This is a genomic window from Nocardia sienata NBRC 100364, from assembly GCF_001613205.1.
GTDB classification, from domain to species: Bacteria; Actinomycetota; Actinomycetes; order Mycobacteriales; family Mycobacteriaceae; genus Nocardia; species Nocardia sienata.
In genome coordinates this window covers 1-230,686 of the sequence record NZ_BDBX01000021.1, presented here as the reverse complement: position 1 = coordinate 230,686, position 230,686 = coordinate 1, and the positions used below count along the sequence as shown (strand labels likewise).

Below are 230,686 nucleotides of genomic sequence, written 5' to 3'. Positions count from 1 at the left end.
CTTCGACCCATTGCTGGGCAGGTCGCTGCGCGAGCTGATGTTCCGGGCCGATGCGGGCGAGCTGCTGGATCGCACCGAGTTCACCCAGCCCGCGTTGTTCGCGTTCGAGGTGGCGTTGTACCGGTTGGTCGAGTCGTTCGGCCTCTCCCCGGACATCCTGGTGGGGCATTCCGTCGGTGAGCTGGTCGCGGCGTATGTGGCGGGTGTGTGGACCTTGTCCGACGCGTGCGCCCTGGTCGCGGCGCGGGGCCGGCTGATGGGTGCGCTGCCGGCGGGCGGGGCGATGCTGGCCGCCGCGATCACCGAGACCGCGGCAGCCGAGTTACTGGCCGGGTATCCGGGCAGGTTGTCGGTGGCGGCGGTCAACGGCCCTGCGTCGGTGGTGCTCTCCGGTGACGCGGACGCGGTACAGGAAGTCGAGCACGAGTTACGCGAGCGCGGGGCCAAGACCACCCGGTTGCGGGTGAGCCATGCGTTCCATTCGGCACGGGTGGAACCGATGCTGGCCGAATTCGGCGCGGTAGCGGCCGGTTTGAGCTACCGGGCGCCGGTCATCCCGATCGTGTCCGATGTGACCGGTGCGGTGGTGGACGGGCCGGTGCTGACCGACCCGGAGTACTGGGTGCGTCAGGTCCGGGCGAGTGTGCGTTTCGCGCCGGGGATCGAGGCCGCGATCGGCGCGGGTGCGCGCCGGTTCGTCGAGATCGCCCCGGATGCGGTGCTGTCGGCGATGGCGCGGGACTGTGTGGCCGCCGACCCCGAGGTCGAGGCGCGTTCGGTGGTGCTCGCGGCCGGGCGGCGCGGTGTCGACGAGGCAGCGCAGTTCCTCACCTTCCTCGGTAGCGCGTATACGGCCGGGTCGCGGGTGGACTGGGGCCGGTTGTTCGCCGGCCGCTCGCCCCGCCGGGTTCCGTTGCCGACCTATGCCTTTCAGCGGAAGCGGTATTGGCTGACGCCCACCGACGGATCGGGTGACGTGCGCCGAGCCGGTCTGATGGCTGTCGACCACCCCATGCTGGGCGCGGCCGTCGCATTGGCGGGCCGGGACGAGTGGTTGTTCACCGGCCGGTTGTCGGTGGCATCGCAGGCGTGGATCGCCGATCACGTCGTCTTCGGCACGGTGCTGCTGCCCGGGACGGGTTTCGTGGAGCTGGCGCTGGCGGCCGGTGCCCGGCTGGGTGTGGAGGTCCTCGAAGAACTGGTCCTCGAGGCACCGTTGCGCCTGACCGACCGCGACGAGGTCGATATCCAGATCAGCGTGGAAGGGGCCGACGCCGACGGCCGGCGCCGCTTCCTGGTGGCCTCCCGGCCGGCGGACGACCCCGCCGGTGCCGCCGGCGCGACCACGCACGCGCGCGGTGTCTTCGCCCCCGGCGCGGCCGCCGACGTAGTGCCCACCGGCCGGTTCGACGGCCTGCTGGACGATGGCGACGCGGCCGCGGCCGACGTGCTCTACGACCGATTGCTCACTCAGGGGTTCGATTACGGACCGGCGTTCCAGGGTGTGCGCCGCACCGTCCGGGCCGGGGACGATGTGCTGGCCGACGTGCTGTTACCGGCTGCGGTGAGTGCGGATGCTGCCGGTTTCGGTCTGCATCCGGCACTGCTGGACGCGGCGCTGCACGCGGCCGGTGATGTCCTGGGCGCTGATGTGCCGACCGGTCGGCTCCCGCTGCCCTTCTCGTTCAACGGTGTGCGGTTGTACCGTCCGGGTGCGGCGGCGGTGCAGGCACGGATCCGCGCCAACGGTTCCGGCAGTGTCCGGGTCGAGCTGCGCGACGACTCCGGTGACCCGGTGGCCCTGATCGAATCGCTGCAGGTGCGCCCGATCGACCGCGAAGCGTTGACCGGCGCGACCTCCGATATCCGCGACGCGCGTTACGAAATCGACTGGGTCTTAGCGGATGCACCGCAGCGCGGATCGGCGGGTGAACGCCGGCTCGTCGCGCTGGGCCGGCCGGGCGCGACCGGTTTCGACGAAATCCAGCCGGAGATGACCGCCTGGGCCCGGGCCGTGGCCATCGAATCCGCGACATCCGAGGCGAGCGGCTCCGCCGCCACTGTCGTGGTGTGGTTCGCCGACGAGCCGGCCGAATCACCGGACGCACAGGCCGCCGACGCGGTGCACCGGGCGGTGCACACGGCACTGGCGACCGTGCGTGGATGGCTGAATCAGCCGACCGCACAGGTGGCCGAAGAGTCCCGGCTGGTCGTCGTGACCCGTAACGGGGCCGGATTACCGGGTGAGGATCCGGACCTGGCTGCCGCGGGGATCCGGGGTCTGGTGCGCAGCGCGCAGTCGGAGAATCCGGGCCGGATCGTGCTCCTGGACAGCGATACCGCCGAGGTGACCGGCGATCTGGTTTCGGCGGTGCTGGACACCGGCGAGTCGGAGCTGGCGGTCCGGGCCGGGTCGCTGCTGGTGCCCCGGCTGACCCGCCTCGGCACCGGTGAAGACACCGCGCTCACTTTCGGGACCGGCGCGGTGCTGATCACCGGTGGCACCAATGGTCTCGGGGCGCTGGTGGCGCGGCATCTGGCCACGACTCATGGCGTCCGCGACCTGGTGCTGGTGTCCCGGCGCGGTGAACGTGGCGAGCGCGTCGGTGAACTTCTCGCCGAACTGACCGAGCTGGGGGCACGGCCCAAGGTGGTGGCCTGTGATATCGCCGACCGCGACGCGGTGCGGGCCATGCTCGGCGCACTGGCCGGCGGACCCCCGTTGACCGGGGTCGTGCACGCCGCCGGCGTCCTGGACGACGCCACGATCGGGACTCTCACCGCGGCCCAGGTCGACCGGGTACTCGCACCGAAGGTCGACGGAGCACTGAATCTGCATGAGCTCACCGCCGGCGCCGACCTCGCCGCGTTCGTGATGTTCTCGTCGGTCGCCGGGGTGCTCGGCTCGGCGGGGCAGGGCAATTACGCGGCCGCGAATTCGGTACTGGACGCCTTGGCGCGCCGGCGCAGGAATACCGGCATGCCCGCGGTGTCCGTGGCGTGGGGGCCGTGGAATCAGGACAGCGGCATGACCGCCGAGCTGGCCGCGGCGGCGGTCGACCGGCTCGCGCGTCTGGGTTTCCGGCCGCTGGCCGAAGCCGACGGTCTGGCGTTGCTCGACCTTGCCGGAGGTCCGGCGTCCCTCGTCGCGGTGAACTTCGATATCCCGGCGTTGTCGATCCAGTCCCGTGCCGGGGTACTACCCGATCTACTACGAGCACTGGCCCCGGCAGCGCCACCACGCCGCGCCGGGGGCATGGACGGCGACAGCGCGGGCCTGGCCCGCCGGCTGGCCGCCGCCCCAGCGGACACACACGAGGAGATCCTGGTGGGTTTCGTCCGCGATCAGGTGGCCGAGGTGCTCGGACATCCCTCCGGGGCGTCGATCGACCCCGAGAAGCCCTTCAGCGACCTGGGTTTCGATTCACTCGGCGCGATCGAATTCCGGAACCGGCTGAACAAGGCCACCGGCCTGCAGCTGCCCTCGATACTGGTCTTCGATCACCCGACCGCCACGGCGACCGCCCGGTACCTGCGCACGCAGCTCGAGGGGGGGACCACCCGGGTCCGCCGGGCCGAACGCCGGACCGAGGCCGACGAACCGATCGCGATCGTCGGTATGGCCTGCCGGTATCCGGGCGGGGTTTCCTCGGCCGACGAACTGTGGGATCTGGTGAGTTCCGGCACCGACGCCATCGGCGAGTTCCCGGTCGACCGGGGCTGGGACCTGGACGGTCTGATCCATCCGGAGCCGGACCATCCGGGCACCTCGTACTCGGGCCGGGGCGGCTTCCTCGATGATGTGACCGGGTTCGACGCCGCGTTCTTCGATATCGCACCGCGGGAAGCGGTGGCGATGGACCCGCAACAACGGTTGCTGCTGGAAGTGTCCTGGGAGGCACTCGAACACGCGGGGATAGACCCGGCCTCGCTGCGGGGTTCCGATTCCAGTGTCTACACCGGCGTGATGTACCAGGACTACGAGGTGCTCGCCCGGCGCGCGGGCGCGGACGCCGAAGGCTATATCGGCACCGGGGGCGCGGGCAGTGTGGTGTCCGGCCGGGTGGCGTACACGCTGGGTCTGGAAGGGCCGGCCCTCACGGTGGATACGGCGTGCTCGTCGTCGCTGGTGGCGCTGCACCTCGCGTGCCGGGCGTTGCGGCAGGGCGAGACGTCACTGTCGCTGGTCGGTGGCGCCACCGTCATGGCTACACCGCTGCCGTTCGTGGAATTCTCCCGGCAGCGCGGCCTGGCCCGGGACGGGCGGTGCAAACCGTTCTCGGCCGCGGCCGACGGGGTGTCCTGGGGCGAGGGTGCCGCCGTACTGGTGGTGGAACGGTTGTCGGATGCCCGCCGGCTGGGTCACGACGTACTGGCGGTGATCCGTGGCAGCGCCGTCAACCAGGACGGGGCGAGCAACGGTTTGACCGCACCGAACGGGCCGTCGCAGGAGCGGGTGATCACCGCTGCGCTGGCCGACGCGGGTCTGGACCCCGGTGATGTGGACGCGGTGGAGGCGCACGGCACCGGCACCGCGCTGGGTGACCCGATCGAGGCGCACGCGCTGATGGCCGTGTACGGCCGGGATCGGTCGCGGGAGCCGCTGCGGGTGGGGTCGCTCAAATCCAATATCGGCCACACCCAGGCCGCGTCCGGCGTCGGTGGTGTCATCAAGATGGTGCAGGCGTTGCGGCACGAGACGTTGCCGAAGTCGTTGCACGCCGAGGAACTGTCCCCTCATGTCGATTGGTCGGCCGGGGCGGTCGAGGTGCTCACCGCGCCCCAACCGTGGCCGACCGGCGGCGCCGTCCGCCGCGCGGGAGTGTCCTCGTTCGGTATCAGCGGAACCAACGCCCATGTGATCCTGGAGGAAGCGCCGCAGGCGTCACCCGGACCGGCCGTCCCGGCCGGCGGCGAGCCGGTCCCGGCCGCCGAGGTGGTGCCGCTGATCGTCTCGGCGAAATCGGTGCCCGCGCTACGCGCGCAGGCGAACCGGATACGGGCGTGGTGGACCGCGCATCCCGAGGTGGATGCCGCGACACTGGGCCGGTCGTTGCTGGATACCCGGACCTCGTTCGATCGGCGCGGTGTCGTGGTCGGCGGCGACCGGGAGGGATTGCTGGCCGGATTGGCCGCGCTCGCCTCGGCCGCTCCGTCGCCGGCTGTCGTCGACGGCCAGGTCACCTCGGGTTCCACCGCTTTTCTGTTCACCGGCGGTGGTGCGCAACGAGTGGGTATGGGTGCCGAGTTGTCGCGGGCGTTCCCGGTGTTCGCCGTAGCGCTGGACGAGGTGTGCGCGGAGTTCGATCGGCAGCTGGACGGGTCGTTGCGCACCGTGATGTTCACCGATCCGGACGGTCTGCTGGACCGCATGGATTGGATGCAGCCGGCGTTGTTCGCTTTCGAGGTGGCGATGTTCCGGTTGCTGGAATCGTTCGGTGTGGAGCCCGATGTGGTGGCGGGGCATTCGCTGGGCGAGCTGGTGGCGGCGTATGTGGCCGGGGTGTGGTCGCTGGCGGACGCGTGCCTGCTGGTTGCGGCGCGAGGCCGGTTGATGGGGTCGGCGCCATCGGGTGGGGCGATGCTGGCGGCGGCCGTCTCGGAGGCGGAGGCGGGCCGATACTTGGCGGGCCACGAGGACCGGGTCTCGGTGGGAACGGTGAACGGTCCCCGTTCGGTGGTGTTCTCCGGCTTCGCCGACGCGGTCGACCTGCTTCGGCAGCAGTTGACGGCCGACGGTGTGCAGAACACCGTTCTGCGGATTTCGCACGCGTCGCATTCGGTGGTGATGGAACCGATTCTGGACGAGTTCCGCGCGGTGGCCCAGAGCTTGACCTATCGGGCCCCGTCGATCCCGATAGTGTCCAATGTGTCGGCCACCCGTGTCACCGAAGAGGTGTGCGATCCGGGCTACTGGGTGCGGCATGTGCGAAGTTGTGTGCGATTCGCACCCGGCGTGGACCTGCTGATCGACTCGGGAGTACGCAGGTTCGTCGAGGTCGGCCCGGACGCCGCGCTGACCACCATGATCGAGGAGAGCCTGGCCGAGCGCCCGGAGATCGCGGCGGTATCGACGGTGGTGGCGTCCTCCCGGCGATCGACCGACGAGATAGCCGGCTTCGTCGCCGCGCTGGGCCGCGCGCATACGGCGGGAATACCGGTGCGCTGGCATCGGCTGTTCGGCGGGCGCCCGGTCGAGCGGGTAACTCTGCCCGCCTACGCTTTCCAGCATCACCGGTACTGGCTGTCGCCGGGGGTGGAGCGGGCGGGCGGCTCGTTCGGTCATCCACTGCTCACCACCGGGTCGCCGCTCGCGGGCCGGGACGAATGGCTGTTCACCGGCCGCTTCTCGCTGCGGACCCATCCGTGGATCGCCGATCACGCGGTCTTCGGTTCGGTATTGCTGCCCGGGGCGGCGTTCGTGGAGCTGGCGTGCACTGTCGGCGTACACCTGCAGCTGGACACCGTCGAGGAACTCCTGCTGGAGGCTCCGCTGTCGATCGCCGCCGGCGACGATATCGAAGTGCAGGTCGGGGTCGACCGGCCGGACGAAGAAGGCCGCCGGGCGTTCACGATCTACTCCCGTCCACACCCGGGCTCGCAGACCGCCCAGGAGAGCCCCTGGACGACACACGCGCGCGGGGTCCTGGCCCTCGGTGACGAGTCCGCGCCGAACTGGAACGAGCAGAGCTGGCCGCCCGCCGGTGCCCGGCCATCGGGGGAGGAGTCGATCTACGACCGGCTGGCGGAGGCCGGTTTCGACTACGGACCGGCCTTCCAGGGCGTGACCGCCTCGTGGACCCGGGGTGAACACACCTTCGCCGAGATCTCGCTCGACGACACCGCGGTCGGTTCCTCGACCGGTTTCGGTGTTCATCCCGCCCTGCTGGACAGCTGCCTGCACGTGGCCATCACCGGGCTGCTCGGTGATCTGCCACCCGGTCGGCTGCCGTTGCCGTTCACCTTCACCGGTGTGCGGCTGTGGCGCACCGGTGCGCAGGCGGCGCGGGTGCGTGCGGTCGCCCTCGGCGACGGTCAGGTCGGCATCGACGTAGCCGACGACGCCGGTGCGGTGGTGCTCACCATCGACGCCGTGGCCTCCCGGCCCGTCGGCGCGGCCGAGCTGATCGAGGCCGGCGCTGCCCGGCCCACACCGGTGCTGGACCTGCGCTGGGTCGGCTCCGAACTTCCGCAGTCGCCGGCATCACCGGAGGTACGCGAGATCGCGAGCGTGGGCGCAGTGCCGGTCCCCGGTATCGACCGGCATCACCGCGAACCGGCCGAACTCGCGATCGGCGAGCGCGTTCCGGATCTGGTGGTGTGGTCGCCGGGACCGGATCCGCTGGTCGCCGACGAGCCGGACGCGCGCGGGGGGCCGACGGGATCGGCGCGAGATCGCGCCGGAATCGTCCGGGCGGCGGTGCATGCCGCGTGGCACACGGTACGGTCCTGGCTGGCCGTGGACCTTCCCGACGAGGCCCGCCTGGTCGTGGCGACCCGGCGGGCGACCGGTGTCGACGGCGAGCCGGTGGATCTGGCGGCCGCCGCGGTGGCGGGGCTGGTCCGCAGCGCGCAATCCGAGCACCCGGGCCGGATCATCCTGCTGGACCACGACGACGAGCTGAGTCTCGACCTGATACACACCGCGCTGGCGGCCGACCGGGCCGATCTGGCGGTACGCGGCTCGCGGATGTTCGTCCCCCGGGTGGTCCAGGGCGCCGGCGCCGCCACGGCGCCGGTACCGGGTGGGGTTTTCGGGGCCGGCACGGTGCTGATCACCGGCGGCACCACCGGCCTGGGAACGGTGACGGCCCGGCATCTTGTCACCGTGCACGGTGTCGAACACCTGCTGCTGGTATCCCGCCGTGGTGCGGCGGCCGCCGGTGTCGCGGAACTGGTCTCGGAATTGTCCGCGTTGGGCGCGCGCGTGCGGGTGGCGGCCTGCGATGTCACCGACCGCGACGGTATGGCGGCGTTACTGGACTCGATCGATCGCGCGCATCCCTTGACGGGGGTGATCCACTCGGCGGGTGTGCTCGACGACGGCACGATCGAAACGCTGACCACCGAACAGATCGACCGTGTCCTGGCCCCGAAAGTCGATGGCGCGCTGATCCTCGACGAGCTCACCCGCGGGCACGACCTCCGGGCCTTCGTCGTCTTCTCGTCGCTGGCCGCCGCGATGGGCTCACCCGGGCAGAGCAACTACGCCGCGGCGAACTCGGTGCTCGACGCGCTGGCCCGGGCCCGGCGTGCCGAGGGACTGCCCGCGGTATCGGTGGCGTGGGGTCCCTGGACTCCGGACATCGGGATGACCGGCGAGCTCGACCGGTCGGCCGTGGCGCGGTTGGAACGGATGGGCATCGAGGTGCTCGGCGACAGCATCGGGACGGCGCTGTTCGATGCCGCTCTGCTGGCCGGGGAGCCGGTGGCCGTGGGCGCCCGGTTCGACCGGCCCACCCTGGTCGCGCAATCCCGGGCGGGGCTGCTGGCCGAGGTGCTCAGCGGTCTCGTGCCCGCGCGTCCACGCCGGTCCGATAGCGGTGTGTCCGGTGGCGGACTGGCCCGGCGGCTGGCCGCAGCCACCGAAGACGAGCGGGACGCGCTGGTACTCGAACTCGTCCGGGAGCAGGCGGCGGCGGTACTGGGTTACCCGTCGGCGGCCGCCATCGAGCCGGATACTCCGTTCAAGAGCCTGGGATTCGATTCGCTGGGCGGTGTCGAACTCCGCAACCGGTTGTCCGAGGCCTCCGGCATGAAGTTGCCCGCCACCTTGATATTCAACTACCCGACCGCCGCGGCGGTAGCGAAGCTGATACGGCAGCGGTGGGAGGAGACCGCGCTGACCTCGGTTGTCGACGATCAGCTCGCGGCGGTGCGCGCGATGTTCACCACCATCCGGTCGCCGCAGGACAAGCAGCGTTTGGCTGCCCGGATCCGGGCGATGCTCGACGAGGCGACGATCGAGCCGGAGTCGTCGACGGCCCCCGCCCACACGGAGGTGGCGGACGCCAGCGCGGACGAGCTCTTCGCGTTGCTCGATCGAGAATTGAGAGACTAGCTCGGCCGCCGCGATATCCCGGTCGGCGAAGTCGGCGGCCGGGATATCGTCGTGCGATCCGTAGCGGATCGCTCAGATCGCGACCGCCGCGTTCACAGCTCGGCCGCCAGTTGGGTGCCTTGTTCGATCGCGCGTTTGGCGTCCAGTTCCTTGGCCTCGTCGGCGCCACCGATGACATGCCACCGCAGCCCACGCGCGCTGAGTGGATCCACCAGGTCGCGTACTGATTCCTGGCCGGCGCAGATCACGACATTGTCGACCTCGAGCAGGCGCCTGCCTTCGTGGTTCGGCCCGAAACTGATGTGCAGACCGCGGTCGTCGATCAGTTCGTAGTTGGCCCCGGCGATCTGCTGGACCCCCCTGGCCTCCAGCCTGGTGCGGTGGATCCATCCCGTGGTCTTACCCAGCGTGGTTCCGAACGGACCGGGTTTACGCTTCAGCAGCGTCACTTCACGAACCGCCGGGGACCAGGCGCGTGTGGTCAGCTGGCCCGGAGCCTGCTCGTCGTAGGTGACCCCCCACTCCCGCTGCCACTCGGCCAGATCGAGCGCGCTGCTGCCCGCCACGGTGAGCAGTTCGCCGACGTCGAATCCGATTCCGCCCGCGCCGATCACGGCCACCCGTCGGCCGGCGCTGCGTTCGCCGCGGATCAGTTCCGGATAGGAGAGCACCATCGGGTGGTCGATACCGGCGATATCGGGCACGCGGGGACGTACTCCGGTGGCCACCACCACCTCGTCCCAATCACCCTCGGCGAGTTGTTCGGCCGTGACCTCGGTGTTCAATCGCAACGACACATCGAGGACTTCCAGTTTGCGCCGGAAGTATCGGATCGACTCGTCGAACTCCTCTTTGCCGGGAATACGCCTGGCCAGGTCGAATTGACCGCCTATTCGATCCGTCGCCTCGAACAGCTCTACCCGGTGCCCTCGTTCGGCCAGGCCGATCGCGGCCGACAAACCGGCCGGGCCGGACCCGACCACCGCGACCTTCTTGGTCTGCCGGGTGGGTAGCAGCTGCAGGATCGTCTCCCGGCCGGCGCGCGGATTCACCAGGCACGACACCAGCTCTCCGGTGAAAGTGTGGTCCAGACAGGCCTGGTTGCAGGCGATGCAGGTGTTGATCTCGTCGACCCGGGATTCGGCTGTTTTTCGCACCCACTCCGGGTCGGCGAGCATCGGGCGCGCGAGCGCGACGAGATCGGCGTCACCACGCTCGAGGATCTCTTCGGCGATTTCGGGCATATTGATCCGATTCGCCGCGCATACCGGAACGCTCACATGCTGCTTGATTTTCGCGGTGAATCCGACGAAAGCCGCCCGGGGCACGGAGGTGGCGATCGTGGGCACCCGGGATTCGTGCCACCCGATATCGGTGTTGATGATGTCCACTCCCGCCGCTTCCAGCTCCCGAGCCAGGGCGATGATCTCCTCGAAGGTCTGCCCGTCCTCCATGAAGTCGGCCAGCGACATGCGGAACATGATCAGGAATTCGTCACCCAGTGCGGCGCGGGTCCGGGCGACGATTTCCACCGGGAACCGGCGCCGCCCGGCCGGCGTGCTTCCCCACCGGTCAGTGCGCTTGTTGGTCAGCGGGGCGAGGAATTGATTGATGAGGAATCCCTCGCCGCCGATCAGCTCGATACCGTCGTACCCGGCCGATTCGGCCAGCCGGGCGCAGTGCACATGGGCATCGATGGTCGATTCGACCTCGGCGTCGGACAATTCCCGCGGTTCGAAGGCGCTGAACGGCGAGGCGATCACCGACGGTGCGACATTGTTCGGAGTGTTCGAATCACGTCCTGTGTGCAGGATCTGCATCGCGATCTTCCCGCCCGCCTCGTGGACGGCGTCGGTGATGACGCGATGCCGCACGGCGTCGGCCTCGGTGAGCATCGAGCACGAGAACGGTGAGATCAGTGCTTCCCGATTGGGTGCGTAGCCCCCGGTGACGATGAGACCTACGCCGCCGCGCGCGCGTTCGGCGAAAAAAGCGGCCAGCCGATCGGTATGCCAGGGCCGGTCTTCGAGACCGGTGTGCATCGAACCCATCACCACGCGATTGCGTAGCGTGATATGGCGCAGCTGCAGCGGCGACAGCAAATGCGGGAAGGTGGAGCTCATGGAGTGAACTTACTGACGGGGCGATCTTGCCGCAACGGATGGCCGCCAGGTCTCGTTTCGGCCCAAACCTCCGGCCTCATGACCCGACTCCGGTACCGAGTCCTGTCGTTCGGATGGTTCATGCGGTCGCGCTGCCGAGCCACCCGGTATCGATATCGCCCGGCGGCTCTTCGCAGGCCGCGGCGGCGGCCTGCAGGATCAGGGCGGCGGCGGCCGCACCCGGGTCGAGCACGCCGCGTGCCACCTCGCCGACGTAGCTGGCCCGGCCGCGTTTGGCCACCAGGGATACGGTGGCCGACGCGCCCGTCACGGCGGCCTCGGCGGTGGCGGTGAGGGCCGCGGCGGGGTTGCTGTCGGCGACGCGGGCGGCGAGGGTTTCGGCGGCCGGTGCGAGCGCGTCGACCATGGTCTTGTGCCCGACTTCGGCCTTCCCGTATCGCTGCACGGTGGCCACACCGGCGGTCAGGCCCTGGGAGAACTCCGCCAGGGTGGGTTCGGAATCGGTTGCGCAGCGGGCGAGTTCGCGGAAGAACATGCCGAACAGGGGTCCGCTGGTGCCGCCGGTGCCCAGGAATCCGCGGGATACCGCGGTCAGCCAGTCCGTGTAGGTGGTGGGGGGTGCGGTGTCGATGTTCTCGCGGGCGCGGCGCAGGGCGGCGGCGATATTGGCGCCGAAATCGCCGTCACCGGCGCGGCGGTCGAGATCGGCGAGTGCTTCGGTGCGGTCGAGGAAGGCGTCGAACATGGTGTGCACCCAACGCTGCCCGAATCCCGCGGGTAGTGCTTCGTTGTTCATGAGCAGGCTCCTTCACCAGGTCAGGGCGGGGGTGCGCACGGGCGCGTCCCAGAGCGGAAGCAGATCGGTGTCGGCGGGCAGCAGGGTGAGCGAGACCCCGACCATATCGAGCGAGGTGACATAGCTACCGGCCAGTGAGCGGGCGACGGTGATACCGCGTCCGGCGAGTTGCCGGTGTACCGCGCGCGCCGCGATGGACAGTTCGATGGGGTAGGCGCCGCCGAGACCGTTGACGATGGCGATCACCGCGGATCCGCGAGCGAGTTCGAGTTCGGCGACCAGCGGGTCGACCAGCAGCGCTACCAGCGTATCGGCGTCGGCGAACGGGACCCGGCCGGTGCCGCGTTCGCCGTGGATGCCGACACCCAGTTCGACTTCGCCGGGTTCGAGCGTGAACGCCGGGGCGGTTTCGCCGGGGTGCGTACCGGCGCCGAGCGCGAAGCCGAGCGTGCGGGCGTTGCGCGCGACGCGACGGCCGATCCCGGCGACCGTGGGCAGGTCGGCTCCGGCCTCCGCGCTCGCGCCGCAGAGCTTCTCGACCGCGAGCACCGCCGCGGTGCCGCGGCGGCCCGGGCCGTCGTCGTCGGTGCTCTGGGTGGCCAGGTCGTCGTCGACGAGCACGATTTCGGTCGCGACGGCATTGTCGTCACCGGCCAGTTCGCCGGCGATCTGGAAGTTGAGGACGTCGCCGGTGTAGTTCTTCACGATCTGCACGACACCCCGGCCGGAGTCGGCGGCCACGGTGCCCTCGTGCACCTGCAGTGCGGTGGGGCTGGCGAACACCGCGCCGGGTACGGCCACGTCGAGCATGCCGTAACCGACGAAGCCGGCGTGTAAGGGTTCGTGGCCGGATCCGCCGCCGGAGACGAGGCCGACCTTGTCGCGGGCCGGGGTGGCCCGGGTGACGATGCCGCGCGTGCGGTCGTAGCGGATGAGTGTCGGATGGGTGAGCGAGAGTCCCTCGAGTGCCTCCTCGGGCGCGGCCTCGGGCTGGTTGCGGATCTGACGGCGCACGATGTCGTTCTCCTTCGATCGACTGTCGACCGATACTAGTTACCGGCGCTTCAGCGGGTCGGCGGGAACAGCGGCGGGGGAGTGCCGATGGGGATGATCCGCGTGCCGGACCAGGGGCACCGGGTGCGGTGGTCGCGCCGATGATCGACTATTCGTTCGTTGTCGACCGATACCAGGGTCCCCGGGCACAGGCCCGGACAGCTGAGGGCGGTGACGGGTCCGATGAGGTTTTCGCGGAGGAAGATTCGCAGGTACCGGAGGTTGATCCAGGGTCCGCGCCCGCACTCGCATATCGGTCTGTCGAGGACTTCGATTCCTGTCCAGGGACATTCGCCCGGCACGTTGCGCCAATGGTTCGCGATGCGGCCGTTCTCGAGCCGGGTGCCGTGCAGGCAGTACAACTTCTCCGGACAGTAGTAGAGGCCGGGGGAGGATTTCGGTACGAGCATTCCGGTGTGGATCCAGGGCGCGATGCGGCACCCGCACACCGGTTCGCCGAACTGTGGCATATCCGTCTTTCTGCGCTGGGAAATGGTCAGGCGTCGGGGGCGTCCGGGTACCGCCGAACCCGGTGCGGTGCAGGCGCGCCGGGGTGTCGCTCGGCCGGAAGGGCGCCGGATGCGTGATGGTTGGGCGGGTGCTCGTCGGGTAGCTCACGCAGTCCGTTGGCGACCCGTTCCAGGATTGTGGGGTCTGTGCATCGGGTGACCTGCCACAGCCGCAGAGTTGCGGCCATGGCTCGGTTGGTGGTCCGGATGGGCAGCGGCGGACGCTGTTCGGGCATGGTCTGACCTCGCAAGTTCGATGATTTGAACACGGACGTCTATCTCGGGCCGGAAAAGCGGAGCTTGTTCAGAACGAGCGTTTACCCCTCATAAACACAGGATCCCGCGAGACCCGTCGAAGTTGAGGGGGTATAAACACGACCTTACGGCCGCTGCGGGTTTGCTGTCAAGCGCCTCTAAACTCCACGGTGTGGATGGAGCCGGCGAGTTCGACGAGGTCCGTAGCGATCCGGACCCGGTGCGCCGTGGTCAGCGGGCCACCGAACTGATCACGCTGTACCAGCAGCGAGCCATCGAGCTGGCGCGGCTCCGCAAAGAGGCGATCGAGGAAGCGCATCGGGCCGGTCTCAGTTTCACCGAGGTCGCGAAGTTGCTCGGGGTGACGAAAGGCCGGATCAGCCAGATCAGGACGAGCGCTCCGCCGGCCGAACGCGCGTTCTTCGGTGTCGGCCCGGTAGCGGTCGGGATTCCCCGGCCGGCCGAAAACGAGGACACGCGCGAACATATGCACTTCGACGTGAGTTATCAGCACACCCAGCAGCAGGTCGAGATCGACCTTACTCGCCTGTCGTTGGCGTCCACGCGATTCGAGATCGAGCCCGACACCGAGGATGTCCCGGCCGGTGACGCCGTGGTGATCTGCGAGCCGGAGGCGGCCCCGGTGGCGCGGCGCCTGCTCGCCGCCGACAAGGCCCTGCGTTTCGAGAACATCGACAACACCTGGTAGCTCGTCGACAGAGCTTCCGGGCGTCGGTACGGCTCTCCGTTCCGTGCCGACAGCACGAACCGGATCGATATCGGCTATCTCGCCCGGCAGGTGGCCGACGGCCGGGTCATCGTCCATATCGCCGGGGTGACGGGCGTCGGATCCCTGGGCATCGCGCATTGGCTTACCGGCCACGTATCCGAGATCTACGAGCGATCGGCCCGGTTCACCAGCGCGGTGATCGAATGCAGCTTCGATGCCGACCTGTCGATCACCGGGAGCCGGATCGTCGCGGGGCCGTTCACCTCCCGGGAATGAGCCGACGGAGATCCCGCGGCCGAGCGGACTCATCTCGGTATCCGGCCGGCGCTCAGCGATCGGGACGGCCCGCCAGGCGTATCAGGGTCTGGCGGCCGGTTGCCACATGGGTCGACTGCTCGCCGTCCACGGCGTGGACATCCAGCGAGCACACCGCGATGGTCCGCCCGGTGCGCACGACCCGCCCCCGTGCGACCAGTCGCTCGCCGCGCGCGGGAGCGAGCAGATTGACGCTGTAATCCACGGTCAGGACCGAATCGGCGGTATCGAAGGTCGACAGGGCCGCGTAGCCGCCGGCCGTATCGGCGATCGCGCCGGTGGCGCCGGCGTGGAAGTAGCCGTGCTGCTGGGTGAGTGTGGGTGCGTGATCGAGGGTGATCTCGACGTGGCCCGGCTCGATCGTGGACAGGCGGGCGCCGAGATGTGCCATCAGCCCCTGACGTGCAAAGCTGTCCGTGATGTGCGCGCGCATCCGCGGATCGAGGGTGCTCACGCCCGGGCCGCCGCGGCCGGGGTATCGGGCAGGCGGAACACCCGCCGGGCGGTGCCGGCGAGGAAATCGGCACGCAGTTCCGCGTCCCAGCCCAAGCTCGTCAGGTCCCGCAGTGCCCGGCCCGGATCGATCATCGGCCAGTTCGTGCCGAACATGACGCGGCGGCGGCCCAGCGTTCGGGCGTAGTCGAGGAACGCCGCGGGCAGCCGGTCGAGCGCATAGGCGGAGGTGTCGACGTAGAAGTTCGGGAATTTGACCGTGAGCGTGACGACTTCGTCCAGCCACGGGAATCCCACATGACCACCCACCACCACCAGATCCGGGAAATCGAGCAGGACCCGCTCCAGGTACGGGATGGGCCGGCCGGTTTCCGAGGTCTTCAACGGTCCGGTGTGCCCGATCTGGGTGCACAGCGGTACGCCCGCCTCGACGCACGCGGTGTAGACGGGGTAGTAGAGCCGATGATCCGGCGGTAGCTCCCACAACCAGGGGACGACCCGGACGCCCACGAAGACGTCGCCGGCCAGGTCGCGGACGGTCCGCGCGGCACGCACGGGGTCGCGGAGGTCGACTCCGAGCAGGCCGCGGAATCTGCCGGGTGCGTGCTCGACGGCGGCCCGCACCTCGTCGTTGGTGATCAGGGCGCCGCCGGGCCCGTACCAGGCCGACAGCAGCGCGAGATCCACTCCGGCGGCGTCCATCCGCGCGAGCGTCCGGTCGATCCCGGGGGCCATGTCCGCGGGGTCCTTACCGGTCCAGCGCAGCAGGGTGGCCAGCCAGGGCTCGCGGGCCATTCGGGGGCCCACCTGCTGGGCCCAGACGTCGATCGCGCCCATGGACAGCTCCTTCCGGAAGGATATACTTCACTATCAAAGTATTGAGAGGTGGACAGGATGGCAAGGGACCCGTACCGATTGGTCGGCCGGATCCAGCAGGTGGCTCATTCGCTGCGCAAGAAGTCCGACCACCTGCTGATCGACAGTGCCGGCGTCACCACGGCCCAGGCCGGGATCCTTTCCGTCATCGCCGACGATCCGGGCTGTTCCCAGCGTGATATCGCCCGGCGCCTGCGGCTCGGCGAATCCGCCGTGGTCGCCGCGATGGGGCGCCTACGCGGTGCCGGCCTGGTCGAGCGGCGGGTGAGCGATCAGGATCCCCGGGCGGTCGCCCTGTTCCTCACTGCCCGCGGGCGGGAGACGATCGGCCGGGCCCAGGAGACCTACGGGGTGCTCAACGGTCTCGTTCTGGACGCCCTGGGCGTCGACGGCCGGGCGCGGTTCGCCGAATTGCTGGATGCCCTCGATTCGGCGGTCGCGTCGCTTCCGACCCGGCCGGACGAGGCGGGTTCGCCCGGCCGGACGTGAGGTCGCCGGTCGCAGCGGTCAGGCCGGGGCCGGAGCGGGTTCGGTGCGCCGGGAGCGGGCGAACAGGAAGGTGGCGAGGGCCGCGGGGATGTTCATGAGGAAGCCGTAGACCGCGCCGGGAACCGCCATGGTCTCGTTGCCCAGTACGGTCACCGCGATGGTGATGGCCAGGGCCGCGTTGTGCACGCCGATCTCCATACCGGCGGCGATCGCGTCCGCCCGCTCCACTCCGAACGCGCGCGGTACCGCGTAACCGATGAGCAGGCTGCACACGCACAGCAGCAGGGCGATGGCGCCCAGCTGCCCGACATGCTCGGTGAAGGCATCGAATTCCGAGACCAGGGCCGCGACGACCACCAGTGCCAGCACCGCCGCGGCGGCGATCTTGACGGTGGTGTGCATCCGCAGGGCCCAGGCGGCGAAGAGGCGCCGCACCGTCATACCGAGCACTACCGGGACCAGGACCAGGGCGAAGACCTGAAGGAACTTGCCGGGTTGCAGGCCGATACCCGTGCCGTCGTCCAGGAACACCGAGTAGGACAGCCCCACCACGATCGGCAGCGTGAAGACGGCGAGCACGGAGTTCACCGCCGTCAGCGTGATGTTCAAGGCGACATTGCCGCCGGCGATATGGCTGAACAGATTCGCCGAGGTGCCGCCGGGTGAGGCGGCCAGCAGCATCATGCCCACCGCCAGCGCGCCGTCGAGGCCGAACAGTCGCACCAGACCGAAACAGAGGGCGGGCAGCACGATCAGCTGACAGGTCAATGCGATCAGCGCCGCCTTGGGAAAGCGTGCCACTCGGGCGAAGTCGCCGACGGTGAGGGTGAGTCCCAGCCCGAACATGACGATTCCCAGTGCCAGCGGCAGCGCGATCGCGAAAAGCGTTGACCCCATGTGTCATCCTTCCGACGGCCGAGTGTCGCCCGGGGCCTCGGGTCCCGTCAAGCGGGAGGGCTCGACCCGGGCGGCGCCTGGTCGTTCGCCGGTGGCCTCCGCGACCGCGGCCTCGTAGGCGAGGAGGGTGTCGACGACCATGCGGCGCTGCGCGGGAGTCAACGGCGCCAGGGCCGCGCGCCACGCGTATGCGCCGGGGGAGAGCCACTCGGAGATGGCCGGTCTGCTCGCGGGGCCGATATCGATGATGCGGCGCCGGCGATCGGCGGCGTCCTCGTGGCGGACCAGTACCTCTTTGCGGCTCAGGTCGCTCACGATGAGGCTCACCGTCGTGGGTGCGACACCGAGCCGGCCGGCCAGTTGTGAGACCGTCTGCGGGCCGTCGAGCAGGAGCAGCGCCAGCAGCGACAGATGTCGCGGAGCCAGGTCGAACGACTGCAGCTCCGCCGGCGGGCGCATTCGCTTTGCCCGGCCGACCAGACGCGGCATCAGGAGCAGCAGCTCCCGGACGGTGTCGTCCGCGGAGTCGGGTGTTGACACCTGACAACCTCCGATTTACCTTTGCTTACAAATATGATTTGTTATTGATCTATCCTAAGGGGCTCCGATGCCGCATCTGACTGTGCACGTCCTGGAACGTGACCTCGCGGGCCGGGAGCCCTGGCTGATCGACAGGCTGACCGACGCGGTCGTCGAGGTCTACGGCGACTGGGCCCGGACCATCGTGGACATCCGGCTGATCGGTCTACCCGACGGCCGCTGGGCGATCGGCGGTGTGCCTGTGGCGAAGTCGGCGCCGAGCGTGACCTTCGGCATCAAAGAGGCGGCGTTCGAACGGGCGGACGGGCCGCAGATCGTGTCCCGCCTCATATCCGGAGTGACCGACGCGGTCGTCTCGGTGTTCGGTGAAGAGGTCCGGTCGGGTGTGACCGTCGAGTTCGTGGGGACGCCGGCCGGCCGCACCGGTATCGGTGGGGTACTGGCTGCGCACTAGCCGTGGACGCGTCGCGAGTCGCGGGGGAACTCGGCGGCAGGGCATTCGGTGATCGCCGGCCTCGGGCTCCCGCCCCGCGAACCCCGGCGGGTCAGCTCTGCCCGCCGAGCACCTCGCCGATCGGGACCGGCGGCAGCGCGCGGACCAGTGTCATCACCGTCGTGCAGTACGCGGTGCGCAGGGGTTCCCACTGGTTGGTGTTGCAGACGTAGTTGCCCATCTTGTCGTAGTGCGAGGAATGGCCCTTGTACGACCAGGTGAGGCCGTCCTCGGAGGGGCTCCACGGGCACTGGTTCGGCGGCAGGCCGGTGCACGGACCCTCCACCCCCCACGGTCCGACCGGATAGGCCATGGCCTGCGGTGCGCCGGTGAAGGTCAGGGCCGCGAGTGCGGCCGCGCCGGTGAGCAGGTATCGGACGGTCGATTTCACAGCACTCTCCTTCGGTGTGCGGGTCCGGGAACCCGATTGCCTCTCCTATCGCCGCGATCGGGTCCGTGTTAGCCGGGTGACCGAAAGTGTTGCCGCGAAAGTTTTTTCAGGACTCTGCCCGTGTCGGTTGTGCGGGTCGGAGCCGGTCGGGCGGAGAGCGCCGGATCCGATGTGTCCGCCCGTGTTTTCGGTCCGTGCGCCGGCTCCGGCCCGCAGGGCCGGGGTCGTTCGGTCGTGCGCGCCGGGGGTCTTGCGAAATAGTAAACATGTGCCTATTGTATGCGAATGTTTACTTATATGACGCTCATCGACCTCACCACCGTGCGAGCCGGCTCGTGACCGCCGCCTCGCCGTTCTCGGAGGGCACGGTGCTCATGCCGTGGAAGCCGGGCCCCGGTGCCGACTCCGCCGGGACGGTGTTCGTCAGCGTGACCGATTTCCTGGCGACATCGGAGAAGGAAGTCCAGCAGATCTACCGGGAGGGACTCGAACTGGGCGAGACCTGGCCGGTGCTGCAGGGCGCGGTGGGAGTGTGGCTCTGGGGCCGGCCCGCGCAGCTGCGCGGTGGTTCCATCTCCGTATGGGACAGCGAGCGGGATATGCGGCGCTTCGTGCGATGGCCGGTGCACGCCCGGATCATGCGGGCCTGGCGGGGCCGGGTCCGGGTCGTCACCGACTCGTGGCAGGCCGACCGTTTCGATATCGAAAGTGTCTGGGCGCGTGCCGCGCGGACCATCGAAGGTCCCCATCGCGGCGGACGGAGCGGGGACGCGTCCGCGTCACCCGAGGAAAATCGGCGGTGACGGCGGGAATTTCACCGGCAGTGCGGTGAGTGACCGGTGGAAGGGCCCCGGTCGCCAGGCGGGCCCCTCGGGGGCATCCAGTTCGAGTTCGGGAAGCGCGTCCAGCAGCAGGTCGATGGCGTCCTGGGCGACCAGGTAGGCCGGAGTCTGCGCCGGGCAGGTCCGCTGGCCCAGGCCCCAGGACAGGTGGGAGCGGTTGCCGCGGTGGTCGTCGGAGCGTATGGAGGGGTCGTGGTTGCAGGCGGCGATGCTGATGACGACGGGTTGGTGGGCGGGGAGCCAGACGTCGTCGATCAGAATCGGCTGGCGGGGGTAGGTGATGAGGAAATTGGCCATGGGCGGGTTGTCGAACAGCGCTTCGTCGAGGGCGTCGCGGGTGGAGAGGCTGCCGCCGAGCACATTTCCGCCGAAACGTTCCTCGGTGAGGATGAGCAGCAGCGCGTTCGCCACGAGGTTCTGCTGTAGCTCGATCACCGCCCCGTACAGACCCGCCAGCTGATGGACCATTTCGTCCTCGTCCAGTGCGGCGGGGTGTTGTAGTAGCCGCGAGGTGACGTCGTCTCCGGGCTCGGCCCGTTTGAGCGCGACCAGTTCGGCCAGTGCGGCATTGATCATCTGGTTGCCGGCACCGGCGTCGATCCCTTCGAACATGGCGGCCATACCGGCGGCGACCTGCTGCCCGATCTCGGGTGGGCAACCGAGCAGGGTGTTGCAGACCCCGAAGGCGAGCGGGAAGGTGTACTGCATCAGCAAATCGGCTCGGCCGGTCTCGCAGAAGGAGTTGATCAGGGGCATCGCGATCTGCTCCACCGACGCGCGGAGTCCGTGCAGATCCACCTCCGCGAGCGCGGCCAGATTCGCCGACCGGTAACGCTGCTGGTCGATTCCGGTGCTACGGGCCGGCACCGGCCGCCATTCCATGATCGGCAGTACGGGGCAGCCGGCGGGCATGCTCTGCTGCCAGGTCCGGGGGTCGGCGGGGAAGTGTTCGTGGTCGTTGAGGATGCGGACGGCGGTCCGATGTTCGATGACCAGGGTCGCGGGCACATCGGGTGCGAGATCCACGGGTACCATCGAGCGGTGTTCACGGCGCATCTGCTGGAACACCCGGTGCGGGTCCGCGGCGAATTCGGCCGAGTAGAGGGGGATGCGCGGGCCGCCGTCGGCGAAGGGCGAACCGTGAACGGCACGGGGTGGGGTGTGGGTATCGGGATGAGAGGTGCTCACAGTGACTCCGTAGTTTCGCAGTGGTCGACGAGAGGCCCGAGTGCGGTCCTGTCATTGCGACCCGCTCGGGCACGATACGCGACCGGGCCGCCGAAGATGTTGCGGCCGAATTCGTTTTGCGCATACGCGACATCGCGCCGTGCTGCTCTGTCCATGGGGTACCGGTCGTGCTGTTCGGTCCTCGGTGGCGGTGTGCCCGGGCGGGGACGCGGCGGATCGTTCGGGTGGGCGTGCGGAATATCAGCGGAATGTGAACGGGGGTGACGGCGGGAATTTCACCGGCAGTGCGGTGAGTGACCGGTGGAAGGGGCCGGGGCGCCAGGTAGGGCCCTCGGGTGGCAGATCGGCCTCGAGTTCGGGAAGCGCGTCCAGTAGTTGGTCGATGGCGTCCTGGGCGACCAGGTAGGCCAGTGTCTGCGCCGGGCAGTTGCGCTGGCCCAGGCCCCAGGACAGGTGGGAGCGGTTGCCGCGGTGGTCGTCGGAGCGGATGGAGGGGTCGTGGTTGCAGGCGGCGATGCTGATGACGACGGGTTGGTGGGCGGGGAGCCAGACGTCGTCGATCAGAATCGGCTGGCGGGGGTAGGTGATGAGGAAATTGGCCATGGGCGGGTTGTCGAAAAGGACCTCGTCGAGGGCGTCGCGGGTGGAGAGGCTGCCGTCGAGCACGTTTCCGCCGAAACGTTCGTCGGTGAGGATGAGCAGCAGAGTGTTGGCGATGAGATTCTGCTGCAGTTCGATGCCCGCGCCGTAATGGCTTGTCACCTGGTGGATCATCTCCTCCTCGTCCAGTTCGGCGGGATGATCGAGCAGTAGCGAGGTGACATCGTTGCCCGGTTCGGTTCGTTTGAGCGCCACCAGTTCTGCCAGGGCCGCGCCGATCATCCGGTTACCCTCGTCGGCGTCCACACCTTCGAACATCGCGGCCATACCGGCGGCGACGCGCCGGCCGATCTCGGGTGGGCAACCGAGCAGGGTGTTGCAGACCTCGAAGGCGAGCGGGAAGGCGTACTGCACCAGTAGATCGGCTCGCCCGGTTTGGCAGAAGGCACTGATCAGCGGTACGGCGATCTCCTCGACCGCGGAGCGGATGGCGTGCAGGTCGATCGCGGCCAGCGCCGCGACATTGGCCTCCCGGTAACGCTGCTGGTCGATTCCGGTGCTGCGTGCCGCGATCGGGCGCCATTCCATGATCGGCAGTACGGGGCAGTCGGCGGGCATGCGCTGCTGCCAGGCACGCGGGTCGGCGGGAAAGTGCTCGTGGTCGTTGAGGATGCGGACTGCGGCCCGGTGGTCGATCACCAGGGTCGCGGGGACGTCGGGAGCCAGATCGACCGGCACCATCGCCCGGTGTTCGCGGCGCATCTGCTGGAACACCCGGTGGGGATCCTCGGCGAATTCGGGTGCGTAGAGGGGGACGCGGGGGCCGTCGTCGGTGAAAGGTGAGCCGGGTGCGGTGTGGGTATCGGGCGGTGGCGTGCTCAAGGATTACTCCAGACTGGTCGTGATATGCCGAGACCTTCCGAGCGGTCGGTCCGTCGTCTCGGCATGAGGTAGCACCCTACTGGAGATGATCGTGAATTACCTTGCGCCACATGGTGTTCGATGGCCATGCCGCGAGGTGATGCAGGTCGCGCGGGCGGCGGCGTACGGCCGCGGGTATGCGCGCTCGGTGGGCGTTGCCTACAGGCGCGGCGCGCCCGATGATCCAGGAGAACACTACGGTCGTTGGGCGTGGTCCGCCAGGTGAGTCCGCGGTCGCCCTCGGGACACAGCGATAGTCGGCGCCAGCCGCGTTCGGACCGTGCGCGGCGCGCGGTGCGGACGGTCCGCGGGCATCGGACCGGCCCTCGTCGTGGCGCGAGGCCCGGCGAGTCCCACGCGTAGCCGCTCGAGCGTGTGGGCCGCGGCGGCCGGATCCGACCGGTCCGGCTCGGGCTACACAGTTCCCCGACGGCTGCGGTGGTGGATCGAATCCGGGGTTTGCGGCGCGCGGCCGCCGGGCTGACAATGGGACGAGCCGGCACGCCGTTGAGCTGGCGAAACGACTACGCGAAACGACTACAGAGGGCGGCCGCGAAGTTGTCCGGAGGGCGCGACCTGCCGTAAGCGGTTCCAGGTTCCGATCGACCTCGAGGAGCAGACGATGACGCAGTTCGCGCCCGACCTCAAGGGCAAGCACAGAGCGATGTGGGCCTCCGGCGACTACCCCCGGGTGGCCGCCGATGTGATTCCCGGACTCGGCAGGAGGCTGGTCGCCGCCTGCGGTATCGGACCCGGGCAGCGGGTACTCGATATCGCCGCCGGCGCCGGGAACGCGGCGATACCGGCGGCCGAGGCGGGTGCCGAGGTCGTCGCAAGCGACCTCACCCCCGAACTCTTCGAGGCCGGCCGCCGCAATGCCGCTGCCGCGGGTGTGGAGCTCACCTGGGAACAGGCCGACGCCGAAGCCCTGCCCTACGACTCCGGCGCCTTCGACGCCGTCCTCTCCTGCGTCGGGGTGATGTTCGCGCCGTTTCATCGGACCGCCGCCGACGAGCTGGTCCGGGTCACCCGAGCGGGCGGGACGATCGGCCTGATCAACTGGACACCGGAAGGTTTCATCGGCCGGATGTTCGCGGTGATGAAGCCGTATGCCCCCGCCCCGCCGCCCGGCGCGCAGCCGCCGCCGCTGTGGGGTGAGGAAGCGCATGTCACGGAATTGCTCGGGGACCGGGTGACCCGCCTGGAGCTGCGCCGGGAGCGTGCTGTTGTCGAGTGCTTCGCCGACGGCACCGCCTTCCGTGACTTCTTCAAGGCCAACTACGGTCCCCTGGTCACCGTGTACAGAACGCTCGCCGACGAGCCGGACCGGGCCGCGCGGCTGGATCGGGAACTGGCCGATCTCGGCGCCGCGCACGACCTGGGCAACGGCCGGATGGAATGGGAGTATCTGCTGGTGACCGCGCATCGTGACTGACCACGCGCCGATCGGCTCCGGAACGGGATTTTCCGGAGCCGGTCGCGGGTTGTACCCGGGGCAGGACAAGCGGAAGACCGAGGAGGAAGCGTGACCGAAACGCGCAAGGCGATCCTGGCCGGCGGATGCTTCTGGGGTATGCAGGAGCTGATCCGTAAGCAGCCCGGGGTCGTATCGACGCGCGTCGGCTACACCGGCGGGCGCAACGACCACCCCACCTACCGCAACCATCCGGGACACGCGGAGGCCGTGGAGATCGTCTACGACCCGGCGCAGACCGACTACCGGGCGCTGCTGGAGTTCTTCTTCCAGATCCACGATCCGACCACCAAGGATCGTCAGGGCAACGATATCGGCAGCAGCTACCGCTCGGAGATCTTCTATCTCGACGACGAACAGAAGCGCGAGGCGCTGGCCACCATCGTCGACGTCGAGGATTCGGGATTGTGGCCGGGCAAGGTCGTCACCGAGGTGACACCCGCGCCGGAATTCTGGGAGGCCGAACCCGAGCACCAGGATTATCTGCAGCACTTCCCCAACGGCTACACCTGCCACTTCCCGCGGCCGGGGTGGAAGTTGCCGCGGCGGCAGACCACCGCACAGTAGGTCTCGGGGTATCACCGCGGCCGCGCCGCTTCGGTTCGCGGCCCGGCCGCGGTGATGAGTAGTGTCGGGCGAGTGAGTGGTTGGGCGCGCCGTAGGTTCCGGAAAATAGGGCGATTCGATCGCGCGGTGGGCGGCGCGGTGGCGGAACTGCCCGCCTCCCGACTGGACGCGGGCTTGCTGCGACTGACCGGCAGCGCCGACCACAGTGTCCTGTGGATGGCCTGTGCGGGGCTGCTGGCCGTACGCCAGGGCGCCACCCGGCGGGCGGGGTTGCGCGGGGTGGTCTCGGTGGCCGGCGCCAGTTTCGTGGCCAATCTCGTGCTCAAGCCGATTTTCGCGCGCCGCCGTCCGGCGGCGGAACTGATGCCGGAGTACCGCCGGCTGTCCCCGCCCCCGTCCTCGTCGTCGTTTCCTTCCGGGCACAGCGCCAGCGCCGCGGCCTTCGCGACCGCGGTCGCGATGGAGAGTCCGCGGACCGCGCTGGCCGTCGCGCCGCTGGCCGCGGCGGTCGCCTACTCCCGGGTGCACACGGGAGTGCACTGGGGCTCGGATGTCCTCGTCGGCGCGGCAGTGGGCTCCGGGATCGCGCTGGCCACCCGGCGCTGGTGGCCGGTACGTGAATCCGATGAGGCGCGGGCCCGGCTGGTCCGCGAGGCGCCCGTGCTCGCCGAGGGCAAGGGGCTCGTCGTCATCGTGAACCCGGTATCCGGTGACGCCAACTACGACCCCACCGACGATATCGCCGCGGCTCTGCCGGCCGCGGTGGTGCTGCGCACCCGGCCCGATGTCGACTGCGCCGAACTTCTCGCGCAGGCCATTGCCGAGCAGCCGGAACCGGTCGCGGCCCTCGGGGTGGCCGGCGGCGACGGGACCGTCGCCGCGGTGGCCGCGGTCGCCCTGCGCCGCGGGTTGCCGCTGGTGGTGATCCCGACCGGCACGCTCAACCACTTCGCCCGCGATCTCGGTGTCTACGATCTGCTCGAAGTCGTCGACGCCACCGGGGTCGGGGAAGCCGTCGCGGTCGATATCGCCGGGGTCCAGTACGGTGACACCAACGAGGTGCAGACCCGGCACCTGATCAATACCTTCAGCCTCGGTTCCTATCCGGACCTGGTCCGGTTGCGTGAGAAGTGGCAGTCGCGGTGGGGGAAGTGGCCGGCGTTCGCGGCGGCGCTCGTGGTCACCCTGCACCGCGCCGAACCGATCGAGATCTACCTCGACGACCACTGGCAGCGGGTGTGGTTCCTCTTCGTCGGTAACGGGCCCTACCATCCGCACGGCGCCGTACCGGCGTTCCGGGACCGGCTCGATTCCGGCCTGCTCGACGTCCGCTGGTTGCGCGCCGATCTGCGCTGGTCCCGTACCCGGGCGGTGGTGGCGCTGCTGTTGGCCGCCATCGGGCACAGCCGGGTCTACGGAGAACGGCAACTGTCGGAGCTGTTCGTGTACCTACCCCGGCCCGAACCGCTCGCCGCCGACGGTGAAGTGTTCGGCAGCGCCACCCACCTGCGCTTCTCGGTGGCGGGCCAGCTCACGGTGTACCGGCGCGACGAATCGAATCCGCTCTGGGCCAACCGCAGCCGTCCGCATCACCGCCGGGCCCCGTGGCTGCCCGAGGTGTTCCGTTTCCGCTGAGCGGTCCGGGCGAGCCTTCGGGCTCCCTGCCCGGGGCCAGCGGTCGGAGCCGGTGCCGGGCGGTTGCCCGAGGCCGCTGCCGGCTCCCCGATACAAGGTGTCGATGAGTGGTGCACCGGTACGGGGTCATCCGGCGGCGGGTGAACCGGTGCCGCCGTCCGACCGCGCCAGGGGCCGTTCCGGTAGCCGCCTGGTACCGAACAGCGCGATGACGGCCAGCAGCGCCGTCGCCGCGAACGCCGTGTGCAGCGCGTCCAGGCGGGCCGATGTATTGACCGAGACGACCGAATCGGCGGTGGGTCCGTCCACTCCGGCGGCGGCGAGTGCGTCGCGCAACTGGGTGTCGGACAAGAACGGGACGCCGTCGGCCAGCACGGTGGTGGCCTGCTGCTGGACGGAGGCCGGCACCGCGGGATTGTTCTCGATCCCCTCGGTGACCGACGAGGTCAACGTGGCGATCAGGATGGAGCCGATCAGCGCGGTGCCCAGCGACGCGCCGAGGTAGGTGGCGGTGTTCTGCAACCCACCTACCTCGGCACTGCGTGATTCGGGCACCGCGGAGACGGTCACCGCACCCAGTTGCGACGCCAGCGCACCCAGGCCCGCGCCCATCAGCAGCATCGGGATCGCGACCACGCGCGCGTCGGCTCCGGGGTCCATTCCGCCGGCCAGCAGCAGTATCCCGATGGTCATGGAGAGCAGGCCCAGGCGGACCACGCGCCGCGGACCCACCCGCGGCGCGAATTTCGGGATGCCGACGGCCGTCACGATCAACGCGACCGACAGCGGTAGCAGGCGGGCGCCGGTTCCGAGAGCGCTGAGCTGGAGGACCACCGAGAGGAACAGCGGGACGGTGAAGAACACCCCGGCCTGTACCGCGAACTGGGCGAAGAACATACCCAGACCGCCGGTGAGCTGCCGGTTGCCCAGTAGCTCCGGATCGAACAGCGGTTCGCGCCCGGTGCGTACACAGACGGCCAGCCGTTCGCGGAGCAGGTACAGGACGAGCAGGCCACCGAGCAGCAGCCAGATCACCGGTGACAGGCCGAACACGGCGGGTGCGCCGGGCCGCTCCTGTACCCAGCCCCATTCGCTCGAGCGGAGTACCCCGTAGACGATCATCGCCAGGCCGCATATCGACAGCGCCGAACCGAGGTAGTCGAGGTGGGCCTGTTCGGCGGAGGTGTCGTTCAGCTTGCGTAACAGCAAGAGGATCGCGACGACCAGGACCACCTCGCCGAAGAAGACGAGCCGCCAGGAGGCGTAGGTCGTCACCGCGCCACCCAACAGCGGCCCCACCGCGATCGCCGCGGCGGCCGCGGCGGCGATGAGACCGTAGGCCGCGGTCCGGCGTTCGGCCGGGATGTTCGCGGCAACCAGGGCCACGATCGCCGGCATGATCAATGCCGCGCCGATCCCCTCGAGCAGCGACCAGCCCACCAGCAGGACGCCGAGATTCGGCGCGAGACCGGTGACGAACGACCCCAGGCCGTACACCACCAGGCCGATCCCGAAGACGCGCCGGCGGCCGGCTATCGCGCCGATCTTCCCGCCGGTGATCATCAGCGACGCCATCACCAGCGTGTAGAGGGTTATGGCGGTCTGGATGCCGGTGATGCTCGTCCCGAGGTCCTGCGCCACGGTCGCCATGGATACGTTCATCACCGAACTGTCCAGAGCCATCAAAAACTGGCCCGCGCACAGCACGGCCAGCACCAGTCCGGAACCGGATCGCGCCGGCGGCGCCTCGGGTCGCCCTGTACTCATCGGGTGACGTAGGCGGCCGCTACTGCGACGAGTTGAAGTCGATCATCCAGGGGATGGAGAACTTGTCGGTGAGCATGCCGAACAGTTCGGTCCACTCCGTCTCGGCGAGATGCATATCCACCGACCCGCCCTCGCTCAGCGCACCGAACACCCGCTCCGCTTCGTCGCGGTCGCCGACCTCGAGGCAGACGGTGAAGTTCGGCCGTTGCGGGACCTCGACGCTGCGGCCGGGCGGGCAATCCGAGCCCATCAGTATCTGGCCGGATCCGGCCAGAGGCAGCGCCGTATGCGCCACCAGGCTCTTCGCCTCGTCCGGGAGGTTCGCGCCCTCGCTCATATCGCCGAACCGGATCAGCTGGAGCTCGCCGCCGAACACCGACTGGTAGAAGGTGAACGCCTCCTCGGCGTTGCCGTTGAACATGAGATACGCGTTGACGGACTTCACGGGTCTCCTCCTCTGGTGATGCGGATGTGCGGGTGTGTGACCAGGGGGAACGCGCCACGGCCCGCCGCCGCCGGGCACGGTGGCCGGCGCGGGACCGATCGGCCGAGCCTAGCCCGCGCGGCCCGGTGTCGGGGCAGATCCCGCCCAGACGCGGAGTGGTTTCGTGCCGCGCCCGATATCCCGTCACCTCGCGGGGACCGGGGCGGGCACCCGACCCGCCCGGGTGGCCCGCCGTGCGCCGGATCCGGCGTCCGCCGAGTGATACTCGGGGTTGCTGCCCGCCCGGGCGGTGCCACGTCCGGCTCGAATGCTGGTGGAGGTTTCCATGGCATTGACGCACCCGTCTCGGCCCGGCGGCTCGGACCGGGACGATATCGCGGTGAATCCGGTGTTCACCCGGGAGCCGGTCGAGGTGCCCCGCAACCGGCTGCCCGCCGGGGAACTGGACAGTGATACCGCCTACCAGATCGTGCACGACGAACTGCTGCTCGACGGCAACGCCCGGCTCAACCTCGCCACCTTCGTCACCACCTGGATGGAGCCCGCGGCGCAGGTCCTGATGAGCGAATGCTTCGACAAGAACATGATCGACAAGGACGAGTACCCGCGTACCGCCGAACTGGAGCAGCGCTGTGTGCGGATCCTGGCCGATCTGTGGCACGCCGCCGACCCCGACCATGCCGTCGGGTGTTCGACCACCGGCTCCAGCGAGGCGTGCATGCTGGCCGGACTGGCCATGAAGCGACGATGGCAACTACGGCGCCGGGCCGCCGGGCAGTCGGCCGCGCGGCCCAATCTGGTGATGGGGATCAATGTCCAGGTGTGCTGGGAGAAGTTCGCCGAGTACTGGGACGTGGAGCCGCGCGTGGTGCCGATGTCCGGGGAGCGGTTCCACCTCACCGCCGCGGAGGCGGCGGCCCGCTGCGACGAGAACACGATCGGAGTGGTGGCGATCCTGGGGTCCACCTTCGACGGCAGCTACGAACCGGTCGCCGAGATCTGCGCGGCGCTGGACCGGTTACAGGCCGAGCGCGGCTGGGATATCCCGGTGCATGTGGACGGTGCGTCGGGCGCCATGATCGCCCCGTTCTGTGATCCCGAACTGGAATGGGACTTCCGGCAACCCCGGGTCACCTCGATCAACACCTCCGGACACAAATACGGGCTGATCTACCCGGGGGTGGGCTGGGTGCTGTGGCGTGACGCCGACGCGCTACCGGACGCCCTGGTGTTCCGGGTGAACTATCTCGGCGGGGAGATGCCGACCTTCGCGCTGAACTTCTCCCGGCCCGGTGCGCAGGTGGTTGCCCAGTACTACACATTCCTGCGGCTCGGGCACCGCGGCTACGCGCGGGTGCAGGGCTACTGCCGCGAGGTCGCGTCCGCGCTGGCCGACCGGATCGCGCGGCTGGGCCCGTTCCGGCTGATCACCGACGGCCGGCAGTTGCCCGTCTTCGCCTTCACACTGGCCGAGGGCGAGACCGGGTATTCGGTGTTCGACGTCTCGGCGGCGCTGCGGGAACAGGGCTGGCTGGTACCCGCCTACACCTTCCCGGCCGACCGGGAGGATCTGGCGGTGCTGCGCGTGGTGGTCCGCAACGGTTTCAGCCACGATCTCGCCGACCTGCTGATCGAGGCGCTGCAGCGCGCGCTGCCGCGGTTGCGGGCCCAGCAGGCGCCGGAGCGTGGCGCCGAGGCCGCGTCGTTCTCGCACGGGGCGGATATCCGCCCGCACCGGGCGGGTGTCGGGCCGGCGGGTTCGTGACAGAGCGGAACCGGCCGGCACAGTCGCCGTGGCCGGCCGGTTCCGCTGACTCGGGCCGGGCCTGCCCGAGGTCTATCGACACCTGATCTATGTGCCGTTATTCAGGTATCAGAAGGCGCTGCCGGTGCCGGGCAGGAAGGGCAAACCGAAACCGTGGCGGTGGTGGCCGCGATCCCAGTTGTTGTGCCGGCCGTGATCCCAGCCCCGGTCCCAGCCCCGGTCCCAGCCGCGGTCGTGCCGGTTGCGGCCGCGGTTCCAGTCGACCGGGTTGTCGTGCCGACCGTGCCAGCTGTGGTCGTGCCGGCCGTGCCACCCGCGATCGCCGTAGCCGTGACCGTGGCGGCCGGGACGGCTCACATCCTGGACCTCGATGCCCGTGGTATCGGTGACCACCGGCGCGCCGTTGTCGGCGAGCGCCGGTGCGGCGGTGAGGGCCAGCGGGGCCAGGGCGATCGCGGCGGTGGCCGCGATCCGGACGGCGAGTCGGCGGGTGCGTGCGTTTCGGTGCATGATTCGTCCTCGGTCGTAGTGCCGCCCGGGGGCGGTGGCGGAAGCAGTTGCACTGGAGGAGTGCGGCTTTGCTTTGATGCCTAGACCGTACCGTTAAACAACGGCGCATTCAATAGGTGTTCGTTAATTGGGGCTGACAAATACCGTGAGCAGTGGCTTCCGCGCCCCGCACCGGGTCTATTCGACGGCGCTCGGCCTCGGCCCGACCGTGGACGCGAGTTGATCGAGCCGGAGCACACAGCGGGTGCGGCTGTAGATGGTCGGCATACATTCGTTGCAGTGCACACAGGCGGACTCGGTGCTCGCGTCGGAGCGGATGCGGTGCAACAGATCCGGCTCGCGCAACAGAGCGCGGCCCATGGCGACGAAATCGAACCCCTCCGCCATCGCCAGATCCATCGACTCCCGGTCGCTGATACCGCCCAGCAGCACCAGCGGCATGGTCAGCTCCCGGCGGAACTGCCGGGCGCGTTCGAGCAGATACGTTTTCTCGTACGGGTATTCGCGCAGGAACGCCTTCCCGACCAGCCGGAAGCCCCACCGGGCCGGTCCTGGAAGAGTTTTCGCGAACTCGCGGCGCGGTGCGGCGCCGTGGAAGAGCAGCATCGGGTTCAGCAGTGAGCTACCCGCTGTCAACTCCAGCGCGTCGAGCGCGCCGTCGGCCTCCAGCCACGCGGCCACCTGTAGTGATTCCGGCAGGGTGAGGCCGCCGCGGACGCCGTCCTCCATATTCAGTTTCGCGGTGACCGCGATCCGGTCGCCGACCGCCTCGCGCACCCGGCGGGCGATATCGCGGGCCAGCCGCGCCCGGTTCTCGAGCGGGCCGCCGTAGCGGTCCTTGCGCCGGTTGAGCAGCGGGCTCAGAAACGAACTCACCAGATAGTTGTGCCCGAAATGTATTTCCACCGCGTCGAATCCGGACTCGATCGCCAGCAGTGCCGCATCGGCGTGGGCGATGACGAGGTCGTGGATCTCGGCCGCGTCGGGCACCTTCATCGGGCTCATCCCGAGGGGACTGAACATCCGGCTCGGCGCCAGCGCGGGCAGGCGATTGGATGCGGAATTGGCCACCGGCCCCGCGTGGCCGATCTGCGCGCTGGCCGCCGCGCCTTCGGCGTGGACGGCATCGGTGAGCCGGCGCAGGCCCGGCACCGCCTCGGGGCGCATATAGATCTGGTGGCGGTCGGTGCGGCCGCCGGGCGCGACCGCGCAGTAGGCGACGGTTGTCATCCCGACGCCGCCCGCGGCGACCTCCCGGTGGAATTCGACCAGGTCGTCGGTGACCAGCGCGTCCGGGGTGCGTCCTTCGAAGGTCGCGGCCTTGATCACCCGGTTGCGCAGAGTGAGCGGTCCCAGCGGGGCGGGGGCGAATACATCGGTCACTATATGTCTCCTGTCGGTGCGGTCAGACCGGCCGCGACGAAAGTGCGCAGGGTGGCCACGGCCTGTGGGCTCAGGGCCCGGTCCTCGGCGGCCGCGCGGCCGAATCGCATGATGATGAGGTCGAACGCGAGCATCCAGCGGCGCCGGCTCTCCTGTTCGCCCACCCCGGGCAGCAGGTCCGCCCATGAGTCGATCCGGAACCACTGCTGCTGCCACGGGCCCACCCGGCGGTCGATCACGCATTGCGCGAGCAGTCGCAGGTGCAGCCGGCCCAGCGGGTCGGCTGCCAGGTCGGTGAACGGAGTGAGGACCGTGTCGACGAGATCGGCCACGGGTCCGGGGGCGGCGGTGACCTCGGTGAGGCGGTCGGCCCACAGCGCCCCGAGGCGTTCTTCGAGCAGGGCCGCGACCAGGGCTTCCTTGGATCCGAAGTGGTAGTGGACGGCGGCGGGGTTCGCTCCGGCCACGGTGCAGATGCGGCGCACCGAGACGTCGTCGTAGCGCTCGGTGAGCAGCAGTCGTTCGGCGGCCGTGAGCAGGCGTTCGCGGGTCGCGGCCGAGACTCGCTGGGGCATGTGGCCAGTGAACCACCGCACAGGCCCTTTTTCAATCATTGATTGAAATACTGTTTGAAAACACTGATGGACGCACTCGAGGGCAGTCGTTATCCGATCGCAAACGGCTGCGCGGGCCACGCGCCCACCGCGGCGGCCCGGCCCTGCTCTACTGGTTCGGGTAGTCAGCTCCGGTTGTCCGAAATGCCCTCGCTCGATCGACAAGGAGAAGACGTTGGCCCTCGAGATCCGCGCAGTGACAGTGCTGGGCACCGGGGTGCTCGGTTCCCAGATCGCCTTCCAGACCGCCTACCACGGATTCCGCGTCCAGGCATACGACATCGACGACAAGGCACTCGACGCGGCGCGCGAACGTTTCGCCGGACTCGCCGCCACCTATCGCGACGAGGTGATGGGTGCGACCGACGAGCTCACCGAACAGACCCGCGCGGGTATCGGCCTGACCACCGATCTCGGCGCCGCGGTTGCCGAGGCCGATCTGGTGATCGAAGCGGTCCCCGAAGTGCTCGACATCAAACGGCAGATCTACCGGAAGCTGGGCGAGCTGGCTCCGGATCCCGCGATATTCGCCACCAACTCCTCGACCCTGCTGCCCAGCGATATGGCCGATTTCACCGGCCGTCCGGACAAATTCCTGGCCCTGCACTTCGCCAACCAGGTGTGGAAGTTCAACACCGCCGAGGTGATGGGCACCGATCGGACCGATCCCGCGGTGTTCCGCGCGGTCGTCGAGTTCGCCCCCGCCATCGGCATGGTGCCGATCGAGGTGCACAAGGAGAAGTCCGGCTATGTGCTGAACTCGCTGCTGGTGCCGTTTCTGAACTCCGCCGTCGAACTCGCCGCCGGCGATTACGCCGAACCGGAGGCGGTCGACAAGACCTGGCGGATCGCCACCGGGGCACCCATGGGCCCGTTCCAGATCCTCGATATCGTCGGTCTCGCCACGCCCTACAACATCCTGAGCAGCAATGCCGAAACCGAGGATCTCGCACGCTGGTTGAAGGAGAACTACATCGACAAGGGCAAGCTCGGTGTGGCCACCGGGGAGGGGTTCTACAAGTATTCCTGATCCCGCGAGCCGGCAGCCCGGACGAACCGGTGCGACCGGCCGGCGGGCCCCGCTCGGCCGCCTGTGTGCCCGGCGTATCGCCGGGCACACAGGCCGGGAGTGGACGGCGGTTCTGAATGGAACACCTCGTCCGCCTCGCGGATCATTCGTGCGCGGCCGACCAACTGCCGGGCCACCAGGGGTTCGATCCCGGTCTCGGCGACCACGTTCTACGGCTCGCTACCAGCTTTACTGTGCGGCGAGGAGAGCGGCGGTCGCGAGCGCGAACGCGAAGTAGGCTCCCGGGAAGGCGATGTTGTAGTAGACACGCGCTCGCAGATGGGTGATGAGGGCGCCCGCGAAGAACAGCACCAGGCCGATCGCCGCGGCGAGCCCCAGCGTTCTCATGCCGAAGAGCCCGAGCAGCACGCCGGTCGCGCCGGCGAGCTTGAGCGTGGCCAGCCACGGCACCCAGCCGGGCGGTACGCCGACCTCGGCGGAATTGGCCATGACGAATGGCGCGCGGGCGAAATCGGCCAGCGCCATACCGGCATTGGCCACGACGGTGACGAGGGCGACGATGAGATAGGTGGTGTGCACGGCGTGACCTCCTGTTCGATGTGGGGTGTGCCCCGCGCCCGCTACGGTGACGGGCGGATAGATGTGACGCCCGGTCGAAGGTGATGCGGCGGTTGCGGAATCCAGCCTCGCGGGCCCCGGCGCAACGGGCCAATACCTGCATCCATAACCTGTCGGAATGGATGTGGACACCCGGTTGCTCCGCTACTTCGCCGCGGTGGCGGCGGAGGGAAACCTGACCCGTGCCGCCGCGCGGCTCTATGTTTCCCAACCGGCGCTGACCAAACAGATCAGGCAGCTGGAGAATCTGCTCGGTGTCGAACTCTTCGTGCGCTCACGGGCGGGGATGGCGCTCACCCCGGCCGGCGAAGCGCTGACCGGACGGGTACCGGCGCTCCTCACCGAATGGGATTCGGCGCTCCGGGAAGCCCGGCAGGCGGCGGGCCGCGCGGCGCGGGTGTTGCGGGTCGGCTTCCTGGCCAGCGCGGCCAACGAGGCCACCCCGCGGATCATCGCCGAGTTCGCCCGCCGGCAACCCGGCTGGCGGGTGGATATGCGCCAGGCGTCCTGGGGCGACCCGACCGGAGGTCTCGCCGATGGAGAGGTGGATATCGCCCTGGTCCGGCTCCCGTTCCCCGGCCAGGACCGGCTGCGGGTCCGGGAACTGTTCAGCGAACCGCGCTGGGTCGCCCTGGCCTGCGCGCATCCGTTGGCCGAACGAGAATCGATCGAGTTCACCGACCTGCTGGACGAGCCGTTCGTCGCGGCCCCCGCCGAAACCGGTACCTGGCGGGATTACTGGCTCGGAGTCGACGAACGCGCGGGCCGGACGCCACGGATCGGTGCGGTGACCGATCAACCCGACGAATGGCTGAGCGCGATCGCCAACGGTTACGGGATCGCGCTCGCACCGGAGTCGAGCGCCCGGTTCTATGCCCGGCCCGGTATCACGTACCGCCCGGTGACCGGTGTGGCGCCGAGCCGGGTCGGTGTCGGGTGGAGGGCGGAGTCGGAATCGAATCCGGTGGTGCGGGCGTTCGCCGATTGCTGTACCGAGCGGGGCGCTGAGAACAACTGACGCTTCGGCCGCCGCCCGGACGGCCGCGGGACAGGGCGCCGAACTGCTCGACCCGGACGCCGAGGTCTTGTAGATGCCGCATCCCACTTCTATCCTTACGGGCAGGGGAAACCGACCCTGCGGAGTAGATATGATCTACGACAACTTGCTCGCGACGGCAGCGCAGGCGCCGATCACCAGCGGATTGCGGCAGGGCGAAGTATTCACGCCCTATGTCGATGTGGTCGAGCGGATCGATCGACTCGCCGTCGGCTTCATGGAATGCGGCGTCGAGCGCGGCGATCCCGTCGGCCTGCTGCTTCCGAACTCACCCGATCTCTTTGTCACTTCTTATGCGCTCTTCGCCATCGGCGCCATCGCAATGCCGCTGGCCGAGACGGCCACGCGGTCCGAACTCGCCACGCTCGTGCGAAAAACCGGACTCGGGGCCGTTGTCTCGACACCGGACCGTGCGGTTGTCGCCGAGACGCTGATCGCAGATGTGGCCCCCGGCATTCCCTTGTTCCTGACGAACGCGCTGCCCGAAGGAAGGACGTCCGCCCGGCTGCCGGAACTGCCGGGCGACACCACGGCGCTCTACCTTTTCTCGTCCGGCTCGACCGGGTCGCCCAAGGTGGTACCGCACACCCATGCCGAGCTCGTCGCCGATGGCGAACGAGCCGGCACGGCCTGGGACATCCAGCCCGACGATATCGTCCTCAATATCTTGCCCGGCAATTTTTCCATGGGCTTTCTGATGGGCACCAGGTACGCCGTCGCCGGCGGCGCAACGACGTTCTATTGGAGCGATCGTATGCCGCTGGCGCTTTCGCGCAAGAAGCTGCTCGACACCATGGTCGGCGAGCGCGTCACCTTCATGGGCGCCGTACCGGCGATGTTCGAAATCATCACCGGTCAGGCCGGCAGTTTCGATCTCGGACTGCGTATGGCCGTCTCGGGCGGCGTCGCCCTGAAGCGGCCGGTCTTCGAAGCGGTACGCGAGCGCCTCGGTGTCCCGCTTCGTCAATCTTACGGCTCCACCGAGGCGAGCATGGTCGCGCACAACAATTCCGCCGATCCCGACTCGAGCTGGGCCTCGGTGGGCAGGCCGGCGGGTGACGCCGAGGTCCGTATCATCGCGTTCGACACCGGATTCGGCCCCTCCGTCGGCGAAATGGAGGTGCGGTCGTCCTCGCTCATGCGGGGCTATCTCAACGATGACGTGGCCAATTCCGAGGCATTCGATGAGGGCTGGTTCAGAACCGGCGATCTCGCCTCGCTCGATGAAGAAGGTCGCATCTTCATCCGTGGCCGCAGCAAGCTGTTGATCGAAGTATCCGGGTACAAGATCGACCCCATCGAGGTGGAGGAGACGCTCATGACCCTGCCTGCCGTCGCCGAAGCCGCGGTGGCGGGTCTCCCGGACGGGCGCAACGGCAATCGGCTGATAGCGTTCGTCGTCAAAGAGGCGGATATATCGGCCGAGGAATTGATCCGTTACGCCCAGAAAACGTTGTCTTCTCAGAAGGTGCCGACCGAAGTCGCGTTCATCGATGCATTGCCGCGCAGCTCCGCCGGTAAGGTGCTGCGCGGGCGGTTGCTCGAGCTTCAGGCGGGCTGAGTCGCGCGCTGCGAGACATAGGTTGCTATTTTCGCGGGCGATTCGAACAGCTCCGCCTGTATCTCCGTCTCCGGGATGTCGATATCGAATTGTTTCTCGAGGAACTGCACCAGTCTTACCAGTTTGATCGAGTCCAATAACCCCGACTCGAGCAACGGGGTTTCACGAACGATCGGCGAATTGCCGGTTTCGGCCACCATGGCGGAGATATACTCGATTATCGGTTGTTCGATATCGTTCATCACACCAGCCCCTTACGTCGTCAACATACTAACCAATTTCATCGCGACCCGGAACACGCGAAAAGATGGGAGGGCGGCGGCTTGGCCGAAACGCGCCCGCTGGGCCAAAAAGAACAACTGCTGAACCATTTGCATGCTCGTGGTGGGCTGATCACCGTGCAGGTGCTGCATGTGCGCGGCCGCCTCGATCCGGCGCTGGTGAAGCAGGCGCTCGCCTGGCTACAGAGACGGCATCCGATTCTTCGCGCTCATATCCGCTACGGCAAGGTTGTCTGGCGTGGGGTGCCGCCGTTCGTCCATCGGCAGCCCTGGTTCGACACCGAGGGCACGACGGAGATCCAGTTCCGAGTGCTCGACGACACCGATCCGGACGCTTGGCGCAAGGTTTTCGCCTCCGATATTCGCACACCGATTCCGAAGGGCAACCATCCGCGCCTGCGGATAACACTTGTGCGGCAGTCACCGGACGCCGACCTCAACCACATCGTCATGTGTGCCGACCACGCGACGCTCGATGCCTACTCCGCCAATATGCTCTCTCGCCAGCTTCTGGAATTCCTGGCCGATCCTGCCGGGTCGCAATCGAAACCGCCGCCGAACACCGCGTTGCCACCGCCGGTCGAGGCCGGTTCGGCCGACAAGCCCGACAAGAGCGGGACGACCACCTATACGCCAGCCATTCGGCTACCCAAGCAGGAGGTACCCGATCCCAAGGAGGAATCGCGAGTTCTGGCGCGTCGCCTCGAACCCGCCGTCACCGCAACGCTCGAGGATGCCATCAAAGCCAACAGGACGACACTGCACGGTGCGATAACGGCGGCCTTCCTGCTCGCCATCCGCCGGCGGTACCGGCTCGACACCATGACCGTGTTGTCCACGGTCGACCTCCGGCGCTTCGGTGAACTGGCGCTGCCGGACGAGACCTGCGGTTGCTACGCCGACATCCTGCGTACCGAGCATCGGATAACCGATGACTTCTGGGCGACCGCCCGGGACGCTTCGTTCAAGCTGATCGCCACGATGGCCAAGGACGGGGACTCCGCCTCGATCATGGAGTTCCCGGATTGGAAAGTGTATCGGCGCGAGGTCCGCCCGACGGTCCGGAACAACCGGCGTTTGGACGGACTCGGTGTCACCACGGTAGGCGAGTCCGGCCTTCGGGCCGGCTACGGTGGCTACGCGCTCGAGGACATCACCAGGGGCGTTTCCCTCGATATGTTCGGCCCGTCATTGTTCGTGATCGCCAACAAGTGGCACGGTGGCCTCGATCTGAGCGTCGCGTACGCGGCGACGGCGATGAGCGATGACGAGGTACGGTGGCTGACCGATGATGCGGTGGCACGGCTCGAAAGTGCCGGATGAGGATGCCGCACCGTTCGCAGCACCCGGCTTGCCCGGCTAGTCCGCAGTGAGTTTGGCGGGCATGGAGCGGTAGGCGTGCAGGTTCACCAGGCGACGGGGGATCGGCGGGCCGTCCAAGCGCAGATCCGGATATCGCTCGAAGAGGGTGCGCAGGGCGATGATGCCTTCCATACGGGCCAGCCGATACCCCAGGCAACCGTGTATCCCACTGCTGAACGCGAGATGATCCGAGGCGTTGGCCCTGGTCACGTCGAATCTTTCGGGATCGGGGAAGACGCCGGGGTCGTAGTTCGCGCCCGCCAATGCCAGTAGGACCAGGGAACCGCGCCTGACGTGCTGATCGGCGATGTCGACATCACAGTTGGCTACCCGGCCGGTGATCCGCACCGGGCAGTCGTAGCGCAGGATCTCCTCGATCGCGGCCGGCCACAGGTCCGGTTGCGCCATCAGCAATTCCAGTTGATCCCGATGGCTGGTCAACAGTGCGATTCCGTTGCCCAGCATGTTCACGGTCGTCAGAAATCCGGCGTCCAGCAGCAGGGCGGCGTTGGCTATCTGTTCGCGGCGGGTGAGTTCGCCACTTGTCACCAGCACCGTGAGCAGGCCGTCGGCCGGTTCGGCGTCGAGCCGGTCGATGCGCTGTTCGAAGTACTGCTTGACCTCCGCCAGTTCCTTGGTGGCCTGGCGATACATGGTCCAGGGCAGGGCTCGGTCCACCAGCGGCGCGCTGTTGAGGCCCCACTTCAGCATGGTCGAATGCATCTCGGGGGGAAGTCCGAGGATCCCGGCGATGATCGCGACGGGCACCTGTGTGGCGAAGTCCTCGACCAGATCGGGGCGCGGTTTCGAGGCCAAGCGCTCGATCAGGTCATCGGTTACTTCAACGGTCCGTTGCTCCAGTTTGCCGATCGCCCCCGGACTGAACGCGTGCCCGACCAGGCGTCGGTACCGGGTGTGGTCCGGCGGATCGGTCGCCAGCATCGAGGGTGGTTCTGTGAGGTTGGGGAGTTCCTGATCTGTCTTGGCGAGCACCCAGCGGACCGGCTTCGGAATGGCGGGATGGTCGGGCGTGATCGTGCCGAAGCGCTTGTCTCGTAGGATGAGACGACACAGTTCGTAGTCTGTGGTGACGTACGCTCCCGACAGCATGGGCAGACGGCCCCGCCGTCGGATCTCCTCGATGAACGGCGACGCGCCGAGCAAACGGTCCTGGCCGAAAGCGATCTGTGCGAGGGGGTCGCCCCGGCGCGCCGACACACGCAGATACGCCCGTGCCAGGCCGTGCAGGAACAACCAACGGGTCCACACGCGAGTCGACATGTCACCTCCGCTCTCGGCCTGTCCTCAGCATAGCCAATAGCTATGCTGAGGGATTGCTGTCGGCGAGGATCGTGCGTATGCGTGGTAGGCCGCCGCTCGCAATCCGACGCTCCGCTATCCGTGGTCGATCCCGGCGGCCGCGGCGATCTCGGCCCGGAAACGCGGGCATTCGGTGAAATCCTCGTAACGGCAAGTGAGTACGTGGTTGATCAGGTTCTTCGAGGTCTGGATTCTGGTGAGCTGTGCGTCGAGTTCGTCCAGATGGGATCGCAGGACGCGGCGCCGGCCGGGGCCGTCGCAGGCGTCGAGCAGTTCTCGGGTGCGGACCAGGCCCAGGCCGACCTGCTTGCTGTGCAGGATCAACGCCACCCGGGCGAAATGTGACTGCGTGTAGCGGCGGCGACCGCTGACTCTGGTGGCGGGGGTGAGCAGGCCGACGCTCTCCCAGTGGCGCAGGACATGGGTGGCGAGGCCGAACCGGGCGGCCAGTTCGCCGATGGAGTAGGTGGCGTCGGGCCGTTCGGGTATCGACTCCACGGCGTCGGGGGTTGACTTCATGTTCACATTAACTTGCAGTCTGGGTTCGGACGTCAAGCACGAGACCCAGGAGCGACGATGACGATGCCCGGTGCGGCCGAGATGTGGAACGAGCGGTATGCGCAGCCGTTCACCTCCTACGGCACCGAACCCAACGACTATCTGCGGGAAGTGGCCGATCGGATACCGGGCGGACCGGTGTTGTGTCTGGCAGAGGGGGAAGGGCGCAACGCGGTGTACCTGGCCGGTCGCGGATACTCCGTGACCGCTGTGGACCTCTCGGAAGTGGGGCTGGCGAACGCCCGGGACCTGGCCGCGCGACATGGGGTGGAGATAGCGACCGTGGTCGCCGATATCACCGAGTTCGATATGGGCGAAGCGCAGTGGTCGGGGATCGTCTCCATCTGGGGGCATCTGCCGTCGGCGCTGCGGCCCGGAGTGCACGCGGCGTGTGTGCGGGCGCTGCGGCCGGGCGGTGTATTCGTGCTCGAGGCCTATACGCCACGCCACCTGGACCGGCCCGGGGTCGGAGGGCCGCCGGTCGCGGACGGGATGCCGACGCCGGAGGAGTTCCGCCGCGATCTGACCGGGCTACGGCTGGAGCACTGCCGAGAGGTCGACCGCGATATCGCCGAGGGGGCGTTCCACCACGGTCCCAGTGCGACAGTGCAGGTTCTCGCGGTGAAACCGGGCGGTGACCCCACGTAACGCGTTGGTGTTCGGCCGCTGTAGGTGACAGCGTGCCGCGTTCACGGCTGGTACTGCGCCCGCCGGGCGAGGATGGACGCCACCCCCGCGGCGGCGGCCTGCACCGATGCCGCATGGGCTTCGGGGTGGAACCGGGTGACCGGACCGGTCACCGAGATCGCCGCCAGCGGCCGATCGTCGGAGCTGAGCACGGGGGCCGCCACGCAGACGATGCCGGGTGCGGACTCCTCGTGCTCGAAGGCCACGCCGCGTTCGGCGATCTGCGCGAGCTGTACCCGCAGCAGGCCGGGTGCGACCACGGTGCGCGGAGTGCGTCGGGTCAGCGGTCCGGCGAGGATTCGGTCGATGGTCTCGGGGCCGGAGTGGGCGAGCAGCGCCTTGCCGATCGCGGTGCAGTACAGCGGCATCCGCCCGCCGATCCGGGACGGGGCGCGGGCCTGCCGGTGGCCGCCGATCTTGCTGATGTAGACGACCTCGTCGCCGTCGCGCACGCCGAAGTGCACGGTTTCGCGGGTTCGGGCGAACAGGTCCTGGAGGAACGGGACGGCGACCTCGAGCAGCGTGCGCTCGGTGGCCGCTCGCATGCCCAGTTCGAACAGTCCGCGCCCGAGCCGGTAACCCTCGGATGACGAATTCAGCAGGCGCGCGGTCACCAGGTCTCGGCACATCCGGTGCACGGTGGCCTTCGGCAGCCCGGTGCGGCGGGTCAGTTCGGATAGTCCGACGGCCTGATCCTCCACCCCGAACGCCTCCAGGATCAGCAGTGCCCGGCCCAGGACGGAACGCTGGTCGAGGTGGTGATCCGGCATGGCGGCCCTTCTGGTGAGGCTGGTCCAGTCAGTGGACCACATTACTGTTCAGAGCCGCTCCGAGGGTGTGCACTGAGCAGACCCCGACGAAGAGGAGAACGGAGGTCGTGGTGGCCACCACTGTCGACAGCATCAGCGACAGCGGGCCCGGTGTCGACGAGTCGATCGTCGCCCGTGCAGCGCTTCGCCTGATCACCGCCGCGGAGACGCGCCGGACCTGTGCCCCGCTGCGGGACGGGTTGATAAGCCCGGACGATGTCGCCACCGCCTACCGGATCCAGGAGCGGTTCAATGCCGCCCGGGTCTCCCCGGAGGTCACGGTGGTCGGCCGCAAGATCGGCGCCACCTCGCAGGCCGTGCAGCAGCAGTTGGGTGTGGACCAGCCCGATTTCGGTGTCCTGTTCTCCGATATGGCGTACTCGGACGGTGATGTGATCCCGATCGACCGGCTCCTGCAGCCGCGGGCCGAGGCCGAGATCGCGTTCATCCTGGGCGAAGACCTCGCCGAGGGGCCGCTCGATATCGACCAGTGCCGCGCGGCGGTGGCCGAGGCGGTGGCCGCGCTGGAGATCGTGGACAGCCGCATCACCGACTGGAACATCTCCTTCGCCGACACCGTCGCCGACAATGCCTCGAGCGGTCTCTACGTACTCGGCACCGAGCGCCGGACCCTGGACGACTTCGAGCCGGTCGACGTCGCCATGAGCATGCGCATCGACGGGGAAGAAGTGTCCACCGGTAACGGCGCCGCCTGCCTCGGCGACCCGCTCAACGCCCTGTCCTGGCTCGCGCAGCAGGCCCGCACCTTCGGTGAGCCGCTGCGGGCGGGACAGGTGATCCTCTCCGGCGCGCTCGGTCCGATGCGGCCGCTGCACCCGGGCGCCACCGTCACCGCCGCCATCTCCGGCCTCGGGACGGTCACGGCTTCGTTCACCACCGCTTCGGAGGTCTCCCAGTGAGTGACAACAACACGCGCACCAAGGTCGCGATCATCGGATCGGGCAATATCGGCACCGACCTGATGATCAAAGTGCTGCGCCATTCCCGGTTCCTGGAAATGGGCGCCATGGTCGGTATCGACCCGGAGTCCGACGGGCTCGCCCGGGCCGCCCGGTTGAAGGTGCCCACCACTCACGAAGGGGTGGAGGGCCTGATCGCGCTGCCGAACTTCGACGAGATCGAGATCGTCTTCGACGCCACCTCGGCCAAGGCGCACAAGCAGAACCACGAACGGCTCGCGCCGCTGGGTAAACGCCTCATCGATCTGACCCCCGCCGCCATCGGGCCGTTCGTGGTGCCGCCGGTGAACCTCGAAGAACACCTCGACGCGCCGAACGTGAACATGGTGACCTGTGGTGGTCAGGCGACCATCCCGATCGTGGCCGCGGTCTCCCGGGTGGTGCCGGTGGCCTACGCCGAGATCGTGGCCTCCATCGCCTCGAAATCCGCCGGGCCGGGCACCCGCGCCAATATCGACGAGTTCACCGAGACCACCGCGCACGCCATCGAAACCGTGGGCGGCGCGGAACGCGGCAAAGCGGTGATCATCCTGAATCCGGCCGAACCGCCGCTGATCATGCGCGATACGGTCTTCTGCCTGGTGACCGCCCCCGACGCCGATTCGCACGAGCAGATCAAGGCCTCGGTGGCGAAGATGGTCGACGATGTGGCGGCCTACGTGCCCGGCTACCGGCTCAAGCAGGAGGTGCAGATCGACGCGATCCCCTCGGACCAGCCGGTGCACACCCTGCTCGCCAAGGACAACGACTCGTTCCCGACCCATCGGGTGTCGGTGTTCCTCGAGGTCGAGGGCGCGGCCCACTACCTGCCCGCCTACGCCGGCAACCTCGACATCATGACCTCGGCCGGACTGCAGGTCGCCGAGCGGATCGCGCAGAACACCCAGCAGAAAGAAGGTGCCCGATGAGCGAGCCCGACGCCGTGCCGACCGTTTTCGTCCAGGACGTGACCCTGCGCGACGGTATGCACGCCATCCGGCACCGGATCACCCCGGAGAACGTCGGCAAGATCGTGGCCGCGCTCGACGCCGCCGGTGTCGACGCCATCGAGGTCGCGCACGGGGACGGTCTGGCCGGCGGTTCGGTGAACTACGGACCCGGGTCGCACAGCGACTGGACCTGGCTCGAGGCCGCCGCCGCGAACCTGAAGAACGCGCGGCTGACCAGCCTGCTGCTGCCCGGTGTCGGAACCGCCGAGGATCTGCGGCGGGCCTGGGGCCTGGGTGTGCGCTCGGTGCGGGTGGCCACCCATTGCACGGAGGCCGATGTCGCCGCCCAGCACATCGCCACCGCCCGGGAGATCGGGATGGACGTCTCCGGATTCCTGATGATGAGCCATATGGCCGAACCGGCGCAGTTGGCCGCGCAGGCCAAGCTCATGGAGAGCTATGGCGCGCACTGCGTCTATGTCACCGATTCCGGTGGCCGCCTCACCATGAACGGTGTGCGTGACCGCATCCTGGCCTACCGCGATGTCCTCGACCCGGCGACCGAACTCGGTATCCACGCCCATGAGAACCTGTCGCTGTCGGTGGCGAATTCGGTGGTGGCCGTGGAGAACGGGGTCACCCGGGTCGACGCCTCGCTGGCCGGTCACGGTGCGGGTGCGGGCAACACTCCGATCGAAGCGTTCGTGGCGGTCGCCGATGTGCTGGGCTGGAAGCACGGCTGCGATGTCTTCGCGTTGCAGGACGCCGCCGACGACCTGGTCCGGCCGCTGCAGGACCGCCCGGTGCGGGTGGACCGGGAAACCCTCACTCTCGGCTACGCCGGGGTGTACTCGAGCTTCCTGCGGCATGCCGAGGCGGCAAGTGAGCGGTACGGGATCGATGTCCGGACCCTGCTGATGGAGGCCGGCCGGCGTCGGCTGGTGGGCGGTCAGGAGGACATGATCGTAGATATCGCGCTCACCATGCTGGCCGAGCAGAAGGCCGAACAGCAGCCCGCCTGAGCGTTCCGCGGCGGTTCGAGTGGCGGAGTCCGCCGCGGCGAACCGGAAGAGTGACGGCCCCGGTCTTCGACCGGGGCCGTCCGTGTAGCCGGCGCGGCCCGGTAGGTGACCCACATCACTGATCGATGCTGTCAGGAATTCGCACGCTGTCTCGTTCAGGAAGCACGCGAACCAGACAGGAGCGAACCATGCCGCACCGCATCGTCGTCCTCGGGGCCGGATACGCCGGAGCCTTCTCCGCCGGATACCTGGCCCGCCAACTCCACTCCGACGATTTCGAGATCACCGTCGTCAACGCCGAACCCGATTTCGTGGAGCGGCTGCGCCTGCATCAGCTCGCGGCCGGTCGGGACCTTCCACACCGGCCGCTGTCGCAGGTGTTCGCGGGCACCGGTATCCGGCTGCGAACAGCGCGGGTGACCGGCGTCGATGCCGAGCGCCGGAACGTCACAGTCGCCGACGCCGCGGGCGCCGACCGGCTCGCCTACGACACTCTCCTGTACGCACTCGGTAGCACCGCCGCCGAGCACGGCGTCGCGGGTGTCGCCGAACACGCTTTCCACGTGGCCACGCGGCCGGCCGCGCTGCGCCTGCGTACCCGCTTGGACGAATTGGGCGAGGGCGGGAAGGTTCTGGTGGTCGGTGGCAATCTGACCGCGATCGAGACCGCCACCGAGATCGCCGAAGCCCGGCCGGGACTGCGGGTCGATCTCGTCACCGGCGGCGAGCCGGGTGGGTGGCTGGGGCCGAAGGCTCGCCGTCACCTGCTGCGCGCCTTCGACCGGTTCGGTATCACGATCCACCAGCACACCACCATCGAACGCGTCGAGGCGTCGGCAGCGGTTGCCGCCGACGGCACCGTTTTCGCATCCGACGCGACCGTGTGGACCGCCGGTTTCGCCGTCCATCCGATTGCCGCCGCCAGCGGCCTCGAAGTGGTGGCAGGCGGACAGATCAGAGTCGACCGTCAGATGCGTTCGGTCTCGCACCCCGATGTCTACGTGGCCGGTGACAGCGCCTTCGTCATCGGTGACAACGGCCGGCCGTTGCCGATGTCGTGCGCTTCGGCGGGATTCACCGGTATGCAGGCGACGGCCGCGATCATCGGGGACCGGACCGGGCGCAAGGTCGAGACGACCGCGCTGACCTATGTCGGCAACCACATCGGCCTCGGCCGCAAGGACGGGATCTTCCAGCTGGTCGACGGTGACGCCGGCGCGAAGTCCGGGGCATTGCGCGGCCGGCCGGCGGCCCTGGTCAAGGCGGCGATCGTGGCGACCAGCGGCTGGGCCATCAGCCACCCGACCTTCGGCAAGCGGAGTCACCGGTACCGTGCGGCGACCACGGGAGTGCCCTCGGCCGCTCTGGTCGCCGGATAGAGTCCTGCCCGTGGACACTGCCACCGTGGCGCGATTCGAGGCCAGCCGCAACCGGCTGGCCTCGCTCGCCTATCGGCTGCTCGGCTCGGCCGCCGACGCCGAGGACACCGTGCAGGACGCCTTTCTGCGGTGGCAGGCCGCCGACCGGGAGTACATCGACGTGCCCGAGGCATGGCTGACCAAGATCGTCACCAATCTGGCGCTCGACCGGCTCCGTTCGGCGCGGGTGCGGCGTGAACGCGCGGTCGGCGCCTGGATGCCCGAACCTCTCCTCGACGGCGACCCGATGCTGGGCCCGGCCGATACCGTCGAGCAGCGCGAATCGGTGACTCTGGCGGTGCTGACGCTCATGGAGCGGTTGTCACCGATCGAACGGGCCGTCTACGTGCTGCGCGAGGCCTTCGCCTACAGCCATGCCGAGATCGCCGAGTTCCTCGGTATCACCGAGGCCGGGAGCCAGCAGCACGCCCATCGGGCCCGGCGCCGGATCACCGCCGCCGGCCATGCCTCCGATACCGACCCGGCGTCCGCTCGTCGGATCGTCGAGGAGTTCGTCGCTGCCGCGTCCTCGGGCCGGACCGAACGGCTGGTCGAGCTGCTGACCGACGACGCAACCGGCATCTCCGACGGCGCCGGGCTGCGGTGGGCCGGGAAGCTGATCAGGTACCCCACCCCGCAGCGGATCGCCGCCGCGATCCGGGCCGGCTTCGCCCCTTCTCCGGCCAAGCGCAGACTCGCCGGCGGCTCGCCCGCCATCCATGCCGCCGTGGTCAACGGCAGCCCGGCAATGCTGGCCACGCTCGCGGACCGGGTCGTAGGCGTGGTGATCCTGGAACTCCGTGGCGATCGGATCGCGGGTGTGCGCGGTATCGCCACCGCGGCCCGGCTCGATCGCCTCAGCGCGGAATGGCAGCGGCAGGAGCACGAAGTTCCGCTGATCGAATCGTGGTAGCCGGCCGGAGATCCCACGGCGGTCCGTCGGTTTCCGGCCGGCGGATACCGCGGCCGGGCGGCGCCGACGGCCCGGATCGCAGGCGTACCCCGGAAATCTCTTAGCCGGTCGCGGGGCGGGAGCGCACGCCGCCGTGCGCGATCTCGTGGACGGCCGGACGCAACAGTTCGACGATTCGGTCGGTGGCGGCATCGGATACGGCATCCAGGTGCAGCAGGTGGCGGCCGATGACGACGCCGATGGTGAGTGCCCCGATCAAGCCCGCGCGCAGGTCCGCGTCGTCGGGATCGAGGTGTTCGGCGGCCTGCCGCTGCCGGGCCGTCATCGCCGCGCGCACGCTCTGCGCGGTATCCGAATGGGTGAGCATGGTGCGGATGGCGGCCAGGGTCGCGTTATCGGGTTCGCCGTCGATCTTCGCCGCCAGCGCGGCGAGTAGTTGTTCGGCCGCTTGTTCCGGTGTGCCGCTGATCGGGGCGTCGGGTTCGGGGACCGCGACCCGGGCGAACAACTCCTCCTTCGACCCGAAATACCGCATGACCAGGCTGGGGTCGGTCTCCGCGGCGGCTGCGACGGCGCGGATCGTGGTGCGCTCGTAGCCGGATTCGGCGAACAGGCGGGTGGCCGCCCGCAGAATGCGTTCCTGGGTGCGCCGCCGTTGTTCGGCTCGGGTCGGCTGGGTTTCGGACACCCGACCAGCCTAGGTCCCGCACGCTCGCGACCCGGGCGCGCGACCGATTGCATTCAGGCAACGACCGTTGACCGAAATTGCGGCGACTGCTAGCTTCGGACTACAAGCGTTGACTGAATGAGGTGGTGCCGATGTGGCCGACAGTGGTTACGGCTTTCGCGGCGGGCGTGCTGGGCACGAACGCGTTCCCGCACTTCGCGAAAGGAATGATGGGAGAGGAGTTCCCGAATGTCACCGGGAACGCGCCGGTGCGCAACGCGGTCGCGGGAGTGCTCGGCCTCGTCATGGCCGCACTGCTCGGATACGCGGCCGATCTCGGGGCGTACCCGTGGCCCGGATTCGTGGCGCTGAGTATCGGGGCACTCGTCATGGCTGTTTTTCACGGGATGCGCGGGGCATTCTGGTTGAATCGGGTGCTGGGCAAACCGATCCCCGCCCCGGTGTATGCGCACCGCTGATCGGCGGGGTGCGGTTCGGACGCGGAGGACGTGCACATGGCCGCTTGGGACGACGAGGTCATCGAGGAATTCCGGGCCGGCGAGGGGCACGTCGGTGGGCCCTTCGCGGGCTACGATCTGCTCCTGCTCACCACCATCGGCGCGAAATCCGGCCTGCCGCATACGAAACCGGTGATGTATCTGCGGGACGGCGACCGGCTGGTGATCGTCGCTTCCAATGCCGGGTCGCCCCGGAATCCGGCCTGGTATCACAATCTGCGCGCGAATCCGACGGTGACCGTGCAGGTGGGCGCCGAACTCTTCCAGGCCGATGCCGAGGTGATCGAGACCGGACCCGAACGCGATCGCCTGCACCTCGCGATGGTCGCGATCCTGCCCGCGCTGGCCGAGTACGAGCGCACCGCGGGCCGGGTGGTACCGGTTGTCGCGCTCACCCCGCGCGTGCCCGGGGGAGCGGGATAGCAGCTGAGTCCGTAGCGGGCGGAGCTGCGCCGATGGCTGTGCATTCGTCGCGATGCGCTCGGTGCGGCGTCCCCGGCGCCGCCCGAGAGCGGGCGGGGCCGATGCGCCGACCCCTACAGCTGCCGGGACCAGTTCTGGCCCAGCAACTCCCGGCCGAAGCTGTGATGGTGGTGTTCGTCGTCGAGCTCGAACCCGGCCGCCAGGTAGATCCGGCGGGCCGAGGAGAGCACGCTGTTCGTCCAGAGCGTGATCCGGTGGTAACCGCCGGCGCGCGCGAAGTCCAGGCAGGTCGCGACCAGCCGGTTGCCCAGGCCGTGGCCGCGCGCTTTCGGATGGACCAGCAGAATGCGCAGTTTGGCGGTGTCGTCGGTGTCGCCGCGGGTGCAGAGCACACATCCCACTCGTTCGCCGTCGAGGGTCGCGATCCAGCCCGCCTCCCGGGCGGGATCGTGGGCGGTCGCGTAACCGGCGATTATCTCGGCCACGAGGGCTTCGAAGGAGATGTCCCAGCCGAATTCGGCGGCGTAGAGCTCGCCGTGGGCCTGTACCACCCAGCCCAGATCGCCCGGCTGCCCCAATGCGCGGATTGCGAGGTCGCGCGCCGGTTCGACGTCTGTTGCGGTCATGACTGCTCCTCCTGATGCGATAGCGGATGCCCCCAACTGAAACGACTGTTTCAGTGGTGTCAGAATGCACGCATGGTGGACTCGGGCGCAACCCCCTCGGCGCGGCAGACCGAACTGCTCGAAGCGGCCTATCGGTACGTGCTGGCCCACGGCCTGGGAGAGATGTCGTTGCGACCGCTGGCGGCGGCCATCGGGACCAGCCCGCGCGTGCTGCTCTACCTGTTCGGCAGCAAGGACGGTCTGGTACGCGCGCTGCTCGCCCGGGCCCGGGCCGAGGAACTGGCCCAGCTGTCCGCAGTGCACGCTTCCGCGACCGGGGAAACGGAAGATCGGCTGCCGCAGGTCGTCGCCGTGCTGTGGGGCTGGCTGGCCGAACCGTCTCGGCGCTCCCTGCTCACCCTATGGCTGGAGGGCTACGTCCGTTCGCTGGTCGAACCGGCGGGGCCGTGGGCCGACTTCGCCCGGGAAACCGTCGAGGACTGGCTGGAGGTGCTGTCCGCGGCTCAGCCCCCGCGCGTACGGGACACTTCGGAAGGCCGTGCCGAGCGCACCCGGGCGCTTGCGGTATTGCGCGGCGCGCTCATCGATCTGCTCGCGACCGGTGACACCGACCGGGTGAACGCGGCAGTGCGCTCGCAGTTCGGCGGCCGGACGGGCGGCCGGGCCGGAGTCGCATCCGCGCCGGCCGGCGCACCCGGCGAGTAGCCGGTGGGCGGAGGGCTCGTCGTGGGCGATTCCGTCAGCGCGGGCCGAGGAACAAGGTCTGGGTGCTGCGGCCCAGCGGGCCCGACTCGTCGAACAGCGCGGACTCGGCCAAGCCGATGCCGTGCGGCTGCGGATGGGTGACGGCATCGAGGCAGACCCATTCGCCGGCCGGTTGGCGGTGCAGGCTGACGGTCAGATCGGTGTTGATGAATAGATAGCGCTCCCAATCGAGGACCGCGCTGACACCGTTTCCGGAATCCGCGGCGGCGAGGGTGCGTTCCAGTGGGCTCGGCGTGGTCCCGGCGACGATCGGGTACTTCAGCCGGATCCAGCACACCGCGGGGCCGGGTTCGCTGAACGAGCCGGTGACGTAGCGGTATTCGATACCGGTGTGGAATCCCACGGGCTGGGTGGAGGGGAACGGTTCGGGGTCGGGCGTCTGATCGGGGCCGGGACGGGCTCCCGTCGGTAAGAGGTGTTCGGGGATCTCGAGTCCGGGGTCGGCGAGTTTGAAGCGCCACGCGGTGGCCCGCATCACCGGACCACGGTCGGTGGCCAGGGTCGCTTCGATCAGCTCCACGCTGCGTCCCGGGCGTACGAGGTGGGCCTGCGCGGTGAGCGGGGTCAGGGGGACAGGTCCGAGGATCTCCACGGCGACGCGGCCCACCTGGAAGCCGGGCCGGGGTTCGCATCGTTCGATCACATGGCCGAGCAACGCGGAGGGTGGTCCGGCGTGCTGGGCATCGGGCGACCACGGACCGCGAGTGAGCTCGGTGGAGACGAACCGCTGCGGGTCCACCGGGTCGGGCAGATAGAAGGCCTCGTTCACATCGTTGTCCGTTCGTCCGGTCGGCGGTCGTGCCGTCTGTTCGATCTCCGTTCCGACCGTACCGCCGGGACGTCCACGCGCCGTGGGGTGGTTACCCGGGGCCGGCGACGAGTGCATGCTTGCATGCAAGCTTGTATCTATGAGCTAGAGTGGCTGCGTGCGGACATCGTCGTACCCGGCCGAAACGCCCGGGCAGAGTGCAGCGGATCGGGCCTACCTGCTCACCAAAGAACTGGTCCTTTCCGGTGAACTGCCGGGCGGCCACCTCTTCAGCGAAACCGAGATCGCGAGTCGGCTGGGGTTGAGCCGGACCCCGGTCCGGGAGGCCTTCGTGCGGTTACAGGCCGAGGAACTGCTGACCCTGGTGCCCAAACGCGGCGCCATCGTCGCACCGGTCCCGCCGGGCGAGGCCGAGGACGTGCTGGACGCCCGCGAAGCCGTCGAAACCGCGGCGTTGCGGCGCCTGCTCCGCACGCCCGAGCGGGTTCCCGCCGCCGCCGACCGGCTGCGCGACGCGCTCGAGGTCCAGCGCCGGTACGCCGAAGCCGGTGACATCGATGCCTTCGCCGAGGCGGACGAACTCTTCCACCGCACCCTGGTCGCGGCGGGCGGTAACGCCCTGCTGATCCGCTTCTACACAGGGCTGGCCGACCGGCAGCGCCGGATGAATGTGGCCGCGCTCGGCCCGGTGCCCGATCTCATACCCGTCGTCCTGCGACAGCACGGCGAACTGGTCGCCATCATCGAATCGGGTGACGAGGCCGCCTTCACCACCGCTCTGCGCGCGCATCTGGACGGGACCCACCGGCGATGAGACAGGGTTCGTGGCACGCGGCGGTGGCGGCGATCTTCGTCTGCGCCTGGGGCGGTAACCAGTTCACGCCGTTGCTGGTGATGTACCGGGACCACGGTTACTCCGCGCTGCTGGTGAACGCACTGCTCGGTGCCTATGTCCTCGGTCTGGTGCCGGGCCTGCTGCTCAGCGGCGGGCTCTCCGCACGGTTCGGGCGGCGCCCGGTGGCGGTCGCGGGGGTGGTGGCCTCCCTGGTGGCCAGTCCCCTGCTGGCGGGCGGGGCGTTCGGTGTCGGCTGGCTCGTGCTCGGCCGGTTGATCACCGGTTTCGGGGTGGCCGTGGCCATGGCGGTGGGTACCACCTGGACGACCGAACTCGCCGTCCGGGCCGGGTACGGTCCGGCGGCCGGTGCCCGGCGGGCCGCGCTCTGGCTGACGCTGGGTTTCGGCTTCGGCGCGGGCGTCGCGGGAGTGCTGGCCCAGTGGGGTCCGGCGCCGATGGTGCTGCCCTATGTGGTGCACGCCTTGCTCGCCGCCGCGGTACTGCCCGCGGTGCGGCGGGCGCCGGAGACGCTGCCGGCCGGGACGGGTGCGCCCGGGCGATTCACCGGTCTGCGGCATCCGCGGTTCCGGCGGGTGGTCGTGCCGATGGCGCCGTGGATCTTCGGCTCTGCCGGAGTGGCCTACGCGGTGATGCCGCAGCTCGTCGGCGACCGTGTCGGGCACTGGGGTCTGCTCTATTCGACCACCGTCACCGTCGCCACGCTCACGGTCGGCGTGCTGGTCCAGCCGCTGGCCAAACGGCTGGACCGCGCCACCAGTGCGCGGGCGGTGGTGGTGGCCATGTCGGTCATGTCGGCCGGGCTGGTGATCAGCGCGCCGGCCGCGATGGTCCGCTCGCCCGTCCTGGCCCTGGTCGCCGCGCTCGCCCTCGGGTGCGCGTACGGGATCGCGCTGGTCTCCGGCTTGCTGGAAGTGCAGCGGCTGGCCGCACCGGAGGAACTGGCCGCGCTCACCGGGGCCTACTACGCCCTGGCCTATCTGGGCTTCCTGCTGCCCTCACTGCTGAGCCTGCTCAGCCCGGCGGCCGATTACCCGGTGCTGCTCGGCGGGCTGGTGCTGGTGGCGCTGTCGGGGACCGCGGTGATCGCCCGGTACTCCCGGTCGCATCTGCCCACCGCGACCGCGGCCGAGAAACAGCTGGTGCCGGCCACCTGAGCACCAGCGCTCGATCGGTGACCCGGGGTCGGAATCCAGGTCTGCGCGGAGTCGTAAGTGCGACCGAGGCGCAGGCGCGCAAGTCGTAGCCCGGCTCGAACAACTCCCGCGACGCCGAACCGCGGCCACCGGCGTGCCGGGACTCGGCGGTCGGCGGTTCAGAGATATGGGGTGGGGATCTCGCGGACCGAGAAGCGGTAGTCTGCCTGGCGCAGCAGTTCGCCGGGGTCGTCGGTGGGCGGGTAGATCCACCACTCGTTCACCTTGCGCTTGCGTACTTTGGCGACCTCGCCTGTCGCGGCCACCCGCCGGTCCCAGCCATTGGTGAAAACCGCTCCGGCGGAGCCGAGGTCGAGGCAGGTGACGTAAGGCGCCGGCGCGAACGGTACGGCCGGGAGCCCGAACAGATCGGCGGCGGCGTTGTGGCCCGCGAACTTCCCGAGTTGCAGCGCGTGCTGGCAACACTGCAGTACCGGGTGTCCCGGCTCGGCGTGTGCCGCCGCGGTATCGCCGGCCGCGTACACGCCGGGAACCCCGCGAACCCGGAGCTGCTCGTCCACTGCTAACCGGCCCAGTCCGTCGCGCTCGGCAGGGATATCGGCGGTGACCCGGCTCGCCCGCATCCCGGCGGTCCAGACCACCGTGCGGGCCGCTATCCGGGTGCCGTCGGACAGAGTGACGCCGTCCGCGTCCAGCGCGGCCGGACTCACGCCCAGGCGTTGCTCCACACCCAGGGTCGCCAGGGCCGCGAGGATCTGTGGCCGGGGGCCGGGGCCGAGCTCGGGCCCGACCGTATCGGCCCGCTCCACCAGAACGACGCGGACCTGCTCGTGCGCGGCGAGCGCGCCGAGCCGGTCCACCAGTTCGGTCGCTGTCTCGAGCCCGGTGAAGCCCGCGCCGACGACCACGGCGGTGAAGCGCCCCGCGCCGGACGGCAGCTCCGGGAGCCGGCGCAGATGGGCGTCCAGCGCCGCGGCGGCCGGGAGGGTATCCACATTGTGGAGCAGCGCGGCACCCGGCAGGCCGGGACGTACGAGCCGGCTCCCGGTGGCGATGATCAGGCGCTCCCACGGGATCTCTTGCGTCTCGCCGTCTCGTCCGACAACGATCACGGTCCGATGCGCGGTATGTACCGCGGTCGCGGTGCCGGCGATCCGGCGTACCCCGACCGGTCCGAGGATCCGGTCCAGTGATACCCGCATGCGGTCGGGTTCGGGCTGGTAGAGGCGTGGCCGGATCACCAGATCGTCGCCGGGGTCGATCAGGGTGACGGGCAGGTCGCGTCCCGCCGCGCGGGCGAGCCGGACCGCGGCCGCGGCGCTCCACACTCCGGCGAAACCGCCACCCAGCACGACGATTCCGGACATGTCATCCTCCTGGGGCTTCGGTGATCGGGATGAGAATCTTCTCTATCGGAGACCCGCGGCGATCCGGCGCCCGGTAGGCGGGGCCGGGCCTGTCGCGAGATCAGGGGTTGGTGAATTCGCGCCGGGTGCGCTCCGCCGCGGACGCCGGGGCTTCGGCGGCGAGGTCGGCGATGGTCTGGGCGGCGAGTTCCCGCCGCCACGCCAGTTCCGCGCGGCGCATGGCCTGCGAGATCCCGCACGGACGGGTGAACTCCGCACCCGGGCTGCGCCCGCTGCCGCCGCGCTGCCGGATCTCGGTGCAGCGGAACGGGTCCACCCCGCCTTCGACGGCGGTGACCACATCGAGCAGGGTGATCCGTTCCGGTGGCCGGGCCAGGCCGAAACCGCCGCGTACGCCCGGGGTTGAGGTGAGAATCCCGGCGCGCACCAGCGCCTGCAGCCGTTTCTTCAGGTACTCCACCGGTAGGTCGAACCAGGCGGCCAGCCGGGCGATCGGTACCGGCCATCGGTCGTCGAGCCAGGTCAGCGTGACACAGCAGTGCAGGCTCCACTCGACGCCCTCGCCCATTTTCATAAAAAGGGATACTAACTATCCCGGTTGGAGGTCGCAAGGACGCAGTGCTCACCTTCCGGCCCGAGACGACCGCGCCTGACCGGCGGCGACCGCTGACTCCGGCGGCGGGGGTGAGCAGGCCGACGCTCTCCCGGTGGCGGGGGACATGAGTGGCGAGGCCGAACCGGGCGGCCGGATCGCCGATGGAGTGGGTGGCGACGGACCGTTCGCCTCGGGCGCACCGCGGCGGCCTTCTCGGGAAGCGGCGTAGCCCGCGAGGGCGGATTCGATCGCGGGTCGCCGTGGGAATTGTGGCTCGGAATCGAAGGCACGGTTTCGCCGCCCGCCCTCATCGCGGGCGGCGAATGCGCGCCGGCTCACGGCGAGTGCGGCGGGGTGCTCGCCGGTTCCGCGACCGGGCACGGCTCCCGCGTATCGGTGGGATGGCGCGGACGCGCTCGCCGCGGAGGTTCACCGACTCCGGTCGTCCGGGCGACTCGCCGTACGGCACTGAATGTAGAGAGCCCGGGGGATTGCGGTCCAACACCAATTAGGGATGGATCGATACAGGAAAGGAATCGGGACCGGCGAAAGAGTCGTGGTCGGCGCCTTCCAGTTCCGTCATCAGCCGGGTGAAGGCCGGGTTCTCGTTGCCATGGCGCCACACCAGATCCAGCTCCACCTGGGCCGGCACCCCCTCCAGCGGGCGATAGACCACGTGGTCGAACCGCATACCGGTGGCCGATTCCGGCACCAGCGCCACGCCCCAGCCCAGATTCACCAACGCCAGGATGCTGTGGATCTGGGTCATGTACTGGGTGATCACCGGGATCACGGCCGCCGCGTGCAGCACGGTGGTGATCAGGTCGTGGAAGTACCGCGCCTCGACCGGCGCGTGCATCACCATCTCCACGCCGTGCAGCGCGGTCACCGGGATCGGTCCCGCCTCGGCCGCCAGTGCGTGATCCGCGGGCAGGGCCGCGATCAGCCCCTCGCGCACGAGGGTGCGGGTGGTCAGGTCCGGCCGGGTGATCGGCGGCCGGACCATACCCAGATCGAGCGCCCCTTCCGAGAGCGCCTCCACCTGGTCCATGGTCACCATCTCACGTAACTCCACATCGACATCGGGTAGTGCCGTCCGTGCCGCGGCGAGTACTCGGGGCAACCCGGAGTGCACGCTCGCCCCGGTGAATCCCAGTCGCAGGACTCCCCCGGTTCCGGCCGAGACCCGGCGCACCGCGAGGGTGGCCCGCTCGGCCTGCTGGAGCAGCCGACGGGCATCGAGCAGGAAGGCGCGACCGGCGCGAGTGAGCTTCACCGAGCGGTTGGAGCGGTCGAACAGTTCCGCGCCGACCTCCTTCTCCAGAAGCTGGATCTGCCGGCTCAACGGCGGCTGCGTCATCCGCAGGCGTTGCGCCGCCCGCCCGAAATGCAACTCCTCGGCCACGGCGACGAAATGGGTGAGTTGGACGAAGGTGAACATTCGATACCGACCTTGTATTGATAGATATGTAATCAGTGTTGGACGTGAATCATAGGGCTTCCTAGGGTGAGGGCAGAAGGTCACCCTCGAACAGGAGCGCACAGCCATGACCACAGCCCCTCCCCAGGAAATCGCCCGGAAGCTGGGCTCCGGCCTTCTGTCCTTCCCGGTCACGCATCTGCGCGCCGACGGCTCGTTCGACGAAGCCGCCTACCGGGACAACATCGCCTGGCTCGGTCAGTACGACGCGTCCGGGCTGTTCGCCGCGGGCGGCACCGGCGAATTCTTCTCCCTCACCCCGGCCGAGGTCGAACAGGTGGTCACCGCCGCGGTACAGGAGGCGCCGGACGGCCTGCCGGTCATCGCTCCCGCCGGATACGGCACCGCGACCGCGGTCGAAATGGCGCGCGCCGCGGAGCGCGCCGGTGCGAGCGGCATTCTGCTGCTGCCGCCCTACCTCACCGAGGCGAGTCAGCAGGGCCTGGTCGACCATGTGCGGCAGGTCTGCGCGGCCACCGATCTGGGCGTCGTGATCTACTCGCGGGCCAACGCCGCCTACTCCGAATCCGCCGTCGCCGAACTGGCCGACCGCTGCCCCAATCTGATCGGGTTCAAGGACGGTATCGGCAATATCGAACAGATGACCCGCATCTACGCCGGGGTCGGCGACCGGCTCATCTACGTCGGCGGCCTGCCCACCGCGGAGATGTTCGCCCTGCCCTACCTGGCGCTGGGCGTGACCACCTACTCCTCGGCGATCTACAACTTCCTCCCGGAATTCGCGACCGACTTCTACCGGGCCCTGCGCCGCGGCGACAATGCCTTCGTGGTGAATGCGTTGAACGAATTCGTGATCCCGTACTGCGACCTGCGTAATCGCAAACCCGGCTACGCGGTGAGCATCGTCAAGGCGGGTATGAAGGTCATCGGCCGACCGGCCGGTCCGGTGCGCAGCCCGCTGACCGATCTCGACGAGACCGAACTCGCCGAACTGGCCGACCTCGTGAAGAAGGTGAGCCGATGACCAGTACCGAAACCGAACGCCTCACCGGCGCGAACCTGCTCGGCGGCACCGAGGTCCCCGGTACCACGGGGGCTTTCCGCGCGGTGAATCCGGCGACCGGCGCCACGCTCGAACCGGAGTTCCGCGAAGCCGACGCCGCCACCATCGCGCGGGCCGGGGCGGCGGCCTGGGCCGCCTTCGCGGAATACCGGGCCACCGACTTCGCCCGGCGCGCGGCGTTCCTGGACGGCATCGCCACGGAGATCGAGAACCTGGGGGAGGCCCTGGCGCAGCGGGCCATCGCCGAATCCGGCCTGCCCGAGGCGCGTATCCGCGGGGAGATCGGCCGCACCACCGGGCAGTTGCGACTGTTCGCCGAGGTGGTGCGGGAGGGCAGCTGGACCGGCGCCCGGCTCGACCGGCCCGACCCGGCGCGGACGCCGCTGCCGAAACCCGATCTGCGCCAGCGCCGGGTCCCGGTGGGACCGGTGGCGGTATTCGCCGCGAGCAACTTCCCACTGGCCTTCTCCGTGGCGGGCGGTGACACCGCCTCGGCGCTGGCGGCGGGCGCACCGGTGGTCGTCAAAGCGCATCCGTCGCATCCGGGCACCTCCGAACTGGTTGCCCGCGCCGTGCTCGCGGCGGTCCGGGCGCACGGTCTGCCCGAGGGGACCTTCGCGCTGGTGCACGGCGGCGTGGAAACCGGCCTCGCGCTGGTCCGGGATCGGCATATCCGCGCGGTGGGCTTCACCGGATCCCGGCAGGCCGGCCTGGCACTGGCCGCGGCCGCCGCGGCCCGGCCGGTACCGATCCCGGTATACGCCGAAATGTCCAGCGTGAACCCGGTCTTCGTACTGCCGGACGCGCTGGCCGAACGCGGCGCGAGCCTGGGCGCGGAATTCGTCGCCTCGCTGACCACCGGCGTCGGGCAGCTGTGCACCAGCCCGGGCCTGGTTTTCCTGGCCGACGGACCCGGCGCCGACGAATTCGTGGCCGCGGCCACCGAGGCGATCGGCGCGGCCGCCGGTGCGCCCATGCTGAACAAAGGGATCGCGTCGTCGTTCGCCGCCGGTATCGAGCGCCTGGCCGGCACCGAGGGGGTGCGGCTGGCCGCCACCGGAATCGCGGGCACGACCAGTTGTTCGGGTGACCCGCATCTGTTCGTCACTACCGCAGCACGTTTCCGGGCCGACCGCGCACTCCAGGACGAGGTGTTCGGGCCGAGTTCGATCATCGTGCGCGCCGCCGATACCGCGGAACTGCTGGCACTGGCCGGGGAGCTGGAAGGCCAGCTCACAGCCACCGTGCACGCGACCGCCGCCGATCGGGAGATCGCCCGGCCGCTGCTCGGGGAATTGGAGCTGATCGCGGGGCGGGTGCTCTTCGACGGCTGGCCCACCGGTGTCGAGGTCGGGCACGCGGTGGTGCACGGCGGTCCCTTCCCGGCGACCACCGCCCCGGCCACCACCTCGGTGGGAACCCTGGCCATCGAACGTTTCCTGCGGCCGGTGAGCTACCAGAACGTGCCGGAGGAACTGCTCGCCGACGAGATCCGGGCGGACAACCCGCTCGGGATCTGGCGGCGGGTGGACGGGGCGGTCACGCGGGACTGATCCCGTGGGCGTCGAGCGGAATTCGGCCCCCGCCAGCGGATCCGGGGCGGGTCCCGCCGCACGAGCCGTACCCGATCGGTGGCGGACCGGTGGCGCGGGAACACCCGCCCCGGTCCGCCGGCCGTGCACTCGGGCGGCGGCTCAATCGAAAGCCGTGGCCCTGGTGACCTTTTCCCATTCCGTGATCTCGGCACGGACCGCGTCGAGATGATCCAGTATCCCGTCCACGGCGTCCTCGCCCAGCGGGAGGCGCAGGGGTGTGCGTTCGGCGTCCAGTGCGGCCCGGATGGCGGCGGCCGCCTTGGCGGGGTCGCCGGGCTGGGCGCCGTCGCCGGTCTCGACCATGCGCCGCGTGGCGCCCGCCGTCTCGGCGTAGACCTCGTTCTCGGCGCTGAAATAGGCGGCTCCGGGCCCGAAGAGTCCGGTGCGGAACGCACCCGGTTCCACGACCAGCACATCGATCCCGAACGGCGCGACCTCCTCGGTCAGTGCCTCGGCGAAACCCTCCAGCGCGAATTTGGTGGCGCTGTAGGCGGAGAAGCCCGCGAACGACAGCTGCCCGCCGACGCTGCTCATCATGACGATCGCGCCGGAGCGCCGGGCGCGCATATGCGGTAGTACCGCGCGGGTGAGGGCGGCCGGTCCGAAGAAGTGCAGGTCGAACAGGTCGCGCAGTTCGCGGTCGGTGGTTTCCTCGACCGCGCCCACCTGGGTGCGGCCCGCGTTGTTCACCAGTACGTCGATCCGGCCGTAGCGGGCGACGATATCGGCGACCACTGTCTCGATGCGCTCGGTATCGGTGACGTCGAGCGCCAGTGCTTCCACCTGGTCGGGATGGGCGGCGACGAGATCGTCGAGGGCCGCGGTGCGGCGCGCCACCGCGATCACGGTATCGCCGGCCTCGATCGCCGCTTGCGTGATCGCGCGGCCGAAGCCGCTGCTCGCCCCGGTCACCAGCCAGATCTTCGGATTACTCATTGCGTTCTCCTCGGTTCGTGTCCGACAACGATCTTGGCCTCGTGCCGAGATGATGTCCAAGAGCTGGTGTGATAACCGTTGGTTATGGATGTGCACGGACGGGACCTGCGCTATTTCGCGGCGGTCGCCGAGCAGTTGAATTTCACCCGCGCCGCCGAAAGCCTGTTCGTCTCCCAGCCCGCGCTGAGCAAGCAGATCCGGGCGCTCGAACAGCAATTGGGCGCGCCGCTGTTCGACCGGGAGGGGCGTTCGGTCCGGCTCACTCCGGTGGGGGAGGCGCTGCTACCGCATGCGCGGCAGATGCTGGCAGCGTGGGAGTCGGCGTACATCGATGTGGAAGCCGCCAAGGCGGGGCAACGGGCCACGCTGGCCATCGGTATCAGTACCAGTCCGGGCCGCGGTCTGCTCCCGGCGGTGCGGGCCCGGTTCGCGGCGGCCCATCCGGCCGCCAAACCAGTGCTGCGCCAGATCGGCTGGCTCGATCCGACCGCCGGGCTGGCCGATGGATCCACCGATGTGGCGTTCGTCTGGCTGCCGCTGGCCGGCGCCGAGCGGTACGAATGGGTGGTGGTGGCGCGCGAACCGCGGGTGGTCGCGCTGCCCGAATCCCATCGCCTCGCCCGTTGCGACGTCGTGGAATTCCCGGAGCTGCTGGACGAACCGTTCCTGGCACTCCCGGAATCGGCCCGGACGCTGCGGGACTATTTCCTCGCGATCGACGAGCGCGGCGGCCGGCCCCCGGTCATCGGCGGTGAGATATCGAGTACCGAGGAGACCTACGAAGCGGTGCGCGGCGGTGACGGGGTGGTACTGCTGGCGGCGGGGAACGCGCCGCTGGTCGCGCATGAGGGCGTGGTGGTGCGGCCGGTCCACGGGGTGAGCCCGAGCGAGCTGGCCCTGGCCTGGCGGCGTGACGATATCCGGCCGTTGGTGCGCGGTTATGTGGAGGCGTGCCGGTCCGCTCTCGCCGGGGCGGCCGGGTCCGGTGGATTTGCCCCGGAAATAAAGTAGAACGTGTTATAGTTTTTGCGGTTTGCGAGCCCCGTGGGTGGTTCCCGGGCCGCGGCGCCATGTGGCGGTGCCCGCGGCCCGGGGCCGCGCCGGAGCGCCGGTCGATTTCACTGGGCCGCTCGGACGGGCCGGCCCGAAAGGCAGACGAATGAACACTGAACCGCACGTCGAAGACGCCGCCCTGCTGCACCGTGAGCCGCTGGCGGTGGACCTGCTGGGCAAAGCTCTCGAGCGTTATGCCGACCGCACCGCGGTCCATATCGACGACGCCACCCTGACCTACCGCGACGTGCGCGATCAGATCAGCCGGTTCGCCCAGGCGTTGGCTTCGGCCGGTCTCGGGGTGGGCTCCCCGGTGGCGGTGCTCTCGGCCAATCGGCCTGAGGTGATCTTCGCCCAGGGCGCCAACAATGTGAACGGGTCACGGGCCATGGCGCTGCATCCCATGGGCTCGCTCGATGATCACGCCTACGTCCTCGAGGACGCGGGCGTGGAAACCCTGATCTACGACCCGAGCGGTTTCGACGAACGTGCCGCGCAGTTGCGGGACAAGGTGCCCGGGCTGCGGAACCTGTTCTCGTTCGGCCCGTCCGAGGCGGGGACCGATCTCATCGAACTGGCCGCCGGGTTCACCCCCGAGCGGGTGCGCGGTCCGCAGGTGGATCCCAACGCGACCATGAGCCTGGCCTATACCGGCGGCACCACCGGTAAGCCGAAGGGTGTGGAGATGAGCTTCCGCGGCAGCACCACCATGCTGCGCATCCAGATGACCGAATGGGAATGGCCCGACGAGGTCCGGTTCCTGGTGTGCACCCCGCTGAGCCACGCGGGCGCCGCGTTCTGGGGTCCCACCGCCCAGCAGGGTGGTTCCATCGTGGTGCTGCCGTACTTCCACCCCGCCAAGGTGCTCGAGGCGATCGAGAAGTACAAGATCACCGCCACCATGCTGGTGCCCACCATGCTCTACGCGCTGCTGGACAGCCCCGACCTCGACAAGTACGACCTGTCCAGCCTGCAGACGGTGTTCTACGGCGCCTCCGCGATCTCCCCGACCCGGCTGGCCGAGGCGATCGAGAAGTTCGGTCCCATCTTCTTCCAGTTCTACGGCCAGGCCGAGAGCCCGATGACCATCTCGGTGCTGCGACGCGGCGACCACGACCTGAACAAACCGGAGCGGCTGGCCAGTTGCGGCCGTCCGGTGCCGTGGCTGTCGGTGGCGCTCCTCGATGAGAAGGGCAACGAGGTGCCCCAGGGCGAACCGGGCGAGGTGTGTGTCCGCGGCCCACTGGTGATGAACGGGTATCTGAACAAACCCGAACAGACCGCGGAAGCCACCGAATTCGGCTGGCTGCACACCGGCGATATCGCCCGGCAGGACGAGGAGGGTTTCCTCTACATCGTCGACCGGAAGAAGGACATGATCGTGTCCGGCGGGTTCAATGTGTACCCGCGTGAGGTCGAGGATGTGCTGTCGGCGCATCCGGCGGTGAGCGCCGCGGCCGTGATCGGTGTGCCGGACGACAAGTGGGGTGAGGCGGTCAAGGCGGTCGTCGTCCTCCGTGATGGGCAGTCGGTGCCGGTCGAGGAACTGCAGGCGCTGGTGAAGGACCGCAAGGGTGCGGTCTACACCCCGAAGACCGTCGATTTCGCCGAGAGCATTCCGGTCAGCCCGCTCGGTAAACCCGACAAGAAAGCGCTGCGAGCGCAGTACTGGGGCGAGGGTCGGCAGGTGAACTGAGACCGCTGGGCAACTACCGTTCGTATATCTCTCGTCGATGGCTCGCGGAGATCACCAGGATCACCAGCTTTCCATCGTCGACCTCGTAGACGAGACGGTAGTTGCCCACCCGTAAGCGGAATCCGGGGCGGCCGGTCAATGCTTTGACGTCCACGCCGTCCCGCCGGTACGGGTCGTCACCCAGCAAGGTCAGTGCGACCAGCAGGCGTAACGCGCCACGAAAACCTCAGCGATCCGGGGGACCCGTGAGAATCGCGGTGACGGTGTCGATCAGTTCGGTGAGCAGTTCGTCGGGGGAGAGCCGGGTTCCGCTGAGCGCCAGCATGCCCCGCAGGCCGTCCGGGTCGCCGAGGGTCTGGAAGGTCAGGTTCATGGCCTGGGTGAGGCGGAAACGGATGGTCCGGGACGCGACGCCGGGGGCGGTCTGCTCGAGCAGGGCGTTGAATCGCAGGGCCTGGGGGGCGAATCCCTCGGTGAGCTTGGTCAGGGCGGGATGGTTACCGCTCATGATGCCCGCGACCAGGCGAATCCACGGTGTGCCGCCGGCGGCGGCGAGTTCGCCCACCGGGCGGACGAAGGCGTCGGCCAGTGCGCGGGCATCGGGTGCGCCGGCCGCCTCGACGGCGTCCAGCAGTTCGGCGCGCCGGGTGTGCAGTTGTTCGCTGCGGCGGCTGATCAGCGCGTCGACCAGGGCGTCCTTGGAGCCGAAGTGATAGTGCACCGAGGCGACGTTCGCGCCGGCCTCGGCCATCACCGAACGCAGTGACACCGCGTCGATTCCGCGTTCGGCGAAGAGTCGTTCGGCGGCCAGGATCAGGCGCTGATCGGTGGGGAGGCCGGCCTCGGGGGCGTGGCCGGGGCCGGGGTCCGGCCGGGCTTCGCCGCGGGCCGCGGCCGGACCCCGGCGCGGGGATGCGGCGGGCGGGGACATCTCCCGCCCGGTCCGCACCCGGCTTCTCGTCATGACCGAAACTCTAGGAGACCGTGTCCGGCGCACCGTACAGGGTTACGACGCAGGCCCCGCCCAGGCCGAGATTGTGGGCGAGCCCGAGTCGTGCGCCGTCCACCTGACGCGGGCCCGCCGCACCGCGCACCTGGGTGACCAGTTCCGCGCACTGCGCCAGCCCGGTGGCACCGAGCGGATGGCCCTTGGAGATGAGCCCACCCGACGGGTTGACCACCCAGCGGCCGCCATAGGTGGTCGCGCCCGACTCCACCAGCGGGCCGGATTCGCCTTCGCCGCACAGACCCAGCGCCTCATAGGTGAGCAGCTCGTTGATGGAGAAGCAGTCGTGCAGTTCGAGCACATCGATATCGTCGATACCCACCCCGGCGGTCTCCAGTACCTTCCGGCCGGCGATACGTGCCATGGGTGCGCCCACCACATCGATCATCGATCCCGACTCGAACGAGGCGCCGGTATCGGTCACCAGTTCCTGGGCGAGGATCGGTACCGCCCGATCGAGACCGTGTGCGCGGACGTAGCGTTCGCTCACCAGCACCGCCGCGCCGGCGCCGTCGGACATGGGGGAGCACTGTGAGCGGGTCAGCGGATCCGACACAAGTTTGTCGCCGAGCACCTGGTCGAGGGTGTAGGCGTCCTGGAACTGGGCTTTCGGGTTGCGGGTGGAGTGCTCATGGTTCTTCACAGCGACCCGGGCCAGCTGCTCGCGGGTGGTCCCGTACCGCTGCATGTGTTCGTTCGCGGCGGCGCTGAAGAATTGGGCGGTCATCGGCGCGTTGCCGAAACCGGCGGCTGCCTTCAGCGTGTCCATGTGCCGGTCCACCGTGGTGACCTTCGGGATCGTGCCGTCGCCGGACATCGCCTGTCTGGTCATCTGCTCGAACCCGACCGCGAGCACGATATCGGCCAGTCCGGCCTGCACCCACTCCCGGGCGAGCACGAGCGCCGTGGATCCGGTGGCGCAGTTGTTGTTGACGTTCACCATCGGGATACCGGTGAGGCCGATATCGTAGAGCGCCCGCTGACCCGCGGTGGACGGCTGGAAGACGTAACCGACGGCGGCGCGCTGCACTTGTTCGTAACCCACTCCGGCGTCGGTGAGCGCCTGTCCCACCGCTTCGGCGACCATCTCCGGATACGTCCAGTCCCGGGACTGGATTTTCTCGAATTTGGTCATCCCGACGCCGGCGACGTATACCCGCTCGGTCATGTTTCTCTCCTTGTCTTGTGCGGTCCTACGGTCCGCGGAAGCGTTCGCCCGTGCCGTGCCGTGCCGTGCCGTGCCGTGTCGTGCTGGGGTCTTGCCGTGCTGGGTCTTGCCGTGCGGAGTCGGGTCGTGCCGTGCGGTGTCGGGGCCGTGCCGTGGGGCGTGGGCCGGTGACGCCGTTCCCGCGCCCGTCAGGAATTCGGCGGTTCGGAGCCGACCACCCAGAGCGCGTGGAATTGCGCCGCCCCGCCCATGGCGTGACCGATGGCGCGGCGCGCGTCCGGTACCTGGTGCTCACCCGCGGTACCGCGTACCTGCATGGCCGCCTCGGCGAACCGCAGCAGACCCGTTGCGCCCGTGGGGTTTCCGGAGAGCACTCCGCCGGACGGGTTGATCGGCAGTTCCCCGCCGAACGCGGTACGGCCGGAATCCACCACCTTCCAGCCCTGGCCGACCTCGGCCAGGCCCACGTTCTCCAGCCAGATCGGCTCGAACCAGCTGTAGGGGATGTAGAGCTCGGCGGTATCGATCTCACGGGCCGGGTCGGTGATCCCGGCCTGCCGGTACGCCTCGGCGGCGCACTGGCGGCCGGCCTCGGGATTCACCTCGTCGCGCCCGGCGAAGTGGCCGGTCTCGGTGCGCCACGACATGCCGTGGATCCAGGCGGGGGGACGGCCGGTGTGGTGGGCGTCGGCCTCCCCGGTGATCACCACCGCGCAGGACCCGTCCGAGGACGGGCACGACTCGAGAAAACGGATCGGATCCCAGAGCATCCGGGATTCGCGCACCTGCTCCACGGTGATATCCGGTAACTGGATATGCGCGTACGGGTTACGGGTGGCGTTGAGGCGGTGGTTGACCGCGATCTGCCAGCCGATGTGCTCGGGCGCCTCCGATCGGCGGATGTACTCCCGGATCACCGGCGCGAAATGTGCCCCGGCGCCCGCGCCGAGTTGCGCGCTGAAGGGCAGCCCGCGCGACAGCGCCCAGGTGAAATCACCCTCGGATTCCTTCGAATACGCGACAACCAGTACCCGTCGTGCCAGGCCCGCCTGCACCAGATGGGCACCGTAGATGGCGGCGTGCCCGCCGACGCTGCCTCCGGTGAACACCCGGGTCACCGGTAGCCCGCGGGCTCCCATCGCGTCGGCGAGGTAGAGCTCGGGGTTCATCACCCCGTCGAACAGGTCCGGCGTCTTCGACAGCACGACGGCGTCGATATCGCCGAATTCCAGTTCGGCGTCGGCCATTGCCTCGTCGACGGCTTCGCGCACCATCGCGCCGATGGTGACCTTGCGCTTCTTGGCCTGTTTGCTCTGTCCGATTCCGACGACCGCGAGTTTCACCGGTCTCCCTCCAATAGGCAGATCATGTTCTGCTGGAGCGCGGGCCCGTTGGTGGCGTGCGCGAGCGTGCGGTCCGCGCGACCGGTCAGGATGTGCTGTGCCGCGGCGCCGATCCGGATGAGTCCGGTGGCGGTGGTGGGCCGGGCGACCAGTGGCCCGCCACCGGGATTGATCGTGGCCCCGGACAGTTCGAGTGCCTGCGCCAGCAGCGGTTCCTGATAGCTGTACTCGGTGTGCAGTTCGGCGATCTGGACCTCGCGGGCGGCGAAACCGGCCTGCTCGGCGGCCTTCGCCGCGGCCACCGTCACGGTGTCGACGCGGGTCAGATCGCGGGTTCCCGGATAGTGACTGTCCATCCGGTGGTCGGCGCCGCGCACCCAGGCCGGACGTCGCGCCAGCCGCCGCGCGGTATCACCGGCCGCCAGCACCAGGACCGCCGCGGCATCGCCGATCGGACCCCGGTCGTGTTCGCGAAGTGGCGATGCCAGATACGGCGCGGCCAGCAGTTCGTCCACCGTGAACTCCCCGGACACCTGCGCGCCCGGATTGCCCACCGCGCCCGCCCGCGCCCGGACCACCACCTCGGCCAGCTGCTTCTCGTCCAGCACCCCGGCGGTGATCAGCGCCTGCGCCTGCAGGGCGGCCAGCGCGTCCTGGTGCGGCCGCAGCGGGGCCAGGAAGTACGGGTCGAGCTGGGTGGCGGTCACCTGGTCCAGATCGTGGGCCAGCGAACCGCGCCCGACACCGTAGACCACCGCGATCTCGCCCTCGCCGAGTTGCAGCCACGACCACGCCTCGTAGGCGGCCCAGGCGGCGTCCATCTCGACATGGGATTCCGAGATCGGCGGCCACGCGCCCACCGCATCGAGTGATTCGATATAGGCGAAGGTCCGGCCCTCGTGGAAATCGTGGCTGCCCGACGCCCAGAAATCGACCTCCGTGCGATCGATTCCGGCCGAGCCGAGCGCCTCGCGCATCACCGGCAGCAGGATCTCGGCCATATCGTCGTGCCGGTCGGCGGAGGTCCCCGGCGACTGCGCGAATGCGACCACCGCGATATCACGCATCGGAATCTCCTGCGACCGGTCGGTAGTAACGGATGCTGTTCATGGATGTGTCCAGGTCCTCCTCGGCGCACCACACCGGTTCCACCCGCATCCCGATGTGCACATCGGCGAGTTCGACGTCGCGGATCAGATGCATGAGCGTGGTGTCCGCACCGTCGACCTGGATATAGGCCACCAGGTACGGCGGATCGATCACCTGGCCCGGGAACGGGAAATTCACCACGCAGAACGTTTTCACCACGCCGGTGCCGTCCAGTTCGAACGGCGCGGAGAGCTCGGCCAGGCAGCGCGAACAGAACTCGGGGAAGGGCAGGTACACGCGTTCGCAGGTCGGGCAGCGGCGGGCCAGCAGCCGGCGTTCCTTCAACCCGCGCAGAAAGGTCGAACGCCCGGTTCCGGCGACGAAGGTGTAGTCCACCTTGTGCGGGCTGGTGAACGATTCCACGGGCGTGGGCAGGGTGCTCATCATGACTCCACCGGTTCGAAGCAGACGATATCGCGGATACTGCCGACCCGTTCGGCGCGCCAGCGGGGTGCCACCCGCAGGCCCGCGGCGAGGCGGGACGGGTCGCCGCCGGTATCGACGGCGTGGAAGAGACCACCTTCGGTGCCGTCGATGGTGATCAGAGCCCAGGCGAAATGGTCGGCCGCGATCTCGTCGCCGGGCCGGGTGGGCACCCAGGTCCAGTGGGTGACGGTGCCGAAGGGTGTCAGGCGGACCAGCTCGCCGGTGGGGGCCGCGGTGGCCGGGTCGAACTCCAGCGCGGGGCAGAGCACGGCGCCGGCGGCGGTGCGCACCCCGTACAGCTCGCCGTCGCGCAGACCGCCGAGGAACGTGCCGATCTTCTCGCCGACCGTCCGGTTGTACGGGAATTCGATGCTGTAGGGCGCGGTGAGACTCGCGTCCGGGGACTCGGCTGTCATCGGTCTCCTGCCGATCGGGGGCGCGGTCCGGCACTGGACCGCGTGTCGATGGTGTCCCGCGCGGCAGCCCTGTGTCAATCACTTGATTGAATCGGTTGATAGCGGCATCGTGGGTAGTCCGGACTTGTTCGGGCGATCCCCGGTGCGTCGCCCGCGCGCATGACGTAAGCTCCGAATTCAAGTAGAACCTGTTCCAATTCCTCCGGTGAGGAGAGATCACCATGGCCATCGTTGAACAGCTGGAGCCGACCGCCGAGGGACGCCGGCGGCTCGAGCTGCGCAGCCCCGCTACCCGCGAACGCGTCGGCGAGATCGAGGTGAGCACGGCCGACGATGTGGCCGCGGTCCTGGCCACGGCGCGCGCCGCGCAGCCCGGCTGGGCCGCCCGACCGGTCGCCGAACGTGCCGCGATCATCCGCAACGCGGTCTCGGTGCTACTGGCCCGCCGCGACGAGATCGTCGAAACGGTGATGCAGGAGACCGGTAAACCGCGGGTCGAGGCGCTGGCCGTGGAAATGGTGCCCGCCTGCGATTTCCTGAACTACTGGAGCGGCCGCGCCACCAAGGATCTGGCCGACGAGAAGCGCCGCCTGCACGGCTACATGCTGCCGCTGAAGAAACTCGTCATCAACTATCAGCCGCTCGGCGTGGTCGGTGTCATCACGCCCTGGAACGGCCCGTTCATCCTCTCGCTGAACCCGATCGCCCAGGCCCTGCTGGCCGGCAACTCGGTGGTGCTCAAACCGTCCGAGGTCACCCCGCACTCGGGGGAGTGGGCGGTCAAGGTGCTGCACGAAGCCGGCGTTCCCGAGGACGTCCTGCAGGTCGTGCACGGTGACGGCGAGACCGGCGCGGCCCTGGTGAACGGCGATGTCGACAAGATCTCGTTCACCGGCAGTGTCGGCACCGGCAAGAAGATCGCCGCGGCCTGCGCGGGCCGGCTGATCCCGGTCACTCTGGAACTCGGCGGCAAGGACGCGATGATCGTCTGCGCCGATGCCGACCTGGACCGCGCCTCGCTCGGTGCGGTGTATCTTTCGATGTTCAACACCGGTCAGGTCTGTGTCGGGGTCGAGCGGATCTACGTGGTGGAGAGCATCGCCGACCGGTTCATCGAGGAGGTTCGCAAACGCGCCGCCGAGGTGACCTACGGCGCCGTGGGCAAGGATGTCGGCCCGCTGTTCTGGGACCGGCAGCTCGAGATTGTCGAGAAGCACGTCGAGGACGCCAAGGCCAAGGGCGCCACCGTGCTGCTCGGCGGCGAATCCGATACCGCCGAGGGCGTGTTCTTCAAGCCGACGGTGGTCGTGGACGTCACCCACGATATGGACATCATGCAGCAGGAGACCTTCGGCCCGGTCGTCGCGATCATGCGCGTCCGGGACGAGGAAGAGGCCGTGAGAATGGCCAACGACTGCCAGTACGGCCTCAGCGGCAGTGTGTTCACCAAGGACAAGGCCAAGGTCGTGCGGCTGGCCAAACAGCTCAAGACCGGGTCGGTGGTGCAGAACGACGCGTCGGTGATCTACGGCGTCGCCGAGGCGCCCTTCGGCGGCCGCAAGGACAGCGGCCTGGGCCTGGTCAACGGCCGGGACGCGCTGCGCGGCTTCGCGCACCCGCAGCCGGTGCTGCTGGACCGGTGGGGCCTGAAGAAGGAGAACATCTGGTACCCCTACAGCGAGGCCACCGCCGCCACGCTGGAGAAGACCATCGGCACCCTGTTCGGCAACAAAATCCTGCGCCGCCTGGTGCGCTGACCGGTGGCCCGGCCGCCTGTGCGATCAGGCGGCCGGGTGATCGGCGGGTTCGTCCTCGTCCGCGGCGGACTTCCCGCGGCCGGAGCGATAGCGTTTGACGACCTCCCAGACGATCGGGAGCACCGAGACGGCCACGATGAGCAGGAAGATCAGGTCGACATTGTCGCGCACGATCGCGATCTGGCCGAGCAGATAGCCCAGCATGGTGACCCCGGCGCCCCACAGCACACCGCCGATGACGTTGTAGGTGAAGAACACCGAGTACTTCATCCTGGCCGCGCCCGCGACCAGTGGCGCGTAGGTGCGCACGATCGGCACGAACCGGGCGAGCACGATGGTGATCGGCCCGTGCTTCTCGAAGAACGCGTGCGATTCGTCGATGTAGGACTTCTTGAGTATCTTCGCGTCGTCGCTCTTGAACAGCGCGGTGCCGCCCTTGGCGCCGATCAGGTAGCCCACCTGATCGCCGGCGATCGCCGCGATCGGGATCAGCACCAGTAGTACCCCGATCGGCGCGAACGGCTCGATCTCGGCGGACTTGGAGGCCGCGATGAGTCCTGCGGTGAACAGCAGTGAATCACCCGGCAGTAGCGGGAAGAGCAGGCCCGACTCGATGAACACCACGACCAGCAGACCCAGCAGTACCCAGGTGCCGAACGAGTTGAGCAGATTCACCGGGTCCAGAAAACCCGGCATCAGGGCAAGTTCGGTGGTGGCCGCTGCGACGGCTGAGTAACTCACCCCGCCGAAGATACCGCAGCGGAACGCGTCGGTTTGATCCGGATTGCCCGATTGGTGAAGTTATCGCGGGCCGATAGCCCCTCGATGGGCGCCGGCCCGCCGCAGTGACTCCTCGATCTCCGCGACTCGCCGCGCCGGAATTCCCCAGGGATGCTGCACGCCGACCCTGGAGTCCAGATCCCACAATACGCATTCCTCGCCGGGCCGGGCGACCAGCGACCACGCCACCACGGTCCGGCCCAGTCGTCCCGCCGTCTCCGCCGGCCCGGCGGTCTCGGGGCCCCCACCATCCGGATAGTGGTGCAGGAACCGCCCGTAGGCCCGGTCGCAGAATTCCGCGTACCGCCGGGTGCACAGGATCAGGCCGTGCCATGCCTCGTCCACCGCGTGCGACGGCATTCCGATCACCTGGCCATCGGCCAGCGCCGGTCCGCAGCACCGCAGCCACTGGCGTAGACCATTATCGATGAGCGCCCGCGGCTGCCATGGGCAGGTCTTGAAAACGGCGTCGGGAAGTTCCAGCTCACCGACCACGCGCGCTACGGCGGCCGGATCGGTGCCGCGCCGGCGCCGGAATGCGGCAGAGGTGAACATTGTGTCATTATCGCCCGGCATGGGATCGGAGCCAGGCCACCGCGATCCCGACCGCCTGTGCGCGGCGCTTCCTCGGCGTGCATGCTGCGAATCCCCATATGCGGCACGCGCATCGGCCGATCCTTTGGGAAATGGAACTGTTCGTCGCGTTGTTCGTTCTGCCGGCGTTCGGCGTCCTGTGCGTCGGGGCGGTGGCGGGGACCAACTATGCGATCGTCGAGGCGGTCAGGAGCCGGGCCTCTGAAATCTCCGGAGGCTACTACTCCGGAGGCGCTTATTCGGGGGTTCACTATTCCGGCGCCCATCGCCGATTCGGTGACAGCCGTTCGGCTCCTCAGGATCGCGGTGATGCCGGGTCGTGTGGAGGCGGCGGTAGTTGCAGCGGCTGTGCTGGTGGAAGTAGTTGCGGGGGTGGGAGTAGCTGTGGCGGCGGTTCGTCGTCATAACGAGGGGCGGCAATGGTTCGTCCGGCAGCACTCCTGAAGTACCTGGCGCCGAGCGAAATTCCCAGGTTTCGACGCCGCCATCTCTTATGGCTGTAACTCCAAGTTGCGTTTAATATTTCGCGCCGGGTAGGTCAAACCTGTTGTAGGACTGCACAAATTATGCGACTTGGATTGGGACTTTCCTGCAGCTCGTCCCGTGAGTGGGAAACGGTCGGCGTGTTGCACTCATACCGATTCGGTATCGGTGGAACTGTGCAATTTCACACCGCATCAAGGGTTTTCGGATCGCATGCAAAAATGTCCGGCTGTGTGCGGGGTAATGCGTAAATCCGTCATTTCCGGCGAAACAGTCTCCGGTTGGCCGGATTCGGCGGACACACCATAGAGCGTTCTGGGGTGCAACACCACCCCGGCAATCGTTACTGTGCCTGCCGTGGTTACCGCATTGGTAGTGCTCGCGATCCTGATTCTTGTTGCCTCCGTAGTCCATCTCGCCAGTCGCCCCCCGGAGGATCTCCGCCCCCGGAGAGCGCGTGCGCGGGTCGGCTCGGAGAGCTACTCCGACTGACCCGCACCACTCGCGGGCGATAGCACGACCACAGCAATCGGACGCTTCGTCATCTTCTGGTACTCGCTGTACCGGCCCTGATTCGCAGCGTCCACCAACCCCCAGCGGCGCGCGTACTCCGGATCGTCGGGCAGAGTGACCCGGGCCCGAACCGGGAACGCGCGCCGCCCGACCTGGATCTCGCACTCCGGCCGCGCCCGCACATTCGCCAGCCACCCCGGCGGCCGCGGCGACCCGCCGTTCGAGGCGGTGACCAGATAATCCGCCCCGTCCCTGGCGTAGGTCAGCGCCGACGTCCGCGCCGACCCCGTCTTGCGCCCCACGGTCCGCAGCAGCAGCGTCGGATTACCGAACAGCAGCCGATGCCCCACCAGCCCGCCGCTCTTCTCGTACAGCCACTGATGCACCTGCAACGCCCGCACGAACAACTTCGCCACGCGCCCTCCTCCGCTCCGGCAACAACCCCACCCTAGCCACGGTCCCGGCGCTCCACCGCCCCCCTGCGGCCGACCAACTGGCCCCCGCCACGGCAACCGGGTACCATCCCACAGTTGCGACCCCAGGTCGCAGCCAGGGGCGGTAGCTCAGTCGGTTAGAGCCGTGGACTCATAATCCATTGGTCGTGGGTTCGAGCCCCACCCGCCCCACAAAGAGGGTTCTACCAGCAGAGATATGAAACCTCGGAACCGAGGTTCATTCGTACGGTGCCCGATCAGCCCTGTATTTCTTCTGGTGATGTTCCGCCGTCTCGGGATGGATCCGAACGACTTACGTGAGCCGGCGGACCTGGACGTCAGTACATCTGTGGCGACGAACCGGGCGCAAGCCCGACGCCTACACGTCATCTCGGATAGCTGGTGATCCGGTCGGATCTCTCAGCCGTGCTCCCTCTCGCCTTGTTCGAGGTCGATGGCTGCCCTGACCGCACCGTCCTCGCCCACCGGCGTCCCTGCCGGAAGTAGGTGTCGTGCGGCCGTATTGTCGTCGGTGGTGACCGCGACAATGCGCCGGACACCGGCGGCTGCGGCAGCGATCCGAAGTTTTCCGGCAACCGCGCGGCCGACCCCACGTCCGCGGTAGGAGCGGCCGATCCAGATTCCGGCCTCGGACGCATCGCCCCGATATTCCAGTCGCGCCGCGCCGACAGCCCGGCCGTCGACCGTGATGACGTAGGTGAGTTCCACCGGCCCTTCGGTGCGAAGTGCGCGGCCGCGGTGGAATTGCAGGAATGCCTGTTTGCGGTGAGCGGTCCATCCCGGCTCCCCGGCCACCGGGGGCATGACCTCCAGTGGGTCGGCATCGGCCACGGCGGCCTCCAGCAGCGCTGGGAGATTGTTCTCGGTCAGCGGCTCCAGCTCGATCGACATCGGGTTCTCTCGCACATCGGGAGGTTGCCGGTCGGGCGCAGAGGTGTCAACGGAATTCCGGCGGGGCGGGCCACGTATCGAGTGGTGCTCGGAACCACCCCACCAGCTCGTACAGGGCCGACGGGTGGTCGTCGACCAGGTCCGGGCCGCGGTCACCGACGCGCCGACGCCGATCGACAGAGTCGGTCCCGTGGCGGGGCGAATGGTCGGAGGGCACGGTGAGCAGCGCGGTGCCGGCGTGGGCCGGATGCCATCGACCATTGCCTCGACCGTTGCCGAAACGAAGCGAGAGCTTCCGGGCCTGTGTCTGCCGCATGGCATAGGCTGAGGCCTCGGCGGCACGAGGTGCGTACGTGCCTGGTTCCGCGCTCGAACAGAGATACTCGCGGTATTCGATCTGATCTGTTGGAACGAAGCGTCACCGGTTCGGCCGATGGTCCGCTGACCGACAGCGTCGTGCTGCGTCCGCGGCAATCGTGGTTTTGGCTCGATAACTGCCCTGCATGAACTACTCGCATGAAGGATCGGTATGAAGAGCGAAAAACGTGCCTGGGTTGCAGTGCTGACAGGAACCCTCATCGTCGCCGGTGGTGGGGCGGTCACCGCACCACCGGCATGGACGCAACCGGCGGCGCTGCAGTCTCAAGGCGCCGGGGGCGACCTGCTCCGTGCCGAAGCCTCGCAACTGGCGGTGGCGGCCCCGGGAGTACCCGGGACGGTACCGGCGAGGTCGATACGCCTCACCTACGCCAGCAGCGACACCCATGAGGCGCCGACCACGGTGGTGGGAACGTATCTGGAGCCACTCGCGCCGTGGACCGGCCCCGGGGACCGGCCGCTGGTGGCGTATGCGGGCGGCACCCAGGGGCAGAGCGCCGAGTGCGCGCCCTCGGCGATGCTGTCACAGGTGGTCCGGTTCCAGCCGCCGGCCGATCTGCTCTTCGAATACGACGTCATCGCGATCTATCAGCTGCTCGCTCGCGGCATGGGGGTGGTGATCACCGACTATCACGATCTCGGCGCGCCGGGCATCCACAATTTCCTCAACCGCAAGACTCAAGGCTACGCGGTACTGGACTCCGCGCGTGCGGCGTTGCGGTTGCCCGACACCGGACTCGGACCCAACTCGCCCGTCGTACTCTACGGCTACTCCCAGGGCGGAATGGCTTCCGCGGCCGCGGCCGAGCTGCAGCCGAAATATGCCCCCGACCTGAACCTGCGCGGCGCCTACGTGGGCGGACCCCTGGTCGGGCCCCAGGATTACATCGCCCGCTTCGACGGCCGCCCCGGTGTCGCAACGGCCATCGCATGGATCGTCAACGGTATCGCCGCCGATTATCCCGATACCCGTCCGGTGCTCGACGCCGCGCTCAACAACACCGGCAAGGCGATCCTGAACGAGGCGATCGGCAAATGCGGCGGTCTGTCCAGCAGTTTCACGCAACCGCAGAGCACAACGCAATGGACCACCAGCGGGCTGCCTCTCACGGCCGTGATCGACGGCTCCCCGGAGCTGAAAAGGGCATTCGACGAGCAGCGGCTCGGCGGGGCCGCCCCCGCGGTGCCGGTCCGGATCTACTCGGCGCGCCACGATGAGGGCGCTCCGTACCCGGCCGTGCACAGTATGGCCTCGAGTTGGTGCGGTGGCGGCGCGGCCGTTCAGCTGGAATCGGACGCTGCCCTGCCGCCTATATCCGCTGGATTGCTGGGCACCCACGATGTGGCTTTCTTCCCGTCGCTGATGACCTCGCAGCAGTGGGTGACCGATCGCCTCGCCGACGTGCCGGCCCCCGTGAACTGCGCGGCCTTACCCTAGTCTCCGAAACACGACCGATCCGACACTCCGATATCCCGAGCGGGCAGTAGACCTTCCACTCCTCACGCGTCCTCGGCTGATCGCATGCATGGTCTCGGTACCATGCCCGGCCACAGTCGCTCCACGGGCGGTTTCCGTCCCGGACCGACGCGGTCGAAGGTATCGAGATATGCGGCGGGTCGGCGTTACCCGTTGTCAGCAGCCATACCCGGATGAATGTGCCGGTTGAACGAGCGAGACGGATATGACACCACTCAGACGCAGAAACGCGCGCGATCACAAACGCTATCTCTGGATTCTGAGCACCGTGGCACCCGGCTGTGCGTTGTTGCCGGGGCAACTGGTGCACATGACCGGGCTCGCACTGTTCTGGTGGATCGGCCCGATCCTCGTGTTCGTGGTGATTCCGGTGCTGGACATCGTGGTGGGCTGCGACGGAATCAGCCCGCGGGACGAAGACTACGAGGCATTGTCCAACGATCGTTATTACCGCTGGTGCACATTCCTCTTCCTGCCGATGCAGTTCATCGGCCTGGCTATCGCGGGATACATGTGGTCGGGTACCGAACTGGGGCTCGTCGACAAACTGGGGCTGGCCGTCACGCTGGGAATTGTCTCCGGTATCGGCATCAACGCAGGCCACGAACTCGGCCATCGGGTCGAGAATGGCGAACGCTGGCTGGCGAAAATCGCACTCGCGCAATCCGCGTACGGCCATTTCTTCGTCGAGCACAACCGCGGCCATCATGTCCGGGTCGCCACCCCCGAGGATCCCGCGAGCGCCCGGTTCGGTGAGCCGCTGTGGGCCTTCATACCGCGCAGCGCGGTGGGCGGCTTTCGCTCGGCACTCACTCTGGAACGGGAGCGTCTGTCCCGCAAGGGCAAGAAGTGGTTCAGCCGGGACAATCATCTGCTGCAGGCATGGTCGATGAGCGTGGTGGTGTTCGGTTCGATGATTCTCGTCTTCGGACCCGTCGTCATTCCCTACCTGATCCTGCAGGCCGTGATCGGTATCGCATTGCTCGAGACCGTGAACTACCTCGAGCACTACGGTCTGCTACGAGCGCGCCGCGCCGACGGCCGTTACGAGCGGTGCGCACCGCGTCACAGTTGGAACAGCGACCGCCTGGTCACCAATGTCTTTCTTCTCCACCTCCAGCGCCACAGCGACCATCACGCGAATCCCGGCCGCCGCTACCAGACGCTGCGCAGTTCCGACGAGGCCCCACAGCTGCCCTTCGGTTACGCCACCATGGTTCTGCTCGCGGCCGTTCCACCGCTGTGGCGCAAGGTCATGGATCGCCGGCTTCTCGCCCACTACGGCGGCGACCTGACGCTGGTCAACAGGAAACCGCGCAGGAGCCCGAGTGACGCGTCCGGTCGGTCCGGAGAATTACTGGTGTGACGGCACAGCGGTGGACCGGCTCACCGCCGGCTACCGTCGGTTCTTCGGTCCGGGCAGGTTCGCCGGCGGTTGCTCGGACGACGGTGTGCAGGCGGCGGCGATGGCCGCGGTGTCCCAGTAGAACGGGTGTACTTCGGTGATCAGTCCGTCGAGCACGACGATGGTCTGCAGGATGGGGAAATCCAGTGCGCGGCCGGTGGCGCGGGACCGGGCGTGCACATGGGTGCGGACCACGAGCGGGCCCGAGTCGGACAGCATTGTCTGCTCGGCCATATCGAAGCGGTCCCAGGTGGTGCTCATGGCGAGGAAGAATCGCTCCATACCGGCATGGCCACGCCAGATGCCACCGTAGGGCAGACCGTCGGCCTGGTGGAGTTCGACGTCCGGGGCGAAGAACGGCGCGAGCGTGGCGAACGAGGCACGGCCCGGTCCACCGGCGGCGAGGTATTCGGCTTCGGCGCGATACATGCCTTCGAGGACGAGCCGGGCCGACGGTGCGGAAGTTGCGGTCATGGGACCACTCTGGGAGCCCGACGGGCGGCCTGCTGGCGGTATTCGGACAGCGCGTTCGGTGCGGATCCCGAACGTGGGCTTGTCAGGTCCGGGTGGCGGCGACCGCGCCGGCCAACCGGCCGCCTTTCGACCCCGGCGCCGCACCGGGATTACTCTCCTCCGGCCGGACCGGCGAACTACTGGTGTGACGGCTCGGACCCGATCACGCCGGGCGCGGGGTCGTCCGCGAAACGGGCGATCGCGGCGAGCACCGCGGTGCGCAGGGCGGGGCTGCCGGTGTGCCCTGAGTCGTCGATGATCTGCAGTTCGGCGTCGGGCCAGGCGCGGGAGAGTTCCCAGGCGGTGCGTAGGGGCGCGGACAGGTCGAGACGGCCGTGGATCAGCACACCCGGGATGCCCGCGAGCCGATGGGCCTCACGTAGCAGGCTGCCGTCCTCGAGCCAGGCGGCGTGGGCGAAATAGTGGGTGCAGATCCGGACGAAGGCCAGCCGCGCCGCATCGGGTCTCGCGCTGTACTGGCCGGGCGTACCGAGATTTTCGTGCGCGATCACCGCGTCCTCCCACGCGCACCACCGCTGGGCCGCCACCGCACGGACCTCGGGGTCCGGATCTTCTATCAGCCGCCGATAGCCTTCGACCAGCTCTTCGTCCCGGATGCCGGCCGGGGCGCCGTCGCGGAACCGCTCCCATTCGACCGGCAGCAGCAGCCGCAGGCCGTGGTAGAGCCAGTCGATCTCCTGGGGACGGGTCGTCGTCACCCCGACCAGCACGATCGCGGTGACCCGTTCGGGATGGCGTTCGGCATAGGCGAGAATCAGCGTCGAACCCCATGAGCCGCCGTAGAGCAGCCATCGGTCGATACCCAGGTGTTCGCGCAGCGCTTCCATATCAGCGAGCAGATGCTCGGTGGTGTTGTGCCGCATATCGACCGCCGGGTCCGCGGCGTGCGGCAGGCTCGCGCCGCAGCCACGCTGATCGAACCGCACGACGCGGAAGACCTCCGGGTCGAACCCGGTGCGCGCGCTGCGGTGGCCGCCGCTGCCGGGACCGCCGTGGACCACCAGCGCGGGGCGACCTTGCGGGTTGCCGCCGGCCTCCCAGTAAATTCGGTTGCCGTCGCCCACGTCGAGCAGACCCGAGTCGTAGGGTTCGATCGGGGGAAACTGTTGCGGATTTCCGGAAGTAGCCACGCGGAGGAACGGTAGTGGGCCGCTGGCCCGTTCCCACGCGGTGGACAGTGACGCAGGGCTGCCCGGCGCTCCCGGCTGTGGAAACGGAAGGCCGGTCGATATCTCGCCGATGACCCCGGCCACCCGGTTCTCCGGGTGCCCGGGCGTATCACCTCGGGACGGTAGGGGCGGACGTACCGGCCTTCGGGCCGCCTTTCAACCACAGCGCCGCGCCGGGTTTGCCCGCCTCCCGCCGGATCTGCCAGAGCGTGGCTTTGCAGATGGTTTCCTTCACCGCCGCGGCCACCCGGCCGGACAGGAAAGCATTCACCGGTGTGTCGTCGCGGCGGGCCACCTGGATGAGCGCCCCGCGACGGCCCAGAGCGACGGCCGATCCGGCGAACCCCTGATCGATCGGGGCGGCGATATCGCCGGCCAGCCGGCTCAGCACGGTATCGGCGGCCTGGGCGCCCAGCGGGATCGCGGCCTGACAGCTCATCCGCAGCGGCTGCCCGGTGGGCGCCGCGGCGTCCCCGGCGGCGATCACCCGGTCGTCGTCCACGCTGGTGAGAGTTTCGTCGGTGCACAGCCGGCCCAGCGCGTCGGTGGTCAGGCCGCTGGCGCGGGCCAGATCGGGCACCCCGAAGCCCACGGTCCAGATGGTCACCGCGCTGGGCAGTACCGTGCCGTCGCCGAGGACGACGGCGTTGCGGCGGACCTCGACGACGAGCGCGGTGTCGAAGACCTCCACATTCAGCCGGCGTAGCCGGGCGGCCGCCGCGCGGCGGCCCGGTGCGCTGAGAGTGGGCCCCAGTACGCCGCCGCCGATCAACCGCACCGTCCGGCCCCGCTCGGCGAGTTCGGCGGCGATCTCCAACCCGGTCAGCCCGGCACCGACGACTGTGACCGGTGCATCCGCGGCGACCCGGGCGAGTGCCGCGCGCAGCCGCTGGGCTTCTTCGAGCTCTGCCACGGAGCAGGCGAATTCGGCCGCGCCGGGAACCGCCGAGCCCGGTGCGGCGGTGCTGCCGACGGCGTAGACGAGGTAGTCGTAGGTCAGTACCGCGCCGGCGGCCGTGTGGATCGTGCGGGTACCGGTGTCGATCCGTGTCGCGGTGTCGACGAGCAGGCGGATCCCGTTGCCGAGCAGGGAGTGGTAGCCGGTGGTCGCCGTACCCGTACCGGCGGCGAGCTGATGCAACCGGATGCGTTCGACGAAATCCGGACGCGGATTCACCAGGGTGATCTCGAGGTCCGGCCGCCGGCGCAGCCGGTTGACGGCCAGGGTTCCGGCGTATCCGCCGCCGATCACGACCACATGGGTGCGCTGCTGAGGCATGGTGGCTCCGTTCTCTGGATTCCTACTACTGGAGACGAGAGCGGGCCGGGGTGCGTGACGCGGTGTGAGCGCCGTCTCGGCCGGTGCACGCGGACTCCGTGGCTGCGGGTTCCGCGGTGAGATCTCGAGGATCTGCCGTATGTCGGTGCCCGTTGCTACTTTTCGCGTCGAAGCGCAACGACGACGAGCGGGATCAGTATGACCACGGCAACCACGACCTATCTCGAACTGTCGGAGGAAGGAGGGTCGGCGCACAAGTTCTACGAGGTCGCGGTGGACGGCACCCGGGTGACGATCCGATACGGGCGGATCGGTGACCAGGGGCAGAGCAAGGTCAGCTCTTTCGCCGACGCGCGCAAGGCGCAGGCGGCGGCCCAGAAGAAGATCGGCGAGAAGGTCCGTAAGGGCTATGCTCCCGCCGTCCCGGGCGCGCGGGCGGCGCGGCCGGTCACCCGCCGCGCGATCACCAGCGGGCGTTCCACCGCCCGGACCGCGCCGGTGCTGTGGACCTTCGATTCGGGGGCCGCGGCGTTCGGTATCTTCATCGACTCCGAGCGCTGCTGGGTGGGCAACGAGAACGGCGACGTCTTCACGCTCACCCCGGCAGGTGCGGTGACCGGTCGCTTCCGCCTGCCCGATGCGGTCAAATGCATTGTCGCCGACGACTTCTGGATCTACGCAGGCTGCGACGACGGCCGGGTCTACGATCTGTCGGGCAAGGTGCCGCGGGCGGCCTACGATATCGCCGCCGACGTCGATATCTACTGGCTCGATATCCACGACGGCATTCTCGGGGTCTCCGATGTGCAGGGCGGCCTCACCGTGATCGACCACGAAGAGGAATCGCTGTGGTCGCGGCGCAGCGACGGCGATTCGGGTTGGATGGTGCGCATCGACGCGGACGGGGTGTACCACGGGCATTCGGGTGGGGTCACCAAATACGATCTGAGCTCCGGAAACCACCAGTGGCACCGCGGCACCGGCGGCGCGGTGCTGTTCGGCTGGCAAGAAGCCGAGGCGGTGTATGCCGGTACCGCGCGCAACCAGGTGCGCATGCTGGACAAGGCCGGCCGTGCCGACCGGGCGTTCCAGTGCGATGCCGCGGTGTACTCGTGCGCGGCCTCGCCGGACGGGCGCTATGTCTTCGCCGGTGACAACTATTCGTCGGTGTACTGCTTCGACGCCGACGGCCGCCGGCTCTGGAAACTCGGTACCGGCTGCGGTTCGGCGTATTCGATGCAGTACCACGACGACCGGCTGTATCTCGTCACCACCGCCGGCACCCTGGCCTGCCTCGATGTGAGCGAAACCGCGGTCCGCGACGCCGAACAGGGTGTGCTGCCGCAGACCGTCTCGGTGAAGGCGCCGCCGCTGACCGCCGTGGTGCCCAGCAGCACCGTGGAGGTGGCCACCGAAGCCGATGGCGGCGTGGTCGTCGAATGTATCGATGTGGGTGGGCGCCTGCGCGTCCATATCGTCTCGCCGGGCTACCGGCGGGAATGGAATGTGCAGTTCCCCCGGGATATCCGGCAGGCCGGCACCCGCTACGTGGTGGACGGGGTGGCCGAATCGGCGCGCGGCGGCTTCTACCGGGTGCGCGGCGACATCCGCCGGCTGACCTGATCAAGCACCGCGGAAAACGATCTCGCCGTCGTCGAAAGCGTGTCGGGCACTGATGAATTCGGACATATGTTCCCGGGACCACCGCGGACGGCACCGTGCGGCAGGCGACCGCGGAGCTCACGCACGCGCGGTATGCCCGGGCAGTGGCCGACCAGATCGGCCCGCGGGCCATCGAAGGACCGGCGACGGCCGGCCGCCGCCCCGCGACCGGGTGGGCCGGTGCCCGCGGGGATGGATGGGTGGTCGGGCCGCTCCGTGATCCGAGGGGGGATGACGGAGCGGGCCGGGGCGGCGCGGTGCGATGCGCGACCACCGGCGAATCACGGTGAGTGAAAGGCTGCCCGAGGCCCCGGCCTGCGCCTTATCGTCGGACGGTGGTATCGCGCAGCAGACCTCGACGGCATCTCAAAACGGTCACCGGAGTCAGTGGCGGTACCGATATCTACGCGGCGGCGGTGGACCCGGGCCGGTCGACACTCGACACCGCGATCACCGTGGCCGAGGTCGCCGAGGAGTACAGGTTCGACGCGCTCTTCGCGGCCGATCTGCTCGGCTTCGGCGCGCAGAGGGCGATCGGCGCGCAGGAGCCGCTGATCTACCTCTCGGCGTTGAGTTCGGTGACGAAGCAGATCGGGCTGATCGCCACGGTCACCACCACCTTCCACCACCCCTACAACCTGGCCCGCCTGTTCGGCACCCTCGATCATGTGAGCAACGGCCGGTCCGCCTGGAACGCCGTCACCTCGTCGCTGGGCGAGGAGAACTACAGCGATCAGGAGTTGCCCGGTCCGGAACAGCGTTATGCGCGTGCCGCGGAATCGCTGGAAGTGGTGCACGCCCTCTTCGACTCGTGGGGGCGGGGCGCACTCACCCCGGACGGCCGCGGTGGTGCCGTACTCGATCCGGCCCGGGTGCACCCGATCGACTACCGGGGCGAGTACTTCACCGTGCGCGGTCCACTGAACATCCCGCCGCTACCGCAGCGGCGCCCGGTGCAGTTCCAGGCCGGCCAGTCGGCGGGCGGGATCGAACTCGGTGCCCGCTTCGCCGAGGCCGTGTTCACTTCGCTCACCACACTCGACGACGCCCGCGTGTACACCGGCAAGATCCGGGCCCGGGCCCGCGAACTGGGTCGGCCGGCGGGGCTGCCGTATATTTTCAGCTCCTTTCACGCCACCTATGGCGCGACCGAAGCCGAGGCCGCGCGGCTGGTCCGGGAGCAGGAGGAGTCGTTCGATTTCGAAGCCGGCCGCGCGCTGCTCGCGGATATGCTCGGCGGCGGGGTCGACCTCTCCGATCTCCCGCTGGACCGGCCGCTCCCGGAAAGCGTTCTCCCTGAGCCAAATTCGGTGCATCGACGGCGTGGACGGGTGGAGATCTTCGCGCGCCTCGCCGGTTCCGGGCGCACCCTGCGTGAGCTGATACTGGAAGCGCGGCACACCGGCCACTGGTCGGCGGCGGGTACGCCGGAGCAGTTGGCCGATGCCATCGAAGAAAGGTATCGGGCGGGAGTGCTCGACATCATCTCATTGGGTGGCCTCGACGATCCCCGCACCCGGGATTTCGTCACAGGCGGTCTGCTACCGGAACTACGCCGCCGCGATATCGTCGGCTCCGACTACCTCGGCGCCACCCTGAGGGCGAACCTGGAACTGCCGCCGCTCCCCGAGGCCGATACCGAGCGCGTGGCGGTGTAGCCCCTCTGAAGTATTTGAGCCGCAACGTGGCTTGGCGGTCGGCGGCCTGGCCCGCGCCGGTCGGATATACCGGACCGTGCCGTGGCCTGCCAGGTGGCCGCTCAGAAATACCGGACCGCGACATAAGCCCAGGCCAGGACGCAGCTGAGCGCCGTTACCACGATGCCGTACCTGGTGAACTGCCAGAAGGTGATCCGGTGCCCGGCCCGGCGCGCGATATCGAGAGCCACCACATTGGCGCTCGCGGCGACCGCCGTGCCGTTCCCGCTGAAATCCGCGCCGAAGGCGAACGCCCACCACAGCGCGCGGCTCTGCCCGTGATCGGGAGTCTGTTCGACCAGCCCCTCGACCACCGGCGCCATGGTGGTCGTATAGGGGATGTTGTCGATGAACGCGGCCACGACAGCTGAGCCGAAAACCAGTACTGCCGAGGCGAAGAGCGGATTATCGCCGAACGCGGCGACGGCGGCGTCGCCGAGGAGCTCGATCACGCCGGTGTGCACGAGACCGGCGACCATGACGAACAGGCCCATGAAGAAGACCAGGGTGCTCCATTCGACTTCGCGCAGGATCTCGCCGATATCGAGCCGGGAGATCAGCACCATGGCGCCCGCGCCGAGCAACGCGATGATCGACGGCGCCACGTGCAGCACCGAATGCAGGCCGAAACCCACCACTACCCCGGCCAGTACGAGCAGCGCCCGGGTGAGCAGGCGCGGATCGGTGATGGCCCGGCGTTCCTGCAGGGCCGCCACCGTCTCGATGTGCTCGGAGCGGTGACGCAGATGCGCGCGGAACAGCCAGCGGGTGAACAGCACGAACAGCGCGAAGATCACGGCCACGGCCGGGGCCATGTGCAGCAGGAAATCGTTGAAGGTCAGGCCCGCGCGGCTACCGATGATGATGTTGGGCGGATCGCCGACCAGGGTGGCCGCGCCGCCGATATTGGCGGCGAGCACCTCGGCGATGAGGAACGGTTGCGCGGCGAAACCCAGCCGTCCGCACACCACGATGGTGACCGGCGCGACGAGCATGATGATGGTGACATTGTCGAGGAGCGGCGAGGCGACCGCGGTGATGATCATCAGCATCACCATCAGCCGGAACGGACTGCCGCGGGAGCGTTTCGCGGCCCAGATGGCGAGGAAGTCGAACAGCCCGGTCTGTTTGATGACGCCGACGATGACCATCATGCCGAGCAGCAGGAAGATCACATTCCAGTCGATGCCGACGTGGGCGTTGTAGAAGACCTCCTCGCCGGGTATCAGACCGAGCACGGTCATCAGCCCCGCGGCGACCAGGACAACCTTCACCTTGTCCGCGCGTTCGGTGGCGATGAACCAGAACGCCCCGACGAATACGACGACCGCCAGGATCTGGTTCATGGGCGCGCGCCTCCCCTCGGCCCGGCGGATCAGTCATCGGGCCCGGCGACGGCCAGGCTGATCAGTAGTCGTTCGAGGGTTATGCCGCCGACCAGGGTGCGCGTGCGATCCACCACGGCGACCAGGGGGCTGTGCCGTTGCGCCATGAGGGCGGCGATCTCCAGCAGGGTGGCGTCGCGGCGTACCACGGCCGGGCGCGGCGCGTGTTCGGGCAGGCAGTCGCTCACGGTGAGATCGCCCAGTTCACGCCAGAACGCTCCGGCGTGCACTTCGTCGATGGTGCGCACCAGCGCGGGGTCGTTCTGGTAGGAGGTGGGGATGGCCAGCCGCAGGACCTGGGTGCCGGGCAGGACCGCCACGGGTCGACCGGCGTCGTCGGCCACGATGAGGCCGGGTAGCCGGTTGACCACCATCAACCGCATGGCCTTGGCGACGGGGTCGCCGGTGCGGACGGTCGGCAGCTGGACCGCGATCTCGTGTGCTTGCATCGGATGGTCCCGTCGCGCGTGCGGGGAAAGGGTTGTCATGGCCGGTTCCTGTCGCCGGTGAACTGGTCCATCAGCCGTTCCAGCCGGGCCACCCGGTCGGGCAGGGGTCTGCTGTGCAGCAGTTCGGCGAGCTGATCGGCTTCGTCGGGGCCCAGCGCGATGGAGTGGACGGGTTCGTCGCGGGCGGTGTGGTAGACGTGGAGGCATTTCTCGCCGTCGGTGCCGGTGACCAGGGCGAAGCGATCACCGCCGCGGGTCAGCAGATGGTGCACGGTGCCCTGGCCCGGTATGGTGCCGCGGTCGATGTCCACGTCGAACGCTCCTCCCGCAGCCGGTTTTCTCGGTTCCCAGTTTCGGCGTCCGGCGATATCGGCGGCCATCGGTGCCGCTACCCATCTCCGGTGGCCGGGGTTGTGTAGCGAAGTGTCCGGAAGATGGGTGTCGCACCCCATGGACAGCCCGGGAACCGACCGCCACACTGAGGTCATGGACCGTCCGGCTACTGGAATCGGCCTGTTCCGGCACCACACCCGGACCCCGGTCGACGCGCTGTTCCGGCGGATCTTCCTCATCAACGGACTGGTCTTCACGCTCGGCACCCTGGTGCTGGCGGTCTCGCCGGCGACCGTGTCGTCGCGGGTGCGGCTGACCGAGATACCGGTGCTGGCGGTGGGGCTGGCGGTGATCCTGGCGGCCAACGCCTTCCTGCTGCGGACCAGCCTGGCTCCACTCGATCAGCTCGTCGTCTCCATGCGCCGGGTGGACCCGCTGCGGCGCAGCGGCCGGCTCGACGAGCGCGGCAACGGTGACCTGTCCCGGGTGATCGACTCATTCAACGCCATGGTCGACCGGCTCGAATCCGAACGGGCGGCTGCCAGTGCGTCCGCCCTGGCCGCGCAGGAGGGCGAGCGCCGGCGGATCGCGCGGGAACTGCACGACGAGATCGGCCAGAGCCTGACCGTGGCGCTGCTGTCGATGAAGCGGGCCGCCGACCGCGCTCCCGCCGACGTCGTCGACGTCCTGCACGGTGCCCAGGAGACCGTGCGCGCCTGCCTGGACGAGGTACGGGGGATCGCGCGGCGCTTGCGGCCCGATGTGCTGGACGATCTCGGCCTGTCCAGCGCCCTCAGCGCGCTGTGCAGCGAATTCGGCTCGACGGCCGGTATCGGTGTCACCCGCGACGTCGACCGGAAACTGCCACGGCTGGACCCCGATATCGAACTCGTCTGCTACCGGGTGGCCCAGGAGAGCCTGACCAATATCGCCCGGCACGCCGGCGCCCACCGGGTCGGGCTGAGCCTGCGTGTGCTCGGCGATTCGCTGGTGCTGCGGGTCTGCGACGACGGACGCGGCGGGGTGGCCGAGGACGGTGCCGGTATCCGCGGGATGCGCGAACGCGCGCTGCTGGTAGACGCCACCCTGGCCATCGAGTCGCCCCCGGGGCACGGCACCGAGATCTGTCTGCGGATTCCGCATCGAGGCGAAAGGAGCACGCCGTGACGAGCCCGGCGGTGGCCCGCGTCCTGCTCGCCGACGACCACGCGCTCGTCCGCTCCGGACTGCGATTGATCCTCGACGCCGAACCCGATCTCACGGTTGTCGCCGAGGCCGCCAACGGTTACGAGGCGGTGCAGCAGATCGGTCACGTCCCCGTCGACCTCGCGATCCTGGATATCGCCATGCCGCGGATGACCGGGATCCAGGCCGCTCGCGAAATCCACCGTGCCGCCCCACATGTGCGGATCCTCATGCTGTCGATGTACGACAACGAGCAGTACTTCTTCGAATCGTTACGGGTGGGGGCCTCCGGCTATGTACTGAAATCCGTGGCCGACCGTGATCTGCTCGAGGCCTGCCGGGCGACACTGCGCGGCGAGTCCTATCTGTATCCCGGCGCGGTGAACTCCCTGATCCGCGACTGGTTGCAGCAGGCCGACCGCGACGAGCCCCTGCCGAGCAGTCTGCTCACCCCGCGCGAGGAGGAGATCGTCAAACTGGTCGCGGAGGGGTATTCGTCGCGCGAGATCGCCGGTGACCTGGTCATCAGTGTGAAGACCGTGGACCGGCATCGGGCCAATATCCTGCAGAAGCTGGGGTTGCGCGATCGGCTGGCGCTGACCCGCTATGCCATCCGCGCCGGACTCATCGAGCCCTGAACACGATTCGCCGGTCACCCGGGTGGCTTCTGGTCTTCGTGCGCGCCACCCCAGGGCAGGAGAGCCGCACTGGCCGGCAGCGCCAGCGCCGCGACACCGATCGCCGCGCGCACGCCGATCACGGCCGCGAGTACGCCGCCGAGGGCGATGAACGCCGGCTGGACACATCTGGCGCTGATCGACCAGGCGGTGCCTACGCGCACCATATGGTCGTCGGCGGTGTGGTTCATGCGATAGGCGGCGAACACCGGATTGAACACTCCGGCGCAGAAGAGCAGCAGCGTCTCGGCGACGAGGATGACGGCGAGCCCGAATGGGCCGCGTCCGGCGAGCACGAGCAGTCCGGGCCAGCAGGTGCGCAGCGTGCCGGATCCGAGCAGGACAGCGTGTGCGCCGAACCGGGCGACGAGCCGCGGCGCGCACCACGATCCGAATAGTCCGCCGAGCCCCGGCACTCCGAGAGCCAGCCCGTACTGCCAGGGCGGAAAACCCAATTCGCGGAGCATGAGCAACGCCAGCAACGGCGAGATGAGCACGAGTGAACCGCCGAAGAGCATGGCGTTCCAGAACAGCCGGTGCAGGGTGGGGTGCGCGAAGAGGTAGGTCCAGCCGGCCCTGATCCCGGCTGTGGTGAGGCGACTACTTTTCCGTTGTGCGGGCGGCGTTTCGGGCGTGCGGAGCCGGCGGATGCCGAGCGCCGACACCAGATGCCCGAGCGAATCGACGATCAGCGTGGTCGTCGTCCCGAATACCGTGACCAGCAGTCCGCCGACCGGCCCGCCCAGCGTGGTCGCGGTCCAGAAGGTGGTCTCCAGCCGGCTGCCGGCGCGGACCCGGTGCTGCTGGGGGACAAAGGATTTGAGGTGGGCGTCGCGCGCGGCGTTGAAGACGACGGCGCACAGGGTCTGTACCGCCGCTGTCACGCACAGGTGCGCGTAGGTGAGCACGCCGAACCGGGCGGCGATCGGTACCGAGATCAGGGCAGCGCACGCCGTGATGCCCACTGCCGCCATGACGGGGCGTTTACGCCGGAACTCCAGGAACGGGCCGAGCGGAAGCACGATGGCTGCCGCGGCGACCCCGGCGTACGCCGCTATCAGCGATACCTGCAGATCGGAGGCGCCGACCAGCAGGATCGCCGCCAGCGGGAGCGCGCCCGCGCCGATGGCGCTGCCCAGTTGGCCGGCGGTGAACGCGCCCCAGAGCCGGTAGAAGTCGGGTGGGAGCCGCCCGGCGGTATCCGGCCGGGAGCCGGCGGGCCCCTCGGGCGGGTGGGCGCCGGTGCGCATCATCCGAGGGTGCCGCACGCGGACGGAGCGCAGTGTGGAACTTCCCGCCGATATCGCCTCGCCACCATGATCAGGGAGAGTGAACCGCCGAGCCGGAAACCGGCAGGGGGCGCAGGCGGTTCGGTAGCCGGGCCGCAGGGCTCACGCGAGGCGCTGTTCGGCGATCGGGGTATCGAGCGAAGTGCCGTTCAATTCGAGATAGAGCTGGCGTTCGGTCACCGACACGGTGGCCGTATTACGGCGTTCGAGGGCTGCCGCCGCGGCCTCGACGAAGGCACGGTCGAAGGAGACGAGCGGGATGTTCGCGGCGTGATGGATCCGTTTGCCGGTCAGCTGCGCCAGCACCTTGACGGGGTCGCGATGGGTGTACACCGCGACCCGCTCGGCGAGTTTGCTGCCGCGATGCACGCGGTCGGCATCGGGGGCGCCGATCTCTATCCACGCGGTGATCCGGCCGGTGAGATCGCGGACCAGGACCGCCGGCTCATCGGTGGACGATACGCCGCCGTCGCTGAAGGTGATGCCGTCGGTGTATTCGAGGCAGTAGGCCAGCAGGCGTGTGATCAGGAATTCCGTGGTTTCCGAGGGGTGCCGGGCCATCCGCAACTCCAGCTCCTGGTAGACGCCCCGGTCGATATCGGACAGGTGCAGGGTGACAGTGTGCAGAGTCGCGCCGGTAGCCATAGGACGGTCAGCCTAACGAACGCGGCCGGGCGAAGTCTCATGCCGATCTGCGTACGGCCCGAGCGGAGTCGGAGGTACGCGGAGAGCGCACGGCCGCGCGGAGACGGAGGTGTGGGCACAGGCGCCGGGAATGCCTCGGCCGCGGCAAGTGTTCTTGTGCAGTGTCACAAATACGCCGGGACCCGAACGTCTCGTGATGCGACGGTGTTGCAGCCCCGGGGTCGGCGAACCGGAAGGCCGGGAACGTGGCGTCTCGCGTGCACGGCCCGGTGCGTACGCGGCAGCAGCCCCGGCCGGCGGGCCGGGGCTACCGTCGTCGAGCGGATCCGTCGGGTCGGGATCAGCCGAGGCTGAAGGGCTGACCCCACACGCGGAACTCGGAAATGCCCTGCTCGGTGGTCGTCTCGACGCGCACGAAGGAGCGGGCCTGGGCGTAACCGGCGCAGCCGTTGAGACCGATGGTGGAATCCGACCAGGTCACCGAGCCGTTGGCGCCGGTGAACTTGATGGCGAAGGTATGGCCTTCGTCGCCGTAGACGTCCGGCTTCTCGATATCGAGCAGCAGGAACGAGGTGGCCTGGCCCGGGCCGAGGGTCAGGTTGGCACCGGAGCTGAGCTTGCCGCTGAGGTTCTCACCGGACTGGGTCAGATCGGCTCCGGCGTTGCCGGCACCACCGCTGATATCGACCTGGCAGCCCACGACGTATCCCGGGGTGATCTTGGTGCCCTTGTGCGGGCCGTGCACCTCGACCTGCGCGCTACCGGAGACCCACGCGTTGCGGTGCAGCGGGGTCGAACCCATGGACGGGTTGATCAGCGCCGACTCGTTGGCGATCCGGGCGGTGATGCTCAGGCCGTTGGGCAGGGTGTGGTTCAGCTCGGCACCCGGCAGCGGCACGAAGGTGTCGGCATTGGCCGCGCCGGTGGAGAACAGGCCGACCGCGGCCACGGACGCCGCCGCCAGGCTCGCGGCCCGTACGACACTTTTCTTGATGACAGACATGACAATTTCCCTCTCGGAAAAGAATTCCGTTCAGCGACGGATTTGATCGACCAGATACGACGTGCGTCAGCCGATGCTGAACGGAGCTCCGTACAGGGTGGTCTTCGAATAATGGTCGCCGATGATTTCGACGACGGCGTAGGAGCGGGCCTGCGCGTAACCGCCGCAGCCTTCGATCTGGATTTCGACATCTTTGTAGTCGACCCAGTACACGCCCGGCTTCGGAATATCGACGCCTTCGACATTGATGAACTTGACGTCGCCGGGGCCGAGTTTGATGCCGAGCGAGCCGCTGGCGCCCAGGCTGGTGGTGCTCACGCTGGCCCCTATGCCGGCCGAGATGGCGTTGTCGGCGATGCTGACCTGGCAGCCGACGATGTACCCGGCGCTGACCCTGGAGGCACCGTGGGTGGAGGAGTTGTTGGTGCCGGGGGCGTTGGTGGGGCCCTTCCAGGGGCCCGGGGTGCCCTCCGGGGTCTGGCTGACGTCGGCGAAGACCCGGCCGCTCAGCCAGGCGACCCGGCCGGCGCCGTTGGCCGACAGCGATGGAGAGATGAGCGCGCTCTCGTCGACACGGCTCAGTTTCACGCCGGGTCCGAGCTTTTCGCCGCCGGGAAGCGGCACAAAGGTGTCGGCATTCGCCATGCCTCCGGCGACGCCCAGTACCGCCGCCGTCATCGCCGCGGTGGCAGCAATCGACTTGATATTCATCGTGGTTCCCTCATGGTTTTGCGAATTGTCGCCGTATTTCGGCCGGACGGTGCCGTCCGGCGAAAAGGGCAGCAGTGATCCCCGGGCCTGTACGCGCACGCGCGTAGGCCACGGTTCGGGTGTATTACTGCGCAATCGCAGGTGAAATCCGGGGGTTACGGAGAACCCACCGGTGGTGTCGGATCGTCTTCCTGGGCGATCAGGTGACGAATGGCTGCATCATCTATCCCTCATCCTGTCCATCTTCTTGCAACCCGGCCGGATTCGGCCGGAAACTGTGCGGCGAGAGGGAGAGCAGGCGCACGGGCGTCAGCAGCGTCGGAGTCCACATCCCTCACACCTCTCGCTCGTGCGTCGTTGCGCCGGACGGATAAGCGCCCCGTTCGGGGCGAGATCCGCTCGCGGACACCGTGGGTGCGGTGTCGGCGCAGTCTGTTGCCAGCCCGTCTTCGGTTAGGTTAGCCTTCCCTCACTATAAAGCTTTGTTAACAACTTTTGTGAGCAATGACAGTGACCTAGGTCATACGGACCGGAAGGGACGATTCGATGCACAGAAGGTGTGACACCGCCTCATGACTGCCGGTTCGTCCTATGAATACCACACACATGTGGGTGTCCGCAGGTGGTCTGGATGGTTGCTGGGAGTAGTCGTCCTGGTAATCGCCTGCTTACTGAGCCTCGGGGTCGGGGTGGCCCATATTCCGATCACGGAAATCATTAGTGCACTGTGGGAGCCCGATGGCTCGCCCGATGACCTGGTCATCAGCGAATACCGCCTACCCCGTACGCTGCTCGGATTGCTCGCCGGTAGCGCGCTGGGGGTCGCGGGCTGTCTGATGCAGGGCCTGACCCGTAACCCGCTCGCCGATCCGGGTCTGCTCGGCATCAACGCGGGCGCTGCCTTCGCCATCGCGATCGCCGTCGCCTATCTGGGCGCCGACGGGATCGCCTCCTATGTCTGGTTCGGCTTCGCGGGCGCCGCTGTAGTGTCGGTGGCGGTGTATCGGCTGGGGACCGTCGGGCGCGGCGGGACCGATCCGATTCGGCTCACCCTGGCAGGGGTCGCGGTGACCGCCGTGCTGACCGGTGTCACCAAGGGGCTGATCCTGCTGAACTCGACCGCCTTCGACAAGATGCGGCAGTGGGATGCCGGTGCGCTGACCGGCCGCGGCTACGACGTTCTCGCCGGCGCCACGCCCTTCGTCGTGGCCGGGATGATCCTGGCCTTCGTCGCTTCCCGCTCGCTCAATGCCGTGGCGCTGGGCGACGATCTGGCCCGCGCGCTGGGCGTGCACGTGACCCGGACCCGCGCCTGTACCGCGCTCGCGCTGATCCTGCTCTGTGGTACCGCGACCGCGGCGGTCGGCCCGATCACCTTCGTGGGCCTGGCGGTGCCGCATATCGCGCGCTGGATCGTCGGCCCCGACCACCGCTGGATCGTCGCCTATTCCTTGGTTCTGGCGCCCGCGCTGGTGCTCTTCGCGGATGTGGTGGGCCGGATCGCCATCCCGCCCGACGAACTGTCCGCCGGTGTGGTGACCGCGTTCCTGGGCGCGCCGGTGCTGATCTGGCTGGCCCGCCGCTCGGAGATGAGGCAGTCGTGACCACTGTGGGCAAACCGCCGCGATTCGGCACCGCCACGACCATCGATTTCGGCCGGTCGGTGCGGGTGCTGCGTGTGCGCGGTGGGAGTACCCGTTTCGGCGTGCGTGGCCTCGTGGTGACGATCGTGCTGCTGGCCGCCGCCTGCGTGGTGGCGCTGCTGGCGCTGGGCACCGGCGATTTCGCGATTCCGCCGGACCGGGTGGTGCGTGCGCTGCTCGGTAACGGGGTGGGGGGCGACGAACTGGTCGTGCGGGAATGGCGGATGCCCCGGGTCCTCATGGCGCTGGTGCTCGGTGCGGCACTCGGGATCAGCGGCGCGATCCTGCAGTCGGTCACGCGGAATCCGCTGGGCAGCCCGGATATCGTCGGGTTCAACTCCGGCGCCTACACCGGTGCGCTGCTGGTGCTGCTGTCCGGTGGCGGCTACTACGCCACCGCGGCCGGTGCGCTGGGCGGTGGGCTGCTCACCGCGCTCGCGATCTTCCTGCTGGCCTTCCGGCAGAACGTCAAGGGTTTCCGGCTGATCATCGTCGGTATCGGGGTCGGCGCGATGCTGGCCGCGGTCAACACCTGGCTCATCCTGCGTGCCGACCTCGACGAGGCGATGTCGGCCGCCGCGTGGGGCGTCGGGACGCTGGACGGGCTCACCTGGGACGAAATCGTGCCGGCTCTGGTCGTACTGGCGATCCTGGCCGTTGTGGTGGTGCCCGCCGCCTACCGGTTGCAGGTGCTGGAGCTGGGGGACGACGCGGCGCAGGCACTCGGGATCCGGGCGGGTCGGGCCCGTCTGGTGCTGACCGTGCTCAGTGTCGCGTTCACCGCGGTCGGCACCGCGGTGGCCGGCCCGATCGCGTTCGTCGCGCTGGCCGCGCCGCAACTGGGCCGGCGCCTGGCGCGCACACCCACGACCGCCATCCTGCCGGCCGCGGCGATGGGGGCACTGCTGCTGGTGGTCTGCGACTGGATCTCACGCCGGGCGTTCGCGCCGACCACCCTGCCGGTCGGGGTGGTGACCGCGTCGATCGGTGGCGCCTATCTGGCCTATCTGCTGGTGGCCGAGGCTCGACGGAACTGAGGGAATCATGGTGGACGAAAAACTCGGGTACAGCGCCGCCGACGGGGCTGCCGCGCCCGCCAGGTTGCGCGCCGACCGGTTGCGCCTGGGCTACCGCAGCCGGGTCATCAGCGACGAACTGACCGTCGGCGTTCCCGACGGCACCTTCACCGTCATCATCGGCCCGAACGCCTGCGGGAAATCCACACTGCTGCGGGCACTGTCGCGGCTACTGGCGCCCGAATCCGGTGCGGTGCTGCTCGACGGGAAACAGATCGGCAGTTATCCGGCCAAAGAGGTCGCCCGGCGGATCGGACTGCTGCCGCAGACCTCGACCGCGCCGGAGGGGATCCGGGTCGCCGATCTGGTGGCCCGGGGCCGGTATCCGCATCAGTCGCTGATCCGGCAGTGGTCGCGGCGTGACGAGGAGGCCGTCGCCGCGGCCATGGCCGCGACCGGGGTGGCCGAACTGTCCGGGCGGCTGGTGGACGAATTGTCCGGCGGCCAGCGGCAGCGGGTCTGGATCGCGATGGTGCTCGCGCAGGAGACGCCGATCGTGCTGCTCGACGAACCGACGACTTTTCTCGATATCGCCCACCAGATCCAGCTGCTGGATCTGTGCCGCGAGTTGAACCGGGAGACCGGGCGGACGGTGGTCGCGGTCCTGCACGATCTCAATCACGCGTTCCGGTACGCCGATCATCTGATCGCCATGCGCGACGGGGCGGTGGTCGCGGCCGGAGCGCCGCGCGAGATCGTCACCGCCGAACTGGTGCAGCAGGTGTTCGACCTGGGCTGCCGGGTGATCGACGATCCCGAAACCGGGGCGCCGCTGGTGGTTCCGCTGGCGGGGAACGCGGTGCGCGCGGGCTGAATACGACAAATTGGACAGGTCCTATTTCCTGATAGATGTTTCGCTTCAATAAAGGTTAGGCTAACCTCAACTGTGGTTGCGTGTCGTGCCGGTCGATAGAGGGACCGGTAACGGCACCACACCGAAAGTGGTTCACAGCGAAGGGAGTTGCCGTGCCGGCGGCAGAGCAGGATGCCTCGAAGGCCAGCGATCCCGGGTTACCACTCACCGGCCCGCAGCTGGGAATATGGAACGCACAGCTGTTCGATCCGGACTCCGGGCGCTATCTGGTCGGTGAGGTCCTCGAAATCTCCGGCGACACCCCGATCGACGTCGCGGCCTTGGTCGAGGCGATCCGCCGCACGGTGGCGGAGGCGGAGAACATGCGGCTGCGTTTCCGCGACACCGCCGCCGGGCCACGGCAGTACGTCTGCGACGAACCCGCCGTACTGCAACCGATAATCGACCTGCGCGGCGCGGCCGAACCGCATTCGCTCGCCCACGAGGCGGTGGCACTGGAACGTCATCAGGCGGCGCAGCGGTGCCGCGGCATGGTGGACCGGCGGTTGTACAACTACACGCTGATCCGGCTCACCGACTCCGAGGTCTGGTGTGTGCAGCTGTACCACCACCTGATCGTCGACGGCTACAGCGCGGCGCTGCTGTCGCGCCGGGTCGCCGCGCACTACACCGCGCTGCGCAGGGGCGCGGAACCCCCCGCGGCCACCTTCGGCACCATCGCCGAACTGGTCGCCGACGAACAGAACTACCGCGACAGCGAACAATTCACCGCCGACCAGCACTACTGGCGCGAACAGCTCAGTCCCGCACCGTCGCTCGACGGCCGTGGAACCGCCCTCGGCGGCGCGGTGGAGCGCACCATCCGCGCCGAGGCGATCCTGCCGGTGGAAACGCTGGAGCGGCTGCGCACTTGCACCGAGCGCTATCGGATCACCTGGGCCGACGGCCTGATCGCCTGCTACGCCGCCTATGTCCAGCGGCTGCTGGGCAATTCCGATGTCGTGCTCTCGATGCTGATGATGGGCCGGGTCGGCCGGGTCGCGCTGAGTACCCCGGCGATGGCGGTCAATGTGCTCCCGCTGCGGCTGACCGTGCACGCCCACGACACCGTCGGCGAACTCGGCGTACGGGTCGCCGAGACACTACGGGAGATGCGCAGGCATCAGCGCTACAGCGGTGCCGATCTGGCGCGGGACCTCAGCGGTTTCGGGGCGGGTGAACTGCTGCACGGAATCGGCATGAACCTCAAGGTTTTCGATTTCGCCCTCGACTTCGACGGCGCCAAGGGGGTGCTACGGAACGTGGCCGGCGGTCCGCCGGAGGACCTGGGACTGGTAGTGACGCCGCTCCCCGACAAATCGGTGCTGCTCGGCTTCGAATGCGATGCCCGGACCAATGATCCGGAGACCGCCTACCGCCGGGTGGCGGGTCTGGTGCGGGTGATCGAGACATTCACCGAACTGGACAAGGTGGCCGTCGGAAGCCTGGAACTCATCGATCGCGACGAGCGCGCCCGCCTGCTGGCCGCGCGCAGCGGACCACCGGCCGCGGGCACCGCCGAACCGGTGCCCGTCGCGCTGGACCGGATGGTCGCGGAGTACGCCGACGCCACGGTCCTCGTCAGCGGAACACAGCGCTACACCGCCGGTGAACTCGGCGAGCAGGCGTATCGGCTGGCCCGGTACCTGCGGGACCGGGGCGTGACACCGGGCGGGCTCGTGGGTGTCGCGCTACCGCGGACCGCGGATCTCGTGGTCGCGCTGCTGGCCGTATGGCGGGCGGGCGGCACGTATCTGCCGCTGGACCCCGAATATCCGGTGCCCCGGCTCCAGACCGTGATCGACCACGCCGTCCCGGTCCTGGTGCTCACCGACAGCGCCCTGGCCGGCGCCCTCGGCGGGCCGGCAGTGGTCCTCGACAGCGACCCGGTGCGCGAGGCGTTGCGCGGTTATCCGGGCACACCGCCGACCGCGGCCGAAACCGGGACCCTCCGAGGTGATCACCCCGCCTATGTGCTCTACACCTCCGGCTCCACCGGTACGCCGAAAGGTGTGGTGATCGACCACACCGCGCTGGCGCAGCTGGTGGCCGGGCACCGGTCCGGGATCTATGCCGAGACCGTCGAACGGGCCGGGGGGCGGCGGCTTGCGGTCGCGCATACGACGTCCTTCGCCTTCGACGCGGCTCTCGACCCACTGCTGTGGTTGCTCGACGGTCATCGGATCCACCTGTACGACAGCGAGATCCGGCGTGATCCCGCGGCGCTGGTCGCGGCGTTGCGGACCGACGGAATCGAGGTGGTGGACGGGACCCCGACGCTGGCCGCCGCGCTCTTCGGACACGGGCTGGCCGAGCTGGCGCCGCGGCTGCTCGTCCTGGGTGGGGAAGCCTGCCCGCCCGATCTGTGGCAGCAGGTGCAGCGCGCCGGGATCACCGCGGTCAACCTGTACGGCCCGACCGAGGCCACCGTCGACGCCATCGGCGCGCCGGTACGCGGTCCGGACCCGCATATCGGTGTGCCGCTGCCCGGGGTGGCTGCCTATCTCCTGGACAACGGTATCCAAGCGGTGGCCGACGGACAGCCCGGTGAGTTGTACCTGGCGGGCGCGGGCATCGCGCAGGGCTATCTGGGCGCACCCGGAATCACTGCTGCGCGCTTCGTGGCCGATCCTTTCGGCCCGCCGGGGTCACGCATGTACCGCAGCGGCGATCTGGCGCGCTGGGAGCCCGGTAGCGGTTATTCCTATTCCGGCCGCGCCGATGCCCAGGTGAAGATTCGCGGGCACCGGATCGAGATCGGTGAGGTGGAGGCCGCGCTGAGCGGGCTTGCGGAGGTCGCGACGGCGGCCGCCGATATCCGGGATATCGCGGGGCGGGCGAGTCTCGTCGGTTACGTCGTGCCGGCGCGGGAAGTGCCGGATGGCGGCGGCCCCGGCGATCTCGGGGCCCGAATACGCAACCGGCTGGCCGAATCGCTGCCCGACCCGATGGTCCCGACCCGCATCGTAGTGCTCGGCGAACTGCCGTGGACGGTGAACGGCAAGGTCGACCGTGCCGCTCTACCCGATCCGGCCGAACCGGCCGGTGGACGCGCGCCGGCCACCGCGGCCGAACGCGCGGTGGCCGAGGTGGTCGCCGAATTGCTCGGCGGCGCGACCGTCGATATCGACGACGACTTCTTCGGCGCCGGAGGGGACAGCATCACCGCGGTCGGGGTCTGCACCCGGCTCCGGGAACGGGGACTGGTCATGGCCCCGCAGGACATGCTGACCCGCCGCAGTCTGGCCGATCTGGCCGCGGCGGCCGAAAGCGCCGGCCCGGCGGTTCCGGAAGCGGAGCAGCCGCCCCACGCAGCCGCCGTCTCGATAGCGCTCCCGTCGGACGACGCCGCCGAATTGACCGCCGCGTACGGGCCGATCGCCGATGTACTACCGCTTTCCCCGCTACAGGAGGGGCTGCTCTTCCACGCCCTGCGCGACGGCGAGGCCGATGTCTACACGCTCACCGCTCGTTTCGAACTGGCCGGTCCGCTGGATCCGCAGCGGCTGGGTGCGGCGTTCACGACGGTGCTCCGACGGCACCCGAACCTGGGCGCGGCGTTCCGCTACGAGCAGTTCGACCGACCGGTGCAGGTGATCCCGCGGACACCACAGGTGGCCTGGCGGGTCGAGGATCTGCGCGACCGGTCGCCTGCGGCGGCCGCGGCGGGCGCGCTGGAGCTGGAGGAGCGGGCCGGCGCGCAGACCTTCGATATCGCGGCACCGCCGCTGCTGCGGGCACTGCTCATCCGGCTCTCCGATACCGCGCACCGACTGGTGCTGACCGCCCACCATCTGCTGGCCGACGGCTGGTCGGTGCCGATCGTGCTACGCGAGATGCTCGCCCTCTACCACGGCGAGCGCTTACCCGAACCCGGCTACTACGGCAGCTATCTGGCCTGGCTCGCCGCCCGCGACAGCGCCGCGGCCGTTCGCCGCTGGGCCGAATACCTGGGTGGGCTGTCCGCGCCGAGCCTGGTCGGTACGCCCGGACCGCGGTCGGCCGCGGTGGGACTGGATGTGCCGCTCGCCCTCGAGACCGCGGCCGCGCTCGAATCGTTCGGCCGGGCCAACGGGCTGACCATGAACACCCTGCTGCAGGGTGCGTGGGGGCTGGTACTGGCCGAGCGACTCGGTCGCGACGATGTGGTCTTCGGCGCGGTGGTGTCGGGTCGGCCGAGCGAGCTGCCCGGTGTGGCGGGGATGGTCGGATTGTTCAGCAACACCGTCCCGGTCCGGCTGACGCTGGACCCAGCGCGGCCCACGGCCGTTCAGTTCGCCGAATTCCAGCAGACCACGCTCGACCTGCAGAGCCACGGTTATCTGGGCCTGGCCACGGTCGAACGGGCGGCCGGAATCGGCCGGTTGTTCGACACACTGGTGGTCTACGAGAACTTCCCGAAGACCGGTGTGCGGGGCAATGAATCGCATGAGGTCGGGGTGGCCGGTGTGACGGTGCACAGCCTCACCCACTACCCGGTGACGGTGACGGCTCTGCCCGGCGACCGGTTCCGCCTGATGCTGCACCACGACCCCGGCGCGGTGGACGCCGCGTCCGCCACCCGGATGGCGGCCCGGCTCGGTGCGGTACTGACCGCCCTGGTCGACGAACCCGGCGCCACCGCCGGTGCCGTGCTGGCGGCCACCCGTCACCCGGACACCCGCGGCCGCACCATGGCCGACTGGGGTCCGCATACCGCGCTCGATCCCGCTGCGCCCGCTATCACGGTCGACGGCGAGACGATCGCCTACCGCGAATTCGAGGCCCGCGCCAACCGGCTCGCCCGCTGGCTGGTCGCCCGCGACATCGGTCCCGAAACCGTGGTGACGGTGGCGATGCGGCGCTGCGCCGATCAGGTGATCGCGGCACATGCCATCTGCCGGGCCGGCGGGGTGTACCTGCCAGTGGATCCGGGGCAGCCCGCCGAACGCGTGGACACCATCCTCGCGGCCGCCGCGACTGCGCTGGTACTGACCACGGCCGCCGACGCCTTCGAAACCGGCCGGGCGCCCGTGGTTTCCGTCGATACGCTCGGCACCGCGGATTTCGCGGACACCGCGCTCACCGACGCCGACCGGCTCGCGCCGTTGCGGCCGGACAATGCGGCCTACCTGCTGTTCACCTCCGGCTCCACCGGTGTGCCCAAGGGCGTGACGGTCCCGCACGCGGCCATCGTGAACACCTTCGCCTGGTTGCAGGAACAGCACGGGTTCGGGGTCGGTGACACCGTGCTGTACCGGACCCCGGCGACCTTCGACGCCTCACTGCTGGAGATCTTCCTGCCGCTGCTGGTGGGCGCCCGGATCGTGGTGGCGCGCCCCAACGGTCACCGCGACCCCTATTATCAGGCACGGTTGATGGCCGAGGAACGGGTCACCGCGATCCAGATGACCTCGTCCATGCTCACCACCACGGCCGAGGAAAGCGATCTGTCCGGGTGCGGCGCGCTGCGTTGTGTGTTCACCGGCGGCGAACCGCTGCCGCCCGCGACGGCACAGCGGTTCCGGAGCGCGACCGGGGCCCGGGTGAACAACCTGTACGGCCCCACCGAGGCCGCGGTCTGCATCACCTATCACGCGACCGACGACGCCGACACCGTGACGGTCCCGATCGGCCGTCCGCCCGGTGGCGCGGGTGTGCGGGTGCTCGACGAGAGGTTGCGTCCGGTGCCGTCCGGACAGATCGGGGAGCTGTATCTGACCGGGGTCCAGCTCGCCCGCGGATATCTGCACCGCCCGGAGCAGACCGCCCGGACCTTCGTCGCCGACCCCGCAGGCAGCGGCGAACGGATGTACCGCACCGGCGATCTGGTCCGCTGGGGCGCCGCCGGCGAACTCGAGTACGTGGGCCGCACCGACAGCCAGATCAAACTGCGCGGACAGCGGATCGAACTCGGTGATATCGAGTCGGCGATCCTGCGTCGCCCCGAGATCGCCCAGGTGGCGGTGATCCTGCGCGAGGACAACCCCGGCGATCAGCGCCTGGTGGCCTATCTGCGAACCCGGGCCGGCGCCGGCCTGGACGTCGACGCGGTGCGGGCCACGGTGCGCGAAGCCCTGCCGGAGTACATGATTCCGGCGGCCTTCGTGGAACTCGACGAGATTCCGATGACCAGCAGCGACAAACTGGACCGTAAGGCGCTACCGGTTCCCGACTATCCCGTGGAACCCCCTGTCGTCGCCGTCACCGCGGTCGCGGATCCGACGCTCTCCGCCGCCGCCGGGCCGGTGCTCGAGGCCATGGCCGCGGTGCTCGGCGTGGCGGCCATCGGCCCGGACGACGATTTCTTCGCCGCGGGCGGTCATTCGCTCACCGCGGTCCGGCTGGTCGGCCGATTGCGCCGGGCGGGTCACGAGGTGGTGGTCGACGATATCTTCGAGGCGCCCACCGCGCGGGCGCTGGCGGCCCGGATAGACGGTGCCGCCCCGGTGGCAGCACCGCAGGCCGTCCCGGCTCGGGAAGCGGATCCCGCCACGCCCTCCGAGGAGATCGCCATGCTGGGCCGGCGCCTCGACCATGTGCTCGAACTGCGTCCCCGCGGCTGCGCCGAACCACTGTTCTGTGTGCATCCGGTGGGCGGCACCGCCTGGCAGTTCGCCCCGCTGGCCCGCCGGCTGCGCGCCGATCGGCCGTTGATCGGATTACAGTTGCCGGCGCTACGGGGCGCGGAATCGGGCGCCACGACCATCGACGAACTCGCCACGCGTTATCTGGCGACCATTCGCGAAATCCAGCCCAGGGGCCCCTACCACCTGCTCGGGTACTCACTCGGCGGCAATATCGTGCACGCGATCGCCGCGGCACTCGTCGAACGCGGCGCGGAGGTCGCGTTCGTGGGTCTGGTCGATTCGCATCCACTGCCGAATCTGGCGGAACAGGCCACCGAGGCACTCGCGGATCCGGACCGCCTGGCCGCCCTGCTGCCCGAACTACCCGAGGACACACCGGATCTCGCGGCGCTCGTCCGTGGCGCGGCGAGTGAGCTGCTGCGTATGGTCACCGTCTCCGGGACGCCGAGCTACGCCGGGCCGATGGCGCTGTACGCGGCCGATCCCGGTGGCGAAGACGACGCCGCGCGGGTCGCCGCCCAGCTGTCGGGCTGGCGCGCCGCCGGTGCGCGGATCACCTCGCGCCGATTGCCCTACACCCATTTCGGGATCGTCTCCGAGGACGGCTGGTCGGAGGTCGCCGCACTGCTCGACACCGAACCGGCCCTGCGGACCTGACCGTGCGCCCCGGCACCGATCACACCGCGCGTCCGCGACGCCGATCCCGGTGCGCCCCCGACATCGAGACCTCGCCGCGGCACCATCCGGTACCCCGGCGATTCGAGAAAGAAAGTAGAACACCTATGTCGCTGTTATCCCACAGTCGCTTCGCGGCCTGGCTACGCCTCGTGGTCGGTCTGTTCGTCGCGGTGGTCGCGGTCGCGGGCTGTAGCTCCGATGCCGAACCCGCCGCCGCCTCCGGGACCCGCCCGGTCCAGACCGAGAAGGGCGCCATCGAGGTTCCCGCGAATCCACAGCGGGTGGTGGTGCTCAACGGCGCGCTGGCCGGCTACCTCTACGATCTCGACGTTCCGGTGGCCGCGGCGGACCCGCGGGTGCTCGGGGTCAGCGGCCGTAATGCCGACTTCCCGAAGACCTGGGCCGATGCCGCGAAGGAGCAGGGCACCCAGATGGTGCCGGTGGGACAGGCCGTGAACGTGGAGTTCGTCGCCTCGCTGCAGCCCGACCTGATCATCGGTGGCGGCCAGGGCTTCCCGGCCAAACAGTCGGTGGACGCATACGACCAGCTCAGCGCGATCGCGCCGACGGTACTGCTGCCCGGCAATGTCACCGGCTGGCAGGATCAGCTGAAGCAGATCGCCGATGTGGTCAACCGCACCGACAAGGTCGCCGACCTGATCTCGGCCTACGACGACAAGGTGAAGCAGGTCTCCGCGGCGATCAAGGTCCCCGAACAGCAGGTCGGCTACTTCCAGTCCGCCGCCGACGGGCAGCCGAAGATGATCCTCCCGAACGCCGCGCTGCCGACGCTGCTCGCCGAGCTGGGTTTCAAGGCCGACGACCAGGTACTCGCCAAGGCCGGTAACCCCGAGCTGAACCCCTCGGCAGACTGGTTCGGTTTCAGCCCCGAACTGCTGACCAAGGTCGTGGACGCGCCCGTGGTGTTCGTCGTGCCGCTCAGCGGTGCCAAGAGCGCGGCCGATCTCGCGAAGGACCCGCTGTACGCGCAGCTGCCCGCCTTCAAGGACAAGAAGGTCTACGAACTGCCGGCCACCAGCTACCGGCCGGACTACCGCGGCGTCATGGACACCCTCGACCTGATCCAGGAGCAGTTCCAGTGAAAGCCCCCGCCGGCCTCCTCATCGATATCTCTCCGTTGCGGGAGAGCCGGCGGTTCCGCGCTGCCTTCGGCGCGCGACTGGTCTCCGTTCTCGGCATCGGCCTGCTGATGGTGGCCCTGCCGGTGCAGGTCTACGAGCTCACCGGCTCGAGTCTGCATGTCGCCGGGGTCTCCACGGCCATGGCGGTGGCGCTGTTCGTGGGCAGTCTCGGCGGCGGGGTGATCGCCGACCGGTACGACCGGCGCACCGTGATCTCGCTGTCCCGGTCGGCGGCGGGTCTGGCGTTCCTGGCGCTGGGTGTGAACGCGCTGCTGCCCGACCCGTTCCTCGCGGTGATCTACGCCGCGGCGGTGACCGACGGCCTGGCCGGTGGGATCAGCGGTTCGGCCATGATGGCGCTGGTGCCCATGCTGGTGGCGCGAGAGAAGGTCCCGGCCGCCGGCGCGCTGACCACGCTGACCTCCGACCTGGGCACCATGATCACGCCGGCGATCGCCGGGGTGCTCATCGCCCGGATCGGGGTGTCCTTCGCGTTCTTCGCCGCCGCGGCGGCGACCGTGGGCACGGTATCGCTCATCCGGGCCATCGGGGCCGCCCCGCCGCCGCCGCGCGAGATCCGAAACCCACTTGTGGAGTTGGGTCACGGTATCGCGTTCGCCGTGCGGCACAACGTTATTCGCGCGGTACTGGTGAGCGGACTGCTCGCCATGCTGGTCAGCGGACCCCTGGTACTGCTCCCGGCATTCGCCGACCGGGCCCTGGACGCGGGCCCCGCCACCCTGGGCCTGCTCTACGCCGCGCCCGGCGCGGGTGCCGTCCTGGGATCGCTGACCAGTGGCTGGATCGGCCGCACGCGGCGCAACGGACTGGTGCTGCTGGGCTCGCTGGCGCTCATGCCGCTCGGCCTGGTCATGGCTGGTATCTGGCCGCAGGCCGCGTGGAGTTTCCTCGGACTGGCCGCGTTCGGCGTCGCCCGGGCGGTCAACGGCATCCTGCGCTACGCGGTCCTGCAGCAGAACGCGCCCGAGGATATGCGCGGGCGGATGTCGGGGTTGCTCATGGTGCAGTCGGTGGCCGGTACCGCGGTCGGCTCCATGGCGGCCGGTGCGATCGGCAATCTGGTCGAACCCGGTACCGCGCTGGTCGTCTACGGGGCGGCGGTACTGGTGCTTTTCGTGTTCGCGCTGGTGCTGGTGTGGCCGCTGTACGGGCTCACCGCGCCCGCCGGCGGGCCGCCGCAACCACCGCCGCCGGCGCAGGTCCCGGTCGGCGGCAACATCGTCGAAGAGAAGGCCGCCGGGATCGTGGTCGAGGAGAAGAAGGACGGAGTGTGATGGTGGATCGCGGAGCCTACCGTGAGCGGATCGCCGAGGTGCTCGCCGGCACGCACGGCGCGAAGGTCGGTTATCCGATCGGGTTGCGGGAGCTGGAGGTGATCCGCACTGCCCCGGTGGGTTCGGGGCTGATCCGGATCACCTTCGGGGGCCCCGAACTCGACGGGTTCCACAGCTATGTGCCCGACGAGCACGTGCGCCTGGTGTTCCCGGATACCGACGGCACGCTGCGGCTGCCGATCCCCGACGGCCTGTCCCTGGATTGGCCGGCACCGCGGCCGATCTCACGGGAGTACACGGTGCGCCGCTACGACGCGGCGGCCGGAGAACTCGATATCGATTTCGCCCTGCATCCCGGCGGTCTCGCCTCGGATTGGGCGCTGACCGTGCGGCCGGGCACCCGCATCCACATCGCGGGCCCGCCCGGTGGCGTGGTGGTGCCCACCAGCTACGACAACTACCTGTTCGCCGGCGATATCACCGCCATGCCCGCGATCGCCCGCTGGCTGGAATGGCTACCGCGCGAGAAGACCGGCTGGGTGTTCGTCGAAGTGGCCGACGAGAGCCAGGAGATCGAACTGGCGGCCCCGGTCGGGGTGGAGGTCCGCTGGCTGCACCGGGGCGACGCGCGGGCCGGCACCGGCGACCTGCTGGAGAAGGCGATCCGCACGGTCACCGTCCCGGAGAGCCAGAACGTCTACGCGTGGGTCGCCGGGGAAGCCGGGCAGCTGCGGCCGATCCGCAAATGGGTGCGCGGCGAACTCGGTGTGCCGGCGAAGGATTGCCTGATCGCCGGCTATTGGAAGCACGGAGTCGCGGATTTCGACCGCGAGGAATGAGGAGGACAGAGATGACGAACGAGCCGACCGCGGTGGCCGACCGCGACCACTTCATCCGCGATGTGGCCGATCTGCTGGGCGTGGCGCCGGAGGAACTGTCCACCGACACCAATCTGCTCGACGCCGGACTGGATTCGGTGCGCATCATGGAACTGGTGGAGAAATGGCGGTCGGAGGGGCACGAGACCGTCGACCCGCTGATGCTGGCCGGTGACCCCGTTCTGGAGTCCTGGCTGGAGGTGCTGTGCCCGTGACCGGGCACCGCGGACCGCGCGCCCGGCGCGGTCCGCGGCATCGGGGCTCACGCGGTGCGGTGCCCCTCGGCGAGCAGTCGGCGCAGCTCGCGGCGGCTGGTCTTGCCCACTCCGGTCTCGGGGAAATCGGCGACGGTGACCACCGCGTCCGGCATCTTCCAGGCCGCGATACCGCGTTCCCGGACGAAAGTGCGCACCGTGGTCAGCGTGGGCGGCGCCTCGGGATCGAGGGGTTGCACGAAGGCGCAGATACGCTGTCCGAGTACGGGATCGGGGGTCCCGACGATCACCGCGTCCCGGATCCCGGGATGTTCGAGCAGATGGGCCTCGAGCTCTTCGGCCGACACCTTCTCGCCGCCGCGGTTGACCCAATCGCCGGCCCGGCCCTTCACGACCAGGTTCCCGTCCGGCCGCAGCGAGACGATATCGCCGGTGCGGTACCAGCCGTCCGCGGTGAAGCTGCGGGCATCGGCCTCGGGATTGTCGTAGTAGCCGCGGATCGTGTACGGGCCCTGGGTCAGCAGGTTCCCGTCGGCGCCCGGCGCGACGTCCGCGTCCGCGTCGTCGACGATCCTGATCCGATCGTAATCCGACATCGGCCGGCCCTGGGTGCCGACCACCACGTCGATCGGATCGTCGAGCCGGGTGTAGCAGACCAGTCCCTCCGCCATACCGAACACCTGCTGCAGGGTGACACCCAGCGCCGGACCGATCCGGCGGGCCAGTTCGTCCGGGCAGCGGGCGCCGCCCACCTGGACCACCTTCAGGCTGGACAGATCGGGGAGTTCGCCGCCCTTCTCCGCCCGCTCGACCCACAGCCGCGCCAGCGGCGGGACCAGGCCGGTGATGGTGACACCGAAACGCTCGATGGCCGCGAACGCCGTCGAGGGGGTCGGGTCGGGGGTCATGGCCACGGTGCCGCCCGCGTAGAGCGCGCCGAGGATGCCCGGGGAACTCATCGGGAAGTTGTGCGCGATAGGCAATGTCGCCATATAGACGGTATCGGGACCCAGTTCGGTGATCTCGGCACTGCGCCGCACGCTGTAGAGGTAGTCGTCGTGGGTGCGGGGGATGAGTTTGGGAATTCCGGTACTGCCGCCGGACAACTGCAGGAAGGCGACATCCCCGGCGTCCGGCTCGGTGAGCTCGCCGGGCTCGTCCCGGTAGTCGGCGAGGTCCGCGGCGCCCGCGGCGAATTCGTGTGCGGGATCGTCGGTGACCAGCAATACGTGCCGCAGGGTCTCGACCTCGCGCCGGACCGTCTCGGCCAGTGCGGCATGGTCGAACCGCTGATGCCGGGCGCAGGTGACCATCGCGACGGCTCCGCTCGCCGTGGCGATGGGGATCAGCTCGGCCTCCCGGTGCGCGGGCAGGCAGAACACCGGCAGAGCGCCCAGGTGGAAGAGCGCGAAGATCACTTCGACGAATTCGGCGCGGTTGGGCAGCTGGACCAGGACGCGGTCGCGCGGCCGGATGCCGAGCCGGGCGAATCCAGTGGCCAGCGACCGGGACCGGTGCTCGAGTTCGGCGTAGGTCCAGCGGTTCGCGGCGTCCACGACTGCGATCGCTTCCGGGTTCGTCGTGGCGCGCGCTGTCAGCAGGCCACCGAAAGTGTCACCGGTCCAATATTTTTCGGTGCGATACCGGTCGGCCAGGTCCGGCGGCCACGGTGTGAAACCGGGGAGGGCGGGCGATGGCATGGAGCACCTCTTTCCGATCAGCGATCTTGTTACACGTCACACCGGAATGCTAGCCTTACGGTGTAACTTCAGGTTAGGCTAACCTAATGGTCACGAAGCAATGGGGCGAAGGGGTAGTCGTCACCGGAGCCGCAGGGGGAATCGGTGCGGCGATCGCCGCCGAACTCGCCGGCGATTCCGCGAATATCGCTCTGTGGGACAGGGACTCCCGGGTGCACGAGGTCGCGGCCAGGCTCGGGCGGCAGCACGAGGGCACCGGCGTGACATCCGCCGAAGTCGATATCAGTGACGCCGCAGCGGTCGCCGAAGCCTTCGACAAGGAGCTCGCCGAACGTGGCACACCCCGGGTGGTCGTTCACGCCGCCGGCGCGATGATCGGCGGCTCCGCCCTGGACACCTCTCCGGAGGAGTGGCAGCGCTGTGTGGCCGTCAACGCGGGCGGCGCCGTTTACGTGGCCCAGCGCGCCGCCCGCGAAATGGTCGCCGCCGGAACCGGTTCCATCGTGGTCGTCTCCTCCAACTCCGCCACCGTCCCCCGGGTGAATCTCGCCGCCTACGGTGCCGCGAAGGCCGCGGCCACGGCGTTCACCCGCTCGCTCGCGCTTCAGGTGGCACCGCACGGGGTCCGGGTCAACCTGGTCTCCCCGGGTTCCACCGATACCCCGATGCTGCGCGGAATGTACGCCGACTCGGACGAGAACGGTCTCGGTGAGGCCGGGCGGATCAGCCTGCTCGACGGCGACCCCGAGAACTACCGGCTGGGCATCCCGTTGCGGCGGATCGCCGATCCCGCCGATATCGCCGCCGCCGTCCGCTTCCTGGTTTCCGATGCCGCGCGCCACATCACCATGCACGACCTGCGGGTCGACGGCGGCGCAACGCTGGATATGTGACACGAGAGGATGATCACCATCAACGCCGAGAACTCCGCGTATCCCGCGGATCCCGCTTTTGTCCTGTCCCGGCCGCAGCGCACCGTGACCGCGTCTGCCGGAGGGCGTGTCTTCCACAGTCCCGCCGAAGCCGTCGCGCAGCTGCGTGCGCGCCGGGTCTCCCATATCGTCGGCGCGCTACCGTTCACCCCGGGCGCACCGGCCGCGCTGTGGGCCCCCGAAAACATCGCGGTGACCGACGGCCCGCGGACCACCCGGCCGGTCACCGCGCCCGATATCGCGGTCACCGAACATCTTCCGGAGCCGGAGGAGCACCTGCGCCGGGTGGGCGCCGCGGTGCGGCTGCTGGCCGATCCCGCCCACCCACTGCGCAAGGTCGTGCTCGCCCGGGCGCTGCGGGCCCGGGCCGGCCGGGCCGTGCGTGCCGCCGACCTGTTGGATCTCCTGGTCTCCACCGATCCAGCCGGTAACGGCTACCTGGTGAACCTGTCCGCGGCCGGTGGTCTGTTCACCGGCCGGCATCTGGTCGGTTCCAGCCCGGAGATCCTGGTGCGGCGTATCGGTACCGAGGTCACCAGCCATCCGCTCGCGGGTTCGGCCCGGCGGGTGCCGGAGAACGCGCTGGCCGATCGGATCGCCGCCGAGACATTGCTCGGTTCGGCGAAGGATCAGCACGAGCACGGTTTCGTGGTGGACCATGTGGCCGGGGTTCTGCGTGATCGGTGCACCGATGTGCGCACGCCCGCCCGCCCCGATCTCACCGAGACCCCGGCCATGTGGCATCTCGGAACCACGATCAGCGCGACCGTCCCGGTAGCCGGACCGTCGGCGCTGGAGCTGGCCGCCGCACTGCATCCGACCCCGGCCATCTGCGGTACCCCCACTGCGGCGGCCGCCCGGCTGATCGCCGAACTCGAAGGTGAACGCGGCTTCTACGCCGGCGCGGTCGGCTGGTGCGACGCCGAGGGCAACGGGGAATGGATGGTCAGCATCCGCTGCGCCGAACTCGCCGCCGACAACCGGACCCTGGTCGCCTACGCCGGTGGCGGCATCGTCGCGGAATCCGATCCCGAAGACGAACTGGCCGAGACCACCGGGAAATTGCAGCGGGTCCTCGGACCGCTGGGCGTGGCCGGCCGCCCCGCCGCGGTGCCCTGACCCACCACCTTTCGCCACTGCGCCCGGGCCCACGGCCTTCTCGAAAGGTCGCGGGCCACAAGAGATGAGGAGTTCCGGACATGGCCATGCAGCCGATCGCACCCTATGCGATGCCGCCGTTGGACGACGAGATCACCAACAGAGTGGCCTGGAGACTCGATCCCGATCGCGCCGCCCTGCTGATCCATGACATGCAGAACTATTTCCTCACTGCCTATCAGCTCGATCGCGACCCCGCCGCGACGATGATCGACAATATCGTCCGGCTCCGCGATCGGTGCCACGAGCTGGGCATACCGGTGATCTACAGTATGCAGCCGGGCGACCAGCATCCCGACCGCCGCGGCCTGCTCGCCGATTTCTGGGGCACCGGTATGTCGGACGGCCCGGATACCGAGGTCATCGCCGCGCTGACTCCCCGCGAGCAGGATATCCAGGTCACCAAATGGCGCTATTCGGCGTTCCAGCGTACCGATCTGCGCCAACTGCTCGGCTACCGTAACCGTGATCAGCTCGTGGTGACCGGCGTGTACGCCCATATGGGCTGCATGCTCAGTGCGGCCGAGGCGTTCATGAACGATATCCACCCGTTTCTGGCGCACGACGCGGTGGCCGATTTCAGTCGTGAGGAACATCTGATCGCCTCCAAGTACACCGCCCGCCGCTGCGGAATGGTGCTCGGTACCGACGAGATGCTGAGCCAGTTGCAGCCCTCGGTGGTGACTTCGGGGGCCTGATCCCAGCGGTGCGCCCGGCGCCGCCGTGCGGGCGGCGCCGGGCGTTCAGTGTGTATCGCCCAGTTCGCCTGAGCGCCGCCAGGATTCGCGTTCGGCCGCGAAGGCGGCCGCCTGCCGGGCCCGGAACGATTCGATCGACTCCGCTTCCGCGGTGAGGAACCGGCGGTGTTCCGCGAGGCGGAATTCTCCTGGGCCGGTGCGTAACTCGCCGCGCCCGGCGGCGATATCGGCACGGAGATCGAGTAGTTCCTCCGCGCTCACCGGATACCAGCGGATCCGGTCGAAGAAGCGCAGCAGCCAGGGGGTCTCGGTATCGGTGCGCCGGCTCCACACCTGGGTGGTGCGGCCGACGAACTGATATCCACCGGGGCCCTCCATGCCGTAGACGCACAGGTAGGCGCCGCCGATACCGACCGCGTTCTCCGGGGTCCAGGTCCGGGCCGGGTTGTACTTGGTGGTGATCAGCCGGTGCCGGGGGTCGGTCGGGGTGGCCAGTGGCGCACCGAGATAGACATCCCCCAATCCGAGCACCAGGTATTCGGCGGCGAACACGGTATCGAAGACATCGCCGACGGTCTCGAGTCCGTTCATCCGCCGGATGAACTCGATATTCCATGGGCACCACGGTGCGTCGGCGCGGACGCCGTGCATATAGCGGGTGATCGCCTCCCTGGTCGCGGGATCGTCCCACGACAGCGGTAGATCCACGGTGCGACTGGGTACGACCAGGTCCTCCGCGGCCGGTAGCGCGGCCTCCGCCTCGGCCAGGAGATCCAGGGCCGCACCGATACGCAGTGTGCGCGGTTCGACCCGGACCTGCAGCGATCGAACGCCCGGGGTGAGTTCGGTGATACCCCGTTCACCGCGGGCGAGCAGGTGCTCGTGCAATGCGTGGACGCGGGCCCGCAGTTCGAGATCCAGGGTCATGGCGCCGTATTCCACGAGAATTCCGTCGTCACCCGCCCTCCGGTAGGTCACCGTGGTGCCGTCGGCGGTTTCCCCGTGCCGCAGGATTCCGTCGTCGCCGTCGCCGCCGGTGGACAGCACGATCGGCCAGCCCGCCCGGCGCGCGGGGCCCAGTTCGGCCGGTGACGCGGCCCGCTCCGCGCGCACCGGGACGAAACGTACCCGGTCACCCGGGCACAGCTGACCGAGCTTCCACAGGTCGGCGGCGGTCACGGTCACCGGGCAGACGAAGCCACCGAGGCTCGGCCCGTCGGGGCCGAGCAGGATTGGGGTGTCCCCGGTGAAATCCAGCGCGCCCACGCTGTAGGCGGTGTCGTGGATATTCGACGGATGCAGTCCGGCCTCGCCACCGTCGGGGCGAGCCCAGCGGGGTCTGGGACCGACGAGCCGGACGCCGGTGCGGTCGGAGTTGAAATGCACCTCGTAGACACCGGCCAGCAGCGTATCGATATCGGCGCGGGTGAAGAACTCGGGTGCCCCGTGCGGCCCCTCGGTGACGGCCAGTTCCCAGTCGTGGGTCAGCACGGGTTGCTCACCGCCGGGTACGGCCCCGGTCGGCGGGCCCGGTGCGGCGCCGATCGGGACAACATCGGCGGCGGCCAGTGCGCGCCCGGCCACGCCACCGAAGCGGCCGAGAGTGAACGTGGCGGCGCTCCCGAGGTACCCGGGGAGCGCCAGTCCGCCGGATACCAGCACGTAGCAGCGCATGCCCGGGCCACGGATCGTTCCGATATCGAGCACCTCTCCGGCGGGCACCAACACCGGCCGCCACAGCGGTACGGGTCGCCCGGCGACCGTCACGGTGACAGGGGCGCCGGTGACGCACACCCAGGCCGCCTCGCAGAACCGTAGCGCCGGGCCGGCCATGGTGCATTCCAGTCCGGCCGCGCCCTCGGGGTTGCCCAGCGCGCGGTTGCCGAGGCGGAACGACAGATCGTCCATCGGGCCCGACGGCGGTACGCCGACGTGCCAGTAGCCGGTCCGGCCCGGCCAGTCCTGCACCGTGGTGAGCAGGCCCGGGCGTTCGACCACCGCGCGGCGGCTCGCGGCGACCGCGGCGGGTGCCGGGGCGAGCGTCACCGGCGCGGTCACCGGGTCACCACCATGCGTACGGGGGTCGGATCGAAGCCGTTGCAGGGGTTGTTGATCTGGGGACAGTTGGAAACCAGGACCAGGGTGTCGATCTCGGCACGCAGTGACACTGTCTTGCCCGGTGCGGACCGGCCGTCGACGATACCGAGGGTGCCGTCCGCCTCCACCGGTACGTTCATGAACCAGTTGATGTTGGACACCAGATCTCGTTTGCCCATACCCCATTTCGCCGCCTCGGCCAGGAAATTCTCCACGCAGGCGTGCTGGTGGCGGGTGTGGTGGCCGTAGCGCAGCGTATTGGACTCCTGCGAGCAGGCTCCGGCGATGGTGTCGTGATTGCCGACCTCGTCGACGATCACGGTCATCAGTGCCGTGCCCGCGTCGGTACGCAGCACACTGCCGGTGGTGAGGAAGATATTGCGCTGCGCGGTGACCGTGGCCTGGGCGCTGTAGCGGTCGGTGTGGTCGTCCGCGGCGTACAGCAGGCAGTCGACGGCCTGGTTGCCGTGCAGATCGATGATGTCGAGTCGGTGCCCGGCCCGCACGACCGCCGACCACGGTGCGCAGGCCGGAACCACTGCGTCGAGTACGACGGTCGCTGCCGGAGTCGCGGTGTTCATATCCACTCCTGTCGGGTGCGGGCGGCCGACCAGGCCTGTTCGGTGTTCTGGACGGCGCGCAGGTATTCGGGGTCGCGGTTCGCGCCGGCCGCGACGGCGGGATCGCCCGGCCAGGCGACCAGGTCGAGTTCGGTGACCGGGGTGTCGTCGAGGGGGTGCGGGGTAGCGGCGATCAGGACGGTCACCGGCAGATGGACGATCAGATCGAGGTAGGCGCCGGCACCGGCCGAGCCGATAGCGGTGAGGGTGCCGTCACCGTCCACCCGCACACCGCGGAAGAACGCGAGGGTGGGACCGATATCGCGCGGGGACAGTCCGTGTTTCGCGGCCGCGCGCTCCAGGAGCATCCGGCCCGCACGGGTGGGTCCGCAGAGTGCGTCGTGGCGGCCCGAGGTGTCGGCGACCACGGTGGCCAGCACGCGGCCTTGATCGGACAGCAGCGGGTGTCCCGCACCGAGATAGGCCTGCCAGGGCACTTTCACGGTGTCGGCGACATTGAGACGTTCCCACGGGGCGTCCGCGCGCAGTAGGAACAGGTGCGCGCAGGACGCGCCGTGCGGATCGGCGAGCCGCAGCCGGGTGCCGCGCCCGAGCACAGTACTCGTGTAACCGCCGGGTGGTAGCCGGACGGTCCAGGTGGTCTCGTCGAGCGCGACCCCTTCGGGCAGTGCAGGCGTGGCCGCGGTCGCCGAGGCCTGGGCGCGGGCGTGTGCGCGCGCGCCGGTCGTCGAGGCGGTGGTGGGCGTCATGATCTTTCCTTGCTCGTGGGGACCGGAGGACGGGCCGGTCGTGCGGGGTCGACCGGTTCGGAAACCGGGCAGCGGGACCCGGCCGGCTCGGCCGTGGACGGCGGGTCAGCCGTGCTGGACGACGGGTTCCGGTGCGGGCAGTGGGGGAACATTCCCCGGGATCGCGGCCTTTTCCGTGGGCTCGCGCAGCCGCTGTACGGCGAGAGTGCCCAGGAAGGCCAGCAGTGAGGCCGCAAGGCCGAAGAAGGTGGGCCAGCCGTCGAAACCCGGGCCGATGAGCGAATTGTCGATATGGGCAACGGTGTTCGGGACCCCGTACATGGTGGGGGTGAGCACGAACAGGACCAGCCGGACACCCAGCCCGGCCACCATGGCCGCGACCGCGGCGGCGGTGGTGATCCGCGAGGTGAGGTGGGCCGCGACGAACGGGACGATCAGTGCGGCCAGCATCAGGTCGAACGCCAGGGTGAGCAGGATGCCGGTCTGTGGGACCTCCACCGCGAAGAAGATCGCCACCGCGACGACGGGGATCATGGTGAGCCGCACATCTCGCAACAGAGTGTCGCGTCCGGCGGCGTCGGTCCGGTCGGTGCGACCGGCGATATTGCGGGTCGCCACCGAGGCCGTGCCCAGGATGGCGCCGTTGGCCGTGGAGCACGACGCCGCCACGATCGCCGACAGCACCAGGATCGCCAGACCCGCCGGGGCGTGTTCGTCCAGCAGGGTCAGCAGGCGCGGACCTGATCCTTCGCCGACGAGATCGGTGGTGGCCAGGGCGACCAGCGCATAAGGGATACCGACCACGGCGGTTCCGGCCGCGCCTATGAAACAGGCCCGGCGGGCGATCTCGGGGGAGCGGGCCGAGAAGATACGCTGCATGAAATCGATGGCGACGATATCGCCGATCCCGAGGGCGATCAGCGTCGCCCAGTTCACCACGGCGCCTTCGGAACTGTTGCCGAGCTGCCCGAGGTCGAACGGTCCCATGCCCTCGGGGATATCGAGCCCGTAGGTCGATCCCACCCAGATGAGCAGGGCGAGCGACCCGATCACGGTGATCACCATCTGGGCGAGTGCGGTGTATGCGTCGCTGAACATGCCGCCGGTGACGGTGTAGGTCAGCACGATCGCCACGATGAGCAGGACCCCGGCGGTGTAGGGGATACCGAGAAAGCGTTCGAACAGGAAGCCGCCGGCGACGAGGTTGCCCGCCAGCAGGATGCAGAAGCTGAAGATCATCAGGATCGAGGCGCTGAATTCGACCCCGCGGCCGTATTTGATGCGATAGAAGTCCGGCAGGGTCAACAGGCCCATCCGGTTCATCGGCCGGGCGAAGAAGAGGCCGGTGAGCAGCAGGCACAGGCCTAGACCCAGCGGTAGTGAAGCCCCGGCCCAGAAGCCGACCGAACCGGCCAGGTCGGTGTTGCCGAGGGTGGCGTTGGAGTCGACCGCCTGGCCCATCAGGCCCGCCGCGACCAGTGGCAGGCCCAGTGATCGGCCGGCGACGAGGAAGTTGACGCTGTCACCGTCGACCTTGCGGGCGACCAGCAGGCCGATGCCGATTACCGCGAGCACACTGATCGCGATTCCGAGAATGATCATGGCCGGGGCCCTTCATCCGACACGAATATCTGTCGGTTGAAAGGTTCCTCGCGTCCCGCGACATGGTGGTGACGGCGATGTATCCGTATCGGGGCCGGGAGTAACGTCTGCGTTGCCGATATTTCTATCGAATGACAGAAATCTCCCCGCGGCGTGAATCGCCCGGTCGACGACAATGGAGTCATGACCCAACTCGGTCCGGGCCGCCCGCGTCTCGCGCCGCGCCGCCGCCAGGGGCAGACACCGCGCGCCGAAATTCTCGACGCCGCAGCCGAACTGTTCACCACCCAGGGGTACGGAAGCACCTCGACCCGGGCCATCGCCGAGGCGGTCGGTATCCGCCAGGCTTCGCTGTACCACCACTTCGCGGCCAAGGACGATATCCTCGACGCCCTGCTCGGCGAAACCATCGCGGGGGCGGCCGAACTCGCGATGCGCCTGGAGCGGCGCCCGGAGCCGGCCGCGGTCCGGCTGTACGCGCTGGCGCGATTCGATATCTGCCAGCTGTGCGACGCGCGCTGGAATATCGGCGCGCTGTACTTCCTGCCGGAGTTGGGCGGGCAGCGGTTCGCGCGGTTCCGGGCGCGTCGTGACACTCTGCGCACGAGCTATGAACGGCTGGCCGCGCGAGTGGTGTCCGAGCTCGGCGGCAGCGGAGTGGCCCAGGCGCGGACCCTCCCGTTCCGGTTGGTGGAGACGGTGATCAATATTCGCTCGGATGCCGGCGCGGTGCCCGAAGAGGCGCGGCAGGCGATCGCCACCGCGGTACTGCGGGTGCTCGGTTGGACCGGTGATCCCGCCGAGGTCCGGCGGGCGGCCGGAGTTCTCGTTCAGGAGCTGCAGGTGTGAGCCGTCCATGACCGGCCCTTCACGCGACCGCAAACTAGAACGTGTTGTAATTCTGGGACAGGGGTCCGCGTGAGAGGAGCCGATGGGCGTGTTCGCGTTCTTCACCAGGGAGGGTGAGCAGTACCTGCCCACCCGTATTGCCATGTCCAGCTGGAGCCCGACCCAGGTGAGCGGGCCGGCGATCTGCGGGCTGCTGGCGCGGGAACTGGAAACGCGATCCCCGGGCGAGGAGTTCGTCCCCGCCCGGGTGACGGTGGACCTGTTCCGCCCGGTCGTCGACGAGCCGGCCACGCTGCGCAGTGTGGTGGTCCGGGAGGGTAAACGCATCTGTGTCGCGGACGCCGAACTGCTGCAGCGCGAGGAGGTGCGGTCGCGGGCGAGCGTGGTCTACCTGCGCACCGGCGAGATACCCGGCGGTGACCTGTGGCAACCACCCCACGATTTCCCGGTGCCCGAGACCCCCGATGCCTCGGAGGCGGGCGCGCACCCGCTGTTCAAAAGCGGTGACGGCGCCTGGACCCACGATTTCGCGGCCACCCAGAACGCCGAGCGCAAGGCGATCTGGCAGAACATGCTGCCGGTGGTCGCGGGTGAGCCGGTGACGCCGTTGCAGCGGGCGGGGATGGCCGGTGACGCCGCGAGCCTCATGTGCAATTGGGGCACTGAAGGAATCGGTTATATCAACTCCGACGTCACACTGACACTTGCCCGGGTTCCGTCCGGTCCGGGTATCGGGGTGCTGGCGCAGGATCAGGTGGCCTATGCGGGTGTCGCGGTCGGTACCACTACCCTCTACGACCGCAGCGGCCCGCTGGGGACGGCCGTGGTGACCGCGTTGTCCAATGTGCGCCGCCAGGTCGATATGCGGCGCTATTGATGTCCCGCTCGTCTACGCTCGCGGCTCGGTGCGGGAGGGCCGCGGCCAGGGTCGCGCCTCACGGGCCTCGAGGTCGGTGTTGAACCGTTTCAGGTAGGCGGCGAAGGTCTGTACGTCCTCACTGCTCCAGCCGCGCAGAAGCCGGTCGAGTGCGTTGATGTTGTAGTCGCGGTCGGCCAGGACCCGGCGTTCGCCCTCGTCGGTGATCCGGAACTTCCGCGCCAGACCGCCCTCGGGATCGGGAATGCGCTCGACCAGTCCGGCCTTCAGCATGGCGGCGGTCTGCCGGTGCACGGTCGAAGTGTCCAGGCCGAAGGCCTCGCTGAGTTCGCCGATGGACATGGGACCCTCGATCCGTAACCGGCGCAGCACCAGATAGGCGCTGCGCTCGAGGTGGTCCGGGCGGCGCAGATGGGCATTGAGGCTGTGCCGGCCCAGGAGCATGGTCTCGAATTCGATCAGATGCGTGGGTTTGTCCATGGCGGGTGTCCTGCTCGTACTCGGATGCCGTGGCGGCGCGGCGGGCGTCCCGCCAGTCGTTATACCACTCGGCCGGAGCGTATTGCATCATACACATTATATGTAGAGTGCAATCGCCGGGTGGGCGCGCGTCGGCCACCGTCAGCCGGCGGCCGCGGCCCGCCGGGACCGGCGTTCGACGAAGAACCGCGCGGCACGGGCCACCGAGTCCAGTACCGGTTCGGGTTTCCAGCCGAGTTCGCGTTCGGCCTTGCCGTGGTCCAGCCGGGACATGACGTGCATCAGATTCACCGAGGTCACCGTGAACCGGCTGTCCCGGCCGCGTGCCCGGGCCCCGGCCGAGGCGATACCGGCGGCCGGGTACAGCAGGGGCAGCGGGACTGCCGCCCGGGGTGGTTCCCGGTCCACCGCGTGGGCGGCGGCGGTGAGCAGTTCGGTATTGGTGAGGAAACGGTCGGAGACGATATAGCGCTCGCCCGGCAGTCCGGCCGCACCCGCCAGGATCAAGGCCCGGGCCGCGTCCTCGACGCCCACCGATTCCGACCCGGTACCGGCGAAGCGGAACGGGAGTCTGCCGAGTGCGGCGGCGGCCACGAAGGAACCGTGTGGTGTCGGTTGCCAGTCGCCGGGGCCGTAGGTGTTCGCGACGCACATCGCCACCGCGGGCAGTCCGCGTTCGGTGGCATAGCGCAGCACCAGGTTTTCCGCCTCGACCCGGGAGCGCACGTACGGACCGCCGAGGCGGGGCCAGTCGAAGGAGACCGTCTCGTCGGCGACGCCGCCCGACCGGCGTCCGATGGTGGCGGCGGAACTGGTGAAGACGAACCGCCGGGGTCCGGTGACGCAGGCGGCGTCGAGCACATGGCGCAGGCCGGCGATATTGGTCCGGAAGAGGGGTTCGGGATCGCGCAGCCATGCCCGGGTGTCCACCGCGCAGTGATAGATCTCGTCGCAGTCGCGCATGGCCGTGCGCAGCGCGTGATCGTCGAACAGCTCACCGTAGTGGATCTCCACCGGCAGGTCCGCGATGGCACGGAGATCGCTGGTACGGCGTACCAGGACGCGGACGGGCGCTCCTGTCGCGGCCAATTGGCGGGTCAGGTGCGAGCCGAGGAATCCCGAGGCTCCCACCACCAGTTTTGCCGGGTCCGCCATACCGGTGCGCCTCCTGATCGGTTCGTCGGTCGGTACGAGTTTCGCAGGGCCGGGCAATTCCTGTACACGAAACCGGTTCGAAGTCAGTACAAGAGTTCGGACAGGTGTCTGCTCTGCTGATCCGGGACTTTCCGAGCGCTGATCGACGGTCTCCGGGGGACGGCGCGCCGACCGCTGTTCATGTGTTCGACGCAGCGTCCGAATCGGGGGCGAGTACGGTTTTTCCCGGAACATCCGGTTCGGCGGCGTGGTCGCGGTGCGCGGAAGGACCGGGTAACGGCTGGTCCGCGTGATCCCGCGACCTCGGTGCCGGACGCACGTGCGATCTGAAAGGACTCGTCCATGGCGATCGACACCGGCGGGAAATCCGCGACGCGTAACAGCGGCGTGCCGGGCTCGAGCAGGCACAGACCGGTGGGCCGTGGCCTCGACTGGCTCGTCTTCGGCATCACCTCGGTCGGGTCCGTGGCCTTTGTGCTCTGGGGAATCCTCGACCAGGACAGTTTGGCCGGCTTCGCGTCGAACGCCCAGTCCTGGGTGATCACCAATACCGGCTGGCTGTTCGTTCTGGTGGCCACATCCTTCGTCGTCTACGTGATCTGGCTGGCGCTGAGCCGCTACGGCAAGATCCCGCTCGGCGCCGACGACGAAACGCCGGAGTTCCGCACCGTCTCCTGGATCGCCATGATGTTCAGCGCCGGTATGGGAATCGGCCTCATGTTCTGGGGTGTCGCCGAGCCGCTGACCCATTTCACCTCCCCGCCGCCGAATACCGCCGAGGCCGGTAGCCCGCCGGCCGCCGAGGTCGCGCTGGCGACCACACTGTTCCACTGGACGCTGCATCCGTGGGCCATCTACGCGGTCGCCGGTCTGGCCATCGCCTACGGCACGTTCCGGCGCGGCCGGTCGCAACTGTTCTCGTCGGTGTTCCGGCCCCTGCTCGGACGCCACGCCGAGGGTCTCGGCGGCAAGGCGATCGACGTGATGGCGATCTTCGCCACCCTGTTCGGTTCGGCGGCCTCGCTGGGCCTCGGCGCGTTGCAGATCGGGGCCGGGTTCGAGTTCAACGGCTGGGTGGACGCCGTCGGCAAGATCGGGCTGGTGGCGGTGATCACCGGGCTCACCATCGCGTTCGTCCTGTCCGCGGTCTCCGGTGTCGCGCGCGGTATCCAGTGGCTGTCGAATATCAACATGGTGCTCGCGGTGATCCTCGCCGCTTTTGTCTTCATCGCCGGGCCCACCCTGTTCATGCTGAATTTCCTGCCCACCGCCGTCGGCGACTACATCGCCGAGCTGCCGACCATGGCCTCGCGTACCGGTATCGCCGGTGGCGAGGAGATGGAGGCATGGCTGTCGAGCTGGACCATCTTCTACTGGGCGTGGTGGATCTCCTGGACCCCCTTCGTCGGGATGTTCATCGCCCGGATCAGCCGGGGACGCACCATCCGGCAGTTCGTCGCGGGCGTCCTGCTGGTGCCCAGCATGGTGAGCCTGGTCTGGTTCGCGATCTTCGGCGGCGCGGCCATCCGGCAGCAGACCGATACCCACGACCTCACCGAGGCCGACGGCAGCGTGAACCCCGATTTCGCGCTCTTCCACCTGCTCGGGGAGTATCCGCTGACCGCCATCACCACCGTGCTGGTGATGATCCTGGTGGGTATCTTCTTCGTCTCCGGGGCGGACGCGGCCTCGATCGTCATGGGCACCCTGTCGGAGCGGGGCAGTATCGAACCCTCCCGGCTCACCGTGATCTTCTGGGGTACCGCCACCGGTGCGGTCGCCGCGATCATGCTGGTGATCGCCGATTCGAGCGATCTCGGTGGCGCGTTGACCGGCTTGCAGGCCCTGACCACCGTGGTGTCCCTACCGTTCATGGTGGTGATGGTGCTGATGTGCGTCTCGCTCTATCGCGATGTCCGCAGCGATCCGCTCATCGTGCGCGCGAATCTGGGCGTCGAACTGGTGGAGGGTGCGGTGCTGCAGGGCGTGGCCAAGCACGAGGGCGAGTTCGAGCTCGTCACCTCGCCCATCGAGGTCGTGGCCGAGGAGCCGGGGGTGGAGAGCGACCGGTGACCCGATTGTGCCGCCCCGGCCCGCGCCGCGGACCGGGGGTCAGCGCAGGTTTCCGCGGAAGTCCAGGCAGGCCCGGCCGGGCACGGCCGGGCGGTGGGCGCGGGGCGCGCTGTTCTGAGTCGCCTCGATGTAGATACTCAGGCCGGTACTGAGCTTGCCGGCCAGGGCCTCGAGCTGATCGGGGGAGAGGGACTCGCCGAAAGCCGCCGCGGCGAGGAGTCGTTCCCGTACCTGTTCGAGGTTGAGCCGGGCGAACGGGATGGGGGCGAGTTCGGGCATGCGGGTAACCGTACCCGAATTCGAACATATTTTCGATAGGTGTGGCGACCCCTGCCACGGTCTATTGCCTGGTGGATTTCCGGGCCCGGTAACGCCTGCGCCGGGGCCCCGTGCCCCCGGGCAGGCGCACCGGCTCACCCGCCCGGCCGATCGCCCGATCGGTCGTGGCCCGCGGCCCGCGGGTCGGTGAACGCGCCACCGCGTGCGGCCAGTGCTGCGGCTGCCGCGGCACGGTTGGGCAGTTGTGTGTCGGGCGGGGTTCGCAGCAGCGTCAATTGGTGGTAGACCGGCGCCGTGGCAGCGATCAGGACGGCCCGCGCGTCGACGCCGGGAGCCAGTTCGCCACGGCGCACGGCTCGTTCGACCACGATCTCGGACTGGGCGTACCTGTTCTCCCACAACTGCCGCAGGGCGCGGGCGGCCTCCTCGGAACGGAACGACACCGCGATCAGCGCTGCCGCGATCGACGGCTCCTCGGTGAGTGAATCCTGGATCTCTTGATTGAGCGCGGCCAGATCCCCCTGTAGGGAGCCGGTGTCGCGGGGGTGCCAATCGATATCGGCGGCCGCGGCGAAGACGTCGGTGAGCAGGCCGCCGACGTCGCGCCAGCGGCGATAGACGGTGGTGCGGTGAACGCCCGCGCGGGCGGCGACGCTGTCCACCGTGAGTGCGTCATAACCGTGCTCGGTCAGTTCGGCGTGCACGGCGTCCAGGACCTGGGCGCGGATACGAGCGGTACGCCCGCCCGGGCGCACTGCCGGGCGCGGCGAGTCGTCGGCTGGGGGTGGGGGAGTCATATCGATCATCCGGTTGCTCTGGGAAGCGGGCTGTGGCACCATGCTAATGCAACATCCGTCGCACTAGTGAGGTCGCCGATGCTCATTCGAAGCGTTCATCCCGTCCTGCGGTCCCCCGGGGTCGCGTCGTACTCGAATGCTTCGGAGAGTGTCCATGCCCACGCAGATCACCGCGCTCGCGGTCACCAAGTCATTCCACGGCCGGCGCGTTCTCGATGAGGTGACATGCTCGCTCGCCGCGGGCGAGCGCACCGGCATCATCGGCGAGAACGGATCCGGTAAGTCCACTCTGCTGCGTCTGTTCGCCGGGCGGGAGCGGCCCGACGCCGGCGAGATCGTCGTGCAGGCCGGTGGCGGTGTCGGCTATCTCGCCCAGGACGAGCAGCTGCCGCCGGATATGACCGTCGGGCAGGTCGTCGACCGGGCCCTGAGCGAGCTGCGCGCGATCGAGGGTCGGATGCGTGCCCTGGAGGCCACCATGGCGTCCGGCGACGAGTCCGGATTCACCGAATACGGCGAACTGACGACCGTTTTCGAACTGCGCGGCGGCTACGACGCCGAGGCCCGGGTGGAGCGTGCCCTGCACGGTCTCGGGTTGGGCCTGGTTGCCCGCGACCGTGCAGTCGGCGGGCTCTCCGGCGGCGAACAGGTTCGGCTGCGCCTGGCGGCGGTACTGGCGGCCGGCTCGGAGGTGCTGTTGCTGGACGAGCCCACCAACCACCTCGACGACGATGCCCTGACCTGGTTGGAGGACCATCTGCGTACCCGTCGCGGCACCACGGTGACCGTCTCCCACGACCGGGTCTTCCTCGAGCGGGTCGCGACCTCCCTCCTGGAGGTCGACGCGGATCGGCGGCAGGTGGTCCGATACGGCAACGGCTACGCGGGCTTCCGCGCCGAGAAGGCCGCGGCGCGGCAGCGGTGGGTCCAGGCCCACGAACAATGGCAGACCGATATCCAGCGGCTGCGGGAAGCCGCCGCCACCACAGCCCGCCGGGTCGCCCCCGGCCGGGCGATGAAGGACAACAACAAGATGGCCTACGACCGGGCGGGCGGCCGGGTACAGCAGTCACTGGCCGGGCGGGTCCGCAATGCCGAGGAACGATTGCGCCGCCTGCTCGCCGACCCGGTGCCGCCGCCCCCGCAGCCGTTGCGCTTCACTCCCGCGCTGCGGTCCGGCGGTGCGCACGGTACCGCGCTCGACGCCACCGGGATCGCGGTCGCCGACCGGCTGGATCCGGTGAGCCTCACCCTCGCCGCCGGAGATCGCCTGTTGATCACCGGCCCGAACGGCGCGGGCAAGTCCACGCTGTTGCGGGTGCTGGCCGGGGCCCTCGCCCCGGACGCCGGCACCGTCGTTCGCGGCGGCCGGGTCGGCTATCTCGCGCAGGAGCCGCCGCCCGCCGAGGCAGGGGAAACGCTGCTGGCCGCCTTCGCGCGCGGCCGCGCCGGTGACATCGAGCGGCACGCCGAACGACTTCTGGCCCTGGGACTGTTCGACCGCGCCCAGCTCACGACCCGGGTCGCGGAAATGTCCACCGGGCAGCGGCAGCGACTCGCCCTGGCGCGACTGGTCGTGGAACCGTTCGACGCGCTGTTGCTCGACGAGCCCACCAATCACCTGTCACCCGGGCTGGTGGAGGAAATGGAAACCGCGCTGGCCGATTACCCGGGCGCGCTGGTGATCGTCAGCCACGACCGCCGGCTGCGCGCGCGTTGGCACGGTGATCGGCTCGCGTTGCGGGCGACAGTATCCGTCTGACCTCGCCGAAACCGGCACACCCACGTATCGAAGGAGTTCCGCTGTGCCCGCCGACCCCACAACACTTCCCACCGACCCCACCGTGCTGCACCCCATGCCCGGACAGCCGCGCGTGGTACTGCTCAAACCGCTGGTCACCTCACCGCTCATCGAAGCCGGGGAGTTCTCCTACTACGACGACCCTGACGACCCGACCGCGTTCGAAACCCGCAATGTGCTCTACCACTACGGGCCGGAGAAGCTGATCATCGGGAAGTTCTGCGCGCTGGCCACCGGCGTGCGGTTCATCATGAACAGCGCCAACCATCGGATGGACGGCCCGTCGACGTTTCCTTTTCCCACCATGGGCGGTGCGTGGGCGCACCACATCGATCTGCTGAGCGATCTCCCGAACCGGGGCGATACCGTCGTCGGCAACGACGTCTGGATCGGCAACGGCGTGACGGTCCTGCCCGGTGTGCGGATCGGCCACGGCGCGATCATCGGCACCGGCGCGGTGGTCACCGGCGATGTTCCCGACTACGGCATCGTCGGCGGTAATCCGGCCCGCCTCATCCGCACTCGCTACGCGGAGCCCGATATCGCCCGGCTGCTGGCAGTGGCCTGGTGGGACTGGCCCGTCGAACACATCACCCGGCATGTGCGCGCGATCATGGCGGGCAGCATCGCCGATCTCGAAGCCGCCGCCGCCGACTCGGAATGAGTGGGACCACTGTGCCTTCTCGCCCTGCCCATATCGCGATGGTCGGTATCCCGATCGTCAGTCACGTGCTGCCGAGCCTCGCGATCATCGGTGAACTGGTGGCCCGGGGCCATCACGTCACCTACGCCAACGATCCGGTGGTGGCCGATCTGATCACCGCCACCGGCGCCGAATTCGTCCCGTGCACATCCGGGTTACCGGTCGCCGAGAACAATTGGCCCGACGACCCGATCGCCGCGATGAACCTTTTCCTCGACGACGCCGTCGCGGCGCTTCCGCAGTTGTCCGCTGCCTACGGGGACGATCCGGCCGACCTGTACATGTACGACATCGGCGCGTACGCCGCACGCGCGCTCGCCGAAACGCAGGGCCGTCCCGTCCTGCAGTTGTCCCCGACATTCGTGGGCTGGGACGGGTACGAGCAGGACGTCGCGGCACACCTGCGGCAACTGCCGGGTGCCGACGCCCACCGGGAGCGATTCGCGCGATGGCTCGCCGATTGCGGTGCGGTGACCACCGATGTGGACGCCTTCTCCGGTGTACCCGAACGGGCCCTGGCCCTGATACCCCGGGCGATGCAACCGCATGCCGACCGGGTGGATGCCGAGAAGGTGACCTTCGTCGGTCCCTGTTTCGACCCGGACGGGTCCGGCGGCGGCTGGGTGCGCCCGGCCGCGGCGGAGAAGGTCCTGCTGATCTCGCTGGGTTCGGCCTACACCCACCGGCCCGAGTTCTACCGCCGCTGTCTGCGTGCCTTCGGCGACCTGCCCGGCTGGCATATCGTGCTGCAGATCGGAAAACACACCGACCCGGGAGAACTCGGTGAGATTCCGGCCGATGTCGAAGTGCGCTCCTGGGTCCCGCAGCGGGCGATCCTGGACCGGGCGGACGCGTTCCTCACCCATGCCGGGATGGGTGGTTGCGGCGAAGGGCTGCTGGCGGGTGTCCCGATGATCGCCGTACCGCAGGCCGCCGAACAGTTCCTCAATGCCGATCGCCTGGTGGAATTGGGTGTGGCCCGCCGAATCGACACCGACGACGCCACTCCCGAGAACCTGCGCGCGGCGCTGATCGACCTCGTCGGGGACGCCGGGGTGGCCGACCGGTCGGCGCGGCTGCGTGCCGAGGCGCGCAGCGAAGGCGGCACGATGCGGGCCGCCGATCTGATCGAGGCCCTGCTGGGCTGACCTCCGCCCGGCCGTCCGCGCCGAGCCGACCCCCGCATCCGGCCTTCGCGCTGCGTGGAGTCATGGGTGCAGTACGCCGAACGTGCCGCGGCCCGTACCGCCGAGGACCGGAAGCGGGTACCGCGCGGGTCCGAAAACTACAAGCGGACCCGGTCCGGGTATCGCGTGGGAGTCGTCCCGGGAGCGCCGCCGCCGACGCACTGGCCGAACGGCACCGCGCTTGGATCCGTGTACTTCGACTGCACGGTGGTGGTGCGTGTACGCCTCGGTCGTGGATATGTCGAGGACGCGCCGATGCATGCCGACTACTACGGAGTCGAACGCGGTCCGGCCGCGTGGCGGGGTGCGGTCATCGAGGCGAACCCGCGGGCGCCGGGCGTCGATCCGGACGAGACCACCCGGGGCCGAGCCGAACGCGGCGCGTCAGCCGATCACGGCGTTCATGATCGTGCCCGCGCTGGTCGCGATGACACCACCGATCATGGCACCGGCCACCATCTTCGGGGATTCCAGACCGCCGCCGGACCATTTCTCCCAGGCGAACTTGCCGCCGGCGTAGATGATCGCGCAGATTCCGGCGAGCAGCACGAACCAGGTGAGATACCTGACCAGTTGCAGGAATTTATCCGAGATGGGGGGTGCTTCGGGTGTGGGATTACCGATTTGCGCCAGCGTATCGGTCACGGCGGCCAGTATCATCTCGCAGCTCACTCTGGTTTCGGGGTGGGCGGGAACGCTAACGCATCGTAACCGCTCGCCGGGTGGTATGCAGTAATCCCAGGTCCGGGCAGGTGTTCGGGTCACCAGCGGTTATAGCGTGAAAGTGGCTGCGCGGCAAGAACTTGCGTCGCACCGGTATCGGTCTGGATGATGGAGGAAGGGCCGTGCGCCCCGGACGTTATCGGTGAGGGAGTAGACGGTGAGCAGCATCGCGGCGTCGGTTGTGGACGCAGTATCGGTATACGCGCAGGTCAGCGACCCCACCCCGGAACCGCCACCCCTGGCGGACAAAATCGATCAGTTCGTCCGGTACGGCACCTGGTTGGCCATCCTGTCGGGCACGGTCAGCATCATCTTCGCGGGTGCCAAGTTCGCCTGGGAGAAGTGGTCCGGTAGCGGTATGGAGTCCCCGAAGATGGTGGCCGGTGCCATGATCGGCGGTGTCGTCGCCACCAGCGCGGGCACCATCATGAACACGGTTCTCGCCATCTGAGCTCGGCCGCGCCGACCGCATCCGCTACGTTTCAGCTATCTCCGCGTATCCTGCTCGCAGTCCGTCGACAGCGATGAGCAGGGAGAGTGCGAATGCGCGAAGTGCCCGCCGCGACAACCGGAGACATGAGGCAGCCGGTGGCGGACCGGTTCCGCATGACCCGGCGGTCGATGCTGGGCCTCGTTGCTGTCACCGGTTTGGCGGCCTGTGGGGGTGAGGACTCCGGTACCGAGATTCCGCCGTCGGGCACCCCGGCCGCCCGGCGGGAGGTGGCGGCCGACGCCTATGTCTTCGGTTACTCGATGATCCTGCTCGATACGTTCCGCCGGCGGGCGCTGGACTACGGATCCACGAATCGGTTCCAGCACACCTCCGCGCTGCCTCCCGCGAGTCAGCGCACGGTGGTCCGGATCGACCTGGACAACCTGTATTCGGTGGCCTGGCTGGATCTCCGCAAGGAACCGGTGCTGTTCGAGGTGCCGGAGGTCCGGGATCGGTACTGGGTCATGCAGGTTCTCGACGCATGGACCAATACGGTGTCCACGCCGAGCAGTATGCGACCGGAGGCCGAGCCCGGCGCGGTGCCGCCCTATACCTACGCGGTCACGGGGCCGGGCTGGGCCGGGGAACTCCCGGCCGGTGTGGTGCATGTCTCGGTGCCGACCGCGGATGCCTGGCTCTACGGGCGGATCGAGGTACGCGGTAGCGAGGACGTTCCCGCTGTCCGCGCGCTGCAGGCCCAGCTCCGGCTGGCGCCACTGAGCGCCTGGGACACCCGGGCGGCCACGGAATCGGAGTCGATACCGGGTAACCAGGACTGGTCGGAACCGGTGGGCCGCGATTCGGTCGCCGCGATGTCGTCGCGCGAATACTTCGACCGGTTGTGCGAGTTGATGCAGGACAATCCGCCGGCGCCGGAGGACGAACCGGCGATGCGGCGGTTCGCCACCATCGGCATCCGCCCGGGCGGGTCCCCGGAAGGCGTGAGCACCGGCGAACTCGACGCGGGCGTCGACGCGGCGCAGAAGAAGATAACGGCCTACGTCGATCCGGCGTCCCGGTTGCGCGACGGGTGGGTTGTGGCCCTGAACGTCGGCCGGTACGGCACCAACTATCTGCTGCGGGCCACGACCGCCAGGAGGGGTATCGGCGCGAATATCGCCGAGGCCGCGCTCTATCCCGCACTGTTCGACGAGGCCGACGAGAACGGTGACCCGCGGGAGTTCACCCTGCGGTTCGAACCCGGTCAAACGCCCCCGGTGAAAGCGTTCTGGTCGATCACCGCCTACGGGGCCGATGCCTACCTGGTGCAGAATCCGGCGGACCTGCACACCATCGGGCATCCGGTGGCACCGCGGTACGCACCCGATGGTGCGCTGGAGTTCGCGGTGCAGGCCGCCGACCCCGGCCCCGGGGTGCCGCGGTCCAACTGGCTGCCGATTCCCGAACAGGGCCAGTTCTCCCTGATCATGCGGATGTATGAGCCGGAATCCCGGGTGCTGGAGGGCAACTGGTCGCCGCCGCCGCTGGTGCCCTAGTCTTCCGGCCGCCGCGCGATCAGATATTGGCCCCTTTGGTGCGATTACAGCCGCGGCACAGGATCTGCAGGTTGGCCGCGCTGGTGGCGCCACCGCGGCTGAGCGGGATCACGTGATCGAATTCCAGATAGTGGCTGTCCCCGCATTCCACGCAGCGTCCGCCGTCGCGCTGCCACACCTCGGCCTTCACCTCCTGCGGGATACTGCGTGAATCCCGTTGGCCCGGGGCCAGGACCAGTCGTTTCGCAATGCGCAGCGCGCCCTCCAGCGCGGCCGCGAGATACTCCGGGTCGGCGACGGCGAAGGTGGCACCGCCGCGCGCCGATGTCGCCGCGACCACCACGGCGTCGTATTCGGCGGCCACCGAGACGATCCGCGACCACGGCAGCTCGACGCCCGTCCCCGCGCCCACGAAACGCAGCTTCTTGGTGCTCACGATCAACCGGCCGTCGGTGTGCTTGGGTCCGCGGGCCAGCTCCCGGATATGGGTCGCGTCGATATCCAGGTAGACCAGTTCCTCGGCGTCCAGGTGCAGATCCGGGGCGGTGATCGCGGGCAGATCGCCCTCGCGCAACCGCGACAGGGCGCGTCCGCGTGCCATCCGCGACCGCAGCTCATCGATCAGGGGACCGCTCAGGCCGAGCTCGGTGACGGCGGATTCGACTTCGTCGTACTCCTCGGCGGTGATCTGCCCGTCGGCGAAGGCGAAGGCGACCCGGCGCTCCACATACTGCAGCGCCACGGGCTGCAACGCGGCGCGTGCCGCGGCCGCGTCGATGCGCTGATAGCGCAGGGAAGCCCACAGCGCCTCCCATTCCGGGCCGCGCGGCCCGGAGGAGGTGAGCAACCGGGCCGCCCGGGTGTGCCAGTGGATGAGGAATTCCTCGGTCTCGGTGGCACAGGACGAACACGGGTGATGTCCCCCGAAGACCCGGCGCCGCCGGCGCGCGCCGCAACGGTCGCAGTCGTGGGCGTGCGGTCGTGTGGCCGGACGCCGGTCGGTGGTCCAGCGTTCCCCGTCCCACCAGCGCAGGCGCGCCGGATCCTCGGGGTCGCGGTACCAGTCGGCGCGGTCGGGTTCGGGAGGCGGAGGCAGCCGCACCGGTTCGGTGGTGGCTCCCCGGCGCAGTGTGACCGTGCCGGGCAGTCGCCGGGTGGATTGCGGTTCGGTGAAACGGTCCCAGGGCGCGGCGGGAGCCGCGGGGGGTGGGTTCTCGTCGAGGCGGTAGTGGGCGTTGCCCGGATGTGTGCCGGGGGATGCGGTGCGGGAGCCGTTCGCGGTGGCACCGGCCGGGTCCGGGCCACGGTGGGGGTTCGCCCGGTCACCGGCGCGGGGTGGGTCGTCGGCCGCGACGCCGGTGCGGCGACGCCCGGGTTCGGCGGGGCGGTCGAGAACCGCGGTACTGCGGTCCCCGGCCGGGGACGCGGCCGGTCGCAGTAGTTCCGTGGGGTCCTCGGCGACCGTCCGGGCCGGGCTTACGCCGCGGGGCGCCGGCGGGGTGGGCTGTCGTGCCGCGGGACCTTCGTCGACCTGGATGCCGAACTCGGTGATCAGGCCGGCCATCCCGGCAGCCCAGCCCTGTCCGACCGCCCGGAACCGCCAGCCGTCGTCCCGGCGGTAGAACTCGCCGAACATCATGGCCGACACCGATTCCGAATCGTCGACGGTGAACACCGCGACCGGGCCGTCGACCGCGAAAACCGTGAGCGTGACCTCGCCGAGGTCGGTGAAGGTCCCCTCCTCGAGCGAGCCCGACACCACGATGCGATCCACCTCGGACTCGGTGCGCGGTAGCGAAACGCTCAGCCGCGCCGTGCCCGGATCGGGGTCCTGGTCGAGGGTGACGGCCTGGGAGATGTGGCGGGGCGCGTTGTAGAAGACCAGATCCCGGTCACCGCGCACCGCACCGTCGCTGCCCAGCAGCAGGGCGTGCGCGTCCACCGTATGGTCCGACTGCCAGGAAATCACCACGGCCAGAAGCGATGTCGGTATCGGCGTATTGGCGCCCTTGCTCAGTTCCATCGTCGTCGAACTATGCCATGTGCTGCCGACACGCCCGCAGGTGCGCAGGTCGTAGCGGTTTTCGAGATCGATGCGGCAGAGTTGTCGCATGACCGATCCGGGGCAGCCGGGGGACAAGAGGCCGGGCGCCCGGCGGGTTCCCACACCCGCCGATGTGCTCGCCGCCGCGCAGACCGCGGTGGATGCCGCGCAGTCCGCGGCCGGGCAGGCCTTGGAGGCCGCCCAGCTGACCGCCGGTCAGGCCTTCGACGCCGCGGTACGGCTGCCACCGGCCTCGGCGCAGCTCGCGGCGCAACTGCCCGATGTGCTGGAGAACCTGTCCAATGCCATCGACCGGCTCAATGCCACGATCGACCGGCTCGACCGCACCCTGGCTCTCGCCGACCCCGCGTTCGCCGCCTACGACCGGCTGCTGCCGCGGCTGGAGGCGATGATCGCGCTGGGGGAGGATCTGTTCGGCGCGCTGGCCCGGTTGCCCGGTGTCGGTCGGCTCGGCCGGATGGCCGGTTTCACCGCGGCCGAATCTCCGGAGCCGGAACCCGAACCGAAGAAGCGGTCCCGGCGCCGGCCCTGAGCGCTCAGGCCGAGTCGAGCGCCCGGCCGTTGTAAGGAGTGTCGTGAGCGGTGCGATCATGGACGGGACGTACCTGTATCCCGGCGTCGTCGAAGGTGATCTGCGCGTTCTTGTTCGCACTGAGCAGGATCAGCACCAGCTGGTCGGCGATCCGTTCGGCGGCCTCCCCGCTGGGGTACCGTCCCAGGACCCGGACACTGGGTCCGACGGTGCCGCTGCCCCGGTCGTAGTCCCATTGCCCGCTGCCGGTCGCCACCGCCAGCCGGGCGACGACCTCGACGGCGCCCGGCCCGTCGTGTGGGCCGCGTTCACGCACCGATTCCGTGCCGATCTCGATGATCTGGTCGGCCCGAAGCCAGTCCCCACCATGTGTTCTCACCCAGAGCTGTGCCATCGCTCCATTGTCGCGCTGTTCGCCGGATCGGGGCGCTCGTTTCCGATGGCCCGCAATACTTCTCGGCCGGCCGCGGCACTCATCCGGCCGCGGTGACCTCGGTGGCCTGCGCGTCGGCGGCGACCGGACCGGTGGCCAGGGCCCGGTACACCGCCGCGGCCTTCAGCAGCATCTCGTCGTATTCCGCCTCGGCCACCGAGTCCAGCACGATGGCTCCACCGGCACCGATCTGCCAGGTCCCCGCGTAGCGCACCGCGGTGCGGATGACGATATTGAGGTCGGCCGTGCCGCCCAGCCCCAGGAACCCGATCGTCCCCGAATACACCCCGCGCGCCCGGGTTTCGAGGGAGTCGATGATCTGCATGGTGCGGATCTTGGGCGCCCCCGTCATGGAACCCCCCGGGAAGCAGGCGCGCAGGCAGTCGATGACCCCGGTATCGGCCCGCAGGGTGCCGCGTACGGTCGAAACGAGCTGGTGCAGAGTCGAGTAGGTCTCGGTGGCCAGCAGTTCGCGAACCCGCACACTGCCGATCTCGCAGACCCGCCCCAGATCGTTGCGCAGCAGGTCCACGATCATCACGTTCTCGGCCCGGGTCTTCGGGTCCTCGGTCAGCGCGCGGCGCAGTTGGTCGTCCACGATCGGGTCGGGGTCGCGGCGGGCGGTGCCCTTGATCGGTTTCGTCTCGACCGTCCGATCACGGTCGATCTTCAGGAAGCGCTCGGGTGAGGAGCAGGCGATCTCCAGATCGCCGAAACGCAGGTAGGCGGAATAGGGCGCGGGATTGGCCCGGCGCAGCGTGCGGTAGACGGCCAGTCCGCCGGAAGCAGCGGGAAAGACGAGCTGGTCGGTCAGCGTGATCTCGTACGATTCGCCGGCCCGCAGCGCGGCCCCGCAGTCGGCGATATCGCGCAGGTAGCGCGCCCGGCCGCGGACCAGATGTTTCGCGAGGCCGGCGGTATCGCCCGCCGTGGTGATCGGGGGCGGGTTCGACCAGACCGGCAGTGTCTCCAGGATCGCCGCGGTGGTGCGCAGCCAGGTCTGGGCCGCGGCGCGGCCGGGATCGTCGGCCAGCGCGAGCAGATACGTGCGGCCGGCGAGATGGTCGACGACCACCACCCGGTCGGCGAAGATCCACTGGGCGTCGGGCGCCGGGGCGCGGTGCGCGGCGGACCCGCCGCAATCGGCCTTGACCTCGTAACCCAGGTACCCGACATAGCCCCCCGCGAAATCGAACGGGAAGTCCTCCGGCAGCGGGACCGATCTGGTCCGCAGCGCTTCGGCCAGATAGTCCAGGATGGTGCCCCGTTCCTCGCGGACGCCGCCGTCGGCTGTGCGCACGGTGACCGTACCGCCGCCGACCCGGTAGCCGATCACTTCGGCCAGAGGGCCGGAGGCGTCGCCGAGGAACGAGAAGCGGTCCAACCCCGGTTCCACGTGCTCGCTGTCGAGCCAGAAGGCGGCGGACGAGGTGCCGTACAGCCGCAGGAAGGCCGCCTCGGTATCGACGGCCCGCTCGAGTACGCGGTGCTGGAGGATCACGGAGAAAGACATCGTGGCCCGAACCCTACGCCGCGGGCGGGTATCGAACTGTTGTCGGTTGCCCGCAGTTCATCCGGGCGGGTGGGGCACAATGTCAGGCATGTCTGTTGCGCAGCCGGTAGGCGTGGATCGTGAGCACGTCGACTTCACCGTGGTCGGGAACTGGATGGACGAGCGGGGGCTCACCGGCGGTGAGTTCCAGGAGGTGAAGGCGCTCGGCGGCGGCACGCAGAACATCATGCTGCGTTTCACCCGGGGCGGTCGCGACTACGTCCTGCGCCGCGGTCCGGCGCATCTGCGCCCGAAGAGCAACGAGGTGATCCGCCGGGAGGCGCGGCTGCTGGGCGCGCTGGCCGATACCGATGTCCGCGCCCCGCGGGTGATCGCCGCCGAACCCGACGAATCGGTGCTGGGCGCGGTCTTCTACCTGATGGAGCCGATCGAGGGCTTCAACCCGCAGACCGAGTTGCCCGCCCCCTTCGCCGAGGACCCCGAGGCCCGTCGGCAGATGGGCCTGTCGGCGGTGGAGGCCATTGCCCGGCTCGGTGCGCTGGACTACCGGGCGCTGGGCCTGGACGACTACGGCAAACCCGAAGGGTTCCTGGAACGGCAGGTCGGCCGCTGGACCCACGAACTGGAGTCGTACTCGGCGAACGAGGGATACCCCGGCCCGCAGATCCCGGGTCTGGACGCGGTCGCGGACTGGCTGGAACGCCACCGTCCGGCCGAATGGACCCCCGGCATCCTGCACGGCGACTGCCATCTGGCGAACATCATGTTCTCCTATGAGCGGCCCGAGGTCGCGGCCCTGGTCGACTGGGAGATGTCCACCATCGGCGATCCGCTGCTGGATCTCGGCTGGCAGATCGCGACCCGGCCCGAACCGGGCACCTCCGGGGCGGCGTTGATCGGCAAGCTCGGCGAGGCCGGTTCGCTGCCGACGAGCGCGGAGATGGTCGAGCACTACGGCAAGTTCTCCGACCGGGACCTGAGTGCGGTCACCTGGTACACGGTGCTGGCCTGCTTCAAACTCGGCATCGTGCTCGAGGGCACCTACGCGCGGTCCTTCGCGGGCAAGGCGCCCAAGCGGGTCGGTGAGTTCCTGCACGCGAACACGCTCGAACTCTTCGCGCGGGCACGCGGAATCATGGAGTGAGAACAGGTTTCATAAATACGGCGTGTTCGGCGTGCGCTGTCGCTTCCTCCGGACTGGGCCGAGCAGTATCGCGGCAGGGCCGTCGGTAGGCTGCGGCCCGCGGGTATCAGCGGTGGAAGCGGACGATTCGGTTGTTGTTCGGCAGGCGGCCGGCGGTGGGTGTCCACCGCCGGCCGCGGTGCAATGGTCGCTCGACCAGTTCTGTCGGGAAAATCTTCGCCAAACCACTAGAACGTGTTCCAGTTCGTATCGTAGTGTGGAGGCCGTCACATGAAAGCCCGCGCATGCGAGAGGTCGGACACGAATGAAGACGAAGGGCGCGATCCTGTGGGGGATCGACGAACCGTGGTCGGTCGAGGAAATCGAACTCGGTGACCCCCGCGCCGGTGAGGTGCAGATCCAGCTGGAAACCGCCGGAATGTGCCATTCGGACCATCACATGGTCACCGGTGCCACCCCGATGCCGTCGTTCCCGGCCATGGGCGGCCACGAAGGCGCGGGCGTCATCACCAAACTGGGCCCCGGCACCCCGCCCGACCTCGCCGTCGGCGATCACGTGGTGCTGTCGTTCATCCCCGCCTGTGGCCGCTGTCCGGCGTGCGTATCGGGGAACATGGCCCTCTGTGATCTCGGGATGGGCCTGCTGTCCGGGCAGTCCATCAGCGACGGCAGCTACCGCATCCAGGCCCGCGGCAAGGATGTCATCCCGATGTGCCTGCTCGGCACGTTCTCGCCGTATATGACGGTGCACTACAGCTCGGTGGTCAAGATCGACCCCGAGATCCCGTTCGAGGTCGCCTGCCTGGTCGGCTGCGGTGTGCCCACCGGATTCGGCTCCTCCACCCATGTCGCCAATGTGATGCCCGGCGATACCGCGGCCATCGTCGGCATCGGCGGCGTCGGGATGAGCGCGCTGCAGGGCGCGGTGCTCTCCGGGGCGCAGAAGGTCGTCGCCATCGACCCGAACCCGTGGAAACTGGAACAGGCCAAGAAGTTCGGCGCCACCCACACCTACGCCAGCATGGCCGAGGCGATCATGCCGCTCATGGAGGCGACCGAGGGCCGAATGGCCGACAAGGTCATTCTCACCATGGGTGAGATGCAGGGCGAGTACATCGAAGAGGGTCTGATCCTCACCGCGAAGGCGGGCACCCTGGTCGTCACCTCCATGGGCCGGATGGACGCCGCCGACGTGAAGATGAACAACTTCCTGCTCTGCATGCTCCAGAAGACGGTCAAGGGCTGCATCTTCGGTGGCGGCAACGCCCGTCAGGACATTCCCCGTCTGCTGTCCATGTACAAGGCCGGCCAGCTGAACCTGGACGATATGGTCACCCGCAGCTACTCCCTGGAAGACGTGAACCAGGGCTACAAGGACATGCTGGACGGCAAGAACATCCGCGGCATCATCAAGTACACCGACGCCGACCGCTGATCGGCGAGCGTACCCGCGCGTTCCCGGGTGGGCCGACCCCTCACCGGCCCACCCGGTGCTCGCCCGCTGCGGCGCTCTGATTTCCGCACCTGATTTCCTCGTTCCCGGGCGCCGCGGCGGCCGGGGACGAGCCGATCCGCGCGACCCGCAAGGGCGTACGAGCTGGTGATCTGCTCCGCCGCAGCGCATTTGCGGCGCCCGGACCGACCGTCGGCGCGCGGCGGCATCCCCCTGCTCTCCGGTAACTGTTCGGCCGGGTTCCACGGCTCCGGTTCCGTCTCGTAACCTCGGGGTGTGCGCGCACTCGAGCAGATCCAGGAATGGCCGGTCAGGCATGCCGCGGCGGGTGTGATCACCCGAGACGGGCGCTGGTCGGCCGGTGAAACCGACCGGGTCTACCGCCTGGCGTCGGTCACCAAACCCCTGGCCGCCTACGCGGCGCTGGTCGCAGTGGAGGAGGGGGCGATCGAGCTCGATCAGCCCGCCGGGCCGCCCGGTGCGACCGTCCGGCATCTGCTGGCCCATACCTCCGGCGTGGCCTTCGACACCACCGATATCCTGGCTCGGCCCGGCGCCAAGCGGATCTATTCCAGCGCCGGTTTCGAACTGCTGGCCGATGCGGTCACCGAACACACCGGTATCCCTTTTCCGGAGTACTTGCGCGAGGGCGTCTTCGAACCGCTGGGCATGGTCGATTCGGAATTGACGGGTTCGGCCGGGCACGGCGCGAATTCCACCCTCGCCGACCTGTTGCTTTTCGCCGCCGAACTTCTCGAACCGCGCCTGATCTCGGCGCGGACCCTCGCCGAGGCCACCAGCGTCCAGTTCCCGGGCAGCGACGGTGTCCTGCCGGGCTTCGGCTCGCAGCGGCCCAATGATTGGGGCCTGGGCTTCGAGATCAAAGACGGGAAGTCGCCGCACTGGACCGGGTCGACGAATTCCCCCGAGACCTTCGGTCATTTCGGGCAGTCCGGGACGTTCCTGTGGGTCGATCCGCGCCCCGGCGTGGCGTGTGTGGCCTTGAGCGACGAGAATTTCGGCGACTGGTCGCGCGAAGTATGGCCTCCGTTCAGTGATTCGGTCATCGCGCAGGCAACACTCGCGCGCAACACGGAAGTGAAGTAACACGTGTAACACCGGGCACTCGAGTACACTCGGGCAACGCCTTTTCGACGGACCGTTGGGGAAGACGAGCATCGTCGAAACCGGAGGTGTACGTGGTGCGCGGATCGTCCCGATACGCGGAGACAACGGCGGGTGTGGTGTACATCCACTCGTCGCCCGCCGCGCTGTGCCCGCATATCGAATGGGCGCTCGCGGCCGCTCTCGGCGCTCCGGCCTCGCTGCGCTGGACGGCGCAGCCGGCCGCCCCCGGCCAGCTCCGGGCGACGATCGAATGGTTCGGCCCGGCCGGTACCGCCTCCCGTATCGCCCAGTCGCTGCGTTCCTGGCCGGTCCTGCGTTTCGAGGTGACCGAGGATCCCAGCGAGGGGGTCGATGGGGAGCGGTACAGTTTCGTGCCGTCGCTGGGCCTGTGGCACGGCTCCACCAGCGCCAACGGGGATGTGATGGTGGGGGAGATGCGCCTGCGGGTCCTGTTGCAGGCTGATCGTGAACTGGGCCGGTTCGGCGGGTTCGATCTGGCCGGCGAACTGGATCGGGCGCTGGGGACGGCCTGGGACGAGGATCTGGAGGTCTACCGGACCGGCAGCGAGGGCGCCGAGATCACCTGGCTGCGCCGCGACGTCGGCTGAGAGCCCGGAAAATCGCCCATCCCGGCCGGGGACCGATACCGGCGACGGCGGTGCCCGGTCCGGCGCACCGAGCTTGTCGTACCGCGCCGGCGATCCGAGTGGCGAACCGGCAGGCCACGGTGGCTCCGGCGCGGGTCTCCACAAACTCGGCGGGCTCGGTCACGGTTTTCGCTGCGGGCTTCGATGCCGGTCGGTACCATGTTGCCGAGTGTTCGCCCTTCCCCGGGAGAGGGTGCGATCACGGTGAATCTCTGCCAGCGGATCGCAATCGCTTCGACCGAGGGAGCGCATGAGCCGGGAGGTCGTCCGATGTACCGTGGCGGCAGTCCCGGGCGCGTGTCGAATCGACTACCGAGCCCTGCTGCGGCGATCACCGGCAGTCGTCGTCATCAACCTGTGTCCGGCGGTATGAGGAACAACGACACCTGCCTTGCCAGCGTGTCCCGCGCCGGCCGGTCCTGAGTCCAGGTCGGCAACCCCCGCGTCACATTTCGTTTGTCACTGTTGAAACACCTGGAGTCTTCCTGTGCCCATGTCTCAGCCGCTGGAAACGCCTCTGTCTTCCTATGACGGCCGCCCGATCGCACCCAATTCGGTGATCGATGGTGATGAGCCGCGAGTAGCCATATACACCAAGGAATTCGCCGCGGACCCCCAGCGCGTATACCGGGAGCTGAGAGCCCGCTACGGATCGCTGGTTCCCGTGGAGATCGCACCGGGTGTTCCGGCCACTCTCGTGGTCGATTACGAGACCGCGAAGCGAATACTGCACGACCCGGAGCACTTCCCGGCGGACCCTCGGGCCTGGGAGGCGAATGTGCCGCTCGACTGTCCCGTGCGGCCGATGTTGCAGTGGCGGCCGAATGCCTTGCGTAACACCGGAGCGGCTCATGCTCGGCTGCGCTCGGCCAACACATTCGCCATCAACGGGATCGACCTGCACGCCACCCAGGCGTTGGTCGAAAAGATCGCGGTGCCACTGATCAACGGCTTCTGCGCCGCCGGACACGCCGATCTGCTCGCTCAGTTCGTGCACCCTCTCGTCTTCGAGGTCCTCAACACTCTGGTCGGCTGCTCGCCCGATATCGGGGCGCGTGTCGCGCAGGGTATGGCCAGCATCTTCGATACCTCCGCAGGTGCCGAAGAGGGCAACGCGATATTGGAATCGGCGCTGTACGAGCAGACCATGTACAGGATCGCCGAGCCCGGCAACGACATCACCACTCGAATGATCAGGCACAGCGCGGAATTGACCCAGGAGGAGGTGATCCACCAACTGGTTGTCATCTACGGGGCGGGGATCGAACCGACGGTCAACCTCATCTTGAATACCCTGCGACTCATGCTGACCGATGACCGGTTCGGCGGCGAAATGATCAGCGGCAGTCTCTCGACCGCCGACGCGCTGGATGAGTTGCTGTTCACTGATCCGCCGCTGGCGAACTTCTGTTTCAGCTATCCGCGGCAGCCGATTCTCATCGACGGCGTGTGGCTACCCGCGCATCAGCCTGTGCTGATCAGCATGTCCGCGTGCAACAACGATTCCGCGGTGCATTCCGGAGATTTCACTGCGAATCGGTCCCATCTCGCCTGGGGCGCCGGCCCCCACACCTGCCCGGCGAAGGATCTTTCCTCTACCATCGCTCGCGCGGCGATAGATCAGCTGCTCGATGCGCTGCCCGAGATGGAATTGGCGGTCCCCGTCGAAGATCTGCAGTGGCGGCCCGGGCCCTATCATCGCTCGCTGGCCTGCTTGCCCGTTGTATTCGTCCCGATCCCGCCGATTGCCGTGTGAGGGTACGCCTACGATAGATCCGGTCCATCGCACGGTGGACCGGCCTAAGCGGCCCGCCCGGGTGCACCGGCCCGCTGCCCGCCCATACTTCGCGGCCCACTCGGTCCGGTTCGACTCCGGCGGGCCGAGGTGGTGCGGGGCGGGCGCGTCGGCACCTCGGTTCGGGCATGTTGTCGAGCTGCTGTCTTCTGGCTAGTCGACGGTTCGGTGGGCGGATGTGATGCGCAGAGATTTCGCCACTGGTCGCGCCGTAAAGGTTTGCCGAAGGCGCCGAACACCACCGGGCGAGGGCCTGGAAGTCCAACGTGCCGACAGCGAGAGTGCCGACGTCACCTGGCTGCGTCGGGTCGTCGGCCGAGCCGATCGCGTGTCCGAGCCATACAGGTTATGGACATTTCGTTACATAATGCGTTAGGGTCGGCGCATGGCCAGGCCTCGCAGCTTCGAACACGAGAAGGTGCTCGCGGCCGCCACGAGTCAGTTCCAGCGCGCCGGCCTGCATGCCACCAGTGCGGAGGATCTCTGCCGGGCGACGGGGCTGGGGCGCAGCAGTCTGTACAACACCTTCGGCAGCAAGGATGAACTCTTCGCGCAGTGTCTCGATGCCTATCTGGAGAGCACACTGGCGCGCGCGGAGGAGATCATCGGTGATAGTTCGCTCGGCACCGTTGAACGTATCGAGGTGCTGTTGCGCCGGGTCGTGGCCGAGGAGGTCGAACGGGCCGGGTCCGGGGCGCCGCGGGGTTGTCTGGCGGTGAACACGGTGGCCGAACTGGCCGACGATCCCGAGCACGTCAAGAACGTCGAGCGGATCGGCCGGGATACCACCGCCCGGCTGGAACTGCTGAGCGCCGTCCTGCGGGCGGGTCAGGCCGCCGGGGAGGTCACCGGAAGTGTTTCCGCCGAAGGGCTTGCCGCGTTCGTGAACTCGGCGATCGCCGGTCTGCGTATCTCCTCGCAGGGCCGGGTCGCGGCCCCGTGGTCCGGGGAGATCATCACGGCCACCCTGCGGGCGTTGCGGCCGGATCCGGGGAACGACTGAACCGCTGATGAGCCGATCGCCGCCGTTTTCGTGTCCACATTTTGTACTGATCATTACAGAACCGAGGAGAGCTTCCCGTGCCACCGACCCTCCCCGCCGCGCGCACCGCCGCGGTCCCGGCCGCCGTCTACGTTCTGGCCGCAGGCATTTTCGCCATGGTGACCAGCGAATTCGCGGTCGCCGGCCTGATGCCGCAACTGGCCGAGAGCCTGCACACCGGTATCGACCGAATCGGCTACCTGGTCACGGTTTTCGCCGCCGCCATGGCGCTCGGCGGCCCGGTACTCGTCGCGGCGCTGCTGCGGATTTCCCCGAAACCCGCGCTCATGATCGTCTTCGCGATCTTCCTCGCCGGAAACCTCATGGCGGCCCTTGCCTCCTCGTACGCGGTGATGGTCGTCGCCCGGATCGTCACCGGTGTCGCCGCCCAGGCATTCTTCGGTCTCGCGGTATCGCTGTGCATGCGGCTGGTCGACGAACAGTTCCGGGGCCGCGCGGTATCCGTGGCGATGAGCGGACTCATGCTGGGCACCCTGCTCGGACTGCCGCTGGCCACCTTCATCGGTGGCCGCCTCGGCTGGCAGGCGGCCTTCTGGACGGTGGCCGTGCTCACCGCGTTCGCCGCCGCCCTCACCCTGGCCTTCGTCCGCGACCCGGGCCGGCCGGGCGCCGGAGACGACACAGTTGCCGCGTCACCGGCCGCCGAACTCCGCGCTTTCCGCCGCCCCCAACTGCTGCTCGCTCTCGTCTCCAGCACGCTGATCATCGGCGCGACCTTCTCCGTCTTCAGCTTCCTCACCCCGGTACTCACCCGGATCAGCGGATTCGCCGAAAGCGCGGTGCCCCTGCTGCTTCTGGCCTACGGTGCCGCGACGGTGGTCGGCAATGCCGTCGTGGGCCGCTTCGCCGATCGCCACACCGTCGCCACGCTGCTGATCGGCACACTGCTCAATATCGTGTTCCTCACCGGTTTCGCCGCCTGGACCGATTTCAAGCCCGCGGCGGTGGTGTTCATGCTCGGGATCGGGCTCGTCGGCGTGACGATGAACCCGGCCATGGCCGTGCGGGTGCAGCGCGCGGGCGGCACAGGGGTCCTGGTGAACACGGTGCACACCTCCTTCATCACACTCGGCGTGATCCTCGGCTCGGCCGTCGGTTCGAGCCTCCTGCCCGGCCACGGACTCCGGGCGCCGCTGGTCCTCGGAATCGTGCTCGCTGTACTCGCGGTCGCCGCGATTCTGCCGGCCCTGCGCTCCCCGTACCTGCGCCATGGCGCGAAATCCGAGCGGGCCGAACGGGAGCAGGACCGGTACGTGCACGCCTAAGGGTTCGGTCGCCCTTCGCGAGGTCGTGGTCCGGACGGGTGTGACCGCACCACGCGCCGAGTGCAGATGCGGATGTGGTGTTCGGGCCAGATGAGGCTGTCGAACCAGGCCATGCCGTCGTCGGCGACGTCGAGCGGGTCGAGATCGATACCGGCGCGGTATGCGATGGTGGGAAGCTTCTCGGGTAGGGGTGGGCTGCCGGTGGTGGCACAGGCCGGCAGGACCGGCGACGGCCCCGCTGCCGGGTCGATCTGTTGGTGTTCGTCGTAGCGGTAGCTGTAGCGGTCCGGGTAGAGGCACGGGCCGCCGGATGCGCCGACCTCGATGAGAGACAGCGGCCCCTCGATCAGCCCGAGCAGAGGTAGCGGCACTGCGTCCCGGCCGGCTTCGTTCGTCCGGGTGGAGCGGGTGGGCGCGGTCTGTTCCACGGTGGACCAGTTGTCGAGCATCCATGTCCGCAACGCCGAGTACGAGTGGGGGGGTCCACCGTGGTGGCGGGTCGCGGCCAAGACGAGGTTCGGTTGCCGCTTCTGCTCCGGAAGCCGGTCGATGAGCACCAGGATCTCGGAGTTGCCGGCTATGCCCGAACCGAGTAGTTCATAGCTGGGTGAGGACCCGTGCGCTTCGATTCCCGCGAATCACAGGTACCTCTGTGCTGTGCTCATATTGGTGGGCGCAGAGGGGTTCGAACCCCCGACCGCTGGTGTGTAAAACCAGAGCTCTACCGCTGAGCTATACGCCCGGGTCCCCCGGAGCGTGTCCGGGGGAACGGTCTATGAATCTAGCGCGGCGAGCGCTTTCTCCCAAGCCGCCTGGTCACGGGGCTCTCCGGGGCCGTTCATCTCCGCGAAACGGATGATTCCCTCGCGGTCGACGACGAAGGTGCCGCGGTTGGCGAAACCCGTCACGTCGTTGAAGACGCCGTACTGCTGGGCCACCGCGCCGTGCGGCCAGAAGTCCGACAGCAGCGGGAAGGTGTAGCCCTGTTCGGCCGCCCAGATCTTGTGGGTGGGCGGGGGGCCGACGGAGATCGCGAGGATCTCGGTGTTGTCGTTCTGGAACCGCGGCAGTTCGTCGCGGACCTTGCACAGCTCGCCCTGGCAGATGCCGGTGAACGCGAGCGGGTAGAACACGATCAGGACGTTCTTCTCGCCGCGGTAGTCCGACAGCGAGACTTCCTGATTGTTCTGGTCCTTGAGGGTGAACTCCGGCGCCTGGGCACCGACCTCGAGGGGCATGGGGATCCTCCAAATCTCGGGTGCGCGCACCCCGGTGGCGGGATGCGCGGACAGCTATGGGCGGCTCAGCGCTGCTTGGTGGGGGCCTTGGGCTGCACCAGACGGCTGGCGGACCATTCACCGAGTTTGATGGCGGAGGTCTGGGTGAGCCCCGCGGTGGGTGCGGCCTCGGCGATCTCACTGGGATCGACATGGCCGGCGTTACCGGTCTTGGGGGTGAGCACCCAGATGAAGCCGTCGTCGGCGAGTGGGCCGATCGCCTCCATCAGTTCGTCGACCAGGTCCCCGTCGCCGTCCCGCCACCACAGCAGGACGACATCGATGACCTCGTCGGAGTCCTCGTCCAGCAGTTCACTGCCGGAGGTCTCCTCGACGTCGGCCCGGAGGTCGTCGTTGGTGTCCTCGTCCCAGCCCAGCTCCTGGACAACCATTCCGTGGGTGATGCCAAGCTTCTGAGCGAAATTCTGATCGTCCGCCGCGGCGACCACGGTGGCGTCCTCCTCAACTCCCGACTACAGATATCTGCAAGCGAACATGGTTATCGGCCCTAACGCAAGCCGATCGGGTGGGTCTAATTTTCTATGTCGTCCGAAACCGCTGGTGACGGGCGATCCGGGTTACTTGGGGCAGGCATCGCGTACCGCGTTGCGCGCGTCGTTGACGCGCTTGCTGGCGTCGTTGAGCGGTCCGACGGGGGAGGTGTAGGTCATGTCCCGGGTGGCCTGGGCGAGGGCCCGGGCGGAGTCGACGTAGGCGATGAACTTCGTCCGCAGCTCCTCCGGCAACTGCGCGCCCGCGGTGTTCACTCCGCCTTCGACCTGGTTGGCGGCGTCCTCGAGTGCGGTGACGGCACCTTCGCGTTTGGCGTCGTAGTCGGGGGCGTCGTTGTCGTGGGCGTCGACGAACTCGTTGTACTTGCTCACCCCGACCCCGGTGGTGCCTGGGAAGAGGGTGCAGTTGTCGGAGATGGCCTTGTCCCGGGCGGCCGCGATCTGCGACGAGGTGGCGGCGGCGGACGAGGACGAGGCGTATTCCCGATAGGAGGTCGCCTCGGCGGCGTTCGGCGTCGCGATTCCTTCGACCTGCTGCGCGCAGCCGGCCACGGCGGCGCCTGCCACCAGGGCCGTCGCGGCGCAGACCAGCCCGAACCGGCGCGGGTCCAGCCCTTCCATCGTCCTCCCGACTCCTCGGTAACCGCAGTGAGACGTGCCTGTCGAACGGTACTGGATCGGCGGCTGACATGATGATGTGGGACGCGCCACGCGAGGATGCGAGCGCGCCCGTGAAAGTCGTCACGAGTGATCCGCACACCAGCGGGCCGCTCGGGGTCACCGCAGCCATCAGCTCGACCACCCCCTGTACGAGGAGCAGTTTTGACCGATCTGATCCACTCTGGCGTCCCGGCGGAATCCGCTGTGCCGGGTTCCGCTCCCACCCCTCGCGACGCCAACGGCGCGCCCGCCGGTGGCCGAGTCCGTGTGATTCGTGAAGGAGTGGCCTCTTACCTACCGGACATAGATCCGGAGGAGACCAGCGAATGGCTCGAGTCGTTCGACGAGATGCTCGAGCGCGAAGGTCCCGGCCGCGCCCGCTACCTGATGCTCCGGATGCTCGAACGCGCCGGTGAGCGGCGGGTCTCCATTCCTTCGCTGACGTCGACCGATTACGTCAACACCATCCCGACCGAGAACGAGCCCTGGTTCCCCGGCGACGAGGAGACCGAGCGGCGCTTCCGGGCCTGGATCCGCTGGAACGCGGCCATCATGGTGCACCGCGCGCAGCGCCCGGGTATCGGCGTCGGCGGGCACATCTCGACCTACGCGTCCTCGGCGGCGCTCTACGAGGTCGGTTTCAACCATTTCTTCCGCGGCAAGGACCATCCCGGCGGCGGCGATTCGATCTTCATCCAGGGTCACGCCTCGCCCGGAATCTATGCTCGCGCCTTCCTCGAGGGCCGGCTGAGCACCGATCAGCTCGACGGTTTCCGCCAGGAGTACAGCCACGGCGGCCTCGGTAAGGGCCTGCCGTCGTATCCGCATCCGCGGCTGCTGAGCGATTTCTGGGAATTCCCGACGGTGTCGATGGGCCTGGGCCCGATGAACGCCATCTACCAGGCGCGGTTCAACCACTACCTGCACGATCGCGGCATCAAGGACACCTCCGAGCAGCACGTATGGGCGTTCCTCGGCGACGGCGAGATGGACGAGCCCGAATCGCGCGGCCTCGCCCATGTGGCCGCCATGGAGGGTCTGGACAATCTGACCTTCGTGGTGAACTGCAACCTGCAGCGCCTCGACGGCCCGGTCCGCGGTAACGGCAAGATCATCCAGGAGTTGGAGTCGTTCTTCCGCGGCGCCGGCTGGAATGTCATCAAGGTGATCTGGGGCCGGGAGTGGGACGCGCTGCTGGGCGCCGACCGCGACGGTGCGCTGGTGAACCTGATGAACACCACGCCCGACGGCGACTACCAGACCTACAAGGCCAACGACGGCGCCTACGTCCGCGACCATTTCTTCGGCCGCGACCCGCGCACCAAGGCGCTGGTGCAGGATCTGTCGGATCAGGAGATCTGGAACCTCAAGCGCGGCGGTCACGACTACCGCAAGGTGTACGCGGCCTACGCGGCGGCGCTGGAGCACAAGGGCCAGCCGACGGTGATCCTGGCCAAGACCATCAAGGGCTACACCCTGGGCAAGCACTTCGAGGGCCGCAACGCGACCCACCAGATGAAGAAGCTGACCCTGCAGGACCTCAAGGACTTCCGCGACCTGCAGCGGATCCCGATCAGCGATGCCGAGCTGGAGAAGGATCCGTACCTGCCCCCGTACTACCACCCGGGCCCGGAGACCAAGGAGATCCAGTACATGCTGGATCGCCGCAAGGCCCTGGGCGGGTTCCTGCCGGAGCGGCGTACGAATATCGCACCGCTGAAGCTGCCCGGTGACGAGGCGTACAAATCGGTGCGCAAGGGGTCGGGCAAGCAGAACGTGGCCACCACCATGGCGCTGGTGCGGCTGATGAAGGAGCTGCTGCGCGACCCCGAGATCGGTAAGCGCATCGTGCCGATCATCCCGGACGAGGCCCGCACCTTCGGTATGGACTCGTGGTTCCCCTCGCTGAAGATCTACAACCGCAACGGCCAGCTCTACACCTCGGTCGACGCGGAACTGATGCTCGCCTACAAGGAGAGCACGGTCGGGCAGATCCTGCACGAGGGCATCAACGAGGCGGGATCCACCGCGTCGTTCACCGCGGTCGGTACCTCCTACGCCACCCACGGCGAGCCGATGATCCCGCTCTACATCTTCTATTCGATGTTCGGGTTCCAGCGCACCGGTGACGGGCTGTGGGCCGCGGCCGATCAGCTCGCCCGCGGTTTCGTCCTCGGCGCGACGGCCGGCCGCACCACCCTGACCGGTGAGGGCCTGCAGCACAACGACGGCCATTCGCTGCTGCTGGCGGCCACCAACCCCGCGGTCGTCTCCTACGATCCGGCGTTCTCCTTCGAGATCGCCCATATCGTGCGCGACGGCCTGCGCCGGATGTACGGCGGTACGCCGGGCGTGGACGGGTTCGGCGGGGAGAACATCTTCTACTACCTCACCCTGTACAACGAGCCCTACCAGCAGCCCGCCGAACCCGAGGGCCTCGACGTGGACGGTCTGCTCAAGGGCCTGTACCTGTACAAGAAGGGCGGCGCCGGGGATGTCCGGGCGCAGATCATGGTCTCCGGTGTCACCGTGCCCGATGGTCTGCGGGCGCAGCAGCTGCTGGCCGACCACTGGGGTGTGGCCGCCGACGTCTGGTCGGTGACCTCCTGGGGTCAGCTGCGCCGGGAGGCCCTCGAACTCGAGATCGAGGCGCTGCACCACCCGGGTGAGGATCCGGGACAGCCCTACGTGGCCCGGGCGCTGGCCGGAGCGGAGGGGCCGTTCGTGGCGGCCACCGACTGGATGCGTGCGGTGCCGGACCAGATCCGCAAGTGGGTGCCGGGCGATTTCACCACCCTGGGCACCGACGGGTTCGGGTTCTCCGATACCCGGCCCGCCGCGCGCCGGGTCTTCAATGTCGACGCGGAATCCATCGTGGTCGCCGCCCTGGCGGGACTGGGCCGGATCGGCAAGCTGGATCCGAAGAAGGCCGCCGAAGCCGCTGCCCGGTACCGCATCGACGATGTATCGGCTGCGCCGGAGTTCACCGCCGGCGGCGCCGGAGACGCGGAGTGACGGCGGTTCGATGATCGAACGCAGACCACCGCGGCCGCGCCGGGTCTCCGAAGGCTCCAGCGAGCACGAGGTGTACCTGCCGACCGGCGCGCTGTCGCCGAACCGGCAGACCCGCGACCCCTTACCGGACACACTGCTCAAACGGGTCAAGCAGTTCTCCGGGCGGCTGTCCACCGAGGCCGTGGGGTCGATGCAGGACCGGTTGCCGTTCTTCGCCGACCTGGACGCCGCGCAGCGCGCCGGCGTGCAGATGCTGGTGCAGACCGCGGTGGTCAACTTCCTGGAATGGCTCCAGGACCCGGATAGCGATATCCGGTTCAGCCTGGACGCCTTCCAGGTCATCCCGCAGGATCTGGCGCGGCGGCTGACGCTGCGCCAGACCGTGGACATGGTGCGGGTGGCCATGGAGTTCTTCGAACAGTGGCTGCCCGCACTGGCGCGTAACGACCGGCAACTGGTCGCCCTCACCGAGGCGGTCCTGCGGTACGGGCGCGAGCTCGGTTTCGCGGCCGCCTCGGTGTACGCCAGCGCGGCCGAATCCCGGGGCGCCTGGGATACCCGGCTCGAGGCGCTGGTGGTGGACGCGGTGGTGCGCGGTGACACCGGTCCCGACATGCTTTCCCGGGCGGCCACGCTGAACTGGGACGCGACCGCCCCCGCAACGGTGCTGGTGGGTACACCGCCGCGGGATCAGGGTGTGTCGGTGGTCGGCGCGGTGCACACCATCGCGGCCCGGCACGGCCGGGCGGCCCTGGCGGTGGTGCAGGGGGCGCGGCTGGTGATGGTGGTGAGTGGGCCGCTGGGCGATGCGCTGCACACCTCGCCGTTCATGGCCGATCTGCTCACCGAGGCATTCTCGGACGGCCCGGTGGTGATCGGGCCGACCACGCGCACCCTGGGGGCCGCGCACAGCAGCGCCCTGGAGGCGCTGGCCGGGATGGAAGCGGTGATCGGTTGGCGGGAGGCGCCACGCCCTGTTCACGCCATGGAATTACTGCCCGAACGGGCGCTGCTCGGCGATCGAGCTGCGGTCGACGCTCTCGTCGAGTACCTTGTCCTTCCGTTGGCTTCTGCCGGTTCCGCCCTTGCGGACACCCTGGATGCCTACCTGGAATGCGGCGGTGCGGTCGAGATGTGCGCGCGTCAACTGTACGTTCATCCAAATACTGTGCGGTATCGCCTGAAGCGGATCGGGGAAGTAACCGGTCGTGATCCGCTCAATCCGCGGGATGCGTATGTGTTACGAATCGCCGCCACAGTGGGTCGTTTGACACGAACACGTAACGAATCGTCATCACAAACCTCAGAGGACTCTTTTGTCCCATTGGACAAAGACGGGCTGTAACGCCGGCCCCGATTCGGTCGATCCGGACACCACACGCGGGCTTTTGTGGGGACCATACAAAAGCCGTCGGCAAGCTTCATCCACGTCGACATCTCGCAAATGCGGTCTCACAGTGTTTTCTTAGGTACGTGATCGCGTTGTTCGCCCCTGGACAGGGCTCTCAGACACCCGGCATGCTCGCGCCTTGGCTCGACCTGCCCGGCGCTCGTGACCGCCTCGCACTGTGGTCGAAGGAATCCGGTCTGGATCTGATCCGGCTCGGGACCGAAGCGACCGCTGAAGAGATCACCGACACCGCGGTGACGCAGCCGCTCGTGGTGGCTGCCGCACTGCTCGCCTTCGCCGAGATCGGCGATCAGCGGGTGCCGGCCGATACCATCGTGGCCGGCCACTCGGTGGGTGAACTCGCCGCCGCGGCGGTCGCCGGCGTGATCTCCGCCGACCAAGCAGTTACGCTGGCAGCCATCCGCGGTGCCGAAATGGCGAAGGCGTGCGCGCTGGAGCCGACCGGTATGTCCGCGGTGCTCGGCGGCGACGAGGCCGCTGTGCTGGCACGGCTCGAAGAACTGGAACTGGTCCCGGCCAACCGCAACGCCACCGGTCAGATCGTGGCAGCGGGACGCCTGGACGCACTGGCCGAACTGGCCGCGAATCCGCCGGAGAAGGCCCGGGTGCGGGCGCTTCCCGTGGCGGGCGCATTCCATACCGAGTTCATGGCTCCCGCCCAAAAGGCGGTAGCGGCGGCGATCGCCGAGATCACCCCGCACGAGCCGACTCGCCCCTTGCTGTCGAACGCCGACGGCAAGCCGGTCGAGTCCGGCGCGGACGCGGTGGCCAAGCTCGCCGCGCAGGTCACCCGGCCCGTCCGGTGGGACCTGTGCACCGAAACCGTCCGGCAGGCCGGCGTCTCGGCGGTGGCGGAGCTGCCACCGGCGGGAACCCTCGTCGGCATTGCCAAACGGGAACTCAAAGGCACCTCGAACCTGGCGCTGAAGACCCCGGAAGACATCCCCGCGCTCGCCGAGCTCACGAGCTCCGGCTAGCTTGCCTACGGCCGTGTTTCCGACGAACCCTCGACGGGAGTACGGCACCGAGCCGACGTAACCGTGCGTCGTCTCGGCCCGAAGAAATATGTAGAAGCCCTACCGAGAAAAACAAGAAGGGAGCCACGAAGTGGCCGCTCTGACCCAGGAACAAATCGTCGAGGAACTCGGCAAGATCATCGAAGAGGTTACGGGTATCGAACCCTCCGAGGTGACCGTCGAGAAGTCCTTCGTCGATGACCTGGACATCGACTCGCTGTCCATGGTCGAGATCGCGGTTCAGACCGAGGACAAGTACGGGGCCAAGATCCCGGACGAGGATCTGGCCAGCCTGAAGACCGTCGGCGACGCCGTCGCCTACATCCAGAAGCTCGAGGCGGAGAACGCGGACACCGCCGCCGAGCTCAAGGCCAAGTTCGACAACGCCGAGTAGGGCCGAAACCGTGACCACTCCTTCCACCTTGAACGGGAACTTCCCGAATGTCGTCGTCACGAGCCTGGCGGCGTCCACGTCGATCGCGGGTGACGTCGATGCGACGTGGAAGGGTCTCCTCAACGGCGAGAGCGGTATAGACGTTCTCGAGGATTCCTTCGTCGAGGAATACGACCTACCGGTCCGCATCGGCGGCCATCTGAAGGTTCGTCCCGACAGCCTGCTGAGCCGGGTCGAGACCCGCCGGATGGCCTATGTCGAGCAGCTCGCGACCGTGCTCGGCCGTGAGGTCTGGCGCAATGCGGGCAGCCCGGAAGTCGATCCGGAGCGGCTGGGTGTGGCCATCGGCACTGGACTGGGTGGCGGTGACGCGCTCATCGATTCGGTCGACAAACTGAAGAACGGCGGATATCGCAAGATCTCCCCGCTCGCTGTTCAGATGGTCATGCCGAACGGGCCGTCCGCCGTCGTCGGTCTCGAACTGAAGGCCCGGGCAGGAGTGGTCACTCCGGTCTCGGCGTGCTCGTCGGGCTCGGAAGGTATCGCCAACGCGTGGCGCATGATCGTCATGGGCGATGCCGATATGGTCGTCACCGGTGGTGTCGAAGGTTTCATCGACGCCGTGCCGATCGCCGCCTTCACCATGATGCGGGCGATGAGCACCCGCAACGACGACCCGAAGGGCGCTTCGCGTCCCTTCGACAAGGACCGTGACGGCTTCGTCTTCGGCGAAGCCGGCGCGCTCATGGTCATCGAAACCGAGGAGCACGCCAAGGCGCGCGGTGCCACCATCCACGCCCGGCTGCTGGGCGCCGGTATCACCTCCGACGGCTTCCACCTGGTCGCACCGGACCCCGAGGGCACGGGCGCCGCCCGCGCCATGACCCGGGCCATGCAGACCGCGGGTCTGTCCAAGCAGGACATCACCCATATCAACGCCCACGCCACCGCCACCCCCATCGGCGACACTGCCGAGGCGAAGGCGATCAACAAGGCCGTCGGCACCCACGCCTCGGTCTACGCGCCCAAATCGGCGCTCGGACATTCCATCGGCGCCGTCGGTGCGCTGGAGTCCGTGCTCACCGTGCTGGCGATCCGGGACGGTATCGTGCCGCCCACCCTGAACCTGGACAACCAGGATCCTGAGATCGACCTCGACGTGGTGAAGGGCGAAGCCCGGCGCCAGGAGATCGAGTACGCGATCAACAATTCGTTCGGTTTCGGTGGGCACAATGTGGCGCTCGCCTTCGGCCGGGCCTGACGGTCCGCCCGAACTGTTCGACGACCCATAGACGGGGCCGCCGGGTTCTTCCGGGCGGCCCCGTCCGGGCTTCGACACCAAGTGGCCCGCGTTTCGGGCGCACATTTTCGAGGAGAGAACGCGATGACCACTATCGCTCCGGCCCGCCATCAGGAAACTGCGACCGATCCGCGTGATCCCCTCGGGCGGCTCCAACGCTTCTTCGACCCCGGCACGGTGCTGCCGTTGCACGCGCGCGACAAGTCGGGTGTGCTCGCGGCCGTCGGTGAGGTCGACGGGGTCCGCACCGTCGCCTACTGCTCCGACGCCACCGTGATGGGCGGCGCCATGGGCGTGGAGGGCTGCCGGCATATCGTCGACGCGATCGACGCGGCCATCGATTCCGGCGCGCCGGTGGTCGGGCTGTGGCATTCCGGTGGTGCCCGGCTCGCCGAAGGTGTGGAGGCCCTGCACGCGGTCGGTCTGGTCTTCGAGGCCATGGTCCGCGCCTCCGGCCGGGTCCCCCAGATCTCGGTGGTACTCGGTTTCGCGGCCGGCGGCGCCGCCTACGGTCCCGCGCTCACCGATATCGTGATCATGGCGCCCGAGGGTCGCGTTTTCGTCACCGGACCCGATGTGGTGCGCAGCGTCACCGGCGAACAGGTCGATATGGCCACTCTCGGCGGCCCGGAAACCCACGGCAAGAAATCCGGCGTCACCCATATCGTCGCCGACGACGAAGCCGACGCCGTGCACCGCGCCCGCCGGCTGGTCTCGATGTTCGCCGAACCGGGCGAATTCGATCTCCTCGCCGCCGAGCACGGCAATATCGACCTGCAGGCCATGCTGCCGGCCTCGGCCAAACGCGCCTACGACGTCAAACCGCTGGTGCACGAACTCCTCGACAATGTCGACGGCGAATCCAGCTTCGAAGAACTGCAGGGCGGCTACGCGCGCTCCATGGTGACCGGACTCGGCCGCCTGGCCGGACGCACCGTCGGCGTCCTGGCCAACAACCCGCTGCGCCTGGGCGGCTGCCTGGACTCCAAGAGCGCCGAGAAAGCCGCCCGGTTCGTCCGTCTCTGCGACGCCTTCGGTATCCCGCTGGTCGTCATCACCGACGTCCCCGGCTACCTGCCCGGCGTCGGCCAGGAATGGGACGGCGTGGTCCGTCGCGGCGCGAAACTGCTGCATGCCTTCGCCGAGGCCCGGGTCCCGCGGGTCACGCTGGTCACCCGCAAGATCTACGGCGGCGCCTACATCGCCATGAACGCCCGTGCGCTGGGTGCCACCGCGGTCTACGCCTGGCCGGGGTCGGAGGTCGCGGTGATGGGCGCGAAGGCGGCGGTGGGAATTCTGCACAAGAAGGCACTGGCCGCCGCACCGGAGGAAGAGCGGGAAGCTCTGCACGAGCGCCTCACCGCCGAACACGAAGCCATCGCCGGCGGGGTGGAGCGGGCGGTGTCGATCGGGGTGGTCGACGAGGTGATCGACCCGGCGCATACGCGCAGCAAGATCGCGGCCGCGCTGGCGGCGGCGCCTTGCCGGGCCAGCCACCACAAGAACATTCCGCTGTAGTGGTTTGCGGCGCTTCCGGCGCTGGGGGATGCGGACCATCCGGAGTGGACGAAGGTGCGCGGTCGGTGCCGGTAGGTGCGCGGTCGGTGCCGGATGGTCGCGGTCTGCATGCCGACTCGGGGTGGTGTTGGGTTGATCGAGCAACAGCGATGACGGCAGGCATACCTTTCGTAAAGGTGGAGTTGCGGGCTCGCTCGTGAAGGTGCTGTGTTTTTTGGCGCCGCCTTCGGCGTCGCGGGGTTGAGGCCCCCCTTGGTCTCGCCGTTTCGGCCTCGAGACTCGCGCCTTCGGCGCATGCGCTTCGAGGCCGAAACGGCGAGACGGGCCTCAACCCTTTGAGGTGTCTCGTAAGACTCGACGCATACGCGGGTTGCGTTGGGCATTCGACCTTCATGTGGACCCATTCGGGGGGTCGGTGGGGCTGTGGGCACGAACTCTCCGCCTACAGCCCACACTTCTTCCGAAATCATCTGGTCGTGGGGCTCGGTCGACGACAATGCGCTGATGGGACGCGATGGAGCGGGGGCTCGCGAGCGCAAACGTCACGGCCGGCACTACACGCCCGCGGCGCTGGCGGGGTTCTTGGCCGGCCGGGTGGCCGCGCGGATCGACTCGACCGGGCCGGTGCGGGTGCTGGATCCGGCCTGCGGGTCCGGGGAGCTGCTGTTCGCCATCAGGGACGCGCTGGCGGGCCGGCTGCCCGGGACGCCGGTCGAGCTGGTGGGGTACGACCTGGATCCGGTGGGGCTGGCGCTGGCGCGGCGGCGGGCGGCGGGGGCGGGTGTGGAGGCGCAATGGCGGCATTCCGATTTCCTGGCCGACTGCGCGGGGCTGCCGGCCGAATCGTTCGACGCGGTGATCGCCAATCCGCCGTATGTCCGGACCCAGCAGTTGGGCGGGGCGGCGGCGGAGGCGCTCCGTGGGCAGTTCGGGTTGCGGGGACGGATCGATCTGACGCATCCGTTCGTCGCGGCGCTGCCGCGGTTGATGGTGCCGGGCGGGGTGCTGGGTCTGCTGTGTGCGAATCGGTTCCTCACCACGAAGGCGGGGGCGAATCTGCGGGCGCTGTTGCTGGCGGATCTGGCGCCGGTCGAGCTGTACGACCTGGGCGATACCAAGCTGTTCGAAGCGGCGGTACTGCCGGCCGTGACGATCGCGGTGCGCGGCGCGGCGCGGCGGGACTGCCGGTATGTCTCGGTGTACGAGGAGGAGGCCGGGATTGCGCAGGGCTCGGAATCCGCGGGCCCGGCAACCACGGACCCGGATGTTGTGGACCTGGACATCGCGCACGGCCCGGACTCCGGTGCGGGGACCACGAACGAAGAGCGGGAACTCTTCGCGGCTCTGGGTGCGACCACCGACGCGATCGTGTGGCGGCAGGGCCGCCGGTTCGCGGTGACGGTGGGGGAGCTGGCGACCGAGTCGGGTACGGCGGCCGTGTCGGTGGGGTGGCGGATGTCGAGGGTGGGGCACGACGACTGGTTGCGTGGCGTCGCCGAGCGGATGTGGCGCACCTTCGGGGATCTGGGGCGTATCCGGGTGGGAATCAAGACCAATGCGGACAAAGTCTTCATCGCGGCGCACTGGGGTGATCCCGCGGCCGAACCGGAACTACTGCGTGATCTCATCACCCATCACGATCTGCGGCCGTGGCAGATCGAGCGGATCCGCCGGACCCGGGTGCTGTACCCGTACGACCTCACTCGGACACGCCGGGTTCCGGTGGATCTGGCACGGTATCCGCGGACCGCGGCCTACCTCGAGCAGCATCGGGAGGTGCTGACGGCGCGGGGCTATCTCACCGGTGCGGGCCGTGAATGGTTCGAGCACTGGGTGCCGCAGCGGCCGCATCTGTGGCGGACTCCCAAGGTGGTGTTCCCGGATATCAGCGACCGGCCGCGTTTCGCGCTGGACCGGTCCGGCGCGGTGGTCAACGGCGACTGTTACTGGATATCGCTGGCGGACCTGGGCGGGGACGGCCGCGCCGAGGATATGGCCTGCCTGATGATGGGCGTCGCGAACTCGTCGCTCGGACTGCGCTACTACGACGCGGTCTGCGGTAACCGGCTCTATTCGGGACGACGGCGCTGGATCACCCAGTACGTATCCCGGTTGCCGCTACCGGATCCGGGGACACCGGCCGCGGTCGCGATCGTGCGCCGGGTGCGGGAACTGGCCGAGGAACCGGAGTCCGGCCGGGAGGGGCAGGCCGAGCTGGACGAGATGGTGGACCGGGCATTCGCGTTGTGAGCGGGTCAGCTGTGCCAGGCGACCATGGGCAGCAGCGTGCGGCGGGCGAATTCCCGGCCCGCGGCCTCGTCCTGGATGGGAATCAGGCCGTCGGGGGTGAGTGCCAGCGACAGCGCCAGGCGGGCCATGATCTCGGCGACCAGGTCGGGATCGAAATCGTTGCCGCCGTCGTGCAGTTCCCGCAGTTTCGCGGCCAGATAGGTGCGGCCGACGGCCAGGATCGGGCCGGCCTCGGTGGTGAGCCGGGGCAGTACGAGATCGGGTTCGGTACGCAGCAACCGGAGTAGTAGCGGGTTGCCGGCGATGGCGGAGATGAAGGCGACGAAGATCTCCACGAGCTGATCCTCGGAGCCGGCCACCGTGCGCACCCGGTTGTCGATCTTGGTGACGAAACGTTGCGCCTCCCGGACGGTGACCGCCTCGACCAGGTCGTTCTTGGATTCGAAGCGGCGGTAGAGGGTCGCCGGACTGATACCGGCGCGGCGGGCGATCTCGCCCATGCTGGTGCGTTTGATCCCGAAGTCCAGGAACGCCGAGAGCGCGCTGTCGAGGATTTTCCCGCTGTCGGCGGGTGGCTCGGCCAGGATGCGTTGCAAAATCGGCGGTACGGGCGACATGGTCCTCACACCTTATCCGACACCGGATGCGCCGGGTGACCTGCGCGTTGGTTTCGTGCGAGGTATCACTCCCGCGGCAGATCGAGTTCGGCCATCTCGTGTTCGATCGCGTTGGCCGCGAAATCCACTCCCCTGGAACGTAATTCGTGGACTCTGCGCCGAAGTGCCTCGATACCTCCTGGTTGCGCGGCGATATCCGCCACGCTCACCCGCCCGGCCGACCGGCGCGTCTCGGACTGCTCGCACGCCACCCGTCATACCTCCTGCCGGGCACGTCGCCGTGCCCACCTCACGGGTCGCCCGAAACGCCGACGCCTTGCAGGACAGCGGGTTTCGGGTCAACCCGTCTCCCCGGATACGTTGTTCCATGGTATCAGTAACCTACTGGACGCTTGTCCAATAATGTGTCCGGGTGGCGCGACGAGGTCAGATCTCCTTCGCCGACCGGTGCTCGGACATATGGTGCAGATACACCATGGCATTGAGCTCCACCCCGCGCTGCTGTTCCGCGGTCAGCTCGCGGCGAACCTTGCCCGGCACACCGGCCACCAGCGAACCCGGCGGAATCCGCGCGCCCTCGGGGATCAGCGCATTGGCCGCGATCAGGCTGCCCCGGCCGATCACCGCGCCGTTCAACACGGTCGCACCCATCCCGATCAGACAGTCGTCCTCGACCGTGCATCCGTGCAGGATCGCATTGTGCCCGACCGAGACCCCGGCGCCCACGGTGGCCGGGAAGCCCGGGTCGGCGTGCAGTACACAGCCGTCCTGGATATTGCTGCGCTCCCCGACGGTGATCAGTTCGGTGTCACCGCGCAGAACCGCGTTGTACCAGATGCTGACCTGGGCTCCGAGCTTGACCCGGCCGATCACGTTCGCAGTGGGCGCGATCCAGGCGGTCTCGTCTATCTCGGGCCGGTGGCCACTGACTTCGATCCTCATGTACGCAACCTAACCCGCCCGCTGCGGCGACCGGTGAGGCGGTGGAGACCGTGCGGCGCCGGTGGGACGGCCTCAGCTCTCGCCCGAGTCACGCAGAGTCCAATCGGGCCGGGCATCGGCGGGCAGATCACGCAGCTTGTCCGGATTGCGGACGACGTGGATGGCGGTGATCCGCCCGTCGTCGACAGTGAAGGAGAACACCCCGTGGTGCTGACCGTCGAACACCAGCAGCCCGGGCATACCGTTGACCTCGATGCCCCGGCCCCAGCCGCCCGCGGCGGCGGGCACGTTGTACCAGCCGAGCAGCATCTTGGCGATGAGTTCGGCGCCCGTGACCGGTTTACGGATGGCAGGTACTTTGCCGCCACCATCGGCGGTGAGGGTCACCCGGTCGTCGAGCACACCGAGCAGCGCGCTCATATCGCCGGACCGCCAGGCCACCGCGAATGCCGAGACGACCTTCTCCTGTTCGTCCGGGGACGCCGGGAACCGCGGGGTCCCGTCCTCGACCCGTTTGCGGGCGCGTGAGGCGAGCTGCCGGACCGCGGCGGGGGTGCGGCCCACCACCTCGGCGACCTCCGGGCCCGACATCCCGAACACGTCCTGCAGGACGAAGGCGGTGCGTTCGGCCGGTGAGAGCGATTCCAGGACCACCAGCAGCGCCATGGTGACCCGTTCGTCCTGGGAGATCCGGTCCGCGGGGTCCTCCCAGTCCGTCACCGTGGGTTCGGGTAGCCATTCACCCACGTACTGTTCGCGTCGCATCCGCGCCGAACCGAGCTGATCGAGGGCCAGGCGGCCGGTGACCGTGGTCAGCCACGCCTGCAGATTGTCGATGGGCGCCCCGCCGGACTCCTGCTGCCGCTGCAGCCGCAGCCACGCCTCCTGCACCACATCGTCGGCGTCGCCGAGACTGCCGAGGGTGCTGTAGGCGAGGCGCCGCAGATACGGGCGCAGTTCCTCGAAACGCCGGGCCAGCTCGGCGGAATCCTGTCGGTCGGTCACTGCGGTTCCTCGTTCGGTCGATACCCCGGCGGGCGGGCGATGGTCTCGCCGAGTCGACGACGGGCGAGCCCGATATGTGACAACGGTGCGGCCCGGACGCCGGCGGGGGTGTGCCGATGAACCGTATCCGGTCCTACAGACTGCCCTGTCGGCGCGCATACCGCTGATGGGAACTCCGGTGCCGGTCCTCCCCGGCACAGGCGTCCGGCCGGTGCCGGATACGCTCACGCGGTGCGCAGAGGTGTTTCGACCGCGGCGGGTCTGCTGATCGGGTTCGGCATCGATCGGGCGGTCGGCGACCCGCGGCGTGGACATCCGGTGGCGGGATTCGGGCTCGTCGCGGCGTCGGTGGAGACGGTGACCTATGCCGACCATCGTCGGGCGGGAGTGGTGCACGAACTGCTTCTGGTGGGGTCCGTGATCGGGTTGGGCGCGGCGCTGCGCCGGGGCGGCGCCCTACCGGTGGCGGCGGCGACCTGGACCGTGCTCGGGGGGCGCAGCCTGGCGCGGACCGGGCAGCTGATGGCCGATCGGCTCGAAGCCGGGGATCTCGCCGCCGCCCGCGAACTGCTGCCCGCCCTGTGCGGACGCGATCCGGCGGCACTGGACGCGGACGGCCTGGCGCGGGCGGCCCTGGAATCGATCGCCGAGAACACCTCCGACGCCGCGGTCGCACCACTGCTGTGGGGTGCGGTGGCCGGTGTTCCCGGACTGCTGGGCTACCGGGCGGTGAACACCCTCGACGCCATGATCGGTTACCGCAACCCGCGCTACCGGCGGTTCGGGTGGGCGGCCGCCCGCGTGGACGACCTGGCGAATCTGCTGCCCGCCCGGGCGACCGGGCTGCTCACCGCGCTGGTGGCACCGCTGGTCGGCGGCCGGCCCGGCACGGTACTGCGGACCTGGCGACGTGACGCCGGCAAGCATCCGAGCCCGAACGCCGGAGTGGTGGAAGCCGCGGCGGCCGGCGCGCTCGGGGTTCGCCTCGGTGGGCGCACCGAGTACCGGCACGGGGTCGAACAGCGGCCGGAGCTGGGGGCGGGGCCGGCGCCCACGGTCGATGATCTCCGGCGGGCGGTGCGATTATCCGAACTGGTGCAGTACGCGGCGGTGATCGCGGCGGCGGCGATCGCGGTGCCGAGCCCGGGACTGTGGGAGCGGATGCGCGGCCGCGGCGCATGTGATCGGGACGGTTAGCCACCGCAGACCCGGACGGCCCGGTGTCAGGGGCGGGTGCGGCCGTATCGGTCGGCCAGGCGGGCCTCGGTGGTGACGGGTTCGGGGTCGGCCGGACGCGGCTCATCGGGATCGGGCGCTGTCTTCGCCGGCCGTTGCCTACGTCGTTCGCGGATCTCGGCCCAGGCGAAATAACCCAGGCCCAGCGGCGCCATGATGCCGAACGCCAGCCATTGCAGCCCGTAGGAGAGGTAGGGCCCGGCGTCGAGCTGGGGCAGCGGGACCGGGGTGAACGCGCCCGGCTGGTCCTGCGACAGCTGCAGGTAGGAGCCGCGCTCACCCACCGGGAGCGGGGTCAGCGGTAGTCCCAGGACCGTGGTCTCCTGCGGGACGTCGATGGAGTAGACGTGCGCGACACCGTCCTGGACCGTGGGTGCGCGCTGTGGGTCGACGTTCTCCGAGACCCTGATCCGGCCCTCGATCCGTTGTACGCCCGAGGGAGCGGGGGCGATCGGCGGCGGCTGCGACCCGTCGACCGCCGCCACCAGACCACGGTCCACGAGCAGGGTGCGGCCGTCGGTGAGGGTGAACGCGGACAGCACACCGAAACCGGGCGCGCCGTCGAGATGCCGCAGACGGACCAGCACGGTCGAATCGGGTACGTAGGTGCCCTCGGCGAAGACCTTCCGCCATTCCGTGGCCGCGTCCGCCGCCGCGCCGTCGAGAACCTCGGTGACCGCCACCGGGTCGGCGTGCACCGAGTCGGCGATCAGCTGGTTGCGTTCGGAGGTGGACTCGTTCTTGCCGAGCTGCCAGGGGGCCAGCACGGTGAAACACAGGTAGGCGAACGCGACCACCACCGCGGCCAGGATCAGCCAGCCGGGGCGCAGCAGGAAGGTGAGCCGGCGCATCAGGCCGCCCCGCCGGTGACAGGCGCTCTGGCGGCGAGCGCGGCGTGGACCCAGGCGAGCAGGCCCGGGATAGCGGCTTCGATCTGCTCGCGGACGAGTTCGAATCCGGCGGTGTCGCCGTAGTAGGGATCGGGTACGTCGGCGCCGTCGGCGTGCGGGTCGAAGCTGCGCAGCAGCCGGCGGCGTTCGAGCGGGATACCGCGGACGGCCAGGTCGCGGTCGTGCTCGGCGGTCATGGCGACGACGAGGTCGGCGTCGGCGTGGTCGGCGCCGAAGCCGGCGGCCCGGTGCCCGACGGGGTAGCCGTGGCGGCGCAGGGTCTCGGTGGTGCGCGGGTCGGCGTCGGCCCCGGTGTGCCAGTCGTGGGTGCCCGCACTGCTGACCCGTACCCGGGCGCCGAGCCCGGCCCGGGACAGATGCGCCAGCGCGATCTTCTCCGCCATCGGCGATCGGCAGATGTTGCCGGTACAGACGAACGATATGTGCAGCTCACCCACGACAGCCATTCTGGCGGGTCGGTTCGCCCCCGCGCCACGTAGGGTGCGTCTCATGCTCACCGAACATGTCGATTTCGCCGGGCTGCGTCATCACGGTGATGTGGAAGCCCAGCCGGGTCTGCTCGATTTCGCGGTGAACGTCCAGGGCACCGCGCCCCCTCGCTGGCTACGCGACCGCCTGGTCGCGGCCCTGGACTCGCTCGGCCGGTACCCGGCCGCCGCCGACGAGCGGCATGCCCGGGAAGTCGTGGCGGCCCGGCACGGGCTGGCGGCCGATCAGGTGCTGACCCTGGCCGGGGGAGCCGAGGGTTTCGCCCTGCTGCCGCGGCTGTCCCCCCGGCTGGCGGCGGTGGTGCACCCGTCGTTCACCGAGCCCGAACTCGCTCTGCGCGAGGCCGGTGTCCCGGTGCACCGGGTGCTGTTGGAACCGCCCTACGCCCTGGACCCCACGCTGGTCCCGGAAGATGCGGACCTGGTGGTGCTCGGCAACCCCACCAATCCGACCTCCGTTCTGCACCCGGCCGAGGTCGTGCGTGCGCTGCTGCGGCCGGGGCGGGTCGTGGTGGTGGACGAGGCCTTCATGGACGCGGTGCCCGGGGAAACGGAATCGCTGGCCGGCGAAGCGGGGGAGGGACTGCTGGTATTGCGCAGCCTCACCAAGACCTGGGCGCTGGCCGGGTTGCGGTGCGGCTATCTGCTCGGCGCGCCCGAGCTGCTGCGGCAACTGGTCCGGGGCCGGGCGCACTGGCCGGTGGGCACCCTGCAGCTCGCCGCGATCGCCGCGACCGCCTCGCCGCGTGCCCTCGCGGAGAGCGCGGCGCGGGCGCTGGAGATCGGCGGTGACCGCGCGGCGATGATCGAGCGCCTGCTCGGCGCCGGTGTCGCGGTGCGGACCCCGGCGGACGCGCCGTTCCTGCTGCTCGAGGTGGAACACGGGGAAATCCTGCGCGAATACCTGCGCCGGCACGGGATCGCGGTGCGGCGCTGCGATACCTTCCCGGGCCTGGGGCCGGAGCATGTGCGGGTGGCCGTCCGGCCGCAGTCCGATGTCGAACAACTGGTGGCGGCGCTGGGAAAGGCCGGCCGTTTGGTCTAGCTGTCCGGCGCGGTGGGTGAGCCCAGCGCGCCGGACCCGCGGGCGCACGACATGATTGTCGCCGACCCGCCCCGAGAGCTCCCGAGAGGAAGGTGTGCCGTGGCCACCCTTGCCGAACTCGTCGCGACCCTGGAAACGGCCTATCCGCCGCGGCTGGCCGAGCCGTGGGATTCGGTGGGACTGGTCTGCGGGGATCCGGCGGAGGTCGTGCGACGGGTGCTGTTCGCCGTCGATGTCACCGCGGCCGTGGTGGACGAGGCGGTGCAGTGGGGTGCCCAGGCAGTGGTGGCCCACCATCCGCTGCTGCTCCGAGGTGTCGACAGTGTCTCGGCCGATCGGCCCAAGGGCGCGCTGGTGCATCGGCTGATCCGCGCGGGCTGCGCCCTGTTCACCGCGCATACGAACGCCGATTCCGCCGACCCCGGCGTCTCCGACGCCCTGGCCGCGGCGCTCGGGCTGACGGTTACGGGCCCCCTCGATCCCAAACCGGTGGCGGCGGTGGACAAGTGGACCGTCCAGGTACCGCCGGAGCAGGCCGATGCCGTGCTGGCGGCGCTGTTCGCCGCGGGCGCGGGTGGCTGCGGCGACTATCGGGAGGCGGCCTGGCGGGTTACGGGGACCGGTCAATTCCGGCCGCTGGACGGCGCGAACCCGGCGGTCGGCGCGGTCGGCGAACTGGCCCGGGTGACCGAGGACCGGCTCGAGGTGGTCGCCCCCGCCGGTACCCGTGCCGCGGTGCTCGCGGCACTGCGGTCGGCGCATCCCTACGAGGAGCCCGCCTACCACGTGACCGAACGGGCGGCGCTCACCGGACACCAGGGTCTGGGCCGGATCGGTACGCTCGCCGAACCGCTGACCCTGCGCGAGTTCACCGCCCGCGCCGCCGCCGCCCTGCCGGCGACGACGTGGGGGGTCCGGGCCGCCGGCGACCCCGACCGGATACTGCGCACCGTGGCCGTCTGCGGTGGTGCGGGCGATTCGCTGCTCGATACCGCCACCCGCCGCGGCGTCGACGCGTACCTCACCGCCGACCTGCGCCATCACCCCGCCGACGAACATCTGCGCCGTTCGGGTCCCGCATTGATCGACGCGGCGCACTGGGCGACCGAGTTCCCTTGGTGTGCGCAGGCCGCCGCGGTGGCCCGAGACGGCCTACCGGATCTGGAGACGCGGGTTTCGACCGTGCGCACCGATCCGTGGACGGTCGGTTGCGGCGGCTGACTTCGGGGTCCATGGAGGCGACGGCGAGTTCGGACCGGTCGGCGACACCGCCGCCGCCGCGCGGAGTACGGTGGACGTTCTTATCCGTCCACAGCGTGCAGGGAGTTCGTTCGCGTTGAATGTCGAACCATCGATTCAGGCCCAACTGCTGCGTCTCGCCGAGGTCGACACCGAACTGACCCGGATCGCGCACCGGCGCAGTGTCCTCCCCGAACAGCAGGAGGTCGACCGGTTCGAGGCCGAACGCAACACGCACAAGGACGCGGCCGTGGCCGTGGAGATCGTGCTGGACGATCTCGACCGCGATATCCGCAAACTCGAGGGTGAGATCGAGGCGGTCCGCAAACGCGAGGACCGTGACCGCGGCGTCCTGGAGGCGGGATCGGTCGGCGCGAAACAGCTGTCCGAACTGCAGCACGAGCTGGCGAGCCTGCAGCGGCGCCGATCGGTGCTCGAGGACGATCTGCTCGAGGTGATGGAACGCCGCGAGGCCTCCGCCGCCGATCACGAACACGCCGGTGCCCGGCTGGACCGCACCGAGAGCGAACTCGCCGCCGCCCGCGGCCGCCGCGACGAGGCAGTAGCCGATCTCGACGTCGCCCAGCAGCGCTGCGAAACCGATCGCGCGAAACTGGTCGGCGCGTTCCCGGAGGAGCTGCTGGCGATCTACGACCGGCAGCGCGCCGCGCACGGAATCGGCGCGGCGCTACTGCAGGCCCGGCGTTGCGGAGCCTGCCGGATCGAGCTGGACCGCGGCGAGATCGCCCGGATCGCGAAGACCGCGCCCGATCAGGTGGTGCGCTGTCCGGAATGCGGTGCGGTGCTGGTGCGGACCAAAGAATCCGGATTGTGAGATCGCGCCGGACAGCGGGGTCCGAGTAGCGGGAGCGGGAGGCCGAAATGAGCGTGCGCGAGGTCGTCGTCGAGGCCGACGGGGGGTCGCGGGGTAATCCGGGCCCGGCCGGTTACGGTGCGGTGGTGTTCGACGCGGACCGGGTGGGAGTCCTCGCCGAGCGCCGGGAGGCCCTGGGCGTCACGACCAACAATGTCGCGGAGTACCGCGGTCTGATCGCCGGACTGGAAGCGGCCGCCGAACTCGGTGCCCGGGTGGTCGCGGTGCGGATGGACTCCAAACTCGTGGTCGAGCAGATGTCGGGTCGCTGGAAGGTCAAACACGCGGCGCTGATTCCGCTCGCCGATCGTGCCCGGCGGCTGGCCGCGGATTTCGACCGGGTGACCTACCGCTGGATACCGCGCGCCGAGAACTCCCACGCCGACCGGCTGGCCAACGAGGCCATGGACGATGGCAAGCTGGTCGCCGAGGTACACGCGGCCGACCCGGCCGCGGCGCGATCCGCCGTCCCCGAGTCCGGCGCCGATCCGGTCGTGGATGCGCAGAGCGCGCCGGCCCGCCTGTCCGGGCCCGGCCCCGGCTGGACCGGTGCGGCCGGACGCCCGACCAGGCTGCTGCTGTTGCGGCACGGGCAGACCGAGCTGTCGGTGCAGCGGCGCTATTCCGGTCGCGGCAACCCGCCGCTGACCGCCGTGGGGCGGGAACAGGCGGCCCGGGCGGCGAAAATGCTCGCCGCCAAAGGCGATATCTCCGCGATCGTGACCTCACCGCTGGGCCGGGCCCGGGAAACCGCCGAGGCGGCCGGCGCGGCGCTCGGGATCGAGGTACGGGTCGTCGAGGGTCTCACCGAAACCGATTTCGGTGACTGGGAGGGGCTGACCTTCCGGGAGGCCGCCGAACGCGATCCGGAGCTGCACGCCCGCTGGCTGGGCGATCCGTCGCTGCCGGCCCCCGGCGGGGAGAGTTTCGACGCGGTCCGGGAACGGGTCGAGGCGGTGCGCCGCGACCTCGTCGCGCGCTATCCCGGGGCGAATGTCGTCGTGGTCAGCCATGTGACACCGATCAAGACGCTGCTACAGCTGGCGCTGGGAGTCGGCCCGTCGCTGCTCTACCGCCTGCACCTGGATCTGGCATCGCTCTCGCTCGCGGAGTTCTATCCCGACGGTGGTTCGTCGGTGCGGCTGGTCAACGATACGAGCTATCTCTGACGTCGGCCGACGGATCGGCCCACGTATCGGCCGAGAGCGAGTGTTTCGTGCGCGCATTCGGCGCTCGGGCTCGACCGGCCGGAGGGTCACGGGGCGGGCCGGCCCGCGACGGTCAGCGGACCGGTCTCCTTTCCGCTCCTATTTGTTGCCGTAGTGGTAGCGCGCCTGCATCACGACCACCGTGGTCTCGTCATCGTCGGTGACGATGGCACAGATGAGCCGATGCAGTCGAGGCCGTCGGCCGTGAGCGCTCCGGTCCGGTCCCGGAGGAACTGTGCCGTGAACTCGTCGAGCGGGTAGAAGAGTTCGACCGCCAGCTCCGACAGTGTGACGTCCGCGGGAGCGCCGAATGTGGCCATGGTGCCGAACAGCGAGAGCTCACCGTGCGGCGTGCGCACCCGGATCGGCACCTGGAACGGGCCGGAAGCGGTACCGTCGGTCTCCTCGCGGTCGGAGTGGACCGGCGGATAGCCGCTGACCTCGTCGTAGAGGTCGCGCAGCCGTGGGTCTCCGGTGGTGCCGGCCTGCCGGGCCAGCCGTTCCAGCAGTTGTTCGCGGACCTGGCGCGGGTTGGCGAGCCGGGCGGCAAGGCCCTCGGGATGCAGGACCAGCCGGTAGACGTTCGGTCGGTCGGCCAGCAGGTGCAAGGGCACGTCGTCGGTGAGTACCGCCAGTGCCGAATTGGCGGCGACCACGTCCCACCAGCGGTCGACCGCTACCGCCGGATAGGGTTCGTGGGCGGCGAGCATATGTTCCAGCGCCGCCCGCGCCGAGGCGAGATGGGCGTCGTCGAGACTGCTCTCCTGGTAGGCGGGCGCGAACCCGGCGGCGACCAGCAGCGTATTGCGTTCCCGCAGCGGCACGTCCAGCGTATGCGACAGGCGCAGCACCATTTCCCGGCTCGGCGCCGAGCGCCCGGTCTCCACACACGACAGATGCCGGGCCGAGGTACCCGCCGCCAGTGCCAGATCCAGCTGGCTCAGCCGCCGCCGCTGCCGCCATTCCCGCACCAGGGCACCGACCCCCGACGGGCTCCCGTCTACACGCACCTCCACATCGCCGAGCGTATCGGGGTCCGGGGCCCGGCGGCCATGACCTCGGAGGTCATTGAACCGCTGACCGTCCGGCGGCACAGTCGGGGACGTAACCCTCAGTGCTGATCCGAGAGGCAGACGATCATGACCACCGCGACCCTGTCCGCGCCTGCGACCTCCGGCGACCTGCTGCGCCGCACCCTGCGCCTCGACGGCTGGGGCACCGGGGCCTTCGGTGTCCTGATGCTCGGCGGCGCCGTACCGCTGGAAGAGCCCCTGGGTTTCCCGACCTCGTGGTCGGTCCCGTTCGGTGTCGCCATGCTCGGTGGCGCGCTGGCACTGCTGCTCATCGCCGGTTATCCGGTCATCTCGACACGGCATGCGACGGGGGTGGTCGCGTTCAACTCGCTCTGTGTGCCGGGGCTGCTCGCCCTGCCGTTCTCCGGCCTGCTCGAGCTGACCGGTGCCGGTGTGGCGTTCATCCTGATAGGCGCGATCGTCGTCGCGGCGTTCGCGGCGCTGGAATACGCCGGTCTGCGGCGGATCACCGGCTGACCGCGGATCAGGCCGGATAGCAGTGGATCTCGGTGGCCTCGAGTGCCGCCCACAGTGCCGATCCCGGCCGGATACGCAGGTCCGCCACGGTGGCGGGAGTGATATCGGCCAGCGCCGGAATCGCGCCGTCGAGCCGGACCCGCACCGTGTGGGCGTGCTGTTCGAGACCGGCCACCGTCACCGGCCAGGTGTTTCGCGGACTGCCGGCGGGCCGCCGCGGGTGCAGGCCGACCGCGGACGGCGCGAAGGTGAGATGCACCGGGCCGGTGGCCGGTTCGACGACGGTGAGTTCACCGCCGCCGTCGAGCCGGACCTGAGTTCCCGCCGCGGTTCCGCGGAAGAGGTTGAGCCCCACCAGGTCCGCGACATAGTCGGAGCGGGGCATTCGGGCCACCTCACCGGGCGAACCCTGCTGGACCACCACCCCGCCCTCCACGATGACGAGCCGGTCGGCCAGCACCATGGCGTCGAGCGGGTCGTGGGTGACCAGCAGGGTGGAGCCGGGGTAGTCGCCGAGATGGTGGGCCAGTTCGGAACGCACTCGCACCCGGGTCGCCGCGTCCAGTGCCGCCAGCGGCTCGTCCAGTAGCAGCAGGTCCGGTTCGATCGCCAGGGCGCGAGCCAGCGCGACCCGTTGGGCCTGACCACCGGACAGGGCCCGGGGCCGGGCGCGCGTGTACTCGGCCAGACCCACCCGGTGCAGCCAGTGCGCGGCCCGTTCGCGGGCGGCGGTCCGGCGCAGCCCGCGAGCACGCAGCCCGAAAGCCACGTTTTCCAATGCGTCGAGGTGGGCGAAGAGCAGATAGTCCTGGAACACCACCCCCACCGAACGATGTTCGGGCGGTACGAACGCTGCGGGCGGCGCATCCCATATCCGGTCGTCGAGCCGGATCGATCCCGCTGTGAGCGGGGTGAGTCCCGCCAGGGCACGCAGGGCGGTGGTCTTCCCGGCGCCGTTGGGGCCGAGCAGGGCGACGACCTCGCCGGGGGCGAGGCGCAGGTCCAGGTCCAGTGTGAAATCACCGCGGGTCACCCGCAGTTCGGCCGTCAGCGTCACAGCACTGCCCGTAGCCAGCGTTCCCGTAGCGCGGCCAGCACCATCACCGAGACCAGCAACAGCACCAGGCTGAGCACGATCGCCGCGGCCGGGTCGGTTTGCAGCGCCAGGTACACCGCCAGCGGCATGGTGGTGGTCGTGCCCGGGAAGTTACCGGCGAACGTGATGGTGGCGCCGAATTCGCCCAGCGCCCGAGCCCAGCAGAGCACCGTTCCGGCCACGACACCGGGCAGGATCGAGGGCAGTGTCACGCGGCGGAAGGCCAGCCACCGGGAGGCGCCCAGCGTGGCGGCGGCCTCCTCGTAGCGCGGATCGGCCCCACGCAGCGCACCCTCCACCGAGATCACCAGAAAGGGCATCGCCACGAAGGCCTCCGCCACCACCACCGCCGCGGTGGTGAAGGGCAGCGCCACCCCGAACCAGTCGTAGAGGTACTGTCCGACCAGCCCGCGGCGGCCGAGTACCAGCAGCAATGCCACTCCGCCGACCACGGGTGGCAGTACCAGGGGAACGGTGACCAGCGCCCGCACCAGTCCGCGGCCGGGCAGATCGCCGCGGGCCAGCAGCCAGGCCAATGGGATGCCCAGTACCAGGCACAGCGCGGTGGCCAGGCTCGCGCACACCAGCGACAGGCGCAGCGCCTGTCCCACTTCCGCGGAAAGCAACCGCGCGGGCAGATCTCGCCACGGCGCCCGGACCAGCAGCCCGGCCAGGGGGACGATCAGGAACCCCAGTGCCAGCAGCGCGGGTGCGACCAGGACGATCGGCCGCCGGCCCCGGACCGCCCGGCGCCGGCGCAGCGCCGTCGTCCGGTGCCGCACCGGGCCGGCGCTCACGGTGTATCGAAACCGGCCGTGGTGAAAACCGTGCGCGCCTGCGGTGACAGAACGAAATCGACGAACGCCGCGGCGGCGACCGGATTGGGCGCCTGGGCCACCGGCGCGATCGGATAGTCGTTGATCGCCTTCTCCGATTCCGGGAACTCGATCCCGGTGACCTCGTCGCCCGCGGCCCGGATATCGGTCCGGTACACCAGCGCGGCGTCGACCTCACCCAGCGTTACCTTGGTCAGGACGGCTTTCACATCGGGTTCGCGGGTATCGGGCTGCGGGGTGACACCGGCCGCGGCGAAAACCTTGTCGGCGGCCGCACCGCAGGGCACCTGTTCGGCACACAATGCGATCCGCGGTCCAGGACGGCCGAAATCGGCCAGCCCGCTGATACTGCCCGGATTACCGGCGGGCACCGCGATCTCGAGCCGGTTACCGACGAAGGTGACCGGCGCGGCGGTGATATCGCCCGATTCGATCACCTGCTCCATATTGCGCGGCGCGGCGGAGGCGAACACATCGGCCGGTGCGCCCTGGGCGATCTGTTCGGCCAGCGCCGAACTGCCGCCGAAGCCGAACACCACAGCGACCCCGGGATGTGCCTGTTCGAACTGTTCGCCGAGGGTGGTGAAGGTTTCGGTGAGCGAGGCCGCGGCGAACACGGTGACGGTCCCGGTGATCCCGTCACCCGAACCGCCGGAGGCGTCCCCGGAGTCCTGGCCGGCACAGCCCGCCAGCACGGCCATCAGCACCGCCACCGGGGCCAGCCGGCGCACTACCCGCCCTGTTGTCGTCGTCATCGTCAACTCTCCGGGATCTCGACCACCACATGCGTCGATTTGACCGACGCGACCGTCACGCTGCCCACCTCGATACCGAGTTCGTCCACCGACTCCCGGCTCAGCAGGGAAACCAGCCGGAACGGCCCGGCCTGCATCTCAACCTGCGCCATCACCGTATCGGTGACCACCCGGGTCACGATGCCGCGCATCCTGTTGCGGGCCGAGGCCGCCACGGTCACCCCGGGTTCGGGTGCTTCGGCGTGCTGCCGCGCGAATTCGGCCAGATCCCGGCCCCGCACACCCTTGCGACCGTTTTCCAGCCGGACCGAGGGCAGCCGTCCCTGATCTATCCAGCGCCGCACGGTGTCATCGCTGACCCCGAGCAGTCCGGCGGCTTCCTTGATCCGCAGATACGTCACGATCAGGAGTATATAGCCGGAGATGCGGAACAAAAGCGAGAAAAGCGGCGAACCTTTCAACTCGCCGGCAGCGGCAGGCTCATCTCGTTCTCCGGGCGGGGGTCGTCCTCGGCGCACGGTCTGCTCGCCCCGGTGGGGGTGAACCCGTTGCGCAGATACAGCTGCTCGGCCGGCCGGTTCCCGTCCAGCACCCACAATCGCAGGCTCGGGTGACGGCCTTGTGCCGCCCATTCGATCACGGCGCGGACCAGTCGGTCCGATACTCCGGTCCGGCGTGCCCGCGGCGCGGTCCACATCGACACCAGTTCGGGACCATCCGGCGTGACGATCGCCCCCGCCGAACCTGCCGGTTGCGCTCCGGACCCGGCCACGAAGAACGGATCCCGCCGGGCGATCCACTCCCGCCACCGCGGTTCGTCCCAGGTGAGCGCGTCCGTATGGCTGGTGGAGAAGGTTCCGGGTGTCGATCCGGCCAGTGCGTCCAATCGGACCAGGCGTGCGATGCGCCAGTCCTCCGGCCCGATCCGTCGTATCCGCATCCTCCGATGGTGCGGGCAGCAGCGCTGTGCGGCAACGGATATACCGGGAACTTGCCTGCGTGGGAGCGCCGCCGTGCGGCGATCTACCGGCTTTCGGTATGTCTGCCGGGTATCAGGGAACAGAGTGATCGCATTACCGGGAGCGAAGCTCGAGGGGGCGTATCCGGCGCAGTCCAAGCGCGTGATGATCGTGGCCCGGAAGCGTCTCGAGGCCGCGGTCCGGTCCATCGGTCTGTTCGGCTACCCGGTGGTGCAGGACCAGCCGTAGCCGGTGGTGCCGGGCACGGCCGAACTGTCTCGTGTCGCGAAGGCTGCGACCCCGGGATCGTAGGAGGATCAGCGGATGCGTAACGCCGACGACCTCTTGGACGCCGCCGCCGGAACACTCCCCGACATGCTGGACCGGTTCCGCCTGCTGGTGGACTGCGAATCCCCCTCCGACGATCCGCTGGGGCTGCAACGCTGTGCCGCGCTGATCCGGCCGTGGCTGGCGGACGCGCTCGGGCGTTCTGCCCGATCGACGCGCATCGGCGAGAACGTGCACGTTCTCGCCGAAGCGCCCGACCCGAGAGTGCTGGTGCTGGGACATTTCGACACCGTGTGGCCGGTGGGCACCACCGCCGATCGGCCGTTCTCGATCACCGGTGGGATCGCCACCGGACCTGGCACTTTCGACATGAAGGGTGGGATCGTGCAGGCGCTCGCCGCGATCGAACTCCTCGCGGACGCCTCCCATGTCAGCGTTCTGCTGACCAGTGACGAGGAGACCGGATCGGCGTCGTCGCGGCAGCTGATCGAGGAGCAGGCGCGCAAGGCCGGGGCGGTCCTGGTGTGTGAGCCCAGCGCGGACGGCGGTGCGGTGAAGATCGGGCGCAAAGGTCTGGCCGCCTATCGCGTCGCGGTCACCGGCCGGGCGGCCCATGCCGGACTGGAGCCGGAGCTGGGGGTGAACGCGGGCGTCGAGCTGGCGCACCAGATCCTCGCGATCGCCGGCCTGGCTTCGGAGAACACGTCGGTGGTGCCGGCGGTGATCGCCGGGGGCACCACGGTGAACACCGTGCCGGAATACGCGGAGTGCTCGGTGGACGCGCGATCGTGGTCGGTGCCGGATCTGGAAAAGGTAGACCGAGCGATGCTCGCGCTCACCCCGCGTCTGCCGGGAGCGACGGTGACGGTCACCGGCGGTATCGCCCGGCTGCCGTTCGAAGAGTCCAGTGCCCGCGGGCTGTACCGCGAAGCCGCTGCGGCGGCGCGGACACTCGGTATGGCCCCGCTGCGTGCCGTGCGATCCGGTGGCGCCTCGGACGGCAACTTCACGGCCGCGATCGGGGTGCCCACTCTGGACGGGCTCGGCGCGGTGGGTGGTCACCCGCACGCCCGCGACGAACATGTCGATGTGAACACCATGCCGGCGCGGGTCGCCCTGCTCGCCACTCTCTTGGAGCGGTTGCGGCACTGGTCGCCGGCCGCATGAGCCGCGCAGCTGCCAGGTCCGGCGAACAAAGCGGAGAACTCGGGATCGAAGCGTCATGTGTCGGAGGACATCTCGAACCACCGGCGGCGGGAGGATCGTCACTCTCTCGGGACGGGGATCGACCTCGGCGCACGAATTGCTCGCGACGGTCCGGATGAAGCCGACACGCGTCGCGGTGAGTGGGCCGGGCTGTGTCCATGCCACCAGCAGGGGGAAGGTCGATGGCGGTTCCGCACGAGCAGCGGGACGGCCGGGTCACCCGGCGCCGTCCCGCTGCCGTGGCGCTCAGTCCTTCGGCCCGCCGGCTACATAGATGACCTGCCCGGAAACGAAACCCGCGCCTTCGCTCACCAGGAACGACGCCGTATGGGCGATATCCTCCGGGTAGCCGACCCGGTTCACCGGGATCTGCGCGGCGGCACCCTTCTGGAAGTCCTCGAAATCCACCCCGACCCGGGCGGCGGTGGCGGCGGTCATATCGGTGACGATGAAACCCGGGGCGATCGCGTTGGCGGTGACACCGTACTTGCCCAGCTCGAAGGCGAGGGTTTTGGTGAAGCCCTGCATACCGGCCTTCGCGGCGGAGTAGTTCACCTGGCCGCGATTGCCCAGCGCCGAGGTGCTCGACATATTGACGATACGGCCCCATTTCTGTTCGACCATGTACTTCTGGGCGGCCCGGGTCAGCAGGAAGGCGCCGCGCAGATGCACACCCAGGACGGTGTCCCAGTCGTCGACGCTCATCTTGAACAGCAGGTTGTCGCGCAGTACGCCGGCATTGTTGACCACGACGGTGGGCGCGCCGAGTTCTCCTGCCAACCGCTCCACCGCGGCGTTCACCGAATCCTCCTTGCTGACGTCGGCGCCGAGCGCGATCGCCTTCCCGCCGGCGTTCTCGATCGCCGACACGGTCTCGGCGCAGGCGGCTTCATCGAGGTCCAGGACCCCGACCTGCAGTCCGTCGGAGGCCAGCCGTTTGGCGATGGCCGCCCCGATTCCACGGGCGGCGCCGGATACTACTGCGATCCTCTCGGCCATCAGTTCGAAGTCCTCTCGTGTGGGCGATAGTTCTTACGCCATCTAACAACGTGTGGAGTCGCGGATCGAGGGGACGGCCGGACAAGATCTTCGCGAGGTCGCTGTGCGTATCGGACAGGGCAGGCCGGCGCACCGCTGTACGCCCGGGTTCGCAGCGTCCCGGCGGGTCGCACTGTGTCGGTCTGCTCGGCCGGACCGGAGGTGTCGCGACCCAGGCTCCTGTCCGTTTATTCACCTAGGTGTGGGTTTTCTGCACTCCCCAAATGGGTAGTGCGCCATCTATTCTCGAAACATCCCACTCATCAGGCAGTTTGGAATGTGATGACCACTCCTCAGCCCCCGTACGATCCGACGACGGGCAAACCCTATCCCTCGCAGCCCCCGGCCGGCGGTCAACCGGCCTACGGTTCGGGTCAGCCGCCCTACGGCGGGCCGAATCAGGCGCCGGTCTCGCCGGCCGATGCCAAGCTGTGGGCCGCGCTGGCCCACTTCGGCGGTATCGTGCTCGGGTTCGTCGCCCCGCTCATCGTCTGGGTGCTGTACAAGGACCGCGACGAGTTCGTACGCCGGCACGCGGTGGACGCGCTGAACTTCCAGATCGTACTGGCGATCGCGTACGTGGTGTCCGCGGTGCTGATGATCGTGCTGATCGGGTTGCTGCTGTTCCCCATCGTCTGGATCGCGGGCATCGTGTTCTCGGTGCTGGCCGGTATCGCGGCCAACAACGGCCGCGAGTACAAATACCCGTTCAATCTCTCCCTGGTGAAGTAGCAGGTGTTCCCGGGCCGGCCGTCGATGCGCCGGCCCGGGAACATACGCGCGGTACCGGATGGGCGCAGTTCTATCCGGTACCGACGATCAGGGACGCAGCACCGAGGTCAGGAACTCGGTCTGGTCGTAGACGGTCTGCTCGAACAGCTCGTCGAAGTACAGATCGAAATGCTTCGCCGGATACCGCTTCACCACCGCGTGTTTGGTCTTCTCGGCGGCCCGCAGCGCGGGTTTCACCGGGGTGATCGAATCGTTGTCGCACAGTGCGTACAGCACCGGCATCTTCAATTCCTTCACCTGCCGGGCCGGACGTGCGAACAGCAGCGAGAAGGCCGCGCGGGCCGCGATCTTCGGCCGGTAGTTCGCGCTCTCCTCGGCCAACCGGCCGAATCCGGCGGGTACGTCCGAACCGGTCATCATCGCCGCGGCGCGTTTACGACCGGCCAGCCGGATCTGGACCGGTTTGCGCAGGACCGTGCCGAACACCAGGTCCGTTGCCGCCAGGAAACCCACCTTCACGAAACTCAGCAGTCCTTTCGCCAGCGCGGAAGAGAATCCGCTGACGAACGGGACCTGGGCCACCACCGCCGCGATATAGGCGTCGTCCGGGGCGACCGCCAGGGCGTGCCCACCACCCAGCGAGGTGCCCCACAGCGCGATGCGGGTGGCATCGAAACCGCGCAGGGTCCGGGCGTAGGCCACCGCGGCGATCCAATCCTCGCGCTGCCGGGCGAGATTCACCACCTGCCGGGGGTCGCCGTCGCTGTCCCCGAAATGCCGGTAGTCGAAGACCAGCACTCCCATTCCCGCCGCGGCGAACCGCCGCGCGAACCGATCCAGTCCCATTTCCCGGTTGGCCCCCAGCCCGTGCCCCATCACGACGATGGGGCGTGGCTTGGGCGGGCCGGCCGGTAGGTACAACCAGCCGGCACATTTCTGACCTCCCGACGGGAAGCCGACCTCGACACGCTCCATGATCATCGACCGTACCGAGTCATCGGTCCGGGTGAGTCATCCAGCCTTGGCAGGAGTGCCCGGCGACTGGAGTCGGGCGGCCGGGCGCCACCGAGTATTCTGTGCGGCGGATGAGTCGGCCGGGCGGTCGCGGCGCCGGGAACGGGCACCCCAGTGGTGTCACGCTCGGTGCCGAGGAAAGTCCGGACTCCACAGAGCAGGGCGGTTGCTAACGGCAACCCGGGGTGACCCGCGGGACAGTGCCACAGAAAACAGACCGCCCACGGCCCGCGAGGGCCGTGCGGTAAGGGTGAAACGGTGCGGTAAGAGCGCACCAGCGCCCCGGGTGACCGGGGCGGCTAGGTAAACCCCGCCCGGAGCAAGGTCGAAGATCGCACCTCGCGGTGCGGTTGCGCAGGTGTTCGAGGGCTGCTCGCCCGAGCCTGCGGGTGGACCGCTCGAGGTACCCGGCGACGGTGTGCCCAGATGGATGGCCGCCCCCTGGTGCGAACCGGGGACAGGATCCGGCTTACTGGCCGGCTCATCCGCACTACCCTGGTCCCGCCCCGGATTCCGGCGGAGCGTGCCGCGGACCGGAGGCCCCGGTGGCCGTTCCCGCCGGTGGTGGCGGGGAGATCGGACGGAGAGGGAACCGGGCGTACCATCTGTGTTCCACCGCGGGGGCCACCGAGTGCCCCGTGTCGTCACCAGGGAAACACGATGAGAGCCAGACAATTCGCCGCCGTCGCAGTCGGGGCCGCCATGTGCGCACTGTCGGCCTGTTCCGCCGAGGACGCACCGACCGGCCAGCCCGTGACGGTTGTCGCCGGCGATGAGACCGTCACCGCCGAGGAGACCTCGGTGGCGAGTGTGCCGCCCCCGACGAAAACGCGCGGCCTGTACGACCCGGCCGAAACCGCGGTCGGTCAATCCGGTCTGGCGGCGTTCATCGAGTCGGTGGAGGAGGTGAACTCGCAGGAGGGGCCGGTGACCGTGTTCACCCTGCAGATCGAGAACATCACCGACCGGGTGTGGAACGGCCGGAACTGGACCACACCCACGGTCGTATACGGCGACGCGGGCACACCGGCCCAGCACGTCAAGTCACCGCCGGAAGGGTTCGGTGACGGTGTGCAGGGATCGATACCGCCCGGCAGCCGCCAGACGGTGAAACATGCGTACAAAGTGACCAAGGCCCAGTTGAATCCGGCGGTGGTGACCGCGGGCAGTGTGCTGTGGCAGGGCGACTTCTCGAAGTTCCATCGGTGAACTCGTCTCGGCGGACGCCGGGCCGATGATCGCAGGAATTCAGGGCGGAGATGAGTATGGCGATTCTGGTCACCGGTGCCACCGGGAACATCGGCCGCAAGGTCGTCGATCAGCTGCTGATGCGGGGTGCGACCGATATCCGGGCACTCACCGTCGATCCGGTGAAGGCCGCGCTGCCGGCCGGTGTCGAAGCGGTCCGTGGATATCTGCGCAGGCCGGAGACGCTGCCCGCCGCGTTCGAAGGGGTGGATCGCATGTATCTGGCGTCGCTCCACGACGGGGTCGACGAAGTGGTCGCAATCGCCCGCGCCGCGGGGGTGCGCCATATCGTCGACCTGTCCGGCGAACCGGACAGCTGGTGGGGTGCGATCGCGACGGCGGTCGAAGCGAGCGGGATCGCCTGGACCCACCTGTGGCCCGGCGATTTCATGGAGAACACGGGCATGTGGGCGCAGCAGATCCGGGCGACCGGTGCGGTACGCGAACCCGACCCCGAAGCGGGCAGTACGCCGATCGCGATGGACGATATCGCCGCGGTCGCCGCCGTCGCGCTGACCGAGGACGGCCATCGGGGCCGGGCCTACGCGCTGACCGGTCCGGAGAAACTGACCCGGGCCGAACTGGTGCGTGAGATCGCCGCCGCGCTGGGCCGGACGATCGATTTCCTGCGTGTCACGCCCGAGGAGACCGTGCGCGCGTTGAGCCCGGCGATGGGTGCCAACGCGCAATGGTATGTCGACAATGTCCTCATCGGGCTCGACGAGCACACCCTGCCGCCGAACCGGGTGGTCGAAGAAATTGCCGGTCGCCCGGCGACGACCTTCGCGCAATGGGCTGCGCGATATGCGACCGAATTCTTCGGCGAGGACGGCTCCAGGCGTTGATCGGAAAAACCACTGTTTCGGCCGGCCCGCTCGATTCGTGCCACTCATCCTTTTCCGGGAAATTCCCCGACGTGGCACGACTACGAATTCACCGGCGCGCGGGTCGGCGCGCGGCTACCCACTCGAGCACATGACGGCGACCATCTGATACACGGCCCGGGTTTCGGCGTCGGTCGCTGCGGTGGTGCCGACCGCGAGCCGGTCGGACACCGCGGAGACCACCTCGTCCTCCGGTGCGCCGGCCCGGGTCTGCGCGCAGGTATCGGTGAAGATCGCGGTGATCGCCGCATCGTCGCGGCCTTCGGCCAAACCGGGGAAGGCCCCCCGGAAGCCGATCACGAAGGAACCGGCCTTGACCTGGTCTATCTGCGCGGTATCAGGAGTCGCGGCGGCCGTTGTCGCCGATGCTCCGGGAGCCGGATCGGCGCCGTCGGTCCCACAGGCGACAGCGGGCAGGACCGCGACGAGGACGGCGGTGAGTAAGGGCAGAGATCTGTGCACGGCCGGATGGTAACTCCGCGAGATGGACACCGTCCCCCGCCGGGCGGGGGACGACGTTCATCCAGCGGCTACTCAGGCCGAGGGACCGATCACGAACATCTGCGCGAGGGACGCAGCCTGCTGCGGACCGACGAGGGGAAGCAGATAGTCATAGATGAGAGTGGACATACGTGATGAAACTCCAGCTGGGGATGTAGTCGGACGCTTACGGTTCGCCACAGTATCAGTTGCCCGGTGCCGACGACCTTTTCCGGCGGGATTCGTGCAGAACTGGCATAAATGGTGATCGCCGTCATAAAGTATGCGGGGTCGGCAGGCTCGCCCGGTGCCCTGGAGTTCACGGAACGAGCCGATTCATACCTATCGGAAGACAGGTCACAACACATATGCGGGTAGCACGTACCTTGGCAACCGGAGCTTTGATGGCCGGGGCCGCATCTGTTCTCGCTACCGTGGGCGCCGGCTCGGCCGGTGCCGTCGCGGTGACACCGCTGCCCGGTGGAGTGCGGGTGGACCTCAGCCCGGCGGATACCCGCTGGGTGGATCAGAACAATATCGGGCAGGTGGTCGCGGGTATCCCGCATCCGTCGGCTCCGTCGTTCGGTCAGGCATTGGACGCGGCCGCGGCCGTTTCCTCGACCTACCCGAACGGCCGGGTGACTTTCACAGTGTTCGGACCGCTGCACGAACTGAGCGGCTCCATGCTGGCATTGCAGTAATCCGTACGGTTTCCGTACCGTCGGGCCGGCGCCGGGGTGACCCGGTACCGGCCCGGCTCGTTTCCGGCCGGGGCCGGGACGGTGGCCCGCTGCGTCGGCTCCTCGAAACCTTCTCTGCCGCTTCGCTTTCGGCGCCCGGGGCTCAGGCCGTGTCGATTGCGGCGGCCGCCGCGGGATACTGCGCCAGGTGGCGGCCGGCCGCGGTGTCCTCGGCATCGGCGAGTGTCTCGAACAGGGTGGTGTCCTCGCCCGCGGCACGGGCTTCGGCGGCCCGGGCCCGCAGCGCATCGTAGGATTCGACCGCGTCCCGGTGATCGCCCAGCACCGTCTGCAGATGTTTGGCGCGTTTGCCCAGGTCCGCAGCGGTATCGCCGAGAACCGCGGTGGCGGCCTCGCAGGAATACCGTAAACGCTTGGCGCTCTTGCGGATATCGTGCAGCAGTTCGACCCGGTCGGCGGGTGCCACGGTCGGCTCGGCCCGCACCAGGCTCCGCACCCGTTTCCGGTCCTTGCGCAATACCTTCTCGAACATCTCACCGGCCGGTGTCGCGTCCACGGATTCGCGCAACGGCGGAGTTTCGCACCATTGCTTCAACTCCCGCCGCATGGCGCGGTACCGGTCGCTGTCCAATGCCGTCAGTACCTCTGCGTGCGCGGCGGCGTACCGGTCGCGTTCGGCGCGGACCAGGCGGTCGCGGGTGGGTTCGAGGGCGGCCGACTCGGAATCGGCGTAGCGGTCGAGCAGCGCGGCGAAACGTCCGGCGCGGACCTCCGCATCTCGCGCCACTCCCAGCAGCCCGGCCAGCCACGCGAGTTCGGTGCGCATCCGGTTGTCGGAGTCCGGGTCGAGCAGTTTCTTGTAGGAGCGCAGCACACTGCGCAACCGGCGGGTCGCGACCCGCATCTGATGGACCGAATCGTCGGCATCGGCCCGCACCTCGGGTTCCGCGGTGAGCAGACGTTCGATATCGGCACGTAGCGCGTCGGTCAGGGCGTCGGCCGCCGCGATCTGTTCGTCAGCCATGGTGTTCCACCGTCGCGAAGGTATCGGTCGCCTCGACCAGATGATGGTTGATACCGGGTTCGGTGGCCGAATGCGCGGCGTCGTCGACGAGGTGCAGGCGCGACCCCGGCCAGGCGCGATGCAGATCCCACGCGCTGACCGCCGGGCAGACGATGTCGTGGCGGCCCTGCACGATGACGGCGGGAATATGGGTGATCGCGCCGATATCGCGCAGCAGCTGGGCTTCGTCGAGGAAGCCGCCGTGCCGGAAATAGTGGTTCTCGATCCGGGCGAAGGCGAGGGCGAACCGGGTATCGGAGGTTTCGGCCATCCGCTCGGGGTCGGGGCGCAGCGTACTGGTGGCGCTCTCCCAGGCGGTCCACGCGCGGGCCGCCGCGGTGACCACCTCCGGATCCACGGAACCGAACAACCGGTGGTAGGCCTCCACCAGGTCGCCGCCGCGTTCGGATTCCGGAACCGGGGCCAGGAATTTCGCCCACTCGTCGGGGTAGACGTAGCCGGCGCTGCCGTTGTAGTACCAGTCGATTTCCTTGCGGCGCAGCAGGAAGATCCCACGCAGCACCAGTTCGGTGACCCGCTGCGGATATCGCTGCGCGTAGGCGAGCGCCAGGGTCGAACCCCACGAACCACCGAAGACCAGCCACCGCTCGATACCGAGTGCGGTGCGCAGTGCTTCGATATCGGCGATCAGATGCGCGGTGGTGTTGACCGAGAGGTCGGCGCCGTCGGCGATATGCGGGGTCGAGTGGCCGCAGCCCCGCTGATCCAGTAGCACGATCCGGTAGCGGTCCGGGTCGAAGAACCGGCGGTTGTGCGGTGTGGTGCCGCCGCCCGGGCCGCCGTGCAGGAACACCGCCGGCTTGCCGTCCGGGTTGCCGCTGGTCTCCCAGTACACCGCCTGACCGTCGCCGACCTCGAGCATGCCTTGTTCGTAGGGTTCGATCGGCGGGTACAGCGGGCGCATCAGAACGCCAGGCCGGAGGCCAGATCGGGGAGTTCGAGCGCCTGAACGGCCTGATCGTGCACATCGGGGCAGGCCTTGACGGTCGCTCGGTCCACCACGGCCTTGTCGCCCAGGACCTGAGCGTTGATCCCGCCGTTGGTGAGCGCCCATTCGTGGACCATGGCATTGAGACCGATCCGGCCCAGCGTCGGACCCTGGACCCGCCAGTTGGACAGCTCGGGCCGCATCATGTCGCACAGGTTCTGGGCCGCTTTGTCGGAGACCTCGAGCGGGGTGGCGGGTGCGGCGCTGCTCGCGGTCGCCGAGGTGGTGGCGGAAGCGGACGAGGCGGCCGCAGAGGTGCCCTCCGAACCCGTCCGCACACCGCCGCACGCGGTGAGCAGCACCGCCCCGCACACTCCCGCCACCGTAAGGGCACCCCGTGTTGTCCAAGCGCGTCGCCGCATCAGTACCTCAGAATTCGAGAGTCGAAACCGTCGACACCGAGTTTGCCATCCCGCGCTGCAGTGGGGCCCGTCACGAGCCCGGACCGGGGTCAGAAACTGTGTTCCGGGCCCGGGAACGTGCCGCGGCGTACCTCCTCGGCGTAGGCGGCGGCCGCCCCGCGCAGTTCGTCGCCGACCGCGGCGAACCGTTTGACGAACTTGGCGGTCTTCCCGCTGGTGAACCCGGCCATGTCCTGCCAGACGAGTACCTGGGCATCACAGTCGGCGCCGGCGCCGATGCCGACGGTGGGGATGGTGAGCTTGCGGGTGACCTGGCCCGCCACCTCGGCCGGAACCATTTCCATCACCACCGAGAAGGCGCCCGCGGCCTGGACCGCGATCGCGTCGGCGAGCAGACCCTCGGCGCCCTCGCCGCGGCCCTGGACGCGGTAGCCACCCAGAGTGTTGACGCTCTGCGGGGTGAAGCCGATATGCGCCATCACCGGGATGCCGGCGGCGGTGAGCAGCCTGATCTGATCGGCGACGCGTTCACCGCCTTCCAGCTTCACCGCGTGCGCGCCCCCCTCCTTCATGAACCGGGTGGCCGTGGCCAGAGCCTGCTCAGGGGAGCCCTCGTAGGTACCGAACGGCAGATCGGCCACGACCAGGGCGTGCGGAGCGCCGCGCACCACACCGCGCACCAGCGGGATCAGCTCGTCGGTGGTGATCGGCACGGTGGTCTCGTATCCGTACACCACATTGGCGGCCGAATCGCCGATCAGCAGTACGGGGATGCCGGCCTCGTCGAAGAGACGGGCACTGGAGTAGTCGTAGGCGGTGAGCATCGCCCAGCGTTCACCGGTCGCCTTCATCTGCTGTAGATGCTGGACGCGGGTGGGTCGCCGGGCCGGTTTCGCCGCCGCCGCGGCACCGTAGGCGGGTGTTTCCGAGGTGGCATCGGGCGTGCCGGATGATTCGGACATCATCGTCCCTTTCGTCTCCTCGAGGCCCTGATCGGGTCCCCGGGTCTGGTTGACGCCCTCCAGTGTGCACCCGCGGCCGAGCCCGGATTAAGCCCGCGACCAGGTGCGGTTGGTCACATCCCAGGGTACGGGCCCGATCCGGCTAGCATGGCGGCAGTGCGGAGCGGGTGTGGAGTGCCGGCGGGTGTGCTGGCGGTGCTGGCTGTGGCGACGGTGCTCGTCGCGGGATGCGCGCAGGAGGTCCGGGAGCAACCGGACCCGCCCGCGCCGGTGCCCGCCGAACTGAGTCGCTTCTACAGCCAGACCCCGGCCTGGGAGCCGTGTGCCGGCTACACCGGCCCGGAGGAAGCGCTGCCGCCGGCCGCGCAGTGCGCCCGCATCGAGGTCCCCGTCGACTACGCCGATCCCACCGGCCCCACCGCGCAACTGGCGGTGTCCAGGATGCGCGCGACCGGAGACCGGATCGGTTCACTGCTGATCAACCCGGGCGGTCCGGGTATGTCCGGGCTGTCCACGGTGATGCTGGGCGGGGGCACCGAGCTGGCCGATCGGTTCGACCGGGTGGGATTTGATCCGCGCGGTGTCGGTGCCTCCACGCCCGCGATCGACTGCCTGACTCCGCAGGAAGCCGATGCCGAGCGGGCCGAACTCCCGGAGCCCAACACGCCGGCGGGGATAGCCGAGTCCGAGACCGAGAACCGGGAATACGCCGACCGCTGCGTGGCCCGCACCGGTACGGAATTCCTCGCCCATGTCGGCACCCGGGAGGTGGTCGGGGACATGGACATCATGCGGGCGGTACTGGGCGATCGGAAATTGACCTATCTGGGCTACTCCTACGGCACCCGGCTGGGCACCGCGTACGCGGAGAAGTTCCCGGGCAATGTCCGTGCCATGGTCCTCGACGGCGCCATCGACCCCTCGCAGGATCCGGTGGCCGAATCGCTACGCCAGGCAGCGGGTTTCCAGAAGGCCTTCGACGCGTACGCCGCGGACTGCGTCCAGTCGCCGGACTGCCCGCTCGGTACCGATCCGACGCAGGCGGTGCCGCGGTTCCGTGCCCTGGTGGATCCGCTGTGGAACGCGCCCGCCGCCACCACCGACCCCCGCGGTCTCAGCTACGACGACGCGATCACCGGTGTGCAGCAGACCCTGTACAGCGCCGATTTCTGGCCGGTGCTCACCATCGGGCTCACGGAGTTGTCCCAGGGTCGCGGCGATACGCTGCTGCAGCTCGCGGATATGTACAACGGCCGCCGCGACGACGGCACCTACAGCAATCTCACCGACGCCTTCGACGCGATCCGCTGTGTGGACGACCCACGGGTCACCGATCGCGCGGTCGCCGGCCGGCAGGACACCGAATACCGCCGGGCGGCCCCGTTCCTGGACGACGGCCGCGGCACCGGAGCGGCGCCGCTGGAACTGTGCGCTCAGTGGCCGGTGCCCAACACCAGCCAACCGCACGATATCTCCGTCGAGGGGCTGCCCGAGCTGGTGGTGGTGTCCACCACCGGTGATCCGGCCACGCCGTACCAGGCGGGCGTCGACCTCGCCCACCAGCTCGATGCGGCACTGATCACCCACGAGGGCGACAGCCACACCGTGGTCCTCACCGGCGGCGCCGCGTGCGTGGACGATGCGGTGGTGCGCTACCTGGTAGACCTCGAGACCCCCGCCGAGGGCCTACGCTGTTGATCCGACACACAGCGCAGCGCGTCATGTAACACGGATTTAACGCCGGGTGCCTACTCTCGCGGTCATGGATCGCCAGAAGGAATTCGTGCTGCGGACGCTCGAAGAGCGGGATATCCGCTTCGTACGTCTCTGGTTCACCGACGTACTGGGCTATCTCAAGTCCGTCGCCATCGCGCCCGCCGAGCTCGAGGGAGCTTTCGAAGAGGGCATCGGATTCGACGGATCGGCGATCGAAGGGTTCGCCCGGATCTCCGAGGCCGATATGGTGGCCCGGCCCGATCCGTCGACCTTCCAGGTGCTGCCGTGGTCTTCCAGTAAAGGCCACCAGCATTCCGCCCGGATGTTCTGCGATATCACCATGCCCGACGGATCGCCGTCGTGGGCCGATCCGCGCCACGTGCTGCGGCGTCAGCTCAACAAGGCCGGGGACGTCGGCTTCAGCTGCTATGTGCATCCGGAGATCGAATTCTTCCTGCTGAAGAACCAGCCCGACGGCGTCGACCCGGTTCCCGCCGACAACGGCGGCTTCTTCGACCAGGCGGTCCACGATTCCGCGCCCAACTTCCGGCGCCACGCCATCGACGCGCTCGAATCCATGGGTATCTCGGTGGAGTTCAGCCACCACGAGGGCGCGCCCGGCCAGCAGGAGATCGACCTGCGCTACGCCGACGCCCTGTCGATGGCCGACAATGTGATGACCTTCCGCTATCTGATCAAGGAAGTGGCCATCGACGAGGGCGTGCGCGCGACGTTCATGCCGAAACCGTTCGCCCAGTATCCGGGCTCGGCCATGCACACGCATATGAGCCTGTTCGAGGGCGAGGCGAACGCGTTCTCCGATCCGGACGATCCGGACAACCTTTCCGCCACAGCGCGCGCCTTCATCGCGGGCATCCTCGAACACGCGCACGAGATCAGCGCCATCACCAACCAGTGGGTGAACTCCTACAAACGGCTCATCCACGGCGGCGAGGCGCCGACCGCGGCCTCGTGGGGCCGGTCCAACCGCTCGGCGCTGGTCCGGGTGCCCATGTACACCCCGAACAAGTCGTCGTCGCGGCGGGTCGAGATCCGCAGCCCCGATTCCGCCTGCAACCCGTACCTGACCTTCGCGGTCCTGCTCGCGGCCGGCCTGCGCGGTGTCGAGAAGGGCTATACGCTGCCGCCGGAGGCCGAGGACGACGTCTGGTCGCTCACCGCCGCCGAACGGCGTGCCATGGGATTCAAGGAACTGCCCGGCACCCTGGACGAGGCACTGCACGCGATGGAGCGCTCGGAGCTGGTCGCCGAAACGCTCGGTGAGCACGTGTTCGACTTCTTCCTGCGCAACAAGCGCCGCGAATGGTCGGATTACCGCGCCCAGGTGACGCCGTTCGAGCTGCGCGAATACCTCGGTCTCTGATCTCCTCCCTCGTCCGCCCGGCGCCCCCGCGGTCGCCGGCGGCGGGAGACCGCGACTCGCGCGGGGCCGCGGTACCGGCGGGAAAGCCGGTGGCACCGTGGCGCGATTCGGCCGGTGACGGTCGCGGCCTCATTCCTCGCTCCGGTGACCGGTCGCGCCCCCCTGGACCGGCCGGTTCCGTGACTGCGTATCGGTGCGGCGGGTGACCGCACCCGACCGAGGGGTCCGGCACATTTCGAGCCCGGTGGTCGGTACCTTGAGCTCATGGTCCGCCCACCGTCCGCCCGATCCGCCGTCCCCGGTGTCGGCCGCCTCGGATTGCTCGAACCGTCGGCCGCCGACTCACTGAAAACGCTCGGCTGGGACAATATCGAGAGCATTCCGGTGTTGTGGTCGCTGTCGCGGTCACCGGACGCCGACCTCGCGCTGAACACTGTGATCAGGTTGTCCGAGGCGCTCGGGAACGATTGGGCCGAACTGGATTCGGCGCTGCGAACCGAAACGACGCTGCGTGGCCGGTTGTTCGCGCTGCTGGGTTCCTCGACCGCGCTCGGCGATCATCTGGTGGCAGATCCCGGGTCCTGGGTGCTGCTGCGGCGGGAGGAACTGCCCGACCGTGACGAGCTGATCGCCGATCTGCTCGCGGTCGTCGGCGGGGAACCGGAGGCCGGGCCGAATGCCGCGCCGATGCTGTATCGGGCCACCGAATCCGGGCCGGAAGTGGTCGCGGCGCTGCGCAAGCGGTATCGCGATCAGCTCATGCTGCTGGCCGCCGTCGATCTGGCCGCCACCGTCGAGGACGAGCCGGTGATCCCGTACGAGCTGGTGGGCCGCCAGCTCACCGCACTCGCCGATGCCGCGCTCACCGCCGCTCTGGCGGTGGCGGTGGCCCGGGTGTGCCGCGACGAACCGTGCCCGGTGCGGCTGGCCGTGATCGCCATGGGCAAGAGCGGGGCGTGCGAGCTCAACTACGTCAGCGATGTCGATATCGTTTTCGTCGCCGAACCCGCCGACGCCGTCGCCACCCGGCTGGCCGCCGAACTGATGACCGTGGGTTCCTCGGCCTTCTTCGAGGTCGACGCCGCGCTGCGGCCCGAGGGCAGGGCCGGCGCCCTGGTGCGCACTCTCGATTCCCATCTGGCCTACTACCAGCGCTGGGCGCGGACCTGGGAGTTCCAGGCGTTGCTCAAGGCCCGGCCGATGACCGGCGATCTGGAACTCGGCGAACAGTACCGGTCGGCCACCGACGCACTGGTGTGGACGGCCTCCGAACGACCGGATTTCGTCCCGGATGTGCAGGCGATGCGCCGCCGGGTGGAGGACCTGGTGCCCGCCGAGCTGCGCGAACGCGAACTCAAACTCGGCCGCGGCAGTCTGCGCGATGTGGAGTTCGCGGTGCAGCTGCTCCAGCTCGTGCACGGCCGGGTCGATCCGAAACTGCACGTCCAAGGCACTGTGGAAGCTCTCGCGGCGCTCGCCGCGCGCGGGTACGTGGGCCGCGAGGACGCCGCCAACCTCACGGCCTCCTACGAATTCCTGCGCCTGCTCGAGCACCGGTTGCAGTTGCAGCGGCTCAAACGCACCCATACGCTGCCCGCCGACGACGACGAGGAAGGTATGCGCTGGCTGGCCCGGGCCGCGCATATCCGCCCGGACGGCAGACACGATGCCGCGGGCGTGTTGCGGGCCGAGCTGCGCCGGCAGACAGGCCGGATCCGCCGGTTGCACACCAAGCTCTTCTACCGTCCGCTGCTGGAATCGGTGGCCCGGCTGGACTCCGACGCGCTGCGCCTGAGCCCGGACGCCGCCGTCCGGCAGCTCGCCGCCCTCGGCTACGCCTCGCCCGAGCACGCCCTCAGCCATCTGCGCGCATTGACCAGTGGTGTCTCGCGTAAGGGCCGGATCCAGGCGGTGCTCCTGCCGACCCTGCTGGAGTGGCTGGGCGAGACACCCGACCCCGACGCCGGGCTGCTCGCCTACCGGCGGGTGTCGGAAGGGTTGGTGGATCAGGATTGGTATCTACGGGTGCTGCGCGACGAGGGCGCGGTCGGGCAGCGGCTGATGATGGTGCTGGGTTCCTCGGCGTATCTGCCGGACCTACTCATCAATGCCCCCGAAACCATCCGCATGTACGCCGACGGCCCGGACGGACCGCTGTTGCTGCGTACCCAACCGGCGGAAGTGGCCAAGGGCATTCTCACCGCCGCCGACCGCTACACCGACCCGAAGCGGGCCGTGGCCACCGCCCGGTCCCTACGCCGGCACGAACTCGCCCGGGTGGCCTCGGCGGATCTACTGGGTCTGCTGGACGTGCCACAGGTCTGTGCCGCTCTGTCCGCGGTGTGGGTGGCGGTGCTGGAGGCATCGTTGCGCGCGGTGATCCGGGCCAGTGTCGCCGAACGGGGCGCGCCCGCGCCCGCCGATTTCGCGGTGATCGGGATGGGCCGGCTGGGCGGCCGGGAACTCGGCTACGGCTCCGATGCCGATGTGCTGTTCGTCTGCGATCCGCGGCCCGGCGAGGACGAGCACGCCGCCGTGAAATGGGCCAACGGTATCGCCGAGCAGGTGCAGAGACTGCTCGGCGCCCCCAGCACCGATCCGCCGCTGCAGGTCGACGCGGGCCTGCGGCCGGAGGGGCGCAGCGGCCCGCTCGTGCGCACCCTCGCCGCCTACGACGCCTACTACCGCCAGTGGGCGCAGCCGTGGGAGGTGCAGGCGCTGTTACGCGCCCACCAGGTGGCCGGCGACCAGGACCTGGGCCTGCGCTTCCTGCATACGATCGACGGGGTGCGCTATCCGGCGGGTGGCGTCTCCGCCGACGCGGTCCGCGAGATCCGCCGCATCAAGGCCCGGGTCGATTCCGAGCGGCTGCCCCGCGGCGCCGACCCGGCCACCCACACCAAGCTGGGTCGCGGTGGTCTCGCCGATATCGAATGGACCGTGCAGCTGCTGCAATTGCGGCACGCACACGAGATTCCGGCACTGCACAACACCTCGACGCTGGAATCGCTCGATGTGATCGAACAGGCGGAGCTGCTGAGCCCGATGGACACCGACCTGCTGCGCCAGTCCTGGCTCACCGCGACCGCGGCCCGCAACGCGCTGGTCCTGGTGCGCGGCAAACCCTCCGACCAGCTGCCCGGTCCGGGCACCACGCTGTCGGCGGTGGCCCGGGTGGCGGGCTGGCCCACCGAAGACGGCGGTGAGTTCCTCGACAACTACCTGCGGATCACCCGCCGGGCCAGGGCTGTGGTGGAACGGGTCTTCGGGGTCTGACCGGGGCAGGTGGGAAGCGCCGGCCGGAGCGGATGCGGAGCCGGCCTAGGAACCGGTCGGGGACGTCAGCGCCCGGAATCGGGTGACCAGATCCTCCAGCGCGCGCCGGTCCTCCAGATCGGGCGGGCGATAGCCGCCCGTCGCGGTGACGGTCACCAGAGTGTCCCGCGCGATGCCGAGTTCCGGCCGGCACCAGGGCAGGACCGGCAGATTCACGACACGGTCGTTGGCGGCGATGGTGATCCGGGAGGTGCAGCCGGGCAGGCAGCCGGCCAGCTCCTCGGCGGCCGCGGCCGTCAACGGCCCGGGTGAACGGAATTCTTCGATGTACACGGGGCCCTCCTCGGCAAGTGCTGAGGTCAGTGTAGGAGGACCCGGCCTGCTGACGGCCGCGTCGCCGATCCATATACCGCAGTACGAACGAGCCGCCCGAACTTCAGCGCTGTACGTCGTTGCCCCCCTTGTGATTCGATACTCCTCGGCGCGGTCGCGGCGGAATCGCGATCGGGCGGCGCCGGGCCCGCGGGCCCGGTCGGGATCGGGGAGGCGCAATGGCCAGGACACGGTGGTCACGGCTGGTCGTCGCGGTAGCAGCGGCGGTATTGACGGTATCGGAGCTGTCGGCGTGCTCACCGGCGAGTTCGACCCAGCGGGATGCCGGGAACCCGTGGCAGATCACCGGAGCCACGACCAGCACCGGGCCCAGCGGTCCCCGGGACGGCGTACCCGACACCGATCGGCAGGCCGAGAACGGCGACGGCGGCGAGATGGACCGGCTCGCGCTCAACGCGGTCGCCGATATCGAGGAATTCTGGACGGAGAACTATTCGACGACCTTCCCGGGGGAGTTCCGGCCGGTATCGGAACTCATCTCCTGGGATGCCGACGCCCCCGAACGCGACTCGGTCGAGTTCTGCACGATCAGCACCCACGAACTGGTGAACGCCGCCTACTGCGGAACGGACGAGACCATCGGCTGGGACCGCGGCGTACTACTGCCGGAACTGGTCGAGCAGTTCGGTGAAATGGCCGTGGTGATGGTGCTCGCCCACGAATACGGGCACGCCCTGCAGATTCCCGCCGGAATCGCGACCGAGGACTCTCCGGGGCTGGTCACCGAACAGCAGGCCGACTGCCTGGCCGGCGTGTTCCTGCGGCATGTGGCCGAGGGCGACTCCCGGCATTTCACGCTCAACACCACCGAGGGCCTCAACGGTGTCCTGGGTGCCACCGTCGCGGTCCGCGACCGCGATCCCGACGACCCGGACAATGTGCACGGCAGTGCCTTCGAGCGTGTCACGGCGGTCCAGATGGGCTATACGAACGGCGCCGAGGCGTGTGCGCAGATCGACGAACAGGAGATCGAACAGCGTCGTTCCGGCCTTCCGGTGACCTTCGAGGAACCCGGTGAGGAGTACCTGCAGCTGGAAGTCACCGAGGATTCCCTCGCGGATATGGCCGCCGCGCTCGCCGATATCCTGCCGGTCGACGCTGCGCCCGAATACGACTACGACGGTGTGCCGATCCGCTGTTCCGATACGACCCCCACTGTGCCCGTCGCGTACTGCCCGGTCACCGATGTGATCGGCACGGATGTCGATGCGCTGGCCGCGCGGGCCGGAGGAACGGGCAGCGAGGACGAATCACTGTCGGCCATCGTCGCCGGCGACTACAACGCCTTCGTCGTGTTCGTCTCCCGCTATACCCTCGCCTACCAGGACGACAAACAGCTCTCCCTGGTCGGCGCCGAGACGGCGGGGCTGCGTACCGCCTGTCTGTCGGGTGTGGTCACCAACGCGCTGAGCAGGGAGAACAGTGACCCGCGCCTATCGGCGGGGGATCTGGACGAGGCGGTCTCCGGCCTGCTCGCCGACGGACTGGCCGCCAGTGATGTCAACGGCGACGTGGTCCCCGAAGGCTATCTGCGGTTGGACGCGTTCCGGTTGGGCGTGCTCGAAGGTGAGAGCGCCTGCCTCGCGGAGTACGAGTAGACGCGGGACGAGTGGATACCGCCCGTGAGCACTGCCCGGGCGCCGGCGGCTCACCGCGGGACGCCGCGTGTGCCGCCGGCCCATCGAGCACCGACCGTGCCGGGGTGCGTACGAGGGGCGGCGTCGTCCGTTCCCGGTACCGATCCCGGGGGCCGGAGCGGCGGAGCTACACGCTCACTGTCCGGCAGCCCGCGCGTCCAGCCAGGCCACCACATCCGCGAGCACCTGATCACGTTCGGGTTCGTTGAAGATCTCGTGGTAGAGCCCGTCGTAGCGGCGGACGGTGAGATCGGTGGTGCCCGCGTGCTGCTCGATCCGGTCCGTACTCGCCGGGGCGGCGATGGCGTCGCTGGTTCCGTGCAGCGCGAGCGTCGGAACCCGTAGGTCCGGCAGGCGGTCGAGCACGGCACCGGCGGCCGTGAGGATCTCGGTCGCCGTGCGGGCCGGCAACTTCCCGCGGAACACCAGCGCGTCGTTGTCGTAGGCCGCGACGACCGCCGGGTCCCGGCTGATCTGCGACGAATCCAGTTTCAGCACACCCAGATCCGGTGCCAGCCGGGTGAGCACCGGGGCCAGCAAGCGCTGCACCGGATTTCCGGCGTCGATGATCAGCGGCGGCGCCGAGACCACCACCCCGGCCACGTCCAGCGGCGCCCGGGTCGCCAGGTACAGGGTGATCAGCGCGCCCATGGAATGGCCGATCACGAACGCCGGTACGCCGGGCTGTTCCGCGCGTGCCAGGTCGAGCAGAGCTGCCACATTGTCGGCCGCATTGCCGATCGATCCGATATTGGCGCGCGAGCCCGCGTCGGCGGATTCCCCGTGCCCCACATGGTCGAACGCGTACACCGCGAAACCGGCGGTCGCCAGGGTCCGGGCGACGTACTCGTAACGACCCGAATGCTCGGCCACGCCGTGGACGAGGACGATCACCCCGCGCGCCGTCGTCGCGGGTATCCAGGAACGCCGGCTCAGCCGGTGCCCGGCGTGCTCGAACTCCCCGCGCGCTACTCGAATGTCCTGGTCGCCGGTCACCGGATCCTCCTTCGAATCTGTACACGTGGTCCGCGGTGGCGGCGCAGGCACCACCTCATCGGAACTTCTTCGAAGCCGGTGCCCGCGGTCGGCGGAGACCGCGGCGAAGGCGAAGATATCGCCTCATCGGGCCTCCTTCGAAGCTGGTCCGTATTGTCCCGGCGGCCGTAGCCTATGCGCAGGTATCGCCTCAGCCGGTCTGTTCCGGCGCGGCGAGCGCGGTGAGCAGGCGCCGGTTGAAGTCGATGAGGCGAGCGTAGTTCACTCGCGAGAGCCGCTCGTCGTTTCCGTGTATCCGTTCCAGATCCGCGGCCGTGAGCCGGATCGGGGCGAAATTGCAGCGGGTGGCGGCCAGATCGTCGTAGTGGCGGGAATCGGTCGCACCGGGAACCAGGCCGGTGGTCACCGCGGCGCCGGGCACCACCTCTTCGGTGAGGCGGGCGATCAGATCGAACTGCGGACCGGGAGCGGTCGCGGGGGAGGGTTCCGACGCCATCCCCACCAGTTCGATCCGCACCTGTGTGTCGCGGACGGTCCGGCGGCAGTGCGCGAGTACCGAGTCGACCGTATCGCCGGGCAGGATCCGGAAGTTGATCAGCGCCTCGGCCTGCTGCGGCAGCACATTCGCCTTCACTCCGCCGTGGATCACCGTGGGTGCCGTGGTGGTCCGCACCAGCGCCTCGGTCTGCGGTGCCGAGGCCATTATCCGGGTGATCACCGGCGCCGCCAGTGCCGCGAACCCGAGTAGCCGGCGTTTGGCCGCGGGGAGATGCCGGCGCAGGCGGGCGAGCATATCGGTGACCACGGGAGTGACCCGCAGCGGCATCGGATCGTCCTGGATCCGGCTCACGGCGCGGGCCAGCCGCCCGACCGCGGTCTGCCGGCCCGGCATGGACGAATGCCCGCCTTTCTCCGATACCGACAATCGAACCGTGGCGTAGCCCTTCTCGCCGACCATGATCGTGGCGACCGGAACGGTCACCTCCTCCACGATCCCCTCGGTGACCACCCCGCCCTCGTCCAGCAGCAGGTCGGCGTGGACACCCAGCTCCCGCAACCGGGCGGCCATCCGCACGGCGCCCCGGTCGCCGAACACCTCTTCGTCGTGGCCGAACGCCAGATGAACGGTATGCCGGGGCCGCACCCCGTCGGCGAGGGCGGATTCGACCGCCTCCAGGATGGCCAGCATCCGGCTCTTGTCGTCGATCGCACCGCGGCCCCAGATGAACTCCGCGTCCACCACGCCTGCGAACGGCGGATGGGTCCAGGGGGCCGGATCGTCCGCGGGCACCACGTCCTGGTGCGCGAGCAGGATCGCGGCCGTTCGCGAGGGGTCCACGCCCCGCCAGGTGTAGAGCCGGCTGTGCCCGAAGCGCTCGAGTTCCAGTTCGGCGTGCACCCGGGGGAACGATTGCTCCAGGTGCTCGGCGAGGCGCCGGAACTCCGCATCGGCCGCCGCGCCGGAACCGTCGGAGCCCGGCCCGGGCTCCTCCCGGGACACCGTGACGCACCGCAGCGCCGCGGCCAGTCGCTCTGCCGTCGCGTCGTCGGCGGGTGCGCCGGCCGCCGGATCGGCCTCCAATTCGGTGGACATCCCTGCATTCTCCTCGCCCGCGCAACCCCGGCCCGGACTGTGCGGCGTGCCGGTGCCCGCGCCGGGGCGCCGCCGCCCGTGGCCGGAGTACGTCCCGTGGCCGGAGCGTCGCGGGCCGGGCATTATTCTGGGAGCCATGGCAGCAGGCAAGCCCGACAAAGAGGCGAAGGCCGCGGCGAAAGCGGCGCGCAAAGCACAGTCGAAGGAACGTCGTCAGCAGATCTGGCAGGCGTTCCAGATGCAGCGCAAAGAGGACAAGCTGCTGCTGCCGCTGATGATCGGTGCGGTGGTCGTCACCACACTGGTTTTGTTCGGGATCGGCTTCCTCTTCGGTGTGCAGTGGTTCCTGCTGCCCTTGGGCCTGCTGCTCGGTCTGCTGTTCGCCTTCATCATCTTCGGCCGCCGGGTGCAGAAATCCGTGTACGGAAAAGCCGAGGGCCAGGCCGGCGCCGCCGCGTGGGTGCTGGACAACCTGCAGGGCAAATGGCGGGTCAGCAACGGTATCGCCGCCACCACCCAGCTCGACGCCGTACACCGGGTGATCGGCCTGCCCGGGGTGATCTTCGTGGCCGAAGGGTCGCCGCAGCGGCTGCGGTCGCTGCTGGCCCAGGAGAAGAAGCGCACCGCCCGCCTCATCGGCGACACTCCGATCTACGACGTGGTGGTCGGCAACGAGGAGGGACAGGTCCCGCTCAAGGAACTCCAGCGTTACCTGACCAAGCTCCCGCGCAATATCGACACCAAGCGGATGGATCAGATCGAGGGCCGGCTCAGTGCCCTGAGCTCGCGCAGCGGAGGTCCGGCCATGCCCAAGGGACCGATGCCGACCAACGCCAAGATGCGGGGTATGCAGCGCACGATCCGTCGTCGCTGACCCGGTGTGCGGCCGGGCGGCTCGGCGCCGGTCAGCGTGAGCGGACCACCGCGGTCCCGGTGGCCCGATCGTGCATACCGCGCCCGTCCTCGTCGGTGAACAGCGCGGGAATCACGAACACCAGCAGCGCCTGCCGCCCTAGTGCCCGCAGGAATCCCACCGGCGCCTGCGCGTCCACCCGGATCACCCGGATGCGCAGGAAATACTGCCCGGGCGTGAAGCCGAACAGCGTCACCGCCGCCACTCCGATCACGAACCACAGGATCAGGTTCACCGACGACGCCGGCATACCCCGCGCGATCAACGCCGAGATCCCGACCGCGATAAACCAGTCGACCAGCATGGCGACCACGCGCCGGAACATGCCCGGTAGCGATCCGGCGCCTTCGCGCGGCAACCCCAGCCTAGCTCCGGCGTAATCGTCGCCGGAACCCGCACCGGGGGCGACGGGAGGTCCGGAGAGCCAGGAGCCGGTGATACGTGCCATGCTCCCAGGATAAAGCGTGCCGCCGACCGCCTCCGCCGGGTGGCGGGGCAGCCTCTGTTACGCCGGGTCAGCGGTGGATTCCGGGCATATCCGACAGCCTCCGGAGGGCGCCGACCAGGGCGCGCGGCGCGAACCCGCAGTTCGTGGCGTGGCCGAGGACACGCCGCCGACACGACGTGTAACACTGGCGAAACACACTCTTGACTGGCGGGAAACACCCTGTCCATAGCGTCGGGTCGCGACGCCCCGCACTCGATACTGGCTGGGAATCTATCCGTAAGGAGAACCAAGTGACGTTCAGCACGGCCGATGAGGTCATCAAGTACATCGCGGACTCGGAGGTCGAATATGTCGACATCCGCTTCAGCGATCTGCCCGGTGTGCAGCAGCACTTCTCCATCCCGGCAAAGGCCTTCACCGCCGATCTCGCCGAAGAGGGCCTGGCCTTCGACGGTTCCTCGGTGCGGGGTTTCCAGTCCATCGACGAGTCCGACATGCTGCTGCTGCCCGACTTCAGCACCGCACAGCTCGACCCGTTCCGTGCGGCGAAGACGCTCAACATGAACTTCTTCGTGCACGATCCCTTCACCCGTGAGGCGTACTCGCGCGACCCGCGCAACATCGCCCGCAAGGCGGAGGAATACCTGCGCTCGACCGGTATCGCCGATACCGCCTTCTTCGGCGCCGAGGCCGAGTTCTACATCTTCGACTCGGTGCGCTACGACTCGCAGATGAACGGCGCCTTCTACGAGGTCGAGTCCATCTCCGGCTCCTGGAACACCGGCGCGGCCACCAACCCCGACGGCAGCCCCAACCGTGGCTACAAGGTCCGTAACAAGGGCGGCTACTTCCCGGTCGCGCCCTACGACCACTACGTCGACCTGCGCGACAAGATCTCCACCAACCTGCAGAACGCCGGATTCGAACTGGAGCGCGGCCACCACGAGGTCGGCACCGCCGGCCAGGCCGAGATCAATTACAAGTTCAACACCCTGCTGGCCGCGGCCGACGATCTGCAGCTGTTCAAGTACATCGTCAAGAACACCGCGTGGGCCGAGGGCAAGACCGTCACCTTCATGCCGAAGCCGCTCTTCGGTGACAACGGCTCGGGTATGCACGCGCACCAGTCGCTGTGGAAGGACGGCAAGCCGCTGTTCCACGACGAGGCCGGCTACGGCGGCCTGTCCGACCTGGCCCGGCACTACATCGGCGGCATCCTGCACCACGCGCCGTCGCTGCTGGCGTTCACCAACCCCACCGTGAACTCCTACCACCGCCTGGTGCCCGGCTACGAAGCCCCGATCAACCTGGTGTACTCGCAGCGCAACCGCTCCGCCGCGGTCCGTATCCCGGTCACCGGCAACAACCCGAAGGCCAAGCGCATCGAGTTCCGCGCGCCGGACTCCTCGGGCAACCCGTACCTGGCCTTCGCCGCCATGCTGATGGCCGGCCTCGACGGCATCAAGAAGAAGATCGAGCCGCTGGCCCCGGTCGACAAGGACCTTTACGAGCTCCCGCCGGAGGAGGCCAAGAACATCCCGCAGGCCCCCACCAGCCTGTCCTCGGTCATCGACCGCCTCGAGGCCGATCACGAGTACCTCACCGAAGGCAATGTCTTCACCGAGGACCTGATCGAGACCTGGATCAGCATCAAGCGCGAGCAGGAGATCGCCCCGGTGAACCTGCGGCCGCACCCGTACGAGTTCGAGCTCTACTTCGACGTGTAAGCCGTTATAGCGGCCTGATCTGCGGCGGAGCATTCGCGAACCACCTTCCGTCCGCAATACGTCCGCGACAGCTGTAGCCGAGTCCACCCATTCCGCGATCACTCCACCGGTTGCGGTCCGGGTGGACTCGTCTGCGTCCGGGCACCGAAACCCGGTTGGCTTCGCTCTCGAACATTTGCCGAAGGGGCAGGAACGGCCGGCGGCGCGGCCGTAATCGTCGGAGAGACGCTCGATAGGCGTCCTCACCGCAAATGCGTGCCGGTCTGCGCCTCGACGAAGGCCAGGTCGCCTTCGCCGGTACGTGCCGATCGCCGACCCGAGCGCGTGGCGCGAGCGCGAGACACCCCTGGACGCTGATTTCGCCGGTAACGATTTCCAAGTGACCTGCGACACATAGTCGGCGCGGGCGATGAGATCTCGACGAGCTTTCCGTCTCACCTACCGAGTTCGTAACCAGCAAGGAGATCGAAGATGGCGACCACCCCGAAGGGACCCGCGTCCTACTTCCCGTCCATCGAGGCCAAATACGGCCGCAGCATCGAGGACTGGAAGGCGGTCCTCCGTGCGGCGGGGTCGACTTCGCACAAGGAACTCGTCGAATTGCTGAAATCGGAGCACGGTTTCGGGCACGGGCATGCGAACGCGCTCGTCCAGCATCATCTCCATCCCGAGAAATGGGCCGTTGCCTGACCTGATCCGTTCAGGTCCCGGTAGGAGCACCGACACGCACGAGGGGTGCTGCGGATCGCTCCGCATCGTCGTCGGATGCTCCTGCCGGAACGGCCCGTTCGTAGCCGCCGGCCCGTGGCCGGTTCTCGCCGCTGTGTCGTGGTCCCGGCTCGGATCGGCCATCGTCGGTGGCCGGCCGGGACGGCCATCGGGCCGAGACTGCGTCGGTGGCCTCCGAATGTGCCTGTGGGGTAGGCGGGATCGTCTCGGAGTTGGCGTGCTCCCGCGCCGGTCGCGCCGCGCTCAGGCCTCCGGTGGGAGTATCGGAGGGCTGAACACCTCTTCCAAGGGGATGGGGCCGGTGTAGCGGCGGCAATTGCAGCCGACCCATTCGCGCATGCCGTGCATACCTCTGCGGGAGAGTTCGGCATGGCACTTGCCGGTTTCACGGTCGTGCAGCGCCAGGTCGTGCCCGCAGCCGCAGCGTGCCGTGATTTTCGGTGGCGAGCCGGCCCGCCGCCGTGACCCGAATCGGCCGCCTATCCAGCCGATTGCGACGAGGCCGGCACCGACCGCAAGGCTCAGTGGATCCATGGAAGAAGTATACGTATACGCATAGGTCCGTGAGTGCCGGAATGCTTCTGATATTCGTTGGCTTCTCGCTGCAGCCATAGGGTTTCGTGACGGTGCGGCCGTGGTGATTCCCGGACCGGGACGAGGCGCTGAGCCGTCTCATGGTCACTGCGACACCATCACCTCCGATTTGGTGGGTGGGGGTTTGATGACACCGACGACCTGCCCGGAGTTGATCCCGTAGTCCCGGCGGGCCACCTGGTCGCTGGAATTGCCTTCGATGGTGTGGATCCTTCCACCTTCGACGGATGCCACAACTCCGATGTGGTCGGGAGTGCCGTCGCCTTGCCAGTCGAACACGATCAGATCGCCCGGCTGGGCCTGGGCGGTGCTGGGCCTCTGCAAACCCATTGCGCCGGCGTCGTTCCAGACAGCGGGTACATAATCGAAGTCGGTCCAGGTGACGTCATAACCGGCTTGGTTCCATACCCAGCTGGTGAACGCAGCGCACCACGCGCTGCCATTGTTGTAGGGCTTGTCGGCGAATGCCTTGTCTGTTTCTTTGGTCCCGAGTTCTTTGCTCGCCACGCTGAGGGTCTTGCCCACCGGATCTACCGCATCGGTGATGCGGTACCTGGCTTTGCTGGCAGAGGGCGGCCGGTAGGCGTTGGCTGCTGCGGGAATTCCACTGTTGTTGTAGTCGTAACCGCGCGGAGGAGCCGGTACCGAACCATCGATCTGGCGCGCCGGGGCATCCATAGCGTTCGCCGCGCCCTCGACTTCCGCGTGCACCTGGTCGGCCGCGTTCAGTAGCCACCCCAGCAAATTGATTTCCACGCCGATAGGTAAACGGTAGACGCCGTCCAACCCTTTGGTCGGGGCGGGCGCGCCCTCGAGTTCTATCCGCAGCCTGTCGACGATCTCTGTGATTTCCTCGTAGGTCGTGTGGGAAGTCTTGAACGCGGAGACTGCGGAATCCTTGACATCCTTGTTCTTTTGGTCCAGCTCCGCCGTCAGCCTTTTCACGTCATTCTGTTGGGCGGTGTACTTCTCGACCATGGCGGATTTGTCCTTCGTCTTGCCCAAGTCCTCCTCGCCAGGGAGTCCTTTGGCGTCGATCCACTCGGTGAAATCCGGTGCGCTGCCCGGATCACCCGAAGCCAGCAGCAGTATCGACCGGTTGATGTGCTCCTCGACGGCGTCGATGACGGCGTTCAGGCCACCGCTGGCGCCGGGGGGGTGGGGCAGGGGGTCGATTTCGAGCTTATCGACGGTGGTCGGACTCATCGGAAGCTTCTCTCTGCGCCGGCCGTACAGCCACGACAAACGAACACGCGGTGTGAACCGGCTCCGGGCGAAACCTGCCCGGCTCGGAGCCGCACCTCAGTGCGTTATAGCACGATTTACGGACATTCCCGGCAACGAGAACTACGCTCATGCGCTCATCCACCGACCGTGAGTGCGCAATACGGTGGACACCATGGCCGGGTGCGCGCCGGCGCGAAGGATCGGAGTTGTACACATGGTGATTCGGCAACGATCGGGTGCGGCCGAGGTGGACAGCGCGCCGGTGTACGGGGAACCGTTCGAGACAGCGGACGGTGCCATCGTCATCACCGTCTCGCGCCGCGGTAGCTTTCCCGGTTCGGCGATGCGACCGGCGGGAATCTTCGTGGTCCGTGACGGTGCCGCCAGGTGGGTCCCGGCGGTGGACGTCAATCGGATAGCGCAGTTGGGGGAATGGATCGGGTTGCTCGCCGCCGTGATCGCCGCTCTCGCGGTGCTGCGGCGACCGCCGTGGCCGGATCTCTCTTACCGGCGCACTTGCTGAAGCGGTCAACGGATCGTCTCCGCCGCTGCCGTTTCGGTCGTCCGCGCAGTACGGACGGCTGCCCCGGCCGGCGTTCCCGGCCACGTGACCTCACCGATCGTTCGGCAGTATCCCGGCCACATCCGGCGCGACCGTGCGGCGTGCCTCGGTGAGCAGAGCTATCGCCCGCGGTCCTACGCCGTGCAGCGCGAGCAATTCGGCCAGGCGTTCTGGCAGATCGCCGATCGTCCGGTATCCCGCCTCGATCAACGCGCCGGTCGCCGGCCTGCCGATTTTCACCCCGTCGAAAACGGGTCCACGATCCTCGGTGGTCACGCCGGCGAATCTACTCCGTGGTGCCGACGCCGCAGCCGGATCGCGCGACCGGATGGTGTGCTTCGCCTGACTGATCACAGCGGTTTACCGGTGTGGATTCGGCTGCTGTCGTCGTCGCTGCGCGGGTGCCGGCGGAGTGGCGTGTGCGCTCGCGGCCGGCTCGGTCTTGCGCGGCAGCCGGGTCAGGCTCTATGGTTCATTACATGAGTAGTGAACCACTTGGCCAACGGGGGTGAGGGCCTTTGCTCGCGGACGGTAAGCCGCTCTTCCTGCAGATCGCCGAGATGGTCGAGAACTCGATCATCGACGGATCGCTTCCCGAAGAGGCGCAGGCACCGTCGTCGAACGAGCTCGCGGCCTTCCATCGGATCAACCCCGCGACAGCGGCCAAAGGCCTGAACCAGCTGGTGTCGGACGGGATTCTGTACAAGAAACGAGGGATCGGCATGTTCGTCACCGCCGGTGCGCGCGGTGCGTTGCGGCTGCGGCGCAAGGAGCGATTCGCCCAGCAGTACATCGACCCGCTCATCGCCGAAGCGGACAAACTCGGTATGGGCATCGAAGAACTCAAGACCCTGCTCGACCAGCGGGAGGGGACCCGGTGAGCACCACCTTCATAGATCCGGCACTCGACAATGCCGTACTGGCCCGAGCCCGCGGGGTGACCATGCGCTTCGGTTCGGTCACCGCGCTCGACGATGTGACCTTCGATCTGCGCGAGAACACCGTCTACGGTCTGCTCGGCCGCAACGGCGCCGGCAAGACGACCCTCATGCAGGTGCTCACCGGCCAGATGTTCCAGACATCCGGGGAGGTCCGGATCAACGGCGCGGTGCCGCACGAGAATTCCGAGGTACTGCGATCGGTGTCGTTCATCAAGGAGAGCCAGGCCTATCCGGCCGATTACAAGGTCAAGCACGTGCTGAGCGCCGCGCGGCACCTGCTCCCGAACTGGGACGAGGATTTCGCCCGCGAACTCGTACGCGATTTCGATCTGCCCGCCGACCGCAAAGTGAAGAAGCTTTCCCGCGGGATGACCTCCGCGCTCGGGGTGATCGTCGGTCTCGCCTCCCGCGCCCCCCTGACCTTCTTCGACGAACCGTACCTCGGCCTGGACGCCGTGGCCCGGCAGCTCTTCTACGACCGGCTGCTCGCCGACTACACCGAACACCCGCGCACGGTAGTGCTTTCCACACATCTCATCGACGAGGTCGCCGACCTGCTCGAGCACGTGCTGCTCATCGACCGCGGCCGGCTCGTCGCCGACGCGTCCGCCGACGAGCTGCGCGACGGCGCCCTCACGGTCTCCGGACCGACGTCCGATATCGATCGTTTCGTCGCCGGTAGAACGGAACTGCGTCGCGAATCGCTGGGAACCCAGAGCCGGGTACTGCTGCGCACCACCGACAACGCCACCGACACCCGGAACGCCCAGACCCTCGGACTGCTGGTGGAACCGGTCTCGCTGCAGCAATTCATCGTCGAAACCACACCTCTGCACGGCAAGGAGAACTCATGATCGCCCGCGCTCTGCAAGTGTCCCGGATCCACACCGTGGCCTGGCCGCTGCTGATCGCCTGGCCGCTGGGGATCCTGGTCGCCGCCTTCATGATCCCATGGGTGATCTTCGCCCTCATCGACGCCACCGACTCGAACACGACCGGCAGTATCTACTCGATTCTGGGCGTGACCATGGCCTTCTACATGGGCGCGATGACCCAGACCTTTCCCTTCGCTCTCGGCCTCGGCGTCACCCGCCGTGATTTCTTCAATGCCACCGTGCTGGTGGGCGCGGTGCAGGTCGCTGTCATATCGCTGCTGTTGTGGATTCTGGCCGTCGTCGAGGACCACACCGACGGCTGGGGTGTGCGGATGGAGATGTTCGGTCTTCCGTCGCATTTCACCGACAACCGGCTGACACAGCTGGCCACCTACGCGGCTTTCCTGGGCCTGGTCGCGAGTGTCAGTCTGTTCCTGGGCGCGGTCTACCAGCGCTGGCGGGTCACCGGCCTCTACACGGCCGGTGCGGTCTTCCTGGTCGCCGGCGGGCTCATCGCCATCCTGGTGACCTGGCAGAGGTGGTGGCCCGCAGTGGGTTCCGGGTTCGCCGACGCGCCCAGGGTGGTGGTGATGGTGGTGCTACCGGCCGTGCTCGCCCTGGCCGCACTGATCGGTGCCCGGGTCGTCATTCGTCGCGCGACGGCCTGACCGAGACCGAGAAGTGCGTCGGTTCGGAATCGCGGAGGTGCCACCGAACGCGCCATCGGACGACCGCGTCGCCGGAAGGAAACCGACAGTCACTGTCGCCGCGGCCCGTTCCGTTTTTCACCCGGACCACCGATGTGGGCCATGTATTAGCCTAGCCCGCGCATGGGCTTGGGAGCCGGCATCAAAGTTCCACCTGTGCGGTGGACGCCATGGCAGCGGCTGCTGAGGGGTCAGAGCTGTCTTGCGTTATTTCGTATCGAGGATGGGCTTCTCGGCCGACTGCTTCGGCAAACTTAACGTTTGTGGTGTAGCGACGCGGAGTTTCGGATGGCGCGGCGTACCGGCTCGGGGCGCGGTGAGCGCTACGTGCTGCTGGGATGCAGTCGGCACTCTGTCCGCTGAGCTGCACCACTCGGAGTGGTTGTGGTTGTCTTTCCCACCTGTGATAATTCGTCGGATGGTATGGAACGCTGGGTCGGCGCTGTCGATGGGAGGAGGAATGTTGCGGCAGTTCTCATGGCAGGCTCGGCAGCACTGTGCGGAGGGCCGGAGCTTCGAAGAAGCGATCGTGTCGGGCGGCGACGGCGTGTTGTCCTCTCGGCAATGGAGTGCCTGTTCCGGAGGCTCGCGGTGAGGCATCCCAAAACTGTCGAGGCGCTGGCCCTGGCACGCGCATTGGTCCAAGCGACCGATGACATGCTGGAGCAGGTCGACCGCATCCGCGCCAGGCGGCCGTCCCCCAGCGGCCGAGTGATCCCGGAAGTAGACGGGATGTTCAGGTTGACCGACATGTACATTGCGCCGGGTACGATCGCGCATTTTGCGAACAGCCGCGTACTGGCGGCCGACATCATGGCCGCCATCAACGAGAGCACCATCGATGCTGCCCGCCAGCACAAGCAGACCATCCAGGAGGCGGCTTGGCCGGACATACCGCAGGTTTCATGGGTGCCGAGGCGTCGTTGACCAGGCGGGTATGGTCCCGTGCAGCGTCCGCGTTGTGTCGGCTATGAGCACTGCAGATGACGAAGGGGTATCGTCGCCCGGGAATCGGGGCCAGCAGATTTACGAGGTCTTCAATTCGGACTATTCGGTCGGCGTCGCCTGCAACACGGCCGGGGTGATAATAGGTCTGCATCTCGGAGAGTCGATTATGGACAATACGGACGCGTGGCTGGCGGCGGAACTTGTTCGAGTCGCTCGTCTCGCTCGTATGAAATCAGAGGTGGGGCGCCGAACGATCTTGCTGGAGCGAGGGGTTCTGCCGCACGTTGCGGATACTCTGGGGCTCCCGAACGAGGTTGCTTACCAGCACGCGGAGAAGGCGGAATTCGGGGACGGCTTCTGAGTCATTCCTATGGGCAGGCAACATCCAGGCGTTTCGTCATGGGCTCTCGGATTATCATGCTCCCAGCTATGGGGATGCACGAAAATAGTCCGAGTAGCTCTGATCGGGAAAGGATTCGGCGCCATGGACGATGTCTTCAAGCAGCGGCCGGACGATGTACGTGGTCGAGCGGGTCGGACACTCGATGGCGTCTCCCCGCTCCGCGACAAGTCCAAGGATGATCAGGACTGGGAGGCTCAGCTCTACGAAGGGGCGGGTTACGGTGTTCACGCGTATGCCGTTGCGGCCCGTAAGAAGCGGCTCGCGCGTACCAACGGCTGGACAGCCACGGCCGACGCACAGCAGGGAGCAGGGGACATCGGTAACGCTGCAGCGACGAACTTCGAGCACGTCGATCTTCAGGGGCGCGCCGACGTCAGACAGGAATCGGGCGAGGTTTGACGCAGTGCACCTGCGTGTGCGCGGCCGGCTGGTCGTAGCGGTTGCCGGGGCCATGATTCACTGGCTCTGAATTCGGGTGATGGTGGCGCAACCGATGGAATCCTCAGTATCGAGCAGGGTGTATGACCGACTACTATGTTTATAGCAAGGATGGTTTTGAAAAACAGGACCATCCACCCAAAACGGGCTTTTACTACACCCAGGGCGACGATGGTGTCGTGCTCTACGAGGCTGATCCGTGGGGTGATGCCGCACCGAGAAAGCATGGATCGTGGGACGGGCCGGACGATCTCGACAGTATCGTTACTGCTGACGGCGAAGCATACGGAGTCGACGCCGATCATCACGGCTTCCTTTGGTTGGATGTAACTTACAAGATCGATAAGGACGATCGAAAAAAGGGTGATGATCCTAAATCGCTCCTCGATACCTTTGGTCCCGACTACAAGCCAAAAGACTCCGACAATCTCATCAAAGATGACGGCACATTTGTCGAGCTAACCACTAAAGACGGAAAATATGACAATTCTTGGCTGAGAATTGAAACACCTGTCGGGACTGGTGGAGTGAAGCCGTCTCGATATCTTGTTTTGGCCATCGAGCGGGCAAATCGTGAACTCAATTACTTGACCCATCAAATAGGTACCGGAGATATAAATAAGCCCAAATTCCTCCAGGATCCGAAGGGTGACAAGAAGATACTGGATGACGGCCTGGACGATGAATTCATAAAGAGGCTTCACGACGCGGCGGGGAAATCATATGAGGCCGAAGGGACACTGAAGGCCGAGTTGGTGACAATGAAGGAAGCCTGGATGGACGTCGACAAGAGCTTCGGGACGGACGTCTTGGTGATCGACGACTACAATCACACCACCTTCAAAGGAATGGTAGATAAAATTTCGGCGGCGAATGAGGCAATCGCCCGAAGTTTGATCGGGGTGAACGATGAGCTGGAGAAGCCGATCGATGATGCCGACGATGATTTGGACCTTTCTCAGGTAGGTATTCAGCACCTGGTCGAAGAAGCGCCCCTGTTCCGAATTATTGCCGACGGTGTCGAGGGCTGTGCGAAGCTCGTCGATGAATACGCCGACAAGATGCAGAAGCTAGCCGAGAAAGATGCGGATAGGTACGGGCATCTGGTTGACGACAAAAAATGGCACCGAGGGAACGACCCGGAATCGGAAAAGCCGCCGGAGAAGAAAGATCCCAAGAAGAAGAAGGAAGAGGAAGATCCCGGGGATAAGACTACGCCTCCTCCGACTACGACCACACCTCCTCCGACTACGACTACGCCTCCTCCGACTACGACTACGCCTCCTCCGACTACGACTACGCCTCCTCCGACTACAACCACACCTCCCGCGACTCCGGTCAACGCCGATGACGCGCTGAAGGACTTGAACAAGCAGTACGACCAGATTCTGGGCGATTCGACCAAGAAGCCGACGGATGGTACCGAAACCCCTGGTACCGACGGGGAGAAGTCACCGTCCGGCGTGACCGGGCAACCCGTCGCCGGTAACCAGAGTTCCGGTGGCGCCACCCAGGCTCAGCCCGCTGTCCAACCCGCTGTGCAGCCCGCGGCGAGCGGCAGTCCGGATATGAGCAGCCTCGCGATGCTCCCCTTGCTTTCCCAAATGGCGAACGGTGGGAACCAGCCGGGTAATGACGGTGGCGACAAGGACGACAAGGACAAGGGCAAGGACGATCCCCGCGGCCGGGGTCGCGAGGTTCCCGCTCCCGGCCAGGCGTCGCCGGGCGTTGCTCCTGGACCTACCGATCAGGGGCCCGGCGTGCAGCCGGCTGTCACCGCGCCTACCGATACCGGTACTCCGCCGGTAGTGATGACGCCCGGTGCGTCGGTCGACTACAAGCCGTACGAGGGCTACAAGGCGCCAGACGGTAAGGGCACGGTCCCTGTGCCACAGGCGGCAGCCGAGGCGCTGACACGACAGGCGGGGAATTCGGCGCTCAATGCGTTCACCGCCTATGAGGGTACGCAGGCATCCCAGGACATGGGTGGTACCTGGAAAACCGCCGAGGGAGAGTTGCGCACCGGTGACGTGGTCCGGTGGGAGAACCACAGCGCCGTCGTGTTCAACGACGGGTCGGGTCCGCAGTACTGGAAGGACGGTCAGCTGGTCCGGCTCGAGCAGAACGGCGATCTCGACAACCTCGGTCACGGGAAATTCGTAGGGTTCCTCCGCCCACAGGGGCTGGGCGAGGCGGACGCGCAGCAGCCGGCCGCGCCGCCGGGCCTGCCCAAACCGGAGGTCACCATGTCCACGCCGCAGGCGCCACCGTCGGTCCAGGCGCCGCAAGAACCCAAGGCGATATGATCCGACCGGCCGGGCGCGTAGTTCGCGCTCGGCCGACCGGAACGTGCCGGGGTGGGTGTTACTCTCCGCTGAGATCATCAGAGGGAGGCTGTCATCAACGCGCTGTTGCTCGTACTGCTCGTCGTCGCGCTCGTTGTAGCGGGAGTCGCGCTGTTGTTGTTGGTACGGAAGAAGAACGAGCCCGCTGCCGCAACCGGCCCCGCCGATCCGTTCGCCGACAAGGATTCCGATGCGCTGCGCGGTGATCCGCGGGCGCTGAAGGCGGGGGATATCCTCGATATCTTCGGCCAGACCTACACCGTCCGTGGCTCCCTCCGTCTGAAAGAGGGTGGGTACCAGTGGAGTGAGCATCTACTGGATACCGCCGGCGGCAGCCGCAAATGGTTGTCGGTGGAGGAGGACCCGGATCTCGAGCTGGTGCTCTGGACCGAGACACCCGGGGTCCCGGCCGCGGGCGGGGATGAGATCGAGCACGACGGGAAGACGTTCCGGCTCGACGAGTCGGGACGCGCCCAGTACGTCAGCGAGGCGACCACCGGCCTCACCCCCTCGGGCACTGTCGCCTATCACGACTATGCCGCCGCGGACGGCACCCGGCTCTCCTTCGAGGATTTCGGCGAATCGGGCAAAAAGGAAGCCGCGGTCGGGCAGGTGCTGTACCGGAGTGCGATTATGATCTACCCGCAGTCGTCGAACTGAGCGATAGCTGCGGCACCGGAGGGACTGTGCGCCGGACCGGGGGAAGGTTTGCTGTGAGTCGTAAGTCCTGGCTGTTCGCCGCGTGCGCCGTGATTCTCTCGGTTGTGCTCTCCGGGTGCGGGTCCGATGACGACGACGATATCGGTGTGCGGTCCTATATCGGATCGCACTACACGCGCGCGCCGAAGCTCGACGAAGCGAACAACGGGACGGCGTACACGTCGAACAAGTCACCGACCGCGACCGCCGACGGCATCACCGCGGCCGCGCGGCCGCTGGACCGGCGCACCGCCGGCGCCACCACCTACCTGCAGTACCGGAACGACATCGTCGCGATCTCCCCGAACGGCACGGGGGCCAAGGTCTTGCTGGACGACTACCGGACCGGGCACCGGCGGCATCACAGCGCGGTCAGCGTCTTCGGCTGGCCCAGCGACAACACCGGCTTCCGTGGCGGCGGCTCCGGCGACGGAAAATAGCCGCCGCTCGCACGTCCGGATCCACTTCCAGGAGGAAACAATGCTCGAAGACCTGCCCGCGAACGCCGGCGCCGCGGCCGCCTACTCCGGCCTCGGGATCGTCCTGATGGTGCTGGGATTCGTCCTGGTGGATGTGCTCACCCCCGGCAACCTGCGTCATCAGATCTGGGTGGAGCGCAATCGCAACGCCGCGCTGCTGGTCGCCGCGAACATGCTGGGTGTGGGCATCATCGTCGCCACCGCCATCTGGACCTCCGACGGCGCGATCGGGCAGGCGCTGGTCACCAGCGCGGTGTACGGGGTCATCGGTCTGGTGGCGATGGCGCTGGCGTTCCTGCTGCTGGAGTTCACCACCCCTGGTGAATTCCGGGGTGTGGTGAACGAGCACGAACTGCATCCGGGGGTGTGGGTGAGCGCGGCGGTGCACATCGCCGTCGCGGCCGTGGTCGCCTCGGCTCTCACCTGAGTTGGCGCCGCCGCGGGATCCTGCCGCGATCACCGTCGCGCCCGGACCGGTCGCAGACGGGCAGGCCGACGAGACCGGGCGCGCCGCGGGACCGGCGCCGCCGATAACCGGTCGGCTCGCGCGATCTGCCCTGCTCACCACGGTTTTCGTCTGCGCCGCATGCGGACTGGTGTACGAACTGTCCCTGGTGACGCTGGGCAGCTATCTGATCGGCGACACCGCCACCCAGGCATCGATCACGCTCAGCGTGATGGTCTGCGCGATGGGGGTCGGCGCCCTGGCCGCGAAACCGTTGCGACATCGTGCCGCCACTGCCTTCGTGGTGGTGGAACTGGCGCTCGCGCTGGTGGGCGGTCTCTCGGTGCTGGGCCTGTACGCCGCCTACGCCTGGCTCGACCTGTACACGGCGGCGCTGGTGGCGGCGTCCTGTGTGATCGGGGCCCTGGTGGGCGCCGAGATCCCGCTGCTGATGGAGATGCTGCAGCGGATTCGCAAGCAGGAGGCGGGCAGTGCGGTCGCCGATCTGTTCGCCGCCGACTATGTGGGCGCCCTCCTCGGGGGTCTGGCGTTCCCGTTCTTGCTGCTGCCGGTGTTCGGGCAGATTCGCGGCAGTCTGATCGTCGGGGTGGTGAACGCGGTGGCCGGGCTGGTCCTGGTGCTCATCTGGTTCCGCGTCGACCTGTCCCACCTGGTGAAATCGGTTCTCGGCGCGGTGACTCTGCTGGTGGCGGCGGTGCTGGTCGGCAGCTATGTCTACGCCGACCGATTCGAGGCCACCGCCCAGCAGGCGCTGTTCGCGTATCCGATCGTCTGGCAGCGGCAGACCGAATACCAGAAGATCGTGCTCACCGAATCGGTGTCACCGTTCGGAACCCGCGACACCCGGTTGTTCCTCAACGGTGATCTGCAGTTCTCGTCGGTGGACGAGTACCGGTACCACGAGGCCATGGTGCATCCGACGCTGGCCGGGCCACGCCGTGACGTGCTGGTCGTCGGCGGTGGTGACGGGCTGGCACTGCGGGAGATCCTGGAATATCCGGATGTGGAGTCGGTGACGCTGGTCGAACTGGATCCGGCCGTGATCGAGCTCGCCCGCACCGATCCGCGGCTCACCGAACTCAACCGGAATTCCTTCGCCGATCCCCGGGTGCAGGTGGTGACGGCCGACGCGTTCTCCTGGTTGCGGACCGCCCGCGCCGACTACGACGCGGTGATCGTCGATCTACCCGATCCGGACCAGACCTCCATCGCCAAACTCTATTCCACCGAGTTCTACGCGATGACGGCCCGGGTGCTGGCGCCGGGCGGCACCATGGTGGTGCAGGCGGGTTCACCGTTCTTCGCCCCGCATTCGTACTGGTGTATCGCGGCCACCGTCCGCACCTCCGGCCTGCACATTCTGCCGTACCACGTGGACGTACCCAGTTTCGGTGACTGGGGTTTCGTCCAGGCCACCGGTGACCCCGAGCCGCGGCTCGCGCTGGACCCGCCGGCCCCGCTGCGGTCGATGGACGAATCGAGCCTGCGGGCCGCGACGATCTTCGCGCCGGATCGCCGGGACACCGGCGAGCAGCCGTCGACGCTCATGCATCCGACGATTCTCGAATTGGCCCGCAAGGAATGGGTGTGACCTCCTCCTCTGTCACCCGCCGTGTCCTCGTTGACCGTCACGCTCGCCGGAGGGAAGGCAACCCCCGCGACCCCGCGTGGGCTCGACCACCAGCGCACTAGGCCGACGTACCGGCCCACATTCCGGGAGCGGATCAGTCGGGCGGTGACCAGGACAGCACCGGACCCAACGCACGCAGGGCGGCGGCGTCCGGGGCCAGGCGCAGTACGGTGTTGCGCACCGGCGTCACCGCCGGCAGCGCGAGTTGCAGCGCGGCGCCCATCCGGTGCGACAGCCGGACCAGCGGATGTACCCGGGCCCGGCGGATCCGGTCGTATTCGGTGAGAGCGCTGGGGATATCGGTCGCCCGGTCGAGCACGGCCGCCAGGGTGACCGCGTCCTCGACGGCGAGGTTCGCGCCCTGGCCCAGGTTCGGGGTCATAGCGTGGGCCGCGTCTCCCAGTAACGCCACTCGTCCCCGCACGTAGGTGTCCAGCGGTGGCAGTTCGTAGATATCGTGCCGCAGTATCGCCGCCGGGTCGGCCGCCGCCAGCAGCGCCGGAATCGGGTCGTGCCAGCTGTCGAACCGGCGGCGCAGCTCGTCCAGTTCCCGGCCGGGAGCATGTTGCCCGGCCGGCAGGTTCGCGGTGCCGAACATGTAGACACGTCCGTCGCGCAGCGGCGCGATACCGAACCGTTGCCCGCGGCCCAGGGTCTCGCCACCGGCGAGTACCGGTTCGGCCGGGGTGACAATGGTCCGCCAAGCGGTGTACCCGGCATACACCGGTCGCCGGGCGCGTGGCCACAGGGTGGTGCGGAGCGTGCTGTTGATTCCGTCGGCACCGAGTACGAGGTCGGCCTCGGCGGTCCCGGCGCTGTGCCGCACCCGCACGCCACGGCCGGTGGACTCGACGGCCTCCACCGCACATCCGAACCGCAGCGGGCCGGTGCCCAGTGCGGTGCGCAGAATATCCGACAGCTCGTTCCGGTGGATCACGACCAGGTCCCCGTAACGGTCACGGAGGGCGGCGATATCGGTACGGGACAACCAGCGCCCCGCGGTATCGCGCATACCGCCCTCGGTCGCCGCCAGCGACTGTTCGCGGATCGTGGCGCCGACACCGATCACATCGAGACCACGCAGACCGTTGGGCCACAGGCTCAGCCCCGACCCGGCCGGTTCCACCCCGACGGCCCGTTCCAGGACTTCGACTCGCCAGCCGCGCTGCCGCAACGCGATCGCGGCCGTGAGCCCCGCGACCCCCGCGCCCACGATCACCGCCCGGCGCTCCACACCCACCGGTTCCGCGCTCATCACCACCTCCGATGTCGAACTCTGCTGCCTGTAACGATTATTGCCGCGGACCGGCGGGGGACACCGGGAGCTCGGCGGAGTCCGGGGACGGGGGGACCGGCGCGGGGGTTGCGGCCGGGCCCGGTGCCGACGTGGTGGGTGGTGTCGCTGAGAGAGACGAAGCCGCAACGGTGGGAACGTGGCCGGAGGAAGTGGAGATCGCGCTGCCCCGGGTCCGGGTTTGCTCGGTGGTCGCACTGCTCGCGGCGGCGCTCGTCTCACCGCCGGTACCGGTGGTTTCCGGCGGGGTCGTCGTCGTGGTCTCGCCGGTGGAGGGGGTGGTGGTGCTGGTCCCGGGGTCGGCGGTCGTGGTGGGGGAGGTCGACGTGCTGGTCGGTTCGGCAGTGGTGGTGGTCGCGGGTGCGGCGACACTCGTGGTCGGCAGTGGAGGCTCGGGAGGCCCGGGCTGTTGCTCCACCGGATCAGGCGCGGGTGTGGTGGGTACGTGCTCGGCGACAGTGGTTTCCGGCACGGCCGAGGGCGCGGAGGGAACCACCGGCGTCGAATGGGTTTCCGAAAGGGGCGGCTCCTGTCCGGGAAACCTCGGCGCGGGGGGCGGCGCGATCTCGACTGCCCGATCGCCCGGCACCGCGGTCGCCGGTACCTCCGACGGTGCCGTGGGTGCCGGTGCGTCGGTGACCGTGGTGGTGTCCTCCCTGGTCATCGCCAGTGCCGACACGCTCACGACCGCGGTCACGAGCGCGGCCACCGCGGCCGCGGTCCTGGCGCGGGCACGAGACCGCGTAGCGGGCGGGTTGTCGTTCGGCGTACCGAGGGTGAGGGGGCGATCGGCGGGAGGGTAGGCGAACGGTGGGGAGGCGGCCGGGGAGAATCCGGCGGCCGTTTCGGCCGGAGAGAAGGCGGCAGGCGGGGATGCGGCGGGAGAGGAGCCGGCGGGTGGGGATGCGGCGTGAGAGAAGCCGGCGGGTGGGTTGGTGTCCGACGGGAAGCCGGCGGGTGGGTCGTCCGGCGAGAGGCCGACGACTGGAGTGGCGGCCGGTGAAGTGACGGCCGGCGTGCTGTCCGGCGGCGAGAAACGACTCGGTGGGTTGCCGACCGGCGAATTGTCCCTTCGCGAATCGCTGCCCTCCGGATCGTCGTCCGCCGTCGAGGTGACGGCCATCGGCGTACCCGTTCGCGGGGTGCCGGCCGGTATCAGCGCCTGCCGCGCCGCCGCCGCCAATTCCCCGGCCGACCCGTAGCGTTGGTCCGGATCCTTTGCCAGTCCGCGCGCGATCACCGCGTCGAAGGCGGACGGCAGACCGGCGGCCGAGGGCAGCGGCGGCCGTTCGGTGAGGTGCGCGGCGATCTGCCGCTCCACGCTCTCGCCGACATACGGTTTCGTACCGGCCAGGCATTCGTAGAGGACGCAGGCCAGGGAGTACACATCCGAGCGCGCGTCGACCTGGTCCAGCGTGAGCCGTTCGGGCGCCATATAGGCGAGGGTGCCGATCATTGTGCCGGCGCGGGTGAGCGTGGTGTCCTGACTGCTGCGGGCGATGCCGAAATCGATGAGGTAGGCGAAGCCTTCGGGGGTGATCAGGATGTTCGAGGGCTTCACATCCCGGTGCACCACCCCGCCGGCGTGGGCGGCATCGAGGGCCGCGGCGATCTGGGCGACCACGGCGACGGCTTCGGCGGCGGGCAGTGACCCCTTGTCCGCGAGCAGCGAGGCCAGGTTGGGGGCCTCCACCAGGCGCATCTCCAGGAACAGGCGGCCGTCGATCTCGCCGAAATCGTGGATGGGCACGATATGCGGTTCGTGCAGCCGGGCCACCAGCTGGGCTTCGCGCTGGAACCGCCGGCGATAGACGGTGTCCTGTGCGAATTCCCGCGACAGCACCTTCACCGCCACCATGCGCTCGGTCCCGGTGTCGTAGGCGCGGTGTACTTCCCCCATGGCGCCCGCCCCCAGTGGATCGAGCAGTCGGTAGCGACCGAACTCTGTACCTTCCACACTCTCCACGAGCTACGGATACCACATCCGGTGACCGATCACAGCACCCCGGCGCCGGGGATGAGGCTGGGATCACCCTGGGACCAGCGGTTTTCGGTCAAGGGCCGGGTTCGTCGCGCCCCATGGACCCGGCGTCGTCGAGCGGTTCGACGGGTGGGTCCGCGAAGACCGTGGCCGCGCTGCCGGTGGCCAGCCGTGCGGCCGCGCTCCCAGCCACCCGGAGCGCGAAACGGCCGGTATCCGGGTCGATCGCGATCAAACCGTATTCACGGTCGACTTCGTCCTCGGCCAGCCCCAGTGCCCGCAGGGCGTCGGCCAATACCGAGCCAGGAGGCAGCGAGACGGTCAGCAGCGGCATCGCTCCAGGTTACGCGCGGGTCGCGGCCTTCTGCAGCTCCGCGAGCAGAGCTCGGGGCTCGACGATGCCGTAGCCGTAGTCGTAGTCGAATCCGGCGCCCGCCCGATCGCCGGCCGTGCTGCGCAGTAGTTCCCGCAAGCGGGCCGGTGGTACCTCGGTCGCCGTCCATCGGGTGCGGAAGGCAGCGACGACTCCGGCGAGGACCGGGCAGGCAGCGGAGGTACCGGTATCCGGCACGTCGGCGCCGAAGGCGGTGGAACCCAGGAAATGGGAGTAGGCGCAGAGGTCGGGTTTGCGATCGGAGAGCCGGCCAGGGCCTTGCGACGAGTACCCGACCCGCTGTCCACCGGTGTCGACGGCACCGACCGACAGCACATTCGGATGCGAATTCGCCCCGGTGATGGGCCGATCGGGGTAGGCGCAGCGTCCGTCGGGGCAGTCGCGTCCGCAGTTCCCGGCGGCGAACAGGATATCGGCGCCCGCCGCGTCCAGGGCGGCGACGATGACGTTGAACGGGTGATCGGGATTATCGGAGTAGTTGCCCGGATCGCCGACCGGGAAATCCCACTGCGGTGCGAACGAACCCCAGCTGTTGTTGACCACCAGGGCGCGGCGGTCTGCCGGCCGGTCGGTCAGCACGGTACGCAGATGGGCGAACGCGGCGAGTGCGTCGGAGAGCAGACCGTCCATTCGGCTACCGCCGGACCGCGTGCTCTGCAGTAGCGGGATATCGAGGAAAGTGGCCTGCGGCGCGGCGATCAGCGCGTCGAAGGCGCACATGGTGCCGTGGTCGACCGGGAAGTCGCCGGCGGTGCCGCGGATCCCCGCGGGATTCCAGCTCCGAGAGGCGTCGATCGCGATGGCGGTGCCGGCGGCCCGCCGCACCGCCGCCGCATTGATCCCGGTGTCCAGCACGGCCACGGCCACGCCCGCACCCGTCAGTCCGGCGGTGGTGAGCTCGTCGCGGCCGAGCCGGTCGGCGACATCGGTCCAGGTGCCGACCGGACCGGTATCGCCGCAGGTGAGCACCGGTTCGATCACCGGGTCCGCGAAGATACCGCGCACGCCCGGTGCGCCCGCCACCGCAGCCCGGGCGGCCGGGTCGTCATCGGGAATCTCACCACGCACCACGTACGAACCGCCGGTCCCGCGCGTCGTATCGCTCGCCGCTGTCGCGGCGGCTACGGATACGGGGCTGTAGCCGGTATCGACGGCGAAACCGGGTACCTCGCCCGCGATCTCGGAAGCGGAAATTCCGGCTGCTGAATCCATTGCCGCAGAAATCAGTTCGGGGGAGGGGCGGAGCTCGATGAGGACTCGCATGCCGCCATAGTGCCCCGGGAGCCGCCGGACGGCAATCGTCGCGCAACCGGATACCCGGCACAGAGGCGGGACGAACCCCCGCTCACCGGGCGCGGACCGGTGCCGCGATGCGGTGTTCGGCCAGCCTGCCCAGCACCGCCTGGTTGGCCTCCCAGCCGTCGGGGAATTTCACCGGCACACCGAGGTAGACCGGTTCCGCGGAGGGGTGGGCATCGAGGAGTTCCCCGATTCCGGCGCGGCCGACGACGATACAGGCGTGCCGGTGCCGGGACGCCAGCACGCACAACCGCCCGGCCTCCAGATGGAACGCGCCCGCGTCGCGGCGACCGGAGAGCGGGTGCAGGATGACGGTGACATCGTATTCGCGGCCCTGCAGCCGGTTGGCGGTATCGACGGTGACCGCTTCCGCCACCGTTCCCGCCAGCGCGTCACGCACCGCCTGGGCCTGATCGCGATGGGCGGTACCGACCGCGATACGGGTGGCGTCGATCTCGCGGCTGCCGTGCTCGGAATGCGCGACCCCGCCGCGTTCCAGTAGCCGGCAGGTGAGGTCGGCGATGGCGGCCACCGCTTCTCCGTCGGTCCGCAGCGTATGACGGGCGGGCAGTTCGTAGTACGCCCAGCCGTGCGCGGCCGCCTCGTCCAGGACATCGTCCACCGGGCCGCGCAGCCCGCGGGTGGTGAATTCGAGCCGGCGCTGTTCGGGGCGGGTTCCGGCGGCGAACGGCGCGAACGGGTAGAACGCCGAGGACACCACCGAGGCCGCCGAGGGCGGCAGCCGCCACGACACCGGCAGCGTATGCACCGGGATACCGGCGTTGTGGTTGAGCATCACCGCCACCGCGCTCATGGTCGGATCCCAGGACAGGCCCGCCCAGCGGTCGCCGTCGACGGTGGCGAACGGGTCCAGCTGGCCGGGGTCGCCGACGAAGAGGCCCCGTTCGAACCGGTTGGCGATCCGCAGCAACATATCCGAGCGCATCTGGTAGGCCTCGTCGACGATCGCATACGACCAGCGGCCCTCGTCCAAGGTCGCCCATTTCGCGGCGGTGCCGATCACGATCGCGCATTTCTCCAGATCGGCGGGCCGGTTGGCCACCTCGACATTGTCGCGGTCGATCCGCGCGCTGCGGCGGTAGTCGCCGGCGGACAACCGCCCGATCGGCAGACCGGGGTCGGCGGTGGCGAGCCGGTCGATGAGGTCGTCGACCTGTTCGTTGGTCTGCGCCACGATCATCCGCTGTTCGTCGCCGGCCGCGGCCAGCTGCCGGGCCGCGCGCACCACCAGGGTGGATTTACCGGCGCCCGGCGGCGAATCCACGACCAGGGCGCGATGGGCGGCGTTGTCCAGGTCGGCGAGGATCCGGCCGACCACCTCGTCCGCGGTGCTCACGACCATTCCTCCGCGAGTTCGAGGGTCGGTTCGGGCGGCGGGCCGCCGTGGGTCCACGGCGTCTCCTCCCGCGGCGGGAGTTTGGCGGGCGGGCCGCCGAAACCGCTGGGGGAGAAACGGGCGAAGCCGATCGCGTCGCCCTCCTCGGGGACACTGCCGGCCGCGGGGTTCTTGCCCTGCCCCATCCCGCTGACCAGTTCCAGCTGGATCACATCCTCCTCCACCGCGACGACCTCGGCCTTCTGCGCGGGCCGGTCGATACGGATGAGGGTCTCCCCGACGCGGGCCCGGAAGGGGTCGGCGGTGTGTACCCACAGATACGGCCGCGGTACCTCGCGGGATTTCGGTTTCGCCCGCCGCTCGGGTTCGCAGTCGCTGACCGTCCCGTGGAACGCTTCGCCGACGAGCCGGTATTCGATCAGGACCCGGGGATCGTCGAAGGCACGCTGGGCCTGGAAGGTGTCGAGAGCCTGTTCCTGTTTGAGCAGCCGCCGGGTCGCCGAGACCGCCGAATCGCGGCGGGCCTGCGGATAGCCTTCCGGGATATCGGCCACGAACCAGGAGAACGCGGCGCGATCGTCGGTCCACCGTTTCGCCACGCTCGCGCCTTCCGGCAGGGCGCGCAGCAGTTCCACGGCCCGCCACATCAGCTGCCAGGTCGGTTCCAGTTGCCCGCGCAATGCCTGTTCGAGCCGTTCGGCGGCCACGACTTTGGCCCATTCGTGCTCGGCGCCGTCGTAGGCGGCGATCAGTGGCGCCAGCTCCTCGTTGTCGAAGCCGGGATCGGTGGCCGGGCCGGCGGGCGGATAGGCCAGCGGATCCTCGGCCAGGGCGGCGGCCTCCGGCCCCGTCATCCCGGCGGGCGGGTCGATCCAGCCGAGCAGGGCGGCGAGATTACCGTCCTCGAGCGCGGACTGCCCGGATGCCCAGTGGGTGGTGAGTACCGAGGTCATCGCCAGGCACACACTGGACCCCGGGAAATCGGACCGATCACCGAACCAGGTGAGCCAGCGTCCCAGCAGCGGAAGTGACTCCGGGACCGCGTTCTCGCCCTCGGTGCGATGGAACCGCACCGACCGGCCCAGCAGCCGCAGGAATTCGGCGCCGCCGGGATTGGGTATCAGCAGTTGCGGTGCGTCCATATAACGCAGGTAGGCCTCGCCGGTCGATTTCACCGTCAGTTCCTCGGCGTCCTCGCAGAACGACGAGATGTAGGGCAGTACCCGGTCGGCGAAGTGTTCGATGAACCGCAGGCGCAGCACCCGGTCGCGGGGCTGGGCCACTATCAGCACGGTCATATCGTGCGGGGACGAGCCGAGCGCGACCGCCAGCGGCGCCGCGGCCTCACCGGCCAGCCGCAGCGGCACGAGCACGAGGGGACGGTCCGAGAGGTGGTAGTGCCGCCGGTCGGCGATGGGTTCGGCGCGACCGCTGCGTACCGCGGTCACTTTCGCCAGCGCGCTGAGCACGCTCATCGGGCGACCTCCAGGCGCAGCGCCCGGGCCCGGCGGAGCATCTCCGCGATATCGGCGTGTTCGGGACCCGGGTCCAGGGTGCCGTCGGCCAGGGCGAGCACCGTGTCGAGGTTGTCGATACCGCCGAGGTCGTCGCAGACGCCGCGGCCGAGAGTGTCCACCGAACCCTGGGTCCGGGCCTCGGAGCGGCAGGCGAAGGCGAGTTCACAGCTGGACATGCATTCCGGGGCGTAGCGCGACGGTATCGCCGCGACAGTGCCCGGCAGTCCGTCGCCCGGTGTGAACGAGGCGCCGGGCGGGACCAGATCGAGCAGGGTGTCGATGGAGGTGAGCCGGGACAGCTGGCGGCCGATCACCGCGAGCTGTTTGCGCAGGTCCACCAGAGCGGCGGTCGGTCGGTTGGTGAAATCACGGGCGCACACCAGGATCGAGCTGTGCGCGACCAGTTCCGGGGATTGCCCGAGTTCGCGCAGCAGCTCGCGCATGGCCAGGACGTAGACCGCCGACTGCCGGGCGGCCGAGGCCACCTGCGCGGGATCGGCCTGTCCGTCGACGACGGCGAACGATTTGATCTCCACCACGTGGAACAGGCCACCGATCTGCAGGGCCACCACATCCGGTTCCAGATAGGCGGTGGCACCGGCGATCTCCAAGCGCAGCAGCGGATGATCGAACAGGGTGCCCTGGCCCGAGCTCAGCGCCTGGCCCAGTAGCTGTTTGGTGCGCTGGTAACGCACCGAATTGCTCGCGTTGTCCCCGACGGTCTCCAGATCGTGGTAGCCGACCTCCGGGATGGTCAGCCCGAGTTCTTCGCGCAGCAGCCGCAGTAGTTCGGCGCAGCCGTGGGCCTTCACCATGGCCTCGAAGCTGTTGCCGCGGGTGATCGCGAACGGGGACTGACCGAATTTCGGCGGGAAGCCCAGTTCCCGGGCGATCACGGTCTTGTCCACCGCCGCGGCATCCAGCAGTGCCCGGCGCGCGCAGCCCGGATTGGCGGTGAGTGCGGCGATGGTCCGGGCATTGTGCCGGGTGACCGGTGCGTCGCCGCGCAATTCGTCGAGCCGGTGGGTCAGTGTCTTCTCCGCAAGCGTCATCTCAGGCCCCTCGTTGTCCTCGCCGGTCGGCTACCGCGAGCCGAACGCCGAACAATTGCGCCGCGGGATCCGCCAGTTGCCGCACCGCCCGCTCCGCGGCGTCGGCCCGCTGCTGTATGTCGTCGTCTCTGTGCACCTCTAGTTCCCGTTCCGCGGCCGCCCGTACGGCCTCGGGGTCGATGTTCTTCCCGTCGGTCGCGCCGGGGATGGACACCGCCAGCTGCCACAGCACGCGTTGCCCCGCGGGTGTGCATCCGTGGTCGGTCATGTGCCGGGCCAACCGGATGGCTCCGGTGAGCAGATCCACTCGCGGACTCAACGGCCCGACCATACGCTGCGCCGACGACCAGGTACTCACTGCCAGCAGGCCGCGGGCCGGGGCCAGCAGATCGGTGGTCATGGCGGCGCAGATGTAGTACGGGCGGGCGTAGGGTGCCGCCCGGAAGGACCGCTCCTCGTCGCGGCGCAGGCTGGTGAGCCGCGCCGGGACCAGTTCTCCGGAGAAGAACGCGTCGTGCACGGCGAGTACCAGTTTCGGGGCGGCGGGTACGGACAGCAGGGTGAGTGCCCGATGGACGTGCTCGCGGACCGGTACCGCCGCCGCGGTCTGCCGGGCCGGCGCGGGTTGTTCCGGCGCCCCGAGAACCGCGGTGTCCCATTCTGTTTCGGCGGCCCGGAGTTGGGCGCGCAACCGGCGGGCCGCGGTCCGGTCTCCGGATCCGGCGGCCCGGCGCACTTGCGCGCGTAACTCGGCTATGCGCGCTTCGAGCGCCTCGGCGGTGGGCATGGGGTGAAATGTAGGGGGCTATTCCAGGGAAGTCCAGTGAATGCCAGTATTTACCGGTATATGTCGCTCCGTCAGCGGGTTCTCCGGGAATCCCAAGACCATGTCGCGGGACGCCGGCGGAAACTGGATCATGGTGGGCGCACTGCGCGGCCCGGCCGATGAGCTCTACCTCGCCGCGCTGCTGCCCGCCGAGGCGGCCATGATGATCAGGACGATTACGTGGCGGCTCGCCGCTCCTGGGCTGTGCTACATCACCGGCAGCGGGGGAGCGGGCTCGAAGACGACGGGCAACCCCGCGAGTGCCCGGTGGAACGGGCCGGGCCGCCATACCAGTTCCTGCCGGGTATCCGGGCGGAGGTCGGGGATGGCGTTGAGTACCACATCGATCGCGCTGCGCACAGCGGTGCGGGCCAATGATTGCGCCGGGCAGGCGTGCGGACCTACGCTCCAGGCCAGATGGGAGCGGTTGCCGACGAAACTGCCCCCGGGGGTGTCGTGGTCGCTGCGGATCTCGGGGTCGTTGTTGCAGGCCGAAAGGCTGATGACCACCGGCTGGTGAGCGGGCAGCCAGGTATCGGCGACAGGTATGGGCTGGCGCGGGTAGGTGGTGCAGAAGTTGGCCATCGGCGGGTCGTTGAAGAGCACGTTGTCGATGGCGTCGTCGGTCGACAGATTTCCCCCGAAGGTGTCCCCGGGTCCGTACTGCGGTTCGGTGATCATGAGCAACAGCGCGTTGGTGATGAGATTGCGCTGAGCCTCGAAACCGGCTCCGTAGAAGCTCATCAATTGAGCGAACACCTCGACGTCGTCGAGCCCGGTGGTGTGTTCGGCGAGCCGCGAGGTGGCATCGTCACCCGGCCGATCGCGCTTGAGATGGATGAGTTCCATCAGGGCGGATTTGAGTATCCCCATACCCTCCTCGGCCCGCACTGTGTCGAAGCGCGCGGCCATACCCGCCGCGATCCGCCTGCCGATGTCGTCGGGGCAGCCGCAGACGTGATTGATGATCTCGAGCGCAAGCGGGAAGGCGTACTGACTCATCAGATCAGCGGTGCCGTGCTCGCAGAAGTCGTTGATCAGCCCGGTGGCGATACGCTCGACCGTATACGGCAACGCGTTGAGGTCCACGCCGTCGATACTGTCGGCGGATGCCTGCCGATAGCGGGCGTGGACTTCACCGACGTTGTTCCGGGCGGCCGGGAGCCATTTCATCATCGGCAGCACCGGAGAATCCTGCGGTACGGTCTCCTGCCAGTACCGGGGGTCGGCCGGGAAATGGTCGGGGTCGTTGAGGATACGCACGGCGATCTTGTGGTTGATCACCAGAGTGGCCGGGACTCCGGGCGCCAGATCCACCGGGACCAGTGACCCGAACTGCTCTCGCATGTCGCGGTACGCGCGATGGGGGTCCGTGGCGAACTCCTGCGTGTACATCGGGTACCGCGGGCTCGGGGGTTCGGCGACCGGAGCGGGGGTTGCGGGGTATGTCCCCGTCATCGTCGACGACTGCGATAGGGGGATACGGCGTGGTGTGGACAAGGATGCGACTCCAGATAAAAGACTCGAACGAGATGGGATTCGGCACGGACTCGTGCGCCTGGCTGTTCCCCCATGAATTTCACTGACTACAGCACGGCCGAACATCTCAGGCGGCCACGGCAATTTCCGGTGAGGTCGAGTCGTCCGCCATCCCGTTCATGCACCGGTCGATCGGCGGGCGGGTATCGCTGTTCGGGGCAACTCGGCATGGGTCGCGACCGTCGTACCCGGCCCGGTCCATGGAATTGTCACAGCGACAGCCTGTCTCATGCGTGCCTCTCGTCAGTTCGGTGCAGCACTATAGTCCGCGCACGCGGTACCGCAATCGCTGGGTGGATGCTGGGTGTCGGATGAATCCGCGGGACCCCGGCGAGGGTTGTCGCGCGGTGCGTGCGGTCGGCGGAGACCGCGGCGGAGGCGAAGACGGCGCCCCACCCGGCGGCTTGGAACAACCGCCGGGTGGGGCGCTTCGGGATCGGACGGTGTTCGCCCGGCGGATCAGCCCCGGCTACCCTCCGGTGCCCGGACGAGCGAGGCGATGGTCGCGGCACCCCGTTCGGCCTCCTCGGCCTCGTTGCGACCGAAACCGCAGGCGGCGGCCACCCCGTAGGCGGTGGTATCGCGGGCCTGTTCGAAAAGGGACAGCGCTTGCGCGCTCCGGTCGGGGTCGTCGGTGGAAACCACACCCGCGATCAGTCGCCATTCGGGCCCGAGTTCGTGCAGCGGAGCGTAGAACGCGGGGTCGACCGGTGCGGGATGGGCGCCGTACGCACACGGGATGTGCACGCGGGGGACCGGCACTCCGCGCGCGGCGAGACGGCGGCCGGTACGGTTCAGCAGCGCGACGGCGGGCGCCAGGTTGCGCGGGCTCAGCAAGCTCTCATGCTGATAATCGCCGTAACACAGGTGCACGATGGTCTCGGCCTCGACACCGTGCTCGCGATCGACTTCGTGCACCTTCTCCAGGAAACCGGCGAGTTGTCCCGCGACCACCGGCGCCAGCGCCCACAACGCCCCCAGCTGCTGCGCCTTGACCATACTCAACAGCGAGATCGGGGTTTCCACCTGCCAGACGATCAGATCGCCGTGCCGCCGGCGTACCTCACGCATCTCCTGCAGTACGGCCTCGGTGAAAACCGGGAGATTCCGCAATGCAGTGAGTGCCAGATTCGACCGCCGCAACGCCAGTCCGACCGGCAGGCCGGTGGCCACCGCGCCACCGGCGTGGACGAACATGGCGAGGTCCAGCGGGTGGGGCTGGCTGAGCTGCAGCTTGGTCCCGGCCAGTTCGGGCCGGTCTCGCAGGAACGACTCGAAGGCCGTCACCACTTCGCCGATCCGCTCGACGCGGTTCATCGAAACATCTCGCGGTTCGAGCGTCCGTCCGGACCGGACGCCGTAGGTGGGGAAATCGGAGTATCCGTCGAATCCTCCCGGACGCAATACCTCCAGGGCGTCGGTGCGGTTCCCGAGGTCCTTCAGATAGGCCAGGATCCAGTCGGGATCCAGATCGCAGGGAATCGCGGTGACGGGACGGCCATCGGTGTGCGCCGCGAACCAGTCCAGGACGCCACGATCACCTCCTGTCATCAGTTCGCGGGGGAGGCTACCTACAAAATGCGCGTACCTGGTCATGCGTCACTCTTCTGTCGCCCGGCAGGAAGACGACCGGCTCGGCGCCGATCGCCCGAAGCGGCCGACACGCATTCGGCACAACATCGTCGCCGACGATGTTGTGCCGAATGGTGTCTCACGCCAACATACGATGATAGCCGCTCCGCATCGTGGAGCGGGCCGCTCTCGGAAACCGGAATCGGCGGATCGCTCGCGGCCGGAGCGCTTCGCCGGGTGCGTCGATCCCGGAGTGCGGCTGCGAGCACCACATCACCTCGGTGTCCCGTTCCTGCGTCGGGATCGTGACACCGGCGGGCGATCTAGACGATCCCCTGCGACCGCAGTGCCGCCATCTCGGCGGCGGACTTCCCGAGCAGACCGGAATACACCTCGTCGTTGTGCTGACCCGGCCGCGCCGGCCCGGCATTGCGGATGGTCCCCGGGGTCGCCGACAGCACGGGCACGACCCCCGGACCCAACACATTCCGTTCGATGCGCTCGTCGTAGTGGTCGGCGATCATGCCGCGCGCGTTCAGTTGCGGGTCGGTGACCACCTCGGCGACGGTATTGATCGGCCCGCTGATCACCCCGGCGTCACCGAGCGTCGCGATGATCTCACCGGGTTGTCGCCGCGCCGCCCATTCGCCGATGATCGCATCGAGTTCGTCCTGGTTGCGGCCGCGTGCGGAGTGATTCGCGAACCGTTCGTCGGTGGCCAGTTCCGGTTGGCCCATCGCCGCGCAGAGCCTGCGGAAGACCGTGTCCTGGTTGGCCGCGATCACCACCCAGCTCCCGTCGGCGGTGCGGTAGATATTGGACGGCGCGATACCTTCCAGCCGGGTGCCCGACGGGCCGCGGACCACGCCGCCGATGTCGTAGTCGGGGATGGTGGACTCCTGCACCGCCAGGCAGGCTTCGGTGAGCGCGGCGTCGACGATCTGCCCCTCTCCGGTGACGGTGCGCCGGTAGAGCGCCGCCAATGCTCCCTGGGCGGCGAACATTCCGGCCAGGCTGTCGCCGAGGGAGAGCGCGAGCCGCGGGGGTGGGCCGCCGGGGAAACCGTTCATATGGCGCAGGCCGCTGGCCGCTTCGGCGACCGAGGCGTAGCCGGCCTTGCGGGCTTCCGGGCCGGTCTGCCCGTATCCGGATACCCGTACCAGGATGATGCCTCGGTTGCGCTCGCTCAGTATGTCGTAGCCCAGACCCCACCGTTCCAGCGTGCCGGGCCGCAGGTTCTCCACGATGATGTCGGATTTCGTGGCGAGGTCCAGGAACAGGTCCCGTCCCGCGTCCTCGCGCAGATTCAGCGTGATCGCTTTCTTGTTGCGCGCGTGCACGGTCCAGAAGAAATGATGCCCGTCCAGTTCGGCCTGGCCCCATGTGCGTAGCGGGTCGGGGGCGTCCGGGGGCTCGAGTTTGATCACCTCGGCGCCCATATCACCCAGCAGGCGGCCGGCGAACGGGCCGGAGATCAGCGTACCGATCTCGAGTACCCGGATACCGTCGAGAGCACCGGTTGTCGCGGAGTCCATCGCGGCATTATCTCCGGTGGTCACGCCGACGGTACCGAGGGGTTGTGCGGGAGGCCCGCGCGCTGTCGCTCCGCCTGCCGCCAGTCGATGCCGACATCCACCGAACCCTTCAACCCCGACTCCCCGGTCGGCGGCCCAGCAGGTCGTAGACCAGCACCCCGGAGGGGTCGTACCAGCCTCCCGGTCCTTGGGTGTAGAGCAGGTTTCCTTCGGCGTCGTACCACGCACCGTCGCGCAGGGTAGAGCCTTCGGCGTCGGTTCCGGCGTGGACGTCGTCGGCGCGGGCCTGGATCTGGGCGCGTAGTGCTGGGTCGATATCGGCTACGGATCCGGGGTCGGGAGTGTTGGCGTGGGCTTCGCGCTGCGCAGCCTCGAGTTGGTCGAACGATGCCCGGGCGCGCGCGAGGTGTTCGGGGGTCGGGGTGAGTCCGAGGGCTTCGGCTTCTTCGCGGCTGTAGTAGGTGCGGCCGCCGATCTGTTCGGGCATGAGGTCTCTCTCTTATGGGAGGGGGGCGAGTTCGACGACGACCTTGCCGGTGCTTTCGTCGAAGAACTTCTTCGTGCAGAAGAACTTGGTTCCGGAGGGGTAGAGCACTTCGTCGTCCAGGCCGGAGTATTCGCCGACCTTGACGCCGTTTCCGCCGGGTGCGATCCGGATTTCGGTGTTCTGGGCCTGGGCGAACGCGGGGTTGGTGCCGTTGGGGTTCATGGACGTGGACACGAATCCGTTTTCGGTGATGACTTGGCCCTCTTCGTAGCGGCCCAACTGGTCGGGGCGCAGGTTCACATGCCGCACCACCGGCCCTTCGTGTGGGGGCATCTTGCCCAATGCCTGGTTGAGCGCGTCGACCTGGCGCTGTTCGTCGGGGGTCAACTGCTCACCGCGGTAGAGCTTCTGGTTGATGCTCACGCCATCGGCGTCGAATTTCATCTGCCCCGTTTGCAGGGCTTTCACGTCCTCGGGGGTCAGCGCCCAGTTCGTCCGGGCCCGCGTCCCACCGGGGCCCGCGCGGTTCACGCGCGCCCAGATGTCCTCCATTTTGGCCCGGTCCCAGCGCGGAAGGTCTTTGAATCCGCGGCCCAGACCTTTGGATTTGAATATCTGGATGAAGGGGCGGATTTTCGGGCCGTAGGTCTTGCACAGGCTCGCCACCCGGCCCGCGCCGACCGCCGCACCGATCGGGGCGGCCGCGCCGAAGGTGATGAACGACGCCGCGATGGACACCGCTGCGGTCACCGCCATCTCGACGCCGGTGTCGATGACGAACTGGCGTAGTAGTCCCTCGATGTCCTTGCGCATCTGCACCAGCGAGTCGTGGTGCTCAGTGGTGGTGGTCGCCATCGCGGCGAACCCTTGCACTACCGCGGTGGCGACCTCGCGGATACCGCGTAGGTCGTCGTCGATGTGGCCGAGTTCGGGAGAGGTGATCGGTTCGAATGCGGCGATAGCGCGGTCGAGCTCGGCGGCGAGGTTGCTCACGGCCTGGTCGGCGCCGATCTCCGACCAGATCGCGGACACCGTCCACAGCTTGTCGGTGTCCCCATCGGGGATGGTGATCCCGACTTCCTCGAGCAGGCCGATAGCGCCGTCGATGAGACCGTTTCCGGGTCCACCGGCGGACGGGAGCGGGGCGCGGCACACCAGGCGGGTGGACAGCGACGGGTAGACCGGTTCGGCCGGCGGTGGTCCCGGGGCCATGTTGGCGTTGTGGTCGGCCACCTCGTGTAGCCAGCCCAGTTCGATCAGCATGTTTCCGTAGCCGTTGACGTTTTTCGCCAGCATCAATACCTGGTCGATCAGGTCGTTGGCCGCTACGTCGTAGCCGCCCGCCCACGTGCGCGCCTCCTCGTAGGACCCGCACATGTTCTCGCCGGTATCGGCGAGGCGGTCCCAGCGCGAATCCACCGCGAGAAAGAAGGTGTCGGCCGCTTTGACCAGCGCGTTACCCGTCTGTTTGTAGACCTCGGTGTCTACGTCGAGCACCGTCACTGTGCGCCGTCCGCGTTCACGCCCCTGGGGTAGCCGACCCGGTCCAGCACCGCGGCAATGCCTTCGACGTAGGAGTCGTGCGCGGTTTTGCCGGCCTGCTCCATCTCGCTCAGACCATCGCGCACCTTCTGGGCGCCGCGTGTCCAGGTGTCCATGGCGGTACGGGCGGCCTCGGCGGTCTCACCGGTCCACGGCTCGGTAGCGCCGTCACCGTCGTGCAGCCGGTTCATGCGCTGCTGCACCTGCGTCAGCGCATCCTCGGTGAACCCCAGCAGGTTACGGAGTTGGGCATTGAGTGCGTCGAGCTGATCGGTGTCGACATGATGCTGGGACATGGGCCCCCTGGTCAGATGTTGAGAGAGCTCGGAGCTGGTGAATCGGAGAGGTCGGCCGAGAGATCCTCATCGACGGATGCGAATTCGGCGGACTGAACGCCCAACAGGTCGGCCATTGCTTCGAGCGAGCTGAGCAGGGTGACCGCGCCGGCGCTGGCTTCCTGCCACCCGGCGGAAAACGATGCGGCGGCGGGGCCGCCCCAGTAGGCGGCCAATCCGTCGATTTCGTGGTCCAGCTGCCGGAATCCGCCACCCACGGTGTTGGCGATCTGCCGCAAGAATGTGCTCGCGTCCATCAGCGCCATCTCTGACACGGACACGGAGTTCGGTGGTGTCGTCGTCAAGATCCCCTCGATTCTGCCGTGAGTCTATATGGTTACTGATCCTCACAAATGCTCTGGACGCGGCGCGCGCCGGGCCGGTTCCAGACATCGGACAAATACCGTGAATCAGCTCGCATCCACGGCGAACCCATTGCTCTCGGTGATGGGCGCTTCGTCGAATCCCGCCTATAGGAGTCTGTCTATCTGGCGTATGCGCGGACCAGGGCGGCGCGTCCGACCAGGCCGGGGCTCACCCGGCCCGACGGCGACCCGTTCGGCGAGGCCCCGTCGCCGAGCCGGTGTCGCCGAGCAGCGAGGTGCTGTCACTGCTCGGCTCGCCGGCCGACACATCACGCCGAGAGTCCTGAGCGTCCGGCTCATCGAGCGCGGATCGGAGTCTCCCGGTCACAGCGTGGACTGTGTTGCTTTCCTCTCCTACCGCCGGCGGGACCCGATCAGCCGACGAGGTCCGCCAGGCGATCGACCTGGTCCGGGTCGGTGCCGTAGCAGTACAGCATCACCTCGTCGGCGCCGAGGTCGGCGAATTGCCGTATCGCCGCCCGGATCTCGTCCGGTGTCGTGCGCACCCCCGACACCGTGCGCTCGGCCCAGTCGGTGAAGGCGTAGTAGGCGCCGATGGCCGCCCGGGCCTCGTCGACGACCGACTGCGGTCCGAGCGCGACATTGACCTGGGCGACGATTCGCGGCTGCCCCTGCCGCCCGTGCTCGCGCCAGGACCGGCGGACCGAGTCGAAGAGACCTTCACACCAGTGCGCCGGTACCGCGGACAGGAACCCGTCGCCCCAGCGGGCGACGCGTGCCAGCGCGACGGGCCGGAACCCGCCGAAGAGGATGGGCGGTCCGCTGCGGTGCAGCGGTGCGGGTCCGATCGGCCCGCAGTCGTCGCCGAACGGTTCGCCGGCCCACACTCGGCGCAGTTGCGCGAGTTGCTCGTCCATCCGGCGGCCGCGGGTGTGCAGGTCCACTCCCGCCGCGAGGTGGTCGTCGGCGCGGCCGCCGACGCCGAGTCCGAGCACCAGCCGGCCCCCGGACATACGATCCAGCGTGGCGACCTGCTTCGCCAGCAGTGCGGTATCGCGCAGCGGGGCGAGCAGGACCTCGGTCTGTAGGTTGATCCGGCCGGCGAGCACCGACAGCGCCACCAGCGGTTCGGGATTGCCGTAGACGAGGCGGTCGAGCAGGCCGAGGGTCGAGAACGGTCCCGCGTCGGCGCGGTGCGCCCAGTCGAGCAGGACGGCGGGGTCGGCGATGGGGAGTCCGAGTCCGATGTGCATGGAATTCCTCCGGAAAATGGGTGGGCAAAATACGCCGCCCACTCCATCGCCCGGTTCGTTCGGGCGCGGGCTCCCACTCTGCGGCTGTACTTCCGGGGAGCTCCGATCGGATCACGCCGACTATAGGCTCGGACAGCGTTCGGCCGCAAACGCGAACAGGGCTCGCACGACGAGTCGGTCATCCGGTGGTCGAGACGATTTCGGGAGACCGGTTCCCGGCTGGTCTCGGTTTCATGTCGAGTGACAATTTCGCGACGCCGCGGACACCGTCGTTCCATCTGGACGCCATAGCCAACGAAAACAATCAGCGCACAAAGGCGTCCGAGGACGACCCGATGGCGGTGCTCGTCCGGGTGCTCGACCTGCAGGCCGCCCTGCCGGGCATCCAGCGGATGCGCCGATGGGGGCACCGAGCGCTCGGGGCCGCGCCGGGCGAGCGGGCGCTGGACGTCGGCTCGGGGACAGGGTCGGAGGTGCTGGAGTTCGCCCGGCGCGTGGGGGGGTCGAGGTGAGGCGGTGGGGGTCGATCCGAACCCCGCCATGCTGGCGACGGCGCGTGAGCGGGCCGCCGCGGCCGGTGCGCAAGCCCGTTTCGTCGAGGGAGATGCCTACCACCTGCCCTTCGAGGACAATTCGTTCGATGTGGTGCGCTGCGAACGTGTGTACCAGCATCTGGACGATCCCACCGCCGCGACCGCGGAGATCGCGCGGGTGTTGCGGCCGGGCGGGCGGGCCCTGCTGATCGACACCGACTGGCAGACCGCGATTTTGCATCCGGGCGATCCCGCGGTGGTCGCCCGGATGACCGCGGCCATGCTCGAGGCCACACCCAACGCGAAGTCCGGGCGCTCGCTGCGTGGACTGCTGGTCGCCGCCGGATTCGTGATCGACGATATGGGTTCGGAGGCGGTGATCTGGGACCCGGTCACTGTCCGTCCGATGTTCGACCAGCTCGGCAGGCGCGCCCTGGCCGACGGAGTGATCACCCAGCAGGAGCGCGACGACCTCACCGCCGCGATAGATGCCGGTATCGAGATCGGCGACTATCTACTGTCGGTGACCATGTTCGCCGTCCTCGCCCATCTCCCGCCGCATTGACCGGCTACCGCCGATGGCGGCATCGCGCACTGTATTTCCGACGGTAGCGGACCTGTCGTGGACGAGAAGAACTTTCAGTCCGGTGGTGCGCTCGGGACCCGGTGGCGGATGCGACCATGTGCCCTTGGCGGTGTTCCTGCTCCGCGGCGCCACGCGACCTCCGTCCGGGTAGCCGAGCCGGTGACAACGGCGTCCCGTTCGCGCCCGAACTGCCACCGAATCGATGCCGAGCGTGCGCCGGGACACCACCCGGCCTCGCTAATGTCGGAATCCGTGCCGAGCGAAGATGAGCAGCCCGCACGGCCGCCGTCGTTCCATCTGGATGCCATTGCCGCCGCGCGCGCCGCGGACGCGACGTCCGGCGCCGACCCGATGGCCCGGCTTGTCGCTGCCCTCGATCTGCAGGCCGCCCTCCCCGGAATCCGGCGGATGCGCCACTGGGCACATGCGGCGCTGGCCGTCGGCGCCGGGGAAAGAGCGCTCGATATCGGCTCGGGAACCGGCTCGGAAGTCCTGGAGTTCGCCCGCAGGGTCGGACCCGACGGGGAGGCCGTCGGTGTCGAACCGAATCCGGCGACGCTCGCTGTGGCGCGCGAGCGGGCCGCTGTGGCGGGGGCGCGGTGCCGGTTCGTCGAAGCCGACGCCTACCGGCTGCCGTTCGACGACGACTACTTCGACGCGGTGCGCAGCGAGCGCGTCTACCAGCACCTCGACGACCCGGCCGCCGCCACCGCGGAGATCGCCCGGGTCCTGCGGCCGGCCGGGCGGGTGGTGTTGATCGACAGCGACTGGCAGACCGCCATCCTGCACCCGGGCGACCCCGATGTGGTCGCCCGGATGATCGCCGCGATACTCGAGGCCACCCCCAATGCCAGGTCCGGCCGTTTCCTGCGCGGCCGGTTGGTGGCAGCCGGGTTCGAGATCGACGATATGGGTTCGGAAGCGGTGATCTGGGACCCGGCCGCCGCGCGTCCGATGTTCGACGAGGCGGGCGGCGCCGCCCTGACCCGTGAGGTGATCACCGAACAGGAACGAGACGATCTCGTCGCCGCCATCGAAGCGGGCGTCGCAGTCGGTGACTATCACCTTTCGGTCACCATGTTCGCGGTTCTCGGCCACCTCCCGATCCGCTGACCGGAGTACCCGGCGCCCTACCCGCCGTGTTCTCGGGCATCGAACGCAGGCCCGCTACCGACTCCGTGCCGGGCGAAGAACGGCTGGGCGGCGAAGGTAGGTGTCAAGAACACCGCGCTCGACCCGCGATGCCGCAACAGCAGTGGAGTACCCCGTACCCGCCCTCGCCGTGACGGATCCGCACCCGGTTGTGTGTTGTGCGCTGTGCACTCTCACCTGTGCGCGTTGCTGGGCTGCGATGTGAGTAGGGGAGTCGAACCCCTCGCACTGCCCTTCATGCGCCAGGAGGTGACCGATTGCCCGTCGGTCGAGCGGGTCGGTGCGCGCTTCCGTGCCGGCTACCTGCTCCACTGCCGGGATCAATCCAGGAGATCGACCTCCCAGTTGGCGCGCTGGATCCGTACGTCCAGTTCACGCAGTTGCGCGGCCAGCCCATCGGCCTGTGCGCGGAGTTCGGCGACCGGCAGCGCGGACAGGATCTTCAGCTCCGACCGGAGCTGTCGTGCGTAGCCGCCCCGGTTCTTGCCCGCGGCCGCGTCGGCCGCTTCGGTGATCACCGAATGCCGCAGCCGCAACGCGTCCCGGCGGGCGAGTGCGTCGGTCAGGGTGCCGTCCGCGCCGATGTTCGTGGCGGCGTTGGTGCGGTTGATCCGTCGGATCAGCGCTTCGTACTGCTCGAGCATCTCGTCGGCTTCGCCGAGTAGGGCCGCCGCGTCTTCGGCGGGCTCCTCACCCTCCTGGAATCGGGCGTTGCCCACGATCCGGGCGCGCAGTTGTTCGATACGGCGTACCGCGTCCGCACGTAACGACAGAGCCTCTGCCAGCTTCACATTCCTGCTTTCGGTCACGACCACGAAGGCTCGAGTATGGCCTACACGGGCGGGATTTTCCTGTTCATCACGGGTCCGCCTCGATCACGGTGCGCGGACGCTTCAATGAGTCAAACTGTCCCGATGCCACGGTTGGCCGGGGGCGGAGCGTGAAGCCTGCCGGCCCGGCTCCAGGTCCAGTACCTCGATCAGGGTCGGGTCTTCGTCGATGGCGTGGTGGAGATGCCCGGCCGGCCCTGCGCTGTCGGCGCCGGTGCCGGTCGTTCCGGCCAGTCGCCATACTCCGTCGGGGCCGTGGTGAACCCGCAGGATGGGCTCCTGCTTGTCGAAGACCTGGTGAGTCTGGATAGACCGCGTCTGCATCAGCCAATGGCGCATCCACCAGGTCCGGCTGTCGTGCTCCACGACGCGGTCGATCACCCACCAGATGAACGGCAGGTCCTGGTGTGCGCGTGCCCGGTCGGCGGTCAGATGCGGCCCGCCCTGTGGTACCTGCTCGAACGGGTCGTCGACGAGCGCGTACGCGTACGAGTCACCGTTGTCGAAGACAACGGCGTGGAAGGTCGCGCCGCCAGGGTTGCCCGCGCCGATCCCGACGCTGAACCGTGCGATATGTGGATCGGCGCCGGTGGTCCAGCCGAAAGCGTATGACGCGAGTTCGCCCTGCGGAACGATGAATTCGCCGAACGCCCGGCGTTCCATACCGGTCGCATCCGATGTGGGAACCTCGACGAGCTTGCCGGGGATGACTTGCACATGCACAGACGGAGCCTAGCGTCGGCCGACACTGCCTGGCGTCGGCAATCGGGCTCGGGTCGAGTTGCGTGGTTACTTCAGGAGCGTTCAGCGAGTGCAAGGGCGCTTGAACTGGTGGAGCCAGGCGATGGTGCGCTCTGAGTGAGCGTCCGAGAACTTGGGCGGGTTCGGTCTCGGTGCTCAAAGTGTCGATAAGCAGTTGGTATTCCTGGCGTAGGCATCATCGAATAGGTTCCAGCCGTTTCGGCGGCCGACCGTGCGCGTCTCGGCCATCCAGCCCGCCTCGACAGCCGCGTCGACAAACGCCCGGACCACGCCGGGCATGTTCAGATTCAGCAAACGGTCACCGATCCAGATATCACCGGCAGCGGAAAACCCGCCGTCCGGGACATGGCGCTCCCCGTCGGGACGGAAGACCAGGGTAAGTCCTGCCACCGACCCGACTTGCCGCAATCGCAGGACTTCCTCGCAGCCGTCTACATGTTGGTGGTAGGTCTTCCACAGGTACTGCAGCTCACCCACCGTAAGCACTCGGCGGCGGCGTTCTTTCGTCACCGCGCGATGCTAATGCGGATCCCTGGATCCCGGCTATCGGTTTGTCGAGCGGGCCGATCGCCGTGACATGGTCATGACCGTGGCGATGTAGACCATGGCTTCGTGGTGCTCGGGTCGGGTTTCGTAGTCGCTGTCGGTCGAGATGGCTGTACCGGCCTGCCGGGCCGTTTCGGGATCGATACAAACTTCTCCCATGGTGAATCCTCTTCTGTCAGAAACGTCCGGCACACGGTTGATATTGAGGCGAGATCGGCTCTTCGGCACTTGGATCGATCAGTGCATACCCGACAAGCAACGCATAACCGACGGTGATGACGAATGCCAGGCCCGCCGCAATAACGACAGGTACCGTGAGTGCGAGTGATCCGAGCCGGAAGGCCGACACGATGAGTACTAACGCCGCGACTCCGGCAACAAGTAACAGGATCGTGGCAGACCAGTTGAAAATAATTGCCACTGTGGGCACATCGATTTGCCGGGCGCAATGCGCCGCCAGCAGAGCTTCCTTACGCTCGTCCAGCTTCGCGTCTGCCGCAACCAGCAGAAGCACGGCAGAGATGAAGCCCGCTACAACGACTGCGGCAGAGGCCGGGGCGAGGCGTTTCAACTACCAGGTCTCCTTCGGGCGGATGATCCGAACGTTCTGAGTGCCGCCGTCCTGGTTGGAGAATCCCATTCGGTTGGCCAAGCTGAATCCGTTCGCATTGACAGCGGCGACGGCCTCCTCGCAGTCCTAGGCCGCGGCCAGCAGGTCGTCAGCTGCTGCTTGCCACTTGTCTGGATCAGCCGTTTGAAGCTGCTGCAGGTTCACAGGCCCCGTGCTCCTCCGGCCGCATCCCAGGATAGGACTCGCGATCGACGCACATCAAGCCCGGAGGTCTCTCCATATCCGCAGTGATAAGTGGGCGGATGCGCTATTGAGTCTGTCCGGTGGGGGTA

The 230,686-nt window shown here is 68.6% G+C and carries 214 protein-coding genes, 2 tRNA genes, 1 other RNA gene and 2 pseudogenes (1 of these 219 cut by a window edge); 106 read left to right on the top strand and 113 right to left on the bottom strand.

The window, feature by feature from the left end; all coding sequences use genetic code 11:
• Positions 1–9,061: pseudogene (locus tag NS4_RS14070) on the top strand (type I polyketide synthase) (its annotated part extends 1,850 nt beyond the left edge of the window); the annotation flags it as partial.
• A gap of 92 nt (positions 9,062–9,153) precedes the next feature.
• Here NS4_RS14070 and NS4_RS14065 read toward each other — a convergent pair.
• From NS4_RS14065 to NS4_RS14045, 4 genes and pseudogenes are all read right to left on the bottom strand, one after another.
• Entirely contained in the window at positions 9,154–11,184 is a 2,031-nt protein-coding gene (locus tag NS4_RS14065) for an NADPH-dependent 2,4-dienoyl-CoA reductase (protein ID WP_063059949.1), read from the bottom strand.
• A 118-nt stretch (positions 11,185–11,302) separates the two neighbouring features.
• Positions 11,303–12,997 (bottom strand): annotated as a pseudogene (dhaL, locus tag NS4_RS33990) (dihydroxyacetone kinase subunit DhaL).
• A gap of 47 nt (positions 12,998–13,044) precedes the next feature.
• Entirely contained in the window at positions 13,045–13,503 is a 459-nt protein-coding gene (locus NS4_RS14050) for a hypothetical protein (protein ID WP_063059946.1), read from the bottom strand.
• A gap of 26 nt (positions 13,504–13,529) precedes the next feature.
• The gene (locus NS4_RS14045) at positions 13,530–13,778 is read right to left on the bottom strand and encodes a hypothetical protein (RefSeq protein ID WP_063059945.1); all 249 of its coding nucleotides are present in this window, start codon (positions 13,776–13,778) and stop codon (positions 13,530–13,532) included.
• 191 nt (positions 13,779–13,969) lie between these two features.
• Between NS4_RS14045 and NS4_RS33385 the strand changes: the two genes are divergently transcribed.
• Positions 13,970–14,506 carry a hypothetical protein gene (locus NS4_RS33385; protein WP_245665378.1) on the top strand — a complete coding sequence of 179 codons (537 nt, stop codon included), beginning with the start codon at positions 13,970–13,972 and terminating at the stop codon, positions 14,504–14,506.
• Positions 14,507–14,596: 90 nt separating this feature from the next.
• Complete coding sequence (locus NS4_RS33380; RefSeq protein WP_245665376.1) at positions 14,597–14,803, top strand: hypothetical protein; 207 nt, start codon at positions 14,597–14,599, stop codon at positions 14,801–14,803.
• 52 nt (positions 14,804–14,855) lie between these two features.
• Here NS4_RS33380 and NS4_RS14035 read toward each other — a convergent pair whose 3' ends face one another.
• A complete protein-coding gene (locus NS4_RS14035) occupies positions 14,856–15,296 on the bottom strand; it encodes a PaaI family thioesterase (protein ID WP_245665374.1) in 441 nt (146 codons plus the stop codon).
• The gene (locus NS4_RS14030) at positions 15,293–16,132 is read right to left on the bottom strand and encodes an amidohydrolase family protein (RefSeq protein WP_063059944.1); all 840 of its coding nucleotides are present in this window, start codon (positions 16,130–16,132) and stop codon (positions 15,293–15,295) included. The genes NS4_RS14035 and NS4_RS14030 overlap by 4 nt, the downstream gene beginning before the upstream one ends.
• Positions 16,133–16,189: 57 nt before the next feature.
• On the opposite strand from NS4_RS14030, the gene NS4_RS14025 reads away from it, so the two are divergent.
• The gene (locus tag NS4_RS14025; protein WP_157106035.1) at positions 16,190–16,660 is read left to right on the top strand and encodes a MarR family winged helix-turn-helix transcriptional regulator; all 471 of its coding nucleotides are present in this window, start codon (positions 16,190–16,192) and stop codon (positions 16,658–16,660) included.
• An 18-nt stretch (positions 16,661–16,678) separates the two neighbouring features.
• On the opposite strand, the gene NS4_RS14020 is transcribed toward NS4_RS14025, so the two are convergent.
• Positions 16,679–17,557: a bile acid:sodium symporter family protein gene (locus tag NS4_RS14020; RefSeq protein ID WP_063059942.1), complete on the bottom strand. Its 879-nt coding sequence runs from the start codon at positions 17,555–17,557 to the stop codon at positions 16,679–16,681.
• 3 nt (positions 17,558–17,560) lie between these two features.
• The gene (locus tag NS4_RS14015; protein ID WP_245665372.1) at positions 17,561–18,097 is read right to left on the bottom strand and encodes a MarR family winged helix-turn-helix transcriptional regulator; all 537 of its coding nucleotides are present in this window, start codon (positions 18,095–18,097) and stop codon (positions 17,561–17,563) included.
• Between the two features lie 67 nt (positions 18,098–18,164).
• On the opposite strand from NS4_RS14015, the gene NS4_RS14010 reads away from it, so the two are divergent.
• Positions 18,165–18,551 carry a tautomerase family protein gene (locus tag NS4_RS14010; RefSeq protein WP_063059941.1) on the top strand — a complete coding sequence of 129 codons (387 nt, stop codon included), beginning with the start codon at positions 18,165–18,167 and terminating at the stop codon, positions 18,549–18,551.
• Positions 18,552–18,642: 91 nt separating this feature from the next.
• Here the strand turns inward: NS4_RS14010 and NS4_RS14005 are convergent, their stop codons facing one another.
• Complete coding sequence (locus tag NS4_RS14005) at positions 18,643–18,981, bottom strand: hypothetical protein (protein ID WP_063059940.1); 339 nt, start codon at positions 18,979–18,981, stop codon at positions 18,643–18,645.
• Between the two features lie 335 nt (positions 18,982–19,316).
• Between NS4_RS14005 and NS4_RS14000 the strand changes: the two genes are divergently transcribed.
• The gene (locus tag NS4_RS14000) at positions 19,317–19,784 is read left to right on the top strand and encodes a hypothetical protein (RefSeq protein ID WP_063059939.1); all 468 of its coding nucleotides are present in this window, start codon (positions 19,317–19,319) and stop codon (positions 19,782–19,784) included.
• On the opposite strand, the gene NS4_RS13995 is transcribed toward NS4_RS14000, so the two are convergent.
• Both NS4_RS13995 and NS4_RS13990 read right to left on the bottom strand, forming a co-directional pair.
• Positions 19,761–21,011, bottom strand: coding sequence for a cytochrome P450 family protein (locus NS4_RS13995; protein WP_063059938.1), 1,251 nt, complete (start codon positions 21,009–21,011; stop codon positions 19,761–19,763). The genes NS4_RS14000 and NS4_RS13995 overlap by 24 nt on opposite strands.
• Before the next feature lie 240 nt (positions 21,012–21,251).
• Positions 21,252–22,493 carry a cytochrome P450 family protein gene (locus tag NS4_RS13990; protein ID WP_063059937.1) on the bottom strand — a complete coding sequence of 414 codons (1,242 nt, stop codon included), beginning with the start codon at positions 22,491–22,493 and terminating at the stop codon, positions 21,252–21,254.
• Between the two features lie 661 nt (positions 22,494–23,154).
• Here NS4_RS13990 and NS4_RS13985 point away from each other — a divergent pair.
• From NS4_RS13985 to NS4_RS13975, 3 genes are all read left to right on the top strand, one after another.
• Positions 23,155–23,967 carry a class I SAM-dependent methyltransferase gene (locus NS4_RS13985; protein WP_063059936.1) on the top strand — a complete coding sequence of 271 codons (813 nt, stop codon included), beginning with the start codon at positions 23,155–23,157 and terminating at the stop codon, positions 23,965–23,967.
• A 138-nt stretch (positions 23,968–24,105) separates the two neighbouring features.
• Positions 24,106–24,573 carry a peptide-methionine (S)-S-oxide reductase MsrA gene (gene msrA, locus NS4_RS13980; RefSeq protein ID WP_439955786.1) on the top strand — a complete coding sequence of 156 codons (468 nt, stop codon included), beginning with the start codon at positions 24,106–24,108 and terminating at the stop codon, positions 24,571–24,573.
• Between the two features lie 126 nt (positions 24,574–24,699).
• Positions 24,700–26,208 (top strand): bifunctional phosphatase PAP2/diacylglycerol kinase family protein, encoded by a 1,509-nt coding sequence (locus tag NS4_RS13975; protein WP_245665370.1) that lies wholly within the window; start codon positions 24,700–24,702, stop codon positions 26,206–26,208.
• 126 nt (positions 26,209–26,334) lie between these two features.
• Here NS4_RS13975 and NS4_RS13970 read toward each other — a convergent pair whose 3' ends face one another.
• Both NS4_RS13970 and NS4_RS13965 read right to left on the bottom strand, forming a co-directional pair.
• Positions 26,335–27,975, bottom strand: coding sequence for an MFS transporter (locus NS4_RS13970; protein WP_063059933.1), 1,641 nt, complete (start codon positions 27,973–27,975; stop codon positions 26,335–26,337).
• 19 nt (positions 27,976–27,994) lie between these two features.
• Positions 27,995–28,420 (bottom strand): VOC family protein, encoded by a 426-nt coding sequence (locus NS4_RS13965; protein ID WP_063059932.1) that lies wholly within the window; start codon positions 28,418–28,420, stop codon positions 27,995–27,997.
• A 325-nt stretch (positions 28,421–28,745) separates the two neighbouring features.
• On the opposite strand from NS4_RS13965, the gene gad reads away from it, so the two are divergent.
• Complete coding sequence (gene gad, locus NS4_RS13960) at positions 28,746–30,185, top strand: glutamate decarboxylase (protein ID WP_063059991.1); 1,440 nt, start codon at positions 28,746–28,748, stop codon at positions 30,183–30,185.
• Positions 30,186–30,293: 108 nt separating this feature from the next.
• Here the strand turns inward: gad and NS4_RS13955 are convergent, their stop codons facing one another.
• From NS4_RS13955 to NS4_RS13945, 3 genes are all read right to left on the bottom strand, one after another.
• Positions 30,294–30,695 (bottom strand): hypothetical protein, encoded by a 402-nt coding sequence (locus NS4_RS13955; RefSeq protein WP_063059931.1) that lies wholly within the window; start codon positions 30,693–30,695, stop codon positions 30,294–30,296.
• Between the two features lie 177 nt (positions 30,696–30,872).
• Complete coding sequence (locus NS4_RS13950; RefSeq protein ID WP_063059930.1) at positions 30,873–32,078, bottom strand: NADH:flavin oxidoreductase; 1,206 nt, start codon at positions 32,076–32,078, stop codon at positions 30,873–30,875.
• The gene (locus tag NS4_RS13945; RefSeq protein ID WP_063059929.1) at positions 32,078–32,653 is read right to left on the bottom strand and encodes a TetR/AcrR family transcriptional regulator; all 576 of its coding nucleotides are present in this window, start codon (positions 32,651–32,653) and stop codon (positions 32,078–32,080) included. The genes NS4_RS13950 and NS4_RS13945 overlap by 1 nt, the downstream gene beginning before the upstream one ends.
• A 214-nt stretch (positions 32,654–32,867) precedes the next feature.
• Between NS4_RS13945 and NS4_RS13940 the strand changes: the two genes are divergently transcribed.
• Positions 32,868–33,722, top strand: a complete 855-nt coding sequence (locus tag NS4_RS13940) for a 3-hydroxyacyl-CoA dehydrogenase (protein WP_063059928.1) — start codon at positions 32,868–32,870, stop codon at positions 33,720–33,722.
• A 228-nt stretch (positions 33,723–33,950) separates the two neighbouring features.
• Here NS4_RS13940 and NS4_RS13930 read toward each other — a convergent pair whose 3' ends face one another.
• Positions 33,951–34,301, bottom strand: coding sequence for a DoxX family protein (locus NS4_RS13930; RefSeq protein ID WP_063059926.1), 351 nt, complete (start codon positions 34,299–34,301; stop codon positions 33,951–33,953).
• 157 nt (positions 34,302–34,458) lie between these two features.
• On the opposite strand from NS4_RS13930, the gene NS4_RS13925 reads away from it, so the two are divergent.
• Both NS4_RS13925 and NS4_RS13920 read left to right on the top strand, forming a co-directional pair.
• A complete protein-coding gene (locus NS4_RS13925; protein ID WP_063059925.1) occupies positions 34,459–35,358 on the top strand; it encodes a LysR family transcriptional regulator in 900 nt (299 codons plus the stop codon).
• A 130-nt stretch (positions 35,359–35,488) separates the two neighbouring features.
• Complete coding sequence (locus NS4_RS13920) at positions 35,489–36,958, top strand: class I adenylate-forming enzyme family protein (protein ID WP_063059924.1); 1,470 nt, start codon at positions 35,489–35,491, stop codon at positions 36,956–36,958.
• Here the strand turns inward: NS4_RS13920 and NS4_RS13915 are convergent.
• Complete coding sequence (locus NS4_RS13915; RefSeq protein ID WP_063059923.1) at positions 36,946–37,200, bottom strand: acyl carrier protein; 255 nt, start codon at positions 37,198–37,200, stop codon at positions 36,946–36,948. The two genes, NS4_RS13920 and NS4_RS13915, sit on opposite strands and share 13 nt — an antisense overlap.
• Between NS4_RS13915 and NS4_RS13910 the strand changes: the two genes are divergently transcribed.
• On the top strand, positions 37,183–38,562 hold the full coding sequence (locus tag NS4_RS13910) for a phthiocerol/phthiodiolone dimycocerosyl transferase family protein (protein ID WP_218020344.1): 1,380 nt from the start codon (positions 37,183–37,185) through the stop codon (positions 38,560–38,562). The two genes, NS4_RS13915 and NS4_RS13910, sit on opposite strands and share 18 nt — an antisense overlap.
• A gap of 36 nt (positions 38,563–38,598) precedes the next feature.
• Here the strand turns inward: NS4_RS13910 and NS4_RS13905 are convergent, their stop codons facing one another.
• Positions 38,599–39,882 carry a cytochrome P450 gene (locus tag NS4_RS13905; protein ID WP_063059921.1) on the bottom strand — a complete coding sequence of 428 codons (1,284 nt, stop codon included), beginning with the start codon at positions 39,880–39,882 and terminating at the stop codon, positions 38,599–38,601.
• A gap of 114 nt (positions 39,883–39,996) precedes the next feature.
• On the bottom strand, positions 39,997–40,440 hold the full coding sequence (locus tag NS4_RS13900; RefSeq protein ID WP_063059920.1) for a MerR family transcriptional regulator: 444 nt from the start codon (positions 40,438–40,440) through the stop codon (positions 39,997–39,999).
• 57 nt (positions 40,441–40,497) lie between these two features.
• On the opposite strand from NS4_RS13900, the gene NS4_RS13895 reads away from it, so the two are divergent.
• Positions 40,498–41,127 (top strand): class I SAM-dependent methyltransferase, encoded by a 630-nt coding sequence (locus NS4_RS13895; protein ID WP_218020343.1) that lies wholly within the window; start codon positions 40,498–40,500, stop codon positions 41,125–41,127.
• Between the two features lie 41 nt (positions 41,128–41,168).
• On the opposite strand, the gene NS4_RS13890 is transcribed toward NS4_RS13895, so the two are convergent.
• Positions 41,169–41,936 carry an IclR family transcriptional regulator gene (locus tag NS4_RS13890; protein WP_063059919.1) on the bottom strand — a complete coding sequence of 256 codons (768 nt, stop codon included), beginning with the start codon at positions 41,934–41,936 and terminating at the stop codon, positions 41,169–41,171.
• Positions 41,937–42,067: 131 nt separating this feature from the next.
• On the opposite strand from NS4_RS13890, the gene NS4_RS13885 reads away from it, so the two are divergent.
• From NS4_RS13885 to NS4_RS13865, 5 genes are all read left to right on the top strand, one after another.
• A complete protein-coding gene (locus tag NS4_RS13885; protein ID WP_063059989.1) occupies positions 42,068–42,895 on the top strand; it encodes a 2-keto-4-pentenoate hydratase in 828 nt (275 codons plus the stop codon).
• Positions 42,892–43,863: an acetaldehyde dehydrogenase (acetylating) gene (locus tag NS4_RS13880; protein WP_084487208.1), complete on the top strand. Its 972-nt coding sequence runs from the start codon at positions 42,892–42,894 to the stop codon at positions 43,861–43,863. Before NS4_RS13885 ends, NS4_RS13880 begins: the two co-directional genes overlap by 4 nt.
• Positions 43,860–44,906, top strand: a complete 1,047-nt coding sequence (gene dmpG / locus NS4_RS13875) for a 4-hydroxy-2-oxovalerate aldolase (protein ID WP_063059918.1) — start codon at positions 43,860–43,862, stop codon at positions 44,904–44,906. The genes NS4_RS13880 and dmpG overlap by 4 nt, the downstream gene beginning before the upstream one ends.
• Positions 44,907–45,094: 188 nt before the next feature.
• Entirely contained in the window at positions 45,095–46,285 is a 1,191-nt protein-coding gene (locus NS4_RS13870; protein WP_063059917.1) for an NAD(P)/FAD-dependent oxidoreductase, read from the top strand.
• A 10-nt stretch (positions 46,286–46,295) separates the two neighbouring features.
• A complete protein-coding gene (locus tag NS4_RS13865) occupies positions 46,296–47,237 on the top strand; it encodes a sigma-70 family RNA polymerase sigma factor (protein WP_063059916.1) in 942 nt (313 codons plus the stop codon).
• 100 nt (positions 47,238–47,337) lie between these two features.
• On the opposite strand, the gene NS4_RS13860 is transcribed toward NS4_RS13865, so the two are convergent.
• Positions 47,338–47,925: a TetR/AcrR family transcriptional regulator gene (locus NS4_RS13860; protein ID WP_063059915.1), complete on the bottom strand. Its 588-nt coding sequence runs from the start codon at positions 47,923–47,925 to the stop codon at positions 47,338–47,340.
• Between the two features lie 131 nt (positions 47,926–48,056).
• On the opposite strand from NS4_RS13860, the gene NS4_RS13855 reads away from it, so the two are divergent.
• Positions 48,057–48,383, top strand: a complete 327-nt coding sequence (locus tag NS4_RS13855; protein WP_063059987.1) for a hypothetical protein — start codon at positions 48,057–48,059, stop codon at positions 48,381–48,383.
• A 36-nt stretch (positions 48,384–48,419) separates the two neighbouring features.
• Positions 48,420–48,845, top strand: a complete 426-nt coding sequence (locus NS4_RS13850; RefSeq protein WP_063059914.1) for a nitroreductase family deazaflavin-dependent oxidoreductase — start codon at positions 48,420–48,422, stop codon at positions 48,843–48,845.
• Between the two features lie 113 nt (positions 48,846–48,958).
• Here the strand turns inward: NS4_RS13850 and NS4_RS13845 are convergent, their stop codons facing one another.
• Positions 48,959–49,471, bottom strand: coding sequence for a GNAT family N-acetyltransferase (locus tag NS4_RS13845; RefSeq protein WP_063059913.1), 513 nt, complete (start codon positions 49,469–49,471; stop codon positions 48,959–48,961).
• A gap of 72 nt (positions 49,472–49,543) precedes the next feature.
• On the opposite strand from NS4_RS13845, the gene NS4_RS13840 reads away from it, so the two are divergent.
• Complete coding sequence (locus NS4_RS13840) at positions 49,544–50,176, top strand: TetR/AcrR family transcriptional regulator (RefSeq protein ID WP_084487206.1); 633 nt, start codon at positions 49,544–49,546, stop codon at positions 50,174–50,176.
• 34 nt (positions 50,177–50,210) lie between these two features.
• Here the strand turns inward: NS4_RS13840 and NS4_RS13835 are convergent, their stop codons facing one another.
• Positions 50,211–51,122, bottom strand: coding sequence for a thioesterase family protein (locus tag NS4_RS13835; protein ID WP_084487204.1), 912 nt, complete (start codon positions 51,120–51,122; stop codon positions 50,211–50,213).
• 40 nt (positions 51,123–51,162) lie between these two features.
• Here NS4_RS13835 and NS4_RS13830 point away from each other — a divergent pair, with 40 nt between their 5' ends.
• Positions 51,163–51,819: a GntR family transcriptional regulator gene (locus NS4_RS13830; RefSeq protein WP_063059911.1), complete on the top strand. Its 657-nt coding sequence runs from the start codon at positions 51,163–51,165 to the stop codon at positions 51,817–51,819.
• Positions 51,816–53,015 carry an MFS transporter gene (locus NS4_RS13825; protein ID WP_063059910.1) on the top strand — a complete coding sequence of 400 codons (1,200 nt, stop codon included), beginning with the start codon at positions 51,816–51,818 and terminating at the stop codon, positions 53,013–53,015. The genes NS4_RS13830 and NS4_RS13825 overlap by 4 nt, the downstream gene beginning before the upstream one ends.
• A 158-nt stretch (positions 53,016–53,173) precedes the next feature.
• On the opposite strand, the gene NS4_RS13820 is transcribed toward NS4_RS13825, so the two are convergent.
• The 3 genes from NS4_RS13820 to NS4_RS13810 all read right to left on the bottom strand — a co-directional run bounded on the left by NS4_RS13820 (position 53,174) and on the right by NS4_RS13810 (position 56,418).
• A complete protein-coding gene (locus tag NS4_RS13820; protein WP_084487202.1) occupies positions 53,174–54,382 on the bottom strand; it encodes an NAD(P)/FAD-dependent oxidoreductase in 1,209 nt (402 codons plus the stop codon).
• A gap of 100 nt (positions 54,383–54,482) precedes the next feature.
• On the bottom strand, positions 54,483–54,956 hold the full coding sequence (locus tag NS4_RS13815; protein ID WP_063059909.1) for an RrF2 family transcriptional regulator: 474 nt from the start codon (positions 54,954–54,956) through the stop codon (positions 54,483–54,485).
• A 529-nt stretch (positions 54,957–55,485) separates the two neighbouring features.
• Positions 55,486–56,418, bottom strand: coding sequence for a LysR family transcriptional regulator (locus NS4_RS13810; protein ID WP_063059908.1), 933 nt, complete (start codon positions 56,416–56,418; stop codon positions 55,486–55,488).
• 106 nt (positions 56,419–56,524) lie between these two features.
• On the opposite strand from NS4_RS13810, the gene kdgD reads away from it, so the two are divergent.
• A complete protein-coding gene (gene kdgD / locus NS4_RS13805; protein WP_063059907.1) occupies positions 56,525–57,442 on the top strand; it encodes a 5-dehydro-4-deoxyglucarate dehydratase in 918 nt (305 codons plus the stop codon).
• Positions 57,439–59,034 carry an aldehyde dehydrogenase (NADP(+)) gene (locus NS4_RS13800; RefSeq protein WP_063059906.1) on the top strand — a complete coding sequence of 532 codons (1,596 nt, stop codon included), beginning with the start codon at positions 57,439–57,441 and terminating at the stop codon, positions 59,032–59,034. The genes kdgD and NS4_RS13800 overlap by 4 nt, the downstream gene beginning before the upstream one ends.
• Before the next feature lie 141 nt (positions 59,035–59,175).
• On the opposite strand, the gene NS4_RS13795 is transcribed toward NS4_RS13800, so the two are convergent.
• Positions 59,176–60,012 (bottom strand): oxidoreductase, encoded by an 837-nt coding sequence (locus NS4_RS13795; RefSeq protein ID WP_063059905.1) that lies wholly within the window; start codon positions 60,010–60,012, stop codon positions 59,176–59,178.
• Between the two features lie 84 nt (positions 60,013–60,096).
• Between NS4_RS13795 and NS4_RS13790 the strand changes: the two genes are divergently transcribed.
• Positions 60,097–61,023, top strand: coding sequence for a LysR family transcriptional regulator (locus NS4_RS13790; RefSeq protein WP_063059904.1), 927 nt, complete (start codon positions 60,097–60,099; stop codon positions 61,021–61,023).
• A 148-nt stretch (positions 61,024–61,171) separates the two neighbouring features.
• On the top strand, positions 61,172–62,761 hold the full coding sequence (locus tag NS4_RS13785) for an AMP-binding protein (protein WP_063059903.1): 1,590 nt from the start codon (positions 61,172–61,174) through the stop codon (positions 62,759–62,761).
• Positions 62,762–62,774: 13 nt separating this feature from the next.
• Here the strand turns inward: NS4_RS13785 and NS4_RS13780 are convergent, their stop codons facing one another.
• From NS4_RS13780 to NS4_RS13750, 7 genes are all read right to left on the bottom strand, one after another.
• Positions 62,775–62,954 carry a type II toxin-antitoxin system RelE family toxin gene (locus tag NS4_RS13780; protein ID WP_369690212.1) on the bottom strand — a complete coding sequence of 60 codons (180 nt, stop codon included), beginning with the start codon at positions 62,952–62,954 and terminating at the stop codon, positions 62,775–62,777.
• Positions 62,955–62,987: 33 nt separating this feature from the next.
• Positions 62,988–63,725, bottom strand: a complete 738-nt coding sequence (locus NS4_RS13775) for a TetR/AcrR family transcriptional regulator (protein ID WP_245665366.1) — start codon at positions 63,723–63,725, stop codon at positions 62,988–62,990.
• A 10-nt stretch (positions 63,726–63,735) separates the two neighbouring features.
• A complete protein-coding gene (locus NS4_RS13770; protein WP_063059901.1) occupies positions 63,736–64,935 on the bottom strand; it encodes a thiolase C-terminal domain-containing protein in 1,200 nt (399 codons plus the stop codon).
• 188 nt (positions 64,936–65,123) lie between these two features.
• A complete protein-coding gene (locus NS4_RS13765) occupies positions 65,124–66,278 on the bottom strand; it encodes a thiolase family protein (protein ID WP_063059900.1) in 1,155 nt (384 codons plus the stop codon).
• Positions 66,275–67,345: a thiolase family protein gene (locus tag NS4_RS13760; protein WP_063059899.1), complete on the bottom strand. Its 1,071-nt coding sequence runs from the start codon at positions 67,343–67,345 to the stop codon at positions 66,275–66,277. The genes NS4_RS13765 and NS4_RS13760 overlap by 4 nt, the downstream gene beginning before the upstream one ends.
• Entirely contained in the window at positions 67,338–67,811 is a 474-nt protein-coding gene (locus tag NS4_RS13755) for a Zn-ribbon domain-containing OB-fold protein (RefSeq protein WP_063059898.1), read from the bottom strand. The genes NS4_RS13760 and NS4_RS13755 overlap by 8 nt, the downstream gene beginning before the upstream one ends.
• Positions 67,811–68,269, bottom strand: coding sequence for a hypothetical protein (locus NS4_RS13750; RefSeq protein ID WP_063059897.1), 459 nt, complete (start codon positions 68,267–68,269; stop codon positions 67,811–67,813). The genes NS4_RS13755 and NS4_RS13750 overlap by 1 nt, the downstream gene beginning before the upstream one ends.
• 221 nt (positions 68,270–68,490) lie before the next feature.
• Here NS4_RS13750 and NS4_RS13745 point away from each other — a divergent pair, with 221 nt between their 5' ends.
• The gene (locus NS4_RS13745) at positions 68,491–70,026 is read left to right on the top strand and encodes an aldehyde dehydrogenase family protein (protein WP_063059896.1); all 1,536 of its coding nucleotides are present in this window, start codon (positions 68,491–68,493) and stop codon (positions 70,024–70,026) included.
• A gap of 24 nt (positions 70,027–70,050) precedes the next feature.
• Here the strand turns inward: NS4_RS13745 and NS4_RS13740 are convergent, their stop codons facing one another.
• From NS4_RS13740 to NS4_RS13730, 3 genes are all read right to left on the bottom strand, one after another.
• A complete protein-coding gene (locus tag NS4_RS13740; protein ID WP_157106041.1) occupies positions 70,051–70,722 on the bottom strand; it encodes a VTT domain-containing protein in 672 nt (223 codons plus the stop codon).
• A gap of 105 nt (positions 70,723–70,827) precedes the next feature.
• Positions 70,828–71,361 carry a UCP032817 domain-containing protein gene (locus NS4_RS13735; RefSeq protein WP_063059894.1) on the bottom strand — a complete coding sequence of 178 codons (534 nt, stop codon included), beginning with the start codon at positions 71,359–71,361 and terminating at the stop codon, positions 70,828–70,830.
• Positions 71,362–72,362: 1,001 nt separating this feature from the next.
• Positions 72,363–72,812, bottom strand: coding sequence for a nitroreductase family deazaflavin-dependent oxidoreductase (locus NS4_RS13730; protein ID WP_063059893.1), 450 nt, complete (start codon positions 72,810–72,812; stop codon positions 72,363–72,365).
• A gap of 136 nt (positions 72,813–72,948) precedes the next feature.
• On the opposite strand from NS4_RS13730, the gene NS4_RS13725 reads away from it, so the two are divergent.
• Positions 72,949–73,022, top strand: a tRNA-Ile gene (locus tag NS4_RS13725).
• A gap of 228 nt (positions 73,023–73,250) precedes the next feature.
• On the opposite strand, the gene NS4_RS13720 is transcribed toward NS4_RS13725, so the two are convergent.
• The gene (locus NS4_RS13720) at positions 73,251–73,757 is read right to left on the bottom strand and encodes a GNAT family N-acetyltransferase (protein ID WP_245665364.1); all 507 of its coding nucleotides are present in this window, start codon (positions 73,755–73,757) and stop codon (positions 73,251–73,253) included.
• A 514-nt stretch (positions 73,758–74,271) separates the two neighbouring features.
• On the opposite strand from NS4_RS13720, the gene NS4_RS13710 reads away from it, so the two are divergent.
• A complete protein-coding gene (locus NS4_RS13710; protein WP_084487199.1) occupies positions 74,272–75,558 on the top strand; it encodes a lipase family protein in 1,287 nt (428 codons plus the stop codon).
• 244 nt (positions 75,559–75,802) lie between these two features.
• Positions 75,803–76,963 (top strand): alkane 1-monooxygenase, encoded by a 1,161-nt coding sequence (locus NS4_RS13705; protein ID WP_063059889.1) that lies wholly within the window; start codon positions 75,803–75,805, stop codon positions 76,961–76,963.
• Positions 76,964–76,993: 30 nt separating this feature from the next.
• On the opposite strand, the gene NS4_RS13700 is transcribed toward NS4_RS13705, so the two are convergent.
• The 3 genes from NS4_RS13700 to NS4_RS13690 all read right to left on the bottom strand — a co-directional run bounded on the left by NS4_RS13700 (position 76,994) and on the right by NS4_RS13690 (position 79,984).
• Positions 76,994–77,476: a nuclear transport factor 2 family protein gene (locus NS4_RS13700; protein ID WP_063059888.1), complete on the bottom strand. Its 483-nt coding sequence runs from the start codon at positions 77,474–77,476 to the stop codon at positions 76,994–76,996.
• A 176-nt stretch (positions 77,477–77,652) separates the two neighbouring features.
• Positions 77,653–78,666, bottom strand: coding sequence for a prolyl aminopeptidase (gene pip, locus NS4_RS13695; protein ID WP_063059887.1), 1,014 nt, complete (start codon positions 78,664–78,666; stop codon positions 77,653–77,655).
• A gap of 148 nt (positions 78,667–78,814) precedes the next feature.
• A complete protein-coding gene (locus NS4_RS13690; RefSeq protein WP_063059886.1) occupies positions 78,815–79,984 on the bottom strand; it encodes an NAD(P)/FAD-dependent oxidoreductase in 1,170 nt (389 codons plus the stop codon).
• A 198-nt stretch (positions 79,985–80,182) separates the two neighbouring features.
• Between NS4_RS13690 and NS4_RS13685 the strand changes: the two genes are divergently transcribed.
• Together NS4_RS13685 and NS4_RS13675 are read left to right on the top strand one after the other, a co-directional pair.
• Positions 80,183–81,607: a WGR domain-containing protein gene (locus NS4_RS13685; protein WP_063059885.1), complete on the top strand. Its 1,425-nt coding sequence runs from the start codon at positions 80,183–80,185 to the stop codon at positions 81,605–81,607.
• A 374-nt stretch (positions 81,608–81,981) separates the two neighbouring features.
• Entirely contained in the window at positions 81,982–83,304 is a 1,323-nt protein-coding gene (locus tag NS4_RS13675; protein WP_063059883.1) for an NtaA/DmoA family FMN-dependent monooxygenase, read from the top strand.
• A 101-nt stretch (positions 83,305–83,405) separates the two neighbouring features.
• Here NS4_RS13675 and NS4_RS13670 read toward each other — a convergent pair whose 3' ends face one another.
• Genes NS4_RS13670 through NS4_RS13660 form a run of 3 tightly spaced genes read right to left on the bottom strand, consistent with a single transcriptional unit; the run spans position 83,406 to position 85,488 of the window.
• Positions 83,406–84,689 carry an ArsB/NhaD family transporter gene (locus NS4_RS13670; RefSeq protein WP_063059882.1) on the bottom strand — a complete coding sequence of 428 codons (1,284 nt, stop codon included), beginning with the start codon at positions 84,687–84,689 and terminating at the stop codon, positions 83,406–83,408.
• 29 nt (positions 84,690–84,718) lie between these two features.
• The gene (locus tag NS4_RS13665) at positions 84,719–85,216 is read right to left on the bottom strand and encodes a CBS domain-containing protein (protein ID WP_245665362.1); all 498 of its coding nucleotides are present in this window, start codon (positions 85,214–85,216) and stop codon (positions 84,719–84,721) included.
• Positions 85,213–85,488 carry a cation:proton antiporter regulatory subunit gene (locus tag NS4_RS13660; protein WP_063059985.1) on the bottom strand — a complete coding sequence of 92 codons (276 nt, stop codon included), beginning with the start codon at positions 85,486–85,488 and terminating at the stop codon, positions 85,213–85,215. The genes NS4_RS13665 and NS4_RS13660 overlap by 4 nt, the downstream gene beginning before the upstream one ends.
• A 175-nt stretch (positions 85,489–85,663) precedes the next feature.
• Here NS4_RS13660 and NS4_RS13655 point away from each other — a divergent pair, with 175 nt between their 5' ends.
• Together NS4_RS13655 and NS4_RS13650 are read left to right on the top strand one after the other, a co-directional pair.
• Entirely contained in the window at positions 85,664–86,677 is a 1,014-nt protein-coding gene (locus NS4_RS13655) for a sensor histidine kinase (RefSeq protein WP_063059984.1), read from the top strand.
• Entirely contained in the window at positions 86,674–87,333 is a 660-nt protein-coding gene (locus NS4_RS13650) for a response regulator (protein ID WP_084487197.1), read from the top strand. The genes NS4_RS13655 and NS4_RS13650 overlap by 4 nt, the downstream gene beginning before the upstream one ends.
• 14 nt (positions 87,334–87,347) lie before the next feature.
• Here the strand turns inward: NS4_RS13650 and NS4_RS13645 are convergent, their stop codons facing one another.
• The 4 genes from NS4_RS13645 to NS4_RS13630 form a co-directional block, all read right to left on the bottom strand.
• Complete coding sequence (locus tag NS4_RS13645; protein ID WP_063059982.1) at positions 87,348–88,622, bottom strand: MFS transporter; 1,275 nt, start codon at positions 88,620–88,622, stop codon at positions 87,348–87,350.
• Positions 88,623–88,763: 141 nt separating this feature from the next.
• Positions 88,764–89,306 carry a YaeQ family protein gene (locus tag NS4_RS13640; protein WP_063059880.1) on the bottom strand — a complete coding sequence of 181 codons (543 nt, stop codon included), beginning with the start codon at positions 89,304–89,306 and terminating at the stop codon, positions 88,764–88,766.
• Between the two features lie 340 nt (positions 89,307–89,646).
• A complete protein-coding gene (locus NS4_RS13635) occupies positions 89,647–90,309 on the bottom strand; it encodes an MspA family porin (RefSeq protein WP_063059879.1) in 663 nt (220 codons plus the stop codon).
• Positions 90,310–90,375: 66 nt separating this feature from the next.
• Positions 90,376–91,020 (bottom strand): MspA family porin, encoded by a 645-nt coding sequence (locus NS4_RS13630; protein ID WP_063059981.1) that lies wholly within the window; start codon positions 91,018–91,020, stop codon positions 90,376–90,378.
• 572 nt (positions 91,021–91,592) lie between these two features.
• Between NS4_RS13630 and NS4_RS13625 the strand changes: the two genes are divergently transcribed.
• The 8 genes from NS4_RS13625 to NS4_RS13590 all read left to right on the top strand — a co-directional run bounded on the left by NS4_RS13625 (position 91,593) and on the right by NS4_RS13590 (position 105,369).
• Entirely contained in the window at positions 91,593–92,624 is a 1,032-nt protein-coding gene (locus NS4_RS13625) for an iron chelate uptake ABC transporter family permease subunit (protein WP_063059878.1), read from the top strand.
• Complete coding sequence (locus tag NS4_RS13620) at positions 92,621–93,700, top strand: FecCD family ABC transporter permease (RefSeq protein ID WP_084487196.1); 1,080 nt, start codon at positions 92,621–92,623, stop codon at positions 93,698–93,700. The genes NS4_RS13625 and NS4_RS13620 overlap by 4 nt, the downstream gene beginning before the upstream one ends.
• Before the next feature lie 7 nt (positions 93,701–93,707).
• The gene (locus tag NS4_RS13615) at positions 93,708–94,553 is read left to right on the top strand and encodes an ABC transporter ATP-binding protein (RefSeq protein ID WP_063059877.1); all 846 of its coding nucleotides are present in this window, start codon (positions 93,708–93,710) and stop codon (positions 94,551–94,553) included.
• Between the two features lie 152 nt (positions 94,554–94,705).
• Positions 94,706–101,818 carry a non-ribosomal peptide synthetase gene (locus NS4_RS13610; protein WP_063059876.1) on the top strand — a complete coding sequence of 2,371 codons (7,113 nt, stop codon included), beginning with the start codon at positions 94,706–94,708 and terminating at the stop codon, positions 101,816–101,818.
• 125 nt (positions 101,819–101,943) lie between these two features.
• Positions 101,944–102,942: an ABC transporter substrate-binding protein gene (locus NS4_RS13605; protein WP_063059875.1), complete on the top strand. Its 999-nt coding sequence runs from the start codon at positions 101,944–101,946 to the stop codon at positions 102,940–102,942.
• Positions 102,939–104,276, top strand: coding sequence for an enterobactin transporter EntS (entS, locus tag NS4_RS13600; protein WP_084487194.1), 1,338 nt, complete (start codon positions 102,939–102,941; stop codon positions 104,274–104,276). The genes NS4_RS13605 and entS overlap by 4 nt, the downstream gene beginning before the upstream one ends.
• Positions 104,276–105,115 (top strand): siderophore-interacting protein, encoded by an 840-nt coding sequence (locus tag NS4_RS13595; RefSeq protein ID WP_063059874.1) that lies wholly within the window; start codon positions 104,276–104,278, stop codon positions 105,113–105,115. The genes entS and NS4_RS13595 overlap by 1 nt, the downstream gene beginning before the upstream one ends.
• An 11-nt stretch (positions 105,116–105,126) precedes the next feature.
• Entirely contained in the window at positions 105,127–105,369 is a 243-nt protein-coding gene (locus NS4_RS13590; protein ID WP_063059873.1) for a phosphopantetheine-binding protein, read from the top strand.
• A 47-nt stretch (positions 105,370–105,416) separates the two neighbouring features.
• Here the strand turns inward: NS4_RS13590 and NS4_RS13585 are convergent, their stop codons facing one another.
• The gene (locus NS4_RS13585; protein ID WP_063059872.1) at positions 105,417–107,069 is read right to left on the bottom strand and encodes a (2,3-dihydroxybenzoyl)adenylate synthase; all 1,653 of its coding nucleotides are present in this window, start codon (positions 107,067–107,069) and stop codon (positions 105,417–105,419) included.
• An 86-nt stretch (positions 107,070–107,155) separates the two neighbouring features.
• Here NS4_RS13585 and NS4_RS13580 point away from each other — a divergent pair, with 86 nt between their 5' ends.
• The 3 genes from NS4_RS13580 to NS4_RS13570 all read left to right on the top strand — a co-directional run bounded on the left by NS4_RS13580 (position 107,156) and on the right by NS4_RS13570 (position 109,857).
• On the top strand, positions 107,156–107,962 hold the full coding sequence (locus tag NS4_RS13580) for an SDR family oxidoreductase (RefSeq protein ID WP_063059871.1): 807 nt from the start codon (positions 107,156–107,158) through the stop codon (positions 107,960–107,962).
• 9 nt (positions 107,963–107,971) lie between these two features.
• A complete protein-coding gene (locus NS4_RS13575; RefSeq protein WP_063059870.1) occupies positions 107,972–109,120 on the top strand; it encodes an isochorismate synthase in 1,149 nt (382 codons plus the stop codon).
• A gap of 80 nt (positions 109,121–109,200) precedes the next feature.
• Positions 109,201–109,857: an isochorismatase family protein gene (locus tag NS4_RS13570; protein ID WP_063059869.1), complete on the top strand. Its 657-nt coding sequence runs from the start codon at positions 109,201–109,203 to the stop codon at positions 109,855–109,857.
• Between the two features lie 45 nt (positions 109,858–109,902).
• On the opposite strand, the gene NS4_RS13565 is transcribed toward NS4_RS13570, so the two are convergent.
• From NS4_RS13565 to NS4_RS13550, 4 genes are all read right to left on the bottom strand, one after another.
• The gene (locus NS4_RS13565; protein ID WP_439955784.1) at positions 109,903–111,915 is read right to left on the bottom strand and encodes a 5-oxoprolinase/urea amidolyase family protein; all 2,013 of its coding nucleotides are present in this window, start codon (positions 111,913–111,915) and stop codon (positions 109,903–109,905) included.
• Positions 111,912–112,535 (bottom strand): urea amidolyase associated protein UAAP2, encoded by a 624-nt coding sequence (locus NS4_RS33370; RefSeq protein WP_063059979.1) that lies wholly within the window; start codon positions 112,533–112,535, stop codon positions 111,912–111,914. Before NS4_RS33370 ends, NS4_RS13565 begins: the two co-directional genes overlap by 4 nt.
• Positions 112,532–113,284: a DUF1989 domain-containing protein gene (locus NS4_RS13555; protein WP_063059868.1), complete on the bottom strand. Its 753-nt coding sequence runs from the start codon at positions 113,282–113,284 to the stop codon at positions 112,532–112,534. Before NS4_RS13555 ends, NS4_RS33370 begins: the two co-directional genes overlap by 4 nt.
• Before the next feature lie 105 nt (positions 113,285–113,389).
• Positions 113,390–114,886 (bottom strand): high affinity choline transporter 1, encoded by a 1,497-nt coding sequence (locus NS4_RS13550; protein ID WP_063059867.1) that lies wholly within the window; start codon positions 114,884–114,886, stop codon positions 113,390–113,392.
• Between the two features lie 183 nt (positions 114,887–115,069).
• Between NS4_RS13550 and NS4_RS13545 the strand changes: the two genes are divergently transcribed.
• Both NS4_RS13545 and NS4_RS13540 read left to right on the top strand, forming a co-directional pair.
• The gene (locus tag NS4_RS13545; protein WP_063059977.1) at positions 115,070–115,735 is read left to right on the top strand and encodes a helix-turn-helix domain-containing protein; all 666 of its coding nucleotides are present in this window, start codon (positions 115,070–115,072) and stop codon (positions 115,733–115,735) included.
• A gap of 82 nt (positions 115,736–115,817) precedes the next feature.
• The gene (locus NS4_RS13540; RefSeq protein ID WP_157106032.1) at positions 115,818–116,612 is read left to right on the top strand and encodes an acyl-CoA thioesterase domain-containing protein; all 795 of its coding nucleotides are present in this window, start codon (positions 115,818–115,820) and stop codon (positions 116,610–116,612) included.
• A 12-nt stretch (positions 116,613–116,624) separates the two neighbouring features.
• Here NS4_RS13540 and NS4_RS13535 read toward each other — a convergent pair whose 3' ends face one another.
• Positions 116,625–117,092 carry a MarR family winged helix-turn-helix transcriptional regulator gene (locus tag NS4_RS13535; RefSeq protein WP_063059865.1) on the bottom strand — a complete coding sequence of 156 codons (468 nt, stop codon included), beginning with the start codon at positions 117,090–117,092 and terminating at the stop codon, positions 116,625–116,627.
• 141 nt (positions 117,093–117,233) lie between these two features.
• On the bottom strand, positions 117,234–118,247 hold the full coding sequence (locus NS4_RS13530; protein WP_063059976.1) for an NAD-dependent epimerase/dehydratase family protein: 1,014 nt from the start codon (positions 118,245–118,247) through the stop codon (positions 117,234–117,236).
• Positions 118,248–118,589: 342 nt separating this feature from the next.
• Here NS4_RS13530 and NS4_RS13525 point away from each other — a divergent pair, with 342 nt between their 5' ends.
• Positions 118,590–120,320, top strand: a complete 1,731-nt coding sequence (locus tag NS4_RS13525) for a BCCT family transporter (RefSeq protein WP_084487191.1) — start codon at positions 118,590–118,592, stop codon at positions 120,318–120,320.
• 39 nt (positions 120,321–120,359) lie between these two features.
• On the opposite strand, the gene NS4_RS13520 is transcribed toward NS4_RS13525, so the two are convergent.
• Complete coding sequence (locus NS4_RS13520; protein WP_063059864.1) at positions 120,360–120,599, bottom strand: DUF6374 family protein; 240 nt, start codon at positions 120,597–120,599, stop codon at positions 120,360–120,362.
• A gap of 134 nt (positions 120,600–120,733) precedes the next feature.
• Positions 120,734–121,438 carry a TetR/AcrR family transcriptional regulator gene (locus NS4_RS13515; RefSeq protein ID WP_245665361.1) on the bottom strand — a complete coding sequence of 235 codons (705 nt, stop codon included), beginning with the start codon at positions 121,436–121,438 and terminating at the stop codon, positions 120,734–120,736.
• Between the two features lie 112 nt (positions 121,439–121,550).
• Between NS4_RS13515 and abc-f the strand changes: the two genes are divergently transcribed.
• From abc-f to NS4_RS13500, 3 genes are all read left to right on the top strand, one after another.
• A complete protein-coding gene (gene abc-f / locus NS4_RS13510) occupies positions 121,551–123,158 on the top strand; it encodes a ribosomal protection-like ABC-F family protein (RefSeq protein WP_174552091.1) in 1,608 nt (535 codons plus the stop codon).
• Between the two features lie 94 nt (positions 123,159–123,252).
• Positions 123,253–123,861: a CatB-related O-acetyltransferase gene (locus tag NS4_RS13505; RefSeq protein WP_063059973.1), complete on the top strand. Its 609-nt coding sequence runs from the start codon at positions 123,253–123,255 to the stop codon at positions 123,859–123,861.
• Entirely contained in the window at positions 123,858–125,048 is a 1,191-nt protein-coding gene (locus tag NS4_RS13500; RefSeq protein ID WP_439955783.1) for a macrolide family glycosyltransferase, read from the top strand. Before NS4_RS13505 ends, NS4_RS13500 begins: the two co-directional genes overlap by 4 nt.
• A 423-nt stretch (positions 125,049–125,471) precedes the next feature.
• Here the strand turns inward: NS4_RS13500 and NS4_RS13495 are convergent, their stop codons facing one another.
• Entirely contained in the window at positions 125,472–125,747 is a 276-nt protein-coding gene (locus tag NS4_RS13495; protein WP_030524066.1) for a hypothetical protein, read from the bottom strand.
• 220 nt (positions 125,748–125,967) lie between these two features.
• Between NS4_RS13495 and NS4_RS13490 the strand changes: the two genes are divergently transcribed.
• A complete protein-coding gene (locus NS4_RS13490) occupies positions 125,968–126,261 on the top strand; it encodes a hypothetical protein (protein WP_039823503.1) in 294 nt (97 codons plus the stop codon).
• 92 nt (positions 126,262–126,353) lie between these two features.
• A complete protein-coding gene (locus NS4_RS13485) occupies positions 126,354–127,799 on the top strand; it encodes a DUF1254 domain-containing protein (protein ID WP_245665358.1) in 1,446 nt (481 codons plus the stop codon).
• Between the two features lie 19 nt (positions 127,800–127,818).
• Here NS4_RS13485 and NS4_RS13480 read toward each other — a convergent pair whose 3' ends face one another.
• Positions 127,819–129,822, bottom strand: a complete 2,004-nt coding sequence (locus NS4_RS13480; RefSeq protein WP_063059971.1) for a TerD family protein — start codon at positions 129,820–129,822, stop codon at positions 127,819–127,821.
• Positions 129,823–129,910: 88 nt separating this feature from the next.
• Here NS4_RS13480 and NS4_RS13475 point away from each other — a divergent pair, with 88 nt between their 5' ends.
• On the top strand, positions 129,911–130,396 hold the full coding sequence (locus NS4_RS13475) for a hypothetical protein (RefSeq protein WP_063059861.1): 486 nt from the start codon (positions 129,911–129,913) through the stop codon (positions 130,394–130,396).
• Positions 130,397–130,400: 4 nt separating this feature from the next.
• Here NS4_RS13475 and NS4_RS13470 read toward each other — a convergent pair whose 3' ends face one another.
• On the bottom strand, positions 130,401–130,790 hold the full coding sequence (locus NS4_RS13470) for a hypothetical protein (RefSeq protein ID WP_063059860.1): 390 nt from the start codon (positions 130,788–130,790) through the stop codon (positions 130,401–130,403).
• Positions 130,791–130,869: 79 nt separating this feature from the next.
• Complete coding sequence (pabB, locus tag NS4_RS13465; RefSeq protein WP_084487189.1) at positions 130,870–132,342, bottom strand: aminodeoxychorismate synthase component I; 1,473 nt, start codon at positions 132,340–132,342, stop codon at positions 130,870–130,872.
• A 79-nt stretch (positions 132,343–132,421) separates the two neighbouring features.
• Here pabB and NS4_RS13460 point away from each other — a divergent pair, with 79 nt between their 5' ends.
• The 7 genes from NS4_RS13460 to NS4_RS13425 all read left to right on the top strand — a co-directional run bounded on the left by NS4_RS13460 (position 132,422) and on the right by NS4_RS13425 (position 140,837).
• A complete protein-coding gene (locus tag NS4_RS13460) occupies positions 132,422–133,486 on the top strand; it encodes a phosphotransferase family protein (RefSeq protein WP_084487188.1) in 1,065 nt (354 codons plus the stop codon).
• Positions 133,487–133,790: 304 nt separating this feature from the next.
• Positions 133,791–134,921, top strand: a complete 1,131-nt coding sequence (locus NS4_RS13455) for an NDMA-dependent alcohol dehydrogenase (protein ID WP_039823507.1) — start codon at positions 133,791–133,793, stop codon at positions 134,919–134,921.
• Between the two features lie 294 nt (positions 134,922–135,215).
• Entirely contained in the window at positions 135,216–136,046 is an 831-nt protein-coding gene (locus NS4_RS13450; protein ID WP_063059858.1) for a serine hydrolase domain-containing protein, read from the top strand.
• 95 nt (positions 136,047–136,141) lie between these two features.
• Positions 136,142–136,675, top strand: a complete 534-nt coding sequence (locus tag NS4_RS13445) for a DUF3145 domain-containing protein (protein WP_063059970.1) — start codon at positions 136,142–136,144, stop codon at positions 136,673–136,675.
• Between the two features lie 532 nt (positions 136,676–137,207).
• Positions 137,208–138,470 carry a cytochrome P450 gene (locus NS4_RS13435; RefSeq protein WP_063059856.1) on the top strand — a complete coding sequence of 421 codons (1,263 nt, stop codon included), beginning with the start codon at positions 137,208–137,210 and terminating at the stop codon, positions 138,468–138,470.
• A gap of 424 nt (positions 138,471–138,894) precedes the next feature.
• Positions 138,895–139,512 carry a TetR/AcrR family transcriptional regulator gene (locus NS4_RS13430; RefSeq protein ID WP_063059855.1) on the top strand — a complete coding sequence of 206 codons (618 nt, stop codon included), beginning with the start codon at positions 138,895–138,897 and terminating at the stop codon, positions 139,510–139,512.
• Between the two features lie 77 nt (positions 139,513–139,589).
• On the top strand, positions 139,590–140,837 hold the full coding sequence (locus tag NS4_RS13425) for an MFS transporter (RefSeq protein WP_218020342.1): 1,248 nt from the start codon (positions 139,590–139,592) through the stop codon (positions 140,835–140,837).
• Here NS4_RS13425 and NS4_RS13420 read toward each other — a convergent pair.
• From NS4_RS13420 to NS4_RS13400, 5 genes are all read right to left on the bottom strand, one after another.
• Entirely contained in the window at positions 140,834–141,466 is a 633-nt protein-coding gene (locus NS4_RS13420) for a DUF2332 family protein (RefSeq protein WP_084487187.1), read from the bottom strand. The genes NS4_RS13425 and NS4_RS13420 overlap by 4 nt on opposite strands.
• 38 nt (positions 141,467–141,504) lie before the next feature.
• Positions 141,505–141,579: transfer RNA gene (locus NS4_RS13415), tRNA-Val, on the bottom strand.
• Between the two features lie 31 nt (positions 141,580–141,610).
• A complete protein-coding gene (locus NS4_RS13410; RefSeq protein WP_063059853.1) occupies positions 141,611–142,075 on the bottom strand; it encodes a peroxiredoxin in 465 nt (154 codons plus the stop codon).
• Positions 142,076–142,140: 65 nt separating this feature from the next.
• The gene (locus NS4_RS13405) at positions 142,141–142,563 is read right to left on the bottom strand and encodes a DUF3052 domain-containing protein (RefSeq protein ID WP_063037586.1); all 423 of its coding nucleotides are present in this window, start codon (positions 142,561–142,563) and stop codon (positions 142,141–142,143) included.
• Between the two features lie 129 nt (positions 142,564–142,692).
• A complete protein-coding gene (locus tag NS4_RS13400; RefSeq protein WP_063059852.1) occupies positions 142,693–143,247 on the bottom strand; it encodes an Rv2240c family protein in 555 nt (184 codons plus the stop codon).
• Between the two features lie 243 nt (positions 143,248–143,490).
• Here NS4_RS13400 and aceE point away from each other — a divergent pair, with 243 nt between their 5' ends.
• From aceE to NS4_RS13365, 7 genes are all read left to right on the top strand, one after another.
• Positions 143,491–146,301, top strand: a complete 2,811-nt coding sequence (gene aceE, locus NS4_RS13395) for a pyruvate dehydrogenase (acetyl-transferring), homodimeric type (RefSeq protein WP_245665384.1) — start codon at positions 143,491–143,493, stop codon at positions 146,299–146,301.
• A gap of 10 nt (positions 146,302–146,311) precedes the next feature.
• Positions 146,312–147,646, top strand: coding sequence for a PucR family transcriptional regulator (locus NS4_RS13390; protein WP_245665355.1), 1,335 nt, complete (start codon positions 146,312–146,314; stop codon positions 147,644–147,646).
• Between the two features lie 128 nt (positions 147,647–147,774).
• On the top strand, positions 147,775–148,689 hold the full coding sequence (locus NS4_RS13385; protein ID WP_063059850.1) for an ACP S-malonyltransferase: 915 nt from the start codon (positions 147,775–147,777) through the stop codon (positions 148,687–148,689).
• A gap of 130 nt (positions 148,690–148,819) precedes the next feature.
• Positions 148,820–149,122 carry a meromycolate extension acyl carrier protein AcpM gene (gene acpM / locus NS4_RS13380; protein WP_063059849.1) on the top strand — a complete coding sequence of 101 codons (303 nt, stop codon included), beginning with the start codon at positions 148,820–148,822 and terminating at the stop codon, positions 149,120–149,122.
• Positions 149,123–149,132: 10 nt separating this feature from the next.
• Entirely contained in the window at positions 149,133–150,383 is a 1,251-nt protein-coding gene (locus NS4_RS13375) for a KasA/KasB family beta-ketoacyl-ACP synthase (protein WP_063059848.1), read from the top strand.
• Between the two features lie 123 nt (positions 150,384–150,506).
• On the top strand, positions 150,507–151,940 hold the full coding sequence (locus tag NS4_RS13370) for an acyl-CoA carboxylase subunit beta (protein WP_063059847.1): 1,434 nt from the start codon (positions 150,507–150,509) through the stop codon (positions 151,938–151,940).
• Between the two features lie 504 nt (positions 151,941–152,444).
• A complete protein-coding gene (locus tag NS4_RS13365; protein WP_063059846.1) occupies positions 152,445–154,190 on the top strand; it encodes an Eco57I restriction-modification methylase domain-containing protein in 1,746 nt (581 codons plus the stop codon).
• A 5-nt stretch (positions 154,191–154,195) separates the two neighbouring features.
• Here the strand turns inward: NS4_RS13365 and NS4_RS13360 are convergent, their stop codons facing one another.
• From NS4_RS13360 to sigJ, 4 genes are all read right to left on the bottom strand, one after another.
• Complete coding sequence (locus tag NS4_RS13360; protein ID WP_063059845.1) at positions 154,196–154,807, bottom strand: TetR/AcrR family transcriptional regulator; 612 nt, start codon at positions 154,805–154,807, stop codon at positions 154,196–154,198.
• 65 nt (positions 154,808–154,872) lie between these two features.
• A complete protein-coding gene (locus tag NS4_RS13355; RefSeq protein ID WP_030524034.1) occupies positions 154,873–155,058 on the bottom strand; it encodes a hypothetical protein in 186 nt (61 codons plus the stop codon).
• A 175-nt stretch (positions 155,059–155,233) separates the two neighbouring features.
• Positions 155,234–155,749 carry a gamma carbonic anhydrase family protein gene (locus NS4_RS13350; RefSeq protein WP_063059844.1) on the bottom strand — a complete coding sequence of 172 codons (516 nt, stop codon included), beginning with the start codon at positions 155,747–155,749 and terminating at the stop codon, positions 155,234–155,236.
• A gap of 72 nt (positions 155,750–155,821) precedes the next feature.
• Positions 155,822–156,754 carry an RNA polymerase sigma factor SigJ gene (gene sigJ, locus NS4_RS13345; RefSeq protein WP_063059843.1) on the bottom strand — a complete coding sequence of 311 codons (933 nt, stop codon included), beginning with the start codon at positions 156,752–156,754 and terminating at the stop codon, positions 155,822–155,824.
• A 231-nt stretch (positions 156,755–156,985) separates the two neighbouring features.
• Between sigJ and NS4_RS13340 the strand changes: the two genes are divergently transcribed.
• Positions 156,986–157,951, top strand: coding sequence for a cobalamin biosynthesis protein (locus tag NS4_RS13340; protein WP_063059842.1), 966 nt, complete (start codon positions 156,986–156,988; stop codon positions 157,949–157,951).
• A 26-nt stretch (positions 157,952–157,977) separates the two neighbouring features.
• Here the strand turns inward: NS4_RS13340 and NS4_RS13335 are convergent, their stop codons facing one another.
• Positions 157,978–158,841, bottom strand: coding sequence for an SURF1 family cytochrome oxidase biogenesis protein (locus NS4_RS13335; protein ID WP_063059841.1), 864 nt, complete (start codon positions 158,839–158,841; stop codon positions 157,978–157,980).
• The gene (locus tag NS4_RS13330) at positions 158,841–159,347 is read right to left on the bottom strand and encodes a low molecular weight protein-tyrosine-phosphatase (RefSeq protein WP_063059840.1); all 507 of its coding nucleotides are present in this window, start codon (positions 159,345–159,347) and stop codon (positions 158,841–158,843) included. The genes NS4_RS13335 and NS4_RS13330 overlap by 1 nt, the downstream gene beginning before the upstream one ends.
• A gap of 43 nt (positions 159,348–159,390) precedes the next feature.
• Between NS4_RS13330 and cobC the strand changes: the two genes are divergently transcribed.
• The 4 genes from cobC to NS4_RS13310 all read left to right on the top strand — a co-directional run bounded on the left by cobC (position 159,391) and on the right by NS4_RS13310 (position 163,716).
• A complete protein-coding gene (gene cobC, locus NS4_RS13325) occupies positions 159,391–160,434 on the top strand; it encodes an Rv2231c family histidinol phosphate aminotransferase CobC (RefSeq protein WP_063059839.1) in 1,044 nt (347 codons plus the stop codon).
• Positions 160,435–160,485: 51 nt separating this feature from the next.
• On the top strand, positions 160,486–161,655 hold the full coding sequence (locus NS4_RS13320; RefSeq protein ID WP_063059967.1) for a Nif3-like dinuclear metal center hexameric protein: 1,170 nt from the start codon (positions 160,486–160,488) through the stop codon (positions 161,653–161,655).
• A 115-nt stretch (positions 161,656–161,770) separates the two neighbouring features.
• The gene (locus tag NS4_RS13315; protein WP_063059838.1) at positions 161,771–162,508 is read left to right on the top strand and encodes a zinc ribbon domain-containing protein; all 738 of its coding nucleotides are present in this window, start codon (positions 161,771–161,773) and stop codon (positions 162,506–162,508) included.
• A gap of 47 nt (positions 162,509–162,555) precedes the next feature.
• A complete protein-coding gene (locus NS4_RS13310) occupies positions 162,556–163,716 on the top strand; it encodes a bifunctional RNase H/acid phosphatase (RefSeq protein WP_063059837.1) in 1,161 nt (386 codons plus the stop codon).
• Between the two features lie 170 nt (positions 163,717–163,886).
• Here the strand turns inward: NS4_RS13310 and NS4_RS13305 are convergent, their stop codons facing one another.
• Entirely contained in the window at positions 163,887–164,765 is an 879-nt protein-coding gene (locus NS4_RS13305) for a helix-turn-helix domain-containing protein (RefSeq protein WP_218020345.1), read from the bottom strand.
• 129 nt (positions 164,766–164,894) lie between these two features.
• On the opposite strand from NS4_RS13305, the gene NS4_RS13300 reads away from it, so the two are divergent.
• The gene (locus NS4_RS13300) at positions 164,895–165,305 is read left to right on the top strand and encodes a hypothetical protein (RefSeq protein WP_063059836.1); all 411 of its coding nucleotides are present in this window, start codon (positions 164,895–164,897) and stop codon (positions 165,303–165,305) included.
• A gap of 7 nt (positions 165,306–165,312) precedes the next feature.
• Here NS4_RS13300 and NS4_RS13295 read toward each other — a convergent pair whose 3' ends face one another.
• Genes NS4_RS13295 through NS4_RS13275 form a run of 5 tightly spaced genes read right to left on the bottom strand, consistent with a single transcriptional unit; the run spans position 165,313 to position 168,932 of the window.
• Complete coding sequence (locus tag NS4_RS13295) at positions 165,313–166,362, bottom strand: ABC transporter ATP-binding protein (RefSeq protein ID WP_063059835.1); 1,050 nt, start codon at positions 166,360–166,362, stop codon at positions 165,313–165,315.
• Complete coding sequence (gene modB, locus NS4_RS13290) at positions 166,359–167,198, bottom strand: molybdate ABC transporter permease subunit (RefSeq protein WP_084487185.1); 840 nt, start codon at positions 167,196–167,198, stop codon at positions 166,359–166,361. The genes NS4_RS13295 and modB overlap by 4 nt, the downstream gene beginning before the upstream one ends.
• Complete coding sequence (modA, locus tag NS4_RS13285; protein ID WP_063059834.1) at positions 167,195–167,992, bottom strand: molybdate ABC transporter substrate-binding protein; 798 nt, start codon at positions 167,990–167,992, stop codon at positions 167,195–167,197. Before modA ends, modB begins: the two co-directional genes overlap by 4 nt.
• A gap of 2 nt (positions 167,993–167,994) precedes the next feature.
• Positions 167,995–168,393, bottom strand: a complete 399-nt coding sequence (locus NS4_RS13280; protein ID WP_039826111.1) for a TOBE domain-containing protein — start codon at positions 168,391–168,393, stop codon at positions 167,995–167,997.
• A gap of 56 nt (positions 168,394–168,449) precedes the next feature.
• Positions 168,450–168,932, bottom strand: a complete 483-nt coding sequence (locus tag NS4_RS13275; RefSeq protein ID WP_063059833.1) for a GNAT family N-acetyltransferase — start codon at positions 168,930–168,932, stop codon at positions 168,450–168,452.
• A gap of 124 nt (positions 168,933–169,056) precedes the next feature.
• Here NS4_RS13275 and NS4_RS32640 point away from each other — a divergent pair, with 124 nt between their 5' ends.
• Positions 169,057–169,200: a hypothetical protein gene (locus NS4_RS32640; protein ID WP_169811761.1), complete on the top strand. Its 144-nt coding sequence runs from the start codon at positions 169,057–169,059 to the stop codon at positions 169,198–169,200.
• Positions 169,201–169,275: 75 nt separating this feature from the next.
• Positions 169,276–170,406 carry a M20 family metallopeptidase gene (locus NS4_RS13270; protein ID WP_063059832.1) on the top strand — a complete coding sequence of 377 codons (1,131 nt, stop codon included), beginning with the start codon at positions 169,276–169,278 and terminating at the stop codon, positions 170,404–170,406.
• Between the two features lie 285 nt (positions 170,407–170,691).
• On the opposite strand, the gene fabG is transcribed toward NS4_RS13270, so the two are convergent.
• Positions 170,692–171,444: a 3-oxoacyl-ACP reductase FabG gene (gene fabG, locus NS4_RS13265; RefSeq protein WP_030524016.1), complete on the bottom strand. Its 753-nt coding sequence runs from the start codon at positions 171,442–171,444 to the stop codon at positions 170,692–170,694.
• A 321-nt stretch (positions 171,445–171,765) separates the two neighbouring features.
• Between fabG and NS4_RS13260 the strand changes: the two genes are divergently transcribed.
• Positions 171,766–172,215 (top strand): DUF4870 domain-containing protein, encoded by a 450-nt coding sequence (locus tag NS4_RS13260; RefSeq protein WP_063059831.1) that lies wholly within the window; start codon positions 171,766–171,768, stop codon positions 172,213–172,215.
• 87 nt (positions 172,216–172,302) lie between these two features.
• Here the strand turns inward: NS4_RS13260 and NS4_RS13255 are convergent, their stop codons facing one another.
• Positions 172,303–173,190: an alpha/beta hydrolase gene (locus tag NS4_RS13255; protein ID WP_063059965.1), complete on the bottom strand. Its 888-nt coding sequence runs from the start codon at positions 173,188–173,190 to the stop codon at positions 172,303–172,305.
• A 111-nt stretch (positions 173,191–173,301) separates the two neighbouring features.
• Between NS4_RS13255 and rnpB the strand changes: the two genes are divergently transcribed.
• The 3 genes from rnpB (at position 173,302) to NS4_RS13240 (ending at position 175,322) form a co-directional block, all read left to right on the top strand.
• An RNA gene (gene rnpB / locus NS4_RS13250) (RNase P RNA component class A) lies at positions 173,302–173,717 on the top strand.
• A 172-nt stretch (positions 173,718–173,889) separates the two neighbouring features.
• A complete protein-coding gene (locus NS4_RS13245) occupies positions 173,890–174,438 on the top strand; it encodes a hypothetical protein (protein ID WP_157106031.1) in 549 nt (182 codons plus the stop codon).
• A 56-nt stretch (positions 174,439–174,494) separates the two neighbouring features.
• The gene (locus NS4_RS13240; RefSeq protein ID WP_063059964.1) at positions 174,495–175,322 is read left to right on the top strand and encodes an NAD(P)H-binding protein; all 828 of its coding nucleotides are present in this window, start codon (positions 174,495–174,497) and stop codon (positions 175,320–175,322) included.
• A 114-nt stretch (positions 175,323–175,436) separates the two neighbouring features.
• Here the strand turns inward: NS4_RS13240 and NS4_RS13235 are convergent, their stop codons facing one another.
• A complete protein-coding gene (locus NS4_RS13235; RefSeq protein ID WP_157106030.1) occupies positions 175,437–175,823 on the bottom strand; it encodes a hypothetical protein in 387 nt (128 codons plus the stop codon).
• 422 nt (positions 175,824–176,245) lie between these two features.
• Here NS4_RS13235 and NS4_RS13230 point away from each other — a divergent pair, with 422 nt between their 5' ends.
• The gene (locus NS4_RS13230; RefSeq protein ID WP_245665353.1) at positions 176,246–176,542 is read left to right on the top strand and encodes a hypothetical protein; all 297 of its coding nucleotides are present in this window, start codon (positions 176,246–176,248) and stop codon (positions 176,540–176,542) included.
• A gap of 142 nt (positions 176,543–176,684) precedes the next feature.
• Here NS4_RS13230 and NS4_RS13225 read toward each other — a convergent pair whose 3' ends face one another.
• The 4 genes from NS4_RS13225 to panB all read right to left on the bottom strand — a co-directional run bounded on the left by NS4_RS13225 (position 176,685) and on the right by panB (position 179,938).
• Positions 176,685–177,566, bottom strand: coding sequence for a CHAD domain-containing protein (locus NS4_RS13225; protein WP_063059827.1), 882 nt, complete (start codon positions 177,564–177,566; stop codon positions 176,685–176,687).
• Positions 177,559–178,530 carry a prolyl aminopeptidase gene (gene pip, locus NS4_RS13220; RefSeq protein WP_063059826.1) on the bottom strand — a complete coding sequence of 324 codons (972 nt, stop codon included), beginning with the start codon at positions 178,528–178,530 and terminating at the stop codon, positions 177,559–177,561. Before pip (NS4_RS13220) ends, NS4_RS13225 begins: the two co-directional genes overlap by 8 nt.
• Positions 178,530–178,937, bottom strand: coding sequence for a hypothetical protein (locus NS4_RS13215; RefSeq protein WP_245665352.1), 408 nt, complete (start codon positions 178,935–178,937; stop codon positions 178,530–178,532). Before NS4_RS13215 ends, pip (NS4_RS13220) begins: the two co-directional genes overlap by 1 nt.
• A gap of 128 nt (positions 178,938–179,065) precedes the next feature.
• Positions 179,066–179,938 (bottom strand): 3-methyl-2-oxobutanoate hydroxymethyltransferase, encoded by an 873-nt coding sequence (gene panB / locus NS4_RS13210; RefSeq protein ID WP_063059963.1) that lies wholly within the window; start codon positions 179,936–179,938, stop codon positions 179,066–179,068.
• Positions 179,939–180,094: 156 nt separating this feature from the next.
• Here panB and NS4_RS13205 point away from each other — a divergent pair, with 156 nt between their 5' ends.
• From NS4_RS13205 to NS4_RS13195, 3 genes are all read left to right on the top strand, one after another.
• Positions 180,095–181,636 (top strand): alpha/beta hydrolase, encoded by a 1,542-nt coding sequence (locus tag NS4_RS13205; protein ID WP_439955782.1) that lies wholly within the window; start codon positions 180,095–180,097, stop codon positions 181,634–181,636.
• 64 nt (positions 181,637–181,700) lie between these two features.
• A complete protein-coding gene (gene glnA / locus NS4_RS13200; protein ID WP_030524004.1) occupies positions 181,701–183,038 on the top strand; it encodes a type I glutamate--ammonia ligase in 1,338 nt (445 codons plus the stop codon).
• A 264-nt stretch (positions 183,039–183,302) separates the two neighbouring features.
• A complete protein-coding gene (locus tag NS4_RS13195; RefSeq protein WP_063059823.1) occupies positions 183,303–186,314 on the top strand; it encodes a bifunctional [glutamine synthetase] adenylyltransferase/[glutamine synthetase]-adenylyl-L-tyrosine phosphorylase in 3,012 nt (1,003 codons plus the stop codon).
• Between the two features lie 45 nt (positions 186,315–186,359).
• Here NS4_RS13195 and NS4_RS13190 read toward each other — a convergent pair whose 3' ends face one another.
• A complete protein-coding gene (locus tag NS4_RS13190) occupies positions 186,360–186,647 on the bottom strand; it encodes a hypothetical protein (RefSeq protein WP_063059822.1) in 288 nt (95 codons plus the stop codon).
• Between the two features lie 218 nt (positions 186,648–186,865).
• Here NS4_RS13190 and NS4_RS13185 point away from each other — a divergent pair, with 218 nt between their 5' ends.
• A complete protein-coding gene (locus NS4_RS13185; protein ID WP_063059821.1) occupies positions 186,866–188,305 on the top strand; it encodes a neutral zinc metallopeptidase in 1,440 nt (479 codons plus the stop codon).
• Positions 188,306–188,479: 174 nt separating this feature from the next.
• On the opposite strand, the gene NS4_RS13180 is transcribed toward NS4_RS13185, so the two are convergent.
• Together NS4_RS13180 and NS4_RS13175 are read right to left on the bottom strand one after the other, a co-directional pair.
• Positions 188,480–189,340, bottom strand: coding sequence for an alpha/beta hydrolase (locus tag NS4_RS13180; RefSeq protein WP_245665350.1), 861 nt, complete (start codon positions 189,338–189,340; stop codon positions 188,480–188,482).
• A gap of 190 nt (positions 189,341–189,530) precedes the next feature.
• Positions 189,531–190,934 (bottom strand): M20/M25/M40 family metallo-hydrolase, encoded by a 1,404-nt coding sequence (locus NS4_RS13175; protein ID WP_063059820.1) that lies wholly within the window; start codon positions 190,932–190,934, stop codon positions 189,531–189,533.
• A gap of 136 nt (positions 190,935–191,070) precedes the next feature.
• Here NS4_RS13175 and NS4_RS13170 point away from each other — a divergent pair, with 136 nt between their 5' ends.
• Positions 191,071–191,808, top strand: a complete 738-nt coding sequence (locus NS4_RS13170; RefSeq protein ID WP_063059819.1) for a DUF4191 domain-containing protein — start codon at positions 191,071–191,073, stop codon at positions 191,806–191,808.
• Between the two features lie 31 nt (positions 191,809–191,839).
• On the opposite strand, the gene NS4_RS13165 is transcribed toward NS4_RS13170, so the two are convergent.
• Positions 191,840–192,295, bottom strand: a complete 456-nt coding sequence (locus NS4_RS13165) for an RDD family protein (protein ID WP_063059818.1) — start codon at positions 192,293–192,295, stop codon at positions 191,840–191,842.
• A 290-nt stretch (positions 192,296–192,585) separates the two neighbouring features.
• On the opposite strand from NS4_RS13165, the gene glnA (NS4_RS13160) reads away from it, so the two are divergent.
• Complete coding sequence (glnA, locus tag NS4_RS13160) at positions 192,586–194,022, top strand: type I glutamate--ammonia ligase (RefSeq protein WP_063059817.1); 1,437 nt, start codon at positions 192,586–192,588, stop codon at positions 194,020–194,022.
• A gap of 471 nt (positions 194,023–194,493) precedes the next feature.
• A complete protein-coding gene (locus NS4_RS13155; RefSeq protein ID WP_063059816.1) occupies positions 194,494–194,712 on the top strand; it encodes a DUF4287 domain-containing protein in 219 nt (72 codons plus the stop codon).
• Positions 194,713–194,994: 282 nt separating this feature from the next.
• Here NS4_RS13155 and NS4_RS31495 read toward each other — a convergent pair whose 3' ends face one another.
• Both NS4_RS31495 and NS4_RS13150 read right to left on the bottom strand, forming a co-directional pair.
• Positions 194,995–195,285 carry a hypothetical protein gene (locus NS4_RS31495; RefSeq protein WP_084487183.1) on the bottom strand — a complete coding sequence of 97 codons (291 nt, stop codon included), beginning with the start codon at positions 195,283–195,285 and terminating at the stop codon, positions 194,995–194,997.
• Positions 195,286–195,429: 144 nt separating this feature from the next.
• Complete coding sequence (locus tag NS4_RS13150; RefSeq protein WP_063059815.1) at positions 195,430–196,551, bottom strand: C40 family peptidase; 1,122 nt, start codon at positions 196,549–196,551, stop codon at positions 195,430–195,432.
• Positions 196,552–196,786: 235 nt separating this feature from the next.
• Here NS4_RS13150 and NS4_RS13145 point away from each other — a divergent pair, with 235 nt between their 5' ends.
• A complete protein-coding gene (locus tag NS4_RS13145; protein WP_063059814.1) occupies positions 196,787–197,095 on the top strand; it encodes a hypothetical protein in 309 nt (102 codons plus the stop codon).
• Between the two features lie 90 nt (positions 197,096–197,185).
• Here the strand turns inward: NS4_RS13145 and NS4_RS13140 are convergent, their stop codons facing one another.
• Complete coding sequence (locus NS4_RS13140) at positions 197,186–197,410, bottom strand: hypothetical protein (protein ID WP_063059961.1); 225 nt, start codon at positions 197,408–197,410, stop codon at positions 197,186–197,188.
• A 284-nt stretch (positions 197,411–197,694) separates the two neighbouring features.
• Between NS4_RS13140 and NS4_RS13135 the strand changes: the two genes are divergently transcribed.
• The 11 genes from NS4_RS13135 (at position 197,695) to NS4_RS13085 (ending at position 207,026) form a co-directional block, all read left to right on the top strand.
• Complete coding sequence (locus NS4_RS13135; protein WP_439955785.1) at positions 197,695–198,015, top strand: GntR family transcriptional regulator; 321 nt, start codon at positions 197,695–197,697, stop codon at positions 198,013–198,015.
• A 62-nt stretch (positions 198,016–198,077) separates the two neighbouring features.
• Positions 198,078–198,929, top strand: a complete 852-nt coding sequence (locus NS4_RS13130; protein WP_084487222.1) for an ABC transporter ATP-binding protein — start codon at positions 198,078–198,080, stop codon at positions 198,927–198,929.
• Entirely contained in the window at positions 198,926–199,618 is a 693-nt protein-coding gene (locus NS4_RS13125) for a hypothetical protein (RefSeq protein WP_063059811.1), read from the top strand. Before NS4_RS13130 ends, NS4_RS13125 begins: the two co-directional genes overlap by 4 nt.
• A gap of 630 nt (positions 199,619–200,248) precedes the next feature.
• Complete coding sequence (locus NS4_RS13120; protein WP_157106029.1) at positions 200,249–200,584, top strand: hypothetical protein; 336 nt, start codon at positions 200,249–200,251, stop codon at positions 200,582–200,584.
• Between the two features lie 43 nt (positions 200,585–200,627).
• Complete coding sequence (locus NS4_RS13115) at positions 200,628–200,966, top strand: hypothetical protein (RefSeq protein ID WP_157106028.1); 339 nt, start codon at positions 200,628–200,630, stop codon at positions 200,964–200,966.
• 123 nt (positions 200,967–201,089) lie between these two features.
• The gene (locus NS4_RS13110) at positions 201,090–201,407 is read left to right on the top strand and encodes a hypothetical protein (protein WP_063059808.1); all 318 of its coding nucleotides are present in this window, start codon (positions 201,090–201,092) and stop codon (positions 201,405–201,407) included.
• A 122-nt stretch (positions 201,408–201,529) separates the two neighbouring features.
• Entirely contained in the window at positions 201,530–203,752 is a 2,223-nt protein-coding gene (locus NS4_RS13105; protein ID WP_157106027.1) for a hypothetical protein, read from the top strand.
• 105 nt (positions 203,753–203,857) lie between these two features.
• Entirely contained in the window at positions 203,858–204,451 is a 594-nt protein-coding gene (locus NS4_RS13100) for a DUF4178 domain-containing protein (protein WP_245665348.1), read from the top strand.
• Positions 204,452–204,504: 53 nt separating this feature from the next.
• Positions 204,505–204,930 carry a DUF4247 domain-containing protein gene (locus tag NS4_RS13095; protein WP_063059805.1) on the top strand — a complete coding sequence of 142 codons (426 nt, stop codon included), beginning with the start codon at positions 204,505–204,507 and terminating at the stop codon, positions 204,928–204,930.
• Positions 204,931–204,970: 40 nt separating this feature from the next.
• Positions 204,971–205,396, top strand: coding sequence for a DUF350 domain-containing protein (locus NS4_RS13090; protein ID WP_030523977.1), 426 nt, complete (start codon positions 204,971–204,973; stop codon positions 205,394–205,396).
• A gap of 1 nt (position 205,397) precedes the next feature.
• The gene (locus NS4_RS13085; RefSeq protein ID WP_439955781.1) at positions 205,398–207,026 is read left to right on the top strand and encodes a polyamine aminopropyltransferase; all 1,629 of its coding nucleotides are present in this window, start codon (positions 205,398–205,400) and stop codon (positions 207,024–207,026) included.
• 133 nt (positions 207,027–207,159) lie between these two features.
• Here NS4_RS13085 and NS4_RS13080 read toward each other — a convergent pair whose 3' ends face one another.
• The 16 genes from NS4_RS13080 to NS4_RS13005 all read right to left on the bottom strand — a co-directional run bounded on the left by NS4_RS13080 (position 207,160) and on the right by NS4_RS13005 (position 225,374).
• Positions 207,160–208,320, bottom strand: a complete 1,161-nt coding sequence (locus tag NS4_RS13080) for an FAD-dependent monooxygenase (protein WP_063059804.1) — start codon at positions 208,318–208,320, stop codon at positions 207,160–207,162.
• 37 nt (positions 208,321–208,357) lie between these two features.
• Positions 208,358–210,325 (bottom strand): serine/threonine-protein kinase, encoded by a 1,968-nt coding sequence (locus NS4_RS33365; RefSeq protein WP_063059803.1) that lies wholly within the window; start codon positions 210,323–210,325, stop codon positions 208,358–208,360.
• 88 nt (positions 210,326–210,413) lie between these two features.
• The gene (locus NS4_RS13070) at positions 210,414–210,674 is read right to left on the bottom strand and encodes a hypothetical protein (RefSeq protein ID WP_063059802.1); all 261 of its coding nucleotides are present in this window, start codon (positions 210,672–210,674) and stop codon (positions 210,414–210,416) included.
• Positions 210,675–210,683: 9 nt separating this feature from the next.
• Positions 210,684–211,946 carry a S8 family peptidase gene (locus NS4_RS13065; protein WP_245665346.1) on the bottom strand — a complete coding sequence of 421 codons (1,263 nt, stop codon included), beginning with the start codon at positions 211,944–211,946 and terminating at the stop codon, positions 210,684–210,686.
• Positions 211,947–212,079: 133 nt separating this feature from the next.
• The gene (locus NS4_RS13060) at positions 212,080–213,390 is read right to left on the bottom strand and encodes an AAA domain-containing protein (protein WP_157106026.1); all 1,311 of its coding nucleotides are present in this window, start codon (positions 213,388–213,390) and stop codon (positions 212,080–212,082) included.
• Entirely contained in the window at positions 213,387–214,865 is a 1,479-nt protein-coding gene (locus tag NS4_RS13055) for a hypothetical protein (protein WP_063059799.1), read from the bottom strand. Before NS4_RS13055 ends, NS4_RS13060 begins: the two co-directional genes overlap by 4 nt.
• Complete coding sequence (locus tag NS4_RS13050) at positions 214,862–215,959, bottom strand: hypothetical protein (protein WP_063059798.1); 1,098 nt, start codon at positions 215,957–215,959, stop codon at positions 214,862–214,864. Before NS4_RS13050 ends, NS4_RS13055 begins: the two co-directional genes overlap by 4 nt.
• 1 nt (position 215,960) lies before the next feature.
• Complete coding sequence (locus NS4_RS13045; RefSeq protein ID WP_063059797.1) at positions 215,961–216,746, bottom strand: hypothetical protein; 786 nt, start codon at positions 216,744–216,746, stop codon at positions 215,961–215,963.
• A gap of 246 nt (positions 216,747–216,992) precedes the next feature.
• The gene (locus NS4_RS13040) at positions 216,993–218,180 is read right to left on the bottom strand and encodes a cytochrome P450 family protein (protein WP_245665345.1); all 1,188 of its coding nucleotides are present in this window, start codon (positions 218,178–218,180) and stop codon (positions 216,993–216,995) included.
• Between the two features lie 603 nt (positions 218,181–218,783).
• On the bottom strand, positions 218,784–219,875 hold the full coding sequence (locus NS4_RS13035; RefSeq protein WP_063059795.1) for a hypothetical protein: 1,092 nt from the start codon (positions 219,873–219,875) through the stop codon (positions 218,784–218,786).
• Between the two features lie 344 nt (positions 219,876–220,219).
• The gene (locus NS4_RS13030) at positions 220,220–221,431 is read right to left on the bottom strand and encodes a CaiB/BaiF CoA transferase family protein (RefSeq protein WP_063059959.1); all 1,212 of its coding nucleotides are present in this window, start codon (positions 221,429–221,431) and stop codon (positions 220,220–220,222) included.
• 109 nt (positions 221,432–221,540) lie between these two features.
• Positions 221,541–221,918 carry a hypothetical protein gene (locus NS4_RS13025; RefSeq protein WP_063059794.1) on the bottom strand — a complete coding sequence of 126 codons (378 nt, stop codon included), beginning with the start codon at positions 221,916–221,918 and terminating at the stop codon, positions 221,541–221,543.
• Positions 221,919–221,930: 12 nt separating this feature from the next.
• The gene (locus tag NS4_RS13020; protein ID WP_063059793.1) at positions 221,931–223,421 is read right to left on the bottom strand and encodes an ADP-ribosyltransferase; all 1,491 of its coding nucleotides are present in this window, start codon (positions 223,419–223,421) and stop codon (positions 221,931–221,933) included.
• A complete protein-coding gene (locus NS4_RS13015; protein WP_063059792.1) occupies positions 223,418–223,756 on the bottom strand; it encodes a WXG100 family type VII secretion target in 339 nt (112 codons plus the stop codon). The genes NS4_RS13020 and NS4_RS13015 overlap by 4 nt, the downstream gene beginning before the upstream one ends.
• An 11-nt stretch (positions 223,757–223,767) precedes the next feature.
• Positions 223,768–224,061, bottom strand: a complete 294-nt coding sequence (locus NS4_RS13010; RefSeq protein ID WP_063059791.1) for a WXG100 family type VII secretion target — start codon at positions 224,059–224,061, stop codon at positions 223,768–223,770.
• Positions 224,062–224,534: 473 nt separating this feature from the next.
• Positions 224,535–225,374: an LLM class flavin-dependent oxidoreductase gene (locus NS4_RS13005; RefSeq protein WP_063059790.1), complete on the bottom strand. Its 840-nt coding sequence runs from the start codon at positions 225,372–225,374 to the stop codon at positions 224,535–224,537.
• 233 nt (positions 225,375–225,607) lie between these two features.
• Between NS4_RS13005 and NS4_RS33360 the strand changes: the two genes are divergently transcribed.
• From NS4_RS33360 to NS4_RS12995, 3 genes are all read left to right on the top strand, one after another.
• On the top strand, positions 225,608–225,886 hold the full coding sequence (locus NS4_RS33360) for a hypothetical protein (protein ID WP_245665344.1): 279 nt from the start codon (positions 225,608–225,610) through the stop codon (positions 225,884–225,886).
• A 4-nt stretch (positions 225,887–225,890) separates the two neighbouring features.
• The gene (locus tag NS4_RS13000; protein ID WP_245665343.1) at positions 225,891–226,472 is read left to right on the top strand and encodes a methyltransferase domain-containing protein; all 582 of its coding nucleotides are present in this window, start codon (positions 225,891–225,893) and stop codon (positions 226,470–226,472) included.
• Between the two features lie 273 nt (positions 226,473–226,745).
• The gene (locus NS4_RS12995; RefSeq protein WP_245665341.1) at positions 226,746–227,606 is read left to right on the top strand and encodes a methyltransferase domain-containing protein; all 861 of its coding nucleotides are present in this window, start codon (positions 226,746–226,748) and stop codon (positions 227,604–227,606) included.
• Positions 227,607–227,965: 359 nt separating this feature from the next.
• Here the strand turns inward: NS4_RS12995 and NS4_RS12990 are convergent, their stop codons facing one another.
• The 4 genes from NS4_RS12990 to NS4_RS12975 form a co-directional block, all read right to left on the bottom strand.
• A complete protein-coding gene (locus NS4_RS12990) occupies positions 227,966–228,436 on the bottom strand; it encodes a DIP1984 family protein (RefSeq protein WP_063059789.1) in 471 nt (156 codons plus the stop codon).
• 102 nt (positions 228,437–228,538) lie between these two features.
• A complete protein-coding gene (locus NS4_RS12985; RefSeq protein ID WP_063059788.1) occupies positions 228,539–229,198 on the bottom strand; it encodes a hypothetical protein in 660 nt (219 codons plus the stop codon).
• Positions 229,199–229,372: 174 nt separating this feature from the next.
• A complete protein-coding gene (locus NS4_RS12980) occupies positions 229,373–229,747 on the bottom strand; it encodes a hypothetical protein (RefSeq protein ID WP_157106025.1) in 375 nt (124 codons plus the stop codon).
• Between the two features lie 211 nt (positions 229,748–229,958).
• On the bottom strand, positions 229,959–230,354 hold the full coding sequence (locus NS4_RS12975; protein ID WP_063059786.1) for a hypothetical protein: 396 nt from the start codon (positions 230,352–230,354) through the stop codon (positions 229,959–229,961).
• Between the last annotated feature and the right edge of the window lie 332 nt (positions 230,355–230,686).

Coding starts and splice junctions, on each gene's coding strand:
- NS4_RS13550 (WP_063059867.1), bottom strand. CDS start 114,886: ATGATCATTCTCGGAATCGCGATCAGTGTGCTCGCGGTAATCGGCATC.
- NS4_RS13555 (WP_063059868.1), bottom strand. CDS start 113,284: ATGACGCCCACCACCGCCTCGACGACCGGCGCGCGCGCACACGCCCGC.
- NS4_RS14025 (WP_157106035.1), top strand. CDS start 16,190: ATGGCAAGGGACCCGTACCGATTGGTCGGCCGGATCCAGCAGGTGGCT.
- panB (WP_063059963.1), bottom strand. CDS start 179,938: ATGTCCGAATCATCCGGCACGCCCGATGCCACCTCGGAAACACCCGCC.
- NS4_RS13710 (WP_084487199.1), top strand. CDS start 74,272: ATGAAGAGCGAAAAACGTGCCTGGGTTGCAGTGCTGACAGGAACCCTC.
- NS4_RS13515 (WP_245665361.1), bottom strand. CDS start 121,438: ATGGTGCCACAGCCCGCTTCCCAGAGCAACCGGATGATCGATATGACT.
- NS4_RS13260 (WP_063059831.1), top strand. CDS start 171,766: ATGACCACTCCTCAGCCCCCGTACGATCCGACGACGGGCAAACCCTAT.
- NS4_RS13365 (WP_063059846.1), top strand. CDS start 152,445: ATGGGACGCGATGGAGCGGGGGCTCGCGAGCGCAAACGTCACGGCCGG.
- NS4_RS13410 (WP_063059853.1), bottom strand. CDS start 142,075: ATGCCCCTCGAGGTCGGTGCCCAGGCGCCGGAGTTCACCCTCAAGGAC.
- NS4_RS13630 (WP_063059981.1), bottom strand. CDS start 91,020: ATGAATATCAAGTCGATTGCTGCCACCGCGGCGATGACGGCGGCGGTA.
- gad (WP_063059991.1), top strand. CDS start 28,746: ATGGCATTGACGCACCCGTCTCGGCCCGGCGGCTCGGACCGGGACGAT.
- NS4_RS13945 (WP_063059929.1), bottom strand. CDS start 32,653: ATGCCCCAGCGAGTCTCGGCCGCGACCCGCGAACGCCTGCTCACGGCC.
- NS4_RS13790 (WP_063059904.1), top strand. CDS start 60,097: ATGGATGTGCACGGACGGGACCTGCGCTATTTCGCGGCGGTCGCCGAG.
- NS4_RS14045 (WP_063059945.1), bottom strand. CDS start 13,778: ATGCCCGAACAGCGTCCGCCGCTGCCCATCCGGACCACCAACCGAGCC.
- NS4_RS13810 (WP_063059908.1), bottom strand. CDS start 56,418: ATGTTCACCTTCGTCCAACTCACCCATTTCGTCGCCGTGGCCGAGGAG.
- NS4_RS13735 (WP_063059894.1), bottom strand. CDS start 71,361: ATGTTCACCTCTGCCGCATTCCGGCGCCGGCGCGGCACCGATCCGGCC.
- NS4_RS13900 (WP_063059920.1), bottom strand. CDS start 40,440: ATGAAGTCAACCCCCGACGCCGTGGAGTCGATACCCGAACGGCCCGAC.
- NS4_RS13330 (WP_063059840.1), bottom strand. CDS start 159,347: ATGGCTGTCGTGGGTGAGCTGCACATATCGTTCGTCTGTACCGGCAAC.
- NS4_RS13795 (WP_063059905.1), bottom strand. CDS start 60,012: ATGAGTAATCCGAAGATCTGGCTGGTGACCGGGGCGAGCAGCGGCTTC.
- NS4_RS13240 (WP_063059964.1), top strand. CDS start 174,495: ATGGCGATTCTGGTCACCGGTGCCACCGGGAACATCGGCCGCAAGGTC.
- NS4_RS13955 (WP_063059931.1), bottom strand. CDS start 30,695: ATGCACCGAAACGCACGCACCCGCCGACTCGCCGTCCGGATCGCGGCC.
- NS4_RS13050 (WP_063059798.1), bottom strand. CDS start 215,959: ATGACGCTTGCGGAGAAGACACTGACCCACCGGCTCGACGAATTGCGC.
- NS4_RS13595 (WP_063059874.1), top strand. CDS start 104,276: ATGGTGGATCGCGGAGCCTACCGTGAGCGGATCGCCGAGGTGCTCGCC.
- NS4_RS13145 (WP_063059814.1), top strand. CDS start 196,787: ATGGTGATTCGGCAACGATCGGGTGCGGCCGAGGTGGACAGCGCGCCG.
- NS4_RS13870 (WP_063059917.1), top strand. CDS start 45,095: ATGCCGCACCGCATCGTCGTCCTCGGGGCCGGATACGCCGGAGCCTTC.
- kdgD (WP_063059907.1), top strand. CDS start 56,525: ATGACCACAGCCCCTCCCCAGGAAATCGCCCGGAAGCTGGGCTCCGGC.
- NS4_RS13230 (WP_245665353.1), top strand. CDS start 176,246: ATGGCCGGGGCCGCATCTGTTCTCGCTACCGTGGGCGCCGGCTCGGCC.
- NS4_RS13705 (WP_063059889.1), top strand. CDS start 75,803: ATGACACCACTCAGACGCAGAAACGCGCGCGATCACAAACGCTATCTC.
- NS4_RS13010 (WP_063059791.1), bottom strand. CDS start 224,061: ATGGCGCTGATGGACGCGAGCACATTCTTGCGGCAGATCGCCAACACC.
- NS4_RS13485 (WP_245665358.1), top strand. CDS start 126,354: ATGCGCGAAGTGCCCGCCGCGACAACCGGAGACATGAGGCAGCCGGTG.
- NS4_RS13035 (WP_063059795.1), bottom strand. CDS start 219,875: ATGACAGGAGGTGATCGTGGCGTCCTGGACTGGTTCGCGGCGCACACC.
- NS4_RS13360 (WP_063059845.1), bottom strand. CDS start 154,807: ATGTCGCCCGTACCGCCGATTTTGCAACGCATCCTGGCCGAGCCACCC.
- NS4_RS13970 (WP_063059933.1), bottom strand. CDS start 27,975: ATGAGTACAGGGCGACCCGAGGCGCCGCCGGCGCGATCCGGTTCCGGA.
- NS4_RS13070 (WP_063059802.1), bottom strand. CDS start 210,674: ATGCCGCTGCTGACCGTCTCGCTGCCTCCTGGCTCGGTATTGGCCGAC.
- NS4_RS13615 (WP_063059877.1), top strand. CDS start 93,708: ATGGTGGACGAAAAACTCGGGTACAGCGCCGCCGACGGGGCTGCCGCG.
- NS4_RS13690 (WP_063059886.1), bottom strand. CDS start 79,984: ATGCCTCAGCAGCGCACCCATGTGGTCGTGATCGGCGGCGGATACGCC.
- NS4_RS13540 (WP_157106032.1), top strand. CDS start 115,818: ATGGGCGTGTTCGCGTTCTTCACCAGGGAGGGTGAGCAGTACCTGCCC.
- NS4_RS13430 (WP_063059855.1), top strand. CDS start 138,895: ATGGCCAGGCCTCGCAGCTTCGAACACGAGAAGGTGCTCGCGGCCGCC.
- NS4_RS13030 (WP_063059959.1), bottom strand. CDS start 221,431: ATGGACTCCGCGACAACCGGTGCTCTCGACGGTATCCGGGTACTCGAG.
- NS4_RS13090 (WP_030523977.1), top strand. CDS start 204,971: ATGCTCGAAGACCTGCCCGCGAACGCCGGCGCCGCGGCCGCCTACTCC.
- NS4_RS13155 (WP_063059816.1), top strand. CDS start 194,494: ATGGCGACCACCCCGAAGGGACCCGCGTCCTACTTCCCGTCCATCGAG.
- NS4_RS13300 (WP_063059836.1), top strand. CDS start 164,895: ATGACCACCGCGACCCTGTCCGCGCCTGCGACCTCCGGCGACCTGCTG.
- msrA (WP_439955786.1), top strand. CDS start 24,106: ATGCAGGAGCTGATCCGTAAGCAGCCCGGGGTCGTATCGACGCGCGTC.
- dmpG (WP_063059918.1), top strand. CDS start 43,860: ATGAGCGAGCCCGACGCCGTGCCGACCGTTTTCGTCCAGGACGTGACC.
- NS4_RS13130 (WP_084487222.1), top strand. CDS start 198,078: ATGCGCTTCGGTTCGGTCACCGCGCTCGACGATGTGACCTTCGATCTG.
- NS4_RS13545 (WP_063059977.1), top strand. CDS start 115,070: ATGACCCAACTCGGTCCGGGCCGCCCGCGTCTCGCGCCGCGCCGCCGC.
- NS4_RS33360 (WP_245665344.1), top strand. CDS start 225,608: ATGTCGAGTGACAATTTCGCGACGCCGCGGACACCGTCGTTCCATCTG.
- NS4_RS13785 (WP_063059903.1), top strand. CDS start 61,172: ATGAACACTGAACCGCACGTCGAAGACGCCGCCCTGCTGCACCGTGAG.
- NS4_RS13580 (WP_063059871.1), top strand. CDS start 107,156: ATGGTCACGAAGCAATGGGGCGAAGGGGTAGTCGTCACCGGAGCCGCA.
- NS4_RS13770 (WP_063059901.1), bottom strand. CDS start 64,935: ATGACCGAGCGGGTATACGTCGCCGGCGTCGGGATGACCAAATTCGAG.
- NS4_RS13310 (WP_063059837.1), top strand. CDS start 162,556: ATGAGCGTGCGCGAGGTCGTCGTCGAGGCCGACGGGGGGTCGCGGGGT.
- NS4_RS13165 (WP_063059818.1), bottom strand. CDS start 192,295: ATGGCACGTATCACCGGCTCCTGGCTCTCCGGACCTCCCGTCGCCCCC.
- NS4_RS13185 (WP_063059821.1), top strand. CDS start 186,866: ATGGCCAGGACACGGTGGTCACGGCTGGTCGTCGCGGTAGCAGCGGCG.
- NS4_RS13025 (WP_063059794.1), bottom strand. CDS start 221,918: ATGCCCGAACAGATCGGCGGCCGCACCTACTACAGCCGCGAAGAAGCC.
- NS4_RS13645 (WP_063059982.1), bottom strand. CDS start 88,622: ATGCGCACCGGCGCCCACCCGCCCGAGGGGCCCGCCGGCTCCCGGCCG.
- NS4_RS33370 (WP_063059979.1), bottom strand. CDS start 112,535: ATGAACACCGCGACTCCGGCAGCGACCGTCGTACTCGACGCAGTGGTT.
- NS4_RS13845 (WP_063059913.1), bottom strand. CDS start 49,471: ATGACCGCAACAGACGTCGAACCGGCGCGCGACCTCGCAATCCGCGCA.
- NS4_RS13390 (WP_245665355.1), top strand. CDS start 146,312: ATGATCGAACGCAGACCACCGCGGCCGCGCCGGGTCTCCGAAGGCTCC.
- NS4_RS13625 (WP_063059878.1), top strand. CDS start 91,593: ATGACTGCCGGTTCGTCCTATGAATACCACACACATGTGGGTGTCCGC.
- NS4_RS13135 (WP_439955785.1), top strand. CDS start 197,695: ATGGTCGAGAACTCGATCATCGACGGATCGCTTCCCGAAGAGGCGCAG.
- NS4_RS13470 (WP_063059860.1), bottom strand. CDS start 130,790: ATGGCACAGCTCTGGGTGAGAACACATGGTGGGGACTGGCTTCGGGCC.
- NS4_RS13535 (WP_063059865.1), bottom strand. CDS start 117,092: ATGGACAAACCCACGCATCTGATCGAATTCGAGACCATGCTCCTGGGC.
- NS4_RS13760 (WP_063059899.1), bottom strand. CDS start 67,345: ATGCGTGATATCGCGGTGGTCGCATTCGCGCAGTCGCCGGGGACCTCC.
- NS4_RS14020 (WP_063059942.1), bottom strand. CDS start 17,557: ATGGGGTCAACGCTTTTCGCGATCGCGCTGCCGCTGGCACTGGGAATC.
- NS4_RS13040 (WP_245665345.1), bottom strand. CDS start 218,180: ATGTACACGCAGGAGTTCGCCACGGACCCCCATCGCGCGTACCGCGAC.
- glnA (WP_030524004.1), top strand. CDS start 181,701: ATGGATCGCCAGAAGGAATTCGTGCTGCGGACGCTCGAAGAGCGGGAT.
- cobC (WP_063059839.1), top strand. CDS start 159,391: ATGCTCACCGAACATGTCGATTTCGCCGGGCTGCGTCATCACGGTGAT.
- NS4_RS13755 (WP_063059898.1), bottom strand. CDS start 67,811: ATGAGCACCCTGCCCACGCCCGTGGAATCGTTCACCAGCCCGCACAAG.
- NS4_RS13585 (WP_063059872.1), bottom strand. CDS start 107,069: ATGCCATCGCCCGCCCTCCCCGGTTTCACACCGTGGCCGCCGGACCTG.
- NS4_RS13320 (WP_063059967.1), top strand. CDS start 160,486: ATGATTGTCGCCGACCCGCCCCGAGAGCTCCCGAGAGGAAGGTGTGCC.
- NS4_RS13455 (WP_039823507.1), top strand. CDS start 133,791: ATGAAGACGAAGGGCGCGATCCTGTGGGGGATCGACGAACCGTGGTCG.
- NS4_RS13110 (WP_063059808.1), top strand. CDS start 201,090: ATGGACGATGTCTTCAAGCAGCGGCCGGACGATGTACGTGGTCGAGCG.
- NS4_RS13370 (WP_063059847.1), top strand. CDS start 150,507: ATGACCACTATCGCTCCGGCCCGCCATCAGGAAACTGCGACCGATCCG.
- NS4_RS13700 (WP_063059888.1), bottom strand. CDS start 77,476: ATGACCGCAACTTCCGCACCGTCGGCCCGGCTCGTCCTCGAAGGCATG.
- abc-f (WP_174552091.1), top strand. CDS start 121,551: ATGCCCACGCAGATCACCGCGCTCGCGGTCACCAAGTCATTCCACGGC.
- NS4_RS13350 (WP_063059844.1), bottom strand. CDS start 155,749: ATGAGGATCGAAGTCAGTGGCCACCGGCCCGAGATAGACGAGACCGCC.
- NS4_RS13915 (WP_063059923.1), bottom strand. CDS start 37,200: ATGAACGATATCGAACAACCGATAATCGAGTATATCTCCGCCATGGTG.
- NS4_RS13745 (WP_063059896.1), top strand. CDS start 68,491: ATGGCCATCGTTGAACAGCTGGAGCCGACCGCCGAGGGACGCCGGCGG.
- NS4_RS13125 (WP_063059811.1), top strand. CDS start 198,926: ATGATCGCCCGCGCTCTGCAAGTGTCCCGGATCCACACCGTGGCCTGG.
- NS4_RS13750 (WP_063059897.1), bottom strand. CDS start 68,269: ATGACAGCCGAGTCCCCGGACGCGAGTCTCACCGCGCCCTACAGCATC.
- NS4_RS13475 (WP_063059861.1), top strand. CDS start 129,911: ATGACCGATCCGGGGCAGCCGGGGGACAAGAGGCCGGGCGCCCGGCGG.
- pabB (WP_084487189.1), bottom strand. CDS start 132,342: ATGTCTTTCTCCGTGATCCTCCAGCACCGCGTACTCGAGCGGGCCGTC.
- NS4_RS13005 (WP_063059790.1), bottom strand. CDS start 225,374: ATGCACATCGGACTCGGACTCCCCATCGCCGACCCCGCCGTCCTGCTC.
- NS4_RS13045 (WP_063059797.1), bottom strand. CDS start 216,746: ATGCCCACCGCCGAGGCGCTCGAAGCGCGCATAGCCGAGTTACGCGCG.
- NS4_RS13530 (WP_063059976.1), bottom strand. CDS start 118,247: ATGGCGGACCCGGCAAAACTGGTGGTGGGAGCCTCGGGATTCCTCGGC.
- NS4_RS13670 (WP_063059882.1), bottom strand. CDS start 84,689: ATGAACCAGATCCTGGCGGTCGTCGTATTCGTCGGGGCGTTCTGGTTC.
- NS4_RS13655 (WP_063059984.1), top strand. CDS start 85,664: ATGGACCGTCCGGCTACTGGAATCGGCCTGTTCCGGCACCACACCCGG.
- NS4_RS13225 (WP_063059827.1), bottom strand. CDS start 177,566: ATGGCTGACGAACAGATCGCGGCGGCCGACGCCCTGACCGACGCGCTA.
- NS4_RS13115 (WP_157106028.1), top strand. CDS start 200,628: ATGAGCACTGCAGATGACGAAGGGGTATCGTCGCCCGGGAATCGGGGC.
- NS4_RS13015 (WP_063059792.1), bottom strand. CDS start 223,756: ATGTCCCAGCATCATGTCGACACCGATCAGCTCGACGCACTCAATGCC.
- NS4_RS31495 (WP_084487183.1), bottom strand. CDS start 195,285: ATGGATCCACTGAGCCTTGCGGTCGGTGCCGGCCTCGTCGCAATCGGC.
- NS4_RS13895 (WP_218020343.1), top strand. CDS start 40,498: ATGACGATGCCCGGTGCGGCCGAGATGTGGAACGAGCGGTATGCGCAG.
- NS4_RS13170 (WP_063059819.1), top strand. CDS start 191,071: ATGGCAGCAGGCAAGCCCGACAAAGAGGCGAAGGCCGCGGCGAAAGCG.
- NS4_RS13855 (WP_063059987.1), top strand. CDS start 48,057: ATGTGGCCGACAGTGGTTACGGCTTTCGCGGCGGGCGTGCTGGGCACG.
- NS4_RS13460 (WP_084487188.1), top strand. CDS start 132,422: ATGTCAGGCATGTCTGTTGCGCAGCCGGTAGGCGTGGATCGTGAGCAC.
- NS4_RS13925 (WP_063059925.1), top strand. CDS start 34,459: ATGGATGTGGACACCCGGTTGCTCCGCTACTTCGCCGCGGTGGCGGCG.
- NS4_RS13835 (WP_084487204.1), bottom strand. CDS start 51,122: ATGCACTCGTCGCCGGCCCCGGGTAACCACCCCACGGCGCGTGGACGT.
- NS4_RS13105 (WP_157106027.1), top strand. CDS start 201,530: ATGACCGACTACTATGTTTATAGCAAGGATGGTTTTGAAAAACAGGAC.
- fabG (WP_030524016.1), bottom strand. CDS start 171,444: ATGGCCGAGAGGATCGCAGTAGTATCCGGCGCCGCCCGTGGAATCGGG.
- NS4_RS13640 (WP_063059880.1), bottom strand. CDS start 89,306: ATGGCTACCGGCGCGACTCTGCACACTGTCACCCTGCACCTGTCCGAT.
- NS4_RS13195 (WP_063059823.1), top strand. CDS start 183,303: ATGGTCCGCCCACCGTCCGCCCGATCCGCCGTCCCCGGTGTCGGCCGC.
- NS4_RS13570 (WP_063059869.1), top strand. CDS start 109,201: ATGGCCATGCAGCCGATCGCACCCTATGCGATGCCGCCGTTGGACGAC.
- NS4_RS14065 (WP_063059949.1), bottom strand. CDS start 11,184: ATGAGCTCCACCTTCCCGCATTTGCTGTCGCCGCTGCAGCTGCGCCAT.
- NS4_RS13590 (WP_063059873.1), top strand. CDS start 105,127: ATGACGAACGAGCCGACCGCGGTGGCCGACCGCGACCACTTCATCCGC.
- NS4_RS13495 (WP_030524066.1), bottom strand. CDS start 125,747: ATGATACTGGCCGCCGTGACCGATACGCTGGCGCAAATCGGTAATCCC.
- NS4_RS13525 (WP_084487191.1), top strand. CDS start 118,590: ATGGCGATCGACACCGGCGGGAAATCCGCGACGCGTAACAGCGGCGTG.
- NS4_RS13905 (WP_063059921.1), bottom strand. CDS start 39,882: ATGTCGACTCGCGTGTGGACCCGTTGGTTGTTCCTGCACGGCCTGGCA.
- NS4_RS13480 (WP_063059971.1), bottom strand. CDS start 129,822: ATGGAACTGAGCAAGGGCGCCAATACGCCGATACCGACATCGCTTCTG.
- NS4_RS13820 (WP_084487202.1), bottom strand. CDS start 54,382: ATGTCCGGAATCGTCGTGCTGGGTGGCGGTTTCGCCGGAGTGTGGAGC.
- NS4_RS13175 (WP_063059820.1), bottom strand. CDS start 190,934: ATGTCCACCGAATTGGAGGCCGATCCGGCGGCCGGCGCACCCGCCGAC.
- NS4_RS13505 (WP_063059973.1), top strand. CDS start 123,253: ATGCCCGGACAGCCGCGCGTGGTACTGCTCAAACCGCTGGTCACCTCA.
- NS4_RS14050 (WP_063059946.1), bottom strand. CDS start 13,503: ATGCCACAGTTCGGCGAACCGGTGTGCGGGTGCCGCATCGCGCCCTGG.
- NS4_RS13825 (WP_063059910.1), top strand. CDS start 51,816: ATGAGACAGGGTTCGTGGCACGCGGCGGTGGCGGCGATCTTCGTCTGC.
- NS4_RS13150 (WP_063059815.1), bottom strand. CDS start 196,551: ATGAGTCCGACCACCGTCGATAAGCTCGAAATCGACCCCCTGCCCCAC.
- NS4_RS13800 (WP_063059906.1), top strand. CDS start 57,439: ATGACCAGTACCGAAACCGAACGCCTCACCGGCGCGAACCTGCTCGGC.
- NS4_RS13255 (WP_063059965.1), bottom strand. CDS start 173,190: ATGGAGCGTGTCGAGGTCGGCTTCCCGTCGGGAGGTCAGAAATGTGCC.
- pip (WP_063059826.1), bottom strand. CDS start 178,530: ATGCGCCCGCTGTACCCGCCGATCGAACCCTACGAACAAGGCATGCTC.
- NS4_RS13840 (WP_084487206.1), top strand. CDS start 49,544: ATGGTGGACTCGGGCGCAACCCCCTCGGCGCGGCAGACCGAACTGCTC.
- NS4_RS13685 (WP_063059885.1), top strand. CDS start 80,183: ATGACCACGGCAACCACGACCTATCTCGAACTGTCGGAGGAAGGAGGG.
- NS4_RS13500 (WP_439955783.1), top strand. CDS start 123,858: ATGAGTGGGACCACTGTGCCTTCTCGCCCTGCCCATATCGCGATGGTC.
- NS4_RS13400 (WP_063059852.1), bottom strand. CDS start 143,247: ATGGAAGGGCTGGACCCGCGCCGGTTCGGGCTGGTCTGCGCCGCGACG.
- NS4_RS13270 (WP_063059832.1), top strand. CDS start 169,276: ATGCGTAACGCCGACGACCTCTTGGACGCCGCCGCCGGAACACTCCCC.
- NS4_RS13775 (WP_245665366.1), bottom strand. CDS start 63,725: ATGACGAGAAGCCGGGTGCGGACCGGGCGGGAGATGTCCCCGCCCGCC.
- NS4_RS14010 (WP_063059941.1), top strand. CDS start 18,165: ATGCCGCATCTGACTGTGCACGTCCTGGAACGTGACCTCGCGGGCCGG.
- NS4_RS13245 (WP_157106031.1), top strand. CDS start 173,890: ATGAGAGCCAGACAATTCGCCGCCGTCGCAGTCGGGGCCGCCATGTGC.
- NS4_RS13605 (WP_063059875.1), top strand. CDS start 101,944: ATGTCGCTGTTATCCCACAGTCGCTTCGCGGCCTGGCTACGCCTCGTG.
- NS4_RS13665 (WP_245665362.1), bottom strand. CDS start 85,216: ATGACAACCCTTTCCCCGCACGCGCGACGGGACCATCCGATGCAAGCA.
- NS4_RS14030 (WP_063059944.1), bottom strand. CDS start 16,132: ATGGGCGCGATCGACGTCTGGGCCCAGCAGGTGGGCCCCCGAATGGCC.
- NS4_RS13435 (WP_063059856.1), top strand. CDS start 137,208: ATGTCTCAGCCGCTGGAAACGCCTCTGTCTTCCTATGACGGCCGCCCG.
- NS4_RS13815 (WP_063059909.1), bottom strand. CDS start 54,956: ATGAAAATGGGCGAGGGCGTCGAGTGGAGCCTGCACTGCTGTGTCACG.
- NS4_RS13985 (WP_063059936.1), top strand. CDS start 23,155: ATGACGCAGTTCGCGCCCGACCTCAAGGGCAAGCACAGAGCGATGTGG.
- modA (WP_063059834.1), bottom strand. CDS start 167,992: ATGACGACGACAACAGGGCGGGTAGTGCGCCGGCTGGCCCCGGTGGCG.
- NS4_RS13635 (WP_063059879.1), bottom strand. CDS start 90,309: ATGTCTGTCATCAAGAAAAGTGTCGTACGGGCCGCGAGCCTGGCGGCG.
- NS4_RS13890 (WP_063059919.1), bottom strand. CDS start 41,936: ATGCCGGATCACCACCTCGACCAGCGTTCCGTCCTGGGCCGGGCACTG.
- NS4_RS13055 (WP_063059799.1), bottom strand. CDS start 214,865: ATGAGCGTGCTCAGCGCGCTGGCGAAAGTGACCGCGGTACGCAGCGGT.
- NS4_RS13065 (WP_245665346.1), bottom strand. CDS start 211,946: ATGGATTCAGCAGCCGGAATTTCCGCTTCCGAGATCGCGGGCGAGGTA.
- NS4_RS13520 (WP_063059864.1), bottom strand. CDS start 120,599: ATGCCCGAACTCGCCCCCATCCCGTTCGCCCGGCTCAACCTCGAACAG.
- NS4_RS13275 (WP_063059833.1), bottom strand. CDS start 168,932: ATGCGGATACGACGGATCGGGCCGGAGGACTGGCGCATCGCACGCCTG.
- NS4_RS13920 (WP_063059924.1), top strand. CDS start 35,489: ATGATCTACGACAACTTGCTCGCGACGGCAGCGCAGGCGCCGATCACC.
- NS4_RS13740 (WP_157106041.1), bottom strand. CDS start 70,722: ATGCCGGGTTTTCTGGACCCGGTGAATCTGCTCAACTCGTTCGGCACC.
- NS4_RS13080 (WP_063059804.1), bottom strand. CDS start 208,320: ATGAGCGCGGAACCGGTGGGTGTGGAGCGCCGGGCGGTGATCGTGGGC.
- NS4_RS13850 (WP_063059914.1), top strand. CDS start 48,420: ATGGCCGCTTGGGACGACGAGGTCATCGAGGAATTCCGGGCCGGCGAG.
- NS4_RS13575 (WP_063059870.1), top strand. CDS start 107,972: ATGATCACCATCAACGCCGAGAACTCCGCGTATCCCGCGGATCCCGCT.
- NS4_RS13335 (WP_063059841.1), bottom strand. CDS start 158,841: ATGCGCCGGCTCACCTTCCTGCTGCGCCCCGGCTGGCTGATCCTGGCC.